The organism is Synechocystis sp. PCC 6714, assembly GCF_000478825.2.
In the GTDB taxonomy this organism is placed as follows: Bacteria; Cyanobacteriota; Cyanobacteriia; order Cyanobacteriales; family Microcystaceae; genus Synechocystis.
On sequence record NZ_CP007542.1, the window covers coordinates 2,935,861 to 3,166,546 of the forward strand.

197 protein-coding genes, 2 tRNA genes and 7 pseudogenes (2 of these 206 running past the window's edge) are annotated in these 230,686 nt (G+C 47.2%); 106 read left to right on the plus strand and 100 right to left on the minus strand.

Translation table 11 applies throughout. The features are described from left to right. Positions 1-772, plus strand: partial view of a DNA adenine methylase gene (locus D082_RS13440; RefSeq protein ID WP_202963085.1) — the 3' portion only. It extends 146 nt beyond the left edge of the window; only the last 772 of its 918 coding nucleotides appear in the window; its start codon lies off the left edge, out of view; its stop codon occupies positions 770-772. Between the two features lie 142 nt (positions 773-914). Continuing rightward, entirely contained in the window at positions 915-4,502 is a 3,588-nt protein-coding gene (metH, locus tag D082_RS13445) for a methionine synthase (protein WP_028947151.1), read from the plus strand. A gap of 283 nt (positions 4,503-4,785) precedes the next feature. Here metH and D082_RS13450 read toward each other — a convergent pair whose 3' ends face one another. Genes D082_RS13450 through era form a run of 5 tightly spaced genes read right to left on the minus strand, consistent with a single transcriptional unit; the run spans position 4,786 to position 13,539 of the window. Further along, complete coding sequence (locus D082_RS13450) at positions 4,786-5,262, minus strand: MEKHLA domain-containing protein (protein WP_028947150.1); 477 nt, start codon at positions 5,260-5,262, stop codon at positions 4,786-4,788. Positions 5,263-5,318: 56 nt separating this feature from the next. Next, the gene (locus D082_RS13455; RefSeq protein ID WP_028947149.1) at positions 5,319-6,203 is read right to left on the minus strand and encodes an ABC transporter permease; all 885 of its coding nucleotides are present in this window, start codon (positions 6,201-6,203) and stop codon (positions 5,319-5,321) included. A 2-nt stretch (positions 6,204-6,205) separates the two neighbouring features. Further along, positions 6,206-9,322 carry an alpha-mannosidase gene (locus D082_RS13460; protein ID WP_051738879.1) on the minus strand — a complete coding sequence of 1,039 codons (3,117 nt, stop codon included), beginning with the start codon at positions 9,320-9,322 and terminating at the stop codon, positions 6,206-6,208. Beyond that, positions 9,322-12,591, minus strand: a complete 3,270-nt coding sequence (locus D082_RS13465; protein WP_028947147.1) for a hybrid sensor histidine kinase/response regulator — start codon at positions 12,589-12,591, stop codon at positions 9,322-9,324. The genes D082_RS13460 and D082_RS13465 overlap by 1 nt, the downstream gene beginning before the upstream one ends. 9 nt (positions 12,592-12,600) lie before the next feature. Further along, the gene (gene era / locus D082_RS13470; RefSeq protein WP_028947146.1) at positions 12,601-13,539 is read right to left on the minus strand and encodes a GTPase Era; all 939 of its coding nucleotides are present in this window, start codon (positions 13,537-13,539) and stop codon (positions 12,601-12,603) included. A gap of 443 nt (positions 13,540-13,982) precedes the next feature. Here era and D082_RS13475 point away from each other — a divergent pair, with 443 nt between their 5' ends. Continuing rightward, complete coding sequence (locus D082_RS13475; protein ID WP_369796119.1) at positions 13,983-15,020, plus strand: RNA polymerase sigma factor, RpoD/SigA family; 1,038 nt, start codon at positions 13,983-13,985, stop codon at positions 15,018-15,020. A 40-nt stretch (positions 15,021-15,060) separates the two neighbouring features. Here D082_RS13475 and D082_RS13480 read toward each other — a convergent pair whose 3' ends face one another. Beyond that, complete coding sequence (locus D082_RS13480; protein ID WP_028947144.1) at positions 15,061-16,656, minus strand: photosystem II high light acclimation radical SAM protein; 1,596 nt, start codon at positions 16,654-16,656, stop codon at positions 15,061-15,063. Between the two features lie 196 nt (positions 16,657-16,852). On the opposite strand from D082_RS13480, the pseudogene D082_RS13485 reads away from it, so the two are divergent. From D082_RS13485 to D082_RS13495, 3 genes and pseudogenes are all read left to right on the plus strand, one after another. Further along, positions 16,853-17,334 (plus strand): annotated as a pseudogene (locus tag D082_RS13485) (DUF1830 domain-containing protein). Between the two features lie 194 nt (positions 17,335-17,528). Beyond that, the gene (gene glgA, locus D082_RS13490; RefSeq protein ID WP_028947143.1) at positions 17,529-18,962 is read left to right on the plus strand and encodes a glycogen synthase GlgA; all 1,434 of its coding nucleotides are present in this window, start codon (positions 17,529-17,531) and stop codon (positions 18,960-18,962) included. A gap of 158 nt (positions 18,963-19,120) precedes the next feature. Beyond that, positions 19,121-19,192 (plus strand) — tRNA-Lys (locus tag D082_RS13495). A 169-nt stretch (positions 19,193-19,361) separates the two neighbouring features. On the opposite strand, the gene D082_RS19435 is transcribed toward D082_RS13495, so the two are convergent. Then, positions 19,362-19,502, minus strand: coding sequence for a ribbon-helix-helix protein, CopG family (locus D082_RS19435; RefSeq protein WP_081857668.1), 141 nt, complete (start codon positions 19,500-19,502; stop codon positions 19,362-19,364). Between the two features lie 418 nt (positions 19,503-19,920). Between D082_RS19435 and D082_RS13500 the strand changes: the two genes are divergently transcribed. Further along, positions 19,921-20,211, plus strand: coding sequence for a hypothetical protein (locus D082_RS13500; protein WP_028947142.1), 291 nt, complete (start codon positions 19,921-19,923; stop codon positions 20,209-20,211). Here the strand turns inward: D082_RS13500 and lipB are convergent. Next, the gene (gene lipB / locus D082_RS13505; RefSeq protein WP_028947141.1) at positions 20,192-20,875 is read right to left on the minus strand and encodes a lipoyl(octanoyl) transferase LipB; all 684 of its coding nucleotides are present in this window, start codon (positions 20,873-20,875) and stop codon (positions 20,192-20,194) included. The genes D082_RS13500 and lipB overlap by 20 nt on opposite strands. A gap of 438 nt (positions 20,876-21,313) precedes the next feature. On the opposite strand from lipB, the gene hpf reads away from it, so the two are divergent. Next, on the plus strand, positions 21,314-21,889 hold the full coding sequence (hpf, locus tag D082_RS13510) for a ribosome hibernation-promoting factor, HPF/YfiA family (protein ID WP_028947140.1): 576 nt from the start codon (positions 21,314-21,316) through the stop codon (positions 21,887-21,889). Between the two features lie 353 nt (positions 21,890-22,242). On the opposite strand, the gene D082_RS19440 is transcribed toward hpf, so the two are convergent. From D082_RS19440 to D082_RS13545, 8 genes are all read right to left on the minus strand, one after another. Beyond that, complete coding sequence (locus tag D082_RS19440) at positions 22,243-24,390, minus strand: peptidoglycan DD-metalloendopeptidase family protein (RefSeq protein WP_038530975.1); 2,148 nt, start codon at positions 24,388-24,390, stop codon at positions 22,243-22,245. Between the two features lie 255 nt (positions 24,391-24,645). Next, positions 24,646-24,816 (minus strand): hypothetical protein, encoded by a 171-nt coding sequence (locus D082_RS18620; protein WP_158506517.1) that lies wholly within the window; start codon positions 24,814-24,816, stop codon positions 24,646-24,648. Positions 24,817-24,955: 139 nt separating this feature from the next. Beyond that, positions 24,956-25,417: a tRNA (uridine(34)/cytosine(34)/5-carboxymethylaminomethyluridine(34)-2'-O)-methyltransferase TrmL gene (gene trmL, locus D082_RS13520; RefSeq protein WP_028947139.1), complete on the minus strand. Its 462-nt coding sequence runs from the start codon at positions 25,415-25,417 to the stop codon at positions 24,956-24,958. 157 nt (positions 25,418-25,574) lie between these two features. Further along, a complete protein-coding gene (gene gshA, locus D082_RS13525; RefSeq protein ID WP_028947138.1) occupies positions 25,575-26,744 on the minus strand; it encodes a glutamate--cysteine ligase in 1,170 nt (389 codons plus the stop codon). 107 nt (positions 26,745-26,851) lie between these two features. Beyond that, positions 26,852-27,613: a YebC/PmpR family DNA-binding transcriptional regulator gene (locus D082_RS13530; protein WP_028947137.1), complete on the minus strand. Its 762-nt coding sequence runs from the start codon at positions 27,611-27,613 to the stop codon at positions 26,852-26,854. Between the two features lie 157 nt (positions 27,614-27,770). Further along, positions 27,771-28,238 carry an FHA domain-containing protein gene (locus D082_RS13535; protein WP_028947136.1) on the minus strand — a complete coding sequence of 156 codons (468 nt, stop codon included), beginning with the start codon at positions 28,236-28,238 and terminating at the stop codon, positions 27,771-27,773. A 172-nt stretch (positions 28,239-28,410) separates the two neighbouring features. Next, positions 28,411-30,783, minus strand: coding sequence for a cation-translocating P-type ATPase (locus tag D082_RS13540; protein ID WP_028947135.1), 2,373 nt, complete (start codon positions 30,781-30,783; stop codon positions 28,411-28,413). Between the two features lie 244 nt (positions 30,784-31,027). Next, positions 31,028-31,666 carry a DUF3318 domain-containing protein gene (locus D082_RS13545; RefSeq protein WP_010873237.1) on the minus strand — a complete coding sequence of 213 codons (639 nt, stop codon included), beginning with the start codon at positions 31,664-31,666 and terminating at the stop codon, positions 31,028-31,030. 222 nt (positions 31,667-31,888) lie between these two features. Between D082_RS13545 and D082_RS13550 the strand changes: the two genes are divergently transcribed. Continuing rightward, the gene (locus D082_RS13550) at positions 31,889-33,202 is read left to right on the plus strand and encodes a dihydrolipoamide acetyltransferase family protein (protein WP_028947134.1); all 1,314 of its coding nucleotides are present in this window, start codon (positions 31,889-31,891) and stop codon (positions 33,200-33,202) included. 160 nt (positions 33,203-33,362) lie between these two features. Here D082_RS13550 and D082_RS13555 read toward each other — a convergent pair whose 3' ends face one another. The 7 genes from D082_RS13555 to kaiC (D082_RS13585) all read right to left on the minus strand — a co-directional run bounded on the left by D082_RS13555 (position 33,363) and on the right by kaiC (D082_RS13585) (position 40,789). Then, positions 33,363-34,154: a matrixin family metalloprotease gene (locus D082_RS13555; RefSeq protein WP_028947133.1), complete on the minus strand. Its 792-nt coding sequence runs from the start codon at positions 34,152-34,154 to the stop codon at positions 33,363-33,365. Positions 34,155-34,306: 152 nt separating this feature from the next. Beyond that, positions 34,307-34,540, minus strand: a complete 234-nt coding sequence (gene secG / locus D082_RS13560) for a preprotein translocase subunit SecG (RefSeq protein WP_028947132.1) — start codon at positions 34,538-34,540, stop codon at positions 34,307-34,309. A gap of 60 nt (positions 34,541-34,600) precedes the next feature. Next, positions 34,601-36,199: a 2,3-bisphosphoglycerate-independent phosphoglycerate mutase gene (gene gpmI, locus D082_RS13565; protein WP_028947131.1), complete on the minus strand. Its 1,599-nt coding sequence runs from the start codon at positions 36,197-36,199 to the stop codon at positions 34,601-34,603. 93 nt (positions 36,200-36,292) lie between these two features. Beyond that, positions 36,293-37,909: an alpha/beta hydrolase gene (locus D082_RS13570; protein ID WP_028947130.1), complete on the minus strand. Its 1,617-nt coding sequence runs from the start codon at positions 37,907-37,909 to the stop codon at positions 36,293-36,295. Positions 37,910-37,975: 66 nt separating this feature from the next. Continuing rightward, entirely contained in the window at positions 37,976-38,914 is a 939-nt protein-coding gene (locus D082_RS13575) for a glycosyltransferase family 2 protein (RefSeq protein ID WP_028947129.1), read from the minus strand. Between the two features lie 135 nt (positions 38,915-39,049). Then, positions 39,050-39,226 (minus strand): PCP reductase family protein, encoded by a 177-nt coding sequence (locus tag D082_RS13580; protein WP_028947128.1) that lies wholly within the window; start codon positions 39,224-39,226, stop codon positions 39,050-39,052. Positions 39,227-39,271: 45 nt separating this feature from the next. Further along, a complete protein-coding gene (kaiC, locus tag D082_RS13585) occupies positions 39,272-40,789 on the minus strand; it encodes a circadian clock protein KaiC (protein ID WP_028947127.1) in 1,518 nt (505 codons plus the stop codon). Positions 40,790-40,985: 196 nt separating this feature from the next. Between kaiC (D082_RS13585) and prmC the strand changes: the two genes are divergently transcribed. Continuing rightward, positions 40,986-41,885 carry a peptide chain release factor N(5)-glutamine methyltransferase gene (gene prmC / locus D082_RS13590; RefSeq protein ID WP_028947126.1) on the plus strand — a complete coding sequence of 300 codons (900 nt, stop codon included), beginning with the start codon at positions 40,986-40,988 and terminating at the stop codon, positions 41,883-41,885. Between the two features lie 26 nt (positions 41,886-41,911). Here prmC and D082_RS13595 read toward each other — a convergent pair whose 3' ends face one another. Beyond that, a complete protein-coding gene (locus D082_RS13595) occupies positions 41,912-43,381 on the minus strand; it encodes a TldD/PmbA family protein (RefSeq protein WP_028947125.1) in 1,470 nt (489 codons plus the stop codon). 17 nt (positions 43,382-43,398) lie between these two features. Here D082_RS13595 and D082_RS17820 point away from each other — a divergent pair, with 17 nt between their 5' ends. Continuing rightward, positions 43,399-43,662 carry a zinc ribbon domain-containing protein gene (locus tag D082_RS17820; RefSeq protein ID WP_071880817.1) on the plus strand — a complete coding sequence of 88 codons (264 nt, stop codon included), beginning with the start codon at positions 43,399-43,401 and terminating at the stop codon, positions 43,660-43,662. A 482-nt stretch (positions 43,663-44,144) separates the two neighbouring features. Here D082_RS17820 and D082_RS13605 read toward each other — a convergent pair whose 3' ends face one another. Together D082_RS13605 and D082_RS13610 are read right to left on the minus strand one after the other, a co-directional pair. After that, positions 44,145-47,372, minus strand: coding sequence for an efflux RND transporter permease subunit (locus D082_RS13605; RefSeq protein ID WP_028947123.1), 3,228 nt, complete (start codon positions 47,370-47,372; stop codon positions 44,145-44,147). Positions 47,373-47,558: 186 nt separating this feature from the next. Then, a complete protein-coding gene (locus tag D082_RS13610) occupies positions 47,559-48,962 on the minus strand; it encodes an efflux RND transporter periplasmic adaptor subunit (RefSeq protein ID WP_028947122.1) in 1,404 nt (467 codons plus the stop codon). Between the two features lie 391 nt (positions 48,963-49,353). On the opposite strand from D082_RS13610, the gene D082_RS13615 reads away from it, so the two are divergent. After that, positions 49,354-50,451, plus strand: coding sequence for a type IV pilus twitching motility protein PilT (locus D082_RS13615; RefSeq protein WP_038530986.1), 1,098 nt, complete (start codon positions 49,354-49,356; stop codon positions 50,449-50,451). 145 nt (positions 50,452-50,596) lie between these two features. Continuing rightward, complete coding sequence (locus D082_RS13620) at positions 50,597-51,811, plus strand: type II secretion system F family protein (RefSeq protein ID WP_028947120.1); 1,215 nt, start codon at positions 50,597-50,599, stop codon at positions 51,809-51,811. Between the two features lie 409 nt (positions 51,812-52,220). Here the strand turns inward: D082_RS13620 and gap are convergent, their stop codons facing one another. Further along, positions 52,221-53,240: a type I glyceraldehyde-3-phosphate dehydrogenase gene (gene gap / locus D082_RS13625; protein ID WP_028947119.1), complete on the minus strand. Its 1,020-nt coding sequence runs from the start codon at positions 53,238-53,240 to the stop codon at positions 52,221-52,223. A gap of 358 nt (positions 53,241-53,598) precedes the next feature. Between gap and D082_RS13630 the strand changes: the two genes are divergently transcribed. Then, the gene (locus D082_RS13630) at positions 53,599-54,027 is read left to right on the plus strand and encodes an Npun_F0494 family protein (RefSeq protein ID WP_028947118.1); all 429 of its coding nucleotides are present in this window, start codon (positions 53,599-53,601) and stop codon (positions 54,025-54,027) included. Between the two features lie 11 nt (positions 54,028-54,038). Here the strand turns inward: D082_RS13630 and pdxH are convergent, their stop codons facing one another. Further along, positions 54,039-54,683 (minus strand): pyridoxamine 5'-phosphate oxidase, encoded by a 645-nt coding sequence (pdxH, locus tag D082_RS13635; RefSeq protein WP_028947117.1) that lies wholly within the window; start codon positions 54,681-54,683, stop codon positions 54,039-54,041. Positions 54,684-54,744: 61 nt separating this feature from the next. Here pdxH and D082_RS13640 point away from each other — a divergent pair, with 61 nt between their 5' ends. Further along, positions 54,745-55,584: a segregation/condensation protein A gene (locus tag D082_RS13640; protein WP_028947116.1), complete on the plus strand. Its 840-nt coding sequence runs from the start codon at positions 54,745-54,747 to the stop codon at positions 55,582-55,584. 24 nt (positions 55,585-55,608) lie between these two features. Here the strand turns inward: D082_RS13640 and D082_RS13645 are convergent, their stop codons facing one another. Continuing rightward, positions 55,609-56,412: a hypothetical protein gene (locus D082_RS13645; protein ID WP_028947115.1), complete on the minus strand. Its 804-nt coding sequence runs from the start codon at positions 56,410-56,412 to the stop codon at positions 55,609-55,611. Positions 56,413-56,790: 378 nt separating this feature from the next. Here D082_RS13645 and ffh point away from each other — a divergent pair, with 378 nt between their 5' ends. The 6 genes from ffh (at position 56,791) to mnmE (ending at position 66,165) form a co-directional block, all read left to right on the plus strand. Further along, positions 56,791-58,239 (plus strand): signal recognition particle protein, encoded by a 1,449-nt coding sequence (gene ffh, locus D082_RS13650; protein WP_028947114.1) that lies wholly within the window; start codon positions 56,791-56,793, stop codon positions 58,237-58,239. Between the two features lie 438 nt (positions 58,240-58,677). Then, positions 58,678-59,802 (plus strand): fatty acid desaturase, encoded by a 1,125-nt coding sequence (locus D082_RS13655; RefSeq protein ID WP_051738881.1) that lies wholly within the window; start codon positions 58,678-58,680, stop codon positions 59,800-59,802. 62 nt (positions 59,803-59,864) lie between these two features. Next, positions 59,865-61,151 carry a folylpolyglutamate synthase/dihydrofolate synthase family protein gene (locus D082_RS13660; protein WP_028947113.1) on the plus strand — a complete coding sequence of 429 codons (1,287 nt, stop codon included), beginning with the start codon at positions 59,865-59,867 and terminating at the stop codon, positions 61,149-61,151. Positions 61,152-61,400: 249 nt separating this feature from the next. After that, complete coding sequence (locus D082_RS13665; RefSeq protein ID WP_028947112.1) at positions 61,401-61,829, plus strand: hypothetical protein; 429 nt, start codon at positions 61,401-61,403, stop codon at positions 61,827-61,829. Between the two features lie 152 nt (positions 61,830-61,981). Further along, the gene (locus tag D082_RS13670; RefSeq protein WP_028947111.1) at positions 61,982-64,705 is read left to right on the plus strand and encodes a cation-transporting P-type ATPase; all 2,724 of its coding nucleotides are present in this window, start codon (positions 61,982-61,984) and stop codon (positions 64,703-64,705) included. Between the two features lie 89 nt (positions 64,706-64,794). Continuing rightward, the gene (gene mnmE, locus D082_RS13675) at positions 64,795-66,165 is read left to right on the plus strand and encodes a tRNA uridine-5-carboxymethylaminomethyl(34) synthesis GTPase MnmE (RefSeq protein ID WP_028947110.1); all 1,371 of its coding nucleotides are present in this window, start codon (positions 64,795-64,797) and stop codon (positions 66,163-66,165) included. Positions 66,166-66,212: 47 nt separating this feature from the next. Here mnmE and D082_RS13680 read toward each other — a convergent pair whose 3' ends face one another. Both D082_RS13680 and D082_RS13685 read right to left on the minus strand, forming a co-directional pair. Then, complete coding sequence (locus tag D082_RS13680; protein WP_028947109.1) at positions 66,213-67,031, minus strand: Rpn family recombination-promoting nuclease/putative transposase; 819 nt, start codon at positions 67,029-67,031, stop codon at positions 66,213-66,215. 36 nt (positions 67,032-67,067) lie between these two features. Continuing rightward, on the minus strand, positions 67,068-67,358 hold the full coding sequence (locus D082_RS13685) for a hypothetical protein (RefSeq protein WP_028947108.1): 291 nt from the start codon (positions 67,356-67,358) through the stop codon (positions 67,068-67,070). A 251-nt stretch (positions 67,359-67,609) separates the two neighbouring features. On the opposite strand from D082_RS13685, the gene D082_RS13690 reads away from it, so the two are divergent. After that, on the plus strand, positions 67,610-68,809 hold the full coding sequence (locus D082_RS13690) for a glutathione S-transferase family protein (protein WP_028947107.1): 1,200 nt from the start codon (positions 67,610-67,612) through the stop codon (positions 68,807-68,809). Here the strand turns inward: D082_RS13690 and D082_RS13695 are convergent. The 5 genes from D082_RS13695 to D082_RS13715 all read right to left on the minus strand — a co-directional run bounded on the left by D082_RS13695 (position 68,785) and on the right by D082_RS13715 (position 75,458). Beyond that, positions 68,785-69,414 (minus strand): DUF4129 domain-containing protein, encoded by a 630-nt coding sequence (locus D082_RS13695; protein WP_028947106.1) that lies wholly within the window; start codon positions 69,412-69,414, stop codon positions 68,785-68,787. The genes D082_RS13690 and D082_RS13695 overlap by 25 nt on opposite strands. Positions 69,415-69,446: 32 nt before the next feature. Continuing rightward, a complete protein-coding gene (cphA, locus tag D082_RS13700; RefSeq protein ID WP_028947105.1) occupies positions 69,447-72,068 on the minus strand; it encodes a cyanophycin synthetase in 2,622 nt (873 codons plus the stop codon). Between the two features lie 148 nt (positions 72,069-72,216). Continuing rightward, entirely contained in the window at positions 72,217-73,032 is an 816-nt protein-coding gene (locus D082_RS13705) for a cyanophycinase (protein ID WP_038530995.1), read from the minus strand. Between the two features lie 255 nt (positions 73,033-73,287). Then, positions 73,288-74,229, minus strand: a complete 942-nt coding sequence (locus D082_RS13710) for an S-layer homology domain-containing protein (RefSeq protein WP_028947103.1) — start codon at positions 74,227-74,229, stop codon at positions 73,288-73,290. Then, positions 74,193-75,458 (minus strand): NAD(P)/FAD-dependent oxidoreductase, encoded by a 1,266-nt coding sequence (locus D082_RS13715; protein ID WP_028947102.1) that lies wholly within the window; start codon positions 75,456-75,458, stop codon positions 74,193-74,195. Before D082_RS13715 ends, D082_RS13710 begins: the two co-directional genes overlap by 37 nt. A gap of 65 nt (positions 75,459-75,523) precedes the next feature. On the opposite strand from D082_RS13715, the gene D082_RS13720 reads away from it, so the two are divergent. Both D082_RS13720 and D082_RS13725 read left to right on the plus strand, forming a co-directional pair. Next, positions 75,524-78,553, plus strand: coding sequence for a response regulator (locus D082_RS13720; protein ID WP_028947101.1), 3,030 nt, complete (start codon positions 75,524-75,526; stop codon positions 78,551-78,553). A gap of 59 nt (positions 78,554-78,612) precedes the next feature. Beyond that, positions 78,613-80,067, plus strand: coding sequence for a PucC family protein (locus D082_RS13725; protein WP_028947100.1), 1,455 nt, complete (start codon positions 78,613-78,615; stop codon positions 80,065-80,067). A 45-nt stretch (positions 80,068-80,112) separates the two neighbouring features. On the opposite strand, the gene rpsD is transcribed toward D082_RS13725, so the two are convergent. The 4 genes from rpsD to D082_RS13745 all read right to left on the minus strand — a co-directional run bounded on the left by rpsD (position 80,113) and on the right by D082_RS13745 (position 84,860). Continuing rightward, a complete protein-coding gene (gene rpsD, locus D082_RS13730; protein ID WP_028947099.1) occupies positions 80,113-80,721 on the minus strand; it encodes a 30S ribosomal protein S4 in 609 nt (202 codons plus the stop codon). 125 nt (positions 80,722-80,846) lie between these two features. Next, positions 80,847-81,650 carry an ABC transporter ATP-binding protein gene (locus D082_RS13735; RefSeq protein ID WP_028947098.1) on the minus strand — a complete coding sequence of 268 codons (804 nt, stop codon included), beginning with the start codon at positions 81,648-81,650 and terminating at the stop codon, positions 80,847-80,849. Between the two features lie 108 nt (positions 81,651-81,758). Then, positions 81,759-82,841: a fatty acid desaturase gene (locus tag D082_RS13740; RefSeq protein ID WP_028947097.1), complete on the minus strand. Its 1,083-nt coding sequence runs from the start codon at positions 82,839-82,841 to the stop codon at positions 81,759-81,761. 297 nt (positions 82,842-83,138) lie between these two features. Next, positions 83,139-84,860 carry an NAD-binding protein gene (locus D082_RS13745; RefSeq protein WP_311134292.1) on the minus strand — a complete coding sequence of 574 codons (1,722 nt, stop codon included), beginning with the start codon at positions 84,858-84,860 and terminating at the stop codon, positions 83,139-83,141. Between the two features lie 279 nt (positions 84,861-85,139). Here D082_RS13745 and D082_RS13750 point away from each other — a divergent pair, with 279 nt between their 5' ends. Next, positions 85,140-85,490 (plus strand): phage holin family protein, encoded by a 351-nt coding sequence (locus tag D082_RS13750; protein ID WP_010873127.1) that lies wholly within the window; start codon positions 85,140-85,142, stop codon positions 85,488-85,490. Between the two features lie 262 nt (positions 85,491-85,752). After that, positions 85,753-86,826: a type I restriction endonuclease gene (locus D082_RS13755; RefSeq protein WP_028947095.1), complete on the plus strand. Its 1,074-nt coding sequence runs from the start codon at positions 85,753-85,755 to the stop codon at positions 86,824-86,826. Between the two features lie 7 nt (positions 86,827-86,833). On the opposite strand, the gene D082_RS13760 is transcribed toward D082_RS13755, so the two are convergent. Further along, entirely contained in the window at positions 86,834-88,180 is a 1,347-nt protein-coding gene (locus tag D082_RS13760; protein ID WP_028947094.1) for a hemolysin family protein, read from the minus strand. 289 nt (positions 88,181-88,469) lie between these two features. On the opposite strand from D082_RS13760, the gene rpsP reads away from it, so the two are divergent. The 5 genes from rpsP to D082_RS13780 all read left to right on the plus strand — a co-directional run bounded on the left by rpsP (position 88,470) and on the right by D082_RS13780 (position 92,328). Continuing rightward, entirely contained in the window at positions 88,470-88,718 is a 249-nt protein-coding gene (gene rpsP, locus D082_RS13765) for a 30S ribosomal protein S16 (RefSeq protein WP_028947093.1), read from the plus strand. A gap of 41 nt (positions 88,719-88,759) precedes the next feature. Further along, positions 88,760-89,119 carry a KH domain-containing protein gene (locus D082_RS13770; RefSeq protein WP_028947092.1) on the plus strand — a complete coding sequence of 120 codons (360 nt, stop codon included), beginning with the start codon at positions 88,760-88,762 and terminating at the stop codon, positions 89,117-89,119. Between the two features lie 193 nt (positions 89,120-89,312). Next, a complete protein-coding gene (locus D082_RS13775) occupies positions 89,313-91,487 on the plus strand; it encodes a glutamine synthetase III (protein ID WP_028947091.1) in 2,175 nt (724 codons plus the stop codon). 171 nt (positions 91,488-91,658) lie between these two features. Further along, the gene (locus D082_RS17825; RefSeq protein ID WP_071880822.1) at positions 91,659-91,991 is read left to right on the plus strand and encodes a type II toxin-antitoxin system RelE/ParE family toxin; all 333 of its coding nucleotides are present in this window, start codon (positions 91,659-91,661) and stop codon (positions 91,989-91,991) included. A gap of 46 nt (positions 91,992-92,037) precedes the next feature. Further along, positions 92,038-92,328, plus strand: a complete 291-nt coding sequence (locus tag D082_RS13780; RefSeq protein WP_238546735.1) for a HigA family addiction module antitoxin — start codon at positions 92,038-92,040, stop codon at positions 92,326-92,328. 299 nt (positions 92,329-92,627) lie between these two features. Here the strand turns inward: D082_RS13780 and psbV are convergent, their stop codons facing one another. Together psbV and D082_RS13790 are read right to left on the minus strand one after the other, a co-directional pair. Beyond that, the gene (gene psbV, locus D082_RS13785; protein WP_028947088.1) at positions 92,628-93,110 is read right to left on the minus strand and encodes a photosystem II cytochrome c-550; all 483 of its coding nucleotides are present in this window, start codon (positions 93,108-93,110) and stop codon (positions 92,628-92,630) included. 157 nt (positions 93,111-93,267) lie between these two features. Beyond that, entirely contained in the window at positions 93,268-93,468 is a 201-nt protein-coding gene (locus D082_RS13790; protein WP_028947087.1) for a hypothetical protein, read from the minus strand. A 257-nt stretch (positions 93,469-93,725) separates the two neighbouring features. On the opposite strand from D082_RS13790, the gene D082_RS13795 reads away from it, so the two are divergent. Next, positions 93,726-94,556: a sirohydrochlorin chelatase gene (locus D082_RS13795; RefSeq protein WP_238546736.1), complete on the plus strand. Its 831-nt coding sequence runs from the start codon at positions 93,726-93,728 to the stop codon at positions 94,554-94,556. Here D082_RS13795 and tsaE read toward each other — a convergent pair. Continuing rightward, positions 94,549-95,022: a tRNA (adenosine(37)-N6)-threonylcarbamoyltransferase complex ATPase subunit type 1 TsaE gene (gene tsaE, locus D082_RS13800; RefSeq protein ID WP_028947085.1), complete on the minus strand. Its 474-nt coding sequence runs from the start codon at positions 95,020-95,022 to the stop codon at positions 94,549-94,551. The genes D082_RS13795 and tsaE overlap by 8 nt on opposite strands. Positions 95,023-95,086: 64 nt before the next feature. After that, the gene (accA, locus tag D082_RS13805; protein ID WP_028947084.1) at positions 95,087-96,067 is read right to left on the minus strand and encodes an acetyl-CoA carboxylase carboxyl transferase subunit alpha; all 981 of its coding nucleotides are present in this window, start codon (positions 96,065-96,067) and stop codon (positions 95,087-95,089) included. Between the two features lie 476 nt (positions 96,068-96,543). Between accA and D082_RS13810 the strand changes: the two genes are divergently transcribed. From D082_RS13810 to D082_RS18370, 3 genes and pseudogenes are all read left to right on the plus strand, one after another. Next, entirely contained in the window at positions 96,544-96,801 is a 258-nt protein-coding gene (locus D082_RS13810; protein ID WP_028947083.1) for a DUF4327 family protein, read from the plus strand. A 297-nt stretch (positions 96,802-97,098) separates the two neighbouring features. After that, a complete protein-coding gene (locus D082_RS13815) occupies positions 97,099-97,656 on the plus strand; it encodes an NYN domain-containing protein (protein ID WP_028947082.1) in 558 nt (185 codons plus the stop codon). Positions 97,657-97,675: 19 nt separating this feature from the next. After that, positions 97,676-97,759 (plus strand): annotated as a pseudogene (locus D082_RS18370) (type II toxin-antitoxin system HicB family antitoxin); the annotation flags it as partial. A gap of 209 nt (positions 97,760-97,968) precedes the next feature. Here D082_RS18370 and D082_RS13820 read toward each other — a convergent pair. Both D082_RS13820 and pgm read right to left on the minus strand, forming a co-directional pair. Further along, on the minus strand, positions 97,969-99,714 hold the full coding sequence (locus D082_RS13820; protein WP_028947081.1) for a hypothetical protein: 1,746 nt from the start codon (positions 99,712-99,714) through the stop codon (positions 97,969-97,971). 113 nt (positions 99,715-99,827) lie between these two features. Further along, positions 99,828-101,483 carry a phosphoglucomutase (alpha-D-glucose-1,6-bisphosphate-dependent) gene (gene pgm / locus D082_RS13825; protein WP_038531003.1) on the minus strand — a complete coding sequence of 552 codons (1,656 nt, stop codon included), beginning with the start codon at positions 101,481-101,483 and terminating at the stop codon, positions 99,828-99,830. A 267-nt stretch (positions 101,484-101,750) separates the two neighbouring features. On the opposite strand from pgm, the gene D082_RS13830 reads away from it, so the two are divergent. From D082_RS13830 to hypF, 5 genes are all read left to right on the plus strand, one after another. Then, positions 101,751-102,650, plus strand: coding sequence for a circadian clock protein KaiA (locus D082_RS13830; RefSeq protein ID WP_028947079.1), 900 nt, complete (start codon positions 101,751-101,753; stop codon positions 102,648-102,650). 115 nt (positions 102,651-102,765) lie between these two features. Then, positions 102,766-103,083 (plus strand): circadian clock protein KaiB, encoded by a 318-nt coding sequence (gene kaiB / locus D082_RS13835; RefSeq protein WP_028947078.1) that lies wholly within the window; start codon positions 102,766-102,768, stop codon positions 103,081-103,083. A gap of 170 nt (positions 103,084-103,253) precedes the next feature. Further along, positions 103,254-104,813 (plus strand): circadian clock protein KaiC, encoded by a 1,560-nt coding sequence (gene kaiC, locus D082_RS13840; protein ID WP_028947077.1) that lies wholly within the window; start codon positions 103,254-103,256, stop codon positions 104,811-104,813. A 242-nt stretch (positions 104,814-105,055) separates the two neighbouring features. Then, complete coding sequence (locus D082_RS13845; protein WP_028947076.1) at positions 105,056-106,552, plus strand: FAD-dependent oxidoreductase; 1,497 nt, start codon at positions 105,056-105,058, stop codon at positions 106,550-106,552. Between the two features lie 45 nt (positions 106,553-106,597). Next, positions 106,598-108,901 (plus strand): carbamoyltransferase HypF, encoded by a 2,304-nt coding sequence (gene hypF / locus D082_RS13850; protein ID WP_028947075.1) that lies wholly within the window; start codon positions 106,598-106,600, stop codon positions 108,899-108,901. A 20-nt stretch (positions 108,902-108,921) separates the two neighbouring features. Here hypF and rnc read toward each other — a convergent pair whose 3' ends face one another. From rnc to petB, 6 genes are all read right to left on the minus strand, one after another. Continuing rightward, positions 108,922-109,656 (minus strand): ribonuclease III, encoded by a 735-nt coding sequence (rnc, locus tag D082_RS13855; protein WP_028947074.1) that lies wholly within the window; start codon positions 109,654-109,656, stop codon positions 108,922-108,924. Between the two features lie 6 nt (positions 109,657-109,662). Further along, positions 109,663-109,824 carry a DUF5989 family protein gene (locus tag D082_RS18770; RefSeq protein ID WP_193386666.1) on the minus strand — a complete coding sequence of 54 codons (162 nt, stop codon included), beginning with the start codon at positions 109,822-109,824 and terminating at the stop codon, positions 109,663-109,665. 35 nt (positions 109,825-109,859) lie between these two features. Further along, complete coding sequence (locus D082_RS13860) at positions 109,860-110,267, minus strand: SxtJ family membrane protein (RefSeq protein WP_028947073.1); 408 nt, start codon at positions 110,265-110,267, stop codon at positions 109,860-109,862. A gap of 162 nt (positions 110,268-110,429) precedes the next feature. Continuing rightward, positions 110,430-111,848: a glycosyltransferase gene (locus D082_RS13865; protein ID WP_028947072.1), complete on the minus strand. Its 1,419-nt coding sequence runs from the start codon at positions 111,846-111,848 to the stop codon at positions 110,430-110,432. A 282-nt stretch (positions 111,849-112,130) separates the two neighbouring features. After that, the gene (gene petD, locus D082_RS13870) at positions 112,131-112,613 is read right to left on the minus strand and encodes a cytochrome b6-f complex subunit IV (protein WP_028947071.1); all 483 of its coding nucleotides are present in this window, start codon (positions 112,611-112,613) and stop codon (positions 112,131-112,133) included. Positions 112,614-112,731: 118 nt separating this feature from the next. After that, positions 112,732-113,400 carry a cytochrome b6 gene (petB, locus tag D082_RS13875; protein WP_010873378.1) on the minus strand — a complete coding sequence of 223 codons (669 nt, stop codon included), beginning with the start codon at positions 113,398-113,400 and terminating at the stop codon, positions 112,732-112,734. A 222-nt stretch (positions 113,401-113,622) separates the two neighbouring features. Between petB and D082_RS13880 the strand changes: the two genes are divergently transcribed. Further along, positions 113,623-115,134 carry a hypothetical protein gene (locus D082_RS13880; protein WP_028947070.1) on the plus strand — a complete coding sequence of 504 codons (1,512 nt, stop codon included), beginning with the start codon at positions 113,623-113,625 and terminating at the stop codon, positions 115,132-115,134. Here D082_RS13880 and D082_RS13885 read toward each other — a convergent pair. The 3 genes from D082_RS13885 to tpiA all read right to left on the minus strand — a co-directional run bounded on the left by D082_RS13885 (position 115,088) and on the right by tpiA (position 117,895). Beyond that, positions 115,088-116,044 carry an amino acid ABC transporter substrate-binding protein gene (locus D082_RS13885; RefSeq protein WP_028947069.1) on the minus strand — a complete coding sequence of 319 codons (957 nt, stop codon included), beginning with the start codon at positions 116,042-116,044 and terminating at the stop codon, positions 115,088-115,090. The two genes, D082_RS13880 and D082_RS13885, sit on opposite strands and share 47 nt — an antisense overlap. After that, a complete protein-coding gene (locus D082_RS13890) occupies positions 116,041-117,060 on the minus strand; it encodes an AI-2E family transporter (RefSeq protein WP_028947068.1) in 1,020 nt (339 codons plus the stop codon). The genes D082_RS13885 and D082_RS13890 overlap by 4 nt, the downstream gene beginning before the upstream one ends. A 106-nt stretch (positions 117,061-117,166) precedes the next feature. Further along, on the minus strand, positions 117,167-117,895 hold the full coding sequence (tpiA, locus tag D082_RS13895) for a triose-phosphate isomerase (protein ID WP_028947067.1): 729 nt from the start codon (positions 117,893-117,895) through the stop codon (positions 117,167-117,169). A gap of 190 nt (positions 117,896-118,085) precedes the next feature. On the opposite strand from tpiA, the gene D082_RS13900 reads away from it, so the two are divergent. From D082_RS13900 to D082_RS19450, 19 genes and pseudogenes are all read left to right on the plus strand, one after another. After that, positions 118,086-118,679: a GerMN domain-containing protein gene (locus D082_RS13900; RefSeq protein ID WP_238546738.1), complete on the plus strand. Its 594-nt coding sequence runs from the start codon at positions 118,086-118,088 to the stop codon at positions 118,677-118,679. Positions 118,680-118,823: 144 nt separating this feature from the next. After that, positions 118,824-119,975, plus strand: coding sequence for a histidine kinase (locus tag D082_RS13905; protein ID WP_028947065.1), 1,152 nt, complete (start codon positions 118,824-118,826; stop codon positions 119,973-119,975). A gap of 98 nt (positions 119,976-120,073) precedes the next feature. After that, on the plus strand, positions 120,074-120,598 hold the full coding sequence (locus D082_RS13910; RefSeq protein WP_028947064.1) for a hypothetical protein: 525 nt from the start codon (positions 120,074-120,076) through the stop codon (positions 120,596-120,598). Between the two features lie 684 nt (positions 120,599-121,282). Then, complete coding sequence (gene gltB / locus D082_RS13915) at positions 121,283-125,935, plus strand: glutamate synthase large subunit (RefSeq protein ID WP_193386691.1); 4,653 nt, start codon at positions 121,283-121,285, stop codon at positions 125,933-125,935. A gap of 74 nt (positions 125,936-126,009) precedes the next feature. Continuing rightward, on the plus strand, positions 126,010-126,282 hold the full coding sequence (locus D082_RS13920) for a BrnT family toxin (RefSeq protein WP_028947061.1): 273 nt from the start codon (positions 126,010-126,012) through the stop codon (positions 126,280-126,282). A gap of 2 nt (positions 126,283-126,284) precedes the next feature. Next, positions 126,285-126,608, plus strand: coding sequence for a hypothetical protein (locus D082_RS13925; protein ID WP_051738883.1), 324 nt, complete (start codon positions 126,285-126,287; stop codon positions 126,606-126,608). Between the two features lie 60 nt (positions 126,609-126,668). Further along, positions 126,669-126,884 (plus strand): type II toxin-antitoxin system HicA family toxin, encoded by a 216-nt coding sequence (locus tag D082_RS13930; RefSeq protein ID WP_028947059.1) that lies wholly within the window; start codon positions 126,669-126,671, stop codon positions 126,882-126,884. A 2-nt stretch (positions 126,885-126,886) separates the two neighbouring features. After that, positions 126,887-127,093: a type II toxin-antitoxin system HicB family antitoxin gene (locus D082_RS13935; RefSeq protein ID WP_028947058.1), complete on the plus strand. Its 207-nt coding sequence runs from the start codon at positions 126,887-126,889 to the stop codon at positions 127,091-127,093. A 29-nt stretch (positions 127,094-127,122) separates the two neighbouring features. Further along, the gene (locus D082_RS13940; RefSeq protein WP_038531014.1) at positions 127,123-129,864 is read left to right on the plus strand and encodes a DNA methyltransferase; all 2,742 of its coding nucleotides are present in this window, start codon (positions 127,123-127,125) and stop codon (positions 129,862-129,864) included. 32 nt (positions 129,865-129,896) lie between these two features. Continuing rightward, positions 129,897-130,124 carry an antitoxin gene (locus D082_RS13945; protein WP_028947056.1) on the plus strand — a complete coding sequence of 76 codons (228 nt, stop codon included), beginning with the start codon at positions 129,897-129,899 and terminating at the stop codon, positions 130,122-130,124. Beyond that, positions 130,125-130,526 (plus strand): type II toxin-antitoxin system VapC family toxin, encoded by a 402-nt coding sequence (locus D082_RS13950; protein ID WP_028947055.1) that lies wholly within the window; start codon positions 130,125-130,127, stop codon positions 130,524-130,526. It abuts the gene before it with no gap. A gap of 134 nt (positions 130,527-130,660) precedes the next feature. Continuing rightward, positions 130,661-130,891: a hypothetical protein gene (locus D082_RS13955; protein ID WP_028947054.1), complete on the plus strand. Its 231-nt coding sequence runs from the start codon at positions 130,661-130,663 to the stop codon at positions 130,889-130,891. Positions 130,892-131,209: 318 nt separating this feature from the next. After that, positions 131,210-131,428 carry a hypothetical protein gene (locus D082_RS13960; RefSeq protein ID WP_028947053.1) on the plus strand — a complete coding sequence of 73 codons (219 nt, stop codon included), beginning with the start codon at positions 131,210-131,212 and terminating at the stop codon, positions 131,426-131,428. Next, positions 131,425-131,706, plus strand: a complete 282-nt coding sequence (locus D082_RS13965) for a type II toxin-antitoxin system mRNA interferase toxin, RelE/StbE family (protein WP_028947052.1) — start codon at positions 131,425-131,427, stop codon at positions 131,704-131,706. The genes D082_RS13960 and D082_RS13965 overlap by 4 nt, the downstream gene beginning before the upstream one ends. A 93-nt stretch (positions 131,707-131,799) precedes the next feature. Beyond that, positions 131,800-132,129 carry a nucleotidyltransferase family protein gene (locus D082_RS13970; protein WP_202963086.1) on the plus strand — a complete coding sequence of 110 codons (330 nt, stop codon included), beginning with the start codon at positions 131,800-131,802 and terminating at the stop codon, positions 132,127-132,129. Continuing rightward, entirely contained in the window at positions 132,119-132,319 is a 201-nt protein-coding gene (locus tag D082_RS13975; protein ID WP_202963087.1) for a DUF86 domain-containing protein, read from the plus strand. Before D082_RS13970 ends, D082_RS13975 begins: the two co-directional genes overlap by 11 nt. 52 nt (positions 132,320-132,371) lie before the next feature. Further along, the gene (locus tag D082_RS13980) at positions 132,372-132,671 is read left to right on the plus strand and encodes a nucleotidyltransferase family protein (protein WP_028947050.1); all 300 of its coding nucleotides are present in this window, start codon (positions 132,372-132,374) and stop codon (positions 132,669-132,671) included. Between the two features lie 115 nt (positions 132,672-132,786). After that, positions 132,787-132,996, plus strand: a pseudogene (locus D082_RS19445) (DUF86 domain-containing protein); the annotation flags it as partial. A gap of 105 nt (positions 132,997-133,101) precedes the next feature. Then, a pseudogene (locus tag D082_RS19450) lies at positions 133,102-133,284 on the plus strand (hypothetical protein); the annotation flags it as partial. Between the two features lie 15 nt (positions 133,285-133,299). Here the strand turns inward: D082_RS19450 and D082_RS19330 are convergent. Next, a complete protein-coding gene (locus D082_RS19330) occupies positions 133,300-133,425 on the minus strand; it encodes a hypothetical protein (protein ID WP_255356955.1) in 126 nt (41 codons plus the stop codon). On the opposite strand from D082_RS19330, the gene urtE reads away from it, so the two are divergent. Next, positions 133,376-134,125, plus strand: coding sequence for an urea ABC transporter ATP-binding subunit UrtE (gene urtE, locus D082_RS13985; protein WP_028947049.1), 750 nt, complete (start codon positions 133,376-133,378; stop codon positions 134,123-134,125). The two genes, D082_RS19330 and urtE, sit on opposite strands and share 50 nt — an antisense overlap. Before the next feature lie 140 nt (positions 134,126-134,265). Here urtE and uvrA read toward each other — a convergent pair whose 3' ends face one another. Beyond that, positions 134,266-137,193, minus strand: a complete 2,928-nt coding sequence (uvrA, locus tag D082_RS13990) for an excinuclease ABC subunit UvrA (RefSeq protein WP_028947048.1) — start codon at positions 137,191-137,193, stop codon at positions 134,266-134,268. Positions 137,194-137,346: 153 nt separating this feature from the next. Here uvrA and D082_RS13995 point away from each other — a divergent pair, with 153 nt between their 5' ends. After that, positions 137,347-138,228, plus strand: a complete 882-nt coding sequence (locus D082_RS13995) for a restriction endonuclease (protein ID WP_028947047.1) — start codon at positions 137,347-137,349, stop codon at positions 138,226-138,228. Between the two features lie 10 nt (positions 138,229-138,238). Here the strand turns inward: D082_RS13995 and zwf are convergent, their stop codons facing one another. The 6 genes from zwf to D082_RS14025 form a co-directional block, all read right to left on the minus strand. Continuing rightward, complete coding sequence (gene zwf / locus D082_RS14000; protein WP_028947046.1) at positions 138,239-139,768, minus strand: glucose-6-phosphate dehydrogenase; 1,530 nt, start codon at positions 139,766-139,768, stop codon at positions 138,239-138,241. A 96-nt stretch (positions 139,769-139,864) separates the two neighbouring features. Further along, complete coding sequence (cysK, locus tag D082_RS14005) at positions 139,865-140,803, minus strand: cysteine synthase A (protein ID WP_028947045.1); 939 nt, start codon at positions 140,801-140,803, stop codon at positions 139,865-139,867. A 132-nt stretch (positions 140,804-140,935) separates the two neighbouring features. Then, complete coding sequence (locus D082_RS14010; protein ID WP_028947044.1) at positions 140,936-142,828, minus strand: iron uptake porin; 1,893 nt, start codon at positions 142,826-142,828, stop codon at positions 140,936-140,938. 348 nt (positions 142,829-143,176) lie between these two features. Further along, complete coding sequence (locus D082_RS14015) at positions 143,177-144,292, minus strand: glycerate kinase (protein ID WP_028947043.1); 1,116 nt, start codon at positions 144,290-144,292, stop codon at positions 143,177-143,179. Between the two features lie 60 nt (positions 144,293-144,352). Further along, entirely contained in the window at positions 144,353-144,691 is a 339-nt protein-coding gene (locus D082_RS14020; protein WP_010872077.1) for a carbon dioxide-concentrating mechanism protein CcmK, read from the minus strand. Positions 144,692-144,845: 154 nt separating this feature from the next. Next, positions 144,846-145,157: a carbon dioxide-concentrating mechanism protein CcmK gene (locus tag D082_RS14025; RefSeq protein WP_010872076.1), complete on the minus strand. Its 312-nt coding sequence runs from the start codon at positions 145,155-145,157 to the stop codon at positions 144,846-144,848. A 390-nt stretch (positions 145,158-145,547) separates the two neighbouring features. Between D082_RS14025 and D082_RS14030 the strand changes: the two genes are divergently transcribed. After that, positions 145,548-146,522: an alpha-ketoacid dehydrogenase subunit beta gene (locus D082_RS14030; RefSeq protein ID WP_028947042.1), complete on the plus strand. Its 975-nt coding sequence runs from the start codon at positions 145,548-145,550 to the stop codon at positions 146,520-146,522. Here D082_RS14030 and D082_RS14035 read toward each other — a convergent pair. Then, positions 146,519-147,223, minus strand: coding sequence for a response regulator transcription factor (locus D082_RS14035; protein WP_028947041.1), 705 nt, complete (start codon positions 147,221-147,223; stop codon positions 146,519-146,521). The two genes, D082_RS14030 and D082_RS14035, sit on opposite strands and share 4 nt — an antisense overlap. Positions 147,224-147,878: 655 nt before the next feature. On the opposite strand from D082_RS14035, the gene D082_RS14040 reads away from it, so the two are divergent. From D082_RS14040 to D082_RS14060, 5 genes are read left to right on the plus strand one after another with little or no spacing between them, the layout of a single operon-like run. Beyond that, on the plus strand, positions 147,879-149,183 hold the full coding sequence (locus D082_RS14040; RefSeq protein WP_028947040.1) for a glycosyltransferase family protein: 1,305 nt from the start codon (positions 147,879-147,881) through the stop codon (positions 149,181-149,183). After that, the gene (locus D082_RS14045) at positions 149,155-150,444 is read left to right on the plus strand and encodes a glycosyltransferase family 4 protein (protein ID WP_238546740.1); all 1,290 of its coding nucleotides are present in this window, start codon (positions 149,155-149,157) and stop codon (positions 150,442-150,444) included. Before D082_RS14040 ends, D082_RS14045 begins: the two co-directional genes overlap by 29 nt. Next, on the plus strand, positions 150,441-151,580 hold the full coding sequence (locus tag D082_RS14050) for a glycosyltransferase family 4 protein (protein WP_028947038.1): 1,140 nt from the start codon (positions 150,441-150,443) through the stop codon (positions 151,578-151,580). The genes D082_RS14045 and D082_RS14050 overlap by 4 nt, the downstream gene beginning before the upstream one ends. Before the next feature lie 47 nt (positions 151,581-151,627). Next, positions 151,628-153,460 carry an ABC transporter ATP-binding protein gene (locus D082_RS14055; RefSeq protein WP_028947037.1) on the plus strand — a complete coding sequence of 611 codons (1,833 nt, stop codon included), beginning with the start codon at positions 151,628-151,630 and terminating at the stop codon, positions 153,458-153,460. A 2-nt stretch (positions 153,461-153,462) separates the two neighbouring features. Beyond that, entirely contained in the window at positions 153,463-154,431 is a 969-nt protein-coding gene (locus tag D082_RS14060; protein WP_028947036.1) for a phosphotransferase family protein, read from the plus strand. Between the two features lie 6 nt (positions 154,432-154,437). Here the strand turns inward: D082_RS14060 and D082_RS19455 are convergent, their stop codons facing one another. The 3 genes and pseudogenes from D082_RS19455 to D082_RS14065 all read right to left on the minus strand — a co-directional run bounded on the left by D082_RS19455 (position 154,438) and on the right by D082_RS14065 (position 155,948). After that, positions 154,438-154,605: a type II toxin-antitoxin system HicB family antitoxin gene (locus tag D082_RS19455; protein WP_144428748.1), complete on the minus strand. Its 168-nt coding sequence runs from the start codon at positions 154,603-154,605 to the stop codon at positions 154,438-154,440. 252 nt (positions 154,606-154,857) lie between these two features. Next, positions 154,858-154,983 (minus strand): annotated as a pseudogene (locus D082_RS19135) (IS630 family transposase); the annotation flags it as partial. A 113-nt stretch (positions 154,984-155,096) separates the two neighbouring features. Further along, the gene (locus D082_RS14065) at positions 155,097-155,948 is read right to left on the minus strand and encodes an alpha/beta fold hydrolase (protein WP_028947035.1); all 852 of its coding nucleotides are present in this window, start codon (positions 155,946-155,948) and stop codon (positions 155,097-155,099) included. Positions 155,949-156,079: 131 nt separating this feature from the next. Between D082_RS14065 and D082_RS14070 the strand changes: the two genes are divergently transcribed. Continuing rightward, positions 156,080-156,523 (plus strand): hypothetical protein, encoded by a 444-nt coding sequence (locus D082_RS14070; RefSeq protein ID WP_028947034.1) that lies wholly within the window; start codon positions 156,080-156,082, stop codon positions 156,521-156,523. On the opposite strand, the gene D082_RS14075 is transcribed toward D082_RS14070, so the two are convergent. The 8 genes from D082_RS14075 to D082_RS14110 all read right to left on the minus strand — a co-directional run bounded on the left by D082_RS14075 (position 156,520) and on the right by D082_RS14110 (position 164,586). Beyond that, positions 156,520-157,425 (minus strand): hypothetical protein, encoded by a 906-nt coding sequence (locus tag D082_RS14075; RefSeq protein ID WP_028947033.1) that lies wholly within the window; start codon positions 157,423-157,425, stop codon positions 156,520-156,522. The two genes, D082_RS14070 and D082_RS14075, sit on opposite strands and share 4 nt — an antisense overlap. 343 nt (positions 157,426-157,768) lie before the next feature. Next, complete coding sequence (locus D082_RS14080; protein ID WP_028947031.1) at positions 157,769-158,518, minus strand: phycobilisome rod-core linker polypeptide; 750 nt, start codon at positions 158,516-158,518, stop codon at positions 157,769-157,771. Positions 158,519-158,700: 182 nt separating this feature from the next. Continuing rightward, complete coding sequence (locus D082_RS14085) at positions 158,701-159,279, minus strand: phycobiliprotein lyase (RefSeq protein ID WP_028947030.1); 579 nt, start codon at positions 159,277-159,279, stop codon at positions 158,701-158,703. A gap of 207 nt (positions 159,280-159,486) precedes the next feature. Beyond that, the gene (locus D082_RS14090) at positions 159,487-160,638 is read right to left on the minus strand and encodes a tetratricopeptide repeat protein (protein WP_238546741.1); all 1,152 of its coding nucleotides are present in this window, start codon (positions 160,636-160,638) and stop codon (positions 159,487-159,489) included. Positions 160,639-160,904: 266 nt separating this feature from the next. Then, the gene (locus tag D082_RS14095) at positions 160,905-161,882 is read right to left on the minus strand and encodes a PhoH family protein (protein WP_028947028.1); all 978 of its coding nucleotides are present in this window, start codon (positions 161,880-161,882) and stop codon (positions 160,905-160,907) included. Positions 161,883-161,923: 41 nt separating this feature from the next. Continuing rightward, the gene (locus tag D082_RS14100) at positions 161,924-162,781 is read right to left on the minus strand and encodes a metal ABC transporter permease (protein WP_028947027.1); all 858 of its coding nucleotides are present in this window, start codon (positions 162,779-162,781) and stop codon (positions 161,924-161,926) included. After that, positions 162,744-163,607 (minus strand): metal ABC transporter ATP-binding protein, encoded by an 864-nt coding sequence (locus tag D082_RS14105; RefSeq protein ID WP_028947026.1) that lies wholly within the window; start codon positions 163,605-163,607, stop codon positions 162,744-162,746. Before D082_RS14105 ends, D082_RS14100 begins: the two co-directional genes overlap by 38 nt. Then, a complete protein-coding gene (locus D082_RS14110) occupies positions 163,585-164,586 on the minus strand; it encodes a metal ABC transporter solute-binding protein, Zn/Mn family (protein ID WP_028947025.1) in 1,002 nt (333 codons plus the stop codon). The genes D082_RS14105 and D082_RS14110 overlap by 23 nt, the downstream gene beginning before the upstream one ends. Positions 164,587-164,691: 105 nt before the next feature. On the opposite strand from D082_RS14110, the gene D082_RS14115 reads away from it, so the two are divergent. The 4 genes from D082_RS14115 to hypE all read left to right on the plus strand — a co-directional run bounded on the left by D082_RS14115 (position 164,692) and on the right by hypE (position 167,363). Further along, positions 164,692-165,108 (plus strand): transcriptional repressor, encoded by a 417-nt coding sequence (locus D082_RS14115; protein WP_028947024.1) that lies wholly within the window; start codon positions 164,692-164,694, stop codon positions 165,106-165,108. Between the two features lie 173 nt (positions 165,109-165,281). Then, entirely contained in the window at positions 165,282-165,959 is a 678-nt protein-coding gene (surE, locus tag D082_RS14120) for a 5'/3'-nucleotidase SurE (protein ID WP_028947023.1), read from the plus strand. Between the two features lie 62 nt (positions 165,960-166,021). Then, positions 166,022-166,249, plus strand: coding sequence for a hypothetical protein (locus D082_RS14125; protein ID WP_028947022.1), 228 nt, complete (start codon positions 166,022-166,024; stop codon positions 166,247-166,249). A 73-nt stretch (positions 166,250-166,322) separates the two neighbouring features. Beyond that, positions 166,323-167,363 (plus strand): hydrogenase expression/formation protein HypE, encoded by a 1,041-nt coding sequence (gene hypE / locus D082_RS14130; RefSeq protein ID WP_028947021.1) that lies wholly within the window; start codon positions 166,323-166,325, stop codon positions 167,361-167,363. Positions 167,364-167,410: 47 nt separating this feature from the next. Here the strand turns inward: hypE and D082_RS14135 are convergent, their stop codons facing one another. Next, positions 167,411-168,199: a Crp/Fnr family transcriptional regulator gene (locus D082_RS14135; protein ID WP_028947020.1), complete on the minus strand. Its 789-nt coding sequence runs from the start codon at positions 168,197-168,199 to the stop codon at positions 167,411-167,413. 200 nt (positions 168,200-168,399) lie between these two features. Between D082_RS14135 and cysK (D082_RS14140) the strand changes: the two genes are divergently transcribed. From cysK (D082_RS14140) to D082_RS14165, 7 genes are all read left to right on the plus strand, one after another. Further along, positions 168,400-169,377, plus strand: coding sequence for a cysteine synthase A (gene cysK, locus D082_RS14140; RefSeq protein WP_028947019.1), 978 nt, complete (start codon positions 168,400-168,402; stop codon positions 169,375-169,377). Positions 169,378-169,495: 118 nt separating this feature from the next. Further along, on the plus strand, positions 169,496-170,800 hold the full coding sequence (locus D082_RS14145; protein ID WP_081857669.1) for a cysteine desulfurase: 1,305 nt from the start codon (positions 169,496-169,498) through the stop codon (positions 170,798-170,800). A gap of 51 nt (positions 170,801-170,851) precedes the next feature. Further along, positions 170,852-171,484: a Crp/Fnr family transcriptional regulator gene (locus tag D082_RS14150; protein WP_202963088.1), complete on the plus strand. Its 633-nt coding sequence runs from the start codon at positions 170,852-170,854 to the stop codon at positions 171,482-171,484. 100 nt (positions 171,485-171,584) lie between these two features. After that, on the plus strand, positions 171,585-171,833 hold the full coding sequence (locus tag D082_RS14155; RefSeq protein WP_028947017.1) for a hypothetical protein: 249 nt from the start codon (positions 171,585-171,587) through the stop codon (positions 171,831-171,833). 196 nt (positions 171,834-172,029) lie between these two features. Beyond that, positions 172,030-172,188 (plus strand): hypothetical protein, encoded by a 159-nt coding sequence (locus D082_RS18625; protein WP_158506518.1) that lies wholly within the window; start codon positions 172,030-172,032, stop codon positions 172,186-172,188. Positions 172,189-172,384: 196 nt separating this feature from the next. Beyond that, complete coding sequence (locus D082_RS14160; RefSeq protein ID WP_081857670.1) at positions 172,385-173,380, plus strand: sulfurtransferase; 996 nt, start codon at positions 172,385-172,387, stop codon at positions 173,378-173,380. 83 nt (positions 173,381-173,463) lie between these two features. Continuing rightward, positions 173,464-174,099, plus strand: coding sequence for a phosphatase PAP2 family protein (locus D082_RS14165; protein ID WP_051738885.1), 636 nt, complete (start codon positions 173,464-173,466; stop codon positions 174,097-174,099). On the opposite strand, the gene D082_RS14170 is transcribed toward D082_RS14165, so the two are convergent. The 5 genes from D082_RS14170 to D082_RS14190 form a co-directional block, all read right to left on the minus strand. Continuing rightward, a complete protein-coding gene (locus D082_RS14170) occupies positions 174,055-174,831 on the minus strand; it encodes a class II glutamine amidotransferase (RefSeq protein ID WP_028947015.1) in 777 nt (258 codons plus the stop codon). The two genes, D082_RS14165 and D082_RS14170, sit on opposite strands and share 45 nt — an antisense overlap. Positions 174,832-175,098: 267 nt before the next feature. Further along, the gene (locus D082_RS14175; protein WP_028947014.1) at positions 175,099-175,518 is read right to left on the minus strand and encodes a YidH family protein; all 420 of its coding nucleotides are present in this window, start codon (positions 175,516-175,518) and stop codon (positions 175,099-175,101) included. A gap of 73 nt (positions 175,519-175,591) precedes the next feature. Then, positions 175,592-176,233, minus strand: a complete 642-nt coding sequence (locus tag D082_RS14180; protein ID WP_238546742.1) for a cadmium resistance transporter — start codon at positions 176,231-176,233, stop codon at positions 175,592-175,594. Positions 176,234-176,340: 107 nt separating this feature from the next. Then, positions 176,341-177,090, minus strand: coding sequence for a cadmium resistance transporter (locus D082_RS14185; RefSeq protein ID WP_028947012.1), 750 nt, complete (start codon positions 177,088-177,090; stop codon positions 176,341-176,343). Between the two features lie 170 nt (positions 177,091-177,260). After that, positions 177,261-177,938 carry a cadmium resistance transporter gene (locus D082_RS14190; protein WP_238546743.1) on the minus strand — a complete coding sequence of 226 codons (678 nt, stop codon included), beginning with the start codon at positions 177,936-177,938 and terminating at the stop codon, positions 177,261-177,263. Positions 177,939-178,517: 579 nt separating this feature from the next. Here D082_RS14190 and D082_RS14195 point away from each other — a divergent pair. Continuing rightward, entirely contained in the window at positions 178,518-179,576 is a 1,059-nt protein-coding gene (locus D082_RS14195; RefSeq protein WP_202963089.1) for an aliphatic sulfonate ABC transporter substrate-binding protein, read from the plus strand. A gap of 29 nt (positions 179,577-179,605) precedes the next feature. After that, on the plus strand, positions 179,606-180,535 hold the full coding sequence (locus tag D082_RS14200) for a LysR substrate-binding domain-containing protein (RefSeq protein ID WP_028947010.1): 930 nt from the start codon (positions 179,606-179,608) through the stop codon (positions 180,533-180,535). A 123-nt stretch (positions 180,536-180,658) separates the two neighbouring features. Here the strand turns inward: D082_RS14200 and D082_RS14205 are convergent, their stop codons facing one another. Continuing rightward, on the minus strand, positions 180,659-181,543 hold the full coding sequence (locus D082_RS14205; RefSeq protein ID WP_238546744.1) for a prohibitin family protein: 885 nt from the start codon (positions 181,541-181,543) through the stop codon (positions 180,659-180,661). 176 nt (positions 181,544-181,719) lie between these two features. Between D082_RS14205 and D082_RS14210 the strand changes: the two genes are divergently transcribed. From D082_RS14210 to D082_RS14235, 6 genes are all read left to right on the plus strand, one after another. After that, positions 181,720-182,397 carry a hypothetical protein gene (locus D082_RS14210; RefSeq protein WP_028947008.1) on the plus strand — a complete coding sequence of 226 codons (678 nt, stop codon included), beginning with the start codon at positions 181,720-181,722 and terminating at the stop codon, positions 182,395-182,397. 240 nt (positions 182,398-182,637) lie between these two features. Continuing rightward, complete coding sequence (locus tag D082_RS14215) at positions 182,638-183,702, plus strand: sulfate ABC transporter substrate-binding protein (protein WP_028947007.1); 1,065 nt, start codon at positions 182,638-182,640, stop codon at positions 183,700-183,702. A 37-nt stretch (positions 183,703-183,739) separates the two neighbouring features. Further along, entirely contained in the window at positions 183,740-184,033 is a 294-nt protein-coding gene (locus D082_RS14220) for an NIL domain-containing protein (RefSeq protein ID WP_028947006.1), read from the plus strand. 1 nt (position 184,034) lies between these two features. Further along, the gene (cysT, locus tag D082_RS14225) at positions 184,035-184,895 is read left to right on the plus strand and encodes a sulfate ABC transporter permease subunit CysT (RefSeq protein ID WP_028947005.1); all 861 of its coding nucleotides are present in this window, start codon (positions 184,035-184,037) and stop codon (positions 184,893-184,895) included. Next, positions 184,882-185,712, plus strand: coding sequence for a sulfate ABC transporter permease subunit CysW (cysW, locus tag D082_RS14230; RefSeq protein ID WP_028947004.1), 831 nt, complete (start codon positions 184,882-184,884; stop codon positions 185,710-185,712). The genes cysT and cysW overlap by 14 nt, the downstream gene beginning before the upstream one ends. Positions 185,713-185,849: 137 nt before the next feature. Continuing rightward, positions 185,850-186,917: a sulfate/molybdate ABC transporter ATP-binding protein gene (locus D082_RS14235; protein ID WP_028947003.1), complete on the plus strand. Its 1,068-nt coding sequence runs from the start codon at positions 185,850-185,852 to the stop codon at positions 186,915-186,917. Between the two features lie 22 nt (positions 186,918-186,939). On the opposite strand, the gene D082_RS14240 is transcribed toward D082_RS14235, so the two are convergent. Then, positions 186,940-187,518 carry a DUF3782 domain-containing protein gene (locus D082_RS14240; protein WP_028947002.1) on the minus strand — a complete coding sequence of 193 codons (579 nt, stop codon included), beginning with the start codon at positions 187,516-187,518 and terminating at the stop codon, positions 186,940-186,942. A 152-nt stretch (positions 187,519-187,670) separates the two neighbouring features. Between D082_RS14240 and D082_RS14245 the strand changes: the two genes are divergently transcribed. Both D082_RS14245 and apcB read left to right on the plus strand, forming a co-directional pair. Next, complete coding sequence (locus D082_RS14245) at positions 187,671-188,870, plus strand: chromate transporter (protein WP_028947001.1); 1,200 nt, start codon at positions 187,671-187,673, stop codon at positions 188,868-188,870. 209 nt (positions 188,871-189,079) lie between these two features. Continuing rightward, the gene (apcB, locus tag D082_RS14250; RefSeq protein WP_028947000.1) at positions 189,080-189,589 is read left to right on the plus strand and encodes an allophycocyanin subunit beta; all 510 of its coding nucleotides are present in this window, start codon (positions 189,080-189,082) and stop codon (positions 189,587-189,589) included. A 129-nt stretch (positions 189,590-189,718) separates the two neighbouring features. Here apcB and D082_RS14255 read toward each other — a convergent pair whose 3' ends face one another. Continuing rightward, positions 189,719-192,838 carry a DEAD/DEAH box helicase gene (locus D082_RS14255; RefSeq protein ID WP_028946999.1) on the minus strand — a complete coding sequence of 1,040 codons (3,120 nt, stop codon included), beginning with the start codon at positions 192,836-192,838 and terminating at the stop codon, positions 189,719-189,721. Positions 192,839-192,942: 104 nt separating this feature from the next. Between D082_RS14255 and D082_RS14260 the strand changes: the two genes are divergently transcribed. Further along, positions 192,943-193,539 carry a rhomboid family intramembrane serine protease gene (locus D082_RS14260; RefSeq protein ID WP_028946998.1) on the plus strand — a complete coding sequence of 199 codons (597 nt, stop codon included), beginning with the start codon at positions 192,943-192,945 and terminating at the stop codon, positions 193,537-193,539. A 20-nt stretch (positions 193,540-193,559) separates the two neighbouring features. On the opposite strand, the gene D082_RS14265 is transcribed toward D082_RS14260, so the two are convergent. After that, entirely contained in the window at positions 193,560-195,503 is a 1,944-nt protein-coding gene (locus tag D082_RS14265; protein ID WP_051738889.1) for a PP2C family protein-serine/threonine phosphatase, read from the minus strand. Between the two features lie 206 nt (positions 195,504-195,709). On the opposite strand from D082_RS14265, the gene D082_RS14270 reads away from it, so the two are divergent. Beyond that, positions 195,710-197,395, plus strand: a complete 1,686-nt coding sequence (locus tag D082_RS14270; protein ID WP_028946997.1) for a GTP-binding protein — start codon at positions 195,710-195,712, stop codon at positions 197,393-197,395. Positions 197,396-197,529: 134 nt separating this feature from the next. Here the strand turns inward: D082_RS14270 and D082_RS14275 are convergent, their stop codons facing one another. After that, positions 197,530-198,354 (minus strand): photosystem II manganese-stabilizing polypeptide, encoded by an 825-nt coding sequence (locus D082_RS14275; protein WP_028946996.1) that lies wholly within the window; start codon positions 198,352-198,354, stop codon positions 197,530-197,532. A 266-nt stretch (positions 198,355-198,620) separates the two neighbouring features. On the opposite strand from D082_RS14275, the gene D082_RS14280 reads away from it, so the two are divergent. Further along, positions 198,621-198,956, plus strand: coding sequence for a hypothetical protein (locus D082_RS14280; protein WP_051738890.1), 336 nt, complete (start codon positions 198,621-198,623; stop codon positions 198,954-198,956). 69 nt (positions 198,957-199,025) lie between these two features. Here D082_RS14280 and D082_RS14285 read toward each other — a convergent pair. Further along, positions 199,026-199,097: transfer RNA gene (locus D082_RS14285), tRNA-Gln, on the minus strand. 175 nt (positions 199,098-199,272) lie between these two features. Here D082_RS14285 and D082_RS14290 point away from each other — a divergent pair. Further along, entirely contained in the window at positions 199,273-200,073 is an 801-nt protein-coding gene (locus D082_RS14290) for a DUF2993 domain-containing protein (protein WP_028946994.1), read from the plus strand. A gap of 102 nt (positions 200,074-200,175) precedes the next feature. On the opposite strand, the gene D082_RS14295 is transcribed toward D082_RS14290, so the two are convergent. Further along, on the minus strand, positions 200,176-201,840 hold the full coding sequence (locus D082_RS14295) for a calcium-binding protein (RefSeq protein WP_028946993.1): 1,665 nt from the start codon (positions 201,838-201,840) through the stop codon (positions 200,176-200,178). Between the two features lie 486 nt (positions 201,841-202,326). Between D082_RS14295 and D082_RS14300 the strand changes: the two genes are divergently transcribed. Genes D082_RS14300 through D082_RS14310 form a run of 3 tightly spaced genes read left to right on the plus strand, consistent with a single transcriptional unit; the run spans position 202,327 to position 207,384 of the window. Next, the gene (locus D082_RS14300; RefSeq protein ID WP_028946992.1) at positions 202,327-206,325 is read left to right on the plus strand and encodes a magnesium chelatase subunit H; all 3,999 of its coding nucleotides are present in this window, start codon (positions 202,327-202,329) and stop codon (positions 206,323-206,325) included. 57 nt (positions 206,326-206,382) lie between these two features. Continuing rightward, positions 206,383-206,949, plus strand: a complete 567-nt coding sequence (locus D082_RS14305; protein WP_028946991.1) for a hypothetical protein — start codon at positions 206,383-206,385, stop codon at positions 206,947-206,949. 18 nt (positions 206,950-206,967) lie between these two features. Then, entirely contained in the window at positions 206,968-207,384 is a 417-nt protein-coding gene (locus D082_RS14310; protein ID WP_202963090.1) for a hypothetical protein, read from the plus strand. An 81-nt stretch (positions 207,385-207,465) separates the two neighbouring features. Here D082_RS14310 and D082_RS14315 read toward each other — a convergent pair whose 3' ends face one another. Both D082_RS14315 and D082_RS19460 read right to left on the minus strand, forming a co-directional pair. Next, positions 207,466-208,776: an IS701 family transposase gene (locus tag D082_RS14315; RefSeq protein ID WP_028946990.1), complete on the minus strand. Its 1,311-nt coding sequence runs from the start codon at positions 208,774-208,776 to the stop codon at positions 207,466-207,468. 35 nt (positions 208,777-208,811) lie between these two features. After that, a complete protein-coding gene (locus D082_RS19460; RefSeq protein ID WP_369796149.1) occupies positions 208,812-208,958 on the minus strand; it encodes a DUF29 family protein in 147 nt (48 codons plus the stop codon). Positions 208,959-209,187: 229 nt separating this feature from the next. On the opposite strand from D082_RS19460, the gene D082_RS14320 reads away from it, so the two are divergent. Next, positions 209,188-209,661 (plus strand): nitrate reductase associated protein, encoded by a 474-nt coding sequence (locus tag D082_RS14320; protein ID WP_028946989.1) that lies wholly within the window; start codon positions 209,188-209,190, stop codon positions 209,659-209,661. Between the two features lie 79 nt (positions 209,662-209,740). Here the strand turns inward: D082_RS14320 and D082_RS14325 are convergent, their stop codons facing one another. Next, entirely contained in the window at positions 209,741-212,221 is a 2,481-nt protein-coding gene (locus tag D082_RS14325) for a hypothetical protein (protein WP_238546745.1), read from the minus strand. A 163-nt stretch (positions 212,222-212,384) separates the two neighbouring features. Here D082_RS14325 and D082_RS14330 point away from each other — a divergent pair, with 163 nt between their 5' ends. Then, positions 212,385-213,293 (plus strand): FkbM family methyltransferase, encoded by a 909-nt coding sequence (locus D082_RS14330; RefSeq protein ID WP_028946988.1) that lies wholly within the window; start codon positions 212,385-212,387, stop codon positions 213,291-213,293. Between the two features lie 211 nt (positions 213,294-213,504). Continuing rightward, the gene (locus D082_RS14335; protein ID WP_028946987.1) at positions 213,505-214,461 is read left to right on the plus strand and encodes a glycosyltransferase family 2 protein; all 957 of its coding nucleotides are present in this window, start codon (positions 213,505-213,507) and stop codon (positions 214,459-214,461) included. 89 nt (positions 214,462-214,550) lie between these two features. Here the strand turns inward: D082_RS14335 and lysS are convergent, their stop codons facing one another. The 4 genes from lysS to petJ form a co-directional block, all read right to left on the minus strand. Continuing rightward, entirely contained in the window at positions 214,551-216,083 is a 1,533-nt protein-coding gene (gene lysS / locus D082_RS14340; RefSeq protein WP_028946986.1) for a lysine--tRNA ligase, read from the minus strand. 180 nt (positions 216,084-216,263) lie between these two features. Beyond that, positions 216,264-216,461, minus strand: coding sequence for a hypothetical protein (locus tag D082_RS14345; protein WP_028946985.1), 198 nt, complete (start codon positions 216,459-216,461; stop codon positions 216,264-216,266). Between the two features lie 60 nt (positions 216,462-216,521). Continuing rightward, entirely contained in the window at positions 216,522-217,085 is a 564-nt protein-coding gene (def, locus tag D082_RS14350; RefSeq protein ID WP_028946984.1) for a peptide deformylase, read from the minus strand. Between the two features lie 186 nt (positions 217,086-217,271). Beyond that, entirely contained in the window at positions 217,272-217,634 is a 363-nt protein-coding gene (gene petJ / locus D082_RS14355; RefSeq protein WP_028946983.1) for a cytochrome c6 PetJ, read from the minus strand. Positions 217,635-217,839: 205 nt separating this feature from the next. Between petJ and D082_RS14360 the strand changes: the two genes are divergently transcribed. From D082_RS14360 to lepA, 4 genes are all read left to right on the plus strand, one after another. After that, complete coding sequence (locus tag D082_RS14360) at positions 217,840-219,141, plus strand: ABC transporter substrate-binding protein (protein ID WP_028946982.1); 1,302 nt, start codon at positions 217,840-217,842, stop codon at positions 219,139-219,141. A 109-nt stretch (positions 219,142-219,250) separates the two neighbouring features. Further along, a complete protein-coding gene (gene argB, locus D082_RS14365) occupies positions 219,251-220,141 on the plus strand; it encodes an acetylglutamate kinase (RefSeq protein WP_028946981.1) in 891 nt (296 codons plus the stop codon). A 135-nt stretch (positions 220,142-220,276) separates the two neighbouring features. Continuing rightward, positions 220,277-220,939 (plus strand): urease accessory protein UreF, encoded by a 663-nt coding sequence (locus D082_RS14370; protein WP_028946980.1) that lies wholly within the window; start codon positions 220,277-220,279, stop codon positions 220,937-220,939. Positions 220,940-221,080: 141 nt separating this feature from the next. Further along, a complete protein-coding gene (gene lepA, locus D082_RS14375; protein WP_028946979.1) occupies positions 221,081-222,892 on the plus strand; it encodes a translation elongation factor 4 in 1,812 nt (603 codons plus the stop codon). 98 nt (positions 222,893-222,990) lie between these two features. On the opposite strand, the pseudogene D082_RS17860 reads toward lepA, so the two are convergent. The 3 genes and pseudogenes from D082_RS17860 to D082_RS14390 all read right to left on the minus strand — a co-directional run. Then, positions 222,991-223,197: pseudogene (locus tag D082_RS17860) on the minus strand (transposase); the annotation flags it as partial. A 25-nt stretch (positions 223,198-223,222) separates the two neighbouring features. Continuing rightward, positions 223,223-224,069: pseudogene (locus D082_RS18140) on the minus strand (IS630 family transposase). A 215-nt stretch (positions 224,070-224,284) separates the two neighbouring features. Continuing rightward, complete coding sequence (locus tag D082_RS14390) at positions 224,285-225,589, minus strand: FAD-binding oxidoreductase (RefSeq protein WP_238546746.1); 1,305 nt, start codon at positions 225,587-225,589, stop codon at positions 224,285-224,287. A 224-nt stretch (positions 225,590-225,813) separates the two neighbouring features. Here D082_RS14390 and D082_RS14395 point away from each other — a divergent pair, with 224 nt between their 5' ends. Together D082_RS14395 and D082_RS14400 are read left to right on the plus strand one after the other, a co-directional pair. After that, complete coding sequence (locus D082_RS14395) at positions 225,814-228,336, plus strand: EAL domain-containing protein (RefSeq protein WP_028948450.1); 2,523 nt, start codon at positions 225,814-225,816, stop codon at positions 228,334-228,336. 86 nt (positions 228,337-228,422) lie between these two features. Further along, on the plus strand, positions 228,423-229,880 hold the full coding sequence (locus tag D082_RS14400; protein WP_028948449.1) for a YcjF family protein: 1,458 nt from the start codon (positions 228,423-228,425) through the stop codon (positions 229,878-229,880). 9 nt (positions 229,881-229,889) lie between these two features. Here the strand turns inward: D082_RS14400 and D082_RS14405 are convergent, their stop codons facing one another. Continuing rightward, on the minus strand, positions 229,890-230,686 hold the 3' portion of the coding sequence (locus tag D082_RS14405) for an ABC transporter ATP-binding protein (RefSeq protein ID WP_028948448.1). Its footprint extends 214 nt past the window's final position; the window shows 797 of its 1,011 coding nt (coding positions 215-1,011); its start codon lies beyond the right edge, outside the window; it ends in the stop codon at positions 229,890-229,892.

Here is a 230,686-nt window from a genome sequence, read left to right on the forward strand (position 1 = left end):
ATTTTTTGATGTCATACAAAATTATTCCATAAATTCAGCTTTAATTTACGATATTAATCCTGAATTGATCATGGCTTATCAGGTTGTCCAGAGGGATGTTCAGTCTTTAATAGCCCTATTAAAAGACTTTGCCGCTGATTACCAAGGACGGGATACGGAAGCAAGAAAAGATTATTTTTACCAACGCAGAGAAGAATTTAATCGGCAAAAACAATGGATTGATTTTACTATTTATAATCAGGGTTGGATTGGTCGCACTGCCCTGCTAATTTTTTTAAATCGCACTTGTTTTAATGGTCTTTTTCGCCTAAATAAAAATGGAGATTTCAATGTGCCCCACGGCCGTTATCAAAATCCTAAAATAGTTGATCCGGATAATCTTGTCGCCGTTTCCAGAATTTTACAAACCACCCATATCCAATTGGGGGATTTTGAGCAGTGCTATGGCCACATTACCCCAGAAACTTTTATTTATTTTGATCCCCCCTATCGTCCCCTCAGTGACACCGCTAACTTCACCGCCTATTCCACTTTTTCCTTTGGCGATCGCCAGCAGATCCGACTAGCTAAGTTTTTTACTCGCCTTGACCGGGAAAAAGGAGCCAAATTAATGTTGAGCAACGCCGATCCAAAAAATACTAATGTTGAAGATGATTTTTTTGATGACCTCTACCAAGACTTTACTCTACACCGAATTCTTGCCCCCAGGATGATTAATAGTAATGCTAAAAAAAGAGGAAATGTTAGTGAAATTGTTGTGACTAATTACTGATTTATTTAACTAATTTGTTTCGGGCGAATAATTGCCAGCCATGACCCCATAGCTTTGGTGTCAAGTTGTTAGAAGACCGTCAGGGCCCATATAATATGCCATAACCCCGATCCAATCTAGCTTCTGGTTTCCGATCCCCCCTATGAAAAGTGCCTTTTTAGACCGTCTCCACAGTCCCGATCGCCCGGTGTTGGTTTTTGATGGGGCCATGGGTACGAATTTGCAGGTGCAGAACCTCACGGCGGCGGATTTTGGTGGGGCGGCCTATGAGGGTTGCAATGAATATCTGGTCCACACCAAACCCGAGGCGGTGGCCACAGTACACAGAGCTTTCTACGAAGCCGGGGCTGATGTGGTGGAAACGGATACCTTTGGTGGCACTCCCTTAGTGTTAGCGGAATATGATTTGGCAGACCAAGCCTATTATTTAAACAAAACGGCGGCGGAGTTGGCCAAATCGGTGGCGGCGGAATTTTCTACCCCTGAAAAGCCAAGGTTTGTGGCCGGTTCCATGGGGCCAGGAACGAAATTACCTACCCTCGGCCATGTGGATTACGACACCCTAAAGGAAGCCTACGTCACCCAGGTGCAGGGTTTATACGACGGTGGCGTAGATTTGTTATTAGTTGAAACCTGTCAGGATGTATTGCAGATTAAGGCGGCCCTCAATGCCATCGAACAGGTCTTTGTGGAAAAAGGCGATCGCCTACCGTTAATGGTGTCGGTCACTATGGAGACCATGGGGACCATGTTGGTGGGTACAGAGATGGCGGCGGCATTGGCCATTTTGGAACCCTATCCCATCGACATTTTGGGGCTCAACTGTGCCACCGGGCCGGATTTGATGAAGGAGCACGTCAAATATCTTTCCCAACACTCTCCCTTTGTGGTCTCCTGTATTCCCAATGCTGGTTTGCCAGAAAACGTTGGGGGCCAAGCTTTTTACCGCCTCACCCCGGTGGAGTTACAGATGTCTCTGATGCACTTCATTGAAGACTTGGGGGTACAGGTAATTGGTGGCTGTTGTGGCACCAGACCGGATCACATTAAAGCTTTAGCGGACATTGCCAAAGATCTCCATCCGAAAGAGCGTCAGCCCCAGTACGAACCCAGCGCCGCTTCTATCTATTCCACCCAAACCTACACCCAGGAGAATTCCTTTTTAATTATTGGCGAACGACTTAATGCCAGTGGCTCAAAAAAATGTCGGGATCTGCTCAACACAGAAGACTGGGACAGTTTAGTTTCCCTGGCCAAATCCCAGGTAAAAGAAGGGGCTCAAATTCTCGATGTCAACGTGGATTATGTTGGTCGAGATGGGGTGCGGGATATGAAAGAATTAGCTTCCCGGTTAGTTAATAATGTCACCCTGCCATTAATGCTAGATTCCACCGAATGGCAAAAAATGGAAGCGGGGCTAAAAGTAGCCGGGGGAAAATGTATTCTCAATTCCACTAACTACGAAGATGGGGAAGAACGATTTTATAAAGTGCTAGAAATTGCCAAGGAATATGGCGCCGGTATTGTCATTGGTACCATTGATGAAGAGGGCATGGGGCGCACTGCCGACAAGAAATTTGAGATTGCCAAACGGGCTTATGATGCGGCGATCGCCTTTGGTATTCCCGCCACAGAAATTTTCTTTGATCCCTTAGCCCTACCCATTTCCACCGGCATTGAAGAAGATCGAGAAAACGGTAAAGCCACCGTGGATGCCATCCGAAGAATCCGCCAGGAATTACCTAGTTGTCATATTTTATTGGGGGTTTCCAACGTTTCCTTTGGCTTAAATCCCGCCGCCCGTCAGGTGCTTAATTCGATTTTCCTCCACGAATGTATGCAGGTGGGCATGGATGCGGCCATTGTCAGTGCCAACAAGATTTTACCCCTGGCAAAAATTGACCCAGAACAACAACAAGTGTGCCTAGATTTAATCTATGATCGCCGGGAATTTACAGGCGATCGTTGCACCTATGATCCGTTGACTAAACTCACCACTTTATTTGAAGGTAAAACCACTAAACGAGATAAATCCGGTGACGCCAATTTGCCAGTGGAAGAAAGGCTGAAACGTCACATTATTGATGGGGAAAGGTTGGGCCTAGAGGATGCCCTGAATGAGGCACTGAAACTCTACGCCCCCCTAGATATCATCAACATCTATTTATTGGATGGAATGAAAGTGGTAGGAGAATTGTTTGGTTCCGGGCAAATGCAGTTACCCTTTGTCTTGCAATCAGCCCAAACCATGAAAGCGGCGGTAGCTTTCCTAGAACCCTACATGGATAAGGATGATTCTGTCGACAACGCCAAAGGAACATTTTTAATTGCCACCGTTAAAGGAGATGTCCATGACATTGGTAAAAACTTAGTGGATATTATTCTTTCCAACAATGGTTATCGTGTAGTTAATTTGGGCATTAAACAGCCGGTTGAAAATATTATTGAAGCCTACAGAGAACATCAGCCAGACTGCATTGCCATGAGTGGTTTATTGGTCAAATCCACTGCTTTTATGAAGGAAAATTTAGAAGTATTCAACCAAGAAGGAATTACGGTACCAGTAATTTTAGGGGGAGCGGCCCTAACACCAAAATTTGTTCACCAGGATTGTCAAAATACTTATAAAGGACAAGTAATCTACGGCAAGGATGCCTTTGCTGACCTCCACTTTATGGACAAGTTGATGCCCGCTAAAAGTAGTCAAAACTGGGATGATTTCCAGGGCTTTTTGGGGGAATATGCCGAAGAAAATGGTAACGGTTTAAAGGCAGACAATGGATCTAGCACAAACTTTGGTATCGAAGAAGAAAAGTTAATTGATGCTAGTGAACAATCGACGAGGCCGGAGGTAGTTGATACTGTTCGTTCAGAGGCGGTAGATCCAGATATGGAAAGACCAACACCGCCTTTTTGGGGCACTAAAATTCTGCAACCCAATGATATATCCCTAGAAGAAGTATTTCCTTTATTGGATTTACAAGCTTTATTTGTGGGGCAATGGCAATTCCGTAAACCGAGGGAGCAGTCAAGGGAAGAGTATGACCAATTTTTGGCAGAAAAAGTTTATCCGATTCTAGCCCAGTGGAAAGATAAAGTCCTGACGGAAAATTTACTCCATCCCACGGTGGTTTATGGTTATTTTCCCTGCCAATCCCAAGGCAATACGTTATTAATTTATGACCCTGAACTGGTCAGCCAAAATAATGGGCAAATTCCTAACAATGCAACGGCGATCGCCAAATTTGAATTTCCCCGGCAGAAATCGGGAAGACGGCTTTGTATTGCGGACTTTTTTGCCTCTAGGGAATCGGGGGTAACCGATGTTTTTCCCATGCAAGCGGTGACGGTGGGGGAAATTGCCACAGAATATGCGAGGAAACTATTTGCGGTCGATAACTACACTGATTATCTCTACTTCCATGGCATGGCGGTACAAATGGCGGAAGCTCTGGCGGAATGGACCCATGCCCGCATACGTCAGGAATTGGGCTTTGGTAATCTAGACCCCGATAATATCCGTGACATTCTCCAGCAACGTTACCAAGGTTCCCGCTACAGTTTTGGCTACCCCGCTTGTCCCAATATGCAAGACCAGTACACCCAGTTGGAATTGTTGCAAACGGAACGCATTGGCTTGTATATGGATGAAAGTGAACAGGTTTACCCAGAGCAATCTACCACCGCGATCATTGCCTACCACCCCATTGCCAAGTATTTCAGTGCCTAGGGTCTGTTTGCAAGCGTTAATTTTTTCTCTAAATTAATTTACCAAAATCCCCAGAGAAATTGAAGCCGATAAGTCTATTCACCAACGTTAATTCAGTATAAATAGGACTGCAAAAATCTTTTATTGTTTAGCTTGAAGTCCTTGATTTTCGGTTGCTAAGATTCTGATTTATATAGTTGATTTAATTAAAAGTAAGACACTGACCAGATCTAAAAGCGTCTTTGGTAAAGACTTTAGTCGTCTCAATCTTACTTTGATTGACTATACAAAACTTTATACCGTATTAACCAATAGTTTCCCAATGACTATAAATGGCCCCCTGACCTTGGTAAATACCGTCGGTATCGTAGAGATTCCAAACAGTAACATTTTTAATCCAAAAGCGACGGCCGCTTTTAGCAATGCGGATGCCTTGGTAATTTTCAATGAACCCTTTGCGGGTAACAGTGTCCAATAATTGTTGCCGTTCCATTTGATTGGGAACTTCCGCAGATTGACGGGAAGGCAACTGGCAAAATTCTGCCCATGGAAATTCAAATAGTTTTTGGGCAGTTAGATTAGCATAGTTAAAAACTGGGTCAGGCTCAGTACTATGGGAAACTACCACATAGGGAGCCTTATAAATAGCTTGGGCCAGGGACAATCCCGTAAGGTCTTTGGGGCCAAAGGTTTTGCCTATTAAGCGCTCATAGCTTTGGCGCAGTAAATTAATGTGGCCAAGATAAAATTGATTATTAGTATCAGGCACTGGAGGAATCATAAAACTTATTTCTGTTATTTTTGGCTTAATTTTGTCTAATAAATAAAGTTTAATAATCAACTATTCTTGACACCAATGCCATCCCCCAAATAATTAACACTCAAAACAGTAATGAAAATTGCCAAGCCTGGAAAAACAGCCATCAGCGGTGAAGTTTCCAAATAATCCTTAGCGGTATAAAGCATTTGGCCCCAGGTGGGCACATCGGGGGGAAAACCCAACCCTAAAAAGCTCAAGGTTGATTCAGTAATAATGGCGTTACCCACCGCCAAGCTAGCGGCCACAATGATTAAATTCAACACATTGGGCAATAGATGCCGCCAAATAATATGGCTAGAACTCGCCCCCATGGCGATCGCCGCTTTGACAAATTCCATTTCCCTTAGCCGCAGAATATTACCCCGGACCAATCGAGCCACACTCATCCAATTAAGCAAACCAATTAGTAAAACCACTAAAATAAAAATGCCTTTTTCGGGGGAAGTGGCCCTGGTGACCGGCTCCCGAAATAGATAGACGACTAATAGTACTAAAGGTAATTGGGGTAGAGCTAAAAATAGTTCTGTGATACGCATTAAAATCATGTCCCACCAGCCGCCAAAATAACCGGCGATCGCCCCGATCAACGTACCTAGGGTGAGGGAAACCCCCATGGCGCTCAGTCCCACCGCTAGGGAAATACGGCCACCGATTAATAGCCGAGCTAGTTGATCCTGGCCTAAATCGTTAGTACCCAGGGGATGTTGCCAACTGGGGGGAGCTGCTGTTTGGGTAAAGTCGATTTGGTCAATGGGAACTCGATAGAATATCGGTCCCAAAATCACGGCTAAAACAATGATGATTAAAGCAATTAAACTTAAAGATGCTAACGGCCTTTGAAAAATTTTTCTTTGTAAATCAATGACAATATTTTGGCTGGGCAGAGAAACAGTTTTAGTCATGTTTAGTCATGGGCTAAGCAAACGCTAACAATTTGCCAGGGGTTAACATTCTTAGTATTATCCTCCGGTTGAGATTCTTCCAACAGATTTAACCTGGTTTGGACATTGTGTTCAAAAGCTGTGGATAGTGATAATTGGGCTGATTCTCCCATCATTTCGTAACAACGCACCACCCACTGGTCAGGATTATCTTCCCTAGGCTTGAGGGCCATTAGACAAAGATTTTCACTACCAAGGTTTAACCAGGATTGCCCTGGCAATAATTTTTGACTTGATAAAGAATTCAACTTTTCAGGAAAATAGGGTCGCAGAGGACGATGGATACCGTAGCCCATTGCCACTGTTTTTGCCGATCGCCAATCTCCCTGGTGGGGATAAAAATAATAGCTAAATTGATGCCTGCCGCGGTCAGCATTGGGATCGGGCCAAACGCTACTCCGAAGCAGAGTTAAACGCATCAAATTATTTTTCACGTCACAACCATATTTGCAGTTATTGAGGAGACTAACGCCATAATTTTGCTGGGAATCAGTTAATGAGAACCAATGTTGATGGGGCACCTCCCATTGGGCTTTTTCCGTCTTCGTTTGAGGATTAGTTCGGCGATCGACTACCGCACAGGGAGCTTCTGTGGTAAAAATTTCACTTTGTAAGGCCAGCGGAAAGGCCGCCTTCACCATCACATGGGTTTCTCGCCAATCCACTTCAGTTTTAATTTCCAGTAATGGAGAATCTTTAGTTAAGCAATAATCCTGGGTGAAAACTGATTGTTGAAATTTTTTCACCACTCGCAAACGCCAACGTAGGGGACCATGTTCCAGCCATTGCCAGTCCACTAATTGGGCAGAAGGTAAAGGATAATTTTCATAGTTAGGGTCGATGTTCCAAGCATCCCAATATTGGCCTTGATCTTGGAAAAACTGTAATTGATTACCATTGCCGACCAAAATTTTCCGTTGATTAACTAGATCATAAATGCTTGCTATTTCACCATTTTCTAAGTCAATTTCTACTTTCAGCAGGCCATTATTCAAAATGGGTTCTTGGCTTAAAGGCGGTAATTGCTGGCGATCGGATAAAGAATCTTTTTCTCTTAACCAGTAATACTTACAGGTCAAAGGTGGTGAGTCAACTAAAAATATTAGACTATCTTCCGCCGTGATTTGACTATTAACCAACGTTTTTGTTTGCCCATCATAAACTTGATATTGTTTACCTTGTTTAATGGGAATTTCCACAAGCTGGTTTTGTGGCCAATGGAGAGGATTAAAAATTAATAGTGGTGTCCCTTGCTCGACAAAATCATGGGGATAATCAATCTGAGCGCTAAGATGTCTTAAAGCCTGACTAATTATTTGATTACTGGTTTGGTAAACTTCTTGCCAAGATTGATTGGCAGTAACAAACACTTCAGGAATGGATGTGCCGGGTAAAATGTCATGGAACTGATTTAATAAAACTTTTTTCCAAGTTAATTCTAGTTCTTTTTTGGGATAGTTATAGCTCCCTAACCAACTAGCAAAAGTACTCCAAAGTTCCGCCTCATATAGCAAATGTTCACATTGACGATTAGATAATTTCTGGTCAGCGTGGACAGTGAAACAGCCCCGATGCAGTTCCAAATACAATTCCCTTTCCCAAATGGGAAAAGACTGATCTGGCTGTAACACCTGTTTAATGCTAGCTAAAAAATCTTCAGCCCTTGCTGTATTAATAGTTGGAAAAAATTCTGAGTTTTGCCATCGTTCTTTCATTCGCCACATATCCCGACTAGGCCCTCCCCCATGGTCCCCTACTCCCGGTAGCCACAGGCAATGCTTCAAACCAGTTTGATTCTGCCAGCGGTTGGCATAATTAGCCATTGGTAACGGTTGATTATCCATTACCCCAGCTAGGTTAGGTGGAGACATCACTGTGAAAATTTTCGTACCATCCGGCGATCGCCAATGGAAAGCCCCATGGGGAAAAGGATTCGTGTCATTCCAGTGGAGTTTACCGGTAACGAAATAGTCAATGCCCGCCTGCCGAAAAAATTGGGGTAGCTGACCACAGAAACCAAAACTATCAGGTAACCAAGCAACTTTGCTAATTTGACCAAACTTTGCTTCAAAATACCTTTGGCCATAAAGCAATTGGCGAGCTAGAGATTCGCCGCTGATAATATTTGCTTCCGGCTCAATCCACATGCCCCCTAACAGTTCCCAGCTTCCTTGTTGAACGGCTTTTTGAATTTGCCCAAATAATGCCGGTCGATTTTCTTCAATCCATTGGTATAAAACCGGACTGGTGTGGCCAAACACTAGATCAGCAAACTCTGTTTGTAAATTAATGACCGATTGAAAAGTTCTTTCCCCTACTTCCCAAGTCTCCTCCAACGGCCATAACCAAGCCATATCTAAATGGGCGTGACCTAGTAAATTTATTTGTTGTTGTCTCAATTGTTCAGTGAATGGTAACAATTTTTGACGCAACAATATTAATGATTGATCAAACCTACTTTGATCAGTAACTTGTTGCCACGGAATTTGTTCTAGAACTTGGCTGAATTCAGCTACTTTTTCTGGTTCAAATTGGGTTAAATATAAACCTAATACTTCAATTTCATCAGCGATAAATCCCGGATCTAGTGCTGGATATTGCCGCTCAAATATCAATTGAGATTGCATCAATCCACCAATGTCATGGCCAGGACTGGTTAACTTTAACGCTACGGTAAATGTTTCACCAATTTTGGCATTATCAGTTAACAAAACTCTAGACTTAGAATCAAATAAATCTCCAGCCTGAGCTAAATTACCATTGACAAAAATCTGAGCATCCTTAGCCCACCAAGTTAAAGCTAACCGTAACGTCAAGCTATCTAAAGGATAGTCAGCCAAAGCCTTCGGCACGGTAAAATTTTGGGCAAACCATTGGATTTTTTCACCTTTTTCCCAAATCAAGTAACCTTTTTTGTTAACTTTCCCCAATGGATAGGTTTGCCAATCAGCAATTTCCCAAGGCTCACCAGGCAAGCAACACCAATGGCTCTGGCAATTTTGCTGACACAAACGCCTTAGTTGTTCCAGCACCAGGGCGGCACTAATTTCTGGTAGTAGGGGATTCAACGATTCTGTCATTATTCATCTGCACTTATGGCGGCCAAATTCAGCAACACTTCTCCCCTCATTAACCGTTGACTGGCTTCCAATAAAGTTTCTTCAATGTAGGGTTTCACAAAGTAACCTTTGGCTCCTTTTTCCGCAGCCATACGTTGCATTTTTTGTGCCCCCCGGGAAGTGATCATGGCCACTGGAATACGGGAAAGATTGGGGTCTTCCTGAATGCGCTCCAGCAGTTCCAAACCGTTCATACGAGGCATTTCAATGTCACAGAGGATCAAATCACAGGGCAGGCCAGATTTAAGTTTTTCCCAAGCATCCTGGCCATCCCGGGCGGTTTCCGTATGGTAGTCGGCTTTTTTGAAAGTCATGGACAGCATTTCCCGCACCATAACCGAGTCATCAATGATTAATACTGTGGAACGGAGGGTACCGGGGGTACTTTCCACAATGGTGGGAGCCTCTTCGGAGAAACTACCCCGGGCTTTTTTGAAGCGGGAAAGAATAGAGCTGGTTTTGCGGGTACTCCCTGGTAACAGCACTTCCCCATTCAACATCCGGTTGGCCGCATCCAAAATATCTTTTTCCGTATAGGGCTTGGTGAAATATCCCGTTGCCCCCAGTTTGGCTGCTACTTTACGATGGCGATCGGCTCCCCGGGAGGTGAGTAGAGCCACTGGAATAGAGCAAAGTTCTTCGTCTGCCTGGAGCTCAGACAGCAGTTCCAAGCCATTCTTGCGCGGCATTTCAATGTCACAAAAAACCAAGTCACAGGGCAAACCTGACTTTAACTGTTCCCAAGCTTCCTGGCCATCCCGGGCCTGTTCCACCCGGAAACCAGCCTTTTTAAAACTGAGGGACAACAATTCCCGCACGGTAATGGAGTCGTCCACAATCAGCACAGTGGGATCCATATGCACTTCGTTGGCGGTGGGGGTGAGGGTTTTGCGCCATAGTCCACCGCTGCTGTCGGTGCGGAGCCGCCCTTGGGCTATTTCGATCAATTCCAAAACGTCGGCAATGGGCATGATGCTCCCATCCCCCCGTACGGTAGCCCCAGCAATGCCTGGGGGTTTGGGGATAGGGCCCTCAATTTGTTTGATTACTATTTCTTCTTCCCCCAATATCTGGTCTATCTGGAGGGCCAGGAGGTTACCGGAACTGCCCCGGGCGATAATCACCCGCACCACATCATCCTCTTGTTTGCCGCCATAGACACTACCCCGGCTCAGTTGACGGTTGTAGTTGAGCAAGTCTTTGAGGGGATACAGAGGTAAAAGTAGGCTTTCTTTGCCATATTTGACACATTTTTGACCATCTTCATCGATGACAATGTCCCTGGGGAGATAGTCCCTAGTATCTTCTACTCCGTCCATAGGAAAAGCAATGCGAGCCCGATCGCTTAGACAACAAAGGGCTTTGCAAATACTGAGGGTGAGGGGCAAACGAATGGTAAAAGTGGTGCCTTTGCCCACGGTGGAGTCAATGCTGATCGCCCCGCGAATGTCAATTAAACTAGTACGCACTACGTCTAGCCCTACGCCCCGGCCAGCAAAGTCGTCGGCTATGTCTTTGGTGCTAAAACCAGCATGGAACAAAAGATCGTAGACTTCCGATTGGGACAGGCTCTGGGCCTCCATCCGAGTAATTAATCCTTTTTCAACTGCCTTTTGTTTGACTTTTTCTGTATTTATGCCGGCCCCATCGTCAGAGACTGTGATCAACGTTTGGTTCCCTTGGAGAAATGCCCGCACTGCCAGATGGCCCTCCGGAGATTTACCCAACTTTTGTCTTTCTGTAGGGGTTTCAATGCCGTGGGTAATGGCATTATTGACCAGGTGGGTCATGGGGTTGTAAAGATGTTCTAGGATCATCTTGTCGATGAGCACATCGCCCCCTTCTACTTCCAATTTGACCTTTTTATTGAGTTTCATGGAAACTTCCCGGATAGCCCGTGGCAGGCGATCAGCCGTTTGGGTGAAGGGCACCATACGGGATTTAGTCATTCCCTCCTGGAGTTGGGTAGTTACCTGTCTGAGGGTTCGCGCCACTTGGTCCGTTTCATCCACTAGATACTGGATATCCGAAGCTGATTCCCGCACCCGCACAATTAACTCAATCATCTCCTGGGAAAGGAGGTGGAAGCCCGTAAAACGATCCATTTCCAGCGCGTCCAAGGGCTGGTCATTCATAGTGGAGGAGCTAGAAGCGGTTACCCTAGCATCAGGGTAGGTGGTTTTCGAGGAGTGGTGTCGGCCACCAGCGCTACGGCTGGCTAACAGGGCCCCTTCTAACAAAGTTCTTTCATACAAATCTTGCATACGCCCCCCCACATCGCTGAGGTTTTGGGCCTGGTTGAGCAGATTATCCAAAAATTGGCGCAAACGCTCCTGATCCTGTTCGAGGCGGTTCCGTTTAACTACAAGTTCCCCGATTAAGTTACTCAGGTTATCCAGTTGTTTAATGGGTACCCGCATGGTTTGCTCAAAACTACGGGATTTAACCTGACGGGGGCGGACTGGTAGCCGGGTACTGCCCACATTAGCTATGCCTCCCCCCAGACTACTATCAGCCTGTTCTAGAAGGGCTTCGAGGTCTTTAAATTCATCCTCATCTTCTTCTTCGACGGCCACCGGCACCCGGAAAGGATGACTGATGGTGCTAAAGGATTTCTGCACCGGCGTGTCAATGAGGCTTTCTAGTTCTGCAAAGGAAAAACTTGGATCAAGGACAGGCGCATCAATCAGACCGTCCAGGTCATCGATGTCGGCAAAAAGCAGCACCTTGCCCTCTATCACATCCGTCGGGGGACCACTGGCAAAGTCGGGTAAGCCGGGGCTAGTGGCGTTGGGTTCGACCGCATCTCCCACTCCCAGTAGATCCTGCAACTCGGCTAGGTCTTCGGCATCTAGGCCGCCACTGGTTTGGTAAGCCGGGGCGACGGGTTCAGCCTCCATCATTTGGTCAATTTCTAGCCAACTGGAGCTTTCAAAGGGGTCGATCGCCGTTGAGGGGGGATCTTCTTCGGCAAATAACGCATCTAGTTCCGCTTCGGGGGAATTGAAATCCAGGGTCATCCGTACCGGCTCTTCTTCCTGGGAAGGGGGGGCAGTGCCAAATCCATCTCCTTGGATGATGGTGGGTTCTCCCTCAAACAGATCGCCAAAATCTAATTCCTCAATGCCCTTATTTTCCTCCTCACCGCCAATGAGGGAAGTAAAGGCGTCTTCCTCATCTTCCTCAAACCAATTTTCAAATGCCTGGGCTGGGTTGGGATCGCTATTCATCGCTTCTGGCTACTCTTCCACACGGTATCCAAATTCTAACAACTGCTGGCGGGACTGCCGCCATTTTGGCTCAACTTTCACAAATAGTTTCAGGTAAATATCCCCGGCAATCAATTTTTGGATTTGTTGCCTAGCCGCACTGCCGATCGCCTGGAGCATACTGCCCTTCTGGCCAATGATAATGCCCTTTTGAGAACCCCTTTCCACTGTAATGGCGGCAAAAACATTGGTGCGTTGGGGCGTTTCTTCCACCTTTTCAATGGCGATCGCCACAGAATGGGGCACCTCCTGGCGGGTGAGCAATAAAATCTGTTCTCGAATTAACTCCGCCATAATGAAACGTTCCGGCTGATCAGTGACCAAATCCGGTGGATAGTAATAGGGTCCAAGTTCTAACTTAGCTGACAAGGCCCTCTGGAAATTAACTAACCCTTCCCCCGTCAAAGCAGAAAATTTAAAACAGGGCCAGCCGTAACTTTCTGTCAGGGTTTCATAGCTAGCATTAATTTTCTCCCCCTCTTCCCGGGGCTGTTGATCCTGTTTATTGAGTCCCACCACCACTGGGGCATCGCCCTTTTGGAGCAAATCCACCACAAATTGGTCTCCCCGGCCCAAGGGCACACTACTATCGACCAAAAAAACGATCAAGTCAACGCTATGGATAGCTTGGATCGCATTTTTAACCAATACCCGTCCCAATTCATGGTGGGGCTTATGGATACCAGGGGTATCAAGCAAAATCATCTGGCAAGTGGGGGTCGTCACAATGCCCCGTAAACGGTTACGGGTAGTTTGGGCCACGGGGGAAGTGATGGCGATTTTCTGTCCCACCAGTTGGTTCATCAGCGTGGACTTGCCCACATTGGGGCGGCCGACAATGGCCACAAATCCGGAACGAAAATCCGGCGGGGCTAGGGGAATGCTGGTGCTGGGCTCGAGAATATCCATCAAAAAAATCAAACCCGGAAAGGTTCGGCTCTAGAAACCACGGAGAAAAAGCTTTCGAGATTTGGCGGTTTGGAGTAAAAATCCACGGTGCAAAAGGCAATTTAGAAAGGTTTTTTCAGTCTGACAGAAAACCATGTTGGGTTAACCCCACTGTGCCATTCGGTAATCCTTCATCTTAGCCCTTGTGGAATCTCTTAATAATTCGTCATCATGGGGATATTGATTTTTTCGGTATCTTCTAGTTATGCGGCTGTAGGAGCGTGGTCCTAGTTTTGGAGGCAATACCCCAGGCCAAGACCACAAAAATTGTTAATCATTCCTGAACTTTGTCACCATTTACCCCGTCTAAAGGCCCACTCGCTAGGACTTGGTGTAAAAAATTGACCACTGCACTACCCTATTCTCCACCATCAATGACTTAGTCTAAGGCATTTTTGGGAAAGATGGTAACAGTGACAGTTATTCTGTTGCTCTTCATTAAGGAGTCATTCCGAATGCCCACCGCCAATCTCTCCTCCCCTACTTCCACCCCCACTTTCACCGCCGATATGGTGAGGTCCTATCTCCATGAAATTGGTCGGGTTCCCCTATTAACCCACGAGCAAGAAATCATCCTCGGTAAACAAGTTCAACAAATGATGGCTCTGCTGGGGCAGAGAACGGCCTTGGCCGAAAAGCTGGGCAGAGATCCCTCCGATGCGGAATGGGCCGAAGCCACTGATTCGTCCGTAGCCAAGTTACAACGCTACCTCAGCCAGGGGGAACGGGCCAAGCGGAAAATGATTGAGGCCAATCTCCGCCTAGTGGTGGCGATCGCCAAGAAATATCAGAAGCGGAACATGGAATTTTTGGATTTAATCCAAGAAGGAAGTTTGGGGCTGGAACGGGGTGTAGAAAAATTTGATCCCACTAAGGGCTACAAATTCTCCACCTATGCCTACTGGTGGATCCGTCAGGCCATTACCCGGGCGATCGCCCAACAGGGCCGCACCATCCGCCTACCGATCCATATCACCGAAAAGTTAAACAAAATCAAAAAAACCCAGCGTGAACTCTCCCAGCAGTTGGGCCGCAGTGCCACCCCCGCCGAAGTGGCCCAGGCATTAGAAATTGACCCGAGCCAAATTCGGGAATACCTCAGCCTCTCCCGCCAACCTATTTCCCTGGATGTGCGGGTGGGGGACAACCAGGATACGGAATTGTCAGAATTGTTGGAGGATGAAGGGGCTTCCCCCGATGCCTATATCACCCAAGAATCCATGCGCCAGGATTTGCAAAATCTGTTGGCGGAACTGACCCCCCAACAACAGGCGGTGTTAACCATGCGCTTTGGGCTTAACGATGGCCAGGAGCTTTCTTTGGCAAAAATTGGCCAGCATCTCAACATCAGCCGGGAAAGAGTGCGTCAGTTAGAAAACCAAGCCCTTACCCAACTGAAGCGCCGACGGGCTAATATGGCAGAGTATATTATCGCCAGTTAGTCGCTCAATTACGGTGCCATTTGGCCAGAATATGGCCAGGCTAAATAGGACTGAGTTCTTTTCCCTCCATCCTTGTTGGGGGGAAATTTTTTTTATCCGGCAAAGGGGAGGTGAGGGCAGTTTCCAGGTCAGCTTTGCCTAGGCGCTGTTCCAGAATAGCTAATACCCCTCGACCGAAATCCTGGGGGTTTTGTTGCCAAGCTTGAAGACAAACTTCGCCAAAAAATGAGCCGAGGGGTTCGGGGTTCCAGAGTAGTTTTTTGGCTGTCCAGGGCATCATGCTCATGGGATCGTAGCCTGGCTTGAGGATTTCTTTATCTAGAGCATAGGTTTCCAGGTGGGTGTGGGGTTGCAGGCCAATAAAAAAGATGGCTGGTTCTACTTTGTCTGCCCCAAAAATGGCTTCTAATTCCCGATGGTAGGCAATGGTTTGGCGGATGGTATCTAAAGTTTCGTCAATAACATTAAAGGAATAGTTAACGGAAACTAAATCATTAAAGCCCGCATTCTTAAGATCCCGGCAGTTTTGCAATACAGTGCGGAGATTGTAGCCCATACGCATTTTTCGGACCAATTCCTGGGAACCACTGGTGATGCCAATTTCAAAATAATTCATTCCCGTTTGTACCATTAATTCGCACAACTGCGGTGTTAAATTATCAGCCCGGATATAGGCTGCCCAATGGATGTCATCCATGCCCGAAGCGGCGATCGCCTCCAGCAATTCCACCACATCATCAATGAAAACCTTAGCGGGGATAAATTGGGCATCGGTGAACCAAAAATTGCGGATGCCCCGGTCATAAAGTTGCCGCATTTCCTTCACTACTTCGGCGGCGGGGTTAATGCGAACCTGTTTCCCTTCCACCACGGTGTAAACGCAGTAACAGCAGTTGTGGGGACAGCCCCGCTTAGTTTGTACCCCAAGGTAAAAATCATCTTCCTGGAGATAATAGTCAAAGGCTGGCCAAATGGATTCAATGTAATCGTAGTCACAGGCGGTTTTGACCATGGGACTGGGTTGTTCATGGATTAACCGAGGCCGGGGTTGGGTTTGCCCCACCACGTAACACCGCTCATCCTCAATGGCTTGTCCCCGCAGATATTTTTCCAGTAGCGTTTCCCCTTCTCCCACGGAAACAATGGTCCCCGTTGGCAACTTAGTTTTTAGCTGTTCGTAGAAAACACTAACGGCCCCGCCACCAACAATGATTTGGGGATCGGCACAATACTTTTTTGCCCTTTGCAAACCCCGCTTTATTAAGCCTAAATTACGCCATAATTCACCATAATAGGCGCTGGTTACCTTCAGTCCCCCTAATGCGCCCCTTAACTTAACCAAAGGATTTTTAGCGTAGTAAAACTCAAACGCATTCTGTAAAGGATTACCGCCCCTACCCCCCACCGGCGCATAAATTTGAATATCCCGCCAGGAAAAAACCAAAATTGTCGGCTGAAATTGGTCAATGCAATCATCCAAAGCCCGGTTAAAGTCCAGTGGGGGAATGGTGCCCAAGTCAAAAATGCGTTGGGCGATCGCCGGAAAACACTTATGAACATGGTCCGCCAGGTAAACCACCCCAATGGGAAAAATGGGATTGCAAGGGAGACGAACGTACAGTAGGCGATCGGTCATGGCACCTGGGATGTTGCTAGGGTGGGATCAGCGGCAAGAAAGAACTAGAAAGAGTAGAGCTGGATTAGTTTTCCATCTCCGTGCACTCATAATTTTAATATATCTTAATGTTCAGTCGTGCCCATTTGCCCCAGATTATCCCGAATCCTGGGGAACCAAAATTGCCCATAGTATGCCAACGCTTGGGAGCCAACCAATGCCAACCCCGCTAGACCAGCGGAAAAAGCTAGGATCAAAGAATTTGATTGTAATTATCTTTACAGCAGATCGGGATCAGCGAATGTTAGCTTTGTCCAGAATGGTTAAAAGACTCTTTTTTAATAAAACCCCATGCCTGCTATGTCTCAAATTCTTGATCCCATCCCCAATGACCAGCGCTCAGCCCTACTCTGTTGCTATGTCAACGCCACCAATCAAATTCAAGTGGCTCGCATTACTAATATTCCCAATTGGTATTTTGAAAGAGTTGTGTTTCCTGGCCAACGGTTGGTATTTGAGGCGGTGCCCAGTGCTCAACTAGAAATTCACACTGGCATGATGGCTAGCTCAATTATTTCCGACACCATCCCTTGCGAACAACTGAGTATCGATCCCGATGGATTAGAAGCAGACGGTTTCATCTCTTCAGAAAAAGAACACGAGTCCGAGGATATGACATCCCAATCCCTAGTAGCTTAGCAATGAATTGGAATGCTTGGGCTGTGTCACAGGTCAGCAATGGATAGTCCACAGACAAAGCACTAAGAATAAGGGTAAAGGATGGAAACAAGAAACTGTTAATTACTCTCTCCGATGGGTAACCAACACCGTCATATAATTGAGCGGAAAGCACGGGAACCAGGCCCGAACTCAATAATGGAATTAGTGACGGTATGAAAATTTTGTTTGTGGCAGCGGAAGTATCCCCCCTAGCGAAGGTAGGTGGCATGGGGGATGTGGTGGGTTCCCTGCCCAAGGTTCTGCACCAGTTGGGCCATGATGTCCGGATTTTCATGCCCTATTACGGTTTCATCAGCGACAAAATTGATGTGCCCAAGGAGCCGGTCTGGAAAGGGGAAGCCATGTTCCAGCAGTTTGCCGTTTACCAGTCCTATCTACCGGACACCCAAATTCCCCTCTATCTGTTTGGTCATCCGGCTTTCAACTCCCGCAGGATCTATGGCGGAGATGACGAAGCTTGGCGATTTACCTTTTTTTCCAACGGGGCCGCAGAATTTGCCTGGAACCATTGGAAACCAGAAATTATCCATTGCCACGATTGGCATACCGGCATGATCCCCGTCTGGATGCACCAGTCCCCGGACATTGCCACCGTATTTACCATTCATAATTTGGCGTATCAGGGACCTTGGCGGGGCTTGCTCGAAACCATGACCTGGTGTCCTTGGTATATGCAGGGGGACAATGTGATGGCGGCGGCAATCCAATTTGCTAACCGTGTTACCACCGTTTCCCCCACCTACGCCCAACAAATCCAAACCCCTGCCTATGGGGAAAAACTGGAGGGATTACTTTCCTACATCAGCGGTAATTTAGTCGGCATTCTCAACGGCATTGATACGGAAATTTATAATCCAGCGGAAGACCGTTTTATCAGCAGTGTTTTTGATGTCGAAAGTTTGGACAAGCGGGTGAAAAATAAAATTGCCATCCAGGAGGAAACAGGCCTAGAAATTAACCGTAACGCCATGTTAGTGGGCATAGTCGCTCGGTTAGTGGAGCAAAAGGGCATTGATTTGGTGATTCAGATCCTTGACCGTTTCATGTCCTACACTGATTCCCAGTTAATCATCCTCGGCACTGGCGATCGCCATTATGAAACCCAACTTTGGCAGATGGCTTCCCGTTTTCCTGGCCGGATGGCGGTGCAATTACTCCATAACGATGCCCTTTCCCGTCGAGTCTATGCCGGGGCGGATGTGTTTTTAATGCCTTCCCGCTTTGAGCCCTGTGGCTTGAGTCAATTGATGGCCATGCGTTATGGCTGTATCCCCATTGTGCGGCGGACAGGGGGGTTAGTGGATACGGTATCCTTCTACGATCCCATCAATGAGGCCGGCACCGGCTATTGTTTTGACCGCTATGAACCCCTGGACTGCTTTACCGCTATGGTGCGGGCCTGGGAAGGTTTTCGCTTCAAGGCTGACTGGCAAAAATTACAACAACGGGCGATGCGAGCAGACTTTAGTTGGTACCGTTCCGCTGGGGAATATATCAAAGTTTATAAGGGCGTGGCAGGACAACCGGAGGAATTAAGCTCCATGGAAGAGGAAAAAATCGCTGAGTTAACCGCTTCCTATCGTTAACAAGCTCCCGGCAGTGAAGTAGAATCCTAAACCCTAATCTCGCTCCACTGCCGGCCCCAATTTTCTTGACATAGACAAACTTTAAAAAAATTTTGCCCAATGCTTGTGGTCGGACAAAAGCTATGTTAACGTTATAAATCGTGCCAATGAAGCACAACGGGTCGCTAGCTCAGCGGTAGAGCACTCGGCTTTTAACCGATTGGTCTTGGGTTCGAATCCCAGGCGACCCATATTTTTTCCGAACCCTCACAGAATTTTTATCAATCACCGGCTTTATAGACGGCCTTGGAACCTTGCCAGCATATTTGCTGACCTATTCCCTGTTGATTGCTCCTAACTTAACCCGACTGCCCACAGCCGAGAGGATTTGCCAAGGATTTGGATCTAAAGCCCCATCCTTCAGGACGGCTTTGAGACAAGTTTAATGTAGTCTCTCAGGATTTCGGACATCGATACTCCTTTTCTTTCTGCATATTGCCGAAACTGATCGAGTTCAGCCTCGGATAAAACAACTTGAATCCTTTTATTTCTGATTGCCATGACTCAATATAGTGTGTATGATATTAAGTATAGCGGCCAGGGTAATCAACCGCTTTAAAAACCCAGCCATCCAACCATGAATGCATCTTCAAAACTGGACATAGCGGGTTCTGTGCGGAAATGTTTGCACAGGTAAAATATCCAAACACCAAGTACCAGAGAAACCAGTATTTAATGTTTTGAACTGTACCGTCCGTAGGGTATATGGAAATAGACATCTACGATGGGGTGAACGTCTGGGGAGAGCGACACTCTGGGCTAAATGTCCCAGGGGTTTTAGTTTAAGTTGAGTCACTGAACCAGAAATCCAAAACAGTAATGTTCGGAGAATCCTTTGGCCTTAGCCAGGGGAGTATGTCAAAAATAAAGGCTATATTGTAGGTAAGCTTCCCCCAGAAGGTTTTGGAACCATTTAGGAATGAATTTTTACTGGCCCCGTTTTGTTAAAGTTTTTTACCGCCGTGAGCCGATTTCCAGCTTCATTCTAATTGTGGCGGCGGTGGATATGGTGATGGGTGGAGTAGACGGTAAATGGAGTCTATTTTCCCTGGGTTTGATGGTGGCCCTACTGGGGGTTGGGGTGCGTTGGTGGCAGTCAGAAAAAACTAAGGCGATCGCCGTGAAGCAATCTCCCCGCCGTTATTTACCTCCTAGTGGTGGTACCCAGCGACAGCCTCTACCTATGTTAACTAAGCAACATCGCCGTTGAGCCAGGCAGGAATATCTCCTGTGGTGAGCCAAGTAACGGAAAATACTTCTGCAAAAGCTTGGATAATTAGGGGTTGAACCATGTCTACAGTAAGACCAGGTAGAAATTGTTCTAGGCTGCCCACAGGGCGATCGTCAATGCCACAGGCGACAATCTGACTAAATCCCTCCAGGTCAGGGCAAATGTTCAGGGCAAAACCATGGAAGGTAATCCAGCCCGTGACTTTGATGGCGATCGCCGCTACTTTGTGACCTTCCAGCCAAACCCCCGTTAAACCAGTAATGCGTTCCCCCTGCAGGTCTAATTTCCCCAGGGTGATGATCAGCACCTCTTCCAGTTGCCGTAAATACCAGTGCAGATCCTTTTGAAAATTATTTAAATCCAGGATCGGATAGCCTACCAATTGCCCCGGACAATGGTAAGTGACTTCCCCACCCCGCTCCGTGCGCCACAATTCTGCTGGGGGGTATGCCGGGTCGAACTTCAGATATTTGGTTTGGGAGCCAGTGCCCAGGGTATAGACCGGGGGATGCTCCAACAACATTAGTCCGTCATCCCGTTGGCGATCGCCCTTTTTGGCTCTGACCCATTGCCGCTGATATTGCCAAGCTTCACAGTAGGGCACGAGTCCCAACGATAATAAACGACAGGAAGGATTGGCCATGGCGCTACAACGGAAACGGAATCAAGTTAAAGTTGGCAGAAATTAAGAAACGTAAAGAGATGCAAAGGAAAGTCAAAATCACCTGACCGATTAGGTCTTATTCAATACATAGTGCTAATCTGAAGATAGTCTTAGGGATTAATTATTTGCCACCACAATTTTCTGGAAAACTTTACCTCTACCCTAGGGATGGTTAAAAGTAAACCAGAGAATAACAAGGTCGGGTTTATAATTTATCACTAAGCACAAATTTATGGTGTTTTTTCAATGATCCATACCTTCAACATCCTTAGCGGAAAGGCGTTTCAAGTAATGATTCCACCCCACTGTTTCTGGGAATAGTTGCCCGGTCTAATCTGGTTTTTATCCCCTAAATTAGACCGACAAAAAACCAACCATTGCTCATTTTTTATTAATTTTACGAAGGGAGAATTCAGTATGAAACTGTTAATTCAGGGCAATAATATCACAGTTACTGAAGCGATTCATGATTACGTGGAAGAAAAAGTCGAAAGAGCAGTTAAACACTTTCAAAATCTGACCACCAAGGTCGATGTACACCTTTCCGTGGCCCGTAATGCCCGCATTACCAACAAGCATAAAGCGGAAGTGACAGTCTATGCTAATGGCACAGTGATCCGGGCCCAGGAGGGCAGTGAAAATCTCTACGCCAGCATCGATCTAGTTTCCGATAAGATTGCCCGTCAATTGCGGAAATACAAAGAGCGCCTCCAAGATAAGCAACATGGCAGTGTCAAAACTAGTGAAATTGTGGAAGACAAACCCGTAGAAGCCGATCTGATTGGCGATCGGGCTCCCGAACTACCTTCGGAGGTTTTACGGATGAAGTACTTTGCCATGCCCCCCATGGCCATTGAAGAAGCCCTCGAACAACTACAGTTAGTGGACCATGACTTTTATATGTTCCGCAACAAGGACACCGACGAAATTAACGTCATCTACATCCGTAACCATGGCGGCTATGGCGTTATTCAACCCCATCAGGCCAGCTAGTTAGCGGTCAGACCCATTGCGTTTGCCAAGCGTAGCTGACTACCCGCCTAACTTTGGGGGAAGAACTGCCATTCTTCGCTACTTTCTATTAAGTTGTTATCAAGGATGGGCCCCAAGGGCTCGTCTTTTTTTGTCAGCTTTTTTTTTCAAAAAGAGAACCCCCTGGGCGTAACTCTGTAGCTAGTCCCAAGGGGAATTATTGAAAATGAGAATTGATTTTATAGTTGATTTAATTAAAAGTAAGACACTGACCAGAGCTAAAAGCGTCTTTGGTAAAGACTTTAGTCGTCTCAATCTTACTTTGATTGACTATAGTTGGTAATTGGTGTGGACGATGGTGGAAGTGATAGAGCCTAACGACCGCGGGGCAATAAAGCCACCGGGTTAACTGCATTGGTCCCACCCACACGGATCTCAAAATGGAGATGGGGGCCAGTACTGCGGCCAGTACTACCCATTTCGGCAATTTGCTGACCCTGTTCAACATAGTCTCCTCGACGCACCAGCAAACGGTTGTTGTGGGCATAGTAAGTGACACTGCCATCACCGTGACGAATCTTGACCAGATTGCCAAAACCGCCGGAGTTCCAGCCAGAAAAGATTACTTCACCGGGAGCTGCCGCCATGATGGGAGTACCAATGGGGCCAGCAATGTCGATACCCCGGTGCATGCGACCCCAACGGGGACCAAAACCAGAGGTGAACACCCCTTTGGCGGGCCAGATATAGCCATTAAATTGAGCTGGGCCGCGGGGAAAGTCGGGGGTGCTCAATCCGGGCAACTCAGGACTAACTTCTTGGATGACCGGAATTTGAATGCTGTCGTTATAGCCTTGAACTGGACTGGGAGCGGCTCCGATGATCTGAGGCTGGCTGAGGGAGGTAGAAAACTGACTTCTTTGCCCCTGGGGAGAATATTGCCGCTGTAGTTGGGCTAAGTCCTGTCGAGGCTGGTTGAACTTGGGGGGGAGGGATTGAGGAGAGCGGGATTGCCAGTCGGGAACTTGTTCATTATTAACCTGGCGAGCCACGGTCAAAGTTCTCCGTGGTGTCACCGGAGTCTGGTTAGGCTGGGTTTGATTCAGCTGAATTACTTCTGCCCTTAGTTGAGTCTGGTACTGACTATCGGGTTCTTCTTGGGCGTTGGCCACTCTTGCTGTGGCCTGTGGCTGGGTAGAAACAAAGCTGGGTAAACTGGGCACAACGGCCTCAGGCGCTGCCGCCAGTGTAGTGGGAGGGGGAATGACTAGGATCTGCTCTGCTTTGATCTCGTTGGGATTATCGAGACCATTGACCTGTTGAATTTTTTCCGGCTGAACATCATAGTTACGGGCAATCTGACTAAGGGTATCTCCGGGCCTCACTTGATAGGATATCCCTTCATCAACAGGGAGAGTGGAGCTAGAGGGTAGGGCCGCAATGGCGGGGGTTGGTTCTAGCACTACCGGAGTAGGGGAAACTTGGGGCTCCGTTACTACATTCTGCTCCATTTGGGGAGGAATAACGGCGATCGCCACAGGTTCGTCAAGATTAAGGGCCGTTTCCACTGGTTGAGCGGGCTGGGCCATGCCATTCTGACGCAGATTATCCAAGGAGACATCTTCTCCGGAAGCCATGGAATTTTCTTCCCGTTGGGCTTTTTGAGTTACCGGAGCAACGGTGGGCAAAGTGGGTACCGGCATAGACCGGGGATCCACTGGAGCAGAACTGGAGTTAACTTGGACTTCGATAGGGCTGAATTCTTCGGGGGCCAACACCGCAATGGGAATGGGGCGATCGCCATGGGCGGCGGCGGCAACTTCCACCGGGCTGGGTAAGGAAGCTTTTGCATCGAGCTTGACCCCTGCCCCCTCAGCGGTAGTTTTAATTCTTTGGGAAGTTAACTTTTCTTCTAACGGTTCGACGGGGGCTCCCTGTACAGGGCGACTCACATCTGCGACTAAAGCCTGCGCTTTGGGCTTGATAGCGGTGGCGTTAGCTGTCACTGAGGATTGGCCAGGGGCCAAAGATGAAGAAACCGCCAGGGAATCAGTCTGCTCCAGGGGAGCTAGGGGCGGAATCGTGGCGGTGGGGGATTGGGTCTGGTGGGCTTTAGCCAGAGTAGTGGGTCGGGGAATACTCAGGACCTGCCCTGCCTTCAACGCGGTATCGGTGCTGATGTTATTGGCAAGGGCGATCGCCTGGGCCTCGACTTGAAAAGTTTGACTAATCTGCCAGAGAGATTCTCCGTCCTTGACCTGATGCTTTAGGGAAGGAGAGGCTAATACCCCGTCAGACTGGGGAATATCACTGCGGTCAGGGGAAAGATTGCTGACCGAAACCAAGGGGGAGTTGCCAGAACTGGTGGCGGCGGCGGCGGCTTGGGAAAACAACATCCCCGTTGCGCCCATGGAAACAGCCAAACCAACCATTGCCGCAGAACGGCCAACCCGACGGTATCCTTCGCCCAGGGGCACAGTACCCTCTTGTTTCGTGGTCCCATTGCAGGAATTAGTTTCCATTAGTGGGGATGAACACGAGGGAAAAAATGTCGCCGGTTGATTGAGTACGTCTTTCAAGAAGAACCTCCTTGTGTGTGAATGAGCCTAAAACCTGGGACTAGATTGTTAGACTGCCACAGCCATTTCAGGTTTGATTGGGCGTTAATTCCCAGGGCCGAATCTGACTGAGCCAATATACTTAAACGAAGAATGAAGACTGCTAAGAAAGAGTAACCTGCTTTCAATAATTCGACAAGCTGGTAAGAATTCTTGCTTTCACAGAGTGATGAAAAATAGTAACGAATTTAGATCAGTGGTTAACTGACCCCCTAGACGTAAGTGCTCGGTTTTTGTTTCTGGGCAATTTCCTTGTCCTGTCAAGCTTTTTCCCTGGGTCATTTCGTCCTTTTCTGCCGGAAAACCCCCATGGCGATCGCCGAAAACCATCAGCCCTCAGTTTATTTTTAATCAGAAATTTTAATTAAATAGCACCCTTTACATCGGCGCTCTGGCCATCACAATTTCTTATGAGTTCATCGGTTCGATTATATTGGTTTTGCCCTTAGCATTCCGGTGGAAAATCCGTCTAGCCCAAATCCCGTAACTGTCGCCGGGCTTCAAATAGGGCAATGGCGGTACTGGAAGCCAAATTTAAGCTCCTGACCTCAGTGTGGGGCATGGGAATGCAAAGTAACTGGGTAGATAAATCCCGCATCATCTGGGGTAAACCATCGGTTTCACTGCCCATCATCAGCCAATCCGTAGGTTGGTAGGTGTAATCCCAAAAATTAACGGTGCCGGTGACGCTAAAACCAAGCAGATTCCCCCCCTGACTGCGCCAATGGGCAATAAACTCCTCGCAGTTGGGGTAGTAGTGGAGGTCAACATAGGGCCAATAGTCTAATCCAGCCCGCTTGAGATAACGATCACCCAATTCAAAACCCAAAGGGCCGACCAGATGCAATTCTGTCCCAGTGGCAGCACAAGTTCGGGCAATATTGCCAGTATTAGGGGGTATTTGAGGGTTAACTAGGACAACTTTGACCATAAAGGCTATTTTTTCATGATTTAATCAAAATTTACCCTAAAAATGGGCGAATTTTTTTTCTACTATCTGTGATTTGGCTCACGAGCCATCGATAAACAACAGTTATTAAACTGTCCCCTGGGAAAAAGTTTATGATTTTTTATCGACTATGGGGTCATTAAACGAAGCTCAACCGTGGATCTTGGACTTTACTGGGGGGAAGACAAAGGTCTTCGGCCAAGATTGCCTCTTCTGTTTCCATTTGCTCAATCGCTTCCTGGATAATGGTTTGGGGACTTTTGCCCCCCTGATATTGCCCTAACCACTGCTGGGCCACACTACCTTCCCGCAGAATTTTCAACAATGGGGGGAGGAAGCAGGCAAAACCCTGGTATTTGGCTTGCGGTTGCACAGATCGATATAACTCTTCAATCCATTCCCTAGCGGCGATCGCCCTGCCATCCTGCCAATGGTATAAGGTACTGTCCAAACCACCAACGGCGGCATCTATTTCGTTTCGATCCGCTAGGTCCAGCAATTCCACCGGGGTCAACTGACTTTGTTGGAGGGGGTCTAGGCTAGGATCCGCCAGCATTTGTTGTAAACGGGCTTCCAGGAGAGCCACGATCGCCAGGAGGGAAAGGGGGTTAGTGACCAAATCGCAGATTCGTAACTCCAGACGGTTAAGGTTATGGGGTCGATTATCTCCATTGGGGCGCACCGCTGACCAAAGATGGCGGACATTTTGCATAGTGCCCAGGGCCAATTGCGCCTCCGTCCATTGGACGAAATGACTATGACTACTAAAAAGGGGCACTTCTTTGGGGGTTTTGGGGAACATTTGCCAACGGCTGGAATGGTACCCCGTTGCCTCCCCGTTTAAAAAGGGAGAAGAGGCACTCAGGGCCAGATATAGTGGAGCCTCCAGCCGCACTAGACGGCAGGCCCGCATCAACTCTTCCACATCAGGAATACCTATATTAATGTGGATGCTGGCCGTAACTACCTGGGTGCCATAGGTCTGTTCGATGTAACTGTGGTAAGGATTTTGGGGGTCGGAACGGTAAAAAGTATCAGTGCCCCCCAGAGCTAGACAACTGCCCGGTATTAACGTGTAGTCGGGCCCCAGTTGACTTAGGTAATGACGCAACTGTCGACGGGGCTGGAGAATGGCGCATAGCAGGCGATCGTAACTATTCAGTGGCGGTGTAGTGTATTCCACATTACGGCTGTCCGGCTCCCGCACAAAGCCACTCAAGTCCCGCACAATGCGATCGGAAAGCCCAATAACTTCCCCCGTTTTCTTCCCGGTATAGATTTCGACTTCTAAACCTTTAGTTAATTGCACTGCACTGGCCTCTTTGAATTAATCTGGCGCAGAACCACCAGGAGATAGCAAACTGCAAGGGGCGTTGAGCAAAGGATCAGCCCCCTACTTTCCTAGTATCTCACTGCCTACCCTGCCAGGATTAACAACTCCTCCGCTAACTCGAAATTGCTGGTGACTGACTGTACATCATCGAGGAATTCCAGGGTTTCAATCATTTGCATCAGAGCCTTGGCCTGGTCTGGTTCGCTAATTTCCACCGTATTTTCCGGTAACCAGCGCAATTCCGTTTCTTCAATGGTAAAACCATGCTCCTGTAACACCTGATTAAGGTTTTCCAATTGAGTCACCCCGGTGAAAACTTCCACCCCGCTACCATCCTCTTCTTCCAACCATTCGTAGCTTTCCCCTTCCCCTTCTAGGAGGGCTTCCAATAATTTTTCCTCGTCAATCTCACCACTCAACCGGGCCACCCCTTTTTGGCTAAACATCCAACTGACACAACCGGTTTCCCCTAAATTTCCCCCTTTTTTACTAAAAGCAGCCCGCAGATCCGCCGCTGTACGGTTGCGATTATCGGTTAAGGCCTCAATTAATACGGCCACGCCTCCGGGGCCATAGCCTTCGTAGCGAATTTCCTCATAGCTACTTTCCCCTTCCTCATAGGTGCCTGCTCCCTTGGCGATCGCCCGTTCGATGCTGTCATTGGGAACGCCCGCCGCTTTAGCTTTTTGGATTGCTGACCGCAGTTGGAAATTACCTGCCGGATCGGGAACACCCTGCCGAGCCGCCACAATGATGGCCCGGGAGAGTTGGGTGGTGGTTTTACCTTTTTCGGCATCCAACCGTGCCTTTTGTCGTTTAATGCTTTGCCATTTACGGCCGCCCATTGATCTTTACCGTCTAAGGAATACCCCGATAATTATAGTAATCGAGAGAACTTTGCCCATAGTGGCCCACGGGAATTATGGAGCAATGGATCCCTAAATTTATGGGCCTTTTGCAACACTGCTCAATTCTCAAATCTTGGGAAAATATAGATAAATTTTATTCCGGCGGAGAGGGGGAAACGGAGGTGGGAATTTCCTCTTCATCTTCAATCATGCTGGGGTCAATCAGGGTAATATCAAATTGCTCATTGCCAGGGATAGTACCAAATTGGTCCCGACGGCGGTACTCATAACGGAGGGAAACTTGGGGGCCCATAATAATTTCGTCCCCCGTTTGAATGGTGTAATCCTGTTGTTTTTTGCCGTTGACTAAGAGACCGTTGACACTGCTTTGCCCATCTTCATCACCGTCAATAATCCGATAGGGAGCCTGGGTATCATCGGAGGATTTTCGCACTAGCACGGCATGGATACGGGAAACAAACTGGGACTTAATGCGAATATCGGCCCTTGGCGATCGCCCAACGGTATAGAAAGTTTCGGTGAGGAGGAATTCTCGATGGCCACCATCATCCGAAATGATGAGAACGTGCTCTTGGAGAGGTTTTGCTGAAGGGTCAGACATGGCCAAAGGAAAAAACAATAGATGGGATGATATGGATTGAAGAACCGAAAAGATTGGCAGCTAATCCATAGCCATTAAGCTCGGTAGATGGCAGATATTGATATGCTATCTCCTGGAAATCAAGTGTGGGAAGACATTTGCCGACCATGGCTGATAAATAATTTACCCCGAGTTAATTGGACAGAGATGCCCTATCCGTGGGTCGACTAAGGGAGTTCGAAAATTGATACTTCAACCCCAGGGCATTTAACACCACCACAGTGGAGCTACTGGCCATCATGGCAGCGGCGATCGCCGGAGTGAGAACAATGGCAAAACCAGGCAGAAAAGCCCCAGCGGCAAGGGGAATGGCCAAGAGATTATAGCCCAGGGCCCAAAGTAAATTTTGCTGAATTTTGGCCACGGTATAACGGCTTAGGGTCAAAGCTTTGAGCACATCGGAAAGTTGGGAACGCATTAGTACAACATCCGCTGTCTCCATTGCCACGGCTGTGGCCCCAGACAGGGAAATGCCCACATCGGCCTGGGCCAGGGCAGGGGCATCGTTTATGCCGTCTCCCACCATGGCTATTACTGATATAGGGTTAAGCTCCTGCAGTGTCTTAATTTTAGCTACCTTGGCCTGGGGCGTCATCTGGGCTTGGAATTCTGCAATACCCACCTCCGTGGCGATCGCCTGGGCAATGGCGGGATGATCGCCGGTCAAAAGTAGGGGAGTGATGCCCCAATGCTTCAATTGGGCAATGGTGTTTTTGGCTTCCGGACGCAGGGTATCCTGGAGGGCTAAAAATCCCTGTAAATCTTGATTGCGGGCTACAAAAATGACTGTTTTCCCTTGCTGAGATAGTTGATCCGCCCCTGTCTGCCATTGGTCATCCCACTGTACCCCCTCCTCCATAAGCCATTGTTGATTGCCCACCATGAGGCGATCGCCTTGGCACCAACCTTGAACCCCTTGTCCTGGCGTTGTCTCAATATTTTCCACCGGCAACAGTTCCAGACCCTGGGCACTGGAGATTAAGCCTTGGGCTAGGGGATGGCGGGTTCCCTGTTCCACAGAAGCCGCTAGGGTTAATAATTCAATCCCAGTAATATCAGCCACTGGCACCGTATCGGTTAACCGTAAATTGCCCTGGGTGAGGGTGCCCGTTTTGTCAAAAGCTATCACGGTGGTGCGTTGGAGAATTTCGAGGATGTTACCTCCTTTGATCAGGATGCCCTGTTCCGCCCCCAAGCTAGTACCCACCAAAATTGCTGTGGGGGTTGCTAAACCAAGGGCACAGGGACAGGCCACCACCAAGACGGAAACACTTAATTTGAGGGCTAGTAAAAGGGGAGAAAGTCCGGTTTCCGCAATCATTTCGGGAAATAATGATTGCCCTACTAAGGCCCAGAAGGCTAATGTTACCAAGGCGATCGCCATCACCCCATAGGCAAACCAGCCCGCCACCTTATCTGCTAATCGTTGCATCGGCGCCTTTTGGGTTTGGGCCGTTTCCACCAATTGGATAATACGAGCCAGGGTCGTTTCAGACCCAACATGGGTGGCAATAACGGTTATGGCCCCAGACTGATTCCAAGCTCCGGCAATGACGGCATCATCAACGTTTTTTTGCACCGGCAGAGATTCCCCAGTTAATAGGGACTCGTCCACCATGGTTTTGCCGGCCACTAGAATGCCGTCCACTGGGATCTTTTCCCCCGGTAACACCTGTACCCACTCCCCCACCCGCACCTGTTCCACGGGAATTTCGATGCCAGTTTGTTCCTGAGCTTTTCCCCGTCCCACCAATCGGGCTAGGGATGGCTGCAAAGCTAATAATTCCGTTAGAGCAGATTTAGCTTTTTGCCTTGCTTTGCTTTCTAGGGTTCTGCCCAGCAGTAACACCCCCAACAACATCACTGGCTCATCAAAAAAACATTCCCAGCCCAACCCCGGCCAAGCCCAAGCAATGCAGCTGGTGAGGTACGCACTGCCAGTGCCCAAAGCCACAAGGGTATTCATGTTGGCATGGCCAAATCTCAAACCCCGCCAACCATCAAGAAAAATTTCCCGTCCTGGAACGGCGATCGCCAGGGTAGCCAGGCCCCAATGGAACACAGGGTGATGGAAAAAAGGAATCATAGGGCCACCAAAATGGCTCAGATGTCCTAGCCCTGATAACAGGAGTAAAAGCAGAGCAACGGCTAGCCCCCAGTTAACGTTTTCCCCCTGGCCATTCTGCTTGTTTAATAGCTTAATCCCCCCATGGCCCTGACGAATCTGACTGGGAAATCCCCGCTGACTTAAATGTTCGGCGATCGCCTGGGGTTCCACTGTTCCCAGTTCGTAATGTACCACCGCCACCGCTGTAACCAAATTAACTTGACTATCCGTTACTCCGGTTAATTGCCCCAACTGTCTTTCCACCGCAGCCACACAACCGGCACATTTCATTCCCCCCACATCAAGGGTAAGACTGGTAATTTGATTGCGACCATTGGGGCCGTTCTGGCCATTGTTGCTAGCAATATTAGAAGTAGGAGCCGAGGAAAGTTGAACCATGGTGGAAGAACTAAGATAAACGGCCCATTTGGGCAGTAGCGGGGAGAAGATATTTTTCCGCTGGTAATCGGCAATGTGGGACTTGCACGGTGTCTAATTACTTGGCTGCCACTCCATCTAGCCAGTCCCTGGCCTCGTTTAGGGCGACCATTACTGAGCAGTAATAGGGGGCATGGATTGGTCACCGCCGAGAAAAAATACCAAGCATAGGAGCTGAAATCCAATGGGCAAACCGTTGGAATTGTTAAAGGGCCTTGGCTTTTTGGGTTTTAGCTTTCATTTTGGCTGCACTTTGCCGTAGGGCTTGTAAGCGAGTTTCATACTGTTTACGCTGACGACGGTTGGGGGTTTGCTCGATCAATGTTTTGAAGGCACTGCCAAGACTTTTGTAGGCATTGGGTAGGGTATAGCCGAAACGGGTGGCTAGGGTAATCGCTTTTTCGTCCGCCTCGATCGCCTCTTTGATGCGCTTTTCACCGTTATTTTTTTGCCAGAGCCGGTAGCCAGAAATACCACACAACCCTAGAGCTAAAAGCAAGAGCAATCCGTCTTGTACCCACAGTTCCCCCACTGCACCGCCTAAACCGATGGCCAGGGCGGCCATTTCCCAACCTTCCCGGGGAATAGTGTCGCTTTGAATCCGGGCCACCTCATGCCAAAAGAGTAAATTTCGCTGGTCGATGGCCAGATTTTCCCATTTAGCCAAATCCACCTGAATTTCAATTTCATCCCTTCCCAATTCTTCCGAACGGATCAAGGGGGGATTAACTTCAGTGCTCCCTTCCACCATTACCCAACTTTGGAGTTCCGGCGGCAGTAAACTTTTCAAGCGCCGCAGTTCACTCATTTCAGCGCGGGCCGTTGCAGAGGAGTAGGAGGTCATGGCAGTTTGCTATTTTCTTGACTGATCAACAGTGGATCTGGATAATCCTAACCCATTTTGACATTTTCCTTTGGTCCATCGCTAAGGCGATCGCCCAGATGGTCTAAAAGCGTTGTTTACCCAATCCTCTGGCGCAAATCTGATAGAATTTGAACGGTCTTGCCCAGTCCTAATCCCCTGTATTCCAAGGGATCCCCAAGAGATATAAGAGATAAAACCACCATGATTTACGACATTTTCATGCCCGCCCTGAGTTCCACCATGACCGAGGGGAAAATTGTTTCCTGGACTAAGTCCCCCGGTGACAAAGTGGAAAAAGGTGAAACTGTCCTGGTGGTGGAATCGGACAAAGCGGATATGGACGTGGAATCTTTTAACGAAGGTTACCTGGCCGCTATTTTAGTGCCGGCTGGGGAAGAAGCTCCCGTGGGGGCAACCCTAGGCCTAGTGGCGGAAACGGAAGCGGAAATTGCCGAGGCCCAGGCTAAAGCGGGCTCCGGTGGTAGTTCTAGTGCAGGCCCAATTCCAACTCCGACTCCCCAACAGCCTGAACCGGTGGCGATCGCCAGTCCGACAACTACGGAAGCAACCCCAGTCCCCAGCAGCAACGGTAATGGTAAAGGCAGTGGACGGATCATTGCTTCCCCGCGGGCGAAAAAGCTAGCCAAAGAGTTAAAAGTTGACTTGGTTACTGTTGCTGGTACTGGCCCCCACGGCAGAATTGTGGCCGCTGATATCGAAAATGCCGCTGGCAAACCAGTAAGTCCTCCGGTCGCTGTGCCCAGTGCCCCAGTTATCAGTGCCCCTGCCGCCGTTATTTCCACTGTTCCCTCCATTGCAACACCGACTTCCACTATCCCTGTCGGCCAAACAGTGCCCCTGACCACATTCCAGAAAGCGCTGGTTCAAAATATGGTGGCGGCCATGGCGGCTCCCACTTTCCGGGTAGGTTACACCATTACCACCGATGGATTAGACCAACTTTACAAGCAAATTAAAGGCAAGGGAGTGACTATGACGGCCCTATTGGCCAAAGCTGTGGCCCTAGCGCTGAAAAAGCACCCCATTGTCAACGCCAGCTACACTGACCAAGGCATTGCTTACCACAAGGATGTCAACATTGCTCTGGCTGTGGCTATGCCCGATGGCGGCCTGATCACTCCAGTGCTACAAAACGCAGATCAAGTGGACATCTATTCCCTCTCCCGCCGCTGGAAAGAGTTGGTGGAACGGGCCAGGGCTAAACAATTACAGCCGGAGGAATACAGTACTGGTACTTTCACTATTTCTAATCTGGGCATGTTTGGGGTGGATCGATTTGATGCCATTCTGCCGCCCGGTCAGGGGGGAATTTTGGCAGTGGGCGCTTCCCGTCCCCAGGTGGTGGCTAATGAGGAAGGCTTGATTGGTACTAAACGACAAATGGCAGTTAATGTGACCTGTGACCATCGGGTCATTTATGGAGCCCATGCCGCGGCTTTCCTAAAAGATTTGGCCACCATCATTGAGGAAAATCCCCAGTCTTTGACTATGTAGCCCACGGCATGGTGGATCAGCTTAGTTTACTGGGTCTGCAAAGTCCCCCAATTCGTTCAGTTTTGGGGGATTCGCTTTCCGGATCTTTCCTATCTAGTCCTGGAATTTTAAAGCCGAGATAATTTTGTACACATGGGCCCACCAAAAAAGCCAAGCTTTGCTAATTAACCGATGCTGGCCAACCGAGGCGGGTGGGTTGCTGGTAAAGCCGATATAGGGTTCTTATATCCCTAGGGGAAATGGGGGGAACATCGGCCGTTTGGGCTGGGTATAAAGCGTCTTCGGGCCGATCACTGTGGCCCCAAATGCCCAGGGCGTGCCCCAGTTCATGGCGGGCGGTGCCTTGGAGGGAAAGGGGGGCTAAACCAGGTTTGATGGCGATCGCCATGCGGTGGCGTAGTTGGGGTGGGGATGTGTCAGTCCAATAAAATTCATGGCTAGCCTGGGCGGTGCGGGCCCGACCGAAACTAACTAATCCGGTTTGCGGGTCCACGGTACGGGCTAGGGGCGGTTCCCGATAAAAAATAGCAATGTCCGCCTCGACTATACTTTCAGCGATGGTGAGGGGAAAAAACTTTTGCCAATCGGCGATCGCCGTTTTAATGGCCTGTTGCCAAATATAGTAGCGTTTTTGGGCAGCACTGCCGGGGGTTAACCCAGGGGGATAGTCCACCGCTACAGTGACGGGGAAGTTAGACCAGAGTAAATAACCCAGGGGAGAAGGCTGAATCTGAGAGAAATAATCGGTGCCATCATCCCCAGGCAGACTGAGATTATCGAGGCTGGGGGCTAGATCCACCAACTCCACGGGCAAAGGGTGAATTTGAGCTTTCGGTAAAGCCGGATTTTTGCCATTGTTTCCATCATTGGCGATCGCCGGTAGGTTAACTAGGACTACGGCCAACAGGAACAGGGCTAAGAACCAGCCCCAAAGCTTGATTTGTTTGTTCACAATTCTTCCCCCGGCCGGGAATTTCCCGAGACCTCGAATGGCGCGAAGGAAATCAAATCAAAGTTGCCCAAGGTTATTGGAATCGCACTAATTGCACTAATTGACGGTGACTGATGTTGACACAGGCCACACTGACCAAAATACTTGTCGACTTAGTTAGCCAGCCAGCCAGCACTGAGAATAATAGTCAGGCCAATAAAAATAATGCTCAGGGTCCAGGTCACCTGGTTAAGGGTCTTTTCCGCACTTTTGGCACTGGTGAACAATTGGGCCTGGCCACCGATGCCGGCAATGCCATCACCTTTGGGACTGTGGAGCAACACTAGTATGGTTAACAGAGCGGCGGAAGCCATCCAAACAATTCGTAAAACAGTGATTAAAGTCATAACAATTCAGTGCCCTTCGGCGATCATGCGAGTTTTTTATTTTAGCCTGTTTATCCAACCCTAACGGGAGAGGTTCACTGGGGTGCGATTGGCTCTAATTTCCACCAAAGGTTGGTCAATCAAGGTTTTGCCGGTCATTTCCGCCGGAACAGGCAGTTGCAAAATATCCAAAATGGTTGGGGCAATGTCCGCTAAACGGCCCCCTTCCCTTAGCTTAACCTCACCACCATGGCCAGGAATCTTACGCCCTTCTCCTTCTACCAAAATAAAAGGTACTGGATTAGTGGTGTGGGCCGTCCAAGGGTTGCCAGACTCATCACTCATATATTCCGCATTGCCGTGGTCCGCTGTGATTAGTACCGTTCCTCCCATTTTGGCCGCACTAGCGAGGAGACGACCCAGGCTACGATCCACTGTTTCGATCGCCTGAATGGCTTCTTTGAGCTTGCCGGTGTGCCCCACCATGTCGGGGTTAGCGTAATTGACCACCACCAGGGAGTAAATACCTTTTTCCATGGCCCGACAGACCGTATCGGTGACGGCTTCGGCGGACATTTGGGGCGCTTTGTCGTAGGTGGAAACCATGGGGCTTTGAATTAGTTCCCGGTCTTCCCCTGGAAAGGGTTGCTCTAAACCGCCGTTGAAAAAGTAGGTGACGTGGGGATATTTCTCCGTCTCTGCCGTGCGGAATTGCCTTAAACCCTGACGGGCAATAATTTCACCCAAAATATTATTCAAATTCTGGGGTTCAAAGGCCACAATTACGGGCAAAGAGGGATCGTACTGGGTAAAAGTAACAAAATCCAAGGGTTGGATTCTTTCCCGGGGAAAACCATCAAAGCTGGGGTTAACTAGGGCGTAGCACATTTGCCGGGCTCGGTCTGGGCGGAAGTTGTAGAAAATCACCCCATCCCCAGCGGCGATCGCCCCGGTGGCAATTCTAGTGGGGGGAATAAATTCGTCGGTGATGTCATCGGCGTAATAGTCCTTAATGACCTGCGTTGCGCTGCGGCCATCCCCCACTCCATCTTCGGTCATGATGCGATAGGCTTTTTCCACCCGGTCCCAACGGCGATCGCGGTCCATGGCATAGTAGCGACCACTGACACTGACAATACGTCCCAAGCCAATTTTGTCTAGGTGGGCTTGGATTTGTTGGACAAAGTGGGCCCCTTGGTTAGTAGCGGTATCCCGGCCATCGGTGATGGCATGGATGCACAGTTGACTGATGCCCTGGAGCTTGGCCAGGTCGATCAGCCCCAAAAGATGGTCAATGTGGGAGTGGACACCACCGTCGGAACATAGACCGATTAAATGTAATTTTCCCTGGCGATCTCGCACCCGTTGGCAGACTTCCACCAACGCTTGGTTGTCAAAAAAACTCCCGTCCTCAATGGCGTCACTGATACGCACTAACTCCTGGGGCACCACTCGCCCAGCACCCAAATTGAGGTGACCAACTTCAGAATTACCCATTTGACCTTTCGGTAGACCCACATCTTTCCCCGATGTATGCACCAGGGTATTGGGATAGGCCGCGATCAGACTCTCCATAATGGGCGTATTAGCCTGGGCAATTGCATTCGCGCGGGTATCTGGACGATAGCCCCAGCCATCTAGGATGACCAGAACCACCGGGGCGATCGGTGCCTCTGCCATGGTTATTGCCTCACTACAGTTAAAAAGTCTGCAAAAGATGCCCTTGATAATACCATCAAAAACATCCGGGGTAACTGCCCCTCCGGACCGAGCTTAATTCTTAATATCCATGGCCTGTTGAAGTTGGGCTGAAGTAAGACTTTGTACCAATTGCAGCGGTAGAGGATCTTGACTCATCTTTTGCACCATGCCATCCGTTAGATATGGTTTAAGGGTACTATCTTGGCGGAGGTAGAGATCAAAGAAAGCCAAACCTAAACTTTTCATGTAGGTGTAGGCTAAATCCTGCCCTGGGCCAACAATTTTTTCCGGTAAATTGTCGGTATCTTCTAGAAAAGATAAATGGGTGCCATTTTGCACTAGCAGCAGATACTTATCCACCCCTTCAATGAGGGAAAAGGGAATGATTTGTTCCGGTACCGGTGGAGCAAAAATATCTTTACTGCCGGCCACAATCATGGTGGGTACGGCCAGATTTTTCATACCATCGGGGCCAAAAATAGGGTTAGTAACTGGGTTGATGGCCAACACTGCTTTAATCCGCTTTTCCCTCAGGTTAGAGGTAGGCGGGGCACTACCAACCCCCTGACATTGCCAGAGTAGGGCGGGGTTGAGGTTAATTTGATTGGGTTGATTTAATTGGCCGCACTGTTGCAGTAACTCTGCCCATTCCAGGGTTGCCCCCCCACTGGCGATCGCCGTGTAACCTCCTAGAGAGTGACCTAAAATCCCCACATTGTTAATGTCGAATTTGCCTTGCCAAGCTGGATCCGTTGCCGCTTTTTGGGCCAAGGTATCCAGCACCAAACTCACATCTTGGGGTTGGTCCAACCAAGCGTTGGGATTGGGAAAAGTGTCTAAACCCTGGAGAGAATCCTGCATCCGGGCCGCATCACTTTCAGGAAAATCAATGCCGGCGATCGCCAAGCCGTGGGAAGCCAAATGGTCGGCGATGTAAGTGAAAGCCTGAAAATTAGAATTTAAACCGGGGGCGACTACCACTAAGGGAGCAGGCTGACCACCGCCCTGGGGCAAATAGACAAAGACATTGACCGCCTGGCCATCGGGACGGGGAATGGTCAAATTTTCCCTTGTCCAGGGTTGAGTTCCCGGTTGGGCCAAATCCAATGGTGCCAGGGGCGGCACCGTAGAGGCGGAGGTATTTTCCTGGGTCCCCAACCAAGCAAAAATGCGGTCGGTGGCTTGGTATAAACTATCAGCTTGGTCAAGGGTATTTTTAAAAGTATCGAGGTTTAAAACTAGCTCTTGGCCCCCGTAGGCATTAATCACATCAATAATTTTAAAGCCATTGGAATTTTGGGCAGCGGTGATAATAGCTCCCTCTAAAAAAGGCTGGCTTTGGTTGGCAGGGGCATCAATGATATAGCTCAACTGTTGGGCAATTTCTTTACCAAAAGCGGTGTTAAAAAATTCAAAAGCTTCTACGGAATTTATCTTAAAAGAGTGATTTAATAGCCCCCGCAATTTTTCTAATTCTTCCCCCCGCAAATGTTGGGTATAAAATGCCAAATCAGGATCAATATTTCCTGTTTCTGCAAAGGTGGTCAAACTCTCCACAGAGACGTCAAATTGACCCAGGGGAGTGAGGGAAAAGACTATCTTTTCCGCCCCGATCGCCCAATTAGGGGAGCCAACGGTCAAAAATCCAGCGGTGATAACCACTCTAAAAAAGCGCTTAACATTAATCATAAATGTACTATTTCAACTTTCTTAAAATAGAAAAAATCGTTTAAATAATAGAAGAAAAAACCTTTATTACCGAGAAAAATTTTTCTCAAATCCGGCCATTTCTGCCAAGGTGTAGAGGGGACGGCCCTTAACTTCATCGTAAATACGGCCAATGTATTCTCCCAAAATACCAATGCAAATTAGCTGGACTGCGCCGAAAAAAAGATTGGCAATGACCACCGTGGCAAAACCATCTAAAGGGGAATTGGTTTCTGACAAGCGCCAGTATAGAACCAATACCATCATAGCCATGGCCAACAGGGCGGCGAAAAGTCCTAGGTAGGTCGCCAGGCGCAGGGGCACAATGGAAAAGGAAACAAGGCTATTGATAGCCAAACGCAGGGACTTACGGAAAGTATATTTCACTTCTCCTGCATGGCGGGGGTCCCGTTCAAACTTAATGCCGGTTTGGGGAAAGCCCACCCAAGCCCTCAAGCCCCGAATGTAACGATTCCTCTCTGGCATGGCATTGAGCAAATCCACCACCCGGCGGTCCATCAAGCAAAAATCCCCCGTATCCGCCGGGATCTTAACATCCGCTAGCCTTTGCAACAGTCGGTAAAATCCATAGGCCGTTAGCCGCTTGAACCAACCTTCCTGGCGACGCTTGACCCGCTGGGCATAGACCACGCTGTAGCCTGCCTGCCACTGTTCCACTAGTTGGGGCACCAATTCCGGAGGATCCTGTAAATCCGCATCAAGGATAATTACCGCTTGCCCCCGGGCAAAGTTTAACCCCGCCGTCACTGCCACCTGATGACCAAAGTTACGGGCAAAACTAAGGTAACAAACCCGTTCATCTTGATTGTGTAAAGCACGGATCATTTCCAGGGAGCGATCGCCACTGCCGTCGTTAATCAGCACCAATTCCGCACTACCCAAACCGTCCATCACCACCTTTAATCGCTGGTATAACAAAGGAATATTATCTTCTTCGTTATAAATCGGCACGATCAGAGAATACATTGGCCCCTGGCGATCGCCATTATGGGCCTTAATTTCAGACCAGCTCAGGGAATTGGTGGAATTGCTAACCATGGTTAAAGGGGGATTGCTGATAGCTTTAGCCCGAACAGTTGAACGATAAATCTGAGCAACGGTTCACTGGCCAAACTCCAGACGGGCCTGCTCCACCAAATCCACTGTCACCTCATCTAGATCCCCTTGTCGGGCCAACTGCTCAATGCGTTGACGGGCCTGTACCCGGGCAAAATAGGGAATATTTTTCAACTTCTGCCGAGCTTCGGGAGTCCAGGGTAAGGATTCTTGCCACTGCATAGATTAATTTCCTCCGGATTTGCAAAGGTGGGCAGGGGGAATTGACTATATTTTCTCATCGAATAAACCACTGAGCCGTTCCACCTCACTCTGGGCTGTGTACATGGGCGTTCCAGCCAGAATACCGGTGACGTTGCGGAAAGGTTTGCCGATGTGCATGCCCTTATGATCGATGGAGAACTCCCGAATGTCCTTATCATGCATGGAGCCCCGCATTTTTAGCACTGTAATCCCCCGGCGCATTTCCCCGTACATTTCCACGTAACGCAACAGAATAATGGAGTCAGTGATGGTGGAAATATGGGCATCGGTGATGGACGCTCCCCCCAGTAAATTGGGGGTGGTGGAGGTAAATAAACCGCCAATTTCCTGCTGTTTGATAAATGAAGTTAAACCGATAATAAATTCCCGAAAACTTTTCAGGGTGGAAACCCTTTCTAGGGCAGAAAGACTATCCACTGCTACTCGATTGGGCTTAAATTCTTGGATAATATCCTTCATCATGATCAGATGATTTTCCAAGTTGGTGGTTTCGGGATAGCGACAAACCACTTTCAGTTTGCCTTCTTTTTCCATTTGCTTGAAATCCACACCCCAACCGGTAGCGTTGCGGATCAATTGCTCCCGGCTTTCTTCAAAGGCAAAGACTAAACAGCGCTCTCCATTGGCCACGCCTCCGTCCATAAATTCCGTCACCATCAGGGTTTTGCCTGTGCCCGTTGCCCCGGAGACTAAAATGATCGAATCTCGGAAGAAGCCACTGCCACACATGCGGTCTAATTCTTCACTGCCGGAGGTAATGCGGATATCGGAGGATTTTTGCTCTAGCTCAATCGCCGACAGGGGAATGATGACGATGCCCTTTTTATTAATAATAGTGAAGGGAAATTCGCCCTTTTGGTGGTCGGTGCCACGATATTTAAGGATCTCAATGGTGCGGCGACGTTTTTCATCGGCCAGGACGTTGCGGACAATAACCACGTTATCGGCCACAAATTCTTCTACTCCGTAGCGGCTAATTTCTCCATACTCTTCTACCCGCTCGGCGGTCATGATGGCGGTGACTTCCAACTCCCGCAGGGCAGAGGCGAGGCGAAACAAATCACTCCGCACCTGAGCACTGTCGGTGAGATGGCTGAAAATGGCCCCCAGGGAATCGAGGGAAATACGGCTGGCTTTATATTTGCGGACAGCGTGTTCAATGCGGGCAATCAAAGCTCCCAGGTCATATTCTCCACTGACAATGGGGCGATCGCCGGGTTGGGGGGAAGCATCAACAAAAATCCATTTGCCTTCATTTTCCCATTGCTGAATATTCCAACCAAAACCCCGCATATTTTTCCTTAGGGCCTTGGGCGGTTCTTCAAAGGTGACAAAAACACCGTTTTCTCCCCGATGAATACCTTCGACCAAAAATTGGCAAGCAAAAATAGTTTTAGCACTCCCCGCTGTCCCGGCTATCAGTGTGGCACGGCCAAGGGGAAGACCACCATCGGAGAGAAAATCAAAGCCTGGAATACCCGTCTCCAACTTCTCGATACCACCTGTCTCTTGCTCTAACATCCGTTCACTGCCAAATATTCGGAACAAACGGGCATTATACCAGTGTTGACAATGCTACCGATACCACCGATCTCAGCCAGGGGCAGTCAATGTGGGAAATATCTGCCCCTTGTCAATGGGTCTTTGAGCTTAGGGCTAAAATGCAAAGGTAGCTATGCTTGGGAACTAGATTGCAAACCCATTTTGCCGATAAATGATGAATAAGGGCACCATCGCCGGGGAAGAATTTGCCCATTGGTATGCGACAGCTCAACAAATGGCGATCGCCAATGGTATTGAGCCAGGGGAATTGGATTGGTTATTGCAAGGGTGGACAGACTTAGACCGTTTAGGTCTCCGGCTGCAGGATTTTCGCCACCGAGAGATTGCCTTGCAGGAAACTTGGGAAAATATTCAACGGGGCTGGCGGAGGAGAGTGGAAGAAAAATATCCAGTGCAATACCTCTTGGGCCAAACCCAGTGGCGTGACTTTACCATTAAAGTGACTGATGATGTACTAATTCCCCGGCCAGAAACGGAGCTAATTATTGACATAGTCCAGCGGGAACATCCTTATTTTCCCGTGTCTGACTGCGCTGACCATTGGGTGGACTTGGGTACGGGGAGTGGGATCATTGCCTTGGGTTTAGCCGCCACGTTTGCCCAAGCCATAGTCCATGGAGTGGATTGCAGCGGCTCCGCTTTGGCGATCGCCAGGGACAATGCCCAGCTTAATCAGCTTGGCGATCGTATTCAGTTCCATCAAGGCCATTGGTGGAAACCCCTCAACCATCTGAGGGGCCAGGTTCAGGGCATGGTGTCCAATCCGCCTTATATTCCCCAATGGGAATTAGCCCACTTACAGCCGGAAGTGATTAACCATGAACCTTTATTAGCCCTAGATGGCGGCCCCGATGGTTTAGAAGCAGTGGAGCAATTGATCAGGCGATCGCCAGCTTATTTAAAGCCCGGTGGCTTTTGGTTAGTGGAAATTATGGTAGGCCAAGCCCCCATTGTGGCCCAGCAGTTAAAAGTAACGGGCTGTTATCAAGATATTCAAATTCACCTCGACCTGGCGGGCATTGAGCGGTTTGTCTCCGCCCGCACCCTGGCTTAACTGATTCTCTGGAATTAGGAGAAAAATTAACGCCCCCCGACGGTGATGGCATCCACCTTGATGTGGGGTTGGCCTACGGTGACATAGATACTGCCACTAACGGAGCCGCAAAATCCGGCCGCTAGGGCCAAATCCTGGGAAGACATGGAAATTTTATTCATAATCTCCGTGGCGGTACCAATTAACGTTGCTCCCTTGAGGGGTTTGGTTAGCTGGCCATTTTCCACCAGGTAAGCTTCAGAAACAGCAAAGTTAAACTCCCCAGTGGCTCCGATGCTACCGCCCCCCATTTGCTTACAGTAAATACCCTTTTCAACGGAATTAAAAATGTCGTCCACGGAATAATTACCAGGGGCAATGTAGGTGTTACGCATGCGGGAAGCGGCTGCATAGGCATAGCTTTGACGGCGACCACTACCGGTGCGGGGATGGCCAGTGCGGATAGAACCGGTGCGATCGGCAATGAAATTTTTCAAAATGCCATTTTCAATCAACAAAGTACGCTGGGTGGGCATGCCCTCATCGTCCATATCAATGGTGCCGAAAGCATTATCGGTCAGACCTTCATCCCAGGCAGTGAGATTCTCGTGGGCGATTTTTTCCCCTTTTTTATCGAGGAAAGGAGTGGTTTTATGTTCAATTTGGGTGGTTTCGAGCAAATGACCGCAAGCTTCGTGGAAAATGACCCCCCCAAACTGATTAGCCATAATGATAGGATAATTGCCCGATTCCACGTAGTCGGCGTAAAGCATTTTCCCGGCGGATTCCGCCACTTCCTGGGCAGCGATTTCCGCATCCCAAGTGCGTAGATAATTGGGATTACCGGTATCTCCGGAACGCTTACCGATGGAGGTACGATGTTCACCGTCAGCACAGAAAAGGGAAAAGCCAACGGATTGGGTTAGGCGGATGTCCCTGGCAAAGGTCCCATCGCTGGCGGCCACCAAAACCTCTTGCCAATCACGAAAATAGGCAGCCCGTCGGGATTGGGCATGGCTAGCGTAGTGGTCTAATTTTTGGTTAGCCCCCAGCAAAATATCGCTCATTTCCTGCATGGGGCTACAACGGTGTAACCATTGGTCCTTTTCCTTGGCTCCGGCATAGTCCCGCAACATTTCCAAGTTCAGTTCAGGAATGAAGGATTGGCCAGAGGGCAGGGTTAAACCCAAAATTGACAGACCCTTTTCCAGAGCAGTGCGGAGGCCATTGAAAGAAATGTCATTGGTGCTGACATAGCAGTCTCCTTTGCCTTTATACACTCTCACACCGCAACCGCTGGAGAGTCGGGGGGTGAGACTGGTAATGGCGTCGTCTTCCGCTAGGCAACTGACATAGTTAACTTTTTCCAGGAAAAATTCGACAAAGTCGGCCCCGGCGGCCCTGCCCAAACCCAGCAACGTGGATAAAGATTCCCTCCATCTACCATCGAGGCGATCGCCACTGACGTCGTAGTTGAGGCTAGGCAAATCCTGGGAGAGGAGCAGAGTAGGGGCCATGGTGATTTTTCTCAGGGATGTGCGAAATATTTCTTAATGTATTCTACTGGTTTCCGTCCTCCAAACGCTGTAGTTCCTGTGGGCATATCGTCGAGAAAATGCCCTTAAATATTCCACACTGGCAATGTCCTAGTTGTGGAATCAACCGCGATAGGGATACCAATGCAAGTCTCAATATTTTGGCGGCTGGACTAGCGGTCTTAGTTTGCGGAGCGGCTGTAAAACCAAAACAGAGTAAGTCTGTGAAGGCTGGTGCTATGAAACAGAAACCTGGATCGTGAGGTCTAGGAGTCCTTCGCCTTTAGACGAGGGAAGATGTCAATATGGCTTGGCAAAAGAAAATAAATTTTGCAATAGTTTAGTATTTTCCCAGCGATAGATGTTGGAATTGTGATAACCATGTGATAACCAATGGAAGAAATAAGACAATGACCAAGGGTTTCTGCCAAGTTCGCCAAGGATATGTCAGCCAGATCCGTTGGCAAGTCAAACAATTTTATCTTAACTTTTTTAATGGGGGAACAATGGCCAGATTAAATGTCAAATATCGCTCTTCGAAAACATAAAACTGGTTGATATATTTTGGGAACCACTCAATCAATAGTCTCAGCATTTTTGATATATTGCTTGGGGATATTTGCTCTAGAAGATTTCGCTTGAAGCATTCAATTTCTGGCTTTTTCATCTGATGGTTAGTGGTTTTTCCAAAAAAATACTTGCCACGGTAAATATTGAATCTAGTTGGATAAAAAGAGATTAACAGTTACTGGATTTTTGTTGATAAATCCTCCTCTACTAAGCGGGATTCCAAATCGGTTTTAACCTTCTCTATATCAACCCCTTCCCATTGATGTAGCAACACGTATAAACAGGGAATTAAAAATAAGGTTAGTAAAGTAGCGAGGGAAAGACCTGAAAAGACCACAATGCCCAAAGGCTGGAGCAATTCTGATCCTTGTCCAATGCCCAAAGCTAGGGGAAACATGCCCAACACTGTGGTAATGGTGGTCATCAAAATCGGTCGTAGGCGTTGGGGGGCAGCCCTTAAAATAGCTGCTTCTCGACTGATACCTTCCTCAGCCCAGATTTGATTGGCTAACTCCACCATGATGATGGCGTTGTTGACCACAATACCCACCAGAAGCACTGTGCCCACAATCACGGTGGCCCCGATCGCCGTTTGGGTGATGAACAGCCCTAAAATTCCCCCTGCTAAAGCCAAAGGTAGGGTGAACATAATCACCAAGGGATCAAGTAGAGAGTTGTACTGCACCGCCATAACGACAAAGACCAGGAAGGCCGCCAAGCCCCCTAAAATCACCAGGGAAGACTGTAGCTGTTCATTGCTCGCCGCCGCTGTACTGGGCAGTCGAGAAACCCCAGGAGGCAACTCTATGGCAGATAAAACTTGGTCAACTTCTGCTAGAGCTTCACTCAGGCGGGCCCCTTCCACTAACGTACCAGCGATTAAAAACACAGGCCGTTGGTTAATGCGTTGAATTTCCCCCGGTGCCCGACCTTGGTCAATGGTGGCCACATCCCCCAGACGGATCGGGCGATCGCCATCAATGAAGAGGGGAATTTGCGCCAAATCCCCAGGGCCAGAGAGCAAATCATTGTCCAATTTCACCCGAACGTCCACCAGGCGATTTTCCCGTTGTAACTGGGTGGGCACAGCACCATCTAAAGCGGTTTGGATTGTTTGCCCAATGGCTTGGGTGGTTAGGCCTAATTCCGTCGCCCTTTGCCAATCGGGACGGATTTGGACTTCCGGTTGACGGGCATCAGCGTCGGGACGAAAACGGGTCAACTTCACCTTTTCCCCCAATGCCGCTAAAACCTTCTGGCCTGCTTGATCTAGCTCGTCGGCATCGTTGCCCTGGAGAATTACATCCACATCTACGTTGCGTAGGGGAGAATTACTCAAAATCAAACCCCGCAACTGTCCCGGTGCCATCCGCAGACGAATATCCACCAAGTTCAACGCTTCTAATTCCGCTGTCACCCGTTCAGTGAATGCTTCCACATCGGTATTAGGTTTCAGGGTAATGGTGCTGGAACTGCGGAGGGCATTGGCGTTGACGTTACTGCCAAAAAGAAATCCACCTACCGTGGTAAAGGCGTATTCTGTTTCCGGCTGATTGATGAGGATGTCATCCACGATCGTCATCAAGCGTTGGTTATCTTCCAAAGGAGTGCCGGGGGGAAACTGGGCAAACAGATTAGCTTGACCCGTATTGATGCGGGGCAAAATTTCCTGGGGAATCTGCCCCACCATCCATAGACTACTGCCGCCAAAAATAATGAAAATAGAAGCCACTGCCACCAATCGATGGCGGATCAGGGTGGATAAAAAACGGGCGTAGGCCGCCGTGGCTCCTTCAAAACGCCGGTTAAATTCCCGAAAGAAAAACCAGTTACCTAAACCACTCCGGCGCCGAATGGCCAATAAACGGGAAGCCGCCATGGGCACTAGGGTCACGGCCACCAAAATGGAAGCCGCCACCGCAAAACTGATCGTCAAAATTAATTCATTAAAAATCAGGGCAATGAAGCCACCAATCATTAAAAAGGGCAACACCGCCACCAGGTTAGTGCTAGTGGAAGCCACCAGCGCAGACTCCACCGTTTGACTACGGTTGATCGCCAAGTTAATCATGCCCCGTTTACCTAAATCGGGAGAAACTGTCTTGCCGGGGGTCATGCCCGCCCCTTCTGCAATGGTTTCCAACATCACAATGGAGTTATCCACCACAATGCCCACCCCCAGGGCTAATCCCCCCAAACTAAAAACGTTCAGGGATAAGCCGAAGGCCTTCATAACAATGATCGCTGCCATGGTGGCCAGGGGAATAGCCAAGACAATGATTAACGTCTGTCGCAAAGAACCGAGAAATAACAAAACGGCGATCGCCGCCAGCACCGTACCAATTAGCCCAGAAACAACAACGTTATTAACCGAATTACGAATAAAAACAGAATCATCTAAGGTGGTGGTTAGTTCCGCCGCCTGGGGAATAATGCCTTCCCCGCGTAAGTCATCTAAACGCTTTTTAACCCCATCCACCACTTCAATGGTGTTAGCCTCCGGTTGTTTCTGCACACTCACTTTTACCGCTGGGTTGCCGTTGAGGGTTACAAAAATTCGTTCTTCCTCTGTACCGTCAATGACGGTGGCCACATCCCGAAGATAGATCTTTTGGGCCGGTTGACCTTCGATCCCGGGCACTGTACCCACCACTAAATCCTCGATCTCCTGGGCTGAAGCAAATCTGCCCACTGTACGGGTTAAAGGTTCCGATTCCGTACCAACAATTCTGCCCCCGGAAATATCCACATTACGGCTCTGTAAAGCATCCAACACCTGGGTCAAACTAACCCCCGACCGCTGTAGCCGTTGTAAATCCACATTGATCCGGACTTCCTCCTGGGCGGCCCCCGACACATTCACCGATGCCACCCCCGGCACCACCCCTAATTCCCGTGCTAACTCCTCTTCCGCAAATACCCGCAACGATGGCCCTGACAACTCCGGTGAAGTCACCGCAAACTCATACACCGGCAATTGAGAAGGGTCAAACTTAAACAGTCGAGGGGTTTCCAAACTATCCGGTAACTGGTTACGGGCCCGGTTAAACGTAGCGGTGGCATCGTTCAATGCCTGGTCAATATTGCCCCCCGGCTCGAAAAACAAATCCAGGCTAATTTGCCCTTCCCTGGTTTGGGAGTAAACCTGTACGACACCTTCCGTAGCTGATAGGGCCGCTTCCAACGGTCGGGTAATTTCGTCCACCGCCACTTCTGGAGCAACTCCTGGGGCATCCAATCGTACTCCAATGCGGGGATAGGTGATGGAGGGCAACAAATCTACCGGCAGAGAAAAAATGGCGAAAACCCCCAACACAATAATGGCCAGGGTGAGCATGAGGGTAGCAATGTGCCGACGGATGGCCAGGCCACTCAGACTAAAAACGGAGTTGGGGGAGGACATAGAGGCTGGGGTGGTGGGGAACAGAGAGAAAAATAATTCCTAGGCAAAGGAGAAATTTCAATGGTTCGAAAGTTTGAGTATTTTGACCGGGAAAATGTCGGAGAGGTTTAAATCATTTATTTGAACAGTTTCAGTGGGGCTAAAACGCATAAAAATCCAACAGCCTCCATTAACTTATTGTTCCTGCTATTTTTCCGACAAAACGCTGAGACGAATTTGGCTATCCGGTTGTAGCGGTCTACTACTGCGGACAACAAAACGTTCCTGGGGAGCTAAGCCCGCCACAATTTCCACTTTGCCGTTGGTCGTTTGGCCCAAGGTAACCGATCGCCTTTCCAACACATCTTTTTCCCCTGCCTTGGTCACCACAAAGATAGAATCTTCATCAACAATGGCGGATTCGGGCACCACCACATTGGTCTCTGCACTGGAACCAAAACTGACCCTGGCCAACAGCCCAGCCCCAATTTTTTCACCGGGATTATCCATGGTTATTTCCACCGGTACAAGGCGGGAATTAACATCGGCCTGGGGGGAAATGCGGGTTACCACGCCGGTAAAAGACTGGCCGGGAAATGCATCTAGCTTGACGTTGACCTTTTGCTGTAGGGCAATCTGGGCCAGTTCTAGTTCTGATACCTGCACGTTAATCTCCAACTGACGAAAATCCCCCAGTTGCAAAATTTCTGTCCCCGGTTGTACCAAATTGCCCGATTCACTTAATCTCCGTAATACGCGCCCCGGAAATGGCGCCCTAATGGTGGCATATTCTTGTCTAGTTTGGGCTTGGTCAATGGAAGCTCGCTGGGCATTCATCTGGGCAGTGGCCGCCCCCACCCTCTGCTGTTCAATCTGCACCTGGGCGATCGCCGAGTTGAGGATTTGGGATGCAGTTTTGGCCGCTGTTTTAGCCTGGCTTAATTGTTGACTAGCACTGGCCTGTTCGTTACGCAAAATTTCCTTGGCTTGACGGGCCCGGGTTTCGGCCTGTTCAGCCTGTTGCACCCCACCGGCCCCTTCTTCAGCTAGGAGACGAAAGCGGGCGGCATCGGCCTGGGTTTGATCCACTTCTAACCGAGCTTGTTCAATGCGGGCGTTGAGGGAAGTTTCCAAACGGATAATGTCAGCCTGGGCCTGTTGCAATTGCAAACGAGCCTGTTCCACTCGAATTTGAGCATCCCCCACCTGACTCTGGGCAGTTAAAACTTCCGAACGCTGGGCCATTTTCTCCGCTTTGGCCTGGTCCACCGCCCCCAGCAATAGATCGTCTTCAATTTCCGCCAACACCTCCTCTCCCCCAACCCGATCACCCACATCCACTAGTAGCTTTTGCAACCGCCCTTCAATCTGGGCTTTGATGGATGCTTCCCGCACCGGGGCGGTGGTGCCTGTATATTCCAACTCCTTGGTCAATGGTTGGGGTTTGGCCAGGGCCACATCCACGGCGATCGCCGGGCTCGATTCAGTGTTCTCTGTTTGGGCTTTAACATTCTGTTCCCACAGGTCGGCGCAACCGATCAGGGAAAAACTTAGCAAACTTAGCAGGGAGAGTTGCCGTCGCAGACGTTGGGGGGGGCTGTAATTATTCATAAAAACGATGCGAGGGGAAGTCGGACCCGAATCGGTGGACTAGACTAGGGAAAACAAACTAATTCCAGCCACAGGATCGGTTGGGTAAGGTCAAGTGCTCCAGTAAAGCTCAGTAATATTGCTTTACCTTAACAAAGTAACAAACGAGTTTACAAAACCCTCCATCGGGGTGGCCGATTCCAATGGTCCCTGTGCCAGTTGTCTTTGGTCCATTTTTCTCCGTAAAAACCCAGGGAAAATTTTCAACTTTAGACAAAGAAGCCCAAGGAATTGATCAATTGTGACCATTTGTGGCGATCGCCAGACAAATAGAGGAAAGTGGCATTAAACTTTTGTTAGCCCCTGTGTTTGCTTTCGCTGTGGGTCCAGAAATTATAGGAGCATTAAAGTCATGGCTTTGGAATACATGATCGAAGACCTCATGGAGCAGTTGGTGGAAATGGGTGGCTCCGATATGCATATCCAGGCGGGGGCGCCGGTCTATTTCCGGGTGAGTGGTAAATTAGAACCCATCAATGAAGAAGTCTTAACTCCCCAGGAAAGCCAAAAGTTAATCTTTAGCATGCTCAACAATTCCCAGCGGAAAGAACTGGAACAAAATTGGGAGTTAGACTGTTCCTATGGCGTTAAGGGGTTGGCTCGCTTTCGGATCAATGTGTACAAAGAACGGGGGTGCTACGCCGCCTGCCTACGGGCCCTTTCCTCCAAAATTCCTAACTTTGAGCAACTGGGACTGCCCAACATTGTGCGGGAAATGGCGGAACGTCCCCGGGGACTAATTTTGGTCACAGGACAAACTGGGTCGGGTAAAACCACCACTTTGGCGGCAATTTTGGACTTAATCAACCGTACCAGGGCGGAGCATATCCTCACCATTGAAGACCCGATTGAGTATGTTTTTCCCAATGTCCGCAGTTTGTTTCACCAGCGGCAACGGGGGGAAGACACCAAAAGTTTTGCCAATGCTCTCCGGGAAGATCCGGACATCGTTCTGGTGGGGGAATTGCGGGACTTAGAAACCATCGCCCTCGCCATCACTGCGGCGGAAACCGGGCACTTGGTGTTTGGGACTCTGCACACCAATTCTGCGGCTAGTACTATCGACCGGATGTTGGATGTATTCCCCGCTAATCAGCAAGCCCAAATCCGAGCCATGTTGTCAAACTCTTTGCTGGCAGTGTTTGCCCAAAACCTAGTTAAGAAAAAGGCGCCCAAACCCGGCGAGTTCGGCCGAGCGTTAGTGCAGGAAATTATGGTCATCACTCCGGCGATCGCCAACTTAATTCGGGAAGGCAAAGCAGCCCAGATTTATTCTGCCATTCAAACCGGAGCCAAGTTGGGTATGCAAACCATGGAACAAGGCCTGGCCACGTTGGTGGTGTCTGGGGTAATTTCCTTGGAAGAAGGTTTGGCTAAAAGTGGTAAGCCGGACGAACTCCAACGGCTGATCGGTGGTATGGCTCCCCAGGCGGCAGCTAAACGCCGCTAGGCGGGCAAGTTGTCGGTTTCATTAGTTAGTTCTGAACAGCTTTTTCAGTTAAATAGTCTAATTAAACTATTAATCATTTGGGGATCACCCCATTCCGAACCATCCTTCCCCCAGCCATTAAACCAGTGACGGAGAAATATTAACCATGGCTACGTTTGTTGCTCAAGTTAAAGATCGCAAAGGTAAAACCACCAAAGCCAAAGTGGAAGCCATGAGCCCAGAACAGGCTCGGGCTATTCTCCGCCAGCAGTATGCGGCGATCGGTACAATTAAGCCAGTTTCCGGCGAAATAAACCTCGAATTTCTGGAAAATTTACTTAATAAAGTTACCGTCAAGGATAAAGCAGTTTTCTCCCGACAGTTTTCCGTCATGATTAACGCCGGCGTGGCGATCGTTCGCTGCCTAGGAGTGCTTTCTGAACAATGCCCTAACCCGAAACTTAAACGGGCCCTAACAGGTATTAGTGGGGAAGTGCAACAGGGCACCAACCTTTCTGAAGCTATGGGCAAATACCCTGAATGCTTTGATGATCTCTACGTCAGCATGGTAGAAGCCGGAGAAACTGGGGGGGTTTTAGATGAAGTACTCAACCGACTTTCCAAACTGCTCGAAGACATGGCTCGTCTGCAAAATCAGATTAAGTCTGCCATGGCCTATCCTGTGGCAGTGGGTTTTCTGGCAGTGGTGGCGTTTTTAGGGATGACTATCTTTCTTATTCCCGTATTTGCGGGCATTTTTGACGACCTCGGGGGGGAACTGCCTGCCTTAACCAAGTTTATGCTAGCTTTGAGCGCTTTTCTAAGAAGTCCAATGGCGATTATCCCCGTTGTTGGTATTATCGTGGCCGTTTTTCTCTTCAAGAAATATTACGGTACCTATGCAGGGCGGAGACAGGTAGATGGAGTGATGTTGAAACTACCCCTGTTTGGTCCCCTCAATGAAAAGACCGCCGTGGCGAGGTTTTGTCGAGTATTTGGTACCCTAACCCGGTCTGGAGTACCCATTATTCAATCTTTGGAAATTGTCTGCAACACTGTCCCCAACAAAATAATTTCTGATGCGATCGCCGGTGCCATCGGTGAAATTCAGCAGGGCGGGATGATGAGCTTGGCTCTGCAACAAAGTAAGGTGTTTCCCTCCTTGGCGATTCAGATGATCAGTATTGGTGAAGAGACGGGGGAACTGGATGCCATGATGATGAAGGTGGCAGACTTTTACGAAGACGAGGTGGAACAAACGGTAAAAGCTTTGACTAGTATTATTGAGCCAGCCATGATGGTGTTAATTGCTGGCATGGTGGGGACAATTCTCCTTTCCATGTACTTACCGATGTTTGCCATCTTCGATCAGTTGGGTTAATGGTCAGCCATTTAATCCGGCCCATAGATTAGTACCATTGAAAGAAGCTGGAATTTAATCAAAGTCGGTGATGCCAAAGCTGAAATTTTCGCTAATATGCCCATAGGGTTTCTTGCCTGATTTTCTGTTAAACTACCTTGGATTTGTTACCATGACCGCCGACCAACTGTTGATGTTAGTTGTTCTCCTTGTTCCTGGAATTTTGCTATCCGCCTTAGTAATGGGGAGTTTTGCTAAGGGGGGTTAATGGGGACTAAATGGAATAGTAGAAAAAGTTACCGGGGCCAGTAATTTAGTCCCGGTAGCTCTGGATCGATGGGGGAAATTACTGCCCAAGTTCGGAATTGTTGTTCGTATTGTTCCAGGCTTAACAGGTTAATTGATTGGCGAATAAACGCCCGCACTAAATCTAAATCAGACCATCTTTATTTGCCATAGCTAACATCAAATCAATTACCCGACAGGAATAGCCCCACTCATTGTCGTACCAAGAAACGACCTTGAAGAAGTTACTGTTCAAACCAATGCCGGCCCCGGCGTCGAAAATACTGGAACGGGGATCGGTGCGGAAATCCATGGAAACCACATCGTCTTCTGTGTAACCCAAAATTCCTTTGAGTTCTCCTTCGGCAGCGGCCTTCATGGCGGCAGAAATTTCTTCGTAACTGGTGGCTTTCTCTGTTTTAAAAGTCAGATCCACCACAGATACATTGGGGGTAGGCACCCGGAAGGCCATGCCGGTCAATTTGCCTTTCAATTGTGGCAGTACTAACGCTGCGGCCTTGGCCGCCCCAGTGGAGGAGGGAATAATGTTTTGAGCCGCTCCTCTACCTCCCCGGAAGTCTTTTTTGCTGGGGCCGTCGACGGTGGGCTGGGTGGCTGTCATCGCATGAACTGTGGTCATCAATCCTTCCACAATGCCGAAATTATCATCCAAGACTTTGGCGATCGGAGCTAAGCAATTGGTGGTGCAACTAGCATTGGAAACTATTTTGTCGGTGTCGGCGTTGTAGCTGAGATGATTTACCCCCACCACAAAGGTGGGAATTCTTTCTGGATCTTTAGTGGGGGCGGAGATGACTACCCTTTTGGCACCAGCTTTGAGATGATTTTCGGCAGTGTCGTAGGTGGTGAATAAACCGGTGGACTCCACTACGTAATCGACTCCCAGGTCTCGCCAGGGCAATTGGGCGGGGTCCCGTTGGGAAAAACAGGGAATAAATTGGCCATCAATGACGATGCCATCTTCTGTGGCCACGACGGTACCGTCGTAGGAACCATGGGTGGAATCGTATTTGAACAAATAGGCTAAGTTGGACGCTGGTACGAGGTCGTTGATACCCACTAGGGTGACCTGGGGATTGACCATGGCAATGCGAGCCACAAGACGGCCAATGCGACCAAAGCCGTTGATGCCGATTTTTAACATTAAAAAACTCCTGGGGAATGAATAGCAAAAAAAATGACCTAGTCGCGCTAGGACATCTAACTTGCCCTAACGTTAACCCAGCTTCTTGGTAGAGAAGGGGATGACAATGTTAAAAAAATACTTAAATCTTTCTTTGGCGATCGCCGGAGGACTTGGGTTTCACCTGGCAACAATGGTCAGATTTGGGCACAATGGGTAAATAAACTGGAATAAGCCAAAGCAGAAAGGTTCTGGCTTGGAGACTGTTCCCCGGTCCATGTCCAGATTCCTTAACTATTCTTAGCTTTTTCCCGGCGGACAGGGCATTATCTCCACTGACTGAAATGGCAGGTTTGTAGGTTTTTGAGCAAATTTTGATATGGATACCTCTTTGGCTTCCCCCAAAGCATTGGCTGGCTATAGTCCTCGCACCCATAACCGGGCCCAGAGGGCTTGGCGATGTTGCCCTTTTTATTTAGATTTATTTCGGGCCATGGCCCAGGCCAGTGTCCCCCTACCAACGATCGCCGGACAAAGGGGCGTAGATCAGGGTTTTTGTCCACAACCACTGACGGAAAATCGTGTGGAAAGGGAACTGATGTGGTTAATTCAGGTGGGTTTATTGCGGCGGGAGGTCGATGGCCAAGGCATTACCGACAGTTTTCGCCTCACGCCTTTGGCCAAACAAATTCTGAACCAATACCCTGGAGAACAAAGAAGTTTTCCTTCTCCCCCTTGGTGGGAACGTTTGCGGAATCGGTTTGCCTTCTGGCTCGCCCCCCTCATTACCCTACTGGGATATTGGTAGACCAAGCCCATTTATGGTGCTAGCCTCACCCGTTGCCATTGGCCATTAAGCAAATTAAACTGCAAACGGTCATGGAGACGACTAGGCCGGCCTTGCCAGAATTCGATGCGATGGGGAATGACCCGAAATCCTCCCCAATGGGGGGGCCGGGGGATAGTTTGGTTTTCATACTCCTTTTCCCAGCGGGCTAAATTGTCTTCTAACACCTGGCGATCGCCGACGATTTGACTTTGGGGAGAAGCCCAGGCCCCCAATTGGGAACCCCGGGGTCGGGACTGGAAATAGGCATCGGACTCGGCGGGGTCAATTTTTTCCACCCGACCATCCACCCGCACTTGCCTTTCTAGGGCTGCCCACCAAAAAACCAAGCCTGCCCAGGGATGGGCGGTCAATTGTTGCCCCTTGGCGCTGTCATAGTTGGTATAAAAAACAAAGCCCCGTTCATCCAGGCCCTTGAGCAAGACCATGCGTCCCACTGGATGGCCTTCCTCGGACAGGGTGCTCAAAGTCATAGCATTGGGCTCGGGCAACTCAGCGGCGATCGCCTGTTGGAGCCAAATGTGGAACTGGGCAAAGGGATGATCCGTTACTTCTGCTTCCGTTAACCCCCCTTGGGTATAGTTCAATCGCAAATCCGCTAGGGAAACCCCATCCATAAAGCTTGCGTCCTCTATCTAAGTGGCGATCTGTGACGGTCGACAGCTAACATAGGGGATTATGACATCATCTGCGGCGAGTCATGCCATCGATACCCTGATCGAAATGGCCCACCAAGGGGAAATTAATCCCTGGGACGTGTCAGTGATCGACGTGATTGATCGTTTTTTACAAGACTTAGGCATTCTCAGTAGTCTAGACCTTAGTTTTCAACAGCAAAATTTACCCCGTTCCGGCCAAGCTTTTCTCTGGGCATCCATGCTAGTGCGCTACAAAGCAGACACTCTCCACACATTGGAGCAGGAACCAGAAGAGATTTTACCTGAAGCTGAGTTGGAAGAATGGAACGAAGGCCAAAGCCCCCGGCTACCCAAAGATCTGGAAAATCGTTTACGTCGCCGCACCGCTGTCCCCCCCCTGCAACGTCGTCGGGTTACCCTAGCGGAATTGATCGATCAAATTGAGGCGATCGCCGTTGAGATCGAAAAAAGTGAACAAAAACCTAAACGGGTTAAACGAGCCCGACCCCAATCCCGGCGGGAAGCCCTACAAATCATCACCGAATTAGCCCACCAGGAAAATTTAACGGAGTTAGCAAGTCAATTGGAGCAATTTTTGCAAACCCGTCTGCCGGAGATTTTGCCCGATTTTCCCCATCGTCCCTGGGTAGATTTGGACACATTACTCCGTTGTTGGCATCATCACTTAGATCCAGATAAATTGCCAGACAAAAAAGATAAAGTTGGCGTATTTTGGGCTTTACTCCTCTTAAGCTCCCAATCTAAAGTTGCCCTTTCCCAGGAAGAGTTTTACGAAGATTTACAAGTTCAAATCATTGATCCTGAAGAAAATATACAGTTAACTTTAGATCGAGAAATAGAAACAGTAAACTTAGCCTAGTACATAAGCTTTTGTACTTAAGTGCTAAATATTTCTTAGTTGTAAGTCTAAAGATTTATATGAAGAGTTAGATGTCAATCGAGTTGCATATAGGTTCATTAAATCTTCGATGGAAATCAATTTGACTTCTATGGAATTAATTACCTGGATTTTTCGAGAACATTGACGACTAATTATCCAAACTTGCTTATGATCTTCATAAAACTCTTCAACTATTTTATCTGAAAACTCTATTCTGCCTTGCCTCAACTGATTACAGTAATTAGTGATTTGTTGATCTTTAAGGTTTTCAATATCTCCTTTTGCCAAGGTACAGTCATAAATAACTGACAGATTAGTAGTGCGAAAAAATCCGTCCGCCTTGCCAGCCTGTTTTTCACCAAGAAAACTTTTAATCGTTGAAACTCCCAGTAACCTCAATAATAAAAATGTATATTTTTCAAACTCTTGCCAGTCATTAGTGATAGCTAATATCTTAAAGAAGCTAGGGCAAATATCGAAATTATTTTCCCACGAGAAGTCTTTGGATTCTACTTCTATAGAGCTTGGTTGAGACAGGTTATCGGTGGAAACATGCATTTGTGCAGAGGCAATGCCTATAAGTTGATGTAATATGCGCTCAAACTCCAACATCTCATCTTCAAAAATTCTTATTTTTGATCCCACAAATTTGTCTCCGATCTTCTTACGTTGATCGATAACAATATACTTTGAACCATTTTTCGCTACCTTCAATTCAAAAAAATAATTATGGGAGCCTGAGAAATAGCGAGCTTTATGCAATAACTCTCTTTCTTCTCTCGTGTACCATTGCTCTGAATTATCCATTTTCCGTAATTATTGAGGATGATTTGATTCTAGACTTGATTTATGAGTGATCACCAAAATATTTTTACTGAGATCAGGCTACATTTTCCATAAGAGTTAATCGACGATTTAAACTAAGGGTATAAGTTACCCTTTTTTCAACCAGAGTTTCGTTGTCCATTATTGGTTTCTCTCCTTCGAGTGATCGACACAGCCATTACTAGGTTATTTCGGTGGGTATCTAAACAAAATTACACGGCGATCGCCATTGGGGAGGAGAGGCCTGAGTCTGCCCATGGTTAGGATATGGGACCGATCAGATTCTCTGGCCAGGGCAACCCTTTGCTACAGTTGAATTGGTTACAAATCGTTAAAGTTCCGTCCCGCTGTTAAAAGTCTATGTTTGATGCCTTAGCCGATCGCCTTGAAGATGCCTGGAAGAAGCTCCGGGGTCAGGACAAAATTAGTGAAAGCAATATCAAAGAGGCACTGCAGGAAGTCAGAAGGGCCCTGTTGGCGGCGGACGTGAATCTCCAGGTGGTCAAGGGTTTTATTAAAGACGTTGAGCAAAAAGCCCTCGGTGCGGATGTGATCAGTGGGGTTAACCCTGGGCAACAGTTCATCAAAATTGTTTACGACGAATTGGTGGCGTTGATGGGGGAAAGCAATGTCCCCCTCGCCCAGGCAGAGAAAGCTCCCACCGTCATTCTCATGGCCGGTTTACAGGGGACAGGGAAAACCACCGCCACAGCAAAATTGGCCCTTTATCTCCGTAAGGAAAAACGCTCTGCGCTAATGGTGGCCACCGACGTTTATCGCCCCGCCGCCATTGACCAGCTCAAGACCCTGGGGCAACAGATCGATGTACCCGTGTTTGACTTGGGTAGTGATGCCAATCCGGTGGAAATTGCCCGCCAAGGGGTAGAAAAAGCCAGGGAATTGGGGGTAGATACGGTCTTAATCGACACCGCCGGTCGTTTGCAGATTGATCCCCAAATGATGGCGGAGTTGGCGGAAATCAAACAGGTTGTTAGGCCCGACGACACCCTGCTGGTGGTGGATGCCATGACGGGGCAAGAGGCGGCTAATTTAACCCACACTTTCCACGAGCAAATTGGCATTACCGGGGCAATTTTAACCAAACTGGATGGGGATACCAGGGGGGGGGCGGCCCTATCGGTGCGGCAAATTTCTGGTCAGCCGATTAAATTCGTCGGGGTAGGGGAAAAGGTGGAGGCCCTGCAACCCTTCTATCCTGATCGCCTAGCCAGTCGCATTTTAAACATGGGGGATGTGCTGACCCTGGTGGAAAAAGCCCAAGAGGCGATCGATGTGGGAGATGTGGAGAAGTTACAGAACAAAATTCTACAGGCCACCTTCGATTTTGATGATTTCCTCAAGCAAATGCGCTTTATGAAGAATATGGGTTCCCTAGGGGGCCTGCTGAAAATGATTCCCGGCATGAATAAGCTCAGTAGTGGCGACATCGAAAAAGGAGAAAAAGAACTCAAGCGCACCGAAGCCATGATTAGTTCCATGACTACCGAGGAAAGAAAGAATCCCGATTTATTGGCTAAATCCCCCAGCCGTCGTCGTCGCATAGCCCAGGGTTCAGGGCATAGTGAAACTGATGTATCCAAACTAATCACCAATTTCACTAAGATGCGGACCATGATGCAACAAATGGGTATGGGGGGAATGCCTGGGGCAATGCCGGGAATGGGAGCGATGCCAAGCATGGGGGGAGGTATGTTTGGTGGTCAGCCAGGCCCCGGTTTCCGGGGTTACAAAGGTGGTGGCGGTAAACCGAAAAAGAAAAAGAAGAAAAAAGGCTTTGGCCAGCTTTAATATCTTATTAGCCCAGCCTTATTCTGCTCCCTAAATTGACCACTCAGTGGGCAATGGTAAGCAAGTTTTGGCTTGACTTCTTTGCAAAATTAGGAGAAGTTAATGATATTTCTCTAGGCTTATTTGCAAACATGTTTTATTAATTAAATCTGTTGTCAAAAACACCGATAAGACGACTAATTTTAGCTGTTTCGAGAAAAATTAGATTCAGATTTGACTATTCCTACATACTATAGTCAATCAAAGTAAGATTGAGACGACTAACTCCTTTACCAAAGACGCTTTTAGCTCCGTTCAGTGTCTTACTTTCAATTAAATTAACTATAAAGCAAATAATTAAGGTTTTGCCGATAGCTTGAATTGGCTGGAAGTTTTCCCAAAACAGGTAAAATCATTTACACTGAAATTGCTTTGTTTAATTTTTAGGGATTATTCCTGGTGCTCACTGCTCAATCTGAATACGTTAAAAAACTCCGTCCTCTTTTGCCACCGGAAGCGTTCCAAGCCGATCCCAATAAATTAGTTATTTTAGGTTTAAACCTAGGTATTTACGTTGCGGGACTAACCATCGCTCGTCATCTCAATCAGTGGCCCGTGCAATGGCTTTGGTTATTTTTGCCCATGGCCATATTGATGGGTAATAGTGTAACTGTATTTTTGTTTGGTAGCCATGACCTGATGCACGGTAGTGTGCTCAAAAAACGTTCTAAGACTTCCTATTTTATTAGTTTGTTAGGTCTTTCCCTCTGGTGGATGCCCCCTAGCCAATGGCGATCGCTCCATAATCAGGTTCATCATAACAACACCAATAGTTTGCGGGATCCTGACCGTAATTATCTGCATCAACAGCCGCAAACCTGGGGTAAATGGATTCATCACTTGTTTGCCCCCTCAGGAGAAGTTAATCTCCTTTGGTTAATTTTTGGCATGGGTACTGCTTGGGGTGTGCATAATTTTCGTAATCTGATCTCAGTGCTTTTCTTTACTGGTGGTAACGCCGATTTTGTTCCGGCTTCTTTTACGGTTAAAGCCCAAGATCGCCAAAGAATTTGGTTGGAATTAGTGGCCATAGTGGCAGTGCATATAAGCATTTTATTTTATTTGCAATTTCAATTAGTTCCAATTATTTTGGGCTACTTTTTGCCAATTTTTCTGGGTCATGCCATGGGAATGTTTTATATCTACACCAATCATTTAGCTTGCCCGATGACGGACATTAATGATCCTTTGGTTAATAGTGTTTCTTTGCGGATGCCCAAGCTGTTTGATTGCTTGCATTTTAATTTTTCTTACCACACAGAGCATCATTTATTTCCCGACGTAAATTCTGATTATTATCCTTTGGTGCAGGATTTGCTGCAAACCCATTATCCTGGGCAAATGAATTTGTTGACTGCCAAAGAAGCCTGGAAAATGTTACTGGAAACTCCCCGCCATTACCAAGGGGAAACAACTCTAGTGGGCTATAACGGTGCTGGGGCGATCGCCTGTCCGTTGCCCAGACAATCGAGCCAATGCCCCGGCAATGCGGCGACGGAAAAGGTAAAAATTTCGGCAGTGTAAGGTAAAGCTTTGATATTTTGGGGGTTTGATGGTTAATCATTGACCCCCTTTGATAAATTTCCATGAACATTGCCACGTTACTAGAACCCTATAGAACTTCTGGGGTTAACTTAGGTCTAGACCGTATTCACAATTTGCTACAAAAACTAGGCAATCCCCAAGCAAAAGTGCCCTATGTCCATGTAGGAGGTACCAATGGTAAGGGATCGGTGTGTGCCTATCTGTCCAGTGTGTTGGCGGAAGCGGGCTATAAAGTGGGTCGCCACACTTCTCCCCATTTAATTGATTGGACAGAAAGGGTCTGCGTCAATAACGTTGCCATTGATAACGATACTTTGACAGATGTGTTGCAACAGGTAACGGCGATCGCCAAGGCGGATGGTGCTGATCTCCCAACTTTGTTTGAGGTGTTCACGGCGGCGGTGTGGCTTTATTTTGCCCAGGCAGAGGTGGACATTGCTGTGATGGAAGTGGGGCTGGGGGGCAGACTGGATGCCACCAACGTCCCCGAACCCTGTTTGCTGAGTGTGATCACTTCCCTTAGCCGGGAGCATTGGCAGGTTTTGGGCCCCACCGTAGCCCACATTGCCAGGGAAAAAGCTGGCATTCTCAAAGCCCAGAGGCCGGTATTTTTGGGCAACATTCCCGTAGAGGCCCAAGGGGTTTTTCAAGAACGCATTGCCGAATTACATTGCCCCGATTATTGGATTGCCCCCGCCATTGCCACGGAAAAAAATGGTCAGCCCTGGGCTAGCTGGCAAGGTTTTGAGTATCCCTTAGCCCTATTGGGAGATTTTCAGTTACAAAATTCGGCCTTGGCGATCGCCGCTTTGCAGGAATTAAAGCAACAGGGTTGGGATAAATTAACGCCGGAGATTATCCAACGGGGCATGGGTAAAGCTGTCTGGCCCGGGCGATTGCAATGGGTGAATTACGGCGAACAAAAATTATTGCTGGATGGAGCCCATAATCCAGCGGCGGCCAAAGCTTTGGCCGATTATACCCATGGTTTAGTTGATCGATCGGATAATTACCTACCCACCATTACCTGGGTGATGGGTATGCTCAGCACCAAAGAACATGACCAAATTTTTCAGCATTTACTGCGCCCTGGCGATCGCCTATTATTGGTGCCGGTGCCGGATCATGACAGTGGGGATTTATCAACATTGGAGCAGTTAGCCTGGCAGATCATGCCAGAGTTAAAGCAGGTTACACTGTTTGATGATTGTTTTACAGCCCTAGAAAGTTTAAAGAAAATCAACGAAAATTCTAAACAATTGACTGTTCTCTGTGGTTCCCTTTATTTAGTGGGCTACTTTTTAAAAGGATTGCCACTTTCCCACTAATTATTTCTAGAAATTCTGCCCTGATTTAATCCAATTGATATTATTGCTATCATCGGTTTATTCCGCTTAACTACCCCGGTACCCGTGGTCATTTTGCCAAACCACATCGCCCCTTGCGCCAAGGATAATGCAGAAAAACTAATCCCCACCAGACTTTCATTAATTTTTAGGATAAATAAATTGATTAAACTACTTATTTATTTTGTTATTCTTCCCATCGCTATTTTCCTCCTGGGAAATCAACCCGCTATGGCAGTGTCGCAGGCTGACAATACCCCTGCGGTTTTAGTTTGTTTTTCCGGGGGGCAAGAAGTTTTTCGTAAAAATGTGGTAGAGGGCCCCTTTGCTGATGAGTATAAATTCGCCCATGAAATAAAAGTTTCCGACAACGAAGGAGAACACTGGGTTAATTTTGGCGGAGGCATGTGTGTGATTGATCAAGGGGAAGTTTTCAATAAAAAACAGTTAAAATTAACAGATAATTTAAATTGTTATTCAGGAGCAAAAAAAGTAGTAACTTTTGATGTTTATGGGGAAGAAACAACCATTGATGAATACGTTGAAGGTAGAACATTTCTAGCGAAAGCCAATGGCAGTGCAATTTCTTCCAATTCAATTCACCAATATTTATTATTCGGTAGTGGAACCTGCATTGGAGAAGAAATAGGGGAAGATTGACGGGAATGTTAACCGAATAATTGATATTTGGTTATGGTGGCGATCGCCGATTGTTAGTGCCGGACCATGACAGGCTTCATTCATGGGAGCAATTTTGCTCTTTTCCGGCTGGTTGATAGGATGGGGGCGTTTAATCATACTCCTCAACTGCTATGAATGCGCCCTTATTAACCTCCTATCTACACCATCAGCGGCCAGAAACGGACATTCTGACAGAACTAGGCACTGACCCTTTATTGGGACTCACAGCGGAAGAAGTGGCCTTCCGTTACGAGAAATATGGGCGCAACGAATTGAAATTTAAACCGGGCAAACCAGCCTGGTTACGCTTTCTCTTGCAATTTCATCAGCCATTACTCTACATCTTGATCATTGCTGGTACAGTCAAAGCTTTTCTCGGTTCCTGGACCAATGCTTGGGTAATTTGGGGCGTAACGTTAATTAACGCCATCATTGGTTATGTCCAAGAAGCAAAGGCAGAAGGGGCGATCGCCTCTTTGGCCAAGGCAGTAACAACAGAAGCCACTGTGTTGAGGGAGGGGCAAACTTTACGAATTCCTTCCCAGGATTTAGTAATCGGCGACGTGGTGTTTCTAGCGTCGGGGGATAAGGTACCAGCGGATTTACGTTTACTCAAGGTACGGAATCTCCAGGTGGACGAGTCGGCTTTAACGGGGGAAGCGGTGCCGGTGGAAAAGGCGGTGGAACTTTTACCAGAGGAAACCCCCCTCGCAGAAAGGTTAAACATGGCCTATGCGGGTAGTTTTGTCACCTTTGGCCAGGGAACTGGGGTGGTGGTAGCCACGGCCAATGCTACGGAAATGGGGCAAATTTCCCAATCCATGGAAAACCAAGTCAGTCTCATGACTCCTTTGACCCGTAAGTTTGCCAAATTTAGCCACACATTACTCTATGTAATCCTTACTTTGGCGGCGTTTACCTTTGCGGTGGGTTGGGGCAGGGGTGGTGCCCCCAAGGATATGTTCGAAGCGGCGGTGGCTTTGGCCGTCAGTGCCATTCCCGAAGGTTTACCCGCTGTGGTCACCGTTACCTTGGCGATCGGGGTGAATCGCATGGCCAAGCGGAATGCCATTATCCGCAAACTACCAGCGGTGGAGGCTTTGGGCAGTGCAACGGTGGTCTGCTCAGATAAAACCGGCACCCTAACAGAAAATCAGATGACGGTGCAGGCAGTATACGCGGGGGGAAAACATTATGAAGTCAGCGGTGGTGGCTACAGTCCCAAAGGGGAATTTTGCCAAGTCATGGCCGAAGATGCAGATAAGGCTAAGGCTCTCCTGGATGCCATCCCCCCGGTGTTAGCGGAATGTTTACTCGCTGGCATTCTCTGCAATGATTCCCAGTTGGAACATCGAGGAGATGATTGGGCTGTGGTAGGGGATCCCACGGAGGGGGCGTTACTGGCTTCGGCGGCCAAGGCTGGTTTTAGTCAAGCGGGGTTAGCAAGTCAAAAACCTCGTTTAGATTCCATTCCCTTTGAGTCGGATTACCAATATATGGCTACCCTCCACGATGGGGATGGGCGAATAATTTACGTTAAAGGCTCGGTGGAGTCGTTACTGCAACGGTGTGACGCCATGCTCCTCGATGACGGTCAAATGGTTGGCGTTGATCTAGTGGAGATTGAGCAAAATGTTGAGAATATGGCCGAGCAGGGCCTACGGGTATTAGCCTTTGCCAAAAAAACAGTGGAGCCCCATCATCACGCCATTGACCACGGGGATATTGAAACGGGGTTGGTATTTTTGGGTTTGCAGGGCATGATTGACCCGCCCCGACCGGAGGCCATTGCCGCAATCCACGCCTGTCATAGCGCTGGCATTCAAGTCAAAATGATTACTGGCGACCATATCAGCACCGCCCAGGCGATCGCCAAACGGATGGGTATTGCCGCTGAAGAGGATGGCATTGCTTTTGAAGGACGACAGTTGGCAACCATGGGTCCGGCAGAATTGGCCCAAGCCGCTGAAGATAGTTGCGTGTTTGCCAGGGTAGCTCCGGCGCAGAAACTACAACTGGTGGAAGCTTTACAGGAAAAGGGTCACATTGTCGCCATGACGGGGGATGGGGTGAATGATGCCCCAGCTTTAAAACGGGCTGACATTGGCATTGCCATGGGTAAAGGGGGGACGGAAGTGGCCCGGGAATCCTCCGATATGTTACTCACGGACGATAATTTTGCCTCCATTGAAGCGGCGGTGGAAGAAGGACGCACCGTTTACCAAAATCTCCGTAAGGCGATCGCCTTTTTATTGCCGGTCAATGGCGGGGAATCCATGACCATTTTGCTCAGTGTTTTGCTAGCACGGGCTCTGCCTATCCTTTCCCTACAGGTGCTGTGGTTAAACATGATTAATTCCATCACCATGACCGTGCCCCTAGCCTTTGAAGCCAAATCGCCAGGCATTATGCAAAAGCCTCCCCGCAACCCCAATGAGCCCCTAATTACGAGGAAGTTACTACACCGTATTTTGCTGGTGTCCGTGTTTAACTGGATTCTGATTTTTGGGATGTTTGAATGGGTCAATCGCACCACTGGCAACATCGATTTAGCGAGAACCATGGCTATCCAAGCCCTCGTGGCCGCTAGGGTAATTTACCTGCTCAGTATTAGCCAGTTAGGTCGGAGTTCTCTTGGCTATATTATGGGTCAACGTAAAACCATTACCCAAGCTCCAATTTTATTACTTGGCATTACGATCGCCTTGGCTCTGCAAATTGGTTTCAGTCAACTGCCATTTATGAATGTATTGTTTAAAACTGCTCCGATGGATTGGCAACAATGGGCCATTTGTTTACTGCCGATGATTCCCATGGTTCCCGTGGCTATTGTGGCTAACAGCCTTGATCCTTAACCACTGTTGGGGATTCCTAGGCCCCGCCGTAGCGGCGAAAACCTTAAAATTAAACCGATGCAATCCAAAATTTTGTTTGATCCTAGGCAATGCAATTAGAAGATACTATTGCGGCGATCGCCACCGCCATTGTGCCCCAACAGGGGAGCATCGGGGTAGTGCGACTATCGGGACCAAAATCCCTGGCCATTGCCAAAACTTTATTCGATGCACCGGGCAACCAAACCTGGGAGAGTCATCGTATTTTGTACGGCCTTGTACGTCATCCCCAGACCAAAACGGCGATCGATGAGGCATTGCTGTTGTTGATGCTAGCGCCCCGTTCCTACACCAAGGAAGATGTGGTGGAATTCCAGTGCCATGGTGGCATTATGCCGGTGCAACAGGTTTTACAACTGTGTTTAGAACAGGGAGCAAGGCTGGCCCAACCGGGGGAATTTAGTTTGCGGGCATTTCTCAATGGTCGGTTAGATTTAACCCAGGCCGAAAGCATTAGTGAATTGGTAGGGGCCCAATCTCCCCAGGCGGCGGCGATCGCCTTGGCGGGGTTACAGGGTAAATTAGCCCAGCCGATCCGGGATTTGCGTAACACCTGTTTAGATATTTTGGCGGAAGTGGAAGCCCGCATTGATTTTGAAGACGATTTACCGCCCCTGGATGAAGATTCAATTCGCCAGCAATTGCAGCACTTGTACCAACAATTGGAGAAGATTTTAAACACAGCCCAGCGGGGGGAATTACTCCGCACCGGCTTAAAAGTGGCCATTGTCGGACAGCCTAATGTGGGGAAATCCAGCTTGCTCAATGCCTGGAGTCGTACAGATCGGGCGATTGTCACCGACCTACCGGGCACAACGAGGGACCTGGTGGAATCCCAACTGGTGGTAGAAGGCATTCCCATCCAGGTATTGGATACAGCAGGTATACGGGAAACAGCGGATCAAGTGGAGCAAATCGGGGTGGAACGCTCCCGCAAGGCGGCCCAGCAGGCGGATTTAGTCTTGTTGACGGTGGATGCCCATCAGGGTTGGACAGAAGCGGATCAATTGATTTACGAGCAAGTCAAAGACCGACCTTTGATTTTAGTCATTAACAAAATTGATTTAGGCCGGGCTGATTTGGTTAGTTATCCACCGGGAATTACCAACATAGTACTAACTGCCGCCGCCGCCAATCTAGGCATTGAAGCTTTGGAAAATGCCATTATTGAGCAGGTTAATCAAACCAATTTATCGCCCCAGAATTTGGACTTTGCCATTAACCAAAGGCAAGCGGCAATTTTAACGGAAGCTCAACTAGCGCTCAAGCAGTTACAACAAACCCTCGCGGAACAGTTACCCCTAGATTTTTGGACCATTGATTTGCGCTTAGCCATTAATGCCCTTGGGCAAGTGACGGGGGAAACGGTAACTGAATCGGTGTTGGACCGTATTTTTAGCCGTTTTTGCATTGGCAAGTGATGGTGAAATTTTGTTGGCTCCATCCTGACCAATGACCATTTCAACGCTCAATTATTTTGGTTAGCAACGAATTTATTAACCAGTTCAACGTCAATGTCTAACTCCTTAGCAATTTCGGCAATTGTAAGACCTAATTTTTTCAGCAGGGGTATGGTTTCTAATTTCGCCTCCAGCCTACCTTCTAGTTTGCCCTCTAATTTCCCCTCTAGTTTGCCTTTGAGTAAGCCTCGTTGTTCCCCTTCCCGTAAGATTTCTTGATAAACCGCGGATTCCTTCACAATTTCACTCCTTAAAATTGTCTTGATAATGTCAGGCGACAGCAGAATTCCTCCAAAAACAGAAGTTGCTGCCATAAGATTGGCCTTAACTCGATTATCCTCAATCTGTTCCAGCACATTCACCACTTCCCTCAATTCTAATGCGGGGTCAGAGGTCTGCGTCAATACTGCTAGGGGCAACAACCCTGGACTTTGGAGAAATGCTTCCGATGGTTGCTCCCAGAGCCGAATCACTTGATAACGGTGCAAAGTCTCCCCCACTTGAAAACTGTCCTGATAAACCAAGTCATTACTACTGGGTTTCAAGTAGATGACAAATTGGTGCATCGTCTTCTGGGGGAAACGGCGGTAAACCCTCACCCGATAGTCCAACATCCGAAAGCCCATGGTGGGGTCGGGTTCCGTTTGGAATTCCAGGTGCAACACCAAGTCTTCCGATTGCTCCAAAATCAGAGAATCAGCCCGAATTGGCTCCAGGGATAGTTCCGTCGGACTGAGCTTGGTCAATTTGATTGGTCGTCCCAATAACCACGCGGCATAGTCTTCAGAAAAGGATTCGGCCAGGAATTTGCAGAGATTGTCAAACATAGCCAAATTCTACCGGCGATCGCCGTTTGGAATGAATTATTTCCCTGGACAATTAATGGCTTTGAATTGAAGCGGTTCAGCAGGGCCAACCCAGCCAAGGGGCTTAGGGGAAGGTTGTCGCTCAAACGTCACCTGACAGTCTTGACCATAGTTGATGGTCTGATTTTCTAGGTCTATGGATTTCAACGTTGCCGCCACGTCAGGATTCTCTTTAACATAGTTGACCATTACCTCCAAATCTTTAACGTTCTGATATTGAGGGGGCAAAGCGGCGATCGCCATCGGGGAAAAAGAGAAAGAAATCAGTATGGGGATAATTTGCTTCATGTTATGGGTGCCCATGGTTCCGCTTTACCTTACATTGAAACAAGGGTGTCAACCTCAAAAATAATACAACTCTATAAAAAATTGTTTTTATTTCTTCATCAATGGCTCCAATGACATTAATACTTAGAATTAAAGATGCCAAAGCTTTCCTCGGCTTACCCCGGTCATTGTAGTCAGATTTACGGCGCCCTTATTCCGAGTAAATTTGTTTATTCAATCTCTACCAATTGATAAGTTAATTGATAAATTTTATGACTACTCCCCTTTCTTGGCAAGCTTTAGCAGAATTTGCTGATGATCAAATTGACACCATCAATGGCCCTACCAATGCCCAGGCAACTTTACGGCTATTTGGCCAACCGGAGGATGCTGTGCGAGTTACCCTTTATCGGGATAACCATGCTTGGTGCCCCTACTGCCAGAAGGTTTGGTTATGGTTGGAAGAAAAACAAATACCCTACCAAATCAAAAAGGTGACCATGTTTTGCTATGGAGAAAAAGAAGCTTGGTATAAAAAATTAGTGCCGTCGGGAATGCTACCGGCATTGGAATTGGATGGCAGGTTTTACACTGAAAGTGATGACATTCTAATTGCTCTGGAAAAAGCTTTTGGTCCTCTGCTCTGGGCCATGGAAGATCCTTTGGTTTTACCCTTGAGAAAACTGGAAAGACTATTATTTAGAGCCTGGTGTAATTGGCTCTGTTACCCCGCCATGTTTCCGGGGACAGATCAACGGAATCAACAACAGTTTCAACAGGTGGTAGATCAAGTGGAAAAAGCATTGGAAAAATTGCCTGGCCCCTATTTTTTACCGGAATTTAGCACTGCTGATATCGTTTTTATTCCCTACGTGGAGCGCATGCATGCCAGCTTGTTTTATTACAAAGGCTATTCCCTGCGGGAGCGGAATCCCCGCTTAAAAGATTGGTTTGCGGCGCTGGAAACCCGGATGACCTATAGAGGCACCCAGAGCGATTTCCATACCCATGCCCACGATTTACCACCCCAAATGGGGGGATGTTATTCCAATGGCAGTGATCAGGCCAAACGGAATCAACAGCGGGTGGACAATGGCCCTTGGTTTGGTTTACCCGATGCCACCTATCCCGAACCACAAAATGTTAAGCAGGAGGCGATCGCCAGGGTGATGAAACATCGCGCAAATATTATCAAGGTCAATGGCCATGACCAGGGGGAAAGTTTTGACCAAGCCCTGCGCTGTGGGTTGACTCTGTTAGCTACGGGGGAAGTATGTACGCCTCCCCAGGGTACAGACCAGGCTTTGCGTTATCTGCGGGATCGCATTAATGTGCCCAGGGATATGTCCATTTACGCGGCCAGGCATCTCCGGCAAGCATTGGAAACCACCGCTGGTTTGGTGGGGCATAGCCAAGGAGAACCCATTCCAGTGCGCCATCGTCGGGATCAGGACCCAGCTAATTTTCGCTGATCCACCGTCGGTTTTGGGGCCCGTTCCAGGGCGGCGATCGCCCCTTGGCAGTCTTGGAATATTTCCAGAGAAGCCTGTTGCTGGCCAAAACAGAGTTCCTGGTGAATGGTGAAAAGGGTGTTATAGGCGGCTGCCTGGGGTAATTGCTCCGTCAGGCGCTGATATTCCCGGTCGGTGCGGGAGGGAGTTTGTTCCGCCACCTGTTGATCCTGCAACATTTGCAACATCGCCAAATATAAATAGCGGCAGGCTTGGTAATAATCTCCCTGGCGGGCCGCTTGTTGGGCCGCTTTGATCCAATGGTTAACTCCGGGATTCGGGGGCGAAAAATGGGGACTTAGATCAACTTTGCTCAAATTATGCCAATATCTCTGCCAAGTTTTGCGATTAAACCAAATAGCGGCGATCGCCAGGGCAATGCCTAGCCATAGCAGGCCATGGAAAATCAATGCTTCCCACCACTCCCAGTTAGGAACGTCCAGCCTCGGTATGGGCGGCACCCCCTGCCAGAGGCGATCGGTCTGCCAAGTCAACCATTCCCGTCCATTTTGGGTTAACTGTTGCAGTTCCCAGGCAAGGTTACTTTTTTGATAGGTGGCGGCCATGGCAATGATTCCAACAATGGGGGAGAAAAGCCTTAACCAATGGGATTGCGGACCTTAATGAGGTCAATGGCCCTGGTTACGCTTTCGGGGAAAACCACCACCAGACCTTTTTCTTCCACCTGGTCCAATGCCTTATTCAAAGCTATGGTTTCGTCCAAAATTACTTCGTAGGAGGCTCCGGGATTTTCCTGCAAAATACCTTTGACAATCAAATCCGCCGTTTCTCCCTCGCTCCGGCCCCGCTTATCATCGTCTTCCTTGACAATGATTCGGTCAAATACCTGGGCCGCAATTTGCCCCAACTCAATCAAATCACTATCCCGGCGATCGCCAGGGCCCCCCACTACGCCAAACCTTTGCCCCTGCCAATTTTTAACAAAATCTCCCACCGCTCGATAACCGGCCGGATTGTGGGCGTAGTCCACTAGGGCATGGTGCTGCCCCAAATTAAACAAATTCATTCTTCCGGGAGTCTGTTCTGCTGATGTGGTAAAAGTCCTTACTCCTTGGCGGATAACCTCCACATCCAAACCATTAACAAAGGCAGCAAGACAAGCGGCCAAAGCATTGGCAATCATAAAGGGTGCCATGCCCCCCATGGTCATGGGAATTAACTTGGCCTGCTCCACCCGCAGAGTCCAGGAACCCTCCAAAATTGACAGGTAGCCGGATTCATACACCGCCGCAATGCCATTCCGCCGTACATGGGCTTGGATAATGGGATTATCGGGGTTCATAGAAAAATAAGCCACCTTTGCCTTCACCTTATCGGCCATGGCCGCCACTAGGGGATCGTCCGCATTGAGCACTGCGTAACCGCTGGGATCCACCACTTCGGCAATGACGGATTTAACTTTGGCCATCTGTTCAATGGTGTCAATATCCCCCAGCCCCAGGTGATCCGCCGCCACATTCAGCACTACCCCCACGTCACAGCTATCAAAGGCTAAACCTGCCCGCAAAATTCCGCCCCGGGCCGTTTCCAACACCGCCACTTCCACCGTGGGATCCCGTAAAATCACCCCAGCACTCTGGGGCCCAGTGTTATCGCCCTTTTCTACACAATACTCATTGATGTAGATGGCATCGGTGCTGGTGTAACCCACCGTTTTGCCCGTTTGCCGATAAATGTGGGCCAGTAAACGGGTGGTGGTGGTTTTGCCATTGGTGCCCGTCACCGCCAAAATGGGAATGCGGCTGGGGGTCCCGGGGGGAAATAGCATATCCAACACCGGGGCAGCCACGTTGCGGGGTAAACCTTGGCTTGGGGCCACATGCATACGAAAACCGGGGGCAGCATTAACTTCCACAATTACCCCATTGGTTTCCCGCAGGGGCTTACTGATGTCGGAGGTCACCACGTCGATGCCGGCAATGTCCAGCCCAATTACTTTAGCTACCCGTTCCATTAACCAGATATTTTCCGGGTGAATATCATCGGTGCGGTCAATGGCAATGCCTCCGGTGCTTAGGTTAGCGGTGGCCCGTAGGTAAACCACTTCATCCTTGGGTAACACACTATCCAAGTTATACCCCTGGCGTTCCATCACATCTATCGCCGTTTTATTGACCACGATTTTGGTGAGGATATTATCATGGCCATCGCCCCGATTGGGATCCTGGTTAGTTTTCTCGATCAACTCACTAATGGTGGAACTCCCATCCCCAGTCACATGGGCTGGAATCCTCTCCGCCACCGCCACCAGTTTGCCATTGACTACTAGCACCCGATGGTCACTGCCTTCGTAGTAACGCTCCACAATGATGGCACGACTTTTGGACTCCTCGGCGGCCAAATCATAGGCGGCGATCGCCTCCTGCCAATGACGGACATTGATGGTGATGCCCCGGCCATGGTTGCCATCCAGGGGTTTAATCACTACGGGATAGCCCCCCACATCGTTAATGGCTTCCTCAAGATCGTCAAAATATTGGATGGTGGTGCCCCGGGGAACGGGAATGCCCGCATCCTGCAAAATCGTCTTGGTGCCCTCCTTATCGCAAGCTAGTTCTACCCCGAGAATGCCGGAATGGGAACTGAGGGTCGCCTGGATTCTCTGTTGATATACCCCATAACCCAACTGCACCATGGCCCTAGCGCTGAGCAACATCCAAGGAATTTTGCGGGCTTCCGCTTCCGTAACAATGGTTTCCGTGCTGGGTCCCAGGGCCGAGTTAGCCCCTAAATCCCGCAAATCTTCCAGATCCTTTTCCAACTCCAACCTGGGATAATCCCCTGTGTCTACTAAGGAACGACATAAACGCACCGCTGCCCGGCCAGCGTAACGTCCCGCCTGCTCATCCACATACTCATAGACAACGTTATAAACGCCTGGGGTGGAAGTTTCCCTGGTGCGGCCAAAACCCGCCGTCATTCCCACCAACTCCTGCAGTTCCAGGGCCACATGCTCGACAATATGACCCATATAAGTCCCTTCTTTTACCCTTTCCAAAAATCCCCCCTGGTATCCCGGCGAGCAGAAGTGTTCCACCAGGGAAGGCAAAACCTTGATCAATCCCTCATAGAAACCGGGAATACTGTTGGAGGGCCGCTCTGCCAAATCCTCCAGATCTAGGCGCATCACAATGAGCTTCTTGCGTCGAATACTCCAATAGTTAGGGCCGCGGAGAGTCAGAGTTTTAAGAATTTTCATGATCTGTGTCAGTCAAGAACCAATGCAAGAAGCACAACACGCCGACTATCATTCTCAAGCTAGGCCTCTGACTGAAACTGTTCGCTGTGAACAATTGATCCGAGGGGCCCACTGGGGCCGAGAAGTCATACCGGCCCTGTCTTACCCCCTAGACTACCCGAGGAAATGCCCGTTGTTTGCCCTGATGGTAAACTTCCCCGTGGACAAGGATGTTAAGGCGTAAATTATGGAGACTTAGGGGAGCATTGGCCCCCACTAGGGCGGCATTGGTGTAGCTCATGTCCCTGGCATCTACAAAGGACACCGTCCCCTGGCCGATCACTTTAACGGAACCGTCCCGCTCGAACATAGCGCAGGTATCTTCATCAATACCCAAACCCAGCAGTTCAGGGTGGGTAGAAATGGCACTCAACAGTCGAGCCATGCGGTTACGGTTATGGAAATGCTGGTCTACGACGATCTCCGGCACAATGCCCAGCCCCACTGCCATATCCACCAAAGCCCGATTCGGCCATTCGCCACTACTACCCCCGGCAATCATGTGATGCCCCATCACCGCCGCCCCAGCACTGGTACCTGCTAAACTGATTTCCCCGTTATGTACCCGTTGACGGATGCGGTCCATCAGGGGCGTGTCTGCTAACAGGCCACAGAGACGCAACTGGTCTCCCCCGGTCATGAAAATGCCTGTACACTGTTCCACGAATTCTCGATAACCACTGTCGTCCCCCTGGGAACGGTCACGGATGTCCAAGACTTTTAGCTCTTTTACCCCCATGTCACCAAAGATAGTCTGATATCTTTCCCCAATTAACAAAGGCTCCCGAGAGGCAGAAGGAATGATACCGATAATGGCTTCGGTGCCACCGGAACGCGACCAAAATGTTTGCAAAATTTCACGGCCGTGAACTTTATCTTCTGCACCACCAATAATCAGGATGGCTGGTTGGAAGGATAGGGGCATTGTCAACTCTTAGGGGTTCAGTTCTCTGATCAGCAGACTAATATTATCTTGACCGGACAAAGAAAAAAAGTCCATGCCAAGAGTTTTTGCGGGCATTTTGACAACGATTGGAACTGGTTGATGTCTTCCGAATCTCCGGATCTAATTAGCACTTTTCTCCGGCAGAGTTGGCACATTGTTACCGCCGCCGACCAAATATTGTTAAACCAGCTTACAACCCAAGTCAAATTGGGCTAATCCGAGCCCCCGTGAGGATTAACTGGGGGGATTTTCCGGTGGAGTGCTGGGTTCAGTTTCGGGGACTGGGGTTGCTGGGGCATTAATGACATCCTTAGCGCTTAGGCCGTCCGTTTGGATTCCTAAAAACCAGAGAGCGGAGGCCGCTTCCCCCCTGTTTACGGAGCGCTGGGGTTGAAAAATGGTGATGTAACCAAACACTCTTTTGAGGTTGGCTTGATCCCCATTTTGGAAGTCTGCGGCTAGGGCGGGCCAAATATTGGGATTGATTTTGGCGGCATCCTGAAAGCCCCAGGTTTCTTTGATATTTTCCAGACTGGCATTGGGCAGGGCCCGGCGGTGGTCTAGGGGCACTTTCCAACGGACTAAATCTTCCCTGGTTAGGGGCGCATCGGGACGAAACTGGCTGGCGGTGGGATCGCTGGTGAGACTAGAGGGAATTAAACCAGCATCGGCTAAACCTTGAATTTGGGCGAAGTCGGGGTGGGTGGGCGGTACATCGGTGAAAAGGGCGGTAGCGTTGCTAGGGGCGGGTCGGATTTGTTTACTAGGTTGGTTAGCAAAAAAAACGTTATTGGCCTGGAATAACCAGCGGGCAAATTCCCCCCGACTGATGTTACTTTGGGGCGCAAATTCCTGCCCTGTCTTGGCTTGGACTATGCCCAATTCACTTAAATCTTGAATTTCTTCCCTTCGGCGATCGCCGACTTGGTTGAGATCACTGAAAGCACCTGAGGAAAGGGTGACAGTGGTTGTGGGCTCCGGGGTGGCGGGGGTATCCGGCTCCGTTGGTTCTGGGGTTGGGGTTGGGGAAATAGTGGTGGTGGTGCTGGGGGAACTGCCCAGGGAGGGATTAGCAGCAAAACGATCCTGCAATGCCTGGTTGCCACTACAGGCCCCCAACAGGGCGCAAAGTCCGACAATTAAATAAGAAAAAAACGACGAAGATTTCTGAGCCATCGGCGGCACTGCTGGCTAAATTGGGCAAACTTTTTGAGCAACAGGGGAGTAATACCCCCATAGATCCTATCAAATCGGTAATGGAATAGTAGATCCAGCACGTCGTCATAGTCGAGGTAGCTAAGATAGGTGACCCCCAAATCAATTTGGCGATCGCCGAATTCGAGATAGACCCGTTGACTTAAATTTTCTGTCCGTTGCCAGGGTTCAGCGAAATGGGCTTTCATGGCCTGCTCATATTTTTCAAAAGCTTGGGGATCGCCCTGGAGATAATCCACCACAAAAGGAATGGCAATATTGGCCCCCTGCATGCCATGGCGGATGCCTTCCCCCCCTAAAAAATTCACCGTTGACACCGCATCGCCGATGGCCACCACCGGGCCCCGATGGTAAGTATCTCCCTGGTTAACGGCGTAATTCAACACAGAACCATGGATTTCCTCTAGCTTGTATTGGTTTTTTTCTAGTCTTAAATAATTACGAATAATAGCTTCGGTATAAAAACGAATCGGTTTCAACTGACCTAGATAACGATGTTGCCCAGCAAAAATAGCAGTGCCCACTTTTAATTGTTGATTATCCATGGGAAAAATCCAGGAATAACCCTGGGGACTCCAACGGTAACCGAGGAAAAAAACTAGGGTATCAGCAAATTTTTGATGGATATTTTGATCCACCCTAATTAAATATTCTGTGCCAATGCCTCGATAATATTTACTGCTATCGGCTTTGATAGTTTGCCCATTTTGCCCATAATTGATCACCGCCCGCTTTGACCCCGTAGCGTCAATTAGCACTTGGGTTTTTACCGTTACCTTTTCCGCCGGGGAGCGCCGTAAGGTTACCTCTAATCCATTCTCCACCTGTTTATAAGCCAAGAAACGGTGTCCTAACCAAACTTGTCCCCCAGCTTGTTCCACTGAATCTGCTAAAAATTGCCGCAATTTTGCAAAGTCGAACACCACCCCCCTGGGTTGATCGCCATACCATATCTGTTCTTTTTCTGTAGCGGCGATCGCCAAATTGGTCCAATAACGGGCCACCACCCCTGGGGGAAGATCGAACAATGCCATGGTTTCCAAAGGACTAGCGGCGCTGGAGTAATTATTTTGGCTAAAATTTGAATGTTGCTCCACCAGTAGAACCGGAATTCCCCGCTGAGCCAACTGCCGGGCACATTGTCCCCCGGCGGGGCCAGCCCCAATCACCGCCACTGCAAACTCATCCATTCCTTCCTCAGTTAAGTCCTCAACACAGTCAAAACATCATCAAAACACCAACGGGCCAATTTGTAATGTCCCCATCCCAGCCTCCCCTACCCATTGTCGATTTTGAGCCGGAGAGTTTTCTCATTCTGGTGGTGGATGATGTTAAGGAGAATATTCATATTATTTCTGAATTGTTGGAAGGGGTAGGTTACAGCACCACTTTTGTTACTTCTGGGCCAGAAGCATTGCAACGGGTGCCCCAGGCCCGTCCAGATTTAATTCTCTTGGACTTGATGATGCCAGGTATGGACGGACTGGAAGTGTGCGATCGCCTCAAACAGGATCCCCAAGTCAGGGACATTCCGGTAATTTTTCTCACCGCCAGCAATGAAAAGCAACATCTGCTCCAAGCCTTTGCTAAAGGAGCGGTGGATTATGTGACCAAACCATTTAACCCGCCGGAACTGCTGGCCCGGGTGAAAACCCACCTGGAATTAAAACAGACCAGGGACCATCTCCACCACAGCCTACTGGAGCAGGCAAAAACCGCGGAAGCCCTTTCCACCATATCTACCCGTTTAACCACTTTAGTACATAACCTCCGGGCAGGTGTATTGATGACCGATGCTGGCGGTAGTATTGTGGTGGTCAATCCTGAATTTGCCCGGCTGTTTAATCTGGGATTCCCCGCTGACCTCCTTCTGGGCAAAAATTTAACGGCGATCGCCCCCCGCGTTAATGGGCTCTTTGCCAATGGTAAGAGCTTAGTCCATGATTTTTTGGCGATCGATTCCCCAGAGCCATTGCTAAAAATGGAACTGCCCCTACAGGACGGCCGTTTTTTTGAACGGGATTACGTACCCATTGTCTTAGGAGACAGCGCCCAAGGACATTTTTGGTTGTACCGAGACATCAGCCAACGTAAACAGGTGGAGGTAATTCAAGGGCAGTCCCTGGAAATGGAACGACGTATGCGTCAACAACTGGCCGAACAAAACCAGGAATTGGCAGCGGCCACCACTGCGGCGGAGGCGGCCAATCGCTCCAAAACTGAATTTTTGGCCACCATGAGCCACGAAATTCGCACCCCCATGAATGCCATCATCGGCATGACGGGACTATTGCTCGATACAGAATTAAATACCCAACAAAAATATTTCACCCAAACAATCCGTAATAGTGGGGAAACTCTGCTCACTCTGATCAACGACATTTTGGATTTTTCCAAAATTGAGGCCGGTAAATTAGACCTGGAGATTTATCCCTTCGACCTGGGGCAGTGCCTAGAAGAAGCGTTGGATTTGGTTCTACCCAGCGCCCGGCAAAAGTCCCTGACCCTAGTGCGGCGTTTTCTGACTTCCATTCCCCCCAATCTCCAAGGGGATGTGACCCGTCTACGGCAAATTTTGGTCAATCTGCTCAGCAATGCGGTCAAGTTTACCGAAGCAGGGCAAATCAAGGTAACGGTGGAGGTGGTAGACCATGACATGGCCAAGGGAGAATATCAACTCTGTTTTGCGGTGCAGGATACCGGCATTGGCATTGCCCCCAATCAGCAACAGGCGCTATTCCAGGCTTTTAGTCAGGGCAATTCTTCCATCACCCGTCGTTTTGGAGGTACAGGGCTGGGTTTGGCCATTTGTGTTCGTTTAACAGCTCTGATGGGAGGAACAATCTGGGCGGAAAGTAATGGCTCTGTGGTGGGCAAACCCCCGGTCCATTGGCAGTTGGGACAGCCGACCATGCCAGGCTCCACTTTCTATTTCACCGTTAACCTGACGGTAGTGCCCAGTTGCGCCTATTCTGCCCATAAATTACGCCATTCTCTTTTCATTGGGCGATCGGTGTTGATGGTGGACTATAACGAAAGCAGAGCCACCAGAATGCAAAATCTTTTGGCGAGCTGGCGTCTCCAGGCGGAACAGATAATTTTTTCTTCCCCGGAGCAACTCCGGGAGGATTTACAGAGGAAATTGAGGGATAAAACTTACGGTGCCCTAATTTTGCACTGTCCCTATCCCATCGATGAAACGAAAAACTTTGGTGATTTTGACCTGGAACAGATCGCTGCGTGGGTGCCAACGGACCAGGGGGTCCCGGTGCTGGTGTCAACGGATATTTATCTATCCCCCGGGGAGCGCTACCGTGAGGAAAAACCGCCGGTGCAAGCTTGGCTCCCCAGTCCCATCAATCCCGATGAGTTGGAAAATGCTTTGGTCCAAATTTTTAGCCAAACTGCTCCCCCCACGCTAGTTTCCACGGATCCCATTGACGGTCTCGTATTTCCTTACTCTCCTTCCAATTTAACTATTCTCTTGGCAGAGGACAATCTAATTAACCAACAGGTGGCTAGGCTGTTACTGAAAAAGTTGGGTTACCAGGTCGATGTGGTTAACAACGGCCAAGAGGCTTTATCAGCTCTGGAAAAACGTGATTATGACGTGGTGTTGATGGATGTGGAAATGCCGGAAATGGACGGTTTAACCGCCACGGAGCGCATTCGTCGGTTCCATGGCCAGGAACAAAAACCCTGGATCATTGCGGTGACAGCCTATTCCTTGGAAGGTGATCGGGAACGATGTTTGGCCAGCGGGATGAATGATTATGTCAGTAAGCCAATTCGTTTGGAGGCACTGCAGCAGGCGTTACAGGTGGCCACCACCGGACTCAGGTCGCCGGACAAAGACCAAGTTAATCCCATTGTTTTCGAGGGTAGTGGCATTGATGCTAACAACTCCCGAGGGCCGGCCATAACTTTGTTACCTCCCATTGACCAAGGGGTAATTAACTCTCTGCGGGAATTGGATGGGGAAAATGGCAATCTGATTTTAAAGGAAATTACGGATATTTATCACCAAACGGTGCCAGACCTATTGCAAAGAATCAAAATGGCGATCGCCAATCAAAATTGGGGAGAGTTAGGTTTGGCCACCCATACCCTGGGCTCTAGTAGCGCCAATTTGGGCGCTGTGCTTCTGGCCCAGCAGGCAAAAACCCTGGAAAACCTAGCCCGCCAACGGAACGCCAAAGCAATGGACCCCATCCATTATCAGACCCTAACGGAGAGCTATGAAAGGGTCCAAGGGGAACTTAAAACCATACTTGATCGCCCCTAGACAGGTTCCCCCTGGCTTTGGTTGGTTAGAATACTGGATGTTTTCTCCAGCAATGTAGCATGACCGTTAGTGAATTGATGTCTGAGGCCCCGTTGCCGAAATTATCCCTAGTGACCATGTTCCGTCTCGGACTCTTTCAGATGGGGCTGGGCATTATGTCCCTACTTACTCTGGGGGTACTCAACCGGGTGCTGATTGACGAGCTAGCGGTGTTGCCCTGGGTGGCCGCTACGGCGATCGCCATGTACCAATTTGTCAGTCCTTTTAAAGTTTGGTGTGGACAACTCTCCGACAGCCACCGACTTTGGGGTTACCATCGCACTGGTTACGTCTGGTTGGGGGCAGTGGGCTTTACCGTACTTTCCTTCATTGCATTGCAAGTCGTCTGGCAACTGGGCCTAAGCTTGCAAAATAATGGTTGGGGGCCCCTAACAATTTTCTGGAGCATTGTACTGGGCATAGTTTTTGCCTCCTATGGGGTAACCCTAAGTTTGAGTTCTACTCCCTTTGCTGCCCTATTGGTGGATGTGTCCGACGAGGATAACCGCTCCAAACTGGTGGGCATTGTCTGGTCCATGTTGATGGTGGGCATTGTGCTAGGGGCCATTGTTAGTTCCCGCTTGCTTAATACGCCAGAAATTTGCGGCCCTGCATTATTGGATGCCGATGGGCTGATAGTGAAAAAAACCGTCGACATTGCCCAACTACAACGGGGCATTAATCCGGTGTTTATTATCATGCCGGCGATTGTGGTTTTTCTCTCCTGGCTGGCCACGGTGGGGGTGGAAAAAAAATATTCTCGCTTTGGCGATCGTTCCGGGGGCAGGGAGGATGAAATTACCCTAGGGCAAGCCATGAAGGTGTTGACCGCCAGCCGACAAACCGCCATTTTCTTCGGTTTTCTGTTGCTATTAACCCTGAGTCTATTTATGCAGGATGCGGTGTTGGAACCCTACGGCGGGGAAGTGTTTAATCTCTGCATTTCCGAAACTACCCAATTGAATGCCTTTTTTGGCATGGGCACCCTGTTGGGCATTGGTTCCACCGGCTTTTTTGTGGTGCCCCGTTTGGGTAAGCAACGCACCACTTCTTTGGGATGCGCCCTAGCTGCCCTTTGTTTTTCCCTATTAATTCTGGCGGGCTTCCAGCAAAATGTGACTCTGTTAAAATCCGGTTTACTTTTCTTCGGTTTAGCATCGGGCATGATCACCGCCGGAGCCACCAGTTTGATGTTAGATCTGACTGCGGTGGAAACCGCTGGTACTTTCATTGGGGCTTGGGGGTTGGCCCAATCCATTTCCAGAGGATTAGCCACGGTGGCCGGGGGGACGGTTTTAAATATTGGCAAAGCCATTTTTACCAATGCGGTGCTGGCCTATGGTTTAGTGTTCGCTCTCCAAGCCCTGGGATTAATTGGCTCTATTTTTCTGCTCAACAAAGTTAATGTACGGGAGTTCCAGGACAATGCCAAAACGGCGATCGCCACGGTCATGGCAGGAGATTTAGATGGCTGAGATGAGGAAAGGGAAAGTAAAAACTCCCCCATTTCCCCCACAGATCTAGGCTTTCCGAGAATAATACTCAATTACAAGCAATTCATTGATCTGCAACGCTACCCACTCACGGTCAATAACACTGTTGACCTTGCCAGTGAAAGTATTTTTATCGAACTCCAAATGGGAAGGCACATTGGCCAAACCCGGAAATTCCATATTGGTTTCCACTAATTTACGGGAACGATCCCGGTCCCGCACACTGACAACATCCCCTGGACGACACTGGTAGCTAGGAATATCCACTACTTGACCGTTAACGGTAATGTGGCCGTGGCAGACTAACTGCCGGGCCCCCGGAATGGTGCCAGCCATGCCCAAACGGAACACGGTGTTGTCCAAGCGCATTTCCAGCAGTTCCAACAGAGCTTGTCCGGTGGAACCCGTAGCCCGACGGGCTTTTTTCACATAACGGACCAATTGCTTTTCCGTAATGCCGTAGTTCAAGCGGAGTTTCTGTTTTTCTTCTAGCCGAATGGCATACTCAGAACGTTTGCGACGGGCTTGGCCATGTTGGCCGGGGGGGTAGGCACGGCGAGGGGATTTGCGGCTTAAACCGGGTAACTCCCCAAGGCGGCGGACGATCCGCAGACGAGGTCCTCTATAACGAGACATCTTAGTTGGTCATCTCCTAATTAATAATTCCCAAACGTCCCATTATAGGTGGGAAACGTCCGTTGCCGCTACCGGCCAAAATGATCTTTTCCCTACTCCATGGGTTTTACCACTCACCAAAAGTTTTAGACATCCCCCAAATAAGCTTCTAAAACCCTAGGATCGGACTGGATTTGCTCAGGACTGCCGTCAGCTAAGTTTCTTCCTTCCGCCAATACCCAAACGTGGTGACAGAGGGTCATAATCACATCCATGTTGTGTTCAATGACCAGAAAAGTGATGCCCTGGCGGTTCCAGTTGACAATATGTTCACAAATTTGCCCAATTAGAGTGGGGTTAACCCCAGCGGCCGGTTCATCCAGCAGAATTAGTTTCGGATTGCTCATCAAGGCCCGGGCCATTTCTAGCAATTTCCGTTGCCCCCCCGATAACGCTCCGGCATAATCGTGGACTTTGGCTCCTAGACCGACTGATTCCAACATGGCCATGGCTTTTTCCCGGTTGGCCCTTTCTTCCCTTTGTACCCTGGGAAAATTGATTAGTCGGGGCAGAAACTTTTCCCCTATTTGATGCTGATCCGCCAGCAACATATTTTCCAACACCGTTAAGCGGGAAAGCACTTTGGCCACCTGAAAAGTCCGCACGCAACCCCGCAAAGCAATTTGGTGGGGAGGTAAATGGCTAACCGGATCACCGTCAAATAGCACTTCCCCTTGATCCGGGCGGATAAAGTTGGAGAGCAAGTTAAATAGGGTGGTTTTTCCAGCACCGTTGGGGCCGATTAAACCCGTGATGCTACCTTCTTTGACCACAATATCGGCATGGTCCACCGCCCGCAGACCACCAAATTTTTTACATAGCCCCTGGGCTAGAAGAAGAGAACTTTCTGGGCTACCGAGATTTTCTGCGGGGGTGATGCGATCACTCATGGAAAATTTGTCAATTGCGACTTAATTACCGAAAAAACGGACTAGAACCCCTGGGCTTACCCGTGGGGAGATAAGTTGGCAATGTAGAGTACTTATGTTTTTAAAACTCTACTGGGGCGCCTTACCCATGGTTTCTAGCCAGCGATAGTTAGAGGCGATCGCCGCTTTGAAGGTGGGATAGACTTTGTACTCCACATCAAATTCCTGGCAGACATCTTTAATTATATTCTCCAGTTGGGGGTAATGGATATGGCAAATATTGGGGAAAAGATGATGGGTAACTTGATGATTCAATCCGCCACAAAACCAGTTCCAAAAAGGATTAGTAGTAGCAAAGTTAGCGGTGGTACGAATCTGGCAAATAGCCCACTCATCGTCAATGGCACCGGATTCCGTATCGGGGGTTAAAAATTCAGTGGACTCTAACACATGGGCCAGCATGAAGATGGTGCAGACCACAATGCCATAGGTCATATAGGTGACGGAAGCGCCAATTAACACTTCTGGAACAGAAAATCCAAGGGCTAGGGGTAAGCCGAAAACGTAGCCCAGCCAGAGTATTTTAATGGTCAACAAACTGACTAATTCCAGGGGCTGAAAGGAAGGAATTTTATGCTCGTGATACTTACCATTATTCAGTACCAAATAAACATCATAAAGAAACCAATAAAAGGGAATAAAAAGGTACAATCCCCAAATGTAAAGCTGTTGGAACTGGTAAACACCAAAATGTTCCTGTTCTGGGCTCATTCGCACTACCCCATCTCCATGGATTTCCACATCATGGCCAAGGATATTAGTGTAGGTGTGATGTAGATAGTTATGGCGATAGCGCCAGAGAAAACTGGATAGCCCCACAAAATCGTAGGTCATGCCCAGGGCCCGGTTGATATGGGGATTGGAGGAATAGGCATTGTGGTTGGCATCGTGGCCGACGTTGAAGGAAAACGCCGCCAGGGCTACGGCTAAAACCATACAACCCACTAGACGCAGGGGAAAAATAACTGGGGCGAAAAGCACAAAGGCCCAAGCGGAAAACAACCAGAGCACGATGATTAAGGTTTTCAGATACATGGAGGGATTATCCCTTTGGGACAGGCCCTGCTCGGTGAAATAGGCATCTACCCGCTGGTTTAGTACCCGACGAAAACCCCGCTTCTGGGTAAATTTAATTCTTTCCGCTGTTAGCATTTATTGATTTTAAAGTAGGTAAAAAACTTTCATATTATACCTCCATTAACCATAAAAAAATGTGGTGCTTCGCAGATATAAAAGTTTACAACGCCAGAGGCCTAGACCGATCGCCAGGGGAAATCAGCCCAAATTGTCGCTCTATCCTAGTAAAAGCAAAAGTTTTTGGTTTCGATTAATGGGTTTCTATAAGTTATAGAGAAGGACTATTTATAAACTTATTCTGTCTAATTTCTTTTTACTTTTCTGAGTTATTGTTGACGGCAATGGATCACTGAGAAAAATCCCCCCCATATCTTAAACCAAAAAAGAATCCAGGGGATCGGCCGTGGTCTGGGGCGATCGCCAAAGTTGCTCCAGGGCAGTGGCGGGCATGGTCAGATATAACACATCGCCGGAGGTGAGGACGGTGCTCAACAGTTCCCAACTATGGATGGTTTTACCACTCCGTTCCAAATACAACGGCACAAAATCTCCCTTCTGGGCCGCAATTTTCACCAACTGGTCTGCAAAGGGGTGGTTCGGAGTAATTAACGTTGCCAAGGCTACCCAGAGCAAGTCATCGGTCATGCCGTTGCCCAAAATTTTGCCCCCCAGGGCCGCCGCCGCAAAGGAATAGGTGGCCAATTCCGCCGGACACAGCACCGTTTCAAACTCAAATACTTCCTGTAATGAGAGGCTAAACTGGGCATCCTGACAGCGCAATACCACCGGCAAACTAGGGGCGATCGCCTTGGCGGTTAGGCCAATTTCTAAATTAACGGTGTCGTCACTGGTGGCCACCACAATAGCTTCAGCTCGGTTGATATTGGCACAGGCTAAACTCCTTTCTAACCGGGCATCTTCCACCAGCACAGGAACGCCTAGGGAACGGGCGGTGTGTAAAAAGCGATTATCCGCATCCTTTTCAATCACGACAATTTCGTGGCCTTGGTGAATTAATTGCCCAATGACGGCCATGCTCACTCCCCCTAGACCACAGATAATAATGTGATGGCGATCGGGCAACTTTGCTGCATCCAAAAACTGGCTAAAGCGACTGCCAAGGATGAAATCATTCAGCAGAGCGTAGCAAATACCAATCACCCCCGCCCCGGCAATCATCATCACCGCTGTAAATACTTTGATAATGTCCGGGGATTTCTCCGCCACTTCCTCTTTGCCGCCGGCCCCGGTAATCATGCCCACGGAAAAATACAACGCATCCACGGGCGCAATATGTTGATCGATGGAAACGTAGGTGAACGTGGCCAGAAAAATCATCAACAGCAAAAACAACACCACCCAGATTACCTGTTGGACGTAGCGTTGATATTCCCGCAGATTGGTGATTAGTTTGGAAATTTTTCGCCAGGGCGATCGCCGTTTGGTTTTGGTTTGGGGTTTTTGCCCCACAATCAAATGATCCCCAGCTTGTAACGTTAACCCATCCACCACTGCGCCCACTAAATCCGTTTCACTGTGGGCGGGAAGATAGTGAATTAGCATCCGGCTGGGATCGTCCCATAAATCCGCCAGGGGCAAATTAAACCAGGGATGATCTTGGTCGATGACAATTTCCTGGATCGGCCAGGTTTGATCAAACAAACGCAACTGCCCGATCGCCTGATTACCCAGGGCGGCAAAGGAAAAAATCGGGGCTGCCAGGGCCGAAACACTTAAACTGACGTGGTCTGGCAAGGTGGTGTCTAAACGTTTGCCCAGGGCATGGTTAAACAAACGATTAACAATGCGAATCCGGGGATTGAGAATGCGGGCTTGGGTCAGAATGGCTAAATTGAGGGCATCGTCACTGGTGGCCAACACCAAAGTTTGGGCCGTTTGCACTGCGGCTCTGGTCAAAGTAGCAGTGGATCTTAATTCCCCCACCACAATACTGCTGGGATCTTCCCCTAATATGGGCCGGTCGGAAACACCAATTACTTCCGCCCCCTGTTGCTTGAGCAAGCTAAAAATGCGGTAACCAGTTTGCCCCAACCCACAAACGATGATGTGCGGTTTCATAACATCCAAAAAAATGGGAACCTGAGCAAAAAAAATCACCAACGGGGAGCTTTTTCCATGGGAGTCGTGGCATTAAGCAAACCCATCCCATTACCCCCGTTAATGCGGCCATTTCATTGTCTTCATTTTCCCCAGACAGCGCCAGTAAAACTGTCACCGTTCAATCATTTTGACCAACCTGGCGATCGCCATAGCTCCAGCACCGTACTTAAACTGATCTGTCAACCATTGCGGCCAACGTTTAAAATGGAAGCATTGTTCTAGCCCGTCATTGTAATTACCAAAGGAGGGAAAATGTTACAACTACTTATCGTCTGGATTGTCACCTCAGTCAGCCTGCTGATTATTGCCCAACTACCCACGGGGGTAGAAATTTCCAGCTTTAAAAAAGCCCTCATTTCCGCAGTCGTTATTGGTTTGCTCAACGCTCTAGTACGTCCAGTACTGACATTCTTCACTTTTCCCCTAATTTTCCTCACCTTTGGTCTGTTCTACACCGTAGTCAACGCCATTATTTTTGCCCTAGCCGCTGCCTTTGTAGATGGTTTTAGCCTCCGTTGGGGTTTCTGGAGTGCCCTCATTGGAGCCATTCTGTTAGGATTTATCAACTCTCTCCTCTTTCAACTATTACCCATCAGCAGCTAAATCAAGTTTGCATTTAGTCACTTTGATTAGCCTATAAATTACAGAACTTAGGCGGTGGGGTTGCTTTAACTTCATCGCCCACGCCTGTTTGATTAAAGCATAAGGAAAAACCATAGATGTTCTTCTAGTGGTAAATTTTGGCATAATACAATGAAGAATTAAAGTAAGAACATAAAAATTGGAGAATAACACAAAGCGTTGTAAGATCCACCTTGGAAGAGATTGAGTTTCTTCCCAAAAATTTCCATCAAGAGGTGAAATAATGAGTTTTGAGGAAAAAATTGCCGCTTTGATTCAGCGTTTGCCTAAGCTGCGCGATCATATTGAGACGGAAGAGGCAACAAAAAATGCTCTAGTTATGCCCTTTATTTCAGCACTTGGTTATGATGTTTTTGATCCCCTAGAAGTGATTCCCGAGTTTACTGCTGATGTAGGTATAAAAAAGGGAGAAAAAGTCGATTATGCTATTTTAAATAAAGGAGAGGTAACGTTACTATTTGAGTGTAAAAAAGCTGGTTGTGATTTGAAAGAACAGGAGATGTCACAGCTTTTTCGTTATTTTTCAGTTACAAAAGCAAGAATTGCAATTCTAACAAATGGAATTAATTACAGATTCTATTCTGATTTAGAAGAATCAAATAAAATGGATGGTCGTCCATTTTTAGAGCTAGACTTAGAAGATCCTCGGACAAATATACTCCAAGAAGTTAAACGTCTTGCAAAAGACGATTTTGACTTAGATAAGATCTTAAGCACTGCAAGTGAACTTAAATATACATCTGCGATTAAAAAAATTTTTGGGGAATTGTATGATTCGCCTGATGAAGAGTTTGTAAAGTTTTTCTTTGCTAGAGTTAATCCTGGTGCTAGGTTTGTTGGAACAGCTAAAGAAACTTTCGAGCCGCTGGTCAAAAAAGCACTAAGTCAATTTATGAGTGAGCGAATCAGTGACCGTTTAAGAACAGCGTTGGCAACGGAGGGCGATCAAACTCCTGTAAACCAGGAAAGTGAAAATGAAGAAACTGATCAATTACAAGTGGAAACAGACATTGTAACAACAGAAGAAGAATTGGAAGCCTTCAGAATTGTGAGGGCAATTTGCGCCAAAGTTGTTGACCCAGAACGGGTATTTTATCGGGATAAAAAGAACTGGATGAGTGTTTTTCTCGATGACAATAACCGTAAGCCAATATGCAAATTTTATTTCAATACCAAGCAAAAATATCTTGGCACTTTTGCCGATAGCAAAAATGAAACTAAAAATCCCATTGAAAAAGTTTCAGATATTTATTCATTTGCAGAACAAATAACGGAAGCAGTCTACATTTATCAGTAGGCAAGATTTAATCTTGTGAAATAATATCTTCTTCATCTGAAATAGAATCTTCCGGCAATTGGCTAACCAATACTTTATCAATGCGGATGCCGTCCATATCCACCACCTCCACCCGGAGGGCATCGGAAACAAAATACTCGCCTGATTGGGGAATTTTACCCAGACTTTCAATCACAAAGCCCCCCAGGGTATGGTAGTTACCTTCCTCTTCATTGGAGAGGATTTCGATATCAAAAATTTCCTTAAATTCATCGATGGAGATTAGTCCATCTAGTAAATATGAGCCATCTTCCCGCTGGATAATTTGTGGTTCTTGGATTTCATCGTCATTGGGGATGCTGCCCACGATCGCCTCAATGAGGTCGTTGAGGGTGACTAGGCCTTCAATGCCACCATACTCATCGGTAATGAGAGCTAAATGGGTGCCGGAAGCTCGGAACATTTCCAACACATGGAGGGAGCGAGTATTTTCCGCCACAAATAGGGGCGGTTGGACAATTTCCTCCAGGTTAATTTTTTCCCCCGACCATTGACTATTCAGGATGTCCTTGACCCGCACAAATCCTAAACACTCATCCAGGCTGTCTCTGCCGACGGGGAAACGAGAATAGGGGGTATCGAGGATTTCCTGTTGATTTTCCTCCCAGTCCGACTCCACATCCAACCAGGCGATCGCCGTGCGGGGAGTCATCAAAGTTTTAACGGGCCTATCCCCCAGACGAAAAACCCGTTCCACCATTTCCTGTTCCGCTTCATCGATCATGCCAGCCTGGGCCCCCTGCTCAATCATGACCCGGATTTCCTCTTCTGTGATGGGGCTAGCCTCCTTACTGGTGATGCCAAACAGCCGCAACACCCCATCGGTGGAGATGCCCAAAAGATAGACTAGAGGTGCGGTCAGCTTGGCCACTAAATTCATGGCCGGGGCCACCCCACAGGCAATGTGTTCCGGATGGCTGAGGGCAATGCGTTTAGGGACCAATTCCCCCACTACTAAGGATAAATAGGTGATAAAACCCACCAAAATCACAATGCTGAGGGGACTAGCGTAGGGCGCTAATAGGGGAATATCATCCAAAAATTCCGCTAGACGCTGGGCCACCGTTGCCCCCCCCACTGCACCGCTCAAAATACCAATCAAGGTAATACCAATCTGTACCGCCGACAGAAAATTATTGGGGGCTGTGGCTAGCTTTAGGGCCAGCTTTGCTTTGCGATTACCCCGCTTTGCCAACTGTTCCAAACGAACCTTACGAGCTGAGACAATGGCAATTTCCGAGCCGGAAAAAACTCCATTTAACACCACCAAAACGAAGATGAAAAAAAGTTCCAGCTCAACAGAAGAGGAAAACATTCAATTTTTAGGGATATAGACCGGTGGGCCGGGGATAAAGTCAGTGGAGGATGGCTAATGATAACCATCCATGATAGGAGAAAACATCCCGACTGTCTGTGGTCGGTTTACCGCCAGGGAAAAGCCCACTATCCCCCTTGACCTTGGGGACCAAGGCTGGTTCCTTACCTAATCGCTGACTGTATCTACTAAGTCGCCCTGGGGCGATTTGCGATGCTAAAAATGCTGGCCCCAAAAAATAGGTTAGAATGGTAAACGCGAAATTTTTCCTAGCTTATTTTTAATTAGTATGATTAAACTCCGTCTGAAACGCTTCGGCAAAAAACGTGAAGTTAGCTACCGTATCGTTGCCATGCACAGCACCACCCGTCGGGATGGCCGTCCCCTTGAAGAATTGGGTTTTTACAATCCCCGCACCGATGAAACCCGTCTTGATGTGCCGGCGATCGTCAAAAGACTGAAAGAAGGGGCTCAACCCACCGATACAGTCCGCTCCATCCTCACCAAAGCTCAGATTTTTGAACAACTCAAAGCCTAAATTTTGGTTTTTTCCGTGGTGTTTACCAACGTCTAGCCTCTGTGACTACCCTAAACTACGTTGAATTGGTCAAGTTTCTTGTCCATCCCTTTCTGGAAAAGCCTGATGCGCTGAAAGTGGACTGTGAGGTGTTTCGACAAAATAGCCGGGTTTGGATCCGTTTGGCCCTAGGGGACGAGGACCGGGAACGACTCACTAGTCGGGGGGGACGGAGTTTGCAAACCATTCGTAATTTGCTCACCATCGCCGCTGATCAAGTCCAACAGTCAGCTTTTTTGGAGGTTTACGTTACCGAGTCTGCTCTAGGAAAATCTACTCCCCTGCGCCGTCGTCGTTCATCCGCTGGGCCGCCCCCTGTGCGTCGTTCCCGCAGTCGGGGAGAATCGGTAAATCGTTATTAACCCCTATGGTGGATTAGTTTTTCTTTATTTGTAATATTGCTCCGTAACTTTGTTTTGTTACCCCGGCCCCGGCTTATTTCCTGATATGGAAGCTAAGAAGGGGTCGTTGTTTTTGTATCTATATTGTCTATTTAAAAAAATCACCTTGCGTATGATTAGAGGAGCTGTAAATTCTGCAATAGAGATTTAGTCCATGACTGGAAACGCCGCCCGTACCCAATCGGTTCACCAAATTATCAACCGACCTCTAGCGTCTGGTAAAAAGCTATCTCGCCTGGAGGATATGTGGGCTGAGAATGTTTTTAATTTGAGCAAAATGCAGGCCAGTCTCCCCAAAAGTGTTTTCAAATCGGTTAAAAATACCATCACCACCGGGGAAAAATTAGACCCCTCCGTTGCGGATGCGGTGGCCACTGCCATGCGGGATTGGGCCATGGGTAAAGGGGCGATGTACTATGCCCACGTCTTCTACCCCATGACGAACCTTTCCGCGGAAAAGCACGACGGCTTCATTTCCGTCCAGGGCGATGGCAATGTTATTTCTGAATTTTCAGGCAAGGTATTGGTACAAGGGGAACCCGATGGCTCTTCCTTTCCCAATGGTGGTATTCGGGATACTTTCGAAGCCCGGGGTTACACAGGATGGGATGTGACCAGCCCGGCCTACATTATGGAAACCGATAATGGCTCCACCCTCTGCATTCCCACGGTGTTTGTGTCCTGGACCGGGGAAGCATTGGATAAAAAAGTTCCCCTGTTGCGCTCGATCGCCGCTATGGATAAGGCGGCCCGCAAAGTGCTAACACTATTGGGTAATGAAAATATCGCCCACGTTAATTCCAGTTGTGGGGCGGAGCAGGAATATTTTCTCGTAGATGCCAATTTTGCGAGCCAACGCCCAGATTTACTCCTCGCGGGTCGGACTTTATTTGGCAAAGCCCCCGCTAAAGGTCAAGAATTTGATGACCATTACTTTGGGGCCATTCCCGAACGGGTGCAGGTATTTATGCAAGATGTGGAGGAAACCCTCTATAAATTGGGCATTCCCGCTAAAACCCGCCATAACGAAGTGGCCCCCGGTCAGTTTGAAATTGCGCCCTTTTTTGAAGCGGCCAACGTGGCCAGTGACCACCAACAATTACTGATGACGGTGTTGAAAAATACGGCCAAAAAGCATGGCTTTATTTGCCTACTCCACGAAAAACCCTTTGCGGGCATTAATGGTTCTGGCAAACACGTCAACTGGTCGGTGGGCAACTCTACCCAAGGGAATTTACTCGATCCCGGGGACTCTCCCCATGACAATGCCCAATTTCTGGTTTTCTGCGGCGCAGTAATCCGGGGTGTCCATAAATACGGCCCCCTGATGCGGGCGGCGATCGCCACGGCTAGTAATGACCACCGTTTAGGGGCCAACGAAGCACCCCCGGCCATTATGTCTGTGTACCTTGGTTCCCAATTAGAAGAAGTATTTGATCAAATCAAAACCGGCAGTGTTAAGGAATCCAAGAAAAAAGGCGTAATGGACCTTGGAGTTGCCGTACTTCCTGACCTAACCAAAGACGCTGGCGATCGGAACCGCACTTCCCCCTTTGCTTTCACCGGCAACCGTTTTGAGTTCCGGGCGGTGGGTTCCAGTCAATCCGTGTCCGGGCCGTTGATTGTCCTCAATACCATGTTGGCCGATTCCCTGGCCTGGATTGGCGATCGCCTGGAGGCGGAATTGGGCAATGGATTGGACTTGGACACCGCCATTTTGACTGTGCTCAAGGAAATCATGGAGAACCATGGCCAGGTAATTTTTGGTGGCAATGGTTACTCTGAGGAATGGCACAAGATGGCTGTGGAAGAACGGGGCCTGGCTAACCTCCGCACCACCGCCGATGCTCTACCCGTGCTGAAGGAAAAATATATCGAGGAATTATTTGAAAAAACCGGTGTATTGACCCCTGTGGAATTGGAAAGCCGCTTTGAGGTTTACGCAGAGCAGTACATTCTCTCCATTGAAGTGGAAGCCAAACTGGTGATTAGTATGGCCAAAACTGTTATTTACCCAGCGGCGGTGGAATACTTGTCCAAGCTTTCCTCCACCATTGCTAGTCTGAGCGGTTTGGGCATTGACTTTGAAAAGGAAAGTGCCAAAAAGATCGCAGATTTGACCAATCAAATGGTGGCTGCGGTGGCCAAATTGAGTGAAGCCATGGCTAAACACGACTTCGCCGACACGGAAGCTAAGTTACAATACTGTGCCCAAACCATCCGGCCATTGATGGACGAAGTGCGGACTTTTGCCGATGCCCTGGAAGGGGAAATTGCCGATAGTTTCTGGCCACTGCCCACCTACCAGGAGATGTTGTTTATCAAGTAATTCCAATTAGAGAGTTTTTAAAGCCTTGCCCCCAATATTGGGGAATGAATAAACTCAAAGTCCCCTCAAGCTCTTGGAAGTTTGGGGGGAATAATTTATAGCACCAACGGGGAAAGAATTGCTATCACCGATGATGGTTACAGTAACGTTTTCGGTCAATCCGGCTAGGCTATGGGCGATTGCCGCTCATTACCTTCGTTGACGTATTACGCAAAACGGAATACGATTCAATCTTTCCGATGTAAGCATACGCAATCACTTTTTGAAGGAGGCGATCCATCCCGTTTTCGTGCTTTCAAAGATACTGCGATTCGGAAGTTGACTCAATTGGAGGCAGCCCAAACCTTAGAATTCTTACGTTCTCCACCAGGCAATCAACTTGAAGCGTTAAAAGGTAATAGAAAAGGACAATACAGTATTCGGATTAGTTCCCAATTTCGATTGTGTTTTATCTGGACAAATAATGGTCCTACTGATGTTGAAATTGTTGATTATTACCCGTAAATGACCATATGACCATATGACCATGATAAACCGCCCAATTAATCGAATGCGCCCCGTTCATCCCGGCGAGATTTTGCGGGAAGATTTTCTTGAGCCTCTGGATATGAGCATCAATGCTTTAGCTTTAGCCTTAAATGTTCCTCCCTCTCGTATTCACGAAATTATTAAAGAACGCCGTGCTATTACGGCTGATACTGCAGAAAGATTAGCGCGCTATTTTGGCGGCGATGGTGCTTCTTGGCTAAACTTACAAGCAATTTATGATTTAAAAACTTTACCTAATCGTGATGAAATCATGCAACGAATTCAGCCCCGCATCTCAGAACACATTGCATAACTTTTAATGAGCTTGGAAGACGATTATCCTTACCATTTATTGCAATCGGGAAGCCACAGGCATGGAGCAGTTATCTAATTGATTCTAAGACCCATTGTTGACTTTGACTATGACCTCGGTGTTTATTGGTTAAAATGACTGGTTCCTTGTTATTGTTTGAAAATGAAAATAGCTCCTAACAGGGCAAAACTAGAGAGCATTGAGTAGAGATCGATATTAATCAAAAAGATCTCCTAACTCAAAACTGAGGGGAGATCTTTCTAGCTTTTATGAAGTTTTACCACTCACTTCCAAGAGGTTTAGAAGTAGATGGTACCACCCCACCGTTCATCTAATTTAGGAGCAATGAGAGTGTAACCAGCCACGTCAAAAATGTCATCTTCAGTGTAGTTTCTCATTTCCGGGTAGATATCAGGACGGGAAATGTTGGGGTGCAATTCGGAGTAGTCGTCCTCGCCGTCATAGCTCTTGGGATTCTTGAGGTATTCCACCAGGGCCAGGAGGTTGTCCCGACGGGGTTCAGCACCGGCTAAATCCGCCAACCCCAAACTGACGTTATTGTTAGTTTTGGTTTTGCCCTGGAGGTGACATTGGGTACAGGTATCGACAAAAATCTTTTGGCCGTTGGTGAACTGGCGGGCCGTTAAAGTTGTGGTGCCACCGGCCTCGTCAAGGGCAACGGTGCGGGTGCTTTCGGTCAATTCCACCGCATTGGCACTGCCGGCCATGGTGTTAAACAGAAATAAGACAGAGGCGATCGCCACCAGAAAAAAACGTTTCACAAAGGTTCTCCTCAAACTGTTGGTATAAGGGGTGAGAAAGGTAATCGGTCAATTCTCAATCTTTTTAAAAATAGGGTTTTATCAAGTATGCCAAGAAAATCGAGGGTTTTTGCTCGGTCAGTATGGTGACAGAGGCCATAGCAACCAGCTTACGGTGTCAGGAAACTTCCCCCAACTCAGAAGAAGATTGTTGACGGTGTAAAATTTGCATAATTACCGCCTTGGCATCTTCTAAGGCAAGGTTAGTGTCCTGGTTCTTGTAGGCTATGCCGAGTTGGTCGCACAGGTCGTACACTGACTGCACAGTCAGGTCGTACTCTGTGGCAATGGACTGAATCGACAGATCCGCAAACCCCATAAAATTTAATTGCTATGGTTTACCGAAAGATTGAGTGGTATAACTATCATGCCATTCCCGGTTCCCTTTGCCACAGCCCATCTCCGGCCATCTAGTAGAGATCCGCTGGGGGGTTTGCCATGGGCGGGACAGAGCGGACAAGATTTTGCGGTTTTTGACCGATGATAAAGCTAAATTTGGTTAAAATAGCCACCCCAGGGTAGAGAAATGTTAATTAAGATATATTAAGCCTAGCCTTCTTTACCCCCCAATAAGCTTTGTCCACCGCCTATCTGTTGGTTGCCCACGGTAGCCGTGATCCCCGTTCCCAGATCGCCCTCGATCGCCTGACTTACCTAGTGGGCCAATGTTTACCCCGACCCTACCCCCTGGAAAGTAAGAAAGGGCTAGCTAAAAGTAATGGGGCGGACACTTGGCGGCCTTATTATCCCGGAGGATTATTAACGGAGGTGAATCAGGGGAATCAACTAGAACCGCCGGTGTTTAGTGCCAGCTTAGAAGCCCAGGCGTTACCTCTCCATCAACAGTTGGTAAACTTAGCTGAAAACCTGATTCCCCAGGGGGTAAAACAGATTGTCATTCTGCCCTTGTTTCTGCTCATGGGGGTCCACACCTGCGAAGACTTGCCCCAGGCCATTGGACAGGCCAAAACAGAGTTGGGGAATAGTATTTCTATTCACTGTTTGCCCATTTTGGGGGTTTATCCCTGGCTACCAACTTTACTAGAAAAGTCTTTCCTTCAGTACCAAAACCAACCCCAGACTGAAAGAATTCTCTTGGCCCACGGCAGCAAAAGGGCTGGAGGTAATCTGGCGATCGCCGCAGTGGCGGAAAAAATCGGGGCCAGGGCCGCCTACTGGAAAGGAGGCATTAGTTTGGACACTACCCTTGGAGAAATCAAAGAGGCGGGGGAAGTAGTTATTCTGCCCTATTTCTTATTCGCTGGGGGATTGACGGATTTAATCAGACAAGAACACAAACAACTCCAATTGCTTCACCGCCATCTCCGCCTTAAATTGGGGGAGCCCCTTGGACCTCAGCCGGCATTGGCCCAGCTAATTGCCACGGAATTGCAACGCTTCAGCTAGCCGGAAGCAAAGTTTTCAAATCCATCTCCCAGCCCTCGGTTGTGATCCTGACAGCCCGTCCCTCCCTCTGGAGGCTTAGTTCAATTTGCAAATATTGACTCGGCAACTCAGGCAACCTTTCTGGCCATTCCACCGCTGCAATGCCCAAGGGAAAATCTTCCCCCTGCCAGTATTGTTCTGGGTATAAATATTCTACTTCTAGGGGGTTAAGGCGATACAAATCCAGGTGATAAAGGGGAATTTTCCCTTCCCGGTACTCGTTAACAATGGTAAAGGTGGGACTGACAATTTCCCCTTGAATACCCAATCCTCTGCCAATGCCTTGCACCAAACTGGTTTTACCCGCTCCCAAATTCCCCTTCAATAGAACGATAGTGCCAACAGGTAACCTCTGGGCCAATTGTTGTCCCCATTGGTGGGTGCGGCTTAGGTCAGGAAGAAAAAATTCTGTCAAAGTTTTATCCATGCTTTATCCATAAGCAAATAAGGAAATCTTGACCAACTTTCGCTATTTTTGATTCGAGAGGGGGTCAAACTGCTGTTTCTAAAAATTGACCGAGGTGACGGAATTTGTCATACCGTAGTTGTTTTCGTTCCTGGGCAGTCAACTGAGCCAAAGTGTTGAGGTGGAACAGCAAAGCTTCCTTCAATTTAGCAGCGGCTCCCAGAGGATCGGCGTGGGCGGCTCCCTTCGGTTCAGGGATAATGCCGTCAATAATTTGTAGCTTAGCCAAATCCTCAGCGGTAATTTTCAGGGCGATCGCCGCTTTGTCAGACTTTTTCGCATCTTTCCAGAGAATAGCGGCACAGGCTTCCGGGGTGGCCACCGTGTACACTGCATTTTCCAGCATTAGTATCCGATCGCCAACACCAATGCCCAAGGCACCACCGGAACCCCCTTCCCCAATCACTGTGCAGAGAATGGGTACATCCAACCGGAACATTTCCCGCAAATTAACGGCGATCGCCTCCCCTTGACCCAATTTTTCAGCATCAATGCCGGCCCAAGCCCCAGGGGTATCAATGAAAGTAACAATGGGCATACCAAAGCGGTCAGCATGCTCCATCAACCGCAGAGCCTTGCGGTAACCATTGGGGGCGGCCATGCCAAAATTACGGGCCACATTATCTTTAGTATCTCTCCCCTTTTGATGGCCCATAATCACCACCGGTCGAGTACCTAACCGAGCCACTCCCCCCACCAAAGCTGGATCATCATAACCCCCTCGATCGCCATGCATTTCAAACCAATCATCGGCAATGGCTTGGATATAGTCCAACGTACTAGGGCGACGGGGATGGCGGGCCAACTGCAACCGTTGGGAAGGATTGAGATTACTAAAAATTTCTTGGCGTAACTGTTCCGCCCGACTTTCTAGTTGGTTGAGCTGCTCAGACACGTCCACATTTTTTTCCTGGGCCAGTTCCCGGATCTGACTAATTTTTTCCTCTAGCTCATAGAGGGGCTTTTCAAAGTCCAGCAGAAAAACACGACGCTCACTTTTACTCATAATTAGCAATGGGTTAGCTGGGCTAAGGAGGATAGATTTTTCCAGCGTATCAAAAAGCTGTGACTTTAATGCCACCGTTGGACCAATGAAGGGAAGCTGAATAGAGGAGTCAGCCGAATTGGCTTTGGCGGAAAAATGTCCACAGGGCAGACCTTTGGCGGCCATTCCTTCCGCTGTAAAGGGACTAGTAACAGGGCAGAAAAGCAAAGCTGGAGACAGTCAAAAGATTAAGGAAAAAGCGTGACATTGCCCGGTCGCCATCCGTAAAATAGGGAAGATTGTATTTTTTGTTACGGTTATACGGTTTTTGCGCCTTCCCTTTACGAAATTTTGCTCCTAGATTATTAAAGGATTTTGCTCCAGTTGTAAAAATTACTACCATTTCAACTTTGGTCTAGCCCCGAGCCATTCTCCTCGCTCCCTTCCATCCCATAGATACTGGCTTTTTATACACTGTCACTTCTGGTTGACCCACCATGGTTATCTCCTCGCCCCTGCACCAAGAAACAGTCTTTTCCCTCGAAGTCATCCGCTCCACCGCTACTGAATTAGTGCGCCAAAACCGTATCGATCGCCAGCAACCCATCTACACCCTTTGCCAATTCATCCCAGCCCGGCAATGGCTCGCGGTGGAAAGAGAACTGGAAATGCACGATTATCTTTTACGGGACCATATCATTGACCTGATGAGTTGTGAAGCGTGGGACTTCCAGGATTCAGACGGCTGTGTCTAGGGGCAAATTGCCATCTTCCGAATCAATCTTTCTCCCCAGACCATCCCCGGTGTTAGATTTCCAAACCCCAACGGCCATAGCCCGCCCTATGGCGATCGTGTCTTTATAGCTAAAATCAGCGAATTTGTCCGTTTTCTCGCCGAATCAGAGATTCTAGCGGCGAATTTCCGGCGCCCCCAACTCCCCAGCGGTTAACAATTGCGCTAAACTAACCTCAGTTATTATTTTTATTTCTAACCTCTATTCTATTTCCTAGCATTACTGCTAATTATTGTTATTTTTACGATCTAACTTTATATGACAATTCATAGTGGTATTCCTTTCCGCAGGGATCGTTTGTCTATCTTTGTGGATGGGAATAATATGTTCTATGCACAGCAAAAAAATGGCTGGTTTTTTGATCCCAGAAGAGTATTATCTTTTTTCACTGAAGATCCATCCGTAAAACTTGTCAACGCCTTTTGGTACACGGGATTGAAAGATACCCAAGACCAAAGAGGGTTTCGGGATGCCTTAATTAGTTTGGGGTACACTGTCAGGACAAAAATCCTTAAGGAGTATTACGATGATATTTCTGGTAAATATTCCCAAAAAGCTAACCTAGATATTGAAATTGTGGTGGATATGTTTAACACCGTTGATCAATATGACCGGGTGGTTTTATTTAGTGGAGATGGAGATTTTGAGCGGGCCATTGAATTACTCAGATCCAAAAGTACCCACATTACAGTAGTGTCGACAGAAGGAATGATTGCCAGGGAATTACGAAATGCCACCGACCGTTATATTGATCTCAATGACATCAGGCCGGCCATTGAAAAACAAGATTTTTACAGCACTGAACAAACCGCTTAGTAGAATACACAAGGAAAAAATGAACAAGCAAGAATTTTATGTTCTTATTGAAAGGGATGAGGATGGTATTTACATAGGTGGAGTTCCAGAACTTAAGGCTTGCTAAGGTCAAGGGGAGACCATTGATGGGTTGATGCAAAATATTCGTGAGGTTATCAAATTATAGTCATTTCAAATAATTTCGAGACTGCTTAAGTCTTTACTGACAAGCTTTTCGGTAAATTTGACTGCCTCAGTCTTACTATAAACGACTATAAATCCAGAAAATATAGCAAAAAGTGAGATAGTTACAACGGCTCTCTAAACGCTATATTACTTATGATTGATAGGGCAGGTAAGGCGTTGATAGGGATATCCAAAAATATTTTTTATCGGACTTTGATCTATTTGACAATTGGGAAAATCTAGGGGAGCAAAGTAGTTGACCAGCCATAAATCCACCGGCTCTTCCACCTGTTCTAACAAGTTCTGTAACTGTTCTGTGGCAGCGGGGTCTTGTAATTTTTCCTGGGGTAAAAAAACAAATCTTAATTGGGGTGCTAACTCAGGAAAATGGCGTTGAGCTTCCCAAGCAATGCCCAATAATTCCCCCACTTGCACTAAACTTTTGTGGGTGGTGACAATCCAACGGGTTTCGCTGACAGGGTTTTCTGCCAATAGGATTAAAAATTTGTCGGGCCGGTAATATTTTTGATAAGCTAAATTATGGGTAACTGTAATGGCACTAAAAATACCAATTACCAAAATAATAGCTGGTAAATATAACCCCTGACGACTTTTCTGCCACCAATTTAAACTATTTTTTCTCAACGGCGAGTTCCCTTGAAGACTGGTGTTTGCATATAATTTGTAGTCATAATTTTCTGCTATGCCCAACCCAGCAATTAACATCAACAAAAACCAAAAATTGAAACTATACCTTGCTCCCCTGGTGATGTCTAAACCGGCTCCGTAACTGATGGCCAAATAGATAATCACTAAAAATATAAAGGTAGTGATTAAAACAATTGCCCTTTGATCTTTTCGTATTTTGATGCTGTGACCCAAGCCCCGCCACACCACTGGAGTTAACCAGATAAAATAGGCAAGCATCGCTAATCCGGACAACAGCACAATCCAGAGATGTTCCGATTCCACGGGCAGCAGGCAAAACATAGTTATGCCAGCGGCGGCCAATTGGGCCGGGGGGCCAATCAGGATATCCACCCAGGACATATCGGTAAACTGAATCCATTCGGTCATGCCATGGCCAAATTCCCGTTGACTCACAATGGCAATCCAGCTTAGCCCAACGGCGGCGGTACCCAGTATGACAGAGGAAACAGATTTGATAGCGGATAAAAAGTTAAGCTTTCTCTGTCGGCTCCAAATCCCCAGCCAAAATGTTAGGGCTAAACCTTGGGCTAGGATGGGTAAAACAGCAAAAAAATGGACTGAAATACCTAGGGTATTAGCTAATATCCAAACAATAACTAACCCAAAAGGTAAAGGTTTATTTTTTAATAAAAAAGTTAAACTTTTCAAGCAACAGGCAAGGGAAATTAGTCCCCAAATAATAGCAAAAGTGTAGTGTCTTGCCTCCTGACTAATGAAAATTCCGTAGGGGGAAATGGCCATCATCAAGGCGGTAAATTGAGCTAACTTTTCCTGGTCTTTGCCCCAAATCCACTTAGCACAGCCATAGCCTAAAGGTACAGCTAAAGTACCAAAAATAACGGGCAAAGATCGCCCGATCGCCAGGGATAAATAATTACCATCGGGGGGAAATAAACGATACCAAAGATGGGCTAGGACAAAATAAAAGGGGGGATGGTTATCTCCGTTTAATAAACCATTAATGACGGTATTTGGTTCTGCTTGGGGTAGGGGTTGCAGAATGGTTAGGAGGTCGGCAACGGTTAACACTTTGCCCAAAGGTATGCTCCCAAAGGAGTTGCCTAGACTAAAGACCAAGGTGGCAAACTCATCCGTCCAGGGCGGCTTACTGGCCAAATTCCAACTGCGGAATAAAGCGGCGATCGCCGTCCAGAGCAGAAGTAACCAAAAAGAACGGGGCATAGTCAAAACAGTGCAAAGAACAGGGAGTTTTCTCCTAACAGACGGACAATCCCCCCAGCGGTGCAGGTGCTAGGAGGATCGACATTGTTTCAGTGACAATCGGTCAACAACAATTAACCTAGGGCTGAGGTGACAATGGCTTCCGCTTCGGTGAAAATTTTCTGCAAATGGGCTTCATCTTTGAAACTTTCGGCATAGATTTTGTAAACATTTTCCGTGCCGGAGGGCCGGGCCGCAAACCAACCTTCCGCTGTGGTCACCTTCAACCCACCGATCGCCGCTTGGTTGCCGGGAGCTTTAGTTAACTTGGCTGTGATAGCATCCCCGGCCAATGTGGTAGCGGTAACGTCATCGGGGGAAAGTTTTTTCAAGCGATCCTTTTGGGCTGGAGTAGCCGGAGCATCGATGCGCTGGTAAATGGGGTTGCCCAGCCTAGCCGTTAAATCCTGGTAATGCAGACCGGGATCTTTGCCGGTTTTAGCGGTAATTTCCGCTGCCAATAAATCCATAATAGTGCCGTCTTTGTCGGTGGTCCAAACGGTGCCATTTTTCTTCAGGAAGGAGGCCCCCGCACTTTCTTCGCCCCCAAAGCCAAAGGAGCCGTCCAGCAAACCGTTGACAAACCATTTAAAGCCCACGGGCACTTCGTAAACTTGGCGATTAATCATGGCCCCCACCCGGTCAATCATGCTACTGCTGACCAAAGTTTTGCCAATGGCACTCAGCCCTGACCACTGTTGTCGCTGACTAAATAGATACCAGATAGCCACGGAGAGGAAATGATTGGGGTTCATCAAACCAACGCTGGGGGTGACAATGCCATGACGATCGCCGTCGGTGTCGTTGCCAAAAGCAATGTCGTAATGGTCTTTGATTTTCACCAAACTGGCCATGGCATAGGGGGAAGAACAATCCATACGGATTTTGCCGTCCCAATCGAGGGTCATAAATTTAAAGGTGGGATCTACCCCAGGATTAACTAAGCTGATGTTCAAATTGTATTTGGCGGCAATGGGTTCCCAATAGCCCACATTGGCTCCCCCCAGGGGATCTACCCCCAAACGCAAACCGGCTGAACGAATCACATCTAGATCAATAATTTCCGCTAAACCTTCCACATAGGGAGTGACAAAATCATGGCTGTGGGTGGTGGCAGCTTTTAATGCCTGTTCGTAATCAATGCGTTTAACAACTTTATTGCCGGATTTCAACAGCTCATTAGCCCGGTTTTGAATCCATTGGGTTGCCTCCGGTTCCGCTGGGCCACCGGAAGGAGGATTATATTTAAAACCACCATCAGTGGGGGGATTATGGGAAGGAGTAATAATAATGCCATCTGCTAAAGCTTCTTTGCGCCCTTGGTTGTAGCTCAAAATGGCGTAGGATACCGCTGGAGTGGGAGTGAACCTAGTTAAATCCGTGGCGGTAGTTAAAAACGTTTTCACCTGGTTAGCGGCCAACACTTCCAGCGCAGTTTTTTGGGCCGGTTCCGACAGAGCATGGCTATCCATCCCCATATAAAGAGGCCCCGTAATGCCCTGGGCTTGACGATAATCCACCACTGCCTGGGTTACCGCTAGGATATGGGCTTCATTGAAAGTGCCGTTGAGAGCAGAACCCCGATGGCCCGAAGTACCAAAGCTCACCAACTGGGCTGGATTTTCCGGGTCTGGTTGCTGACGGTAATAGTCGTCTAAAAGTTTGGCCACATCTAAAAGGCTGTCGGCGGGGGGATGCTGTCCGGCGAGGGGATGAATTCTGCTTGCCATATGTAGAAGAGATTGTAAAAGAATTGAAGGCGGCGATCGGGGGTTTGGACACCCAAATCCTAGCCAAAAAGGGTTAACTAGCCAAGGGCTGACCCGCCCTCTTTAATGGGCACCGGTAAACCTCAGATTGTGTTAACGTTCAGGGTGTAGTTGCTTAACACAATTTTCCAATTAATAGTATTAATATTTTCTTAATGTGCACCAGCAATGGTTGCAAAATTAGCCCAATGCCTTGCTGATTAACCTTCGACCGATCATTGATCTCCTGTGCAGTCCCCCCTTTCCCTCTGTCTTTTTGCCCCCGAACATGTTGCCCATAGACTTGGGTCTATTTTCCAGGGCGATCGCCATCAGTTGTCCAGTTTTCAAACGCTGGATGAATTTTGTGCCTTTCTAGAAGATAAACCCGAACGAATTGACTGTCTGTTGGTCTACTACGAAGCTAGCTCCTTACCAGTGCTCAACCGCCTTTATGAACAGGGACGTTTATTGCCAATTATTTTGCTCGAACCTAGCCCCTCCGCCCTTGCTAAAAGTGCCAATGATTGCCCCACCATTGTCTATCACAATGCCGAGATTCACTTAACCGAATCCCAATGGTCAGAGCTACCCACCGTAGTAGACCGGGCGATCGCCCATTATTTGCACTTGGGTCCCCTCTGTACCCTGCCTAATCAAACGGAAACTATTGCCGCTCCCATTGTCGATGAATCATCCCAAAGCTTTTTGCTGTTACAACAAAGAAGGCTGGCCGATAAACTCAAAGAAAGACTCGGTTACCTAGGAGTGTACTATAAACGTAAGCCCAGTCACTTTTATCGTAACTTTTCCCCCCAAGAAAAACTGGAATATCTAGAGGACTTGAGCACCCAATACCGGGAAATTGTTCTTGGCTATTTCAGTGACGAGGGAGCAGTAAATGACCTATTAGATCAATTTGTCAATCAGGCTTTCTTTGCTGACCTAGCCATCTCCCAAATCCTTGAAATTCACATGGAGTTAATGGACGAATTTTCCCAGCACTTAAAACTAGAAGGGAGAAGTGAAGAAGTTCTGCTCGACTACCGTTTAGTTCTCATTGACATCCTCGCCCACCTCGGGGAAATGTACCGTCGTTCCATACCACGGGAAGACATTCCCTTTGATGTATATTATCAAACGGATTAATAGCCAACTTTCCGGTTCAATCAATGGCTAAACTTTTGCCGTTGAATGTTGCCCCCATTCCCTGGTTGTTTATTTTCTTAGTTGGTTTCTCTTCTCGTTCCAGTAGATCCATAAAATGAGCCCCTTTAAAAAAACTTACGTTCTCAAACTCTACGTAGCTGGCAACACTCCTAATTCAGTGCGGGCCCTAAAGATGCTGAAAAACATCCTAGAGCAAGAATTTCAGGGAGTTTATGCCCTCAAAGTAATTGATGTGTTAAAAAATCCCCAATTGGCCGAAGAAGATAAAATTCTTGCTACCCCGACCTTAGCTAAAATACTGCCTCCCCCCGTCAGAAAAATTATCGGTGACCTTTCCGACCGGGAAAAAGTATTAATTGGTCTAGATTTACTCTACGACGAAATTCGAGAGCGGGAAGCGGAAGACCACTAAAAATTTTAACCAGTGGACAAGCTGTTCTCAATAATAACAAAAGTTATAAAAACTCTGAAAAATTTTCCTCAGTCCATGGGTTAAAAGAAATTAAATTAGTTTTTCCCAGTGGTAAAAATTGCCCTTTAGTTTTAATTTTATCAACTCCTTTAAAGCTTTAAATTCTTCTAATGAACTCACCCATCGTTAACGAACGCAACCGCCCCGACGTACCCAGAAAGGGAGTGCAAAAAATTCGCACTGTTATCGAGGGATTCGACGAAATTACCCACGGAGGTTTACCTATTGGCCGCACTACCCTCGTCAGTGGTACTTCCGGCACTGGCAAAACCCTCTTGGCGGTACAATTTCTTTACCAAGGAATCCAACACTTCGATTATCCGGGGCTATTTATTACCTTTGAAGAATCCCCCAGGGACATTATTGAAAATGCCTATAGTTTTGGTTGGGATTTACAACAATTAATTGACGATGGCAAATTATTTATCCTCGACGCCTCCCCAGATCCCGAAGGGCAGGAAGTGGTAGGTACATTCGATTTATCTGCCCTGATTGAAAGAATTCAGTACGCAGTGCGGAAATATAAAGCAAAATTAGTTTCCATCGATTCTGTTACAGCGGTATTTCAACAATATGATGCGGCGTCAGTGGTGCGGCGGGAAATTTTTCGTTTAGTAGCGCGGCTCAAACAACTGCAGGTCACTTCAATTATGACCACGGAAAGGGTGGAAGAATATGGCCCCATTGCCCGTTTTGGTGTAGAAGAATTCGTTTCCGATAACGTGGTAGTTCTGCGGAACGTATTGGAGGGAGAACGGCGACGACGCACGGTGGAAATCCTCAAACTGCGGGGTACCACCCACATGAAGGGGGAATATCCCTTCACCATTACCCATGATGGCATTAACATTTTTCCCCTGGGGGCCATGCGCCTCACCCAAAGGTCTTCCAATGCTCGCATTTCTTCAGGGGTAAAAACCTTGGACGAAATGTGCGGCGGTGGTTTTTTCAAGGATTCGATTATTTTAGCTACGGGGGCCACGGGCACAGGCAAAACTCTGTTGGTAAGCAAATTTTTACAGGAAGGTTGTCGCCAGGGGGAACGGGCTATTTTGTTTGCCTACGAGGAATCCAGAGCTCAGCTTTCCCGCAACGCCTCTTCCTGGGGCATTGATTTTGAAGAAATGGAACATAAGGGTTTATTAAAACTCCTTTGTACCTATCCAGAATCGGCCGGGTTAGAGGATCATTTACAAATGATCAAATCGGAAATATCGGAATTTAAACCTTCCCGCATTGCCATCGATTCCCTTTCTGCCCTGGCCCGGGGGGTGACCAATAATGCTTTCCGTCAATTTGTCATTGGGGTAACAGGCTACGCTAAACAAGAGGAAATCACTGGCTTTTTTACCAATACCACGGACCAGTTTATGGGGGCCCATTCCATTACCGAATCCCATATTTCCACCATCACAGATACGATTTTAATGTTGCAGTATGTGGAAATTCGCGGGGAAATGTCCCGGGCATTGAATGTGTTTAAAATGAGAGGCTCCTGGCACGATAAGGGCATTCGAGAATATAGCATTAGCCATGACGGCCCAGATATTCGCGATTCCTTCCGAAATTATGAGCGGATTATTAGTGGTTCCCCCACTCGCATTAGTGTGGATGAAAAGTCCGAGCTTTCTCGCATTGTCCGGGGGGTTAAAGATAAAACCGTCGAGTAGGTCATACCCTTAACGTTGTCTGAGTTGCCTAAACAGGGATTGTTAATCAATGGTCTGGTTCAGTCTGGATAAGCTGGGTCGATGGCTTCACTAGGTTGCTTTTACGATGGTAGAGGAACATTTTGGACATTATGGTCATTTCAAATAATTTCGAGGTCTTTATTGACAGGCTTTTCGGTGAATTTGACTGCCTCAGTCTTACTAGAAACGACTATATTATTTGCTAGTGATTCAGTGGGTTTATGGCTCAACTTAGTGCGGCGGCAATTGATCGGGTTGATGTGGCGGTTATTGGGGGGGGTATTGCGGGGGTGGCGATCGCCGAATACCTGGCCCGCCATACTAATCTGTCGTTGCAGTTGCTGGAGCAACATAGTCATTTGGGGGGAGATTCTTCCGGTAAATTGGAGGGCTGGTTCCACACGGGGGCGCTATATTCTGGCCAGGATGATGGTCAGACCTTTTTCAACTGCGTCAATGGGGTGGAGGATCTGCTCAACCATTACAGCAATTATTTTACCGAACGCTGTAATCTCACCCTGGGACGGTTTGACCGGGGTTATAGGCCCATGGTCAGTGGTGCTGGCTGGTTTGATCCCAATCCCGTCTATCTTATCCATCCCCAACAGCATTGCCCAGAAATGCTCCAGTCCGGCCTCAAGGGCGATCGGGTGCAGTTGGAAATGCAGTTAAAACGGGTATTAGGTCGTTTAGAAATGGCCTATGGGCAACAGTTTGATTGGCAATCGCCTATGGGAAATGGAGCAATGGCACCGGATTATGGCCATTTGGAAAGTTATGAACAGCGGGGCTGTAGTCTATTAAGCCAATCGGAAAAAATTAGTTACTACTGTCGACAATTCGACCTCAGCCACGGAATTGAGCCTAGCAACTATGCTTTGCTCAAGAGTTTGGACTGTGCCATGGATACCCAGGGTATTTTGCAAGATCTCACCGCCAGTGCCCTGGCCCACGGAACGGCGATCGCCACCGGGATTAATATAGAGCAAATTAATGTCGACCGTTATGGTCCGGTGAGGGTACAGAGTATTTTTTATCGAGACCACCGGGGACAGCAACATTACCTTAAGGCTAAAGCATTTATTTTCGCGGTGGGGGCAGGGTTTGAAAGTATTTTACCTACTCTCCAAGTGCGGGCCAAACTAAAGCGGAGTCGCAGTACCATGGTGGTTGCCTATCCAGCGGTCAGTCCCCATAATTTTGTGCGGATGTCCACCAAAAATTCTTACCATTTCAATCATTTTTCCCAGCGAGCTAATATCTCTGCTTTAGAACAATGCTTTAATTATTCTATGTTAGCCAATTCTGGTTATGTCAGTGATGAACATGGTTATTTAGCCAATGGAGAAATTGAATTACTTTTGGATTCGGCGGAACGTTACTTTGGTGAAGAAAACTTATATCAACGACAACTGTGGAGCTACGATTGCGTTAAAACTGAATTTATCAGTGACGATGCCCAAAAACGACGTTACAGTTATTGGATTGAGGCTAATCCCCAGAGCAATTATCTTTGTGTTTTACCGGGCAAATTTTCCTTTTTTCCCACTGTCGCAGTGCAAACTCTCAAGCAATTAAAAAGTATTTTGCCAGTGCAAAAAGTTGAGCACCAACCTCACGATTTAAGTTCCTATTACGGTCAAGCTCAAGCTCTAGTGGCATCTCCCTATCCTCACCAACTATTGGCATCTTATTTGCAAAATAAAGCTAACTTTTAGCTGTGGGATGGTTGGTTATTTAACAATATTAATGGAAGCAGAATAATGTTAAAAACCGTTGCCATACAGGTACAGGGAAGGGTGCAAGGGGTAGGTTTTCGTCCCTTTGTTTACGCCCTTGCCCAAAAGATGGGACTAAACGGTTGGGTAAATAATTCCACCCAAGGGGCTACCGTTGTCATTACCGCTGATGAAAAGGCGATCGCCAATTTTATCGATAGATTAAAAATAGAATTACCCCCACCCGGCTTAATTGAACAATTAACCATCGAATCACTAACACAGAAAATTTTTACCAGCTTTACCATTCGCCCTAGTGGTAATGGTTCTAAAACCGCCACCATTTTGCCTGATTTATCCACCTGTTCCACCTGTTTAACAGAATTATTTGACCCGGGCGATCGCCGCTACCTCTATCCCTTTATCAACTGTACCCATTGCGGTCCCCGTTACACCATTATTGAAGCTTTACCCTACGACCGTTGCCGTACTACCATGGCTCAATTTCACCAATGTGTCCACTGCCAAAGGGAATATGAACGACCAGGCGATCGTCGCTTCCACGCTCAGCCCAACGCCTGTCCTTGCTGTGGCCCCCAACTTGCTTTTTGGGATCGACAAGGGAGGACAATTGTAGAAGCAAATAATGCTTTAAATTTTGCCGCAGATAGGTTAAAAGGCGGCAATATTATCGCCATTAAAAGCTTAGGTGGTTTCCATTTATGTTGCGATGCTACTAACTTTAAAGCGGTAGCAAAATTAAGAGTAAGAAAGCATCGACCGGATAAACCATTGGCAGTAATGTATGGCAACCTTGGTCAGATTATCGAGCATTATCAACTTAATGATCTAGAAGTTGAGACATTAAAAAGTAGTGCTGCTCCCATTGTACTACTGGCAAAACGGTCTTGCTTACCACTGGCGGAGAATATTGCCCCTGGTAACCCCAGGATGGGGGTTATGTTGGCATATACTCCTTTGCATCACTTATTACTAAAAAAATTAAATCAGCCCATCGTAGCCACCAGCGGTAATCTGGCAGGGGAACCAATTTGCATTGATAATATTGATGCTTTAGTTCGTTTACAAAATATTGCTGACGGTTTTCTCGTTCATGATCGCCCCATTGTTTGTCCGGTGGACGATTCTGTGGTCCAAATAGTAGCTGGGGAGCCATTATTTTTACGTCGGGCCCGGGGTTATGCTCCCCAACCCATTACTTTACCAAAGCCTACCCAACAAACCCTATTGGCGGTGGGGGGCCATTATAAAAACACTGTGGCGATCGCCAACCATAATCGAGCCTATATTAGTCAACATTTGGGCGAGTTAAATTCCACTTCTGCCTACCAAGCTTTTGAAAAAACCATTGCCCATTTAAGCCAGCTATACGATTTTTCTCCCCAGGAAATTGTCGCGGATTTACACCCCGATTACCTCAGTCATCAGTACGCTGAATATCAAACTGTACCTGTAACTTTTGTTCAACATCACTATGCCCATATTTTAGCCATAATGACGGAAAATAAAGTTATTGAAGAGCCGGTGTTGGGCATCGCTTGGGATGGTACTGGTTACGGTATGGATGGTACCATTTGGGGGGGAGAATTTTTAAGAATTACTGATAATACTTGGCAGAGAATTGGACATCTACAAACATTTTCTCTATTAGGTAATCGGAAGGCTATTCAATATCCTTACCGCATTGCTTTAGTACTACTTTGGTCAACCTTTGGTGACGATTTTCCCTGGGACTATTTGCCAGAATGGTTAGGCTCGGACGGCAGTGTCGGGGTTGATGTAAAGAACAATTTGAGCAATGATTTGAATCATAAAAACTTGCGTCAACTTTGGCAGCAGGGAACTGCACCGTTAACCTCTAGCATGGGGAGATTATTCGACGGTATTGCGGCGCTGATGGGACTGATTGATCAAGTAACCTTTGAAGGCCAAGCTGCCATGGCATTGGAAGCCCAGGCTGTGCCCAATTTAACAAAGGAATCTTATCCTTTATTTTTCAATGATCAGAGCAATCAAATAGTAATAGATTGGCGACCTTTGATTAAAGCAATAACCAGAGAAGAGAAGAAAAATAATAACCTCATAGCTACTAAGTTTCACAATACTCTGGTAAATTCAATTGTCACCATGGCCCAACGACAGGGCATAGAAAAAGTGGCCCTGGGGGGAGGCTGTTTTCAAAATGGTTATTTACTTTCCAGTGCCATTACGGCCCTCAAAAAGGCAGGCTTTGATCCCCTTTGGCCTAAACTATTACCCCCCAATGACGGCGGTCTTTGTTTGGGCCAACTATTAGCTAAAATTCAACCAAGACAATATATTGATTAGCTTTATTTTGCTTGATAGCGTTAATTTGGCTTGGGAATGGGTAAAATTTCCTTAGCAATAAATTCTTGGTAAGCCTGGTGAGCGGCGGCCTGTTCTGCACTTTTTTTTGATGGGCCACTGCCACTGCCCAAAGGTTGATCGCCAAGCCAGACCGTTGCCTGAAAACCCAATTGTTGGGATGAATTTTGGGCTAGGGACTCCACCCGATATTCGGGCAAACATTTATAATTGGCTTGGGTCCATGCTTGCAAAGCTTCTTTGTAGTTATGAAGCGCCGGGTCTTGGCTAATTTCCACAGCTTTCTTCCGCAAATGTTCTCCTAACCAAGGATGTACTAGGGATAAGTCCCCCACACTGAGGTAGAGGGCCCCTAGCAAGGCTTCAAAACTATCTGCCATTAGGGAAACCCGGCCGTTTTTATCCGCCAACACCGCTGGAGTAACCCAAAGAAAGCGGTCTAATCCATACAATTCTCCCCAATCTGCCAAGGTGCGATCGCTGACCAAAATTGCTCTCAGGGCTGACATTTCCCCCACCGATGCTTGGGGATAGTTTTCCATCAACACCTCCGCCGCTGCTAATCTCACCACTGCGTCACCGACAAATTCTAATTGCTGGTAATTTTTCTCCGGGGACTGACTGCCATGGGTTAAAGCCAAATCCAAGAGGGCTAAATCCACCCCAACGTTATCGGCCAATCCCAACCGTCGCAGTAGGGCCTTTAACTGAGTTTGACGATGGGGAGCAAGGGACATACGGACTTAAAAAAGGGTGTAGATAAAGGGGGCGATCGCCGAACCTTGGGTAAAAATAATCAAAGCACCGAGGAGAACGAGGGTTAAAATCAAGGGAAACAGCCAATATTTTTTTCTCTCTCGCAAAAAGCCCCAAATATCCTGCAATAATTCGATAAATCCTTCCATAGGGTTAATTTTATGGCTTTATTGGTAATCTTGGCTTAGTAGGGTTTTTGTAAATGACTAATGTCCCGGGGACGACAAGGCGATCGATAGGTAATCCGTTGGGGCTCCAGTTGACGGGCCATGGTATCCCTTTTTAATAACTTCATCACTAGGGCCATGGGGGTAACCACCACCACAAAAATTATGGTCAAAATGATGCGGCTATTGATCCATCCTAAAACATGGCCAATTTTTAGCCATAGTTCATACACTGGCCCCAAACTACGGGGCGCCACCAGCCCCAGCCCCACAAAGGCAACGGCGATCGCCCAAGGTAATATGGGGAGTCCATGGCCTTTGAGCAGGGGAATGAGTAAACCAAAGATAAAGGCAATCATCCCCGCCATAATCCAGGCAAATTCCCGCAGTATTTTAACTGTGGGGGCAGTTGTAGTATTTGTCATGGCACTTGATCAAGATGGCGATGTTGGGACAGCTTGGTGTTAATGGACTTTTAGCTAATCTAGATTAAGCTATTTTGCCGATTTGCGGACCACAAAATCAATAAAAATCAGCCTTTTCCCCGGGGCTCTCTTCACTGATGGTGGAAGTATGGTCAGCATATTTTAGTTGATCCTAAACCGCAGCAGTTTGCCCAATGCCTTTTTACACAGCCTTTTAAGCGTCTTTTTTGTATTTGATAACTCCTCAATTTGTAGGGAATAATGGTCGAGGTCAACTTGTAGGGCCTGGTTGCGGCTTTCCAATTGGGCAATGAGCTGGTTTTGCTGCTCTATTTGCTCCGTTAAATTCCTGTGCTCACCCTCCAACTGGGCAATTGCCTGGTGCAATTCAATGTTTTTTTGATTGATTTCCCCCGCCAGAAGACGATATTTGCGTTCTTGCACTTGAGTCTGTCTGAAATCTTGCCATAGCCCCATAAAGTTAAATTTCTTTGGTCTATTCTTCCCCTCATCAATTGTTTTTAGACACAAACTACTAATTTTATCGGCGGCTGTTGACCAGGAAAATTTTTTCGCCTGCTTTTTACCCTTTTCAATTAATTGATGCCGGATTGCTTTATTTTGGACTTTCTTCAAAGCTTCAACCATTTCTCCCACATCTTGGCCATTGATATAAATGGCTGCATCTCCCCCCACCTCTGGTAAAGAAGAATTAGAACAGGTAATCACCGGACAGCCGCAGGCCATAGCCTCAAGAATAGGTAAACCAAAGCCTTCATACAAAGAAGGGTAAACTAAGGCGATCGCCCCTGAGTAAATTGCCCTTAATTCCCAATCTGTGGGTTGAATCAAGCAAATATTGATGTTGCCACATAGGTCGGCTAATTGTGGTTCTAAAGTTTTTTCTCCTCCTACACAAACAATAGTAAGTTGCTGAAGTTCTTCGCTTTCATTTAGAGCCTTAAATAAGATAGTTGCATTTTTATAATTATTGAGACTTAGCCGCGACCCCACCAAAAGTACATAGGGCGAGCCGATGGCAAAATTATCTTCAGTGGCGGTGATTTCTGATGGAGAGGCAGGGAAAAAAATGTTATCTACACCATTATAAATAGTACTAATTTGGGAAGGCTCGATCTCGGGAAAAAACTTGATCAAGTCCTCGGTTGTATTTCTTGAGACCGTAATGTATCGACTTGCGTAGAGTATGGAGTAATGTTTTTCCCGCCACCAAAACTCTTTTAAATCCAAACCAATCACTTCTGGAATCATGTCATGGATCATTAAAATAGAGGGGGTGAACAAGGGCGTAGTGTAATAGGTGGAAATAAATAAATCAGCATTAAACTGATCACAAATATACTGTAATTGAATGGAAAATAGCGCTTCTTCTTCGTAATTAAACAACGGTAAATGGTAGTATTTAAGCCCTTGTACCTCGGGAGCTGTGTAACCGCGATTAATCAAAATAATATTTTCTATAAAACCGGAATCACACCACTTCTTCAACAAAGTCTGCCAAACCCGAGCAATGCCTGTGTTGGCAATTTGGAAAAAGATGCCATCAATTACAATTTTCATTGACTGTCAAAGTTGGGGAATTGCTGGGGTAAATCAAACTTTTTACGTACAAAAATATGTGCAAAAAAAATCCTTTGCAAACAAAATAAGCTGACAAAGGAATTTATGTAGTAATGGTATCTTAAATTTTGACTAATCGTTCCGGAAGTTAGCTAACAAATATCACTAGATGCCAAGTGTTGAAGATGGATTAGAATTTTGTCGAACTTCTAGGATGTAAACCACCTGTGTGGATCTCCCCCAGAGTGAAAAAGTTTGCTCCGGGGAAGAGAAAAATTTTCCTTAAAACAAGCCAAGGGTTAAAGACTTATCAATGGGGAAAGTAGCGCCAGCACCCAACCATAAAGCGGCCGCAGTGCCAAACAGGAAAATGGTCATGGCAATGGGGCGACGGAATGGATTTTGGAATTTGTTCACACTTTCAATGAAAGGCACCAGCATTAAGCCCAAGGGAATGGCGGCCATACCAGCAATGCCTAACAGTTTGTTGGGTAAAATCCGCAAAATTTGGAAAGTGGGGTACAAATACCATTCGGGCAAAATTTCCAGGGGAGTTGCAAAGGGATCCGCCGGCTCTCCCACCATGGCGGGGTCTAGGATGGCTAACCCAGCAATTAGACCCAGGGCACCCAGAATGCAAATGGGAAACATGTAAAGAATATCGTTGGGCCAGGCAGGTTCACCATAGTAGTTGTGTCCCATACCCTTGGCTAGTTTGGCCCGCAATTCGGGATCGCTGAGATCCGGTTTTTTGATAATGCTCATGGGGCGGAAGCTCCAAATTAATATTTTTTAACGATTTTCTAATCTGGTTCGAGATTCGGCAACCTTGCCATGGGCAAAACTGCCCCCATCAAATATCAGATCAGTGGGGATTTAGAAATTACAAAGGACCGGAAATGCCTTGTTTACGGATCATCAGGAAGTGCAGTAGGAGCAGAACGGCGATCGCCCAGGGCAAGACAAAGGTGTGGAGGCTATAGAAACGGGTCAAAGTAGCTTGGCCAACACTTTCACTACCCCGCATGAGGGTCACCAATTGGTCCCCAACTACGGGAATGGCCGCCGGCACACCGGAAACGATTTTTACCGCCCAGTAGCCCACCTGGTCCCAGGGAAGGGAATATCCAGTTACCCCAAAGGTAACAGTGGTGACAGCTAACATCACACCGACAACCCAGGTCAATTCCCGGGGCTTTTTGAAACCACCGGTAAGGTAAACCCGGAAAACGTGGAGAATCATCATCAGCACCATCATGCTGGCGGACCAGCGGTGGATGGAACGGATCAGCCAACCGAAGTTGACTTCATTCATGATGTATTGGACAGAGGCAAAGGCTTCCGTGACCGTGGGTTTGTAGTAAAAGGTCATGGCAAATCCAGTGGCAAACTGGATCAGGAAGCAGGTCAGGGTCAAACCCCCCAGACAGTAAAATATGTTTACGTGGGGAGGAACGTATTTGCTGGCAATGTCGTCGGAGATGGCTTGCACTTCCAGGCGATCATTGAACCATTGAAAAACTTTTGATTCGGTGACTTCTTTTGAAAACATTGAAGCTAGACTTCTCTTAAGGATCAGGGATGGAGGGGGTTGACTCCGGCGGAGCCGTAAAATCGCATATAATCAGCGTACTATGACAGTTTGACCAAGACGGGAAAAGTTCCAAAACTTGGCAAAAATGAGAATTACTCATCACAAAATGTAACACAGCTTTAAGCCCTGGGGAAAGGGAACTCCGGCTGTGGATCCGCTCTAAATTTTGCTCCTCTAGCTATGCTTGCTAAATATTTTTCCGAACCCATTGATCGTGCGGCCCTGAGTCTGATTGGTTTCCTTAGTGCGGCGATCGCCGTGGTGGGGGTGGGTCACTACACCTGTGAAAATAACAACCAGTGTTTGTTTGCCAACCGCCCTAAGGTGCAGAGCTTCAGTTGGGACGGGGCCAATCTGGGAGCCCAGGACAGGGCTTTTATCATGACCTTTGACCGCCCAATAGATCAACGGGAAGTGGAAAAGAATCTGGTTATTACCCCGGCGCTACCGGGAAAAATTAGTTGGGCGGGGCGTCGCATGGCCTATACCCTGGAAAATCCCATTCCCTACGGCACCGACTACGATATTCAGATTACCAATGTGCGGGAACAGTATGCCGGTCAGCACAAAAGTGCGCTACGTGGCCGCCAAGGGCAAATGATAGCCCCTTTCAGCAGCAGTTTCCGCAGTCGGGACCGGGCCTTTGCCTACATTGGCACCCAGGGCATTGAACAGGGCAGGATTGTTTTCTATAACCTAACCAAACAAAGAAAAACCATCCTCACCCCGCCGGGCCTGACAGTGGTGGAGTTCAAATTTTACGATCAGGGTAAGGGGATTCTATTCGCCGCCGCTGAAAGTCAACTGGGCTTTGAGGGTCTACGGCAGTTGCAGTTATACCAAATACCTGTGGTGGAAAGTGATAATCCCCAAGAATTACCTAAACCAACTTTAGTGCTGGATAACCAAGAATTTCAAAATAATCAGTTTGACGTCAGTGATGATGGCAAGGCCATTGTGGTACAGAGGGTTAATCGCCAAAATCCCGCTGACTTTGATCTTTGGATAGTCAAAAATCAGCAAAAGCCAGAGCGCTTGAAAGTACAGGGGGGAGATTTCCAGATCGCCCCAGATAATCAGTCCCTAGCGGTGGCCCGGGGAGAGGGTATCGGCATTCTGCCCCTCCAGCCAGAGGCAAGGCCCTTGGATTTTTTGCCCAAATTTGGTCAATTGCTAAATTTTTCCGCCGATGGTAGCGCCGCTGCCCTGGTAAATTTCAATACGGAGGATGCCCAAAAACGTTTCCAAAGAACTCTTTTCTTTGTTAATAACCTGGGGGTGCAAAAGGAATTGGTGGATACGGATGGTTCCATTGTCAGTTGCGAGTTTGGCCGCAATAATCAGACCCTCTATTGCTTATTAACTAAGCTTTTGCCGGGGGATGAATACATTGAACAGCCCTATTTTGTCCAAATTGACATTAACAGTGGCGAAGTTTTTCCTCTACTGAAACTACAGGATTACCGGGACACGAAAATGAGCCTTTCCCCCGATGGTTTAGCCCTGTTATTCGACCAGGTAATCATTGATCCCGATACCCCCGCCAATAGCCGTCTCAACACCGATGGCGGTGAGGCGATCGCCGATAGTCAATTGTGGTTACTTATACCGCCATTGAAACCAGAAACGGGGCAACAGGCGGAACTTAAGGCTCTTTCTCTGATGGGATTTCGTCCCCTGTGGGCACCGTAGTTAGAGCTTGACTTTCCCTGGCACGGCAATGGTTTTCCACCCTCTCCAAAGCAGGGAAAAGAGGGCCCAACCAGCGACGGTAAATGTTCCTGGAATTGGGGGAACTGACGACCCGATTGACTAAATTTTCCCATTCCGGTTGGTCGGAGGGCAGAATTAGCCCATAGCCCTGGCAATCCAGGGGATAGGGAGGATAAAGACGATAATCTCGCCCCAGGGGAATTTCCAATAGGAGAGCTTCTCCAAACAGCAAAATTCCGTCACTGGCAAAGGCATCGATGCGTCCTTGCATTAGGGCTTCTACCCCTAGGCGACGGGCCGTAAAGCCCTGAAAGTTGATTAATTCCGCTTTGGGGTAACGGGTTGCCAAAAATTCACTGTTGCTGGTGCCGGCTAAAACGCCAATTCTTTCCCCCTGTAAATCTCCATTGCCATCAAATTGCCCCAGGCGATCGCCGGGAATTAAAAATTGGGTTCCGGTGACAAAAAAGGGTAGGGAAAAGGTAATGGGAAGTTCCAGATCATGGCGGATGGTATTGGGACCACATTCCACCACCACCACATTCTCTGCCACGAGATTATAGCGATTGAACAAACTAGATTGATAAAATTTTACCAACAAGGGTTGACCCCCCAGGGTGGCGGAAACTTCTGCTTGCAACGCTTGGATGAAATCAACACAGATGCCAGTCCACTGGTTGGCGGGGCCATCTCGGAAACCAAAGGGCACGGAGTCCTCCCGAATGGCCGCCCGGAGTAGTCCAGTGGTTCGGATGGATTCGAGCACTGTTTCAGCCTGGGTTATGGGCATCCATGAATTCTGTAAAGTCCAAGCCAATAGGGGAGCTAGGATACGGGCAATGGCAGACTGTTTTTTTGAACCGGGGCAGCTGAAGTTGGGATTGCTCATTGCCAGTTATCTAAAAGATCTTTAAACAAGGCTTCTTCAATCCAGGTTTTTAAAACCACCGTCAGGGGTAGGGCTAGGATCAGCCCCAGTAGTCCGAATACACTGGCAAAAAAAAGTTGGGCAATCAGGGTGACAGCGGGCAGAAGGGAAACCTGCTTCGCCATGACAATGGGGGTAAGCCAGTAGCTTTCTATGTTCTGGATGAGGAAGTAGAGAATCAACACTGCGATGATTTTCCAGGGGGCATCCAACACAGCAATCATCAGGGGGAAAACAACGCTGGCGGCGGGGCCAATGTTGGGAATAAAGTTCAAAATTCCTGCCATTAGGGCATGGACTAACACTAATTTAATCTGCAGAATCCACAGACCGATGCCGCTGAGACTGGCGATAAAAATGGAGTTAATGACAATGCCTGTGAGCCAATTGCCCAGGGAAGATTCCGACTGGGTCAAAATTTCATCGGCCCGGCGGCGGTAAAAGGAAGGAAATAGTTTCAGTACTCCCCGGCGGTAGGCTTGGGGAGAAAACAGCATCATCACGGCGATCGCCAGGATGAAAAGTATTTGCAGAACAGCGGTGACAGAGTTGGAAAAAAAGCTAATTAGGGAACTAAAGGCATTGGCCCCCAGCGCCGAAATGGAGTCCGGTAAATCATCAATGGAAAAGGCTTGGCTGAAAAATTCCAGTTCCACCCGATCTTGCCAGCCCTCGACAAATTTCTGCAGGCGATCGCCAACCTTAGGAAGAGAACTGAGCAAAACCTGGAGCTGTTCCCAAAAAGGGGGAATGACCAAAAGCAGAAACAACGCCACCGCCACAGTGACTGTGACCAGAGTAATGGTCAGGGCCAAAGATCTGTTGATGCCCCAGGTTTGTAATTGTTTAACGGAACGATTCAGAGCCGTGGTCAGCACCATAGCCAGGAAAAGCAGTAGCAGGAGTTGGCGGATTTCCCAAGCCACATAGACCGCCATCACCAAACAAGCTAAACCCAACCACTGACTTAGTTTCATTACACTTGCTAGCTCTTGTTACCCAATGGGGGCGGGCATGCATCTTTCCCACAGATAGCTTGATGTGGAACCGGAACAAGCAGGGAGAAGAGGTTGGCCCAGGGACCTAGGGTTGAAAATTGACAATGCGGGCAAAACTCTCGGGTTCTAAGCTCGCTCCCCCCACCAGAGCTCCGTCAATTTCCGGTTGGGCCATAATTTCGTCCACATTATTGGCATTAACCGAACCCCCATACTGGATGGTGACCTGGGAATTGCTTAATTGTTCCCGGATTAGGCCAATCACCCGGTTCGCCTCCGTTGCCGCACAGGTATCCCCTGTGCCAATGGCCCAAATGGGCTCGTAGGCAATGACAAGGTTAGATTGGTCCACATTCACCAAGCCTTTTTTAACCTGGTCAATAATCACCTGCTCCGTTGCTCCGGCATCCCGCTGGGCCTTGCTTTCCCCCACACAGAGGATGGGGATTAAACCCGCCTTTTGGGCCGCCAGCACCCGCAAATTCGCCGTTTCGTCCGTTTCACCAAAATATTGCCGCCGTTCACTGTGGCCGATGACTACGTAATGAATGCCAATTTCCACCAACATAGCCGCCGAAATTTCGCCAGTGTAGGCTCCACTGGTTTGCCAATGGACGTTTTGTGCCCCCAAGCGAACCCGCCCCCCATGGAGTTGTTGGGACATGGCGCTCAAATCGGTGAAAGGAACACACAACACCACTTCACGGCTTTCCGCCGCATCTTCGATTAAAGGCTTAAACTCCTGCAAAAACGCTTGGGCCTCCGCCTGCGTCTTATGCATTTTCCAGTTGCCCGCAATGATAATTTTTCGCACGATTCCAATCTTTAACTTATGAAGGTCACAACAAAATTTGCCAACCCCCAGTTTACGTTGTCCGGGGTCGTCACCATTAATCAGCTCCCAACTAACCTGGTAAGGCCTGGATCTGTGCCACTATTACCTTCAATCTAGCCCCGTTGAGAAGATAAACTAGAACCAGTCCTGGCTACTGGTGGAAAAGATCATGAGTGAACAAAGACCATTTTCAGCCTTGACCGGCTTTGCCCTGGCCGCTTTGGTGGTGGCTCTGGCCGGTACGGGTTTTGCTCTTTGGACGGGCTTCAATCTTTCCCAAAGTCCCCCTGCCGTCACGGTGGATCCCCATAGGCCCGATGTTGCCATCCCTGGGCAGGCACAAGTTTATTGGCTCGGTAATGGCAAAGATGATACGGCGATCGCCTTTGTGCCCCAAAATATTCCCCCCAATGGTGACCCACCGGAAGTGCAGACGGAGCGGGCTCTCAAAACCCTGTTAGCCGCATCCGGCAGTGACATTTCTGCCATTCCCACCAACACCACCATGCTAAGCCTGGACAAAGGTTCTAATGGTATCAACCTAAACCTGTCAACGGAATTCACCGCAGGGGGGGGGAGCCAGAGCATGATCGCTAGGCTGGGGCAAATTATTTACACCGCCACCAGTACGGACCCCAGTCTTCCAGTTTGGTTATCCGTGGAGGGAGAACCCCTGACGGTACTAGGGGGAGAAGGGCTAATGGTGGAACAGCCCATTACCCGCAAGCAGTTTGACGCGGATTTTATGGCCCCTGATCGTTGACAATTGGAGTCATGGTCTGCTCATCTATGGTGAGGACAGTTAGAACCATTGCGGTTCTAGCCGATAAAACGTCCTTGTTCAATTAGATTCAGGCTGAAGCCTAGCAATCCGGACACCCTGTCTTTGAAAGCCAAACGCTCTGCAATGTCCTCCCCCCCAGAACTTGGTAATGCGTCTTCTGTCCCATTGCAATTTTTGCTGTTCATTGACGATCGCCCCAGCTCCCAGGACAGTGTGCAAGAAATTAGTCAATGCCTAGGCACCCTGGTGGATGGCCACAGTTACGACCTACAGATTCTGCAGATCAGTAAACATCCCCATTTAGTGGAACATTTCCGTTTGGTGGCTACCCCGTCCCTGATCAAACTGCAACCCGAACCCCGGCAGGTGTTGGCCGGCAGTAATATTATTCAACAATTGCAGAAATGGTGGCCCCGCTGGCAACAGGAACTCCAAGTGAATCTAGGGCCAGAGGAGACCGAGCAATCCCCCAGTTGTCCCCGGGAAATTTCTTCCGTAGGTTATTCCGGCGAACTGATGAAAATGTCGGACGAGCTTTTTCTGCTCAAAAAGGACAAGGAAGAATTGCTCGAACAAATCAGTTTTAAGGATCAAATTTTGGCCATGTTGGCCCACGATTTACGTAGTCCCCTCACCGCCGCCTCCATTGCTGTCGATACGTTGGAACTGTTGCAACATAAGCCCGTCGAAGAACAGAAACCAGCCCTGAGAAGTCAGCTATTACAACAGGCCCGCAAGCAGTTCAAAATTATGGACCGCTTGATTGAGGATATTCTGCAGGCATCGAAGAATCTCAATTCCCAGTTTCAGGTGCATGGCCGTCCCCTGGCGATCGCCGATCTTTGTCAAGAAATTTTAGAACTGTACCAAGTAAAATTTAGCAAAAAAAACCTCACCATTACCTACGATATTCCCAAGGATTTACCCAATGTTTTTGCCGATGAGGAGTTAATCCGCCAGGTGATTGCTAATTTGTTGGACAATGCCATTAAATACACCCCCTCCAATGGTCTGATCACAGTGGGAGCTCTCCACCGGACCACCCAGAAAGTCCAGGTGAGCATCACCGACAATGGCCCCGGCATTCCCAATTCCAAACAGGAAAGTATTTTTGAGGGGCACTTTCGCCTACAACGGGACGAACAAACCGATGGCTATGGTTTAGGTTTATCCCTCTGTCGCAAAATTATCCAAGCCCATTATGGTCAAATTTGGGTGGACAGTCGTCCAAAACAAGGCAGTTCTTTCCATTTTACGTTGCCCGTTTACCGTTAACTTTTCCCCATCTGTGAACCTTATTGTTCGCCCATAATTTTTCCTACCTTGTCAGCTTCGCTCAAAAATATTAACTATCTCACCTCTTTTTTTAACCAATGCGTCACTCTCTTTTTGCCTGCCTAACGTCGGTACCCAACTTCACTCGCGGTTTAGGAGTTGCCATTGCTAGTGTTTCCTTCGGAGTTGGCCTAACCATGGCCGCTGGAGCCGAAACCTGTGTGCCCATTGCTTTGGTGGGGGGTGAAGGTAATAGCGTTACTAAAACCGTTGCCGCTCCGACCATTCCCGCAGGACCGTTGGGCATGTTGGGCATTAACATCACCCGCAACAATTGGAACACTGATTGGGCAGTCCCGGGAGGAACGGTGTTTAAAAGGTTTGTTATGACGGTGACTTCCAATGAGACAAATCCTTTTGATATTCGGATGTTTCTCAAATATAGTGACCAAACAGCGGCGGAAGTTTTTAATCAATCAAGCTTTGTGTTTAAGCCCAATACTCCCCTAGAAATCATTGGCAATGTCACCCCAGAAGAGCAACCCTACCAAGTCAATCTTTTTGTTAATGGGTTGGATTCCCTGGGCAGAACCTACACCGCTACCCTGGTGGGATGCCGTTAAAATTCTCCCAGACCAACTCCCATCAAAGCTTAAATTTAGTCCCTTTGATTCCCTCCACCACCACAATCCCCGCTCGCCCCAGCAACTCCTTCCAGCGAGCATTTTCCACCTTGGGTTGGCCTAGAGCCACTAATACACCAGGGTTAGCTCAGATTTCTGGTTTACCCTCCACGGGATACTAGAACAGATCTCTCGCCACAAAAACATCAGGATTATCGGCAAAAAGATATTCCAAGCTTTCTTTTAATAGAACAATTTAACTAAATTGTTTGGTGTTGTCAGCCATGCGTTGTCCATCACTATCGGGATAAACAATTTGCCGATCTAAGGCTATGGTGATAGTGGTGGTCTCCAGCAGCTAGGCACTGACCTTTAGTTGAACTGATGACTTTTCAACATTATTTTAGAACCTCTTTGAAAAGCCCCCCTGGCCCCCAATTCTGGAGAGAAAGTCTTCAAAGTCCCCCAAACTTGCCGGAGCTTAGGGAGGAGATTCAGGGGGCAGAATAACTTTTAAAACATTATCTGGGGGGAATTCTTCAACCCTGAAACAAACTACAGCAAAATAGTTAAACTTGTTACCTTTTCCCCGGGAGAAATCTGAAATTTGAGCGAAACTTAATAGATTCATTAAGCAGACTGTCTCAATCAAGGTTATGACCGTTACAATTCAAAAACCGGGGAATACCCTGCCATAGAGGTCTTCACCCCCTCATTCCAAACTTTTGTACGGTTATCAGTCCTATGAACAGCTTCCACCAAGCTCCCTCAGCCCAAGGCCTTTACGATCCCCACCAGGAACATGATGCCTGTGGCGTTGGTTTTATCGTGCAGATGAAGGGCAAGACTTCCCACGATATTGTGGAGCAGGGTTTGCAGATGTTGGTCAATCTGGAGCACCGGGGAGCCTGTGGCTGTGAACCAAACACAGGGGATGGGGCTGGCATCTTAATCCAAGTTCCCCACAAATTTATCCAAAAAGTGGCTGGAGCCGAAGGAATAACCATTCCTGCTCCGGGACAGTATGCCGTAGGTAACATTTACGGCTCCCCAGATCCGATCGCCAGGGCGGAAACTCGAAGATTATTCAAAGAAGTGACGGAGGCGGAGGGCTTAACTCTGTTGGGTTGGCGGGATATTCCCACGGATCATAGTTCCCTGGGCCAGACGGCGATCGCCAGTGAACCTTTTATGCAGCAGGTTTACATTGCCCGGCCAGAAGGTTTGACCGATGACTTGGATTTTGAGCGCAAATTGTTTGTATTGCGGAAGCTGAGCCACAATGCCATTCGAGCTACAGGATTTAACAAGTTTTGGTATGTGGCTAGTTTATCGGCCCGGACACTGGTTTATAAGGGGATGCTGACCACCGCCCAGGTGGGGCAATATTATCCAGAATTGCATGATCCGGATATGGAAAGTGCCCTGGCCCTGGTCCATTCCCGGTTTAGTACTAACACTTTTCCCAGTTGGGAGCGTTCCCACCCCTACCGTTACATTGCCCATAACGGCGAAATCAACACTATGCGGGGCAACGTCAACTGGATGCAAGCCAGGCAAGCTCTGTTTGAATCGTCCCTGTTCGGGGAGGATATGGCCAAAGTCCAGCCGGTGATTAACATTGACGGTAGTGACTCCACCATTTTTGATAATGCCTTAGAACTGCTTTATCTGGCCGGTCGCTCCCTACCCCATGCGGTGATGATGATGATTCCCGAGCCGTGGAGTGCCCACGAGTCCATGGGGCCTGAGAAAAAAGCGTTTTATAAATACCATTCCTGTTTAATGGAGCCTTGGGACGGGCCGGCTTCCATCGCCTTCACCAACGGCAAGATGATGGGGGCAGTGTTGGACCGTAATGGTCTGCGGCCTTCTCGCTACTACGTCACCAAGGATGATCTGGTGATTATGGCTTCCGAAGCGGGGGTTTTGCCCATTGAGCCGGAGCGGGTGGCCAAAAAAGGTCGTTTACAACCGGGGCGGATGTTCTTGGTGGATATGGAACAAGGACGCATCATCGCCGATGAGGAAATTAAGCAAGAAATTGTCAGTCAATATCCCTACGGGGAATGGTTAGCGGCTAACCTCAAATCCTTGGATCAGTTGCCTAATCCCGGTAATGTCCCCGGCACCGATGGGGAAAGTTTACGCCAACGCCAAATGGCCTTTGGATACACCTTTGAAGAACTGCGGATTCTGTTAGCTCCCATGGGCCGGGATGGGGTGGAGGCGATCGGTTCCATGGGGGCAGACACTCCGTTGGCGGTGCTGTCCGATAAGCCCAAGTTGCTCTATAACTATTTCCAACAGTTATTTGCTCAGGTTACTAATCCCCCCATTGATTCCATCCGGGAAGAAATTATTACCTCTGCAGAAACCACCATTGGCGGCGAAGGCAATTTACTCGATCCCAGGCCAGAAAGTTGCCGCTTAATTGAACTAAAAACGCCAATTCTGACCAATGAAGATTTAGCCAAATTGAAAGCGCTGGATAATGACGAGTTTAAATCCGTTACTTTACCGATCTTATTTGATCCTAACCAAGGGGAAAAGGGCTTAAAAACTGCTTTAGATGATTTGTTTACTGAGGCGGATCAAGCTATTGCAAAAGGAACTAATTTAATCATTCTCAGTGACCGGGATGTTTCGGTGGAAAAAGCCGCTATCCCCGCATTGTTGGCTGTATCGGGATTACATCACCATTTAATCCGTAACGGTTCCCGCACCAAAGTGGGGCTAGTGTTGGAATCCGGCGAACCCAGGGAAGTGCATCATTTTGCAGTCTTATTGGGCTACGGTTGTGGAGCCATTAATCCTTATCTAGCCTTTGAAACTTTAGACGGCATGATCGCTGAAGGTTTACTGGTGAATGTGGATCATAAAACTGCCTGTAAAAACTACATCAAAGCCGCCACTAAAGGGGTTATTAAAGTTGCTTCCAAAATTGGTATTTCCACCATTCAAAGTTATCGGGGGGCACAAATTTTTGAGGCAGTGGGTTTAAATCAAGCCGTCATTGATGAATATTTCTGCCGCACCTCTTCCCGTATCCAGGGTTCCGACCTAGGGATAATTGCCCAGGAAGCTATTCTGCGCCATCAACACGCCTTTGCCCCCCGCCCCGGCGATCGCCATACCCTTGATGTGGGGGGTGAATACCAGTGGCGTAAGGATGGGGAAGAGCATTTATTTAGTCCCCAAACCATTCATTTGCTCCAGCGGGCGGTGCGGGAAGGGAATTATGAACTGTATAAACAGTACGCCGCTCTGGTTAATGAGCAGAACCAAAAATTCTTTACCCTGCGGGGCTTGCTGGATTTCCAAGACCGACAACCCATTCCCCTAGAGGAAGTGGAACCCGTGGAGGCGATTATGAAACGCTTTAAAACCGGGGCCATGAGCTATGGGTCTATCTCCAAAGAAGCCCACGAGTCCCTGGCGATCGCCATGAACCGCATTGGCGGTAAGTCCAACACCGGGGAAGGAGGAGAAGATCCGGAACGGTTTACCTGGACAAACGAACAGGGTGATTCCAAAAACAGTGCCATTAAACAAGTGGCATCGGGACGATTTGGGGTGACCAGTTTGTACCTCTCCCAAGCCAAGGAAATTCAGATCAAAATGGCCCAGGGGGCCAAACCCGGCGAAGGGGGTCAATTGCCCGGCAAAAAGGTTTATCCCTGGATTGCCAAAGTGCGCCACTCTACCCCCGGTGTGGGTTTAATTTCTCCCCCGCCCCACCACGACATTTACTCCATTGAAGATTTGGCGGAGTTAATCCACGATTTGAAAAACGCTAACCGGGAAGCTCGCATTAACGTCAAACTCGTTTCCGAAGTAGGGGTGGGAACTATCGCCGCTGGGGTAGCCAAAGCCCATGCCGATGTAGTCCTTGTTTCCGGTTATGACGGTGGTACAGGAGCATCCCCCCAAACTTCCATTAAACACGCCGGTCTGCCCTGGGAATTGGGACTAGCGGAAACCCATCAAACCCTGGTGTTAAATAATCTCCGCTCCCGCATTGTGGTGGAAACCGATGGGCAAATGAAAACTGGCCGGGACGTGGCGATCGCCGCTTTGCTGGGGGCAGAAGAGTTTGGTTTTTCCACTGCGCCGTTGGTATCCCTGGGGTGCATTATGATGCGGGCCTGTCACCTCAATACCTGTCCTGTGGGCATTGCCACCCAAAACCCGGAACTGCGGGCCAAATTTACCGGCGATCCGGCCCATGCGGTGAACTTTATGACCTTCATTGCCACGGAACTGCGGGAGATTATGGCCCAACTCGGTTTCCGTACCATCAACGAAATGGTGGGCCACACGGAAATTTTGGAACCCAAAAAAGCGGTGGACCATTGGAAGGCTAAAGGGATTGACCTTTCCCCTCTGCTCCATCAGCCTGATGTTGCCCCGGAAGTGGGTCGTTATTGCCAAATTCCCCAGGATCATGGCCTGCAACACTCCCTCGATGTCACCCAATTGCTGGATCTTTGCCAACCGGCGATCGCCAAGGGGGAAAAAGTTAAGGCCACCCTACCCATTACCAATATCAATCGGGTGGTGGGCACCATTGTGGGCAATGAAATCACCAAACGCCATTGGGAAGGGCTAACGGAAGATACTGTTCATCTTCATTTCCAAGGCAGTGCCGGCCAAAGTTTCGGCGCATTCATTCCCAAAGGCATGACCCTAGAGCTAGAAGGGGATGCCAATGATTATTTAGGTAAAGGCCTGAGTGGCGGCAAAATTATCGTTTATCCCCCCAAGGGTTCTAGTTTTAATGCTTGGGAAAACATCATTGCCGGTAACGTTTGCCTCTACGGAGCCACGGCGGGGGAAGTCTATATTTCCGGCATGGTGGGGGAACGGTTCTGTGTCCGCAACTCCGGCGTTAATACCGTTGTGGAAGCGGTGGGGGACCATGGCTGTGAGTATATGACCGGCGGTAAGGTGGTGGTTCTCGGTCAAACGGGACGAAACTTTGCGGCGGGCATGAGTGGCGGCGTTGCTTATATTCTTGATGAAACCGGTGATTTTGCCACCCGTTGTAATCAAGCCATGGTTGCTTTGGAAACACTTGAAGATCCAGAAGAAATTAAGGATCTCCAAGAACTAATTCAAAATCACGTTAACTACACCGATAGCGCCAAAGGTAAAGCTGTTTTAGCAGATTGGGAAACTAGTATTTCCAAATTTATTAAGGTGATGCCCCGGGATTACAAACGGGTTCTGCAAGCCATTAAAAATGCCTTGGAAGCTGGTTTGAGCGGCGATGATGCCCTGAATGCGGCGTTTGAGGAGAATGCCAAAGATGTAGCTCGCATTGGGGGTAGCTAGGTTATCGAGCATTTGCATTAGGAGGGATATAACGATCAGTTAATCTCTCCTTTGTTCAACCTTGGCTACAATTTATGTATGAATTTCGTTGGAATTCAGAGAAAAATGAATGGCTAAAACAAAATCGTCGAGTTTCTTTTGAGCAAATTGTTAAGGCTGTTCAGAATGATGATGTTCTTGCTGATGTCGAGAATCCAAACCAAGAAAAATATCCCCATCAGTATATGTTGATTGTCAAGATTAGTGATTATGTCTATTGTGTCCCTTATGTTAAAGATGGGTCTACTCACTTTTTTAAAACAATTTTTCCAAGCCGTAAAATGACTAAGTTTTATTTAGGAAGTTAATTATGTTATCTAATGCTGACTGGGACAAAATGACGGATGATGAATTTGCTAATGCTTGGAAGCTTGATAATGAAGAGCAGGAGCTTTTAAGGAGTCTTGAAAATGGGGAATGGGTTAGTGTGCCTAATTTTGAGGAAAGAAAACGAGAGCTTCAGGAGATGGCAAAAGCCCAAATGACTCAGCAAACCATAGAAGTCAATTTATCGATGCAAGACGCGGATAAGATTAGAGATCTCGCTGAGCAGTCGCAGATTTCGATAAATCTTTTTGCCCAAGAGATTATTCATCGCTATTTAGGAGGTGAGTTAGTTGAAAAGCAATCATAATTTTCGTATGCAATATTTTGAACAGGAGGATGTTCTACATTTAGTGAATTTCATCAGTTAATGCCCAAGAAAATTCGTGAACTCAAAGCACTATTGAAGCAAGCGGGATTTACCGTCAAACCAGCAAAGGGAAGTCATAGCAAATGGACTCACCCCAGTCTCCCGCAGGCTATCATTATGGCAGGGAAGGACGGCGATGATGCTAAACTTTACCTAGAAAAGCAGGTGATGGAAAGTTTGGCCAAATTACGAAAACTTGATCAGGAGGGTAACTAAAAATGAAATATACAATTGTCATTCAGTGGTCAGATACGGATAACTGCTTTGTTGTCTTTCTTCCAGATTTTGAATCGGTTATGCAGCCCGTTACCCACGGTGATAGCTATGATGAAGCATTGCAAAATGCCCAGGAAGTTTTGAGTTTGTTAACGGAGCTAGATGACGGGAAACTGCCCAAACCTCAACCACTTCTTCAAATGGCGTAGACTGTAGATAAAAAGTTCTAAATATAGCAATGATAGCGACCACTGAATCTCTCCGCAGTTTTGTGCATTATTGCCAGCAACATATTAAGGGGGATGAAAAGTCGGAGTCCCAAACTTTTTTGACCAAGTTTTTTCAGGCTTTTGGTCACGAGGGTATTAAGGAAGCAGGGGCAGAGTTTGAACAGAGGGTAAAAAAGAGTAGTAAACAGGATCGAACGGGCTTTGCGGATTTGGTCTGGCCGTCCAGGTTGAGGGTTAAAGGGGTGGTGATTGAAATGAAGAAGCGGGGCACAGATTTAACTTTGCATTATTCCCAGCTTGAACGGTATTGGATGCGGTTAACGCCTAAGCCCCAGTATTCAATCCTTTGTAATTTTGATGAGTTTTGGATCTACGACTTCACCAATCAAGTAGATGAGCCGGTGGATCGGGTCAGGCTGGAGGATTTACCTAAGCGTTTGGGGACTTTTTCCTTTATGGAAATTGGGGGGAAGGCTCCCATTTTTCGCAATAACCAAGTAGAGGTAACGGAACGCACCGCCCGACGCATGGGAGAGTTTTATCAGTTGGTGCGGGAGCGGGGTAAAAGGGAGAAGTTTGCCTATTTTACGGAGGAGCAGTTACAACGGTTTACTTTGCAATGTGTGCTGGCAATGTTTGCCGAGGATCGCAATCTTTTGCCCAGGGATTTGTTTGTGTCTTTGCTACAGGATTGTTTGACGGAGAAGGATAATGCTTATGATGCGTTTAGTGGCCTATTTCGGGCTATGAATCAGCCAGGCGTTGTTCCCCAGGGTCGTTATGCAGGAGTGGATTACTTTAATGGGGGTTTATTTGCAGAAATTCAGCCGATCGCCTTGGAAGAATCAGAGTTAAAACTTTTAGATGTTTGTGCCAGGGATAATTGGGAAAATATTCGTCCGTCGATTTTTGGCAATATCTTTGAAGGGGCGATTGATGAAAATGAGCGTCATGCTAGGGGCATTCATTACACGTCGGAAACAGATATTCGACAGATTGTACGGCCAACAATTTCAGATTATTGGGAAGAAAAAATCAATAATGCTAGAACGATTGGGGAATTAAATCAGCTTCAGCTAGAGTTACAAGCTTATCGAGTGCTTGATCCGGCCTGTGGATCGGGGAATTTTCTTTATGTAGCTTATCAGGAACTAAAACGCATTGAACGGCTTTTAATTCAGAAGATTGCAGACAAACGCAAGCAACCACCAAGCCAAATGGAAATAGGTTTTGTCACACCTTTACAGCTTTTTGGCATGGATACAAATTCCTTTGCGGTGCAGTTAGCCAGGGTAACAATGATGATTGCCAGAAAAATTGCCATTGATAAATTCGAGTTAACAGAACCAGCTTTACCGCTAGATTCGTTAGATAAAAATATTCTTTGCCAAGATGCTTTGTTTACAGATTGGCCAAGGGCCGATGCCATTATTGGAAATCCACCTTTTCTTGGGGGACATTTAATGCGTATAGAACTAGGTGATAATTATGTTGACAAGCTTTTCAAGCAGTTTCCAGAAGTCGTTAATCAACAAATAGACTTTGCAAGTCATTGGTTTCGCCTAGCTCATAATAAAATAAAAGAAAATTCTGGACGTGCAGGTTTAGTGGGAACAAATTCAATTAGTCAAGGCAAGAGTCGTCAAGCATCTTTAGACTATATTGTTGAGCATGGAGGATATATTCATAATGCTATTTCGTCGCAAATTTGGTCAGGAGATGCAAAAGTACATGTTAGTTTAGTCAATTGGATGACATCTAAACCGACTGAATTCTATTTGGATAACCGGCAAGTCAGTTTAATCAATTCATCATTAAAATCAGCTTCAGATATTCGACTAGCAAAGATTCTAAAAATCAATCAGAATGTTGCTTTTAGAGGAGTTGAACCTAATGGTAGTGGTTTTTTTATTAATGAGTATGTTGTTCACGAATGGATTTATAAAAATCAATCTAATAAGGCAGTTCTTAAATTATTTTCGATGGGGTCGAATTTGGTTCGTAATCCCCATGGAAAACCAGAGAGGTGGATTATCGACTTTAGGGATTTTAGCGTAGAAGAAGCTCAAATGTTTTGCCTGCCTTTCGAGCACGTCAAAAATACGGTTAAGGAATTTCGCCAAACAAATAGAGTATCAATGCTCCGGGAAAATTGGTGGAAGTTTAAACGTACAAATTTAGCAATGAGAAATGCCGTAACCAAACTATCCTTCTTTTTTAATGTTTCTAGGGTATCAAAGTGGTTTATTTTTCTGCCGATTGAAACAAAGTATTTACCGGCAGATTCAACGACAGTAGTAGCTTCGGATGATTTTTATGTGTTGGGAATATTGACCTCTGACGTTCATCGTCAATGGGTAAAAACCCAAAGCTCAACATTAAAGGGCGATACCCGTTACACTCACAATACTTGTTTTGAAACCTTTCCCTTTCCCCAAACCGCCAGTGAAAAACTGACCCAACAAATTCGTCAGGCGATGGTTGATTTACATGAATATCGTAGTCAGCAAATGGAGGCCAAACAATGGGGAATTACCAAACTGTATAATGCTTTTTTCGATGAGCCGGCCAGTCAACTGTATAAACTCCATAAAAAACTGGATGAATTAGTGATGAAAGCCTATGGATTCAAAAAAGATGACGACATTCTGGAAAAACTTTTAAACCTCAATCTTGAACTTGCTGAAAAGGAAAAAAAAGGTGAAAGTATTATCGGCCCCTGGGCTATAGATAATCCACCAAAATCTTAAATTTTGATCAACTTAGTTAAAAGATAAACATCATGAACACCGCCCAAATTAGTAACGATGGTTCTCATCAAATTGTAATACTCCCCGAAGGCTTCAAATTGTCGGGTACTGAGGTTTACATTAAAAAAGTTGGAAACACGGTTGTTTTAATCTCGAAAGATAACCCTTGGCAATCCTTGATTGAAAGCTTAGATCAATTCTCAGATGACTTTATGGCAACTAGGGAACAGCTTCCCCTCGATGTGCGAGAAGAATTTTAGATGAAATACTTACTAGATACAAATATTCGCATTTATCTAATTAAGAAGAAGCCGCTCCAAGTCTTGGCAAAATTTCAAACCCTAGAAGTGTCAGAAATTGGTATTTCATCCATTACCGTAGCAGAATTAGAATATGGTGTCAGTAAAAGTCAACAGCAATCGAAAAACCGTGATGCCTTGATGCAGTTCTTGATTCCGCTAGAAATCATTGAGTTTAATCAAGAAGCGGCGATCGCCTATGGCAATATCAGAAGTAATCTGGAAAGTAGAGGTCTTGTCATTGGGGCTATGGATATGCTGATTGCGGCCCATGCGTTAAGTCTGGAAGTAACTCTTGTGAGCAATAATGTTCGAGAATTTTCACGCATTAGCAATTTATTCTTGGAAAACCGGGCAGAATAAACTATCAATTAAAATTTGACTTGTCACTTTTAACCACTCAGCGCACCGCGTAGCTGAACTCTTGGCGATCGCCAACTCAGACTAATCCATTCAATGGAATATAATTGTCAGTAAACTCAACGGGAATTTGACCCATGTCATCTGAAAACATTGCTACCGTTACCAAAATGATAGAATCTCTGCCGGAGATAGCTCAGACTCAGCTTATTGAACATCTTCGAGAATATATTACTAGTCTTCAGGACGAACTAGAATGGGATAATCTTGTCAGTAAGACTCAGAATAATTTGATTCAAGCTGCAAAAAAAGCCAAGCAGGAAATTGCTGACGGAAAATCCAAGCCGATGGACTACGAAAAGTTATGAAATCAGCAACCATACCATCATTTTGGGAGAATTACAAATTACTAGACTTTCAAACTAGACAAAGAGTTAGAAAAACTTACTACTTGTGGCGTGATAATCCGTTTCATCCCTCTCTACATTTTAAATGTATTAATCGACAGGAAGATATTTGGTCTGTCAGAGTTAGTCTTAATTATCGAGCACTAGGTATTCTTGAAAAAGATACAGTAACTTGGTTTTGGATTGGTAGCCACAAAAACTATGAGCAATTTTATTCATAGGCGATCGCTAATCCTTTTTCACATAATTCAAACTTTAAACAAATCCTGTCAAACTACAATGCTAAAAACATCAGAATTCCAAAAAGCCATTGAATCCGTTGAAAATCTCCCCCTAGATGATCAACAAATCTTGCTTGACATTATCCAGAAAAGATTGCAAGAAAAAAGAAGAAAACAATTAACCGAAGAAATCAAAGAGATTCGCCAAGAATTTGCTAACGGTGATGTTCAGTTTGGTTCAGTGAATCAATTTTTAGAAGCGCTCGATCAAGAATGAAAATTGCCTGGTCTCCAAAATCGTTACGTTCATTCAAGCGCCTGATTCGCAAAAATCCTAATCTGAGGCCGATGATTGAACAAGTATTACATCAGTTGGCAACAGATCCTTTTCACCCTAGCCTACGCACCCATAAACTAAAAGGAGAACTAGCTAACGTCTGGTCATGCTCTATCGACTATAATTATCGTCTGCTATTTGAATTTGTGAACAACCTAGAAGATAACGAAGAGGCAATTTTATTACTAAATTTAGGTTCCCATGATGAAGTCTACTAATTTAACTTGTCAAAAAAGAAAGGTCGATCTCTAGGCGATCGCCAAAATCTCTAAAGTTCAAATTTCAATAAACTCAGCTATACAATAAACATCATGGACAAGATAAACGTTAGTAAATTGACCAAAGAGTTACCAATGGAGCAGATTCGTCAATTTTGTCACAAATGGCAGGTTAAGGAATTTGCCTTGTTTAGTTCCATCCTACGTCCAGACTTCCATTCAGCCAGCGATGTTGACATCCTCATTGAATTTGCCCCTACAGCAAAACGAGGTTTGACAGAAACAATACAGATGCAGGATGAACTGCAAGCTATCTTTCAACGTCCCATCGATTTGATTATCAAAAATGCCATTAATCGAAGTGAAAATTGGCTCAGACGCAAAAACATTTTAGAATCGGCCCAGATTATCTATGCAACGTGATCAAGAATCTCTAATTGATATTGCCAATGCTATCAGACGTATTTTACGATACACAGATGAAATTGATAAAGTACAACTAGAAATTAACGATGAGAAATTATCAGCCATTCTCTATCAAATTACGATTATTGGAGAAGCAACAAGGCGAATTTCTCAAGACTTTCGCAATCAACATCCAACCATAGCTTAGCTTGGCGAGAAATGGCGGCAATGCGGAATGTTATTGTTCATGAATATGATCAATGGGAGTTTCCTTCCAAATCCTTCGTCAATTTTGCCAACAACATAAAATCACTGAATTATCCGTTTTTGGTTCCATCCTAAGGGAAGATTTTAATTTTGATAGCGATATTGATTTATTGGTTAAATTTGATCCGAATGCCCATATTAGTTTAATGGATATGATTAAAATAGAAGATGAATTTAAAAGATTACTAAGACGAAATATTGATCTCGTTTCTAAAAAAGCGATTGAAAATAGCAAAAATTGGATTCGTCGCAAGAATATTCTCAATGATGCGGAGATTATTTATGCTCAGTGATCAAGAAATTATTTTGGATCTTTATCATGCTCTCAATCAAATTCTTAGTTTTACTCACAATATGGATAAACAAGAATTTGTTGATGATGAAAAAACGTAATCTTCAGTCTTATACCAATTAGTAATTATAGGAGAAGCTGTAAACCGATTATCTGAACAATTCAAAAGTCAATATCCCCAAATTCCATTCAATGAGATTCGTGGAATGCGGAACCGGGTTGTCCATGAATATAAAGAAGTTGATTGTGATATTATTTGGGAAGCTATACAAAAAGATATTCCTGCGTTAATTTACTTTATTTCATCAGTCAATAGCCATGACTAATTATTTTCTAATTATGAAGACTTTATTCATAGGCGATCGCCATCCTATTTAATCAATTAAACACCAATTAAAAACAACGAAATTTTAACCATCCGAAAACAGAGAATTGAGTATTCGACTAGTCTAGATGCATTAGTTGCCATCACTAAACGTCTTAGCCTATTTGAGCATCAATATCATTGGGATTCCGAGGAATTTTTTAATCTATACAGTAATGGTTTAATTCGCGACGAAGAACCGTTTATTGAGTGGGCTAATGATTATCGGCATTATATTGCCTTACGCCCAGAAGTAACAAACCTATCAACCGGCGCAACCCACAGCAGATCCTTTGGCGATCGCCATCAACAAAGCTTGACGGGGAATTTGAACATTCTCGATGCCTGTGCTATTCTTTCCCCCATTCTCGGCTAATTGGATTGTCCCCATGCTACAAATTTCCGATCTGAATGTGTATTACGGCGAGAGCCATATTTTGCGGAATGTGGATATGTCCATTGCTCCGGGGCAAATGGTGTGTTTGATTGGCCGCAACGGGGTTGGTAAGACCACCCTACTCAAAACCATTATGGGACTGCTTTCCCCCCGCAGTGGTTACGTGGTCTACAACGATCGCCATTTGAATCCTTTACCGACGGATAAACGGGCTCGTTTGGGCATTGGTTACGTTCCCCAGGGGCGAGAGATCATTCCCCGCCTAACAGTGCAGGAAAATTTGCTGCTGGGCTTGGAAGCCTGTGCTGATAAAAGCCAACGACAGAAGGGTATACCCGACGAAATTTTTGAGCTTTTCCCTGTGCTGAAAACCATGCTTTCCCGTTGGGGGGGCGACCTGAGTGGTGGTCAGCAACAACAATTGGCGATCGCCAGGGCCTTGATGGGCCAGCCCAAACTATTACTGTTGGATGAACCCACCGAGGGGATCCAACCATCCATTATTTTGGAAATTGAAGCAGCGGTGAAACGAATTATTGCCGCCACCGGCATTTCTGTCCTTTTAGTGGAGCAACATTTACATTTTGTTCGCCAGGCGGATCGTTACTACGCCATGCAAAAGGGAGGCATTGTCGCCTCCGGGGAAACCCAAACCCTGAGCCAAGAAGTAATTCAAAAATTCCTGGCAGTATAGTCCTCTCCGGAATAGATTTTCCCTATGGGGGACCCATAATCTTCAAACGACAAGTACTTATCTCAATCCCCCTGCCCATCGGCTTTTTCCTTATTTGGGGGATATTTTGTCTATTCTATCCCCCTTTTTTCTTCCTTTACCTATCGTTCAACACTTTTGGATGGCAACACCTTGGCTAAATATTTTCCTGTATAGGAAGTGGGATGTTGCGCCACCGTTTCTGGGGTTCCAGTGACCATAATTTCCCCACCCCGATCACCGCCTTCGGGGCCTAGATCAATAATCCAATCGCTACAGCGGATTACGTCGAGGTTATGTTCAATCACTAAAACGGAATTGCCTTTATCGACCAAGCGTTGCAGTACGTTGAGCAAATGGTGGACATCGTAAAAAGATAAGCCCGTGGTAGGTTCGTCAATTAAATATAAAGTCTTACCTGTGGCCCGGCGAGACAATTCGGAAGCTAGTTTGACCCGTTGCGCTTCTCCCCCGGATAGGGTGGGGGCCGGTTGACCCAGTTTGATATAGCCCAAACCCACATCCACTAAGGTTTGCAAGCGATTCACCGCCCGGGGAATATTTTCAAACACCGTTAACGCTTCCTCGGTGGTCATGGCCAGCACGTCAGCAATGGAATGACCTTTATATTTGACCTGTAACGTTTCCCGGTTATATCTGGCTCCTTTGCACACGTCACATTGCACATAAACATCGGGCAAAAAATTCATTTCAATGACGTTAACCCCCTGGCCGGCGCAGGCTTCACAGCGACCCCCTTTGACGTTGAAAGAAAATTGTCCCGGTTTATAGCCTCGAGCTTTGGCTTCAATGGTTTGGGTGAAAATTTCCCGGATGGGGTCAAAAATGCCGGTATAGGTGGCAGGGTTGGAGCGGGGGGTACGGCCAATGGGGGACTGGTCAATGACAATGACTTTATCGATCGCCTGGAGGCCGGTAATTTCCCCTAAATTTTTGGGAAAGGCCACCTGCCGGGAGAGATGATGTTGCAACGCAGGATGAAGCAGTTCATTGACCAAGGTAGATTTACCGGAACCGGATACCCCCGTAATGCACACCAGTTTGCCCAGGGGAATGGTGACATCAATGTTACGTAAATTGTTATGGCTACAGTTTTTCAGGGTCAACTTAGCTCCGTTGCCCGTTCTTCGTTCCTGGGGAGTGGCGATCGCCTCCCGACCGGAAAGGTAAGCCCCCGTTAGGGATCGTTTATTTTTTACTAAGGTCTGAAAATCCCCTTGACAGACAATTTCCCCACCATGGATGCCCGCCTTGGGGCCAATATCGACAATATAGTCAGCGTGGCGGATGGTATCTTCATCATGCTCTACCACAATTAAGGTATTACCCAAATTCCGTAGTTTAGTTAAAGTGGCCAACAGGCGATCGTTGTCCCGTTGATGGAGACCAATGCTGGGTTCGTCTAAAACGTATAAAACTCCAGTAAGACCGGAACCAATTTGGGTGGCAAGGCGGATGCGTTGGGCTTCCCCGCCGGAAAGGGTCATGGCGGCCCGATCAAGGGTCAAATAGTCCAAACCTACGTCTAGCAAAAATTGTAAACGGGCTTTAATTTCTTTTAGCGCCAATTCCCCAATCATGGCTTGACGGGAAGTTAGGGCTAGGTTTTCAATCCGCTCTAGGGTCTGACGGATGGGCACACTGGTTAAGTCATCAATGTTGTACTGGCCCAGTTTTACCGCCAGCGCTTCCGGCTTTAATCTTTTGCCATGGCAGGTGTGGCAGGGTTGATTGATAATGTATTTTTCTAACTTTTGTTTGATGGCATCGGAACTGGTTTCGTCATAACTTTTTTGTAGAATGTTCAGTGCCCCCGTAAAGCGACGGTAATATCCCTTTTGATTACGGTAACGGGATTCCCCTTCAAACCAAATTTCTTCTTCTGTGCCGTATAGGATTATTTCTTTTTGTTCTTGGGTTAACTTTTTCCAGGGAGTTTGTAACTGAAAATTAAAATGTTGCCCTAAACTGTACAGCAACGATAAATAGTAGGAATTATCCTTTTCTGACCAGGGGGCGATCGCCGCATAAACGGGTTTATCAGGATCGGGAATGACCAAATCGGGGCAAAAGGATCGCACAAAGCCAATGCCATGGCAATCGGGACAAGCACCGTAGGGAGAGTTAAAGGAAAATAGGCGGGGGGAAAGTTCATCCATTACCGCCCCGTGTTCTGGGCAGGCAAAGTTTTCCGAAAAAACTATTTCTTTCGGCAAATTTGTTTGATAAGCTTGGCCATTTTCCGCCGCTTTTAACCCCTCTGAATTATCTGGTTTACCACCGTCCAATACTTCCAGTTTTGGAACATCTAAAATATCAATAATGGCGGTGCCTTCCGCCTGTTTTAAACAGGTACTTAAAGAATCCGCCAAGCGCTCCTGCAAATCATCTTTTTTGATCAGGCGATCAATGACTACTTCAATGGTGTGGGCTTGGCTTTTTTTGAGTTCAATATTGTCACTTAATTCCCGCACTTCACCGTTAATTCTCACCCGTACGAATCCCTGGGAAGCCAGACTGGAAAGTAGTTGCACATGGGTGCCTTTTTTGCCCTTTACCACCGGGGCAAGAATTTGAAATTTAGTCCTGTCCGGTAATTCCATCACCCGATCGCACATTTGATCGATGGTTTGGGGCGCAATGTTCCGTTGGCAATGGGGACAATGGGGACTGCCGGCCCGACCAAATAATAGGCGCAAATAATCGTAAATTTCCGTCACTGTACCCACGGTGGAGCGGGGATTATGGGAAGTGGATTTTTGATCGATGGAAATGGCCGGGCTTAGCCCCTCAATGCTGTCCACATCCGGCTTATCCAGTTGCCCCAAAAACTGCCGAGCGTAGGCGCTTAGGGATTCCACATACCGTCGTTGCCCCTCTGCAAAAATGGTATCAAATGCCAAAGATGATTTCCCTGACCCCGATACCCCCGTAAACACAATCAGGCGATCGCGGGGCAAATCCAGATCCACATTTTTCAGGTTATGTTGTCTCGCGCCTCGGATACGGATGCTGTTTTGCTCTGGCATGGGGTAAGGGCAACATTCTTAACTTTTCTTCACAATAATCTTAAACGGTCTTTGTTGATATGGGCCGGCGATCGCCATTTAGACTGAGCAAGAAATGTTGAGCTGATACAATTTTCTAAAGCGTCAAAATTAGCCAGATCAAAATAACTATTAATGTCCAAGGCAACTAAGGGGCCAGAATTTGTCAAATACTTCGTTCCACTACTGAACGCCCTAAAGGAATTAGGCTATTCCGGCACTCCCACGGAAGTAAAGAATCTGATCATTGAAACACTGCAAATTTCTGAAGAGTTATTGGAGGAAAAACTGAAAAGTGGCTCTTCCCGAGTAATTAACCAAATTGACTGGGCTAGATTCTATTTGGTGAAGGCAGGTTATCTAGATGCTTCTAAACGGGGAGTGTGGACACTAACGGAAAAAGGCATAGTGGAAACAGTAAACAATCAAAAAGCATTCGCGATTTTTAAAGAAGTTCAAGGTGGTTTTAAAGATAAAAAATCAGGGAATTCAACGACAATTGATGGGGACATTCAAGAAGAAATTTCTGCTCCGGATAGCGATACTAGTCTAATCACCGTTGACTATCGAGAAAAACTACTACAAATTTTACGCAATCTTTCTCCCAACGGATTTGAGCATTTGTGTAAGCAATTTTTACGGGAAGCTGGCTTTCAAGAAGTGGAGGTGACAGGCAAAACTGGGGATGGAGGCATTGATGGCAAAGGTATTTTGCAAATTAATCCCCTGTTAAGCATTCCGGTTTTATTTCAATGTAAGCGTTACACTGGCTCAGTGGGGGCGCCACAAATTAGGGATTTTCGCGGAGCCATGATGGGACGGGCTGATAAGGATATTTTGATCACCACCGGCAGTTTCACTAAAGAAGCAGAAAGGGAAGCCATACGGGATGGAGTATCCCCAATAGAATTGGTGGACTCAAACAAATTAATTAAGATGTTCGAGCAATTAGAACTAGGCTTAAAACCCAAGACGGTCTATGAAATTGATACAGATTTTTTTGATCGCTTTCGTTGACCGCTAAAGTCTAAAGTCTGCGCCAGCGGCGACCATCTCTATTGATCAACCATTCCGCCTCCGCCGGTTCCCAAGTGCCCGCCTCATACAAGGGCATGGTTAAGGGATCGCTGGGAGCATCCCAAGCTGATAACACCGGAGTTACCACCCGCCAAGCCTCTTCCACTTCATCTGCTCTAGTAAAGAGAGTTTGGTCCCCCAACATACAATCCAACAAAAGACGATGGTACGCATCCGCCGTAGCTACCCCAAAGGAAGAGCCATAGCTGAAATCCATATCCACCGTACGGGTACGTAGTTCTGAACCGGGCATTTTCGCCTCAAAGCGCAGGGAAATACCTTCGTTGGGCTGAATCCTCAAACTTAATATATTAGGATTAGCCTGGTGGGCCACCGATTGAAAGATCAACAGGGGTACTTCCCGGAATTGAATGGCAATCTCGCTCACTTTTTTTGGCATGCGCTTACCAGTGCGGAGATAAAAGGGCACCCCCTGCCAACGCCAATTATCCACCATCAATTTAAGGGCAGCAAAGGTGGGAGTGGTGGAACTAGGTGCTACCCCCGGTTCCTCCCGGTAGCCTGGTACTGGCTTACCTCCCATCCAACCAGCTTTATATTGACCACGGATGCCAGCATTTTCCAGATTATTGATATCCGCTAAACGGGTAGCTTGCAAAACTTTGACTTTTTCGTTGCGAATGCTATCGGCGTCAATGGCATTGGGGGGATCCATCGCTGTTAGACAAAAGAGTTGCAGTAGGTGATTCTGCACCATATCCCGTAGGGCCCCCGCAGATTCGTAATAACCGGCCCGTTCTTCTACTCCCACGGTTTCCGCCACAGTAATTTGTACGTGATCAACAAATTGACGGTTCCACAATGGTTCAAAAATGGCGTTGGCAAAGCGGAAGACCATCAAGTTTTGCACTGTTTCTTTGCCCAGATAATGGTCAATGCGATAAACTTGATTTTCCTTACAGACTGCTTGCACCACCCTGTTCAGGTTTTGGGCCGAACTCAAATCCCGCCCAAAAGGCTTTTCGATCACAATACGGCTTTTGCTTGGGTCACTTAGCATACCCGCCGCCCCTAATTGCTTGATGCCGGGGGGAAAAAAGTTTGGAGAAACGGCAAGATAGAAAACTCGATTTCCTCTGGTGTTACGTTTTTGATCCAATTCCCCGAGGAAATTTTTTAGCTTCAGGTAGCTATCCGGGTCATCCATGTTACCGGAGCAATAAAATAAACCCTGAGCAAACTCATTCCACAGGTCTTCACTACCAATGCCGGTGGAGAACTCTTCAATGCCCTTACGCATCTGTTCACGAAAATGGTCGTGGCTCCAGTCTCTTCTCGCAAAACCGACAATGGTCAACTCCGGAGGAAGACGACGTTCCCGTTTCATTTGGTAGATGGCAGGCACCAGTTTTCTTTGGGTCAGATCCCCCGATGCGCCAAAAATGGTCAGAATGAGGGGTTCCGGTGTGCGTTCTTGGCGGAGTCCGGTGCGGAAAGGGTTTTCGAGTAGCGTTACCATGGGGAATGCTCGTATTGTGTGGCCACTTACGCTTTAAAATAACTCACAATTCCAGAAAGTTTTCTTTTCCCCGCAAAGTTTTAAGAAAAATTTCTTCTAATCTAAATCCTGGAACAGAGGAGTGCTGAGGTATCTTTCTCCGAAACTAGGTTGAATCATGACAATCAGTTTGTCTCTATTGGCAGGTCTTTTGCCAACTTTGAGAGCCGCGGCTAGGGCTGCCCCGGTAGAAATACCCGATAACAAACCCTCTTCCCTGGCTAATCTTCTTCCGTAGGCGATCGCCTCTTGGTCGGTAACCGTAATCACTTCGTCAATTAAATTCACATCCAACACCTCTGGAATAAAGCCGGCTCCAATACCTTGAATTTTGTGCGGTCCCGGTTTTCCCCCCGACAAAACTGGGCTATTTTCTGGCTCCACGGCGATCGCCTGGAAACTAGGTTTTTTTTCCTTCAACACAGAAGCTACCCCGGTAATAGTACCGCCAGTACCAACTCCCGCCACAAGGAAATCAATTTGACCGTCAGTATCTTCCCAAATTTCCAGGGCAGTGGTCTGCTGATGAATTTGAGGATTAGCGGGATTATCAAACTGTTGCAACATATAGGCATCGGGTAGACTATTGACCAATTCCTGGGCCCTTTTAATACATCCCCCCATCCCTTCACTCCCAGGAGTCAGCTCTAGTTTCGCTCCATAGGCCTTTAACATCGCCCGCCGTTCCTGACTCATTGTTTCCGGCATGGTTAGGATCAATTGGTATCCTTTAGCCGCCGCCACCATAGCGAGGGCAATGCCTGTGTTTCCAGAAGTGGGCTCAATGAGCAGAGTCTTACCAGGTTCAATTAACCCTTGCTTTTCTGCCTGGTTAATCATATTAATGCCGATGCGGTCTTTAACTGACGCCGCCGGATTCATCCCCTCCAACTTGACTATAATCTTGGCCATACATCCTTCCGCAGAGGGAATGCGATTGAGCTGCACTAGAGGCGTGCGACCAATTAACTCTGTAACGTTGTTGGCAATTTTCATAGGTAAGGGCCCACCAAGAAGGGAAGTCTGCCTGGATCTTACAACGAAAAACCCCACCAGAGGCGGGGTTCGTAAGTGATTAAACTTTAACTGGTAGGAAAAAGTCAACCTAAACTGTGCTCAGATCGCAGTCTAGAAAGTGAAGGTACCACGGATGGTGCCGATGAAAGCGTCAGTGGCATTGGTGGTCTGTTCAGGTTTGGAAATCCAGATCACACCAGGGGTTAAAGAAAGGTTGTCGGTGAGTTGGTACTTATAGAAAAGTTCAACTTGAACGGGGTTAGTGGTAGGAATGAAGGTGGTTCCTAAGGTGCTGTTGCTGAAGCCGCCCACATAGGGTTGAACACCAGCAAAGATACCTAGAACGTTGCCTTCTTTACCGAGGTCAGGGAAAGCAAAACCACCGCCGTAGGTCCAGATGTCACCGTTATCTTTACCGATCAAAGTAACGTTGGTGTAGCTGCCGTAGGCACTGAAGCTCAACCAATCAGCGATATTCCAAGCCATTTGGACACCATAGCTGTTGGTCTGCTTACCACCAAAGTCGTAAGGATTAACAACGTTACCGGAGGCTGTACCACCGCTGACATTGGAGTTATAGGTGGCGGCATCCACTGGGGGAGCGCCCACACCCAAACCGTTGACGAAAGAATCATTCAACTCAGAGCGGTTGAGGTTAGCGGCGGTAGTACCAACGATGCCCTGGGTACCACCCTTACCGAAGATAGCGGCGTCGGGGGTAGTGTAGGCATTGACGTAGGTGAAGCCTAGGCTTACGCGGTCAAAAATGTTGGTGGTAATCTGGGCCAGGGCACTGTAGCCACCGTTGAACAGACCGTTACCACCACTACTGAACTCGTAGTTGTTGCCAGTGGCGGGGTTAACAACGGAGTTACCACTGCTGGGGTTGTTGCCGGTGCTAGCCAAGTAACCCAAGCTCAAGGAGGTGGGGCCTAAGAGATTGCTGAGGAAGCCCAACTCCAAGCTGGTACCCACACCAGTACCACCACCAATGGAGTAGATGGGGTTCTGGGCGGTGAATTGGCTCAGAGCACCTTTACCACCGGTGTAGTCATCAAAATAGGGGTTGAGGGTGGGAACGAAGTCGTCCCAGATACCACCCCAGGCAGCGATGTAGTTGTTAAGACGGAAGTTGGGACCCAGATCTAAGGGGACGTAGTAAGCCAACCAGTCAACAGCGACGTTATTGTTGTCGCCAGGGGAAAGCTGGTGCACCTGGGTAAAGGTGGGGCTCTCATAGTAGTCACCTACGATGCCAAGGGGTTGACCAGTTTCGGGGTCAAGTACGTTCTGGGTGGGATAGAAACTCTTGAAGCGGTTACCATTGCCAGCGGCAAGACGAGTGACTAACAGGTCTTCACCGGAGAAGCTGGTGTTAAACTGCAAACGAACCCGGTTTTGGAATACCGCTTGGTTGTTGTCGGTAATGTTGTTGAGGGTTTTTTTGGTACCAAAGATGGCAGTGGGAGCAAAAATTACTTCCCCAGTCAATTTGGTGGTGGTGGAAAATTGGTGGTCTTCCAGGAAAGAGGTGCGGGCTTCGAGGTTATCTACCCGGGCACCCAAGGCAGCCAATTCTGCTTCGAATTCCTGCATGAGGCGTTTTAACTTGTCGATGTCCTCCCGGAGAACCGCCACGTTTTCCTGAATTAAACGTTCCATAACGTTCATACAGGCATTAAGACCGGCGGCAAATTCCCAACGGCTGAGGGCCCGATCGCCTCGGAAAGTACGGTCAGGGTAACCAACGATACAACCGTAGCGTTCCACCAAGCTCTTGAGCGCTTCATAGGCCCAGGCAGTGGGTTGCACATCGCGGAGTTCGCTGACGCTGGTTACTTGATCAATGGCAGAAGACTGACCTTCAGCGGTGTATTGATCGAGTTGGTCTAAAACTTGAGCATTCGTAACATTGTCGGGAGCAGCATTCGCAGCGCCAGCCACCAGGGCGGCACCAATCACAGCAGGGCTCACTAACAGGGACTTCCAAGATAGTTTAAGCATTTTTAGCTTTTCCTCACACCTAATAATGACTACGGGAACCAAGTCCTATACTCAGTAACACATTGTACACGTTTTTTTCGAAAGAGTGGGAGAAGTTGACAATTTTCTTTAGATTCATGGTAGATGCTAGGTTCAGCAAGGCCATTGGGCTGTTTTGCGGACTAGCTTAGAAAGCCAGGGCCACAATCAGTGTTGGTAAAGAAAAACCGCCTACAGCTTCTGCTCACGGAACGATGATGTTGATGGTTAATAACAGATTATAGTTGCTATTTTGGGGATGGCTAGGGGCAGGGTCAGTTTTTAGTCCGGCCATGGTCCCTCTCCTAATGATGGAGAATCTGTCTGAAGTTAGTTTTGGCCTTGGGCTAGGTGTTGCTTAACTTGAACCAGTCTTTTTTTTAGAGCTGTTTGAGGATGTTGCAAAGCTTTTTCCAGGGGAATATCGGGCCCCACCAGGCTAAAAACTCTGAGCACGCTGGGTAAAACTGCCTGACTTAATTGGCATTGTCCCGCTATGATGATCACCGGTTTGTTGATTTTCTTTGCTAGCTCAAGAACTCCTCCCACCACTTTGCCCTGTGGGGATTGATGATCCAAGCAGCCTTCCCCGGTAATCACTAGATCAGATTCAGTCATGGCTTGTTCCAACTGGGTCAAGTTGGCGATCGCCGCAAAACCTGATTTTATTTTTGCCCCTAGTGCCCAGGCCACGCCCCCTCCCATTCCCCCAGCGGCCCCAGCCCCAGGAAAATTGACTTCAAAGCCATCAAATCCTTGCACTACCTGGGCAAAATGGCACAAACCTTGGTCTAAACGTTGAACCATAGCTGGATCTGCCCCTTTTTGGGGAGCATAGACCTGGGCGGCCCCATGGGAACCATAAAAAGGATTGGTAACATCACACAGCACTGTTACCCGGGGAAAAGCATTTAGGACTGGGGGAATAATTTCGGCAACTTTACCCAACGCTTGCCCTCCCCAACCGACGGATTGACCTTGGTGATCTAAAAACTGCCAACCCAACGCCATTAGTAAACCCAAGCCGGCATCATTGGTAGCAGAACCGCCGATCGCCAATTGAATTTGCTTAGCTTCCCGGTGGATAGCATGGACCATTAACTCCCCGGTGCCGTAGCTGGTGGTAATTTCTGGATTACGTTCCCCAATCGGAACTAAGGGCAAACCACTGGCCTGGGCCATTTCAATAACGGCTGTTTCCTTTTCCGGTAACCATAAATAACGGGCATTAACCTTTTGACGTGGTAATGGGCCCTGTACCTGCAGAGTTTGCCATTGGCTGTGGAGATTACTGGCGATCGCCTCTAAGGTCCCTTCACCTCCATCGGCTAGGGGATGGGAAACACAGTCAAATTCCGGTTCTAAAGTCTCCAAAGCAATCCGACAAACCTCCCCAGCGGAAAGAGTCCCCTTGAAAGAGTCCGGCGCAACCAAAATTTGACGCATTGGGGAATTTGGCAACCGACTTTATCCTGAATCTATGCTTCCCCGTTTCCCAACAAAAAACTAACGACGATTTAAACCTTCCGCCGCTTCCCGGAAAGGTTCAACTTCAGGACTAAAATCAATGGGCAAAACCGCCACTACGTTTTCATGGGGTCGGGGAATAATCACCCAGGTTTTCACATCTGCCCCTTCGGTGCGGTTAATGGCATCAATGCCCGCCGCCATAGCAGTTTTCACTTCCTGCACATCCCCCCGAATGTTGAGGGTGAACCGAGCACTCCCCGCCCGAATGTAGCCCACAATTGTAATCCTACCGGCCTTAACCATGGCATCAGCAGCGGCAAGAATACCGGGAAAACCAATGGTTTCAATGGAACCGACGGCGGATTGGGCGGACATATTGTTCTCCTTGACAGTGGCGGCAAAAACGAAAGGACAGAGCGAACCAAAACCCTCGACTCAACTATTGGTCGGGGTGAGAATTAGCAAGAATCCCATGGTCAACTATAGGCTAAGTGGTGTACATCGGACTACGAAGGCAGAAAAGTCCCCGTTAGGTGCGGAAGCGAGCAACTTTTTCCGTGTATTCCACCGGCAGAACCGCTAGGACATTCTCCGGCGGGTTGGGAACAATGTAGTGGCTGACAATTTCTCCCCCCATGACGGATTCATTAACCGCGGCTAGACCCATTTTCATCGAGAGATTAACTTCCGACACAGGCCCCCGTATCGCCACCACAAAATTGCCCCGTTCTGCCAGGTCATAGTACACAAGGGTCACCCTACCCCCCTTGAGCATGGCATCGGCGGCGGCCAAAACGGAGGGGAAGCCAAGGGTTTGTATAACGCCAACGGCTTGGGGCATGGGAAGTTCCTCTGGGGGACGGATGGAAAATATTGATAAAAACTGAAACAAGCTAAGACAAGACCTCAGCTAGGTTTTCATCCTAGCAAAAACATGGCACGGGCAAATCATTGCCAAAAGCCCCGTTGCTTTTAGCTGGAGACCTTGGTTATTTCCGCAACCCGAGGCAAGATGGGATCTCTGACTGAATATCTTGGACACTGGCGGGCTAATCAACTTCAATGTTTAATCCCTGCCAAAATCCCCGCCATGGGGGGTCGGTCAGTATGTCAAAATACTAGATTGTTGTGCCCCGATCGCCCTTGACTAGTTTCTCCAGTGGGAATTAATCAGGGATGATGCGGCGGCGATTTAAATCGTTATCACAAACTAAGTTTTCCCCCAGAAATCATGGCTGAGACCCTACTGTTTGCCGCCCTACGCCAAGCCCTTGACGAAGAAATGGGACGGGATGTCAACGTCCTTGTGCTGGGAGAAGATGTGGGACATTATGGCGGTTCCTATAAAGTGACCAAAGATTTGTACGAAAAGTATGGTGAAATGCGGGTGCTGGATACTCCCATCGCCGAGAACAGTTTCACCGGCATGGCTGTGGGGGCCGCCATGACAGGGTTGCGCCCAGTGATCGAAGGCATGAATATGGGCTTTCTTCTGCTGGCGTTTAACCAAATCGCCAACAATGCGGGGATGTTGCGCTACACCTCCGGCGGTAATTACCAAATTCCCATGGTTATCCGTGGCCCTGGAGGCGTGGGTCGGCAATTGGGGGCAGAACATTCCCAACGGTTGGAGGCCTATTTCCATGCGGTGCCAGGACTAAAAATTGTGGCTTGCTCCACCCCCTATAACGCCAAGGGTTTGCTCAAAGCGGCCATTCGGGACAATAATCCGGTCCTATTTTTTGAGCACGTCCTACTGTATAACCTCAAAGAAAACTTACCCGACTACGAATACATTGTGCCTTTGGACAAAGCTGAAGTGGTGCGCCCCGGTAAGGATGTAACCATTTTGACCTACTCCCGTATGCGCCACCATTGTTTGCAGGCACTGAAAACTTTGGAAAAAGAGGGTTACGACCCGGAAATTATCGATTTGATTTCCCTCAAGCCCTTTGATATGGAAACCATCAGCGCTTCGGTGAAGAAAACCCATCGGGTCATTATTGTTGAAGAATGTATGAAAACCGGAGGCATCGGAGCCGAGCTAATTGCCCTAATCAATGACCATCTCTTTGATGAGTTGGATGGACCAGTGGTGCGTCTTTCTTCCCAGGATATTCCTACCCCCTACAACGGTATGTTGGAACGGCTGACCATTGTGCAACCGCCCCAAATCGTTGATGCTGTCAAGGCGATCGTCGGCTAATTGACTTCAAAACAGTACCCCTTGCCATAAACAGAATTAATCAGGCGGGGGGTATTGGGCTGTTCGATTTTGCGCCGTAGTAATCGTACCAGGGCCGCTAGCACGTTGCTGCTGGGGGGACTTTCACCGGGCCAAAGGTGGGAATAGATCTCTTCGTGGCTGAGAATTTGTCCGGGAGCTTGTAAAAATAGGGTTAACAGGGCTACTTCCTTTTCCGAAAGAGCAATGCGTTGGCCCTGGCAATAGGCCACCTGATTGGCTATATCCAAACTGATGTTGTTGACGCTGAGCAATGATCCCCGTCCTCCACTACCATTGTCTAGGCCAGTTTCTCCCTGACCTTGTCGTCGCAGTAGGGCCCGCACCCGGGCCAATAATTCCCGGAGTTGAAAGGGTTTAACTAAATAGTCATCTCCACCAGCATCTAACCCCGCCACTCGGTCATCCAGGGTATCTTTGGCAGTGAGAAACAAAACCGGCGTTGAGTGGCCCAGGGTCCTAATCTGGCGACAAATCTCTAACCCCGACACCTGGGGCAACATCCAGTCAAGGATTAATAGATCGTACTGGCCGGCGATCGCCATGGCTAAGCCTGTTTTTCCTTGGTCAGCTATGTCAATGCTATGGCCTTGGTGCCCTAGGGCTTTGCTCAAGGGTTCAGTTAAGGCGTTTTCATCGTCCACTAAAAGGATATTGGCCATGGTGGGATTTTTCTCAACTCTAGCAAGGGTTTAGGTTAGAGCTTTTTGGCCACTCGGGGGATCTGGCTCTAACCAGGCAATATTTTGTTAGTCATGGTCTAAACTCCCATGGAAACAGTATTTTGGGGCAAATGGAAGCACTAAGATGGGTCGGAAGTTTATCTTAGTTGGTTTTCTAATTATTTTAGGAATGTGATTAAAAGCGCCACAGCCCTCTCTCAACTTTGGGGAGCAACTAGGTAAAAGCCCCTCAAATATTGTCTGAGCGAGTGGGCAAATGAAAAATTGTCCAATGGGTTTTAAGGGCAGAGTAGAATCCTGTTCGAACATATTTTGTCAGCAAGTTAGCAGAAAGATAGAAAAGATTAGTGTTGCGTTCACAGTACTAGCAAGATTATTTAGCCTTTTCTAGGAAGGTCTCAACCGTGGGAAGTAGTGCCAAATATCAATGTGTCTAGTACTGGTTATTTATGCTTAATGGACAGCATATAGTTTATTATCCTTCCACCTAGATTAACGTAAGAGATAGAGACAATTTTTTATTGAAATCTTACTGCAAATTTAGAACAAGGGAGCGTTATTGAAACACAACCGAGGCTGACCAATTTGAAATTACTATCAACAACGTTAGATTTGGAACAGCCAACATTTTCCCATGCAATCCATTCAATCACCCCCACTTCGACAACATTTTCCCTGGCGATCACCAAAAAAATTGGCGTTAAAAAAGTCCGGTGGATTGCGCCATAGGGTTACCGTTTGCCGTTGCTACTATCGCATTGTTCTGTACTCCCACGACACCATGGGGTTGGGGCATAAGCGCCGTAACTTATTAATTGCCCAAACGTTGCTGAGGTCTGGATTACCCGTTGAAATTTTGGTGATTACAGGCATTGAAGAAGGGAATGGTGCCTTAACTGCGGCGGGTATTGACTATGTGGGTTTGCCCAGTCTGCGAAAAAATTCCGATGGTTCCTACAGCGGCCGGGATCTGAATCTGCCTTTGGAGAAATTGATTGCTTGGCGATCGCAGTTAATTTTGCAAGCAATCCAACAATTTCAGCCCGATGTGCTGATTGTGGACAATGTGCCCCGGGGAGTGGAACGGGAACTGGATCCCAGTCTAGAATATATGCGACAGCGCCCCGCAATGCTCTGTGTGCTTGGGTTAAGGGATATTTTGGATCAGCCGGGGGCAGTAAAGCGGGATTGGGACCGAGCGGACAATGAAAGGGCCATTCGTCGCTATTACGATGCAGTCTGGGTTTATGGCGACCCGCAAGTTTATGATCTGCGGCAGGAGTATGGTTTTGCCCCAGATATAAAGGCGAAAATGCAGCCCCTTGGTTATTTCCATCAGGGCGATCGCCTCCGGTATTTGGCCCAACCATGGGCAGAAACCCAGAAAAATTGGAATTTACCGCCTCGCTTTGTTTTAGGGGCTGTCGGAGGAGGTCAAGATGGGGAAACCCTGGCGATCGCCTTTGCCCAAATTCCCTTCACTGCTGACTTACCGGGAGTACTACTCACTGGGCCATTTATGCCGGAGTCTGTACGGCAAGAGTTAAAGGTCAATGCCCAACAAAATCCCCACCTCAGCATCCTGACCCACTGTCCCGAACCGACCATGCTGATGGCAGCAGCAGAACGGGTAATCACCATGGGGGGCTATAACACCACCTGCGAAATTCTTTCCTTCCAGAAGCCGGCCTTGATTATTCCCCGCATTAAACCCCGGCAAGAACAATGGCTCCGGGCGACCCGCTTACAACAACTGGGCCTGGTAGATGTGCTCCATCCCAATCAAGTAAATGCCCAAAACCTGGCCGCTTGGCTCCACTGTGCCCCGACAAACCAACACGACAAACCAGTTCTAAATCTCCGGGCTACCCAACAACTTCCCCTGATGTTGGATCATTTGCTCAAAACCCGTGCCCGTTTTATCTCCCAAGCCTGCTAGCCAATTCCGTTGTAAATCTTCCATGGCCATTGCCTACGTTGTTAAACGCTATCCCCGTTATTCGGAAACGTTCATTGTCAATGAAATTCTTGCCCACGAAGCGGCGGGTTTAGACATCAAAATCTTTGCCCTCCGTCCCCCGATGGATAGCCATTTCCAAGATAAAATTGCCCAGGTCAAAGCTCCTGTCACCTACATTCAAAAACCCAACCAAGGGCGATCGCACCCTGATTTATTGGGGCAAAATCCCACCGCCGCCAGTTACCTCTGGGCCGAAATCCAAGCCACCGCTGCTCTAATTCCCGACCTTTGGGGAAAATTAGCCTATGCGACCGGGGAACGCTCTAGTGTTTTATACCAGGCCCTCTGCCTTGCCCAAGCAGTCCGTCACTACGGAATTACCCATCTCCATGCCCACTTTGCCAGCGTCGCCACCAGTGTTACTCGCTTAGCAGCATATTTTGCTGGGGTACCCTACAGTTTTACCGCCCATGCTAAGGATATTTTCCATGAAAGCGTTGATGCGGCAGATTTTGCCCGCAAACTCCAGGATGCCCGCGCTGTGGTGACCGTCAGTGACTATAACTGGGCTTATTTACAGCACCAGTACGGGGGAGCCGCCAGCAGAGTACAGCGTATCTATAACGGCATGGATTTAATGGAATTGCCCTATCAATCCTGCCCAAACAACGGTGAACCGCCGTTAATTTTGTCAGTGTCGCGGTTTGTAGAAAAGAAAGGATTAACTTATTTGATTGCTGCCTGTGGTTTGCTACGCCGTTGGAATTGTTCGTTCCGCTGTCAGATAGTAGGCGCTGGCCCCCTGGAACCCGCATTGCGATCGCAAATTGCCCAGCACCAGTTGGAGCCTTGGGTGGAGATTACTGGCCCTAAACCCCAGGGAGAGGTATTTCGGCTCCTAAAACAGGGAACGGTGTTTGCAGCTCCCTACATTGTTGGTAAGGATGGCAATCGGGACGGTTTACCCACAGTGTTGTTAGAGGCGATCGCCTTGGGTACTCCCTGCGTAGCGACGGATGTGACGGGGATTCCCGAAATTATTCAGCATCAGGAAACGGGGTTGCTGGTGGGTCAAAATGATCCGGAACAGTTAGCCAAAGCTCTGCAAACCCTCTTGAACGACGCGGACCTACGTAACCGCTTCGCCCAGGCAGCCCGCCAACGGTTAGCACAAGCTTTTGACCTACACCGCAATGCCGCCCAGCTCCGTGAATTGTTTCATTTAGGGGAGCAACTATGAAGATTGCCTACGTCTGCGCCGATCCAGGTATTCCAGTCTTTGGCTGCAAAGGTGCCTCGATCCACGTCCAGGAAATGATCCGTGCCTTTCGCCACCAGGGCGCAACGGTGACGCTATTTGCGGCGAGGCTTGGGGGGAAACCGCCCGCAGACTTGGTTGATTTGCCCGTTTATCGCCTGCCCAAGGTACCCAAAGGAGATCTAGCAATGCGCGAGCAAGGGTTATTTCAACAAAATCAGACGTTGCAAGATTTATTAACCCAGGCAGCGCCCTACGATCTTGTTTATGAACGTTATTCTCTCTGGAGTCGGGCAGGGATGAGCTTTGCGCGAAACCGGCAGATTCCTGGGATTTTAGAGGTGAATGCGCCCCTAATTGAAGAGCAGGCCACCCACCGGAGTTTGCTAGACCGGGATTTGGCTTTGCAGGTAGCAAAAACAGCCTTTGGGGAAGCCACAGCTTTGATCGCAGTATCGGAAGGGGTTAAATCCTATCTACAGCAATGGGTGCCGGCCGATCGCCTTTTTGTAATGCCCAATGGAGTGAATTCCGCCCGTTTTTCCAGTACCTCCAAGCCGTGCGGAGCAATGCCTTTTACCGTTGGTTTTGTTGGTTCCCTCAAGCCCTGGCATGGACTGGATTGCCTGATTGAAGCCTTTGGCCAATTGCGACAAACTGTCCCGGAGGCCCGCTTGTTGATGGTCGGTGATGGCCCCCAACGGCAAGAGATTGAACGGGCGATCGCCCAGCGCCGTCTAACAGCCCAGGTGCAATGGACAGGCACAGTGTTACCAGAGCAAGTACCCCACTGGTTAAGCCAGATGAGCGTTGCGGTGGCTCCCTATCCTGCCAGTGAAAATTTTTATTTTTCGCCCCTCAAGGTGGTGGAATACATGGCAGCGGGGTTGCCAGTGATAGCTAGTCGCATCGGTCAACTGAGGGACATTATTGACCATGGGGTGACGGGCATTTTGTCTCCACCGGGGGAAGCGACAGCCCTCGCCCAAGCCCTCGAATATCTTTGGCGATCGCCCCAGCAACGGGAACAGTTAGGTCTGGCTGCCCGTGGTTTCGTACTTAAACACCATACCTGGGATCGCATTGCTGCCGAAATTTTGGTGATCGCCCAAGCCTGATTTTTTACCACTGAAGTTAGTTAGTTGAAGTTAAAAGTTACAAATAGATGAACCGTGCCTCCCCCATGAACCAAGCTGTGCCCGGCCTCTGGGCAGTGATCACCACCTTTTGGCCCGAAATTCGCGCCCAGTGGCGATTATTGCTAGTGGCTATGGTAACTTTGCTGGTGGACGTGGGGTTGCGGCTGCTAGAACCTTGGCCCTTAAAACTACTCATTGATGGGATACTGATTCCCTCTCAAACCCAACCAAACCTTTCTCTCTGGGGCTTTACTAACCTCAATCCCAATTGGCTATTAGTCTTGGTCACCGTCGGGGTGATTATCATTGCCATCAGTCGGGCGATCGCCACCTATTGGAATACCGTTAGTTTGGCGATCGTTGGTAGTCGCGTCATGGCCCAGGTGCGAGATCAACTCTATGGGCATTTGCAACGGCTGTCCCTGCGTTACCACTACCAAGCCCGCAGTGGCGATCTGATTATCCGTGTCAGTAGCGATGCCAACCGTCTCCAGGAAATTTTACTCACGGCGGCGTTGCCCCTGCTGGTCAGTCTTTTAACCTTGGGGGGAATGGTGGGGGTGATGGCCTGGCTAGACCTGAAATTAACCCTTTTGTCCTTGGTTACTTTTCCCCTATTTTGGTTCGCCGCCAATCGTTTAAGTGCCAAAATTCGCCATGCTTCCCTCACCCAACGTCACCGGGAAGGGGCCGTTGCCTCCACCGCCGCTGAATCCCTCGCTGCGATTAAACTTGTCCAAGCCCTCTCCCTAGAACAGGCCTTTGCCGATTTGTTTAGCCGCCAAAATCAACGGAGCCTCCAGGAAAACATCGAAACTAAACGATTGGCGGCCAACCTGGAACGGTCAGTGGACGTGCTGATTGCCCTGGGCACGGCTTTAGTGATGGGTTATGGAGGCCATCTGGTCATTGAAGATGTTCTGACAGCGGGAACAGTTTTAGTATTTTTAACCTATCTACGTAACGCCTACAAACCGGTGCAGAATTTTGCTAAATACACAGGTCGTTTGGCCAAGGCAGCGGCATCGGGGGAACGGATTTTAGATATTTTGGCGGAAACTCCTGATATTCAGGACAAACCAGGGGCTATTCTTGCCCCATTCCTCCAGGGATTTATCGAATTTAAACATGTTTCCTTTGGCTATCACCCTGACCAAGCAATTCTTAAGGGGTTGAATTTAACGGTAAAACCAGGGGAAAAAATCGCCCTCGTTGGCGCTTCCGGCAGTGGTAAATCTACTCTTCTCAGCCTGTTATTGCGTCTCTACGATCCCACCGCAGGGGCAATTCTCATCGATGGTCATGATCTGCGGGATTACCAATTGACGAGCGTTCGGAACCAAATGGCAGTGGTATTGCAGGAGAGTTTACTTTTTGCAGCAACGATTCGAGAAAATATCGCCTATGGCATCGAGGGGGCAACGATGGCAGAGATTGAAACGGCCGCAAGTTTGGCTAATGCCCATGAATTTATTCTGCAACTGCCCCAGGGCTACAACACGGTGGTAGGAGAACGGGGCACTACTCTTTCCGGAGGGCAACGGCAACGGTTGGCGATCGCCAGGGCGGCCATGAGGCAAACCCCCATTTTGATCCTGGATGAACCCACCAGCGGTCTGGATAAAGTCAATGAACAGTTGGTTTTTGAAGCCTTAGAACGGTTAGCGGAAAATCGCACCAGCTTTCTGGTAACCCATAATCTCCAGTTGGCGATCGCCGCTGACCAAATCTTTTACCTTGACCAGGGACAAATCCGGGAGCAGGGTACCCATGGGGAATTACTGGCCCACCAAGGGGCCTATGCTGACCTCTTCCAGCGGCAAACCTTCGCAATTGTCACCGAATCCCTGCGGCGTTAACCATGGCTGAAATTTCCCCTGACCCAAAAATGCCCTGGCTACCGTTGGCCCTCGATTGTCAGTTATCTCAACAACACCTGACTAGCATTTTTCCTGGCTTAGAAAAGGTCAAGAAAACCAAGCTTCTACGCCATAAACTTGGGCGACGGGCATTGATTGCCTATCATTTGGAAGCCGATGGGGGGGAACGGATTATTCTCGGCAAAATTCGCGCCAAAGGCACAGATTACAGAAGCTATGGCTGTCAACGGGCGCTCTGGGAGAATGGCTTCCATGGCCATAGTGAAGATAGCCTATCCGTACCGGAACCTTTAGGGCTAGTTAAACCCTGGCAGATGTGGCTCCAACGGTGGGTTCCTGGTCAACTCTCAACAAATTTATTGCTAACTGAGCCCGGCTTACCGGAAAAAGTTGCTGCCCTGGCCCACAAAATCCATAGCTATTCTGTCCCCACTACCAAAATCCACACCATTGCCGCTGAATTACAGATCCTTGGCGATCGCCTCCGGGAGTTCGTCCACCAGCAACCCCAGTGGCAAAAACAAATTCAACATTTCATCGCCCAGAGTGAACGGCTAGGAAAGCTTTTAGAACAGTATTCCCATCCCCTCACGACCATTCACCGAGACTTTTACCCCGACCAAATTTTGGTAGATGGCGATCGCCTTTGGTTAGTGGACCTCGACCTCTATTGCCAAGGGGATTCCGCCCTTGATTTGGGAAACTTTATCGCCCACATGACCGAGTATAGCCTCCGTATCTGGGGTAATCCCGATGCCATGGTTAGTCAAGAACAAACATTAAAAACTGCTTTTCTGGCCAAACAACCCCAAAATAACCCTTATTTGAGCCAAGCTATTGATATTTACATAGTCCTTACCCTAATGCGTCACATTGCCATTAGTTGGCGTATTCCCGCTCGTCGTCCCAATATCCCTGCCCTAATCGAACTCTGTGGCGATCGCCTTTGACAATGATTATTCATATTCATTTTCTTCCATCGTTTCTCCCTGAGGCATACAACTCGGCAAGGCGGGAATCAGCGCAGTAAATCCTCCTTCTTCTTCTGGGATGATATAGATGGGATATTTCAAGTCTAGATAATATTCCAAAGATTGCGTTTCAAACGCTTGCTTAGTTGTCATACTTCCAATTCTACAAATTTAACAGGCTAATAAGTTATTCAAAATAAGTTTGTTTTGCGGTTTTATCTATTTTTTGGGGAAATGATCGCCGTTATATTTTACTCTTCTTCCATCAGTCTAGGCAGAAGAATAGCAGAATATATCCCATAAACTTACTAAAGTTTTTAACCTGTCTAGTCTATCAACCTTTGTAAAAAGCTTTGCTAATTTCTCCAAAAGATGAGTATAGCTAGTTAAAATAAATATAGGACACTATGCTACACAGTAGTTACGAATAATTTCATCTATGCTTACACCTGGAGATACGTATGTTCTTGCTCTTTTCAATGCACTAAAATCATGCTCTATGTCATTAGGATCTGGCGAGTAGGTAGGTATAGTCATTTCAAATAATTTCGAGACTGCTTAAGTCTTTATTGACAAGCTTTTCGGTGAATTTGACTGCCTCAGTCTTACTGGAAACGACTATACTAGTTCTCCTAAGGTGTCCTTTAAGTAATTTGTTTACGGAAAAAAGTTTGTAGGGTTTCTCCCACTTCTTGGGGAAAATGTTCCTGGGGATAGTGTTTTGCCTCCGGTAATTTGACCAATTCCAGATGGTTGGCTCCCTGGACTAAATGCTCAATGGGTTCCACCGATAACCATTTATCCGCTATTCCCCAAATAAAGCAGGTCGGTTTTCGCCATTCCTTTTGCAGGCGATCGCCAATTTTTGTCAGAGCATTAGTGGTGGGTAAATTCTTAGTGGCAGCCATTAAAGCCCGACCGGCAGCGGAAGTTTTTAGCCACGGTTTACGGTAAATGTTGAGTTTTTCGTCACTGATCACAAAACCACTACCCCCTTCCAACGTACGGTCGATAATTAGTGGATCTTGGGTGACCATATCCCCCACCAAAGGAATTGTCCATTGGCGCATGGGCCAGGGTAAGGACACCGGAGGAACAACGGGGGTATTTAGGATAGCAAGTCGTTCAATCTGGTCTGGGTGATTGAGGGCATATTCAATGCCAGCTGTGGCCAAAAATCCCTGCACCACTAAGGATATTTTTTTCAATTGTAAAGACTGTAAAAATTCCCCCAAAGCCTGTTCATAGGCCACTGAAGTATAAGCAAAATCCCGTTTGTCCAAGATATCCGAAAAGCCAAACCCTAACCAATCCGGGGCGATCGCCGTTAACCCCTTTTCCGCCAACAGGGGCATTACTCCTGTCCAACACAAACTTTGACTTGGTAAACCATGGAGCAGCGCAACGGGGGGATTATTGGTGGGCTGGGACGGCTGAATCTGGCGGTAAAACCAGTGAAACTGTCCCACCTCAAGGGTCTGTTCGGAAATTTTCACGGAGGTTTGCTATCCTATGGAATCAATTCTGGGCCATTAATTGTCCCATTTCCTGTGCCCATCCCCCATCGCCAGGCTAACCATAATCCTGTCCTGGCCAACGGTTAACTTTTCGGCAGGAGACATTGCCAATGAATGCGGCAGAACAAGCCATTGGACTCGCTACCACTAGTAAAATCGCCGCTGTGGTGAACCTCTTTAAAGCCCAATTTCCCGATGCAAGGGCCGACCTCGCACCTTGGCAAGGCGATCGCCAGACCCAAGCCCAGGTGGACCCCCACTCCATCGACATTGGTTTCCATTTACCCGGTTGGAGTCCCCGTTACCAGAGCCGCAGTATCCTGGTGCAAATTCGCTTCCATCCAGATCCCATGGAAAAATCCCCGAAAATTATTGGCATTGAAACCGTCGGCATCAATCACCAAGGGCAGGCCTGGCGACTATCCACAGTGGACAACTGGCAGGTGGTGGGTAAATATCTCCCCGCCCAGGACATCGGGGAAAAACTGCGCCAATTCACCCGCCAAGCCTTCGAGCTTTTTCAGCCTCCAGACCGCTCCGGTTCCCCTTCCTAGCGCATGGATTGCACTCCGCTCCAACTGCGGCTGACCCGTTTCCCGTAGGCAATGACTGTGGGGGCTTTTGCTGGTTGGACTTTGCCATCTAGGGCCACGCTGACCAAAGAATTTTCGTCCTCCTCTTGGTCAAAATGGCTCACCTGAAAAAGTACCTGACCGGGATCGCTCTCATGCCAACCCAATAGGGTCGCGCTGGATTCCGTGTTGTTCTGGGGCATGGCACTGAGGGTACGGATGGAACCTTTTTGCCAAACAACGCCATAATCGCTGATATCGGAAGAATTAAACGCCCCTTCCATTTGCCGGGCCAATAGGCGATCGCCGTCCTCAGACCAGGAAGCTGGCAAAAGAATAGAAATTACCCCGGCCATTTCTGGACTATCTTCCCCCACCCTTTGCAGATAGCTGGCAATGGGGGAGTTGGCCCGCACTACCTGCAGCTTGCCCGTAGCTAAATTTTCAATAAACATTACCCCCAACACCTTGGATTCATAGGAATTAGGCTCCGCCCGCACTTCAATGCGACTATAGGCGGCATATTGACCAGAGGGAGACACTAAAGCTGGACTGCGGTAGTAGCGCAACCCTGACTGTTGTTGTTCTGCATAATCCTGCTGGGTGCGGACAATCCATTCCCAGGGCACCGGGTAGGGACTATCAAGGGGATCCGTTTCCCGTACATCGGTGACATTGAGTAGAAAATGATCGTCGGGAACCCCCATCGGGGTAAAACTAAAGGGCCTCAAAACACCGTTCAACAATAGGGGCTCGGGCTGATTAACAGGAAGATTAGCGGCGATCGGCAAATTAGCGAGGGCTGGGGTAGCGGTGGCGGCAATCATCAGCATGGCAGCGAAGGGGAGACGGGAACGCAGAGCACGGCAAATAGGGGCAATCATGGGGGACTCCACTCTGGGGAAACTATTACCACAACCAACTTCAAACCCTAGGTCGGTGAAGAGTTAGTATTGGGGGCAAGTATAGTTTTTTAGTCTGAGATTATTGCCAGAGGTTCCACAATTGTTAGAAGACTTCACAATTACTCCCACATTAGCCACCGCCGCTGGTTTAGTTTCGTATTTATACTCATATAGCTGCCCCCAAAAGAGACAAAAAAAAGGGACTAGCAACAAGTCCCAGCGAAACAATTATTGAACTTTTCTGTTTGAGTTTTGCGACAGAAAAATATTTAACTATCCATGCCGGGAATGTACTAATCCTTCAACCCTCTGACTTTGATCCCTAGCGACGGGGTACAGAAGCTTGGATGTTGATATTTTGGGCAGAAACTTTGGGAATAGTATTGGCGGCAGGGTTGATACTGCGGGCCATGGCCAGGAAATTCATCGGATTGCCAGCGGTAAGCTTTTTCTCCTGGGGAATAAAACGACGCACTTCGTTTTGCCAAACAATTTGGGGGAAGCCCAATTGACGACGGTGGTAAGCATCGTACCGGGGAGATTTAATGTTAAAGGGCAATTCACCCGCTTCCCGACCGGGAAGATTGCGACGACGTTGGTAAGGTACCGTGTCATAGCCAAAGTTACTGAGATACTCATCGCTGTTGAGTAGGTCGTCGATCAGCCCTTGATAGCCTTTGGTGGCTACGACAATGGACCAAGCGATTTTTTCCCGTTCGCTGTAAACGTCCCGTCCTAAAATCTTCTGTACACAATGCTCAACGAAGCGGTAGTTACTATTTTTTTCGTAGAAGCTATTGCGGAAGGTGTTGGAAAGCAACAATCCCCGCACAAAATCCCGTACAGTGATTTGGCCGTTACGCAGTTGGGACTCAAGGATTTTTTCCCTGTCCCACTTGAACGCATGGAAAAAGATTTGACGATAGGCCGCCTCGATCAGGTTATCCATGTCGGTGCTGGAGAGGATGTTTTCGGTGGTGAAAACAACAGGCTTCTCTTCAGAGCCAACTTCATAACCTTCAACCCTCACATTCTGACTTTTGGGGGCGTAGTTCAATAGGGGAAGAGCCAAGTGTAAACCTCCGTGATCTTAAGAAGAGCTTGATAATGAGTTAGTTTAAATAATAAGGGCGAAGGGTCCTGATCGTTGGCAAATATTACAATTTATTACAATTGTTAGCCTTTGGCCGTTGTAGCTCATTTCCCAGGAATTAGCCTTGATGCACTAATCTCTCCCTCCTGGGAAAGGTAGCACTACCAACCGCAGAATTGTTCGTAGGTCGGGGAAGGGGTTGTCGGCACTGAGCTATCTTCCTTAACCCGCATTTCCGTGCAATAGGTGGCGGTGTTGAAACCTCCGAACCTTTGCACAGTGCTGGTTCTTAGGCGCATATCCGGGTTGGCAAACCAAAACCGTTCAATGGTAGTCATGGTTTCATAGTCTGTCACTAGTACTAGGGCGTCTTCTTCGTCGATGTGATAGCGACCGGCGATGGGCACAATTTCCGCATAACCCCGTTCCCTCAACAACAGACCCTGTTGGGGATTGTCTTCTTCGGGGATGAGGGCAAAAACCGTTGTGCCTTCGTGGTTTTCATCTTCTTTATCCCAGGCCATGGCGCTTTCCCAGCGGACAAAGGCTCCGCCTACGGTCTTAGTGGGGTCACAGTTGTGCAGCTGGCAGATCTCGATGATCTTTGGGTCATCAGCGGCTAGGGCTTCAACAAAAATTTCTGAAGTGCCCGTTTCGGCCCGACGGAAGGCCAGGTGGTGGGTGGTCCGTTGCGATCGCCAATTGCCGGAACTATTGCGAAAAAACTCCATGGCATCCACGATGATTAACTCCTGAAAATTAAATAGGGATCAAAAAAACAATAATTAGGCTGGTGGAAAGTTTGTCGCCAAGTATTAGCCTGGGGAACTTTCACTAAGAGACTGTTTACGAAGTTTTAGTTTGCCCCCTACATCTCCCAATGCCGGAGGATTGTTATTTAGCTTCCCCAAAACTTTGGGGAACCAGGGGGACTTTATAAATGCTCTCTAAAGATTATCCAGCTTTTCTTGAGTCCGGTCACGGCCGGGGATATTGCCCTGGGTTTGATAAAGTTTTTCGGCTTCTCCAAAGGACTTTTTTGCCAGGTCAGTTTTCCCATCAACGAGGTAGGCTTCCCCCAGCAGATAGTGAAAATCGGCGTTAGTGGGTTGCAGACGGGTTAGATCCCGAAAAACCCAAACTGCTTCGGCAGGGTTATCCAGCTCCAAATACATCCGGCCAGTGCCTATTTTAGCGGCGATCGCCGTGGGTTCATTGCGGAGGGCTTGTTTATAGGCATCCAGGGCCCCGGCAAAATTCCCTTCCTGTTCCAGCAGTTCTGCCCAGGTAAGGTATAGGGAAAAACTACGCCAATCAGGATTGAGCCTGGGTTCTAACACTCTGCGGGCCGCCACCAGATCCCCCTGGGCCAGATAGGCTTTACCCAGTTGCAAGTTCAGTTCGGAACGGTTAGGAAATAATCTGAGAGCCTGATTATTGAAGGTGATTAACTGTTCATACTCATTGCTCTGGAGGAGGGCCGCCCCCATCATCACCGCCGCTTCTTCATTATCCGATTGCAAACGATGAATTTCGTTATACAGTTGACGCACTCGGTTGTAGTCTCCCTGCTGGAGCATGATGACCCCCAGGGCAAGGCGATATTTAACTGACTGCGGGGAATTGGGACCTAAACTGATGGCAGTGGCATAGGCGCTGGCGGCTTCGTTTAACAATCCCTGGCGCGCGTAACTAAATCCTAAACCATCGTAATATTCAGGATTATTGGGATTTACCCGCAAAGCCTGCTGAAAACTTTGGCTTGCCTCGGCAAATTGTCCCTGGCGAGCGTAGAGATAACCCATGCTGCCAAACAGTTCTGCGTTTTCCCCGTCTAACATGGCCGCCTGTTGGTAAATGGCGATCGCCTGGGGAAAATTACCGTTATCCACATAGGCCTTGCCTTGGCGCAGTAGCTCATTGAACTGCCTTCTATCATCGGCCGCTGAGCGTTGAGCCAGCAGGGGGTTAACGTTGGGATGGCGGTTGAACTCAGTGGGGATGGAAGATTGAGCCAACACAGTGGCACTGAATAACAGGGGAATTAAACTGCCTCCCATCAATATTTGTCTGCCTGACCAGAGGTAGCGTAAATTCATTGAAAAACTGGTGGTGAAACTCCGCCCCGAAGGACGGCTTGGCATTTGCTTAACTTGGTTTAATTTTGCTTTAGACAAAAAAGGCCTAGAGACGGTTCATTCGCCCCCGGTCTCACCCCACACCACATTGGCGATTACCTTGACCATTGGCCACGGGTTCACGCCCGCATCAGTGTACAACAAACTTTTGCTTCTGGGAAAATTGCCCCTGGCCTTAGGGTGGCTCAATGCTCTCAAACCCTTTAGACATAGACCTTTCACCAAGATTACTTGAGAGTTGCTGGACTGGTATTTTCAGAACGTTCGTAAGCTTCCACAATCCTTTGCACCAGGGGATGACGCACCACATCCGCTTGATTAAGGTAACAGAATGCAACCCCTTCCACATCCTTGAGGATGGTTTGGGCCACTTGCAAACCCGATTTTTGGTAATTGGGTAAATCGGTTTGGGTTATATCGCCAGTAACAATCATTTTCGAGCCAAAACCAAGGCGGGTTAAGACCATTTTCAGTTGGGCTGGGGTGGTGTTTTGGGCTTCATCCACAATCACAAAGGCATTGGTCAAAGTTCTTCCCCGCATATAGGCCAGGGGCGCCACTTCAATTTTGCCTCGCTCCATCAAATCGGGAATTTTTTCCGGTTCTATGAATTCATAGAGGGCATCGTAGAGGGGGCGCAAAAACGGATCAACTTTTTGTTGCAAATCCCCCGGCAGAAAACCTAATTTTTCCCCCGCTTCCACCGCTGGTCGAGTCAAAATCAGGCGATCGCATTCATTATTCAACAGCGCTTGCACCGCCAGCACCGCTGCCAGAAAAGTTTTCCCTGTCCCCGCTGGGCCAATGCAAAACGTCACATCATGTTTTTGGATCGCTTTAATGTATTGTCGTTGCCGAAAGGTTTTGGCGCGGACAGTCTCCCCCCGGCGGGTTTTAGCCAACACCGTTTGTTGTAGGGCCTGATATTCTTCCTGTTTGCCCGTATCCAATGCATGGAAAGCTGTCATCAAATCGGGACGGGAAATGGCCTTGGCACTCTGCCAGTAGGGAGCGAGGGATTGGAGCACGGCCATAACCCTAGCCACGGCTTTTTCGGTGCCGACCACCATCAGTTCCTGCCCCCGTAGAATTAACTTTGCACCGGTATGGTGGGCCAAATAGGTCAGGTTATCTTCTCCGCTTCCTGCTAAGGCGATCGCACTTTCCGGGCTGGGCAATGGCAGGGTGGCGGTAGTTTGGGACATAAATGGAGTAACTCAGAAGGGGTTTGAGTCGAGTATATGCCCTAGGCAACGGACCTTGCCATCCACTGTCTAAATGCCAAACTAATCAGATAGGCAATGCTAGCCACCAAAATAATGGTCGCTCCGGAAGAAAGGTTGAAACTGTAGGAAAGTGCCAACCCAAAAGTGCAAAAGATTATACCCAGACCACTGGCCACTGCCATCATTTGGGGCACATCCCGCACATACTGACCGGCGATCGCCGCCGGAATACTCAACAGGGCAATAACCATAATTAATCCCACCAACTGCATCACCATCACCACCGTTAAAGCAATGGCTGCCACTAGGGTTAAATAAAGAATATCCACCGGCAAATTACGGGTGGTGGCATAGATGGGATCGAAGGAAATGGCCAAAAACTCCTTGTACAGCAGAAATAAAAGAATAATGATCACAAGGTCTAGGCCGGCCATGAGCCAGAGTTCCTGTCGGGGCACCGTCAAAATACTGCCAAACAAATAACTAGCTACATCGGCTTTATAGCCCTTGGTTAAATCAATCAACATAATGCCGATCGCCATGCCCAGGGCCCACATCACTCCAATTAAAGTGTCACTGCGCTGTTGATATTTCCTCGCTACCCAACCCATAGCTAAGGCCATCACTAAGGAAAAACCAAATGCTCCCCAGAGGGGATTAAAGGCAAAATAGTAGCCTAAACCAATGCCTCCATAGGCAGCATGGGCTACACCGCCACTAATGAAAACCATGCGGTTAATGACAATGAAAGAGCCAATTAATCCACAGGCTAAGCTGACCAGCAAACTGGCTACGATGGCGTTTTGCATAAATTCGTATTGCAACGCCTGAGTCAGGGTCTCAATCATGGTGACACTCCACAGAATGACCTTGACCATTGGTTCCGTCCAGCACAGGTAAAGCCAGGTCATGGCTAGGGAAAACCCGATGGGGCACACCATGGGCAATTAAATCCACTGGACATTGATAGGTGGCTTCAATCATCTGGGGGGTGATAAATTTTTCTTGGTGGTAGTGCAAACTGCGGTTTAGACAACCGACGGTTTTGACATAGCGGGAAATGGCCCCTAGGTCGTGGGAAATCATCACAATGGTCATGGTTTGATTCAGTTCCCCCAACAACTCGTAAATGCTTTTTTGCACCTTACTGTCCACATTGGCGGTGGGTTCGTCCAGCAATAAAATCTTTGGTTGGGAAGCCAAGGCCCTAGCAATATAAACCCGTTGCCGTTGTCCCCCAGATAAAGCTCCCAGCGGGCGATCGCCCAAATCTCCCATACCTACCTGTTCCAAACAACGACGCACAATGGCTTCATCCTGCTGGTGATAACGGCGAAATAATTTGCCCCGCCCCAGGCGACCCATCCTTACCACATCCAATACCCGCACTGGAAACGCCCGGTCAAACTCCAACCATTGGGGCACATAACCCACGTAGCGTCGCCCCTGTTCCACTGGGCGTCCAAGGATTTGCACTTTGCCTTGCTGGGGTTTGATTAAGCCCAACAGCACTTTGAGCAGAGTGGTTTTTCCCCCTCCATTGGGGCCAATTAAACCGAGAAAATCCCTTTCCTCTACTTGCAGGTCAATATTTTCCAGTACTGGGTTGCCATCGTAGCCGGCGGACAAATTTTCAACGGTAATTACAGGGGGAGAATGGCTGACCATGGAGGCATTAGCATTAGGGCTGGGCACTGTTAGCATTGGCGATTTTTTGGGCAACGGATTTAAGATTGCTAGACCAATCGGCGGCTAAAGGATCGAGTAACTCCACCCCCGTCCCAATTTCAGCGGCGATCGCCTCGGCACTTTTAGTACTAAATTGGGTTTCTCCAAACACAACCCTCAAATTATTTTCCTTGGCCGTATCGATTAACTGTTTCAATTCCTGGGCGCTGGGCTCTTGGCCCTCCACCTCAATGGGAATTTGCACTAGGTTGTAATCCCGAGCAAAGTAAGCCCAAGAAGGATGGAAAACAATAAATTTTCTTTGGGGTAAGGGCTCCAGGGTTTGTCGCAATTCCTGATCTAACTGCCCAACTTCTTCGATGAACTTAGCTAAATTAGCCTCATACTGTGCACGATTATCCGGGTCAAGCTCCGCCAATCCCTTGGCGATCGTTGTGGCCTGCTGTTTTACCAGGGTGGGAGATAACCAAATATGGGGATCCACCACCATCACTGCTCCCATGGCCTTTTCCTTTTCTGACTCTGACCCATGGTCGTGGCCGTGGTCACCGTGCCCTTCCTCCTCCCCATGACCATGCTCCTCCATCTCCAAGGGATTAATGCCTTCAGCGGAATCAATCAAAACCAGATTGGCATTGGCAGCCTTGACCTTCTCTAGCCAGGGTTGCTCAAACCCAAGACCGATTAAAACATAGGCTTCAGCTTCACTCAGGGCTGCCAATTGTTGCGGTTTCGGCTCGTAGGTGTGAGGATCATTATTACCAGGCACCAGGACGTTGACTCGAACCAAGTCACCACCAATTTTTTCCAAAAAGTATTGTTGGGGAGGGATACTTACCGTAATATCCATGGCTTCCACCGATGGGGCATCCCCAGATTGGCCATTTTGCCCAATTTGTTCAACGGCAGACTGACAGCCTAGGGTTCCTAAACCCACAATTACGGCAAGACCAAAGGATTGGACAAAGCGGGGGACAGTGGGCAAAATGAACATTACCAATGTGCAATACAGTGAAGATCGAGCCGACGGGAAATTCATCCCCGCGGAGCTCAATAACAAACGATAATCGTTATCATTGCATAATTCCTCGCCATTGTCATGAGTCTTTCCCCCCCCTCCCTTGCCATTCGTCTAGAAGCCCTGACGGTTAACCAACGATTAGTACTCCAAGCTTTACAGAGGGAGACGGAACCGCTTTCAGCTCAGGACCTGTTCACCAAACTGAGGGAGACCAAGAAAATTGGTTTAGCCACCGTGTACCGGGCTTTGGAAGCCCTCAAATTGGCGGGGTTTATCCAACACCAAGCCACCATGACGGGGGAATTGCTTTACCAAACCTTAGAGCAGGACCAACATTGTCTGACCTGTTTACAGTGTGGGGAATCGGTACCAATTCAGGGTTGCCCAGTCCAATCCCTGGAAGAAAATTTGCAGACTAATTATTCGTTTCGGATTTACTACCACACCCTAGAATTCTTCGGACTTTGTCAACTCTGTGCCAAGGGCAATGATTAGGATTGGGCGATTAGTACAATTATTTTTATTCCCACCCCGTGGTCTTTTTGGGCAAGGGTGGTCTTGAAATAAAACCATTTGCCGGGAGAGGATTGATCTGTCTTGTGGGCCGATAGAATATCTTCTTGAGTTCTAGATGCAAAGCCACCGGGATTTAAGGCCCAGTTTTTTTGATGAATTTTTTGCTTACCAATGATGACGGCATTGACGCCCCTGGTATTGAGGCTCTCTATAGGGCCCTCGGTCAAAGGGGAATGTGGGTGGCCCCCAAAGATCAGCATTCTGGCTGCGGCCATAAAGTAACCACTGACCAGGCGATCGCTGTGGAGCAGAGGGGAAAAGATCGCTATGCCGTGGATGGCACTCCGGCGGACTGTACCCGTTTGGGGGTTGCCCATTTTTACCCGGAAGTTGATTGGGTAATAGCAGGTATTAATGCGGGGGGCAATATGGGTATTGATTCTTACCTATCTGGCACGGTGGCCGCGGTGCGGGAGGCGGCTATCCTTGGCCATAAGGCGATCGCCATTTCCCACTGGATTAATAAACCCCGTACCATTGATTGGGACTGGGCTTCCCGCTGGTCGGCGGTGGTATTGAAAACCCTTTGGCAACAGGAATTACCCCCCCAACATTTTTGGAATGTGAACTTGCCCCATTGGCAGGCCGGCGATCCGGAGCCGGAGATTATTTTTTGTGAACCTAGTCGGGATCCTCTACCCGTGGCATTTACCAAAGAAGGGTCAAATTTCTTTTATCGGGGAGAATATAGCCAACGACCCCGAAAACCGGGAACGGATATTGACGTTTGTTTTTCTGGCAACATTGCCATCACTCAATTGGGAGTTTAAGCCAGGGAGTTCAACGTTTTTTCTATTTAACTGGACTTCAGCGGGGAGAGAACGGGTTAGAGGTGATCGGGACCATAGAGGATTGGACGAGCCCCCTCCTGGGCATTCGCTTTCTTCTAACCACTGATACCTTGGAAGTTTATTATCCTGATGGGCAGAAGTTTCTTACCACAGTGGAGCTTAATCAAGCAATGGCAAAGGAAAAGCGACGGGCCAACGAAGAACAACAACGGGCTGATCGACTAACGGCCAAACTAAAGAAATTGGGAGTTAATCCTGAAGCAATTTAACTTTTTGGCTCTAACTGTTAGCTGCTGACAGTTGCCATGGGCCCAAACAGGTTTCCAAAAAATTATTTAACCCATAGCAAACTTGAACTGCCCTATTCCCCTTGACCGTTATCCCCAGGTGTTGTTGGCCCACGGTGGCGGCGGTAAGTTGAGTCAACAATTACTAACCCAGATTTTTCTCCCTGCCTTTGGTTGTCCCCTAGACCAAGGCCATGATGCGGCGGTTTTTGCTGTCAACCATAGTTCCTTAGCTTTTACCACCGATTCCTATGTGATCAATCCCCTCTTTTTTCCAGGCGGGAACATTGGTTCTTTGGCGGTCCACGGCACGGTAAATGATCTGGCCATGGCCGGGGCAACTCCCCGTTACATTAGCGTTGGTTTTATCCTCGAAGAAGGATTGCCCATGGAAACCCTCTGGCGGGTAGCTCAATCCCTAGGGCAAGCAGCCAAGCATTGCGACATAAAAGTCATTACCGGCGATACCAAAGTTGTAGACCGGGGCAAGGGGGACGGCATTTTCATCAACACCAGTGGCATTGGTTCCCTTGACCATCAACAAATTATTCATCCTAATCAGGTACAGGTGGGCGATCGCCTGATTTTGAGCGGCGATTTGGGGCGCCATGGCATGGCCATTATGGCGGTGCGCCAAGGATTAGAATTTGAAACCACCATTGAAAGTGATTCAGCCCCGGTTCACAGAGAAGTGCAGGCATTATTGTCAGCGGAAATACCCATTCACTGTCTGCGGGATTTAACCAGAGGAGGTTTGGCCAGTGCGGTAAATGAAATTGCCCAAACTGCTGGAGTAACCATGGCTTTGCGGGAAACGTTAATTCCAGTGGAAGCCGAGGTGCAGGCCGCCTGTGAACTGTTGGGTTTTGACCCCCTCTATGTGGCCAATGAAGGAAGGTTTTTAGCTATTGTGCCCCCGACGGCAGAGCAGAAAACCATAGAAATTTTGCAAACTTTCCATCCCCAAGCCACGGCGATCGGTACAGTGACAGGCAAAAGTGAACAAACTCTGGGGTTAGTCAGCCTGGAAAGTTCCATTGGGGCCCCCCGCCTACTGGATATGATCAGTGGGGAACAGTTACCCCGCATTTGTTAGCAGGGGCATAACCACTGAATAATCCTCCCGATAGAGTGGTTCTAGAACTATTTCAGTGGCCACCAGCTAACCTTTTCCCGGGTGGAACTGTAAACCTCTTTGAGTCCTTCCGGAGCCAGAATTTGAATTAAGTCTTCTTTTTCCCCTTTGGGAATGGCAATCAGATGGTGTTTTTGCATTCCCTTTAATACTTGCTCCACCGTCCTTTGATTCAGTTGGCAAGCCCTGGCAATCACATCAATGGGCAAATCAAAAATATAATTCCCCTGGCGATCGGGTTGGTTACCCAACTCCCTTTCTTGGTAGATCAACGCCCGCAGCAAACTCGCAACAGCTTGGGGAGGGTAGGTACTGCAATTGAGCAGATGGTATTCAAATTTTTGTTGTAATTCAAACAGAAAGCGATACCGTTCCCGAAAAACTTCACTATTTTCATAAATTTGCTGAACGGTGGCCAGGGGAACTTTGATCACATGGCTAGTTTTGTAGGATTCCACCAGACAGGGAAAAGATTTGGTGGCTAAACCATAGCTAAAGGGTAGGTTGCGTAGGCCAAAACAACTGCCAGCGTAGTGGATAGCAATAATCCGATCCAGGGGAGTACTACGGGTGATGACAATGCCCTCGTCCAACATGACATAGAGACTGTCTAAATCCTGGTCTGGCAAAAAGGCCGTATACAGGGGGCGATTGGAAAACAGCTTTTCTACTTTGACCTGGTCTTTGGCAAGTAATTCCCCTATCCACGGGGTATCTAGACCCCGAAACAGATAATTCGTTTCAATCAGCTTGGTGATGGGCTCGGGGGACGGGGACATGGATTGTCTTTTTGCCATAACTCAAGGGAAATTTACATTGCTCTGATCATCGCACAAAGCCAACCTTCCATTGTTTCACGCCGGATTGCAATTACAACACATTTGTAAGTGAGTTGCATTTTATGTTTAATTAATGTAAGATTTATTTTTATTCTAGATGCTCTCGCTCAAGCTATCTACAAAACACAAACATCCCATCGTGTTCGGAGGCGCCGCTAATGGGCAAATGGTTTGCGGATAATAGTTTTTCCATTGGTCGGACTCCCTTAGTCCGTTTAAATAATGTAGTTGGAAACACTAATGCCACTGTGCTGGCGAAAATCGAGGGTCGTAATCCGGCCTATTCAGTTAAGTGTCGATTAGGCGCGGCTTTGGTTTGGGATGCGGAGCAAAGGGGTTTACTGGGCCCAGGCAAGGAATTGGTGGAACCGACCAGTGGCAATACAGGCATTGCACTGGCATTTGTGGCGGCGGCTAAGGGGATTGCCCTTACTTTGGCCATGCCGGAAACCATGAGTTTGGAGCGGCGCAAGTTGCTACAAGCCTATGGGGCAAATTTAGTTTTAACCCCGGGTACCCAGGGTATGGTCGGAGCCATTGCCAAAGCTGAGGCGATCGCCAATTCTGATCCTGAACGCTATGTTTTGCTACAACAATTCTGCAATCCAGCTAACCCCCGCATTCACCAAGAAACCACAGGACCGGAAATCTGGGACGATACCGATGGCGATGTGGATATTCTCGTCTCCGGTGTTGGCACTGGGGGAACCATCACAGGAATTTCCCGTTACTTCAAAGAAATTAAGGGTAAATCCATCACCTCTGTGGCCGTTGAGCCAGAAGCAAGTCCTGTTATTTCTCAAGCAATGGCCGGCAAAGAAATTAAATCTGGCCCCCATAAAATCCAGGGTATTGGAGCTGGTTTCGTGCCCAAAAATTTAGATGTGTCCCTAGTAGATGCGGTGGAAACTGTTTCCAATGAAGAGGCAATTATCTACGCCAAACGTTTAGCCAAAGAAGAAGGCATTTTGGCCGGTATTTCCTGTGGAGCGGCCACGGCCGTAGCAACTCGCCTGGCTAAACGTCCCGAAAATCAGGGCAAAACCATTGTAGTAATTCTGCCGGATTCTGGGGAGCGTTATCTTAGTTCAGTGCTTTTCCACGGAGTATTTGATGAGGAAGGGCTGGCGGCATAGACATAAATAAATATAAATTAAATACTTTTGGCTGAAAATCAACTAATAAATATGTTGGAATAGGACGCCATTTGTGGTCAATTTTACAATTATCAACAATCTTAAGAAAAGTAAATCAATGGAATATTTCAAGGCAAATACGCTGCGTATTTATCAAGATTCTGCTCCCATTTTTAATAAAAGTAATGGCAAGCTTTACGACTCCAATGCCGCTATTTTTGATGTTGAAAAAATTCGCCAAGATTTTCCCATTCTGAATGAAGTAATAAACGAAAAACCCCTAATTTGGTTTGATAATGCTTCCACCACCCAGAAACCCCAGACGGTCATTGATCGTCTGACCTATTTTTATCAACATGAAAATTCTAATATCCATCGAGCCGCCCATACCCTAGCTGCCAGAGCCACCGATGCTTATGAAAATGCCAGAGAAACTGTGCGTCATTTTCTCAATGCTAAGTCGGTCAATGAAATTATTTTTGTCAAGGGCACAACGGAAGGTATAAACCTAGTAGCAAAAAGTTGGGGTAAACAAAATATCAAAGCTGGAGATGAAATTCTTCTAACCCATCTGGAACACCATGCCAACATTGTCCCCTGGCATCAATTGGCGATGGAAACAGGGGCAAAGTTGATAGTGGCGCCAGTGGATGATCAGGGACAAATTTTACTGGATGAATATAAAAAATTGCTTGGTTCCCGCACTAAATTAGTCGGGCTTTGCCACATATCGAATGTATTGGGAACCGTTACTCCAGCCCAAGAAATTGTCAATTTAGCCCATGAAATTGGAGCAAAAGTGTTGATAGATGCGGCCCAATCCATTGCCCATATTCCCATTGATATCCAAGAATTAAATCCCGATTGGCTTGTATTTTCTGGTCACAAAATCTTTGGTCCTACGGGCATTGGTGTAGTCTATGGACGACAGGATTTACTAGATGCCACGGACCCTTGGCAGAGCGGGGGAAATATGATCAGTGAAGTAAGCTTTGAGCATATTAGCTATCGTCCTATTCCCAAACGATTCGAAGCCGGCACCGCCAATATTGCTGATGTAGTGGCCCTAGGTAAGGCTTTAGATTACGTGCAAAATATCGGTCTAACGGCGATCGCCAATTATGAAAACGAATTATTGGAGTATGCCACGTTAGGACTGAAGACAATTCCAGGATTGCATATAGTTGGTAATGCGATGGAGAAAGCTTCAGTAATTTCTTTCCTGTTAGATGGTTTTGCTCCCTCAGAAGTGGGACAAGCCTTAAATAAGCAGGGCATTGCTGTGCGCTCAGGTCATCATTGTGCCCAGCCAATTTTAAAAAGATTGGGATTAACTTCAACGGTGCGACTCTCCCTTGCTTTTTATAATACAAAATCTGAAATCAATCATTGTATTAAGGCTCTGGAAAAAATTGACTGCTGAATTAATGTTAAATAACACTCGATCACCAATTAGCTAAATCCAGATTTGAAAATGCAAACCTCAAGCTATAGAGCAAATTATCGAAACCTATCTTCTAGCCAGAGCAATGAGAAAATGCTTTTAGCCCAAGAATATCGTAAGTGGCATTTTTTTGATAGTCGCTCCAATTTACCGCATAGAATTAATAGTGTATGGAAAATTGATAGCGGACTAGTCAAAGGTTACACTCTTTTAGAAGATGGTAGCATTGTTACTCTAGGAGTTTGGAGTAGTGGTGAAATTGTCAGTCGTATTTTCACTAATATTAAGCCTTATGAATTAGAGTGTTTGACAGAAGTTAAAGCCTCCTTAGTTCCCTGGAAAAAATCGGAAGAGAATATAGACTTACTGCTGACCTATATTCAGTCTGTCCATGAATTAGGAATTATCCGTGATTACAAAACAACGGATATGATGATAATCAAATTGTTTGATTGGCTGGGCAAAAAAATTGGCAAAAAAGTCCCCAATGGTAAGTTAATTGATGTTCGTCTTACCCACCAAGATATTGCTGATATTTTAGGAATAACCAGGGTAACAGTGACTAGAAATTTAAATCAATTGGAAAGACAAGGTCGAATCAAACAAAACTCCTTACATCGTTTCATTTTAAACGAGGAAGAAATTTGGCACTATGAAATTTGATTGATTGATTTAATGTACTCTTTATACAGTTTTGTTAGATTTTTAGTGCTGAATGGGATAATTAACTAAGTTGTATTCTCCTAGCTAAATCATTAGGTTTATGAAAACTATGACCTGGCATTTATCTAATTTTATTCCTACTAGTCCTCCACTTTATCCTTTGGGATTACGGGGCTTAATTTGGAAAACTTATGCTTATTTTATTGCTCTAAGCTTGTTAGCTTTGATTACTAGTGGTATTGGTTTTTTATATTTATTTGAGTTTATTTATCGGTTAGAGTTAAATCAGTTACTCAGAAAAGCTAAAATCAAGCAAATGCCATCATCCTTAACTAATTTAGGAACCTAGATAAACCAGGTCTTGAATTCTTAAGATTGATTTTCTCAATGCTTTCTACACCTCTTCACCGATGGTCAAGAATAAAGATTTAATTATCTCAAGTTGTCTCCCAATTTCCATAGAGCAGGATTTAGCCTATCTGGAAGGATTATTGCTGTTGCTTTTTAGTTTCTCGTTGTCCCCCTTGTGCTGATGGAATGGTTTGATGATTAATTTACCCTTACCCCTAGTCTATGGCTTTGGCTATGTTTGTAACTTATTTGTCAATGGCTCACTCTTGCCAGGGGCGATCGCCGGTTACTGGTTATCAAACTTGGGAAGAATTTTGCTAATGCACGTCGGAGGAGATCAAATTTTTCAATAAAAACTGAGCCAAAGAGTTTTAGAAAGATTCTTTTCTCTGGCATTGTTTCTTCTAGTCTGTTCACCACACTCCTACTTTTACTAATTCATTTTCAAATTATAAACTTAACTGGGTTTCTCATCCTCTAGCCCTTGTTAGTTACCCATTGGTTTAAATTTTTGTTGTTTCACCCCAGTTTATTTCGGAGAATTTTCCTATGATTCAATTTACCCCTTCTAATCTGACAATAAAGCTGAAATGGACTAAACGAAAGTTCGTACAGCTTTTTGCTATCTTTCTGGGAGGATTAGTCAGTTTTTTTCTACTTTCTTCTATTCCTTCTGTTGCTAATACCCCCACTACTAAAATTGAATTTGTTTCCCCTGATTGGGTAAGTCAACATATTAACAATCCCAAAGTAAAAGTCCTAGACGTACGGATCAATCCTTTGGAATATATTGACGGGCATATCCCTAAAGCTGTTAACCTTGCTGACAATGTTTTCCGTGGACCCAACGGCTTTTTGCCAGTGCAATACTGGGATGCTGATAAAATTGTGCAATTATTGAGTAAATCTGGCGTTAGTAATAACGACCAGGTCGTCGTTTATTCCGACGGTAATAACGTTTTAGGTGCAACTATGGTTGCCTACTTGTTGGAACGTTCTGGAGCTAAAGAAGTTGCAATAGTAGATGGCGGCTATAAAGGCTTTAAAGATGCAAAGGAAACCGTAACCAAGGAGTTTCCCCGCTATACACCCGGTAGATTTACATTACAAGATAATCCTGACATTCGTGTCAGCATAGAACAGCTCAAGCCTTTAATTGGTAAGCCAGGCACCGTAATTATTGATCCCCGTCCAGCGGATCTTTTTGAAGGCAAAGTTAATCTTTGGGTCAGGAATGGTCATATTCCTGGGGCAAAAAATATTCCTTGGCCGACTTTCACTGAAGCCAATAATCCCGATGAGGCTCTGAAAAATCCCCATAAGTTGAAATCTTTAGACGAGATTAAACAACTTTTGGCTGAGCGGAATATCAAACCCGACGATAACATTATTGTTTCCTGCAGTACTGGACGGGAAGCGACTTTGCAATATATTGTACTTAAACATTTGCTTGGATATCCCAATGTTCGAATTTATGAGGGTTCCTGGACAGAGTACAGCACAACAGATTTACCAGTGGAAACCGGTCCCGAAAGGAGTGCTTAGCATTAAATTATGAATGTGGACAATATCCATCTACTTTTCTATGGTAGGTGGATTTTTTCTCTATTTTATGAAAAATCTCACATATGAACACTAAGACTTTATTTTGGGCGTTGTTTTTTCTACAGATTTTTATATTATTGGCGATCGCCGTTTTCTATTATCCCCAAGGAGTCTGGCTAGATCGAGAAATTCTGTTAACCTTACACGGCTCAGCTAGTGCATCTTTGGATCAATTTGCTACTTTGTTCACTGATCTAGCAATTTACCAAGGCACAGTACCCATAGTCTTAGTTATAAATTTAATACTAGCCTATGGAAAGAAATGGGGTCATTTAGCTTATGTGGATTTAACCGCTTTAGGAGCCATTGCATTAGGTTATCAAACGAAAAGTTTTTTTTCCCGTGTGCGTCCCCATTTGTGGCAATCTACTTACCCTTGGCCCGACAGTTTTTCCTTCCCTAGCAGTCACGCCTTTTCCAGTATGACCCTAGTGATAATTTTAATCATTTTAGGTTGGCAGACTAATTGGAGAAATTTAATCATTATCCTAGGCTCAATTTTTGTTATCTTCATCGGCTGGACAAGAGTTTATTTAGGAGTTCATTATCCCACTGATATTTTAGGAGGATGGAGTCTGGCCATCGCCTGGAGTTTACTAGTGCAAGGATTTATTTCAGGTTTCACTAAGAATCGGAATACCATCCTGAAAAACGAGTAATTTTCCGGGGGCGATCGCCGTCCAAGATTCATTATCGGTTAAGGGAATTGTGGCAATAATTGCTACTCTATCTTCTTGACTGGTCAGGGCCTGAAAATCAACGGTAATATCTTCATCCACTAAATGGGCAGCGGCAAAGGGAGCCTGGCGGACAAGGTAATGAAGTTGGGTTGTACAATAAACAAACAAATATTCTCCATTAGAAAGTAGGCAATTGAAAATGCCATAGCTGGAGAAAATATCCATTATTGTCTGCAAAACCTGACGAAGTTTTTCTAGGCTTGGTTTACTGTTAGGGAAGTTTTCCCGCAAGATTTGTAACAATAAACAAAAAGCTTTTTCACTATCGGTTGCCCCCACCGGTTGATAGGGACCGATTAAGTTAGGCTCAAAATTTTCCAAATTACCATTGTGGGCAAAAACCCAGTAGTTTCCCCACAACTCTCGCTGAAAAGGATGACAATTTTCTAAGCCTACTTCACCTTGGGTCGCTTTACGGATATGGGCAATAACATTACGGGACTTAATCGGATATTTTTTGACTAGCTCAGCGATTGGGGAACTAATGGACGGATTATCATCCAAAAATAAGCGACAGCCTAAATCTTCAAAAAAGGCAATGCCCCAGCCATCTCGATGTTCATCGGTCTTGCCACCTCTAGCACAAAATCCTTCAAAAGAAAAACAAATGTCAGTAGGAACATTACAATTCATGCCGAGTAATTGACACATGATCAGCAAAATAACCTATATAAATCCGCAAGCTAGTTACCCCCACTTCTTATATCACGAATTTCTCTGCTAAACTTGAAATTGAAAATAATTTATCTTTCCCTTGCCTCAGCCATTGACCCCAAGTGTATTTTTTAATTATTAGTATTGTCAGTGTTGTGACTTGAAACCACTTACTTATTGCTGTGTCTACAATGATACAAATCATAGCTAAGTGGTTATTACGACATTATTTTCTTAATAAAAATAAAGCAGATACGAATCGAATCATTCAAAAACGATACTACTTAAAGGATTTAAAGGAGCTGTAAAAAGATAGAAAATTACCCCGGAACCTAACACCAAGATCGAGAGGCTGAAAATAATAACCCACCGATCAGCGGGTTCGTAGGTATCTTCATCAATATCATAGCGAACGGCAAAGTAATGTTGAGTTGAAAGTAAAACAGTCAGCAGACCAATGATGGAAAAAAATAACCCTAGTTTCCAACCATTTCCAGGGCTATGCACCTCAGGTGGTTGAAACACTCTCAGGCGGGCAATAAGTACTCCAAATCCCATCAAGGCTACAGCACTCCGTAGCCAGGCTAAGTAAGTTCTTTCGTTAGCCAAGTGATCCCGAATTCTAGAGGAGTTACGCCGTTTTTTTTGTTCTGAATTATCCAAGGATTTATTATCTACTTGCATTTTTAAACAGGTATATCTTAAAGTTTATAACCAATAATTATAGGAAGATTTTTAAAGAATTACCGATGAATTGTTATTTGAGTAACAGTCTTAATAATTTGTAACTTCCGCTATCCCCAAAAATCCATACGCCCAAACCAATAAGCACAAAAGGCATAATTCTCTGGCCATATCTAGTGACTATTTTTCTTATCAAGGGATGACCAGTTAAATAATAGGCAGTAGCACAACGTGCGGCAACTAAAACCAAAAAAATGCTAATGACAACCCATAGGCCTAACCAAGATAGACTGGCAAAAAAAGGAACATAAATGCCAATATTGTCACCGCCATTAGCAATGGAAATGGCAGCAATTCCATAAACTTGCGGGGAGAGAAAAGCACTAATTGGATTGACAACTGCAGTCGGTGGAGATTGGGGGGATTGAATGGTATTTTGTAAAGACTGGAATGCCTCATCCTCTGAACTTAAATCATGCAAATGTTTTATTCCTATAAATATTGGTACTAATCCCAGCAATCCTGTCCATTCTTTTGAAACGATTAATCCACCAAAAAAACCAGGTAAGCTAAGCAAAATAATGACAATAAAACCAATATATTGACTAAATACAATATGACGAATACGTAAATTAGACTGGGGAGATTTTGCTTGGGAAAAGAAAAACATCAAGATTAAAACATCGTCTAAATTGGTGGCTACAAAAGCAGACACTGCACTAATTATTGTTTGTGATAGCCAACCCATGCTTGATATTAATTTTGATGAAATTTAGTTTAGCAATGATCATTAGCTAAAATCTAACCCATCTTATTATCTTATTAACAAGATAAATGAGGACTGCTAAAATTTGCTAGGTAAACAGCGATAGTAATTAAAATTAGGACAACTAAACTTTGATGGTCAAGGGTGTGACTATCGAAGATAATAAGCGCCCCCAAGATAATTAGGACAAAAGGGATAATAACATCTCCATAGCGAGTGATATAGTCGGCCATAATTTTAACCTTTGTAAGTTGGTAAGCGACGTAGCACCAAAGCCCGACTAACAGAAAAAATATGCCTAAAATAATCGTTAAGCTTTGCCAAGAACTATTGGCAAATAATGGTAGATAAATACCAACATTGTCGCCGCCATTAGCAAAAGTAATTGCCGCTACGCTATAGGTCTGAGCTGTAAAAATTCCTCCTAGTGGTATTTTCAATTTTAAATTATTTAAATTATTGGAGTTATCTGCAGGATTTAATGCAGAAGTGATTACTGCTTCAGAATTTTCATCACTTTCATCTCCATTGCCCACGAGTAAACGATTAAGTCCAATTAAAATAGGTACTAAACCTAGTAAACCTATCCATGGACGGGGTAATAACAGACCACCCAAAAATCCAGGTAAACTGATAATGATCAACGCCAAGAATCCTAAGTATTGCCCTGCAACAATCTGCCGACGGCGAAAACTTAGATCAGTTTGAGTAAAAAAAAGTAAAAGAATTAAAATATCATCCAAATTTGTAGCTAAAAAAGCCGTAATACCTGTTGGAATCGCAGTCAAAAGACCAAATTCATCCATGGTTTAGTCTCCTGGGAATAGCTTGAATATCTCCACTCTAATTAAAGAGATCAGAAGAATCAAACAGAGTTTTTTCTTCAATCCATAAATTTAATTTATACTGTAATCCGAAATCCGACTAATACTTATTAATACTTAGTCCCACTCAGCCTCAAATGAGTGCTACGCAGTTATGAAATATTAGAAAATAGTTTATATGACTCATTATCTATAATTATTCTCAACCCCAACCACATTAAGACAAAAGGAAATAACTTACCAGCATAACGACTTAAAATCACCGCAATACCAGGTTGGCGGGTCAGATGATAGGAGATAAATAACCAAGTACCAATAATAAAATAACAAATTGGAATAATAATAAGGAGACTACTGAAATTGCTACTAGCGAAAAGAGGGATGTAGATACCAAGATTATTGCCTCCGTTGGAAATAGTCACAGCAGAAACTTTGTAGGTTTGGCGATCGCGGAGTGTATCCCATAGAGACAAGCGACGGGAATCAAAGCCATGGTATTGTAAATTTCTTTTTTTTGCCTCCGTTGTGTTGGCGGAGAAATCTTCTTTATTGGCTATAATTAAGCGTAGATTATTTACCCCAATTAATATTGGCAATATTCCCAGTAGTCCAATCCAATCAGAGGGGATAATTAAGCCAACTACAAACCCAACTAAGCTCACTACAATCAAAGCTGTAAAACCAATTATTTCACCAAAAATAACATGCTTAGGGCGAAAATTTCGATTAACTTCGCTAAAAAAACCTGTTAAGTAAATATTATCATCGAAGGTAGTTGCTACCCCTGTGGCTATTCCCACTTTTATAGTTGCTAATAACCAATCTATCATTGTAATTTAAAACATTTTGGTACTTAATTTCTCTATATTTATGTTGAAACTGCCAAATTAAATAGGTGGCTTCTTAGGCAACATAAAAATGGGCAGATAAAAATTCAAAACTTGAACTTTAATAATTACTTATACCTACTTGATTACTTAAATATTTTTATAATAAAAAAGATAGTATCTTGTACAAGAATTAGTTTTTTGACGATACCATTTGATAGTTTAGAAGATATGTATCTTGTGACTCAATCAATCCATAAAATATTTTTATGTAAAAGCTTATACAAAAAGTGTAATTATTTTTGTAACTAAGATAGAATCTTTTCTTTATGGATGTAATTTATATTTTTATCTGTGATTAATTATTGCTTTAAAAAAATTTTCTGTTTTGGCCGACAACCTACAAGAAAATTGTTACGGGGGATGCCGCGGTTAATTTGGTATCACTTGACCCGCCATCGATTAATTATTTTATTTTTCATTGGATTTTTCTTAAGTTTTCTAATAAGCGTAATTCTAGGGGGGGATAGTGTCTCTCAAACTAGTGAAAATACATCAAATGCTCCGATAAGCTCATTTACTTTGCCGTCCAATACAACCCGTCGTTTAGTTGAAACCATACTTTTATTTGTCGGAGGAATAATTTTTTGTATTTTTTTAGATCGATGGTTTTTTCAGCATTTTAATGGCAACGAAGATAGCCTATTAGTCCGGGAAGCCAAACGACTTAAAAGACTCAATATCGGCTACCCTGAGGGGATGACTAATTTTACTGTGCTAAGGGAACAAAAATTACTAGAAAAGCACCTAGAACCCTTGGGAGTAACTATTACTTGGACAAGCTTTTTATCAGCATCTACCTTGATTGAAGCCTTGAGCAATGGATCGATAGATTTTTGTGGTGGTGGAGGAACAGCTAGTGTTTTTTCCCAGGCCGCAGAACATGTTTTTATGAGAGTTGCCAAGGAAAAATATACAATCCCCAAAGGCCAGGCAATCCTCGTGCGGAATGATTCTCCAATCCAAAAGATAGAGGACTTAAAAGGGAAGAAAGTTGCTTTAGATCAAGGTTCCAGTGCCCACTATGTGTTGATCAGGGCTTTGAAAAAAGCAGGACTAAACTATGAAGATATTGACCCAGTCTACTTAACCCAACCGGAGGCCTTACCTAAATTTTACCGGGGCGAAGTGGACGCTTGGGTTGTTTGGGTTCCCTATACTCCCACCGCCGCTAGGAGTAATTACCCTGGCCGAGTTTTAGCCGATCTAGAAGATGTCTTTGGCAATCAGGCTTCCCTAGAAGTTCCAACTTTATATTATGCTGTGCCTGAGTTGGTACGAGATTATCCAAATATTTTAAAAGTTATCCTCGAAGAAGTAAATGAAGCAGGGATTTGGTCGAAGAAACGAGAGCTGGAGGCGGCCCAGCGTTTGGTAGAAAATCATCAATTAGATCCTGCAATTTTAGCTAATTTACAACAGCGTAGTATTGAAAGAGCAATTATTCCAATTGATGATTTAACCCTTAATACTTTGCAACGCCAAGCTAATATTTTTAGTGATTTGAAACTAATTCCAGAACGGATTAACGTTAAGGATGGAACTTATAGTTTACAAACCCGACAAAATTGGACCTATTAGTTGCCAAATTTTAAGCTGGACTTTTATGTATGACTCTAGAACAATTGCGTGTATTTTTAGCTGTGGCTAAGCATCTTCATTTTACTAATGCCGCTGAGGAGCTTTATCTGACACAACCAGCGGTTAGTGCTGCAATTCACATTTTAGAGGCTGATTACGGAGTGAAATTATTTCATCGCATGGGCAGAAGAATTGAAATCACTTCAGCGGGAAAAATGCTCCAGATAGAAGCACAAAAAATTTTGGATCAAGTAACGCTGACGGAGCGAGCACTAAGGGAATTAAATAATTTGCAGCAGGGAGAACTTAATTTAGGTTCTAGCTTGACTATAGGAAACTATTGGTTACCGGAAAAAATTAGTAAATTTAAGCAAAAATATCCAGGAATTTCTGTTAATTGCACCTTAGCTAATGCCAATGATATTTGTGGCGGTACTGTGACTGGTTTATATGATTTAGGTATTATTGCTGGGGAAGTTAAGCTTAACTTGAAAAAAAATATTGTGTCAGAAATTGTCGGAAGAGATCGCCTACAGATTGTAGTTGGTCAATCCCATCCTTGGTTTGATCAACCGGAAATTATGGTTGATGATTTAGTAAACACCAGTTGGGTGATGAGAGAGGATGGCTCTGGTAGTCAACAAGCCTTTGAGCGGGCATTGCAAAATTGGGGAATTAATCCCCAAGCCCTTGATGTTGCTTTATTGTTTAATAGTAGTGAAATGGTCAAAGCGGTCGTGGAACAGGGAGTAGGGGCAACGGCTTTACCAGAATTAATGATTAGGAAAGAACTAAAATTAAATACTTTGCGTTCTATTAAAGTCTTGGACTCCTCTAGAGCTGAGGAGATGGCCATTATTAGACCAATACTAAAGTTAAAACATTTACATCGTTTTCAGACCCGTATTGTTCAAGCCTTTGAAGAAATACTCTGCCAGGATTTTGATCATAACTTTTAGACTATGTTTGAAAGCTTCTCTATCCCACCAATTTGAGAGGAAATTTAACTTAAAATTACCTAAATTTATCAGAGCTTTAGTAGATTGATTTAGGAGGCAAATTTTAATTTTTCAAATGGTCTCTTAAGGGCTGGTGGGCATAAGTTGATTTAAATCTAAAAATTTATGATTTCTATCTCCTACCATGAGCGGTAAGTTCCCATTCCACTTTTCAATGGCTTGTTTTTGCAAAATTTCTGGGGTTAATGTGACTTTGATCAATCGTTGGGCTTCCGCTTCTCCTTTGGCTAAATTGACCATGGCCTCTGCCTGGCTAATAGCTTTTTGGGCAATATATTCAGCTTGTTTGGCTTCCTGCTCAGCAATTTGTTTGGCTTCCACTGCATCCCGAAATCCTTTGGAAAAATGAACATGTACCAAAGAAAGATCATCAATGGCAATGTGGTAATTGCCAAGGCGATTAATTAGTAGTGCATCTACTTCTCCTTTAACCTGATCTCGTTTGGTAACAATTTCTTCAGCGGTGTATTTGGCTAAAACAGCTTTTAATATCTCTTTAATGGCCGGATCGATAATGTAGTCTATCACTTGTTCCCGATCGCCTACTTTGGCAAAAACTTGGTCGACGGTCTGTGGAATTAAATGCCAGTTAAGGGCTACATCGGTGAATACATCCTGAAGATCCTTCGAGGATGCCTCTGCTTCAATTTGTCGCTTTTGTACTCTGACATCCAAAATTTCTACTGTGCTCACCACTGGCAAAAGGAGGTGTGGGCCTTCCCCTAGCAGGGGTTTTTGCATTTTGCCCAAGGTCAACAAAATGCCTTGGTGCCCTGGAGGAATAATGACAAGAAAAGTGGAGGCGATCGCCAATAGGACTAGCCCGAGGAGCAATCTAACAATCCATAGTTTATTGGGACGATGCCCTGGCGATGACGGGGAATTGATTGGTGAGTTGCAGACTTCGGTAGTCATGACCAGATAACCGGATAAGTTGACCCAGGGCATAACTTAGTTGGGCCTTAGGGAGGGAAGTGAGAACCAAGTCGATCATAACGCTACACGAAAACATTTTTACATTATTTGTATTTTTTTTGAAAATGAATTAAGATGCAAAATTGATTGTATGCAAGCAAATCTCAGCTATTCTGCTGTCTTTAACCATCTTCCGGGAGGTTGTTTTTATGTCCGTGACCAACTTAGTTCGACTGAAATTGAAAAAGCGTCGGCCCCTGGTCAAAAAGCTGGCCAATGGGCTCCTGTCGTTACTTTTAGCCACCGGTCTTTTGCTGATCATGCCCGTTGCCCAATGTTTTGCGGTGACGACCACCGATGCAGTGGTGGCCCCTGACGAATCTCCATCGACGGCATTACCCATCCCTTGGCAAAAGTTGGCCACTAAAACCCAGTCCGTGTTGGCGGAGGCCGATGCCCAGTTAAAAACGGCGATCGCCGACTTGACTAGTCAACTTGATCAACTGACAGCGGCAACGGACATTGCGGAGCGGAAGCAATTAAAGAAAGTTTTAGGCCAAAAACAGGATGACCTGGAAAATGTAGCCGATGACCTTGATGATCTTGCCGAAAAACTAGAGGATGTCAGTCCCAGGCTGTTGGCAGTGGCCAATCTTGCCCCGGAAGCCCTAGCCCAAGCAGAAAAAAGCTTTCAGCAAGCACAACAGTCTTTGGATCAAGTTGCAGAATTAGTTGATCAGTTGGCCGATAATACCGAGAAAGCTAAAGGGGGAAGCACCCCAGCCCTGCGCTCGACCATTGAACAACAAGTGACTGCCCTCGATCAGACCTTGACTGAGGCCAAGCAATCCCTAGAGTTTCTCAACGGCTCCGCCACCCAGACTTAACCAGCCTTACTCCTCACCCTCGACCTATACGGATTCTAAATTTGGCTTTAATCGCCACCCCTGACCAATGGTTGGGGGTCTTTTTATGGACTGCAGTCAGCTTGACTGACATAAAAAATGGAGTGGCTTTAACATCTGCATTCTGATCATTCTCAAATGGAAAATGGATTGTAATTGTTTTTCATTTCGTGTATGCTACTCTTGCGTTACAATTCAGTTTCTCAGTTAAGGAATTTTCTTATGGCTCGATCCTTTTTTTCTTTAGGTACTACGGCGATCGCCGTTTTAATGGTGGGCAGTATCAGCGCTTGCAACAACACCCCTAACGCCACCACCGAGCCAGGGCCAGCGGAGAGTACCAGTCAAGCCCCCGCCAATTTGACCTTGGTGAGCTATGCGGTCACTAGGGACGCCTTTGAAAAAATCATTCCCAAATTCACAGAAGAGTGGAAAACTAAAACCGGCCAAGATGTCACTTTTGAGCAAAGCTATGGTGGTTCCGGTAGTCAAACCAGGGCAGTGGTGGATGGTTTAGAAGCGGATATCGTTGCCCTGGCCCTAAGTTCCGATGTCCAAAAAATTGAAAGTGCCGGATTGATTCAACCCGGTTGGGAAGAGGAAGCCCCCAATGGCTCGATTGTCACCAACTCAGTCATCGCCTTTGTCACCAGAGCATCGGACAACATCAAAGTGGAAAAATGGTCTGACCTGGCCAAGCCAGAAGTTAAAGTCATTACCGCCAATCCCAAAACCTCCGGGGGAGCCCGCTGGAATTTCCTCGGTATTTGGGGTTCGGTGACCAAAACCGGGGGCACAGAAGAACAAGCCTTTGACTTTGCCGGTAAAATTTTAGCCAATGCGCCCGTATTGCCAAAAGATGCCCGGGAATCCACTGATGTTTTCTATAAACAGGGTCAAGGCAACGTGTTGCTGAATTATGAAAATGAAGTCCTGTTAGCCAAGCAAAAAGGGGAAAATCAGCCCTACATTGTGCCTACGGATTTTAATGTTTCTATCAGTGGCCCCGTGGCCGTTGTTGACACCACAGTGGATAAAAAAGGAACTCGGGAAGTGGCGGATGCTTTTGTGCAATATCTTTTCACTCCAGAAGTACAGCAAATTTTTGCCGAAACCGGCTTTCGTCCCGTCAATGAAGAAGTTTTAGCTAAGTTTGCTAGCCAATATCCCAAAGTTGAAAACTTAGCCACCATTGAAGAGTTTGGCGGCTGGAAAAAAGCCCAAGCAGAATTCTTTGAAGACGGCGGTATTTTTGACCAAGTGATTACCAAAATTGGTAAGCAATAGAAATTTTAATAACTTTTGATTAACGCCTGGTTGACCTATGCAATCTTCAACTTTCTCCCACCTCCATTCCCCCAGTTCCCAACGAACCACCGAAGTAACCCTTTACCTAACTATTCCCGCAAGCTATCGGCAGGAACCCATCGTGACCCAACTGGTTAGCCGCTATAAGCTCCAGGTAAATATCCTGGCGGCCACTTTAGGTACAAATGGTGGTCAGGGTCAATTTAAATTGACTTTAATCGGTCACACGGAAGCTATCAATGATGCCTTAGCTTATCTGGAGGAACTGCAAATCACTATAGTTTTAGACCAAGAGTCCGATGGCTGGTAATATGACCACAAATCTTCGTTTTTCTTCCCTACCCAAACAATTTGCTAAGTTTAATTTGGGACAATATATTTCTGTCCCGTGGGCGGTAACGATCATTTATCTTCTACTGATCCTCTGGTTACCCATTGCGGCCCTGCTGTTTAAATCCGCCTCCTTGGGTTTGCGGGGATTTTGGGAAATCGCTACCACCCCCATTGCTATTTCGACCTACAACGTCACTTTTCTGACCGCCCTGGCGGCGGGGATTATCAACGGTGTGATGGGAACCTTAGTGGCTTGGGTGCTAGTACGCTATCAATTTCCTGGCAAAAAAATTGTTGATGCCATTGTGGATTTACCCTTTGCGCTCCCCACCTCCGTAGCTGGTCTGGTGTTAGCAACTTTGTATAGTCAAACCGGCTGGGTTGGTCGTTTTTTTACCCCCTTTGGCATTCAAATTGCCTTTAGTCGCCTGGGGGTATTTGTGGCGATGGTTTTCATTTCCTTGCCCTTTATTGTCCGGACGCTGCAACCGGTTTTACAGGAGTTGGAAGAGGAGGCAGAAGAAGCCGCTTGGTCTTTGGGAGCGACGGAATTCCAAACCTTTTGGCGGGTGATTTTTCCCCCTTTAATTCCGCCTATTTTAACGGGGGTTGCCTTGGGCTTTTCTAGGGCGGTGGGGGAATATGGCTCAGTGGTGTTAATTGCTTCTAATATTCCCTTTAAAGATCTTATTGCTCCGGTATTAGTGTTTGAGCGGCTGGAACAATATGATTATTCGGGCGCAACGGTAATTGGGGCGGTGCTACTTTTTGTTTCGCTAATCCTACTGCTAATTATTAATCTACTGCAACAATGGGGGCGTCGTTATGCAAACGATTAATCTATCGAAAAGTTTTAAAGTTAGACATTTACTGATTGCCCTAGCCTTATTTTATTTAGTTTTAGTTTTACTTTTGCCGGCGATCGCCGTTTTTTATGAAGCTTTTCATAAGGGGGTGGGGCCATTTATAGAAGCCCTGGGCGATCGTAATTTTCAGTCCGCCCTGCAATTGACCATTGTGATGGCCCTGATTTCTGTCCCTTTAAACACGGTGTTTGGACTTTGTGCCGCCTGGGTTCTAGCCCGCAATCAATTCCCCGGTCGGGCATTATTTTTAAGCGTGTTAGATTTACCTTTCTCCATTTCCCCCGTGGTGGCTGGTCTAATGATCGTTTTGCTCTACGGCAAAAATGGTTGGATTGGTAGTTGGTTTAGCGCCCTCGATGTGCAAATACTGTTCGCCGTTCCCGGTATGGCGATCGCCACCATTTTTGTGACCTTGCCCTTTGTGGCGAGGGAAGTGATTCCTGTACTGGAAGAATTGGGGCCAGAACAGGAGGAAGCGGCCCGCACTTTGGGGGCGAAAGACTGGCAAATTTTTTGGCGAGTCACTCTGCCCAATATCCGCTGGGGCTTACTTTATGGGGTTCTGTTAACCAACGCTAGGGCCATGGGGGAATTTGGCGCAGTGGCGGTGGTCTCCGGCAGTATTTTGGGTAAAACCAGTACATTGCCTATTTTTGTGGAGCAGGAGTACAAAAACTATCAAACAGAAGCGGCCTTTGGGGCAGCGGTGGTGCTAGCGTTATTGGCGGTGGTCACCCTGATATTAAAAGAGATTTTGGAGCGACGCACTGGCCACCATAAATCCGTTTGATCCCTGGAAGCTGTTGGCAAAGTTTTAGTCTACTCCCAAGCTTGGGGGGTCAGGGGGGTTTTTAAAACAGACTCCCAAACCGAACCTATTTTTAGTTTTCCTACCTAACTTTTTTACATTTAACTGAGGACATGGCGATGGGCATTGTGATTAATAATGTTTCTAAACAATTTGGTGATTTTATCGCCCTCAAGGACATTAATTTAGAAGTCCCCGATGGTAAATTAGTCGCCCTGCTAGGGCCTTCAGGTTCCGGTAAATCAACTTTACTAAGGGCGATCGCCGGTTTGGAGCCCCCCGACCAAGGACAAATTATTATTAATGGCCAGGATGCCACCCATGTGGACATTCGCAAACGTAATATTGGCTTTGTTTTTCAGCATTATGCCCTGTTTAAACATTTAACCATTCGGCAAAACATTGCTTTTGGCTTGGAAATTCGTAAGCATCCCCCAGCGAAAACCAAAGAAAGGGTGGAAGAATTACTTGCCCTAATTCAATTGGAAGGTTTAGGTAATCGCTACCCGAGTCAACTCTCTGGGGGTCAACGGCAACGGGTCGCTTTAGCCCGAGCCTTAGCAGTACAGCCCCAGGTTTTATTACTGGATGAACCCTTCGGTGCCCTCGATGCCAAAGTGCGAAAAGAATTGCGGGCTTGGTTGCGGAAACTACACGACGAAGTTCACCTTACCAGTGTATTTGTCACCCACGACCAGGAAGAAGCCATGGAAGTGGCCGATGAAATTGTGGTTATGAGTAACGGCAAAATCGAACAGGTGGGCACGGCGGAAGAAATTTATGAAAATCCCGCTAGTCCCTTTGTGATGGGTTTTATTGGTGAAGTGAATGTTTTGCCCCGCACTGCATCCCTGTTTAACTACCATGCTTTTGAACCCCACCACAGTGATAATGGGCATCAAGACCCTGTGTTTGTTCGGCCCCACGACTTTGAACTATTAACGGAAGCGGACGACGCTAGCGTGGCGGGCATCATCAAAAGGGTTATTCACCTGGGTTCAGAAATACAGGTGGAGGTACTGTTAACGGACAACACCACTGTGCTTGCCTACCTGAATCGGGAGCAACGGCAACAGCTTAACCCCAAAGTTGGACAAAAAGTATTTATTAAGCCCCGGGCCGCTAAGGTTTTTGCTGGAGCTTCTTCCGCTGCTTCCACCCATTTTATTTATGGTACGGGCATTTGATTTTTAACATGGAGTCAAGACATTACCAAACCCGAGGCTGAAAAGTAGCAGGGGTATCCAGTTCAAAAATTTCGTCGCGAATACGGGCGGCGTACAGCCCGGCTTTTAATACCTCTTCTCTGAGGGCATTGGAAAGATCCACCGCGGCGAGAATGCCATAGAGTTTCTTGTCCTGATGTTCGGGGAAAAATTCCCGAAATCGCTGGAGATGGTTGATTAATTGGCCGATGGATTCTGGGCGAGCATGGCTTTTGACTTCTACTACAATGGCGGTTTTCACATCCCCATTGGCATAGGCCATGACATCAAGTTCAATATGTTTGCCCTGTTTACTTGCTCGAACGCTGGGGGTTACAACTTCCATGGCAAATTTTTCATAGAGAATAGTTTCCATGGAAGGCAGGGCCAACCCTTCGGTAAAACTGCCAAACTTTTTGCCCAGACCACCAATTTGTTTGCCCAATTCTTGGATTTGGCGATCGGTCTCCTGAAAACGGCGATCTGTTTCCTGACTTTTTTCCCTCATGAGTCGTTCCGTTTCCTTTTGTGTCTGGACTAACTCTGCGAGGAGTTGCCATACTTCATCTGCTGTTGTTGCCATGATTACTTAAATTTACTTTAATCTTGCTTTATTGTAATGAATGACAGACTGGGAGTAATTGAGCATTATTTCTTGCTGTTGCAAACCTAGATACATTAACCAGTAGTTGCCTTAGGGTGAAGTTTTATTATGGTTTTCGTTGGTTATTAACCGTGAGTAATGAACCCCCGATGGAAACCTTAGAAGCGGATTATGGAACTTTAACGCCCCTGCAAAAACGGCAAAGATTGCAGGAGTTAGGCCTTTTATTTTTCCGTTTAGGACTTTTTTCCTTTGGCGGCCCTGCGGCCCACACCGCGATGATGGAAGAGGAAGTAGTGCGGCGGCGACAATGGCTCAGCCACGGCAAATTTTTGGATCTGATCGGGGTAACTAATCTCATCCCCGGGCCAAATTCCACCGAGTTGGCCATCCACTTGGGCTATGAACGGGGTAAATGGGCCGGTTTGATTATTGCTGGAGTTTCCTTTATTCTGCCGGCCATGGTGGTGGTTTGGTTATTGGCGATCGCCTATGTTCACTACCAATCAGTGCCAGCGGTGGGTAATATGCTCTACGGCATTCAGCCCATGATTATTCCCCTGATCGGGCAAGCGTTATGGAAACTGGGGCAAAAGGCGTTGAAAACTCCCCTTGCTATCGGGGCGGCGGTGTTGGTGATGGTGGGCACAGTCTGGGGTAAGCCGGAAATTTTACTGTTACTGCTGGCCGGTTTAGCCCTGGTATTGATCCAAATGGGGCGGGGACGTTTCCAGTCTTTACCGCTGATTTTTTTGCCCTTGGGTCAACTTAATGCTTCTCCGGTGTTAGCCGTCAGTGGCATCAATGCCTGGTCTGTATTTGGTATTTTCCTTAAAATCGGTTGTCTACTCTATGGCGGCGGTTACGTGTTGTTTGCTTTTTTGCAAGCTGATCTAGTGGATCGTCTGGGATGGCTAACTTCCCAACAACTCCTTGATGCGATCGCCATTGGCCAAATTACCCCAGGACCGTTATTCACCACGGCTACTTTCATTGGTTATTTACTAGCCGGCAACCCTGGGGCGATCGCCGCTACGGTGGGAATTTTTCTACCGTCCTTTTTACTGGTGGCCCTGGTTAATCCCTGGGTTAATGTTCTGCAAAAGTCATTAATTTTCCGGGCCTTTCTCGATGGCATTAATGCCGGAGCTTGGGGTTTAATGGTGGTCACCACCGTTGGTTTGGCCCGTTCTGCTCTAATTGATCCTTTGACTATCTGCTTAGCGCTGCTGGGGGCGATCGCCCTGGGACGATTTTCCATCAGTTCCCATTGGTTAGTGGTCTTTGGCGCCCTCGTGGGCTTAGTTAGGCAAAGCATACCAATCAGTTAATAGATCTATCATTTATAGCCATTAGATCCGGCGAATCAGAGCAAGAACAATGCAAAAATTTAAGGCCCTGACGGCGGGAATATGTAGTTTTATTGCAGGGTTAAGGGCTCCCTTGACTTGCGTTCACTCGGAAATAATGATAGGTAGGAGAACTAAAATGGCTTGCCCAAGCCCCTTAACTATAAACTGCCGTTGGGAGAACCTTTTAAATGCGAGACGCGGTTACCACTTTAATAAAAAACTATGATTTGACCGGTCGCTATCTAGACCGGAACGCCATGGACGAGCTCAAAGCTTATTTTGAGTCCGGTTCGGCTAGGATTGCCGCCGCCGCCATGATTAACGCCAATTCGGCCACCATCGTCAAACGGGCCGCCGCCCAACTGTTTGAAGAAATCCCCGAACTCATCCGCCCCAGTGGTAATGCCTACACCACCCGTCGTTTTTCCGCTTGCCTGCGGGATATGGACTACTACCTCCGCTATGCCAGCTATGCCCTAATTGCCGGGGATAATAACGTGCTCGATGAGCGGGTTTTGCAAGGCCTGCGGGAAACCTACAATTCCCTTGGGGTACCCATTGGACCTACGGTGCGGGGCATTCAGATTATGAAGGAAATGATCGAAGCCATGGCGGAGGACTCCAACTTAAGAACTGCGGACTTCATTGCTTCTCCCTTTGATCACATGACCAGGGAACTGAGCGAAGTTTCCGTCTAGCAAGTTTTCTGGCCGTGGGAATATCCCCTAATGGCAATTGCTTGGCCAAAATAAACACCTCGACACCAGGCTAAATCGAGATCAACAGTAGGAAGTGAATTTTCCCTACTGTATTTTTTTGGAATTTCGTCAATCCGATGCCTCGGCTTGGTAGTCCACTGGGGTGGCGGAGAGGGTAAGCAACTGACGGAGTTTGTCGGTATCCAGACGGGTAAGCCAATTTTCCCCCGCATCCACGGTTTGTTCTGCTAATTGTTGTTTGTCGGCCATCATGGCGTTGATTTTTTCTTCCAGAGTGCCTGTGCAAACAAATTTGTGCACCTGGACGTTGCGGGTTTGGCCAATGCGAAAAGCTCGATCCGTAGCCTGGTTTTCCACCGCCGGATTCCACCACCGGTCCACATGGAACACATGGTTAGCCCTGGTGAGATTCAACCCTGTGCCCCCGGCCTTGAGGGAAAGAATAAATAAATGGGGACTGTGGGGGTCCTGCTGGAACCGTTCCACCAAAGCTTGCCGTTGAGCTGCTGGAGTGCCCCCGTGGAGATAGAGCACCTCTTGGTTAAAGTATTTTTCCAGATAGGGTTTGAGCAGATGGCCCCAACTGGCAAATTGGGTAAAAATTAGTGCTCGATCGCCTTCGCTGATGATTTCTTCGAGCATTTCTGCTAAACGGATCAGTTTGCCGGAGTGGTGCCCGTGGGTAATTTTCGTTTTTTTGAGCAATAGATCGGGATGGTTACAAACCTGTTTGAGCTTAGTCAATAGGGTGAGAACTAAACCGTGCCGTTGAATGCCTTCACTGTCGGCGATCGCCGTGAGGGATTCCTCCACCAACTGTTGGTATAAACCAGCTTGCTCCTGGGAAAGGTCGCAGAATACAGTCATTTCCTGCTTTTCTGGCAGGTCTTGGATAATGGTTTGGTCTGTTTTTAAGCGTCGCAAAATAAACGGCCGCACCAAATTACGCAAAATCAGCAACGACTGGCGATCGCCAAATTTTTCGATGGGATTGGCAAAGCGTCGTTGGAAAAAACTCTGATTGCCCAGGAAGCCGGGATTTAAAAATTCCAAAATAGACCACAGTTCCGTCAATCGATTTTCCACCGGAGTCCCCGTGAGGGCAATGCGAAAACCCGCTGGCAATTGCCGGGCCGCCTGGGACTGTTTGGCCTGGGGATTTTTGATATTTTGGGCTTCGTCCAGCACTATCCCCTGCCAGTCCACCAATTTCAGACTGCTAAAATCCCTCTGCAACAGAGCGTAACTGGTAAGGACAATCTGTTGATCTTTGACCTGTTTCACCAACGGTTGCCCCTTTTTACGGCGATCGCCATGGTGCAGAACGGTTTGTAGTTGGGGGGCAAATTTGTTAATTTCGTGGCACCAATTACTTAGTACGGAAGTAGGGCAAACAATCAGCACCGGCTTAACCAACATATCTTCGGCAGCTAAATGGAGCAGAAAAGCCAGCAATTGGGGGGTTTTCCCCAGCCCCATATCGTCCGCTAAACAAGCCCCCAGCCCCCATCGTTCCAGAAAAGCTAACCAGCCTACCCCCCTAGCTTGGTAGGGCCGTAAAGTACCCTGAAAACCCGGTGGGGTGGCAATGGCCTTCACTCCTTCGGGATTGCGGAGGGTATCGATTAATTCCTGTAATATCCCCCGGGCGGCAAACTGAGTCACCGGCAGTTTAGAGACGGTTTGTAAATCGCCAATGCTGAGGCGCAGAGCATCTTCCACCGTTAGGGGCGAAGCAGACTGTTGTTGCTGTAGAATCGCTTTGGCCGCCCGCACGTCCGCCGGTTGCAGGGTAATCCATTCCCCATCCAGCACCACCAGGGGAGATTTTTGGGCCAGCAACGCCTCAAAGTCTTTGGCAGTCAATAACCGGGCATTGTCCCCGCTACCCATCACCAATTGCAGGTCATAGTTAATTAAACTTTGCAGAGTTAGCCGCTGGCCCCTTTGCCGTTGCACTTCCCCCACTACTTTTACCCCCAATCGTTTGGCGGTGCCGCCCCGTTCTAACCCCGGTGGTAGAATTACCCCCAGACCCCGATCTCGCAACTGATGGGCAATGGCCAGGATAAATTCATAGGCTTGGATGGCATCTAGCCCACAACCCGTGGGACAGCGTTCCGTCAAACTTTTAGCAATGGGTTCGTAAATTTGGGCCGCCACCCCCAACCCCCGCAATAAACTTTCCGCACCCTGGTCAACCCTCCTTCCCTGCCACACCAGGCGATCGCCGGCCATGGCCCAGAGGGAAGCCGCCGGTAGCCAAAATTCCCCATCATCCAGGGCTTGTAAGCCATAATCGAGTCGCCAAGTTCCCTCCGCATCATCCACCGGAGGCTGTAACCGCAGAGCACCCCGCCATTGCCTTTGGGCTAGGGCTTGGTTATTTTTACGACCTAAATAATTCTGGACTGGCAGATACCAATGGTCTAAGGATGTGGCTAATCGTTGTAAGGCTTTACCATAACCGAGGGAGGTTTGCCCCCCATGGGTTAATCCCCGGAGCCAATCATTCAACCAGGCTTCTTTAACATTGGCTAGGCTGGGACTGACGGTACCAATTTGGGCTTGCAATAATTGTTGTAGTAAATCCACCACCAACATTTGGGTCTCCTGGGGGCCCGCCAGGTTGGCCAAGGCACAGGCCGGAACCCTCTGACTAAATTGGGCTAAATGGGTTTGGTCTTGAATGCTATCGAGGATGGGAATCCATTGGGCATAGTAATTACCGTCCTCCCCCCTTTGCTCCAGCCCCGGCACAAATTTACCCCGTAGGACCAAATCTAAGCACCAGCGCTGCAGTTGACCATAAAAGTAGAATTCCGATCCTAAGTTAGCTAAGGCTTGACCCCCCAGGGGAAGAGATTGCAGTAACGTTAACGTCTGGCTTGGGGTCAGATTCACCCCAGTTACTTGCCACGATCGCCAGTGGAGATATTTCGCATCCATGGCCACGGGGTCTTGCCCTGTAACAAAGGGCAGGGAAGTTTTTTGCTGACGATGGCTTGGTAAATGCAGTGTTAAAGTTTGCTCCGTTACCTTGTCCTCTGGGGGAAAAGCAAGGGGCACATTCGACCAAGTTTGAACCAATGCCGGTGGGTCTAACGCAAAGGGATGGCGATCGCCGACGGTTTCCGGTAGAGGAGTACCCCAGGTATCGGCCCAAAGAAAAAGTTTGCCGCTGTTTTCCCCGTGGGAAGGTTGCCAATTACCGTGGATAGTCGCCATAGGATCTAGTTTCTGGTCTGTCCCATTCTAGGGCGATTAGTTATTCTTGATTAAGGATAGGTCCCTGTCCCTGCTAACCTCAGCCACCACCGCCCATCATTGCCATGAGTCAAAGTACCAAAACTCCCTTGCGGGCCACCCTACAAAATCAGTTCTCGATTATTGTCAGTTTTCTAGCCATTTTTTGGCTATTGGAAATTTTGGATGCATTTGTTTTTCAGGGCAGTTTGGACCAATTCGGCATTTATCCCCGCTCCCTAGAAGGTCTGAGGGGAATCTTGTTTGCCCCCTTTCTCCATGCCGACTTCGGCCATTTAATCGCCAACAGCGTTCCCTTTGTTGTTCTAGCTTGGTTGGTGATGCTCCAGGAAGTAAGCGATTTTTGGATTGTAACCATTATTACCATGGCGGTGGGAGGCCTAGGGGTTTGGCTCATTGCGCCCCCTAACACTGTCACCGTTGGGGCCAGCATTTTGATTTTTGGTTACCTGGGATTTTTATTATTGCGGGGTTGGTTCCAAAAAAATCTCGCTTCCATTGTTCTTTCCATCGTTGTCTTAGTTCTCTACGGCAGTGCTCTCTGGGGCTTACTTCCCGGTCGGCCGGGGGTTTCTTGGCAGGGCCATTTATTCGGCTTCATTGGTGGGGCGATCGCCGCCTGGTTAATTGCCAGGGAAAAACACTACTACGGCAAAAATTAAAGCGGGAAAAATTGCCCTGATCAGCAATGGTGTTGTCTCCCCACAGATTCTTCCGATGACGACTTTTGTTTGAGAATCAATAGGGTGACATCATCCTCCGCCGGTTGATCTCCCAAAAAATGTTTCAAATCGGCGATCGCCTGGTGACGAATTTCCTCCGGGGTCTGGTGTCGGTATAGGGAAAGCACTGTTTGGAGCCGTTCTATGCCATAAAATTCCCTCTGACCATTCATTGCTTCGGTGATGCCATCGGTGTAGAGCACAGCCAAATCACCGCTATTTAAACTAATTTCCCGCTCCGTCACAAAGGCACTAATATCTTGTTCCAAACCCAGGGGGAAACCCAATTCAAAAGTATCAATCTGTTCCGTTTCCCCAGTGCTGCGGATAATCAACACCTCCTCATGTTGCCCACTCAAACGGATTAGCCCCGCTTCATATTGCAACAAGCTTAAGGTCATATTTTTAGAAGACCCCATGCGCCTGGTGTTTTCGTAGATGGTACGGTTCATGGCACTCAACAATTTGACCGGATCTGTTACCCCATGTTCTAACAAAGTCCGCAGGGCGGTTTGGGCCATAATCATCACCAAACTACTTTCTAGGTCATGGCCGGTGACATCCCCAATGCTGATGCGAACTTGACCGTTGGTTTGCAATACGTCGTAATAATCTCCTCCCACCTCAGTGGCGGGCTCCATGAAACCAGCAATTTCTAGCCCTGCCACCGCCGCTAATTCCTGTTCCGAAGGCATTAGCATCTGTTGCAATTGTCGGGTAATGTCGATTTCCGCTTCCAACCGTAAATTTTCGTCCTGTAATTTCTCCGTCAGGCAACAGAGGGCATCGGCCACCGTGTTAAAAGCATGGACCACCTCTGCCATTTCGTCCTGGGTTTGCAATTCCACCGCTTTCGTTTCCCTCCCCGCCACCATTTTTTCCGCCGCACTACTCAAACTGGCAATGGTGGCCATAACGCTGGCATAAAAGCCCCAAAAGAGATAAACGGCGATCGCCAAGGTGGCTAAAACGAAGGTGCTGAGGAGCCATTGCCGTTGCTGGAACCGCTGAATCCTTTGGGACAATAACTGGTCTAATTCGGGACTAAGCACCCGCCAAAACTGCAAACTGTTCAGTAAACTCCATTGGCTCCGCTGACTTAACCCTGGATCATCGAGCTTGATTTGCCCCGTAATTACCCTGGTTAAACTTTGATCCAACGCTTCCAGAGCGGTGGCCAAACCGTTCAGGCCACTATCTACCCTGGGTTGTAATTGTTCATTGGCATTGTGGCTAAAGGCCACCCCAAGGTTGTTTACCAAACTGGTTCTCAACTGGTCTAACTGGGCTTTAATCACCAATAATTGGGATTCCTCCCCAGGGGAAAGTCCCGAACCCCTATGGGTGGCGATAATATCGCCCAAATGAGCTAAATCGGTCTGAATCTGGGGCAATTTCAGCAATAGGGCTTCCATCAGGTAATAACTATCCAAATCCGGATCGAGGATCAGGTTAGATTGGTTGCCTACCTTGGCCCGCAGAACGGCGATCGCCTGGAGGATGTGCTCCAGTGTTTCTTGTTTTCTGATCTCCCCAACGGTTGCTAAAGCTTGCTCTAGGTCACCGTAGTCTGTTGCTGTGGCTAACTGTTCTCCCCAGCGGGCTTGGGCCTGGTCTAATTGATCCATAGGAGTTTGCCAATGGGCGGACCCCAGGGAAGTGAGGGGTTGCATCAACACCGTTTGCTGTAGTTGTTGGAGAGGATTCAGGTAGGCCAAACCCTGACGTTCCAGTTGGGCAAACTGAATTTGACCCTGGATTTCCGACAGCAAAAGAAAAATAGCCAAACCCAAGGGAAGCAAAAAGCAAACACTAATCAGGGCAAATTTTTGGGGATAGTGCAAACGATTGATCAAGCCCACCGCTGGTTTGAGCACCCTTTGCCCCAGAGTTACCGGCTCCATAACTTTTTCCTAATCACTGCAACAAAACCATTTTTAAGACGACCCAGGGCCGCCATTGGCAACCACAGGGTTTTTCCGACCCCAACGCTAACACAATCCTGGGGCCATACCCGTTAAGGAAAATCAATGCCCAACCCTGGCTTTTGTCATTGCTATGATCAAAAAGCAAAGTCAAACATTCACTTTTCCTTCTTTTTCCCTAGTCCATGCCCCTACCTCGTTTACTGACTATAGTTCTGGCTGTCAGCTTCATTTTGGGGATGGTGATTTGGCTCATTGATGCTATTCTGCGGCTTTACTCCCAGGTGGCTTGGACTTCCCCTTTTTTGGCAAATATTGTCATTTTGCTAATTATCGGGGTACTCACCCTGTTGATTGCCACTTTTTTCTACTATTTCAACCTGGCTAACCAGCCCAAGGATAGTGCAGGTAAAAAACGGCGGCGCATTAAATTACCGGAGCAAAAAACGGAAACGGCGGCGGCCAATTTGCAGGCAGTGCGGCGGCAGATGCAACAGATTCAAGACCAGGTAGCCCAAAGGGCCCTTCTGGAAAAAACTCGCTTAATTGAAGCCCAATTAAAACGGGGCAATTTAAATTTAGTTGTCTTTGGCACTGGAGCGGCGGGAAAAACCTCTTTGGTCAATGCTTTATTAGGCCAAATCCAAGGGGAAGTGGCCCCGACCATGGGTACTACTACTGCGGGGGAAAAATATTACCTTTACCTGGATGGGGTAAGCCGGGATTTGGAAATTACGGACACACCGGGCATTTTGGAGGCGGGGGTACGGGGGACAGAACGGGAAACGGCGGCTCGACAATTGGCCACGGAGGCGGATCTACTTTTGTTTGTGGTGGATAATGACCTACGCCAGTCGGAATATGAACCCCTCAGGGCGTTGGCTAAAATTGGCAAACGTTCCCTATTAATTCTCAACAAGGCTGATCTGTACCCCCCGGAGGAGGTGGAAATACTTTTGCAGACCCTCCGGCAACGGGTCAAAGGCTTTATTCCCCCGGAAGATGTGGTGGCGATCGCCGCTCGACCCCAGGATGTGGCCATTCAACCGGGGTTAATGATGAGGCCCGATCCGGAAATTGAGCCTTTGGTGAAACGTTTGGTGGCTGTGCTCCGCAGTGATGGGGATGACCTGATGGCGGATAACATTCTGTTGCAGTCCCAACGGCTGGGGGATGAAGCTCGGCAAATTATTGAACAACAACGGCAACGGGAAGCGATGAAAATTATTGACCGTTACCAGTGGATTGGGGCCGGGGCCATTGCGGTTACACCTCTGCCGGTGATTGATCTTTTAGCGACTACGGCCATCAATGCCCAAATGGTGGTGGAGATCGGTCGGGTCTATGGCTGTGAAATCGACGGCGATCGGGGTAAGGAGTTGGCCATTTCCCTGGGTAAAACCTTTGTGGGTTTAGGCATTGTCAAAGGAGCGGTGGAGTTGATGGCCCAAGCAATGCAGTTGCAACTCACCACCTACATCATCGGCAAAGCGATCCAGGGCATAACCGCAGGCTATCTAACCCGCATTGCTGGTAAAAGTTTTATTCAATATTTTCGCCAGGACCAGGACTGGGGCGATGGTGGTGTGGCGGAAGTGGTGCAACAGCAATTTCAACTCAGTCGCAAAGATGAATTTATCCAAGCCTTTGTTCAGCAGGCGATCGCCAAGGTGGTGGAACCCCTGGAGGATTTTTGGGTTAAAGAGACCGTTGACAGTCCCCCAGAACAGCTAGAACCGTTGCCAGAATTAGAGAATTTAATTGCTTTGGAAGAAGAATTAATCGAAGCCACCCCACCGGAGCCGGAAGTTTACCGTACCCGTTACGCCGATTGGGATAGTCCCCCACCCCAACGCCAGGATGATTGGTGAATGAATCTTTCACCCGGATTTGATTAGAAATTCAGTGGAGAAACAAAAAAGACGACCCCCCCAAAAGGCGATCGCCAAATAATTCAGCTCGTTAGGGTAATCAACTCGAACCAGTCAGTTACCCACGGAAATGATTAAGCATCGGTGTCAACCCGACCGTAGAAAATACCCCGGACTTTAACATCGAGGGGTTCCTTCGCACCCAAATCGGTGTCGGAAGGTTGCTCACTTTCAAAAATACCGGCAATTTCCCCAGTGGAACCATCAACCTGGGTCACCTGCAAGGAAAGGGTTCCTTTACCCAAGGGGGTTTCCTTCTTATTAGTACGGAAATTGTCCGCCGCCGAAGGCAGAGCTACCGCATTGTCATAGCCGGTATACAGACCCCGGGCTTTGGGATCCAAGAAACCAGCACCCCGGTAGGAAGGTACGTTGAAGTCGCCAACAAAATCCGTGGAACTGTTGATGGAAGTGAAACCAGGCTCCGTTGTGCCAGTGAAATTTTTCACCGTGAAAAAGAAGGGTACTTCTTCACCACCGGGTAACAACACCGTGATTGGTTGGAAATCAATGCCATCTTTCTCTTTAAAAGTCAGCGTGCCATCAGCAGCCACGGCAATGGTGCCCCGGATTTGTTCTAGGCTAGTGGTTTGACGGGTCAGAACCTTACCTTTAACGTATTCAGGCTTTTGGCGTTTATTAACGGGTTCTTCCTTAACAAAATACTCCTGGGGTTCCATGCAGAAGTCGGAAACGAAATATTTACTATTCGGTTCCACCTCAATGGTGCCTCTGGTGAAGGAAGAAATTTCAGGGCAAACGTTAGCTAGGCCCGTATTTAGAATGTCATCGTAGGTAAGCTGGCTCTTATCAACCGCAAAGGCACTGCCGCTATAGAAAAACGTTAGTAGACCAAAGCAGACTGAAAGCAAAGCCATAATAGACGGACGAAACCTCATGGTTTAACCTCGCTTAAGTCAATCTCAAATTTTTTGTCTTTTTCAGGCCTTGTCCGGCTCCAGACTTACACGCATGCAACCCTAGGGATTATGGACAAAATAGGCTTATTTTAACGAGATCCACTCTACCAAACTTTCGTTACCTTACCAGCCCAGGTCTGGGGGTGAACAATTTCAGAACAGGGCCTTGGCCACAAACCACTATCATTTGGGTTGGCGTTTGTTTGTGAACAGCCCATTTGCCTAACTGAGCTTTACTGGAATCAATGGAATCGATCAACCAAAAATTATCTCTAACTCCTGAGTTGGAAGCCCTCATTGCCACCACCGAAGCCCTGGCGGAAAATTATCAGGATGACCACGACCGTTTGCTACAACTCCTAAGGGTTCTGGAATCTCTCCACCGTCGCATTCGCATTGACTATTTTGAACCGGCTTTGCCCAACACTCGTCGGGGTCTGTATGGCTTATTACGGGATATAGAAGAAAGTGGCGGTTGGCCCTATATTGAGCGGGGCAAACTGACCCATTTCATCAAAAATTTGCAGGAAAGCCTGGAACAGGAGGTGGAGTCCCTGGGGGAATTGGAGGAGTTGGATTAGCCAAAGCCGTCCCCACAAAGAAACTAGGCTACGGGATTAGTAGGACAAAAAACTTCAATAACCTTGGAACTGGGGTGCTAGGATTCGAACCTAGGAATGGCGGGACCAAAACCCGCTGCCTTACCGCTTGGCTACACCCCATTGATTAACCTTTGCTATTCTACCAGCACTGTTCCGAGTTCTGTCAAGCTCCCCTGAAAAATTTGCCTTTGGGCTGCAAACCATGGTTTTGACTAGGGGAACTAACCCGTTTCCATTTCACCCAAAGTACCAACGAGGTTAAACTGGGCGAGAAACAATCATTGCCAACGGCTCTATGGAATGGTTCGCCATTGCTCTGTCCACTTTTCTCACCTTCCTTGCTCCCATCAACTTCATCGGCGATCAAGTCATAGCCAACCAGATTCGCCAGCGGGTTCATCGGGTGGAAGACCTATCCGTGCGGGTGGATAATGCCCCCAACTACCAACTGATCCAGGGCAAAATCCAGCGGGTTCGCCTTGCCAGTCGGGGTCTGGAAATATTGCCCAGCCTACGGATTGAACAACTGCAATTGGAAACCGATCCCATTGACGTGGATTTGCAAGCTCTGCGGGAAAATCGCAACCTCCCGGGGTTGAGACAAGCCCTACGGCAACCATTCCAGGGAGCGGCGGAACTGGTGCTCACCGAAGCAGATGTCAATAAAGCTCTGCAAAATCCCACTGTTAAAGAACGGTTACAAAAACAAATTGACCAAAGGGTGCCGGCAGATGTACCTCGATTTCAACTGCTCAATGCCCAGGTGGATTTCCTCGAAGGCGATCGCCTAGGTATTAACTTAGAATTGGGGCAACAACTAGAACCCAATGCTGAGCTAGAAAAATTAGCCATTGCCATCGAAACTGGTATTTCCATCCAAAACGGCGATCGATTAATCCTGGTGGACCCCAGTGCTATTCTCAATGGCCGCCGTATCAACACTAATGTTCTCAGTAGCATCATCGGCAGTTTTAGCGATAACCTCAGCCTAAAAAGATTAGAAAACCGGGGCATCACCGCCAGAATTTTACGGTATGACATCAGCCCGGACGAATTTAGCTTTAGCGCCTTTGGTAGCATTGCACCGGAAAAATAACAAAAAAATGCCCCCAATACGATGGATTAGGAGCAAAACCTTTTTGCAGGTCAAAGTGCTAATGGAGTCTTAAACGTGGTTAAACGTTCGACTTAATTTCACCTAGACGACCGGGGTAGCAAAATCACTAACCGACAACTTACCGCTGAAGTTGGTCAGCTCAATAAAGGCATCGGTGTTGGCATTGAAGCCAAACGAACCATTATTGATGGCAACAAAGGTTCGCGCTCCTAAGCCACTACCTACGGTAATTTGAGCAGCATCATAGGCTCCCAGGGTTGCCAAGCCAAGCACTGTTGCTCCTAGTCCAAAGATGCTGTTGACGTTCAGATGGCGAACAGCAGGAGAAAAGAAACCGTTATTGGTTGGTGCGGATTGAACTAAGAACTTATCTTCACCAATTTTAAAATCGGTGATCACATCAACTTTGGACAGATTAACGTTGAACCAGGAAATGCCGATCCGTGAGTCGGTCAAAGTGGTGTAGTCAAACAGATCATTACCGGAACCACCAGTTAGAATATCCTTCTCTGCGCCACCGGAGATTAAATCATCTCCACAACCGCCATCTAGAGTGTCATTGCCATCACCACCGTATAGGGTGTCATTGCCAGCCTCACCGAACACACTGTCGTTCCCTAGATCACCGTATAGGAGATCATCGCCCTCTCCGCCATAGACAGTATCATTGTCCTTGCCTCCCCTGACGGTATCATTACCTATATCACCGTATAGGAGGTCATCGCCCATATTGCCGTTTATGTTGTCATCACCCTCACCACCGTATATGCTGTCGTTTCCGCTACCACCGAACAAATTGTTGGCTTGGTCATCACCGGTAATGGTGTCGTCGCCACTAGTACCAGTAACATCATCAAAGTTAACCACCTTGACTAAAGTCTGAAGGTTAGATGCACCAGAAATTAAGATACTATCCGCACTTAAATCTACGTTGATGGTAATACCTGGATCAGCACCGGAAAAGTCGATGGTGTTATTGCTCGCACTAGCATCGGCAATCACCTCTTCAATGTTGAGGAGAGTGTCTGTTCCAGATGGCTTCACAACGGTTAGGGTCAGATCGCCAGTTCCGTTTAATGTGATCGCTCCCGCCACACTGCTGTAGTCGGCAGTGTCATAGTCGCCGCCCCCATCAATGGTATCATCGCCAGTACTAGCGATGAAGACATCATCTCCGGCCAAGCCAAATAGTTTGTTATTTCCCGAGTTACCGGTGATGACGTTGTCTAGGGCATTACCCTCACCGTCAATGTTATCCGTGCCCGTTAGAGTTAGATTTTCGATAAATTGAGGAGTTAACGGAAGCAAGGTCAGTGCAAGATAGGGTAAATACTCCAAACCTAGGCCGATTACGGGCAAAGCAGCAGCAGCATTGTTTGCAACTCCGCTGATACCGGGCAAAGAAAAAGTCGGACCGTTTAATGAATAGGTCACTGAAGACTTGACTAAATCTGTACCATCTGTGTTTAGCCACTCTCCAACTAAATCACCAACATTGTCTACGATGTAAACATCGTCACCGAAGCCGCCGAACATGGTGTCAGCGCCGGTACCACCGTCTAAAAGATCATCCCCCGTTAATCCTACCAGGATGTCATTTCCTGCGTCACCAAAGATTTGATCGTCCCCTAGGGTGCCAATTAAAGCCGGACGAAAGTTTTTGGTCTGCAAAACTAAGCCTAAAAAACCCCCGAAGGATGCACCGGTGTTGTTGTCGTTTTGGGGAGTACCGTTAACGATAGCCATAGTATTTAACCTCTAGTTATGAAACAAACTGTAGAGCGGAAAGCGGAAAAATGTAGTGCCCGAACACCGAGCATTTTTAATATAGGATTGCGGCGGGTGACTGAGCTTAAGTTGGGACGAAAGCCTCAAGTCAAGGGAGATTGAGTGTTTTCTAGATAGACCAGCGGAGTTTGATATCCACTGTAGGTGTTCATACTGAAATCTTACACTAGGCTAATTGATTTAAGTGCAAATAAATGCTTAGATTTGTATTTTTTTGATTAACTTTTGTGACTTTTATTGGAGTTTTATAAGGTCAGGGTTTATATGTTTGTAACCGTACCAAAGAAGGCGTAGGACGGAGTAGATTTTTGTCAGATAGCTGGCCCAATATTTGACTCCAACATCGGTTACGCCCCCATGGCCTCGATTTTTCTGCTAGAAATACCTAGGGGCCTGTTGAAAAAATCCCTTTAAAATCGAACCCTTTAGGAGAACACCAATTATATGTTTACTAACGTCAAGTCCACCATCCGCCGTGTTGATCCCGAAGCGTTGAATGGGCGCAAACTGCTCAGGGTGGTCTATGTGGTCTTGGAATCCCAGTATCAGAGCGCTTTGTCGGCGGCCGTTAGAAACATTAACCGTACCAACTCCAGCCTGGCCATCCAGTTAACGGGCTATTTGATCGAGGAGTTGCGGGACCCGGAAAATTATGCCAACTTTAAGCACGATGTCAGCGAAGCCAACCTCTTCATTGCTTCTCTGATTTTTATTGAAGATTTGGCCGATAAAGTGGTGGAAGCGGTGACCCCCTACCGGGACCAGTTGGATGCGGCGATCGTTTTCCCCTCCATGCCCCAGGTGATGCGCCTGAACAAAATGGGTTCTTTCTCCATGGCCCAGTTGGGTCAATCCAAAAGTGCGATCGCCCAGTTCATGAAGAAGCGCAAGGAAAACAGCAGTGGTGCTGGCTTCCAGGATGCCATGTTAAAGCTGTTGCGGACTTTGCCCACGGTGCTGAAATATTTGCCGGTGGAAAAGGCCCAGGATGCCCGTAACTTCATGCTTAGCTTCCAGTATTGGCTGGGGGGCTCCCAGGAGAACTTGGAAAATTTCCTGTTAATGCTGACGGATAAATATGTCTATCCCGATTTGGGCTTGGACAAACTGGTGAACTACCAAGAGCCGGTAGTGTACCCCGACATGGGCATTTGGCATCCCCTGTCCATGCAGATGTTTGAAAATGTTACAGACTATTTAAATTGGTACAATCAACGGTCAGATATTAATGACGACTTAAAAGACCCCTTGGCCCCCTGCATTGGGCTAATTATGCAACGCACCCACTTGGTCACGGGGGATGATGCCCATTACGTCGGCATGGTGCAGGAACTAGAAGCCATGGGGGCCCGGGTCATTTGTGTGTTCTCCGGCGGGCTAGATTTTTCTAAACCTGTCAATGAATATTTCTGGGATAAATCCGTTAACGGGGTCGAGCCTTTACCCATTGTGGATGCGGTGGTTTCCCTGACTGGTTTTGCCCTAGTTGGTGGCCCGGCTCGTCAAGATCATCCTAAGGCGATCGAATCTCTGAAAAAACTCAACCGCCCTTATATGTGCGCTCTGCCCCTGGTGTTCCAAACCACAGAGGAGTGGGAGGCCAGTGACCTCGGTTTACACCCCATCCAGGTAGCTCTGCAAATTGCCATTCCTGAATTAGACGGAGCCATTGAACCGATTATTCTTTCCGGTCGGGATGGTTCCACCGGTCGGGCCATTGCTCTCCAAGACCGTCTAGAGGCGATCGCCCAGCGGGCTATGAAGTGGGCCAACTTACGCAAAAAGCCCAAATTAGATAAAAAAGTTGCCATCACCGTTTTCAGTTTTCCCCCCGATAAGGGCAATGTGGGGACAGCGGCCTATCTGGACGTGTTTGGCTCCATCTATGAGGTAATGAAGGGCCTCCAGGGCAACGGCTACGATGTGCAGGATTTACCCGGTTCCGCCAAGGAGTTGATGGAAGCGGTGATCCACGACGCCCAGGCCCAATACAACAGCCCGGAATTGAACATTGCCTACCGCATGTCGGTGGAACAATACGAACGGCTCACCCCCTATTCTGTGCGGCTAGAGGAAAACTGGGGCAAACCACCGGGACATTTAAACAGTGATGGTCAAAACCTACTGGTCTACGGGAAAGAATTCGGCAACGTATTCATCGGGGTACAGCCCACCTTTGGCTACGAAGGGGACCCCATGCGCTTGCTATTCTCCCGTTCCGCCAGCCCCCACCACGGTTTCGCCGCCTACTATACCTATTTGAACCATATTTGGAAAGCTGATGCGGTGCTCCATTTCGGCACCCACGGTTCCTTGGAGTTTATGCCCGGTAAACAGATGGGCATGTCCGGGGAATGCTATCCCGATAACTTAATTGGAACTATTCCTAACCTATACTATTACGCCGCCAACAACCCTTCTGAAGCAACGATCGCCAAACGGCGGGGTTATGCTTCTACCATTTCTTACCTAACGCCGCCGGCAGAAAATGCCGGTCTATACAAAGGGCTACAGGAATTAAACGAATTAATTGGTTCCTACCAAACCCTTAAGGATTCCGGCCGGGGTATTCAGATCGTCAACACGATCATGGATCAAGCCCGCATCTGCAACTTGGATCAAGATGTCAACTTACCCGACATCAACGCTGAAGAGATGACTGCTGAACAGCGGGATACCATTGTCGGTTCCGTTTACCGCAAACTGATGGAAATTGAGTCCAGGCTCCTGCCCTGTGGTCTCCACGTTATCGGCCAACCCCCCACCGCCGAAGAGGCGATCGCCACGTTGGTCAATATCGCCAGTTTGGATCGGGAAGAAGAAGGCATTTGGGCCTTACCTACCCTGATCGCCGAAAGCATTGGGCGCAACATGGAGGAAATTTATCGCAACAGTGACAAAGGTATTTTGACCGATGTGGAATTGTTGCAGGACATCACCCTCGCTACCAGGGCCGCGGTGGCCGCCTTAGTGCAGGAGCAAATTAACGCTGACGGTCGGGTTTCCTTCGTTTCGAAACTGAACTTCTTCAAAATTGGCAAAAAAGCCCCCTGGGTTAAATCCCTCTGTGATTCCGGCTATTCCAATGTCAATGAGGACAAACTCAAACCCCTGTTTGAATACCTAGAATTTTGCCTAGAGCAGGTTTGTGCCGATAACGAATTTGGTGGTTTACTGCAAGCCTTGGAAGGGGAATACGTCCTCCCCGGCCCCGGTGGCGATCCCATCCGTAATCCCAATGTTTTACCCACAGGGAAAAATATCCATGCCTTGGATCCCCAGTCAATCCCCACCCTGGCCGCTGTGCAATCGGCAAAGGTGGTAGTGGATCGCCTTTTAGAACGACAACGGGCAGAAAACGGTGGTAATTATCCCGAAACCATTGCTTCTGTGCTCTGGGGAACGGATAACATCAAAACCTATGGGGAATCCCTGGCCCAAATTATGTGGATGCTTGGGGCTAAACCAGTGCCCGATGCCCTGGGTCGGGTTAACAAGATTGAACTAGTTTCCCTAGAAGAATTGGGTCGTCCTCGCATTGACGTGGTGGTAAACTGCTCCGGTGTATTCCGGGATCTGTTTATTAATCAAATGAATCTGTTGGACCAAGCGGTGAAACTGGCTGCCGAGGCCGATGAACCTTTGGAAATGAACTTTGTCCGCAAACATGCCCTGGAACAGGCAGAGGAAATGGGCATTGGGGTGCGGGAAGCGGCCACCCGGATTTTCTCCAACGCCTCCGGTTCCTATTCCTCCAACGTCAACCTAGCTGTAGAAAACAGCAGTTGGGAAGACGAATCCGAATTGCAGGAAATGTACCTCAAACGCAAGTCCTTCGCCTTCAACTCCGACAACCCCGGCATGATGGATCAAAATCGGGATATGTTCGAGCGGGCTTTGAAAACCGCCGATGCTACTTTCCAAAACCTAGATTCCTCGGAAATTAGCTTGACCGACGTTTCCCACTACTTTGATTCCGATCCCACCAAGTTAATTGCCACCCTGCGGGATGACGGTAAAGCCCCCGCCGCTTACATTGCCGACACCACCACCGCCAACGCCCAGGTACGAACCCTGTCGGAAACGGTGCGTCTTGATGCTCGCACTAAATTGCTGAACCCTAAATGGTACGAAGGAATGCTTTCCCACGGCTATGAAGGGGTGCGGGAATTGTCCAAACGGTTAGTCAATACCATGGGCTGGAGTGCCACCGCCGGGGCCGTCGATAACTGGGTTTATGAAGATGCCAACAGCACTTTCATCAAAGACGAAGAAATGTGTAAACGGCTGATGGACTTAAACCCCAACTCCTTCCGCCGCATGGTCAGCACTTTATTAGAAGTCAATGGTCGCGGCTATTGGGAAACCTCCGATGAAAACCTGGAACGGTTACAGGAGCTTTACCAGGAAGTGGAAGACCGTATTGAGGGTGTTGTAGAATAAGCCTAGACAAGACTTGGGGACTAGTCTAATAATTAGTCTCCTTGTCTAAATAATGCTATGAAAAATACTTTTCGAGGAGTAATATGGTCTAGTTTTAATGCTATCAATGGCTGGTTCTTGGGAGCTTCGGGGATACTGATTGGAGTTGTATTAATTCGGTTTCCATTCAGTATGCCAATTCCATTAGATTTGGTTTTAGTAGTCGGATTGTTTACACTACTAGCTTTCATGGTTCTGATCAATGCTTTAAATATTTCTTTACAGGAATATCACAAACTAGAGAAGCGTAATATTCCCCGTATTTTGACTGCTTTTAAAGAACAAAATACAGATTCTATTAACTGTCTTCTAGAATACTCCGAGATATTTTCCCATGATATGATGGTTTCTGTTTACTATACCAACCAAGATGATATTGAGGTTTTGATAGCGACGGGTTTTGTTAAGAATGTACAGGATAATGGCAAGATTATGATCAAACTAAATAACTTAGAGACCGGGCAGAAAGAAATTCTTGAAAAACTTTCCAGTAATGACAAATCAATTATTGGTAGAACTATCATTAAACCAGGAATTCCCCAAAAAATATTTAATCAATTACTTTTCGACAATCAATTTAGTTGATTTTAAAAAGGATTTGCTATGAGCGATACAACCATGGAAATAACTTCGCAAACACCTCTTGAAAGTCCGAAAGGAACTTTCCCTGCAAAGGTGGCCAAAATTATTGATGATTCTAAATTAGTAATTAATCGAGGCAGATCTCATGGTATTCGCAAAGCCCAAAGAGTGCTAGTCTACTGCATTGATGACGATGAAATTAAAGACCCCGACACAGGTGAGTCATTAGGCTTTCTTGAAGTAGTTAAAGGAACAGGAGCAGTTATTTCAGTACAGGAAAATCTTGCTACAATTCAATCTGATCAAGAAAAAACTTACACACGAGAATTTAGAAATTTATATTCTCAGTTACCGATAATGGGGGGGGAAGTTATTCGCGAATCAAGAATTATTCCTTTTGATAATCCCCAAGTTGGTGATTTTGTTAAACCCATTTAGTCTGAAAATAAAGTAAGTTTAAATGGCGATCGCCAAATGAAGACTATCAATTTTACCAAGAAATATCCCTCTTCCATCAGTCTAGGCAGAAGAATAGCAGAATATATCCCATAAACTTACTAAAGTTTTTAACCTGTCTAGTCTATCAACCTTTGCAAAAAGCTTTACTAATTTCTCCAAAAGATGAGTAACTGAGAATACTCCAACCCAATCTTTGATAAAATTTATTACATTAAGTACCGACGTAACTAATCTAATATTATTCAACCAATTTTTCCATCCTTTTTCACCATTCCATTTCTTGTGCATACCATGAGATTTTGGCATGGGCTCAACTAACGGGTTAAATTTTTCATCATAAAGACATATCATGCAATATGCACACGTTATTGTCTCCCACCATTTTTGTATTTGTTCATAATGGGTCACCCTAAAATCCGCCCATCCTAGTTCACTTTTACGTTGTTTAAATCCATATTCTATCCACTCTCTTATTCCATAGATTTTGCCAACATCTTTATATTTAATTTCCGGCACTTTAGTCATCACAAACCAACCTTCTTTATTTTCTTTATTTTCTTTTTCTGTTTTTATTTCCCAATACCTTATTAACATTCTTTTTCCATAAATTATTTCCCTTATATACCTATCTTCCTGTTTATCGTCCCATCTAATATGGTCGAATTTTCTCCACCTATTTGCTCTTACTTTCGCCCCCTTCGGAAGCCACACTCCATGGTTACTAAGGATTCCCACTGCATATTCTATCTTTAATTTCTCTAGGCTACTCACAAAAGTCCCATGGCTTTCTCCATATAAGCTGTCTGACACCACTCTTTTTATTTTAAATCCACTTTCCTTTAATTCTTCTATTATTTCTATCGCTAATTCCGGCTTTGTTTTATACTTGTCTCCTTCTTTTAGTCTTCCTTTTGGTTTAAATACTTTCAATTTTAAAGGCAACGTCATTCCATCACAGTAACCATAAGCATTTACTGACACTATACCATTTTCTATTTTTCCTAAATTTTCTATGTATTGTCTTTCTACATAATCAGTTCCCTTCCCTTTTTTCTTATCTCCTGTTTCATCTATTATTACTACTTTTTCTCTTCCTTCTATGACTTTTAGTATTATATTCAATCTTCTTGCTTCTAATTCTTTTGACTCCCACGGAGAATCTGTTACAAAATGCAATAATCCCTGTTCATTCTCCAGTCCTACTGATGATGCTATGGCTGGTAAACTCTTTCTTTTTGTATCACTTAATATTACCACAATCATATATTTAAAAGCTTCATAAAACCTCACTTCTGGAAATATATCCTTATACAGTTCACTATAGGTATCTACACATCGTACTGTCTTTTTTGCTTCTCTTGCTTCTGTCATTTTCCCTCCGGGCTTTTCAGTCTTTTTCTTTCATTCTAATTCCCCCTCTCTGACGGAACAGGGATACTTTCAATTAAATCAACTATATTCCGTCGTTGTACCCGAATTGTTGCCAGCCAAATACGACTTCTTTGCTCTGATTGATATTGATATTTGAGTAAATGACCAAGCAAAATTGCTATAGCATTTCTTAGTTACTGATGCTGTTATCTCCCCAAACTCTCTATTTCTTCAATCAAATTTTCTAAATCTAGTTTATGCTATTGCTGGCTAAGTAGTATTTCGGTTCGTTCTTTTGTCCAGGCATAAAAATCGTTGTGATAAATACTGGGGTAAAACATTGAATTATGTCCTCGCTCAACATCAAATGTTAACATTAAAAACTAAATTGATTTTACTGCAATAATAACAATGTTTTTTCAATTTGAAGCTGATTTTGTCGACTCTCTCCGCTGTATCCCCATGGTTGTCCGCTATAAACTAGATACCTGTGGGGTTAAATTAAAATTAGGTCATTGGCATCAGTTAAGTTTAGAACAAAGACAATATTTAACTGAGGCTAATTGTGAAACACCAGCGGAAATTACCCAGTATGGGGAAAAACTACAAACCTGGGTGACAGAACTCACTGGGCAGCCCGCTTCCACATTAGCAGTGTCGGCCTTGCCGGACTGGTTAAACCCCCATCAAATTCCTAACCAGATATTAACGGAACTAACTAATAAGTTGCCCTCTGTGCAATCTCCTGGCATTACTTTGACCCAATGGCAATCGCTGACCCCTTTGCAAAGATTTGCCTTAATTAAACTAAGTCCTGCTGGCCACGAAAATCGTAATTTCCTCTCGGCTCTTGAAGAGTTCGGCCTCACATCCAATTATCCTTAGCCCAAAATCCCCCACTGGTCATTTGGAGGTAATCAAATCACTTAAAAGCTCACTTACTGGTTAAAGTCAGCCCATCTATTTACCTGATAATGGTTGATTCTGGTTTACGCGGATAAAATTTTAAGGCGATCGCCGTCACAATTAAAGTTAACCAAGCAAGTAAACTAATCCAGTTGGCCCAGATTAAACCCATAAATTTAACTTGAATTTGATGTTTGCCAGGACTAAGGGAGAGAGTGAGCAGATTAAAATCATAGTAATTGGTAAAAAATCCTTCCACTGGCTGATTATCTAGCAAAATCTGCTGCATTTGGGGATAATAAAGAATAGGTAATTGTATTGTACTGACTTCTTTGGTTACATCAATTTCACAATCAGTGATGCTTCCTTTTTGGCTACACATTTCCCTGGTTACATCAACAGGTAGAAGGGTATTTTCCGGTGAAAAACCATCAAAATATAAATGGTCCATTCTGATATAAAGAGGATTGCCATCGGTGGTTTCCCCATCGACAATGAATTTTAACTCAAACCCATTTCCGGCAAATTGGATGTTACTGAAGGGAATTTCTGCTTTTAACTGTTCTTGGTTCAGAGGAATGGAAGCTAACGGTTGCTGATCAACGAATACTATCAAATTAGCTTGGTCTTTAATTTTATCCATGGGAACCCTACCCTGTAAAACTAGAGTTGGCTTTTCCTGTGGAGGCCAAGTGGGATAGGGGATATCCACATCAATGGGCAGGGGACCATTAATAAATACATCCCAAGAAAGATAGCCAGGAATCCAATCGGGATGGAGCAATTGTAACTCAGCTTTGCCATATATTTTTTCCACCGCTGGCTGGGATTTTGTGCTTACGGGTATTGACTTATTAGGCAAGCGATAGAGATAATCCAAAGCGCCAGAATAACGAAAGAGGGGATCTTGTAATAATTCTTCGACCGTCACTGTTCCTCGGGGAATGGGCAACCAAGGGCGACTAGCAATGACAATAATTAAAATACCTAAAATTAAATGACGACTCCGCAATCTTTCCCGAAAAATTAAAATAATTGCCAATGTGGTTAGCAGTGCCCCAGACCACATTACATGGGTTAAAAAACGAAAGGTGAATTGGGTGACCCACAACTGTCGAGGTAAAATATTCCAAATATTAATCGGGCTCCAAGTTAAAAATAAAGCCACTATAAATACGCTCACTAAAGGGGTGAACCAAGGCTGCGATTGCCATAATCGTCGGGGCAATGATTGACTAGCAAAAACAAAGTAAATTACTGTGCCGAAGCTAGCTAAAAGAATCCAACCCACAGCAGGATGGAAACCGTAAGTGGGGGCGATGCCCAGTTCCGTTGGTTGGTGGGGCAGGGAATTGGGGGCCAGCAGATTGGCGATCGGGGTAATATCGGTGGTGTTGAAGGGATTAATAGCTTCAATTTGCCGACGGATGGCTAAATTACTAGATTCCAGAGCAACGGGAGCTAAAAAGTAAAGCGCCAATAACCAAGCCCAAACATAGCTCAAACTAATGTAAATAGCCCCTTTTTGCCAATAATTAGGCTTATTTTTTAGTAAAAAAATGCCACCTAATAAAGCAATGAAAATAGTTGTGTAAACAAAGGTAATAATATGGGTGAGTCCCAGGGCGCACCAGGCCAAAGCACCATAAATTAAATGGCGATAGTGGGGATAGTAAAAAGTTTGAAAAACATAAAATAAAACAATGGCCAAAATTCCCTGGGCGATCGCCTCGGTGAAAGCACCCCGGGCATGGACATTATTAAGAAAATAGGGGGCAGACATATAGGTCACTCCCCCTAGGACGGAAGCAATGTGAGAACGGGTCAAGAAAAAACCGAGACGATAAATAAAAACTCCTCCCAACCAAAGGGAAAGCCAAAGGAGAATTTTGTAGGCAGTGTAGGGGTTAGTGGGGGTAAAAAATTTGTAAATTATTGCCCCGAAAAAATAGGGCAGTTGACTATAAAATTGAAAGCCAGGATAACGAAAACCAAAATTTTCTAAGGGAGCCACCCGCAGGGGAAATTGTCCTTCTTCCAGGGCCATTCTGGCTTGGACAATGTAACCAATGTGGGAAGTATGATCATTAATAGAGAAAATTATCTTTGCCGACGCCATGGGCGCCATCCAAGCTAAGGCAATCAGAGCTAATAGAAAATAGGTAAGGATAGCAATGCGGTTTTTGTAGCCAAAAGTGCCAATTTTTTGCCAAATCACTATGTTAGTAATGGGCTTGAAAAAATCAAGCAAATAGTGACGAAAGGTTATCCCCCCTAACAATATACTAAGGATAAGCAAATTACGTCGTAAAGCCTGTAAATCAGCGGCGCTAAGTTGTGGTTCTAGTATGCCCCAATAGCCCACTAATCCGAGGGCTAAAGCCAAAATAAAACAAGTAAAAGCAAGAATAAAAAATGGATTATTTTTCTGGACAATGAGAAATTTTAAGCTCTTAAAAATGCCAATTTCCTGATAGAGTAAAAAAAATCCTATCAGTAGGATAACGGCTAAACCAAAACCGATTACAGGAATTAGCATTAGATCTAATAATGACTAAGTTGGGGGCATTTAGGGGAACTGATAACGCCACATAATATCACAGGGCATTGCCCTTTTTAGCTGGACTTAGATGGGGCTGATTTTTGTGGGAGAATGTTAGCCAACCTGAGGATAAACCATCGGATTTTTGAGAAACAGCTCTATGCAAAAATTCTTTAAACAATTACGTCGCAAGCTTTTTGGCCTAGATGAGCAGGAGGCGGCCATGCTCAGGGCGATCGCCGACACCAACGATTTGATTGCCGGCTTACAAAAATCCTTTGATCATCTCCATTTGGATTACAGCCGCGCTTTGGTAGAAATTGTTGCCCAGGGCCAACCCCAGACTACCTTAAGCTGTGAGATTAACGGTGTTCTCCTCAGAGTTCCGGTGGGAATTTTACGGGCCTATGCCCATTGCCTGGAAACGTCCCAGGAGTTTAGTTTTACTTATTGCATAGAAAGCCATTGTGTTCATTGGCTGGGGCAACATCTACGGCCTGGGGACGTGTTTTTAGACGTGGGGGCTGCCTACGGTGTGATTAGTATTCCTTTGGCAGAAATTGTCGGTAATACCGGCCGCATCTATGCCTTTGAGCCTGCCCGCCAAACCCGTCAGAGCCTTGAACAAATTATTAAGGGCAACCACCTAGAAAACATTACAGTTCTTCCCCTGGCGATCGCCGACGAAACGGGGGAAGCGGAATTCATTGAATATAGTACTGATAACCGTTTTTCCTGGGCAGCGGACACCTCCACTTTGGCTAAGGATGTGGAGCCCAGCCTGGATAACTATGCCACCTATGCTGTGGAGATCAGCACCATTGATAAATTTACAGAGGAAAATAAAGTACGTCCCAAGGCCATCAAAATCGACATCGAAGGCTTTGAACTGTATGCTCTCCAGGGAGCGATGGAAACGTTGAAAACCTGTCGCCCCTATCTTTGTATTGATATCCATGCCGATGTCAAAACCAAACAGTCAGCTCTGCTAGGAGTCCAGCCGTTACTAGAAGACTTGGGTTACCGCTGTGACAGCGATGGCCATACCCTTTTTGCTAGTCCGGTGTGATGGTGGAATCTTTGGCAAGACTTGGAATTAATGGCCTCGATACTGGGGGCAAACTTGCGGAGGGACAACGAGCCAGATAGAATTAGCCCCAGTTCTGAGAACCGCCTGAGCAAGCCTCAATACAACGCCCTAAATTGTCCGGGTTGGGGAAAATGGGGGCTCTGGGACGTTCTCTCAACCCATTTTTACTAAAGTTTTAGCTAAATTAACGGTGTCAACCTATTTTTCCAGTGCCTATCGTTTGGCGGTGCTAGTTCCTTGCCGCAATGAAGCGTTGACCATCGCCCAGGTTGTGACTGATTTTCGCCAGCAGTTACCCGACGCCACCATCTACGTTTACGATAACTGTTCCACCGATGACACCGCCACCATCGCCCGCCAAGCGGGGGCCATTGTCCGTTATGAAAGACAACCGGGCAAGGGTAATGTGATCCGCCGGATGTTTGCTGACATTGAAGCAGATATCTACATTTTGGTGGATGGGGACCATACCTACGAAGCGGCTGCGGTGGGTCGATTAATTGACCGCCTGGTTAATGAGCAATTGGATATGGTAGTGGGGGCTCGGCGATCGGAAGTTAAGGACAAGGAAGCTTACCGTTTTGGACACCGCAGTGGCAATCAACTGTTAAAAGGCATTGTGGAACTGCAATTTGGTGCCCGGCTGGATGATATGTTATCGGGCTACAGGATTTTTTCCCGCCGCTTTGTCAAATGTTTTCCCGCCATTTCCAACGGCTTTGAAATTGAAACGGAACTCACTATTCACACCCTAGAATTACGCCTGCCCTTTGCGGAAGAACCGGTATTGTATCAATCTCGTCCCTCCGGTTCCGAAAGTAAATTAAACACCATCAGCGATGGCTTTCGGGTTTTGGGCACTTCCTTTTTACTGATGAAGGAAACCCGCCCGTTCCTCTTTTTTGGTGCTTTCTTTGCCCTCTTTTCCGGTGCGGCGATCGCCTTAATGTTGCCGGTGCTGTTGACTTATCTAGAAACGGGTTTAGTACCACGCTTTCCCACCGTAATCATCGCCGCCTCTTTGATGTCCTTGGGCTTTGTCTTTTTCACCTGTGGCCTAATTTTAGATTCCGTTGCCCGGGGAAGAAGGGAACTGAAGCGCATGGCTTACTTGAGGATTCCCAGGGTGGAAATTAACAAAATTTAGGGGCAAATTAAATATCCTCAGCCATTAGCTCCCCATTAATTAACCCAATTAACAACTTCCCCAGAGTTAACAATCTATCTGGACGGAAATCACCCCTCGCCACTGGCTTCTTGATTTTTCAACAGTGGGAAAGCAATTACATCCCGAATACTAGGGGAATCCGTCAGCAACATCACCAGGCGATCGATGCCAATGCCCAAACCACCGGTGGGAGGCATACCGTACTCCAAAGCCGTCAGAAAATCTTCGTCCACCCCATGGGCTTCCAAGTCCCCCGCTGCTTTTTTGGCCGCCTGGGCTTCCAACCGCGCCCGTTGATCGATGGGGTCTGTTAGCTCGGAAAAACTGTTGGCCAATTCTCGACCGTAAACAAATAATTCAAACCTCTCCACCAAACCCGGTTTACTACGATGGGGCTTAGCCAAGGGAGAGATTTCCACCGGAAAATCAGTAATAAAAGTGGGCTGAATTAGGGTCGCCTCTACTTTTTGCTCAAAAGCATGGTTTAACAAGTGCCCCAGGGAAGGACAATCCTCCGGCACGCCAATGCCCGCTTCCGTAGCCGCTTGTTTTGCGGTTTCTAGATCGGTGAACTGATTAAAATCTATTCCCGTTTCCACCTCTACCGCTTCGTGCATGGTGATGCGTTTCCAGGGGGGAGTAAGATTAATTTCTTCTCCTTGGTAGGTAATGGTCAGTGTGCCTAGTACTGCCTCCGCCGCCGTAGTGATTAAAGCTTCGGTTAAAGCCATCATCTCGTTGTAGTCCACATAGGCTTGGTACACTTCAATGGAGGTAAATTCAGGATTATGCCTGGTGGAAACCCCCTCGTTGCGGAAAATGCGCCCCAGTTCAAAAACCTTTTCAAAGCCCCCCACCACTAGCCGTTTTAGATGTAATTCCGTGGCAATACGGAGGTACAGGGACATATCTAGGGTGTTGTGGTGGGTGATAAAGGGCCTGGCTTCGGCTCCCCCGGACTCTCCTTGCAATACTGGAGTTTCAATTTCTATAAAGCCCTGTTCATCTAAGTAACGACGGATGGCCGCGGTAATCTGGGCTCGACGGCGGAAAGTTTGCCGCACCGTGGGATTAACAATTAAATCCACGTAACGTTGGCGGTAACGCTTTTCCGTATCGGTTAGACCGTGCCATTTGTCCGGCAGGGGCAATAGGGATTTAGTTAGTACAGCATAGGTTTGTACGTAAACCGATAATTCCCCTTTTTCCGTGCGTTTGAGGGTTCCCGTTACCCCCAAAATATCCCCCACATCGGTGATTTTCTTCAGCAAATTAAAGGCGTTTTCCAACTCCGGCATATTTTCCGTCAGCCGTTGCTTTTCCAAATAAAGCTGGATGGTGCCGCTTTCATCCTGGAGGGTAAAAAAGGCCAATTTTCCCATTACCCGCCGGGCCAAAATTCGACCGGCGATCGCCACTTTTAGATCCACTTCTTCACCATTGGCCAACTCTCGGTAGGCGTCCTGCAAATGTTGGGCTTGGTGGGTAATTTCCCAGGTATAGGCGTAGGGATTGAGGCCGAGTTGCCGCAATTGTTCCGCTTTTTCAAGCCGGGTGGCACGGATTTCTTCGAGGCTGGAGTGGGAATGGGAATCGGCCATGGTGACGCAAAAAGAAGGAATTGAGGAAAATTTACGTTGACGGAAAAATTACCAAGAAAGCAATGGAACGGCGAGTCGGAGGGACTGACCACAAAAATATCCGAGTTCTAATCTCGGACTGGGATGGGTGACTGCCAAGTTTTTGAATTATTGGTCAGTAATTTAGCTGTTATTTAGTTATTATTTCATGTTAGCTCTGGTGTCCTGCACCGCAATCCAAAAGAAAATGGCCGTTAGGGGAATACTGCCCAACAAAATTGCCGTGGTGGTGGTGCTGCCCAATTCCGGTTGCCCCGATGACAGTTCAAACACACAGCCCACAGCGGCGATCGCCGCCACACAGGAGAGGAGCAAAAGAATACCACTTTTAGGGGTCACAGAAAATCAGCCTCCGGAGCAAAGGAAAGGTCAACAGTTCAGTCTACCGTTAACCAAGCCCTAGGCCACGGGCTTGACAGCTTGCATAGAAAACCCTTCTTTCTTCAAAGACTCCGCCAATGCCAAGGGATTATCCACTCGGTCCACAAACATAACCCCATTGAGATGGTCCATTTCATGCTGAATTACCCTGGCGGTCAGCTCGGCAAAAAGACGTTTTTGGGGTCGACCATGCTCATCCTTATAGGTCACTTCGATGGCCCGGGGTCGGGTAACATCCATATAAACATTGGGCACGCTTAGGCATCCCTCTTCCACCACACAGAGTTCTTCGCTGGTGCGGGTAATTTGGGGATTGATCATAATTAGGGGCGGCTCATCGGGTTTATCCTGTTCACAGTCCACCACCAGTAATTGTTTGTTAATGCCCACCTGGGGAGCAGCCAACCCGATACCATTGGCGCTGTACATGGTCTGCAACATTTCCCTAGCTAACTTACGGATGCTGTCATCCACCTTGGCAATGCGTTTGGCCGGTTGTCTGAGCACCTTGTCCCCTAGGTAATGGAGTTCCAAGGGAGGATTATCAACTTTTTGCTTTTCAACGAGGAGGGTGGCAGTCATGGACGTTCTACGGGCTTATCTCAACAATGGGTTCTGAGGGCCCATTCTAACAAAATCAAGCCCTGGACAATCTTTGCAATGGACTGAAAGGTTTTATTCATCAAACCAGGGAGAAAGCCCATCAACCTGAGCCCAAAATCTTGTCATACTCAGTCGAGAGGCTCCTTCTCCCCATCAAAATCAAATCTACCAGCCCTTTTCAGCTTGGGCGAGGACATAGGCAGCAACATCTTCCATATCACTCTCACTGATGCGACCTTTAAAGCCGGGCATAGCACCATTGCCATTAGTAATTTGGGCAACAATGGCCGCTACAGAATTTTTACCATTGGCTTCCAGGTCAGCCATTTTTAGGGTTTTGCTTGGATTGATCGAATTAAGCCCTCCATTATGGCAAGCGGCACAGTTACCGGTGAAGATAGCTTTGCCGTGGTCTAGGTCGGCGGCGAGGGCTGTATTGTTGATGGCAAAAATACTGCCCAGAAAAATTATGCAACTAAGGGTAATACCCCAAATCATTTGCCTGGTTTGGTTAAAAAAATTAAACATCGGTTCTCTTTTTAAGGATAAAGTCTTCAAGACGCGAGGTTATTATGGGAGACGACCAGGACTAAGTCAAAAGACAATCTGTCGAAGTTGTGGTCAGGCTAAAATTAGTTGTTCTTAGTTGTTCACATTTGAACGGTGGCGATGGCGACCCCATTCCCTCCCGCTCAATCTGTTAGTAGTTTCCCGAGCTTTTACAATTTTTACGATGGTTTCATGGTACCAATGGCGATCGCCAAGACGTTGGTTTTTGCTTGCTTGCTTCGGGTTTCTACTCAGTTGGCTGGTGAGTTGTCAGGGCGGTCAACCCCAGAGCATGGAGGGGAGAGTCAGTTTTTGGACCATGCAGCTACAGCCAAAGTTTAATCAGTACTTTGACGACTTGATCGGCAACTTCGAGCGGGACAATCCACCGGAGCAGGTGAGTTGGGTGGATATTCCTTGGAATGCCATGGAAAGTAAAATTCTCACCGCTGTATCGGCCAACACTGCCCCCGATGTCGTCAATTTAAACCCTACTTTTGCCTCCCTACTAGCCAGTAAAAATGCCTGGCTAAATCTAGAAGAAGAAGTGAGCCCAGAAGTTAAAGCTCGCTATCTGCCAAGTATTTGGCAGGCCAATAGCCTCAAGGCAGGGGAAATTTTTGGTTTTCCTTGGTATCTCACCACCCGCATCACCATCTACAACCAGGATTTACTCCGACAGGCTGGTTTATCCGCCCCCCCTGCCACCTTTGCCGAGTTGGCCGTGGCCGCCAAAGCAATTCGGGAAACTACCGGCAAGTATGGTTTCTTCGTCACATTTTCCCCGTCTGATTCCGCCGAAGCCCTGGAAAGCTTGGTGCAAATGGGAGTGCGCTTGGTGGATGACGATGGTCGAGCCGCCTTCAACAGTGCCTCGGGGAAAGCAGCTTTTCAGTATTGGGTGGATCTATATCAGCAGGGGCTACTGCCACCGGAAGTACTCACTGAAGGCCATCGTCGAGCTGGGGACCTTTACCAGTCCGGGGCGATCGCCTTTTTATCATCCGGGCCAGAATTATTGGCGAGCTTAGAAAAAAATTCCCCTAGCATTGCCAAGGTTTCCGCCGCCGCGCCCCAAATTGTCGGCGAAACGGGCAAAAGAAATGTGGCCGTAATGAACCTAGTCATTCCCCGTAGCACCAAAAACCCCAGCGGAGCAATCAAATTTGCTGAGTTTGTCACTAACACAGACAATCAATTGACTTTCATCAAGCAAGCTAACGTTTTACCTTCCACCATTGGCGCCGTCGATAAGTATCGGCAGGAGTTGGAACAAATTAGTAACGCCACTTCCCTAGAAAATGCCCGCCGGGTAGCCCTGGAACAATTACCCAGTGCTGAAGTATTAATTCCTCCCATGGCCAACTTAAACCAACTCAAGCGTATTATCTACGAGAATCTTGGGGCCGCAATGGTGGGTAGTAAAACTGTGGATCAGGCCCTACAGGATGCAGAACAAGTCTGGAACGATAATCTGAAAGGTTAGGCACCATAGGCAACAACTGTTAATCCTGAACAGTTTTGACATTGCCCTTAGCCCTTAAACTGACAGGCAGTTTTTAAAGCCCGTCTCGACCATTCACCTAGCGATCGCCATGAGCACCCAAGATTATATCGGCGAGGAAGCCGCCACCAGAGTCAAAATCCTCAGTGAAGCCCTACCCTACATCCAGCACTTTGCTGGCCGCACTGTGGTGGTCAAGTATGGGGGCGCTGCCATGAAGGATAGTAACCTCAAAGATAAGGTGATTCGAGATATCGTTTTTATGGCTTCTGTGGGCATTCGTCCAGTGGTGGTGCACGGTGGGGGGCCAGAAATTAACACTTGGTTAGATAAAGTAGGTATCCAACCCCAATTCAAAGATGGGCTACGGGTTACCGACGCGGCCACCATGGATATTGTGGAAATGGTTTTGGTGGGCAGAGTTAACAAAGAATTGGTTAATTTAATCAACCAAGCCGGGGGTAAAGCAGTGGGGCTTTGTGGCAAAGATGGCCAACTGATGACCGCCCGGACCATGACCAACAAAGATGTCGGTTTTGTGGGGGAAGTGAGTTCCGTTGATGCCCGCGTGGTCGAAACCCTCGTTAAAAGCGGTTATATTCCTGTCATTTCCAGTGTGGCGGCGGACGAATTCGGTCAAGCCCACAACATCAATGCCGACACCTGTGCTGGGGAATTGGCGGCGGCCTTGGGGGCAGAAAAATTAATTCTCCTCACCGACACCAGGGGAATTCTTCGAGATTACAAAGATCCCTCCACCCTGATCCATAAATTGGATATTCAACAGGCCCGGGAACTGATCGGCTCCGGCATAGTGGCCGGGGGCATGATTCCCAAGGTTACCTGTTGTGTCCGTTCCCTGGCCCAGGGCGTAAGGGCGGCCCATATCCTCGATGGTCGTTTGCCCCATGCTCTGTTGCTGGAAGTGTTCACCGATCTGGGCATTGGTTCGATGATTGTGGCTTCAGGCTATGATCTCTGAATCGGGGGAATTTTTCCCTCAAATCCTTCAAAAATGTAGATACGTAACAAAATAATTTTGGAAGATAACTTTTTGCCTCTGCTGTCGGGGTCTGCCCAGTTAAAACTTTTACAATTGGTCAGCCCGACCCTGCCGGTGGGGGCCTATAACTATTCCGAAGGTTTGGAATGGTTGATAGAACAGGGTGATGTTACCAATGGAGATACCCTGGGAGCTTGGCTTGTCGAGGAATTACGTCAGGGTTCCATTACCCTGGACACAGCCATTATGGTTAGGGCCTATAGGTGTGCTAACCAACAATCCAACGTCGATCCCATTGCTGACCCAGTGATTCCAGTTGCTAAAGATCTTGACTATTGGAATCAATGGTTAACCGCCACCAGGGAAAGTCGGGAGTTAAGGGAACAAAGCTTACAAATGGGAAGCTCCCTGCGGAAGTTGTTGTTAGATCTAGACCCCACGGTGGAATTGTTGTTTAAAGCTCTTCCCGCCACGGAACCTTGCCATTATGCAATCGCCTTTGGAGTGGGGGCAGCCTTTTGGGGCATTGATATTCATCAAAGCGGGCTGGGCTATTTGCACAGTTGGGCTAATAATCTAATTTCAGCCGGGGTGAGACTGATTCCTTTGGGACAAACCACCGGCCAAAAACTCTTGTTACAGTTGACCCCGACTATTTTGGGTCAATGGCAGAAGATTTTGGTGCTGGAAGACGATGATTTGTACAGTTGCAGTTGGGGACTAGCCCTGGCAAGCATGGGCCATGAAAGTCAATACACGAGGTTATTCCGTAGTTAATATCTCGTCTGACCTCCCGAATGGCGATCGTCTAGGCAGTGGCCAAAGGGAACTCGCAATTCTGCCCTGGGAAAAGATTACAATGTGGAGACTGTTTGATTACTCTCAGAATCTTCATAAACTTCCATTGCCCTGGCCCCCATGACCGACGTTCCCGTTAGCCGCATTCGCAATTTTTCCATCATTGCCCACATTGACCACGGTAAATCCACCCTGGCTGATCGCCTGTTGCAGGTTACGGATACGGTGCAACAGCGGGAAATGAAAGAACAGTTCCTAGACAATATGGATTTGGAGCGGGAGCGGGGTATCACTATCAAACTCCAGGCAGCCCGCATGAATTATAAAGCCAAGGACGGCCAGGATTATGTGTTGAATCTGATCGACACACCGGGGCACGTGGATTTTTCCTACGAAGTTTCCCGTTCCCTGGCCGCCTGTGAAGGGGCGTTGTTGGTGGTGGATGCTTCCCAAGGGGTGGAGGCCCAAACCTTGGCTAACGTTTACCTGGCGTTGGATAACAATCTGGAAATTATTCCCGTTTTAAACAAAATTGATTTGCCTAGCGCCGAACCAGACCGAGTAGCAACGGAAATTGAAGAAGTGGTGGGGCTAGATTGCAGTAACGTAATCCAAGCTTCTGCCAAAGCGGGCATCGGCGTAGAGGATATCCTAGAAGCCATCGTCCGACAAGTACCTCCTCCAGCGGACACGGTGGATCAGCCTCTGCGGGCGTTAATTTTCGACAGCTACTACGATGCTTACCGGGGGGTAGTGGTTTACTTCCGGGTGATGGATGGCCGGGTCAAAAAAGGGGACAAAGTTTTGCTGATGGCCTCCGGCAAAGAATACGTCATTGATGAATTGGGGGTTTTATCTCCTACCCAGGTACAGGTAGAAGAACTCCATGCCGGGGAAGTGGGTTACTTTGCGGCGGCCATTAAAGCCGTGGCCGATGCCAGGGTGGGGGATACCATTACCATGGCCAACAGTCCTGCGTCAGCCCCTTTACCGGGCTATACCGAAGCCAATCCCATGGTTTTTTGCGGACTATTTCCCATCGATGCGGACCAATATCCCGATTTAAAAGATGCGTTGGAAAAGCTCAAACTCAACGATGCGGCCCTGTCCTACGAGCCGGAAACCTCCAGTGCCATGGGGTTTGGTTTCCGTTGCGGCTTTTTGGGTTTACTCCACATGGAAATTGTCCAAGAGCGGTTGGAGCGGGAATATAATTTGGATTTGATCACCACTGCGCCATCGGTAATTTATCGGGTCACCACCACCGACGAAGAAGTGATTGAAGTGGATAATCCCAGTTTATTGCCTCCCATTCAGAAGCGATTGAAGGTGGAAGAGCCATTTATTAAAGTGGAAATGATTACCCCGGAAACCTATGTGGGCACGCTGATGGAACTGTGCCAAAGTCGCCGTGGGGTGTTCAAAGACATGAAGTTTTTCACCCAAACCCGCACAGCCTTAATTTACGAACTACCGTTGGCGGAAGTGGTCACAGACTTTTTCGACCAGTTAAAATCCCGCACCAAGGGCTACGCCAGCATGGAGTACCAATTAATTGGCTACCGGGAAAATCCCCTGGTGAAATTGGACATTTTAGTCAATGGCGACGGGGTGGATGCGTTGGCCATGATTGTCCACCGGGATAAGGCTTATTACGTTGGTCGGGCCATGGTTAGTAAGCTCAAAGAGTTAATTCCCCGCCATCAGTTTAAAGTTCCTATCCAAGCGGCGATCGGTGCCAAGGTCATTGCCAGTGAACATATTCCTGCTTTGCGAAAGGATGTGTTGGCCAAATGCTATGGCGGTGACATTTCCCGTAAGAAAAAACTGTTACAAAAACAAGCTAAAGGTAAAAAACGTATGAAGGCGATCGGGACGGTGGATGTGCCCCAGGAAGCTTTTATGGCGGTACTAAAACTTGATCCCCAGTAGTCCTCTGATATGGCAAAGACTAGGATGGTTAGGATGAATAATCACTGAAACCCTTTCCAAATAAGAGTTTCATGGTTGATTAAAATAAATATAGGACACTATGCTACACAGTAGTTATGAATAATTTCATCTATGCTTACACCTGGAGAGGCGTATGTTCTTGCTCTTTTCAATGCACTAAAATCATGCCCTATGTCATTAAGATCTGGTGAGTAGGTAGGTAAAAACAAAACTGTATGTCCTGCCTCTTCTACTATTTTTCTAATCCTAGTCTTTCTATGAATAGGCGCATTATCCATAATTATAGCTAGTTAAATTAACTATGGGACACTACGCTACACAGTAGTTACGAATAATTTCATCTATGCTTACACCTGGAGAGGCGTATGTTCTTGCTCTTTTCAATGCACTAAAATCATGCTCTATGTCATTAAGATCTGGCGAGTAGGTAGGTAAAAACAAAACTGTATGTCCTGCCTCTTCTACTATTTTTTTAATCCTAGTCTTTCTATGAATAGGCGCATTATCCATAATTAATACCGATGGAATTGTTAATGCAGGTATCAGGTATAATTCAAGCCATCCTTCAAAACCTTCGGCATTTAAACTTCCACTAAATAGAATCGGTGCTATTAAATCTTTTTTATTCTTTCTTCTACCTGCCACAAGGTTTTCTTTCTTTCCTCTTTTTCCTTGCCTTTCCCCATATACTCTCTCTCCTCTTTTTGACCATCCGTACACTGAAGAGGCAAACTCCTCAAAACCAGCCTCATCTATGAATACAAGGCTTGCAACCCCATAAATTAGAATTAGCTCTTTCAGGATTTTTTGATATTCTGCTCTTTTTTCTTCATCTCTTTCTTTATATAGTAACTGTTTTTTTTCTCGTAATTCCCATTTCTTTAAATCTATATGACAGTGCGCTAGCAGTTACACCGAATTTCTTTGCTCTCTCTTTCATCGGCATATCCGGATTTTCCATCACATCTTTCTCCAGCTCTTTTATATCTATCTTCCGACGCCGGTTCTTTACCTTCGTTGGTTCCAGATTTTCCCGGCTTAACCATCTATAAATTGTCTCTCTACCTACCTTAAATATTTTTGATGCCTTCGTTACACCATTCCCTTCTTCTAGAAAACTTATTACTCTTAGCCATAAATCTAGATCGTATGCCATAAGTTTCTTATTAGTTTAGTCATTATTTATAATATAGCATTATACATACCATCCGCCCCACTTTTATTTCAGTTAGCTGTAACTACACATCGTACTGTCTTTTTTGCTTCTCTTGCTTCTGTCATTTTCCCTCCGGGCTTTTCAGCCTTTTTCTTTCATGCTAATTCCCCCTCTCTGATGGAAGAGGGATATTTAATATTTTTCCTAAACCAACATTAAAAACCACCAACAAAGCGGCCAGGACTAAAAAGATTGTGGGGATCAAATTGTTGTTTTAAACGGCCCATCACGGCCAAACCATGGCCACTCTGACCCCAAACATCACAGTGTTTCTTATAATTTGGAGATGCTTCCAGCACTGTTAGGTAACCACCATTATCTTGGCAAATTTGTCTTTGCTGTCTTAACTGTTCCTGGTCAAGCTCAATAAAACGACCCCAGCCTAGGCCATTGCCCAATTGTATGTATCCCAGACCAGGCAATTGCTGCAAAAAATCCACTGCTTTGGCTGGCAAAAGACCAAATTTACAAAGCACGCCATCATCATTCCCGCCATTCTTTCCCGTCATAGCATTTTCCCATCTTTGCCACAGCCCTGTTTCTGTTTGACCGATAAAACATTGGCTCTCTAAAGCTAAAGCTTGGGCTACCTTTTCTACCTCACCCACTTGGGCTTGGACCACCGGTTCTAGGTTTTGGAAACGGAGCAATAGGCCCAATTCTTGTCCAAGATTTAATGCTTTTACTAAACTCCGGGAGCAGACCAGAGCTGCGGTGGGGGTTAGTCCCGATCGCCGTAGGGTTTGGCCAGCTTTTGTCAGGGAGGTTGGATTACCCGTTAACAAAAGGCTTGTTGAGGAAGGGGGCAAAGGATAAAGCCGGAAAGTAATTTGGGAAATAAACCCCAGCGTGCCGTAGGAACCAATGAAAAGTTTCATCAAGTCGTAGCCGGCCACGTTTTTTACCACCCGTCCCCCGGCCTTTGCCAGTTGCCCATCCCAGCGGACAAAGGAAAAACCCAACACCAAGTCCCGCACTCCCCCATACCTTTGTTGCCAGGGCCCAGCACAACCTGTGGCCATAATGCCTCCCACCGTTGCCTGGCCATGGTAAAGGGGATCAAGGGGCAAAAACTGCTGATGGGATTGCAAAAAAGCTTGTAAATCTTTGAGTTTTACCCCCGCTTCCACCGTCACCGTCAAATCCGCCACCGCATGGTCAACAATGCGATTTAAATTATTACTGCTCACTAGCAACTGCACCGGCCTAGCCAAACCGCCCCAGCTCAACTTAGTCTGATTGCCGCAAGGGATTAGGGGCCAATGGTTTTTCTGACATTCACCCAGTAAAGACTGCAATTCCCCCTGACTGGTTGGGGCCACCCAATGGCTAGGGGCATTACCCGGTTCGGCCAAGGTTCCGGCGATCGCCGTTTGTTGACGGGAAGATAAATCCTCCAGGGAACCGCTGGGGCTGTGGGGAAAATCTTGGGGTAAAAAAGGCAGAGAGGCAACAGCCATGGACATTGATAAAAAGAAATAATAACCCCAAAATTGTTAATTACAGCGCTGATCTTAACGCAGTTTAACTATTGATTGAGTGGAAAATTTAGGGTCGCATATTCTTGGACGATAGCATAATATTCCACGGTAGTTGCTAGAATTTGTCTAGGGGTAAGGGAGACTACGCCACCATTGTCCCCCAGTTGAACAGATTAAATTTTTATACCGCCCCTGAGAGGTCGATGTTATCCTCCGAAAACGCCACTATTTTTATCATTGATGATAGCCCTTTAAATCTCAACGTTCTCCGTCGTTTTATGGAAAGCTTGGGCTGGCAAGTATTCACCGCCGAAGATGGTGCAACGGGCATTGCCGAGATTCTCAAAGTAAGGCCAGACATAATCATCTTGGACGTTATGATGCCCAGCATGGATGGCTTTGAAGTTTGCCGTCGCCTCAAAGAGGTGCCAGCCACAGCAAAAATTCCCATCGTTTTTCTTTCGGCCCTCGCCGACCAGGAAAGTATTGTCAAAGGATTGGAATTAGGGGCGGTAGATTATATTCGTAAACCTTTCCAGCAAGCAGAAATTATCACTCGTTTGCAATTACGACTCAAACTATACCAAGCAAACCAAGCCCTACTCCAAAAGAACCAAGAATTAGAAGAACAAATTCAAAAAACAGAACGGGCCCAGGCAGCTTTAATGCAATCAGAAATTAACTTTACCGTTGCCTTTAACCAAAGCCCTGATCCCATTTTTATTTATGGCTGTAGTAGTGGCTGCATCATGGATGTTAACCAGCAATTTTGTCGGTTCTTTGGTCTAAATAAGCAGGACTTAGTGGGGATAAGTCGTCAACAGTTTTATTTCTGGGCTGATGAGCAACAAAGGCAAAGTTTTTTAAGGGACTTATTATTGTGGCAAAAAGATAGCCAGCTCAAGTTTAAAAATCGCGAAGTGGAAGTGTATGATCATGAAAAACAAATTCGAACGATGCTACTGTCTGGGGAGCCAATAGAATTTAACCAGGTGGATTGTTTGCTATTTGTTATGCGGGACATCACCGAACGAAGAAAAGCAGAAAAACAGCTAAAAATCCTTTCCCAAGCCTGTGAGCAAAGCCCCGCTTCCATTGTCATTACCGATGTTGAGGGAAATATTACTTATGTCAATCCCAAGTTTGAGGAAATTTCTGGTTATAGCATGGAAGAGGTATTAGGGTGCAACCCGAGAATTTTAAAATCCGGTGATAAAACCAAAGATGATTATGAATTTATGTGGCACACTTTGGCCGCCGGTCGCAATTGGCATGGGGAGTTCCATAACCGCAGAAAAAATGGCGAATTGTATTGGGAAAGAGCTTCTATTTCTGCTATTTGTGATCAACAAGGCATTATCACCCACTATGTGGCTGTTAAGGAGGATATTACCAAAGAAAAACAACAAACAGCAGCCCTCTTTCACCAGGCCCATTATGATCATTTAACCGGTTTGCCTAACCGTATTTTGGCCAAAGATCGTCTCCAGCAAGCGATTGAATCAGCCCTGCGCCATAAGCATTTAGTCGGCTTAATGTTTTTGGATTTGGACAATTTTAAAAAGGTCAATGACACCCTTGGCCATGATGGAGGGGACCAGTTGCTAGTGGAGGTATCGGAAAGACTACAAAGGGCCCTGCGTCAAACCGATACGGTGGCCCGTTTGGGGGGTGATGAATTTCTCATCATCCTTGACCAGGTTTCCCACAGTCGTAAGTTAATGGCGATCGCCCAGCGATTGTTAGGGGTGATGCGACAACCGGTCAATTTGCAAGGTACGGAATTTTTTGTCCACGGCAGCATTGGTATTACTGTATTTCCCGATGATGGTCTCCAGGCCAATGTGCTGTTACGGAATGCGGACACTGCTATGTATGCGGCCAAGGTGGCCGGGCGGAATATGTTTCGTTTTTTCACCCCCCACATGAATCAGGCGGCCCAAAAGAGAATGGCGATGGAGTCGGAGTTACGACAGGCCTTATCATCCCAGGAATTTAAAATTTTCTATCAGCCCATTGTCAACCTCGAATCGGGGAAAATTGTCGGAGCAGAGGCCCTAATGCGCTGGCATAATCAGCACCTGGGGCTAGTGCCGCCGGATCAATTCATTCCCATGGCGGAAGAAGTGGGCTTAATTGTCGAGTTGGGGGAATGGTTGTTAGACCATGTCTGTCGTCAGGTGGCCCATTGGCATGTCCTATTAGACGATGAATTTTTCTGGCTATCGGTTAATGTTTCGCCGAGGCAGTTAAAGGATAGCTATTTTACTACTATTCTGCGGGAGTTTTTGCAACGTTATCAAGTGCGCCCAGAGTGGTTAGAACTGGAAATTACGGAAAATTTAATCCTAGAAGAAAATAGCGATCTCTTAAAAAATTTAAGCGATCTAGAACAGGAAAATATTGCCCTTTCCCTAGATGATTTTGGTACAGGCTACAGTTCTTTAAACTATTTGCGTAAGTTTAACTTTAATTCCCTCAAAATTGATCGTTGCTTCGTGGAATTGTTGCCCCAGGACAATAATACTGGCGGTTTGGTGCGGGCAATTATTGCTATGGCTCACCATCTAGGACTTAAGGTGATTGCCGAAGGCATTGAAACCTCAGCCCAGTGGAATTTTCTCCGGGCGGAAGGCTGTGACTATGGCCAAGGCTATCTATTCAGTCCGGCGATCGCCGTGGAAGAATGGGAAAGCCTGTGGCAGAAGCAACCGTTCTCCCCCTGATTCCGGTAGGATGGGATCAGCCAAAATCCGGGGTGAAGTTCTGGGTTATCGGCCTAGTTGGATTAGCTTGAGGGGGAAGGGGAGCCATGGTGCAACCAGCTTTAGAAATGGGGTTCAAAACTTTCTTGAAAAAGCCCTTTGTGGTGGGAGGAATTAGCCTATCGGTCTTGCTTTGGTTTTGGTCTGCTAGCCACCCTGCCCAGCAACCATGGCAACAGTGGGAGTTATGGATTTTATCTGGTTTAGGATTAGTTATTTGGCGATGGCGGCGGCGTCCCAACACCATTCTCCAGCGGTGGCAACCATTAACCCCAGAGATGTTGCAAGGGGCAATCGCCCATGGGGAAAAGTTACTAGCTCGTCGTCAGGCCCAGGCACCGGATTTGAACCTGGAAGATTTGGCCCAAAAACTGAAAGCATTGCAACAGCTGGAACCCCAACCCCAAGTATTAAACGGCATCGTATTGGGGGAAAAACGCAGCGGTAAAACTAGTCTCTTAAACCTACTCCCCTCCCAGTTAGCCCAGGATAAAGGGCAAGGGTCTTTAACCCTTAATTGGCAAGTGGTGGCAGCGGAAACCCCTCCGGAAACTATGGCGGAGCTGATGACAGAGGCCCATTGGGTCTTGGTGCTGACCACGGGGGATTTGACCGGCGCCCAGTGGCAGGTGTTGGAGTTTCTACAAGCCCACCATCACCATTGGCAATTACTGTTCAACAAGCAGGACATTTACGCTGATGGCGATCGCCAAACCCTCTGGGATCAGCTACAACATCAAGTCAATCAGTTGGAGAACCCCCACCCAGTTATTCCCATTAGTACTGCCCCCCAACCAATTCAAATCCGTCGCTGTTTAGCGGATGGAGAATGGGAAACTGATCAGCAAGTTCCAGAGCCCAACCTTGGTGACTTGGTAACCCAATTGCAACAGCGGGCTACGGAACACTGGGAATCCCTAGTGCTGGGTCTGCAATGGCGGCGCTGTCAGAGCATTGAACGACAGGCGGAAGAACGTTGGCGGGAAAATCGACGGGCATTGGCCCTGCCTTTGGTGGAACAGGCCCAATGGTTAGCGGCGGGCACGGCTTTAGTTAATCCAGTGGCGAATTTGGATCTCCTCACGGCGATCGCCATTAATGGTCAACTGGTGTGGGATTTGGGGGAACTATACCACCAAAAAGTTTCCCTCTCCCAAGCCCAAACGGTGGCCAAAGAGATGGGAGAAATTTTAATTAAGCTAGGCATGGTGGAACTCTCTACCCAAGCCCTGGGGGCATTGCTCAAAAGTCAGCCCCTCACCTACCTGGCCGGGGGAGCTCTCCAGGGATTGAGTGCTGCCTACCTCACCCGCATTGCCGGTTTAAGCTTGATCACTTTCCTGGAAAGTCAAAGCCCCGACCTGAGTGAGCCCCAATGGGATTGGCAGAAGCTGAGCGCTGTGGTCAAACAAACTTTTGAACAGAATCAGCGGCGGGCAGTATTACAGGGCTTTTTCCACCATGCTCGACAGCAATTAAATCCGGTAAGTCCGGCATCTGTTTAAATTAACTTTTTAGGCCTGCGCCCCTCCATTATCCCCATTCCCTGGGGAAAATTCCCTTTGCTCTTCCGCCTCCTCTATCCCCTCGTTGGTGATGAGATTCAAAAATACGTCTTCCAAAGTAGGACGTAGCCGCTGCATTTCGTACAAATGCCAACCCTGACCAACGATCGCCTGGGCCAATTGTTGGCCAAGTTCCTCCGGTCTGTCACTGCGTACCAAAACTTGCCACCGTTCCTGTTGTTGGGGATGGATTTTAGTTTGCACTTCCCCCACACCGGCCAACGAACCTAAACAAGCGGCGATCGCCGTTCCCTCTGCCCCGGCAACTTCCAATTGATAACTGAGATTACCCCTGAGATCCGCCAATAAATTATCGGGGGTATTGGTGGCCACCACCCGACCTTGGTTAATAATGGTCACCCGGTCACAGGTCATGCTGACCTCGGGCAGAATATGGGTAGAGAGGATAATGGTATGGTCCTGGGCCAGGCTTTTGATTAAATTACGCACCTCAATAATTTGCTTAGGATCTAGTCCCACAGTGGGTTCATCCAAAATAATTACCGCCGGATCGTGAACAATGGCCTGGGCAATGCCCACCCGTTGCTTAAACCCCTTGGACAACTTACGAATCAGAACTTTTCTTTTTTCCGTTAGCTGGCACCTTTCAATGGCCCAGTCCACCCGCTGACGGCGATCGCCTGGGGTTACCCCTTTAATGCTGGCCACAAAGCGCAAAAAACTTTCCACAGTCATATCCCCGTAGAGAGGAGGATTTTCCGGTAGATAACCAATGCGTTTACGCA

Coding starts and splice junctions, on each gene's coding strand:
- metH (WP_028947151.1), top strand. CDS start 915: ATGAAAAGTGCCTTTTTAGACCGTCTCCACAGTCCCGATCGCCCGGTG.
- D082_RS13450 (WP_028947150.1), bottom strand. CDS start 5,262: ATGATTCCTCCAGTGCCTGATACTAATAATCAATTTTATCTTGGCCAC.
- D082_RS13455 (WP_028947149.1), bottom strand. CDS start 6,203: ATGACTAAAACTGTTTCTCTGCCCAGCCAAAATATTGTCATTGATTTA.
- D082_RS13460 (WP_051738879.1), bottom strand. CDS start 9,322: ATGACAGAATCGTTGAATCCCCTACTACCAGAAATTAGTGCCGCCCTG.
- D082_RS13465 (WP_028947147.1), bottom strand. CDS start 12,591: ATGAATAGCGATCCCAACCCAGCCCAGGCATTTGAAAATTGGTTTGAG.
- era (WP_028947146.1), bottom strand. CDS start 13,539: ATGGATATTCTCGAGCCCAGCACCAGCATTCCCCTAGCCCCGCCGGAT.
- D082_RS13475 (WP_369796119.1), top strand. CDS start 13,983: ATGGTAACAGTGACAGTTATTCTGTTGCTCTTCATTAAGGAGTCATTC.
- D082_RS13480 (WP_028947144.1), bottom strand. CDS start 16,656: ATGACCGATCGCCTACTGTACGTTCGTCTCCCTTGCAATCCCATTTTT.
- glgA (WP_028947143.1), top strand. CDS start 17,529: ATGAAAATTTTGTTTGTGGCAGCGGAAGTATCCCCCCTAGCGAAGGTA.
- D082_RS19435 (WP_081857668.1), bottom strand. CDS start 19,502: ATGGCAATCAGAAATAAAAGGATTCAAGTTGTTTTATCCGAGGCTGAA.
- D082_RS13500 (WP_028947142.1), top strand. CDS start 19,921: ATGAATTTTTACTGGCCCCGTTTTGTTAAAGTTTTTTACCGCCGTGAG.
- lipB (WP_028947141.1), bottom strand. CDS start 20,875: ATGGCCAATCCTTCCTGTCGTTTATTATCGTTGGGACTCGTGCCCTAC.
- hpf (WP_028947140.1), top strand. CDS start 21,314: ATGAAACTGTTAATTCAGGGCAATAATATCACAGTTACTGAAGCGATT.
- D082_RS19440 (WP_038530975.1), bottom strand. CDS start 24,390: ATGGAAACTAATTCCTGCAATGGGACCACGAAACAAGAGGGTACTGTG.
- D082_RS18620 (WP_158506517.1), bottom strand. CDS start 24,816: ATGGTTTTCGGCGATCGCCATGGGGGTTTTCCGGCAGAAAAGGACGAA.
- trmL (WP_028947139.1), bottom strand. CDS start 25,417: ATGGTCAAAGTTGTCCTAGTTAACCCTCAAATACCCCCTAATACTGGC.
- D082_RS13530 (WP_028947137.1), bottom strand. CDS start 27,613: ATGGGCGGCCGTAAATGGCAAAGCATTAAACGACAAAAGGCACGGTTG.
- D082_RS13535 (WP_028947136.1), bottom strand. CDS start 28,238: ATGTCTGACCCTTCAGCAAAACCTCTCCAAGAGCACGTTCTCATCATT.
- D082_RS13540 (WP_028947135.1), bottom strand. CDS start 30,783: ATGGTTCAACTTTCCTCGGCTCCTACTTCTAATATTGCTAGCAACAAT.
- D082_RS13545 (WP_010873237.1), bottom strand. CDS start 31,666: ATGACCTCCTACTCCTCTGCAACGGCCCGCGCTGAAATGAGTGAACTG.
- D082_RS13550 (WP_028947134.1), top strand. CDS start 31,889: ATGATTTACGACATTTTCATGCCCGCCCTGAGTTCCACCATGACCGAG.
- secG (WP_028947132.1), bottom strand. CDS start 34,540: ATGACTTTAATCACTGTTTTACGAATTGTTTGGATGGCTTCCGCCGCT.
- gpmI (WP_028947131.1), bottom strand. CDS start 36,199: ATGGCAGAGGCACCGATCGCCCCGGTGGTTCTGGTCATCCTAGATGGC.
- D082_RS13570 (WP_028947130.1), bottom strand. CDS start 37,909: ATGATTAATGTTAAGCGCTTTTTTAGAGTGGTTATCACCGCTGGATTT.
- D082_RS13575 (WP_028947129.1), bottom strand. CDS start 38,914: ATGTATTCTCTGATCGTGCCGATTTATAACGAAGAAGATAATATTCCT.
- D082_RS13580 (WP_028947128.1), bottom strand. CDS start 39,226: ATGCAGTGGCAAGAATCCTTACCCTGGACTCCCGAAGCTCGGCAGAAG.
- kaiC (WP_028947127.1), bottom strand. CDS start 40,789: ATGTTAGAGCAAGAGACAGGTGGTATCGAGAAGTTGGAGACGGGTATT.
- prmC (WP_028947126.1), top strand. CDS start 40,986: ATGAATAAGGGCACCATCGCCGGGGAAGAATTTGCCCATTGGTATGCG.
- D082_RS13595 (WP_028947125.1), bottom strand. CDS start 43,381: ATGGCCCCTACTCTGCTCCTCTCCCAGGATTTGCCTAGCCTCAACTAC.
- D082_RS17820 (WP_071880817.1), top strand. CDS start 43,399: ATGTGCGAAATATTTCTTAATGTATTCTACTGGTTTCCGTCCTCCAAA.
- D082_RS13605 (WP_028947123.1), bottom strand. CDS start 47,372: ATGTCCTCCCCCAACTCCGTTTTTAGTCTGAGTGGCCTGGCCATCCGT.
- D082_RS13610 (WP_028947122.1), bottom strand. CDS start 48,962: ATGAATAATTACAGCCCCCCCCAACGTCTGCGACGGCAACTCTCCCTG.
- D082_RS13615 (WP_038530986.1), top strand. CDS start 49,354: ATGGCTTTGGAATACATGATCGAAGACCTCATGGAGCAGTTGGTGGAA.
- D082_RS13620 (WP_028947120.1), top strand. CDS start 50,597: ATGGCTACGTTTGTTGCTCAAGTTAAAGATCGCAAAGGTAAAACCACC.
- gap (WP_028947119.1), bottom strand. CDS start 53,240: ATGTTAAAAATCGGCATCAACGGCTTTGGTCGCATTGGCCGTCTTGTG.
- D082_RS13630 (WP_028947118.1), top strand. CDS start 53,599: ATGGATACCTCTTTGGCTTCCCCCAAAGCATTGGCTGGCTATAGTCCT.
- pdxH (WP_028947117.1), bottom strand. CDS start 54,683: ATGGATGGGGTTTCCCTAGCGGATTTGCGATTGAACTATACCCAAGGG.
- D082_RS13640 (WP_028947116.1), top strand. CDS start 54,745: ATGACATCATCTGCGGCGAGTCATGCCATCGATACCCTGATCGAAATG.
- D082_RS13645 (WP_028947115.1), bottom strand. CDS start 56,412: ATGGATAATTCAGAGCAATGGTACACGAGAGAAGAAAGAGAGTTATTG.
- ffh (WP_028947114.1), top strand. CDS start 56,791: ATGTTTGATGCCTTAGCCGATCGCCTTGAAGATGCCTGGAAGAAGCTC.
- D082_RS13660 (WP_028947113.1), top strand. CDS start 59,865: ATGAACATTGCCACGTTACTAGAACCCTATAGAACTTCTGGGGTTAAC.
- D082_RS13665 (WP_028947112.1), top strand. CDS start 61,401: ATGGCAGTGTCGCAGGCTGACAATACCCCTGCGGTTTTAGTTTGTTTT.
- D082_RS13670 (WP_028947111.1), top strand. CDS start 61,982: ATGAATGCGCCCTTATTAACCTCCTATCTACACCATCAGCGGCCAGAA.
- mnmE (WP_028947110.1), top strand. CDS start 64,795: ATGCAATTAGAAGATACTATTGCGGCGATCGCCACCGCCATTGTGCCC.
- D082_RS13680 (WP_028947109.1), bottom strand. CDS start 67,031: ATGTTTGACAATCTCTGCAAATTCCTGGCCGAATCCTTTTCTGAAGAC.
- D082_RS13685 (WP_028947108.1), bottom strand. CDS start 67,358: ATGAAGCAAATTATCCCCATACTGATTTCTTTCTCTTTTTCCCCGATG.
- D082_RS13690 (WP_028947107.1), top strand. CDS start 67,610: ATGACTACTCCCCTTTCTTGGCAAGCTTTAGCAGAATTTGCTGATGAT.
- D082_RS13695 (WP_028947106.1), bottom strand. CDS start 69,414: ATGGCCGCCACCTATCAAAAAAGTAACCTTGCCTGGGAACTGCAACAG.
- cphA (WP_028947105.1), bottom strand. CDS start 72,068: ATGAAAATTCTTAAAACTCTGACTCTCCGCGGCCCTAACTATTGGAGT.
- D082_RS13705 (WP_038530995.1), bottom strand. CDS start 73,032: ATGCCCCTATCCTTCCAACCAGCCATCCTGATTATTGGTGGTGCAGAA.
- D082_RS13710 (WP_028947103.1), bottom strand. CDS start 74,229: ATGGCTCAGAAATCTTCGTCGTTTTTTTCTTATTTAATTGTCGGACTT.
- D082_RS13715 (WP_028947102.1), bottom strand. CDS start 75,458: ATGGATGAGTTTGCAGTGGCGGTGATTGGGGCTGGCCCCGCCGGGGGA.
- D082_RS13720 (WP_028947101.1), top strand. CDS start 75,524: ATGTCCCCATCCCAGCCTCCCCTACCCATTGTCGATTTTGAGCCGGAG.
- D082_RS13725 (WP_028947100.1), top strand. CDS start 78,613: ATGACCGTTAGTGAATTGATGTCTGAGGCCCCGTTGCCGAAATTATCC.
- rpsD (WP_028947099.1), bottom strand. CDS start 80,721: ATGTCTCGTTATAGAGGACCTCGTCTGCGGATCGTCCGCCGCCTTGGG.
- D082_RS13735 (WP_028947098.1), bottom strand. CDS start 81,650: ATGAGTGATCGCATCACCCCCGCAGAAAATCTCGGTAGCCCAGAAAGT.
- D082_RS13740 (WP_028947097.1), bottom strand. CDS start 82,841: ATGCTAACAGCGGAAAGAATTAAATTTACCCAGAAGCGGGGTTTTCGT.
- D082_RS13750 (WP_010873127.1), top strand. CDS start 85,140: ATGTTACAACTACTTATCGTCTGGATTGTCACCTCAGTCAGCCTGCTG.
- D082_RS13755 (WP_028947095.1), top strand. CDS start 85,753: ATGAGTTTTGAGGAAAAAATTGCCGCTTTGATTCAGCGTTTGCCTAAG.
- D082_RS13760 (WP_028947094.1), bottom strand. CDS start 88,180: ATGTTTTCCTCTTCTGTTGAGCTGGAACTTTTTTTCATCTTCGTTTTG.
- rpsP (WP_028947093.1), top strand. CDS start 88,470: ATGATTAAACTCCGTCTGAAACGCTTCGGCAAAAAACGTGAAGTTAGC.
- D082_RS13775 (WP_028947091.1), top strand. CDS start 89,313: ATGACTGGAAACGCCGCCCGTACCCAATCGGTTCACCAAATTATCAAC.
- D082_RS17825 (WP_071880822.1), top strand. CDS start 91,659: ATGGGCGATTGCCGCTCATTACCTTCGTTGACGTATTACGCAAAACGG.
- D082_RS13780 (WP_238546735.1), top strand. CDS start 92,038: ATGCGCCCCGTTCATCCCGGCGAGATTTTGCGGGAAGATTTTCTTGAG.
- D082_RS13790 (WP_028947087.1), bottom strand. CDS start 93,468: ATGGGGTTTGCGGATCTGTCGATTCAGTCCATTGCCACAGAGTACGAC.
- tsaE (WP_028947085.1), bottom strand. CDS start 95,022: ATGGATAAAACTTTGACAGAATTTTTTCTTCCTGACCTAAGCCGCACC.
- accA (WP_028947084.1), bottom strand. CDS start 96,067: ATGAGTAAAAGTGAGCGTCGTGTTTTTCTGCTGGACTTTGAAAAGCCC.
- D082_RS13810 (WP_028947083.1), top strand. CDS start 96,544: ATGGTTATCTCCTCGCCCCTGCACCAAGAAACAGTCTTTTCCCTCGAA.
- D082_RS13815 (WP_028947082.1), top strand. CDS start 97,099: ATGACAATTCATAGTGGTATTCCTTTCCGCAGGGATCGTTTGTCTATC.
- D082_RS13820 (WP_028947081.1), bottom strand. CDS start 99,714: ATGCCCCGTTCTTTTTGGTTACTTCTGCTCTGGACGGCGATCGCCGCT.
- pgm (WP_038531003.1), bottom strand. CDS start 101,483: ATGGCAAGCAGAATTCATCCCCTCGCCGGACAGCATCCCCCCGCCGAC.
- kaiB (WP_028947078.1), top strand. CDS start 102,766: ATGAGCCCCTTTAAAAAAACTTACGTTCTCAAACTCTACGTAGCTGGC.
- kaiC (WP_028947077.1), top strand. CDS start 103,254: ATGAACTCACCCATCGTTAACGAACGCAACCGCCCCGACGTACCCAGA.
- D082_RS13845 (WP_028947076.1), top strand. CDS start 105,056: ATGGCTCAACTTAGTGCGGCGGCAATTGATCGGGTTGATGTGGCGGTT.
- hypF (WP_028947075.1), top strand. CDS start 106,598: ATGTTAAAAACCGTTGCCATACAGGTACAGGGAAGGGTGCAAGGGGTA.
- rnc (WP_028947074.1), bottom strand. CDS start 109,656: ATGTCCCTTGCTCCCCATCGTCAAACTCAGTTAAAGGCCCTACTGCGA.
- D082_RS18770 (WP_193386666.1), bottom strand. CDS start 109,824: ATGGAAGGATTTATCGAATTATTGCAGGATATTTGGGGCTTTTTGCGA.
- D082_RS13860 (WP_028947073.1), bottom strand. CDS start 110,267: ATGACAAATACTACAACTGCCCCCACAGTTAAAATACTGCGGGAATTT.
- D082_RS13865 (WP_028947072.1), bottom strand. CDS start 111,848: ATGAAAATTGTAATTGATGGCATCTTTTTCCAAATTGCCAACACAGGC.
- petD (WP_028947071.1), bottom strand. CDS start 112,613: ATGAGCATTATCAAAAAACCGGATCTCAGCGATCCCGAATTGCGGGCC.
- petB (WP_010873378.1), bottom strand. CDS start 113,400: ATGTTTTCAAAAGAAGTCACCGAATCAAAAGTTTTTCAATGGTTCAAT.
- D082_RS13880 (WP_028947070.1), top strand. CDS start 113,623: ATGCTTGCTAAATATTTTTCCGAACCCATTGATCGTGCGGCCCTGAGT.
- D082_RS13885 (WP_028947069.1), bottom strand. CDS start 116,044: ATGAGCAATCCCAACTTCAGCTGCCCCGGTTCAAAAAAACAGTCTGCC.
- D082_RS13890 (WP_028947068.1), bottom strand. CDS start 117,060: ATGAAACTAAGTCAGTGGTTGGGTTTAGCTTGTTTGGTGATGGCGGTC.
- D082_RS13900 (WP_238546738.1), top strand. CDS start 118,086: ATGAGTGAACAAAGACCATTTTCAGCCTTGACCGGCTTTGCCCTGGCC.
- D082_RS13905 (WP_028947065.1), top strand. CDS start 118,824: ATGTCCTCCCCCCCAGAACTTGGTAATGCGTCTTCTGTCCCATTGCAA.
- D082_RS13910 (WP_028947064.1), top strand. CDS start 120,074: ATGCGTCACTCTCTTTTTGCCTGCCTAACGTCGGTACCCAACTTCACT.
- D082_RS13920 (WP_028947061.1), top strand. CDS start 126,010: ATGTATGAATTTCGTTGGAATTCAGAGAAAAATGAATGGCTAAAACAA.
- D082_RS13925 (WP_051738883.1), top strand. CDS start 126,285: ATGTTATCTAATGCTGACTGGGACAAAATGACGGATGATGAATTTGCT.
- D082_RS13930 (WP_028947059.1), top strand. CDS start 126,669: ATGCCCAAGAAAATTCGTGAACTCAAAGCACTATTGAAGCAAGCGGGA.
- D082_RS13935 (WP_028947058.1), top strand. CDS start 126,887: ATGAAATATACAATTGTCATTCAGTGGTCAGATACGGATAACTGCTTT.
- D082_RS13940 (WP_038531014.1), top strand. CDS start 127,123: ATGATAGCGACCACTGAATCTCTCCGCAGTTTTGTGCATTATTGCCAG.
- D082_RS13945 (WP_028947056.1), top strand. CDS start 129,897: ATGAACACCGCCCAAATTAGTAACGATGGTTCTCATCAAATTGTAATA.
- D082_RS13950 (WP_028947055.1), top strand. CDS start 130,125: ATGAAATACTTACTAGATACAAATATTCGCATTTATCTAATTAAGAAG.
- D082_RS13955 (WP_028947054.1), top strand. CDS start 130,661: ATGTCATCTGAAAACATTGCTACCGTTACCAAAATGATAGAATCTCTG.
- D082_RS13960 (WP_028947053.1), top strand. CDS start 131,210: ATGCTAAAAACATCAGAATTCCAAAAAGCCATTGAATCCGTTGAAAAT.
- D082_RS13965 (WP_028947052.1), top strand. CDS start 131,425: ATGAAAATTGCCTGGTCTCCAAAATCGTTACGTTCATTCAAGCGCCTG.
- D082_RS13970 (WP_202963086.1), top strand. CDS start 131,800: ATGGACAAGATAAACGTTAGTAAATTGACCAAAGAGTTACCAATGGAG.
- D082_RS13975 (WP_202963087.1), top strand. CDS start 132,119: ATGCAACGTGATCAAGAATCTCTAATTGATATTGCCAATGCTATCAGA.
- D082_RS13980 (WP_028947050.1), top strand. CDS start 132,372: ATGGGAGTTTCCTTCCAAATCCTTCGTCAATTTTGCCAACAACATAAA.
- urtE (WP_028947049.1), top strand. CDS start 133,376: ATGCCTGTGCTATTCTTTCCCCCATTCTCGGCTAATTGGATTGTCCCC.
- D082_RS19330 (WP_255356955.1), bottom strand. CDS start 133,425: ATGGGGACAATCCAATTAGCCGAGAATGGGGGAAAGAATAGCACAGGC.
- uvrA (WP_028947048.1), bottom strand. CDS start 137,193: ATGCCAGAGCAAAACAGCATCCGTATCCGAGGCGCGAGACAACATAAC.
- D082_RS13995 (WP_028947047.1), top strand. CDS start 137,347: ATGTCCAAGGCAACTAAGGGGCCAGAATTTGTCAAATACTTCGTTCCA.
- zwf (WP_028947046.1), bottom strand. CDS start 139,768: ATGGTAACGCTACTCGAAAACCCTTTCCGCACCGGACTCCGCCAAGAA.
- cysK (WP_028947045.1), bottom strand. CDS start 140,803: ATGAAAATTGCCAACAACGTTACAGAGTTAATTGGTCGCACGCCTCTA.
- D082_RS14010 (WP_028947044.1), bottom strand. CDS start 142,828: ATGCTTAAACTATCTTGGAAGTCCCTGTTAGTGAGCCCTGCTGTGATT.
- D082_RS14015 (WP_028947043.1), bottom strand. CDS start 144,292: ATGCGTCAAATTTTGGTTGCGCCGGACTCTTTCAAGGGGACTCTTTCC.
- D082_RS14020 (WP_010872077.1), bottom strand. CDS start 144,691: ATGTCCGCCCAATCCGCCGTCGGTTCCATTGAAACCATTGGTTTTCCC.
- D082_RS14025 (WP_010872076.1), bottom strand. CDS start 145,157: ATGCCCCAAGCCGTTGGCGTTATACAAACCCTTGGCTTCCCCTCCGTT.
- D082_RS14030 (WP_028947042.1), top strand. CDS start 145,548: ATGGCTGAGACCCTACTGTTTGCCGCCCTACGCCAAGCCCTTGACGAA.
- D082_RS14035 (WP_028947041.1), bottom strand. CDS start 147,223: ATGGCCAATATCCTTTTAGTGGACGATGAAAACGCCTTAACTGAACCC.
- D082_RS14040 (WP_028947040.1), top strand. CDS start 147,879: ATGCAATCCATTCAATCACCCCCACTTCGACAACATTTTCCCTGGCGA.
- D082_RS14050 (WP_028947038.1), top strand. CDS start 150,441: ATGAAGATTGCCTACGTCTGCGCCGATCCAGGTATTCCAGTCTTTGGC.
- D082_RS14055 (WP_028947037.1), top strand. CDS start 151,628: ATGAACCGTGCCTCCCCCATGAACCAAGCTGTGCCCGGCCTCTGGGCA.
- D082_RS14060 (WP_028947036.1), top strand. CDS start 153,463: ATGGCTGAAATTTCCCCTGACCCAAAAATGCCCTGGCTACCGTTGGCC.
- D082_RS19455 (WP_144428748.1), bottom strand. CDS start 154,605: ATGACAACTAAGCAAGCGTTTGAAACGCAATCTTTGGAATATTATCTA.
- D082_RS14070 (WP_028947034.1), top strand. CDS start 156,080: ATGAATGCGGCAGAACAAGCCATTGGACTCGCTACCACTAGTAAAATC.
- D082_RS14075 (WP_028947033.1), bottom strand. CDS start 157,425: ATGATTGCCCCTATTTGCCGTGCTCTGCGTTCCCGTCTCCCCTTCGCT.
- D082_RS14090 (WP_238546741.1), bottom strand. CDS start 160,638: ATGAATTTACGCTACCTCTGGTCAGGCAGACAAATATTGATGGGAGGC.
- D082_RS14095 (WP_028947028.1), bottom strand. CDS start 161,882: ATGTCCCAAACTACCGCCACCCTGCCATTGCCCAGCCCGGAAAGTGCG.
- D082_RS14100 (WP_028947027.1), bottom strand. CDS start 162,781: ATGGTCAAGGTCATTCTGTGGAGTGTCACCATGATTGAGACCCTGACT.
- D082_RS14105 (WP_028947026.1), bottom strand. CDS start 163,607: ATGCTAACAGTGCCCAGCCCTAATGCTAATGCCTCCATGGTCAGCCAT.
- D082_RS14110 (WP_028947025.1), bottom strand. CDS start 164,586: ATGTTCATTTTGCCCACTGTCCCCCGCTTTGTCCAATCCTTTGGTCTT.
- D082_RS14115 (WP_028947024.1), top strand. CDS start 164,692: ATGAGTCTTTCCCCCCCCTCCCTTGCCATTCGTCTAGAAGCCCTGACG.
- surE (WP_028947023.1), top strand. CDS start 165,282: ATGAATTTTTTGCTTACCAATGATGACGGCATTGACGCCCCTGGTATT.
- D082_RS14135 (WP_028947020.1), bottom strand. CDS start 168,199: ATGGCAAAAAGACAATCCATGTCCCCGTCCCCCGAGCCCATCACCAAG.
- cysK (WP_028947019.1), top strand. CDS start 168,400: ATGGGCAAATGGTTTGCGGATAATAGTTTTTCCATTGGTCGGACTCCC.
- D082_RS14145 (WP_081857669.1), top strand. CDS start 169,496: ATGGAATATTTCAAGGCAAATACGCTGCGTATTTATCAAGATTCTGCT.
- D082_RS14150 (WP_202963088.1), top strand. CDS start 170,852: ATGCAAACCTCAAGCTATAGAGCAAATTATCGAAACCTATCTTCTAGC.
- D082_RS14155 (WP_028947017.1), top strand. CDS start 171,585: ATGAAAACTATGACCTGGCATTTATCTAATTTTATTCCTACTAGTCCT.
- D082_RS18625 (WP_158506518.1), top strand. CDS start 172,030: ATGATTAATTTACCCTTACCCCTAGTCTATGGCTTTGGCTATGTTTGT.
- D082_RS14160 (WP_081857670.1), top strand. CDS start 172,385: ATGATTCAATTTACCCCTTCTAATCTGACAATAAAGCTGAAATGGACT.
- D082_RS14165 (WP_051738885.1), top strand. CDS start 173,464: ATGAACACTAAGACTTTATTTTGGGCGTTGTTTTTTCTACAGATTTTT.
- D082_RS14170 (WP_028947015.1), bottom strand. CDS start 174,831: ATGTGTCAATTACTCGGCATGAATTGTAATGTTCCTACTGACATTTGT.
- D082_RS14175 (WP_028947014.1), bottom strand. CDS start 175,518: ATGCAAGTAGATAATAAATCCTTGGATAATTCAGAACAAAAAAAACGG.
- D082_RS14185 (WP_028947012.1), bottom strand. CDS start 177,090: ATGGATGAATTTGGTCTTTTGACTGCGATTCCAACAGGTATTACGGCT.
- D082_RS14190 (WP_238546743.1), bottom strand. CDS start 177,938: ATGATAGATTGGTTATTAGCAACTATAAAAGTGGGAATAGCCACAGGG.
- D082_RS14200 (WP_028947010.1), top strand. CDS start 179,606: ATGACTCTAGAACAATTGCGTGTATTTTTAGCTGTGGCTAAGCATCTT.
- D082_RS14205 (WP_238546744.1), bottom strand. CDS start 181,543: ATGCCCTGGGTCAACTTATCCGGTTATCTGGTCATGACTACCGAAGTC.
- D082_RS14210 (WP_028947008.1), top strand. CDS start 181,720: ATGTCCGTGACCAACTTAGTTCGACTGAAATTGAAAAAGCGTCGGCCC.
- D082_RS14215 (WP_028947007.1), top strand. CDS start 182,638: ATGGCTCGATCCTTTTTTTCTTTAGGTACTACGGCGATCGCCGTTTTA.
- D082_RS14220 (WP_028947006.1), top strand. CDS start 183,740: ATGCAATCTTCAACTTTCTCCCACCTCCATTCCCCCAGTTCCCAACGA.
- cysT (WP_028947005.1), top strand. CDS start 184,035: ATGACCACAAATCTTCGTTTTTCTTCCCTACCCAAACAATTTGCTAAG.
- cysW (WP_028947004.1), top strand. CDS start 184,882: ATGCAAACGATTAATCTATCGAAAAGTTTTAAAGTTAGACATTTACTG.
- D082_RS14235 (WP_028947003.1), top strand. CDS start 185,850: ATGGGCATTGTGATTAATAATGTTTCTAAACAATTTGGTGATTTTATC.
- D082_RS14240 (WP_028947002.1), bottom strand. CDS start 187,518: ATGGCAACAACAGCAGATGAAGTATGGCAACTCCTCGCAGAGTTAGTC.
- apcB (WP_028947000.1), top strand. CDS start 189,080: ATGCGAGACGCGGTTACCACTTTAATAAAAAACTATGATTTGACCGGT.
- D082_RS14255 (WP_028946999.1), bottom strand. CDS start 192,838: ATGGCGACTATCCACGGTAATTGGCAACCTTCCCACGGGGAAAACAGC.
- D082_RS14260 (WP_028946998.1), top strand. CDS start 192,943: ATGAGTCAAAGTACCAAAACTCCCTTGCGGGCCACCCTACAAAATCAG.
- D082_RS14265 (WP_051738889.1), bottom strand. CDS start 195,503: ATGGAGCCGGTAACTCTGGGGCAAAGGGTGCTCAAACCAGCGGTGGGC.
- D082_RS14270 (WP_028946997.1), top strand. CDS start 195,710: ATGCCCCTACCTCGTTTACTGACTATAGTTCTGGCTGTCAGCTTCATT.
- D082_RS14275 (WP_028946996.1), bottom strand. CDS start 198,354: ATGAGGTTTCGTCCGTCTATTATGGCTTTGCTTTCAGTCTGCTTTGGT.
- D082_RS14280 (WP_051738890.1), top strand. CDS start 198,621: ATGGAATCGATCAACCAAAAATTATCTCTAACTCCTGAGTTGGAAGCC.
- D082_RS14290 (WP_028946994.1), top strand. CDS start 199,273: ATGGAATGGTTCGCCATTGCTCTGTCCACTTTTCTCACCTTCCTTGCT.
- D082_RS14295 (WP_028946993.1), bottom strand. CDS start 201,840: ATGGCTATCGTTAACGGTACTCCCCAAAACGACAACAACACCGGTGCA.
- D082_RS14300 (WP_028946992.1), top strand. CDS start 202,327: ATGTTTACTAACGTCAAGTCCACCATCCGCCGTGTTGATCCCGAAGCG.
- D082_RS14305 (WP_028946991.1), top strand. CDS start 206,383: ATGAAAAATACTTTTCGAGGAGTAATATGGTCTAGTTTTAATGCTATC.
- D082_RS14310 (WP_202963090.1), top strand. CDS start 206,968: ATGAGCGATACAACCATGGAAATAACTTCGCAAACACCTCTTGAAAGT.
- D082_RS14315 (WP_028946990.1), bottom strand. CDS start 208,776: ATGACAGAAGCAAGAGAAGCAAAAAAGACAGTACGATGTGTAGATACC.
- D082_RS14320 (WP_028946989.1), top strand. CDS start 209,188: ATGTTTTTTCAATTTGAAGCTGATTTTGTCGACTCTCTCCGCTGTATC.
- D082_RS14325 (WP_238546745.1), bottom strand. CDS start 212,221: ATGCTAATTCCTGTAATCGGTTTTGGTTTAGCCGTTATCCTACTGATA.
- D082_RS14330 (WP_028946988.1), top strand. CDS start 212,385: ATGCAAAAATTCTTTAAACAATTACGTCGCAAGCTTTTTGGCCTAGAT.
- lysS (WP_028946986.1), bottom strand. CDS start 216,083: ATGGCCGATTCCCATTCCCACTCCAGCCTCGAAGAAATCCGTGCCACC.
- def (WP_028946984.1), bottom strand. CDS start 217,085: ATGACTGCCACCCTCCTCGTTGAAAAGCAAAAAGTTGATAATCCTCCC.
- petJ (WP_028946983.1), bottom strand. CDS start 217,634: ATGTTTAATTTTTTTAACCAAACCAGGCAAATGATTTGGGGTATTACC.
- D082_RS14360 (WP_028946982.1), top strand. CDS start 217,840: ATGGTTTCATGGTACCAATGGCGATCGCCAAGACGTTGGTTTTTGCTT.
- argB (WP_028946981.1), top strand. CDS start 219,251: ATGAGCACCCAAGATTATATCGGCGAGGAAGCCGCCACCAGAGTCAAA.
- lepA (WP_028946979.1), top strand. CDS start 221,081: ATGACCGACGTTCCCGTTAGCCGCATTCGCAATTTTTCCATCATTGCC.
- D082_RS14390 (WP_238546746.1), bottom strand. CDS start 225,589: ATGGCTGTTGCCTCTCTGCCTTTTTTACCCCAAGATTTTCCCCACAGC.
- D082_RS14395 (WP_028948450.1), top strand. CDS start 225,814: ATGTTATCCTCCGAAAACGCCACTATTTTTATCATTGATGATAGCCCT.
- D082_RS14400 (WP_028948449.1), top strand. CDS start 228,423: ATGGTGCAACCAGCTTTAGAAATGGGGTTCAAAACTTTCTTGAAAAAG.